Here is a 213,265-nt window from a genome sequence, read left to right as displayed (position 1 = left end):
GGCGAGCGCCCCAGCCTGGAACGCATCGTCGAGGTTTTGGGCCCCTTCACCTCCGCCAGCGACGGGACCGGCGAAGAAGAAAAGGCCGCTACCGAGCGTCGCTCACGCCGGGGAAGCCGCCGTCGCGGCTAACAGCTTTAAAAGATGCTATTCTTCGTTGCCATCGCCGTCGATGGCAACGATCCCTTCCAAGCTGGTAAGCCCTGCCGGGTCAGGACCTGTTAAAGGCCAACGCGCCCCAAGCAATCGCGATTTGCTAATCTTTGTGACATTGACTGTATTGGACTGGTTGCCGCCAAGACAGTAATAGCGCTTCTTGTCTTCTCCGGCACAAAAGGCGACATGCCCCTTCCAGCCATCTTTCTTGCCCCGCCAAAAGACCAGAATGGCGCCAATTTGAGGGCTCACAGGCTCGCCAAATTTCAACCATTGTCGCGCCCCCAGTAGATTGGCTGGCAACGGCTCCTCTACCAGAGTTGAGCCGACACAATGCCCCACAAACAGGCCGCACCAGGGGATGTCGTCGTTGTCGTAATCTATGTCCAGATCCTCAGCCATCTTCAAGATCTGCGGGTTCGACATCGGTCCCGGAATTTCCTTTGTTCCCATGAGCCTGTTGGCCTCATCGAACCATGGCATTCGGTCAAACCGATGAACCTGACCGGTCGCAGGTGGACCAAAAAGCGCGGCATAGGTCATTGGCCCGACAATCCCATCTGCCAGCAAACCGACACTCTGCTGGAAACGCCGTATTGCATTGCTGGTCATCTTGCCTCGGATCCCATCGACAGGCCCAGGATTAAAACCCAGCTTCATCAAGCGTTTTTGTACTTTTTTCCAATCACTTGGGAACATTGTCACCTCCTAAAAAACAAACTAGAAAAAACAATCTTAACACATTTTCACAAAAACTAAAACAACCCCAGCTGGTCACCGGGTTGGGGAGGCCTTTCAAACCGGCCCGTCTCCAGGTCTGGCTGATGTTCTGCAAGTCCAAGCCGCCTGCAGGCTGCCTTGAAGCGCCGCCCGATCATAGCAGCATATTCCCCCTCGCCGCGCATGCGCTGGCCCCAGCGTGGATCATAATCGCGCCCACCGTGCATTTCGCGCAGGCGGGCCATAACCTTAGCCGCGCGCCCCGGTTCATGCTCCGCCAGCCAGTCCTGCCAAAGTTGGGAGACCTCCCGTGGCAAACGCAGCATGATCCAGCTGGCCGCATCGGCACCTGCCGCGGCGCCAGCGGCCAGGAGCGCCTCTAACTCATGATCCGTCAAACCCGGCACCACCGGCGAGGCCATCAACCGCACCGGCACGCCTGCCTTGGAGAGGCGGTTGATCACGGCAAGCCGGCGCGCAGGTGTCGGCGCGCGGGGCTCCATACGGCGTGAGAGATCCGGGTCCAGCGTGGTGACAGAAATCCCAACCCGCACCAAACCCTTGGTTGCCATGTCTGACAGAATATCGAGATCTCGCTCAATTAGACTGCCCTTGGTGACAATGGCAATCGGATGATTGAACTCCTGCAGCACCTCAAGACAGGCCCGCGCAAGGCCATGGTCACGCTCACAGGGCTGATAGGGATCAGTATTGGTACCCATGGCCAGTGTTGCAACTTTGTAGCGTGGCTTTGACAGTTCCTGACGCAGAACCTGCGCTACATTGGGACGGGCAATCAAACGGGTTTCAAAATCCAGTCCAGGAGACAGGCCAAGATAGGCGTGGCTGGGACGGGCGAAACAATAGATGCAGCCATGCTCGCAGCCGCGATAGGGATTGACCGAGCGGTCAAAGGGCAGATCTGGCGAGCGGTTGTACGAGATGGCACTGCGAACCTGTTCCAGTCGAATTTCGGTGGGAATCACCTGCGCTGGCTGCTCCTGCAGCCAACCATCATCGATAGATTCGCGCTGCAGATCAAAGCGACTTGGCGCATTGCTAAGGCTGGCGCGGGCTTTGCGACGCTGCGGTGAGTTGTGAATCATCTGTTCCATTTTGCTATGGTGACAGCATTTTTGGAACAAATGAAGAACAAACCCGGGAAATCGAAGATTTCCTTGCGAATTCTTCATTATCAATCTGCTATTTTTGCGCCTATAGGTCGGTTCGGACAAAGGCAATGTCGCAAATATTGCAGTCTAGACGCGGCATTATGGCCCAATAGTCGGCACAACGATGCCACGCCGGGGACTCCCCGCCCACTCAAGGAATAGGCGCATGTCAGAAGAAGAAGATATCATCCTGGCGGAACTGGACGACGAAGAACTCGTTCAACAGATGTTTGATGACCTTTATGACGGTATGAAGGAAGAAATCGAAGAAGGTGTTCAGATCCTTCTGTCGCGCGACTGGGAGCCCTACAAGGTGCTGACAGAAGCCTTGGTTGGCGGCATGACCATTGTTGGCGCCGATTTCCGCGATGGCATTCTGTTTGTGCCTGAGGTTTTGCTGGCGGCAAATGCCATGAAGGGCGGCATGGCCATCCTGAAGCCCCTGTTGGCCGCCACTGGCGCCCCACGCATGGGGTCAATGGTGATTGGCACCGTCAAAGGTGACATTCACGACATCGGGAAAAACCTGGTCTCGATGATGATGGAAGGCGCCGGTTTTGAGGTGGTCGATCTGGGCATCAACAATCCAGTTGAAAACTACCTGGAAGCACTGGACGAACACCAGCCCGACATCCTGGGTATGTCGGCCTTGCTGACAACAACCATGCCCTACATGAAGGTTGTCATCGACACCATGGTCGAGCAAGGCAAGCGCGACGACTATGTTGTTCTTGTTGGTGGCGCGCCATTGAACGAAGAGTTCGGCAAGGCGATCGGCGCTGACGGTTATTGCCGTGACGCCGCGGTTGCGGTTGAAATGGCCAAGGACTTTGTTGCGCGCAAGCACAACCAGATGAGCGCCTGATTTGGCACGTAAAGGACGTGCAGCCCGTTTGACCGAACGGGCTGCATTTCGCCCTCCCACAGGGCGTTCGCTCGAGGAAAGCTCCCTCACCGAACAGGGCCTGGCCGCCCCTGAAAAGAAGACTGGTCGTATCCTACTGATCGCCTGTGGCGCCCTGGCGCGCGAGATCCTTGCTATCAAGGAGCTCAATGGGTTGGACCACATGGATCTCACCTGCCTGCCCGCCAAACTGCACCTCTACCCGGACCAGATCACTGGTGCGGTTGAGGGAGCCGTTCGAAAACATCGCCAAAGCTATGATCAGATCTGCGTTGTCTATGCCGATTGCGGCACTGGCGGCGTGCTGGAGCAAAAATGCGCGGAACTGGGTGTTGAAATGGTGGCAGGCCCACATTGTTATTCTTTCTTTGAAGGCAATGAAACCTTCGCCCAAATCTCCGAGGCAGGGGAAATAACCGCCTTTTATCTAACTGATTTCCTGGTGAAACAGTTTGACGCCTTCATCTGGCGGCCAATGGGGTTGGACAAAAATCCAGAACTGCGTGAGATGATATTTGGCAACTACACCAAACTGGTCTACCAATCGCAGCTCTCCGACCCAGAACTACTGAAAAAGGCCCGTGACTGCGCGACGCGCATGGGGCTGGGGTTCGAGCACCGCCACACGGGCTATGGCGAACTGCAAGAGAGCTTGCTGCACTGGGGGAAGCTCAAAGCCTAGTAGCAACAGGTGCCGTCCAGGCTTTGAGCCTTATGTTAGGCGGGTTCCGTCAGGCTCAACCGCTCCTGGGCTTGGGCCTCAAAGACCTCCATCGCGCCTGTGTCCTGCGCCTGCGCCACACGGGCGACCCAGGCTTTTATCTCGGGGCTTTCCGGCATAAGATGCGGGGCCCAAAGAAAGGCTGAGGCCATGATCAGATCAGCAACAGACAGGTCATCGCCAAGCAAGAATGGGCCATCTTTCAAACAGCTTTCCAACTGCGTCCCGACCTCAGCCATGGTCCGGAATGTCCCGACCAAGGCGGGGTGTTCAATCCCGGCAAAGGCGGCAATCAGAGCGGGCTCCAAAACGCCACCATAGTAGTGCATCCAAGACAGGTAAGGACCTCGTCCCGGCGCGCCGGGCTTGGGGCTGAGGGGCTGGCCAAACAGTTCATCCAGATACATCATGATGGCACCGCTTTCGCGGATAGTTTCCCCTGCATCGGTGACCAGAAACGGCACCTTGCCTTCGGGGTGGGCATTCATAGGATCGCGCCGACCGCTACCATCGTTCTTGATGATATCCACGTAGATCACCTCAACTGCATCGAGCTTGCCCATCAGCATAAGCTGGGAGATGACACGAGAAGACCGGCTGTGGGGCGAGTGGTATAGTTTAGGCATTGATATAGAACCTTTTCAGATTGGTGGTTGTCGATGGGCAATATATGCCGCTACCCTCCTGCCAAATATTGTCAGGATCTATCACCTAGTTTGTCCCATGGCCAAATCTGATCGCCTCTTTCGTCTACTGCATCTTATCCGGGGCTTAACGCCGCCGGTGACCGCTGCCCGTTTGGCGGCAGCGATGGAGGTCTCAGAGCGCACCCTTTACCGTGATATAGACAGTCTGCGCGCCGCAGGCGCTCGGATAGAGGGCGAGGCGGGATTAGGCTATACCATGGTCGAGGACCCAGCCTTGCCGCCGCAGACCTTCACCCAGATCGAGATCGAGGCCCTAACCTTGGGGCTCGCCGAAGTGGGGCACAGAGGAGATGATGATCTTGCCCAGGCTGCGAGCGATGCCCTGGTAAAGATCCTGGCGACCCTGCCCGAGCGCCAGCAGCGCCAGGCCATGCATGCGGTCAACATGGTGCATCGCTATACATCCCCTCAAAGACCAACAATCGACATGACCCTCCTGCGCGAGGCGATGTGGGCGGAAGAGGCGCTAGAGATCGGCTACAGAGATCTGAAACAGTCCTACACGCTGCGGCGCATCTACCCGCTGGCGTTATCCTACCATGACCAGGCGGTGATGTTGTTGGCGTGGTGTTGTAAACGCAGCGATTTTCGCATGTTCCATGTCACCAAGATCGAGAGCTACGCCAAAACAGGCGAGAGCTTTCGCCCCAGCAGGGTCCCTTTGTTGCGAGACTATATTCGCTACCTGAAAGCCCGTGACCAAGCCCTGCAAGACCTGCCCCCCCAAGGGCCCGACAAAGCCCACTGATCAAAGCTGAGCTGCTGCTGTCTCGCGAATACGTTCGATCATCGCCCGCACCCCGTTCGAGCGCTGCGCTGATAGGTGCTCATTCAGTCCCAGGCGCTCGAGTTCAGCACGGGCGTCCACCTTGATGACCTCAGCCAGGGCAAGCCCATTATAGAGGCTGCGCAGCACCGCAATAAGCCCTCGCACAATGAGCGCATCGCTCTCACCGTCGAAATGGAAGCGCCCATTCTCAATAGTGGGATGGAGCCAGACCTGACTGGCACAGCCATCCACTTTGGTTGCTGGAACTTTCAGCGCATCATCCAAAGGTTCCATCGCCTTGCCCTGTTCGATCACATGGCGATAGCGATCCTCCCAGTCCTCCAGGAACTCGAAGTCTTCAACAATCTCTTCAAATGCAGCACTGGCCATGATGGGGCGTCCCCTGGTTTGTGACGAAAATCAGCACAGCAGCACCTATGCCGCCCGTGGATGTTTTTCAACAGCTTTTCAAGCGCCGCGCAATCGGGTAACCACAATCAACCAGAGTTAAAAGACGGGCGGGACCAAATGCGCAAATCCTTGGCACTCATCTTGGCGGGCACGCTGATAGTTGCGGGCTGTGGGGGGTGGCGTGACTCACGCATCAACCCAGGCAACTGGTTCGGAAAATCCAGACCCGCGCCCGTGGCAGAGGCTAACGCGGAAGCCGCCAACCCTTTGATCCCAGATAAGGGCCGCAAGAGCATCTTTGCCCGCGCCGACAAGGAAGACCTCAGCGTACCGGTGGCGCAGATCAGCGAGCTGCGCGTGGAACCGACGCCAAACGGTGCAATCATCTATGCCAGCGGCATTGCATCACGCCAGGGCGCACATGAGGTGGAGCTGAGACCAGTTTCAGAGGCTGCCGAGGGCACGCTGGAGTATACATTTAATGTGCTCTACCCGGTTGCCCCAACCCCCGCAGGCAGCGCACATAGCCGCACCGTCAGAGCAGCCGTTTCCGTTTCTGAGCAGGACCTGCGTGGCATTCGCACCATACGGGTCAGCGGAGCCGAGAACGCCCGCGAAACCCGCCGCCGCTAACCCGCACTGGACAAAATCAATCTAGAATTTCAAAACCCAGAGCCCGTTGCGGTGCTCTGGGCTTTTTCAAGTTCATGGTGGCAGCAACTCCCTCACACAGAGGTTCGCCTTCCCTGTGAAAACGCGGCTCTTTTGGTGCTGACCTTCCCATTCACGGACGCCGCGCAATCTCTCTGGTTTTGCAAAACTTAAAGCTCTACGACTTTCACAGATTGCCCCTTTGCTGCCAGAGCGATCTCGCCATTGCACAGGCGCAGCGCGTCCTCGCCAAAGACCTCCTGGCGCCAACCCGTTAAGGCGGCTACATCGCGCTCTCCGGCCGCGATGGCATCCAGATCAGCGCTAGGGGCGATCAACTTGGCAGCGACGCCGGCAGATTCGGTCTTAGCCTTTAGCAGCACCCGCAGCAGATCGGCCAGCGCCGGGTTCACCTGCATCTTTTCTCGACTACGATCCATCTTTGGATGCTTATCCGGCGGGCAGCTCATGCCCTTGGCAACCGCATGCAAAATGCCCTCGGCAATCGCGCCTTTGCGGGCTTCGCGCAACAGCAGCCGCGAGCCCCCCAGATCAGAACTGGTGCGCGGTTTAGTTGAGGCCAGCTCTACCAGCGCATCGTCTTTGAATACCCGGTTACGCGGCACATTATTGGTTTGGGCATAGTCTTCGCGAAAAGCCGCCAACTCACGCACCACGGCCAGGAACTTACCCGAGGAGGTGCGGGTCTTAACCCGACGCCAGGCATCTTGCGGCTGGATATTGTAGGTCGCAGGATCGGTGAGTACCTGCAGTTCTTCGGCAACCCAATGCGAGCGGCCACTACGCTCCAGATCGGCCGCAAGATATTCATAGACCCGGCGCAAATGGGTAACATCTGCCAAGGCATAGGCTTGCTGCGCCTCGCTCAGTGGGCGGCGAGACCAATCAGTAAAGCGCGAGCTTTTGTCGACGCCCTCTTTAACGATCTTGCGCACCAGTGTTTCATAGCCCACCTGATCGCCAAAGCCACAGACCATGGCCGCGACCTGAGTGTCAAACAGGGGCTTGGGAAAGACATTGGCATCCACCCAAAAGATTTCGAGATCTTGCCGCGCAGCATGGAACACCTTGACCACGGATTCATCGCGAAACAGCGCATAGAGCGGCTCCAGCGACAACCCCTCTGACAGGGGGTCCACCAAAACTGCGTCGTTTTCACCATCGCCGGAAAAGGCGATCTGGATCAGGCAGAGTTTGGAATAATAGGTACGTTCGCGCAGAAACTCGGTATCGACCGTCACATAGGGGTGGTTTGCAGCCTCTTCACAAAAGGCCTGCAGCGCGTCGGTGGTGGTCAGAGTTTTCATATATCACGACTTTTCTGGTGTTCTGGTCTGAAGTTCTGGGCAAATCGGCTGGCCATGGTGATACGCCTTTGCTACCGGCAATGCAAACTGCCAGATCACCCCTTTAGCAACACCGGGCTACGATCCCCCGCAGCAAAGCGCCGCAGTACCGCAGGATAAAGCCGATGTTCCTGCACCAGCACGCGCGCTGCCAGATCATCAGGGCTATCGCCGGGCAGGACGGGCACCCGTGCCTGGCCCAAAATTGGGCCGTCATCCAGCGCTGGTGTCACCTCGTGAACCGTGCAGCCATGCTCAGCGTCCCCAGCCTCAAGTGCGCGGGCATGCGTATGCAGGCCTTTGTATTTTGGCAGCAAGGAGGGGTGAATATTCAACATGCGGCCCTGAAACGGCGTGACAAACCCTTCGGTCAGCACCCGCATAAACCCGGCCAGACAGACGATATCAGCGCCCGCGTCCAAAATAGGTTTGATCAGCTCGGCCTCAAAAGCCGCGCGATCACCCTTAAACGGGCGATGATCAACTGCCGCCGTGGCGATGCCAGCGGCAGCGGCCTTTTTCAGCCCGCCTGCCTCGGCATCGTTGGACAGTACCAAACAGGGGCGCGCTGGGTGGTCGCCGTACATACTCTCGATCAGCGCCACCATATTGGAGCCGCCGCCCGAGACCAAGATAGCGACCTTTTTCTTGTCGCTCACAGCAAAGAGCCTGTGTAACGCATGCCCTCTCCTGCGGTGACAGTGCCCAGGCGGCTGACGGTTTCGCCCTCGTCCTGCAGGATCGCCATCAGTTCATCGGCGCGATCGGCGGAAACCGACAGGATCATGCCAATGCCGCAGTTGAAGGTCTTGAGCATCTCAGCTTCGGCAATGCCGCCGACCTCGGCCATCCATTTGAACACGCCGGGAAGCTCCCAAGCATTCAGGTCGATGTCGGCACCCAGATCCTCGGGCAGCACCCGGGGCAGGTTCTCTGTCAGACCACCGCCAGTGATATGGGCAAGCGCATGCACGCCCCCTGCCCGTACCGCCGCCAGGCTTTGCTTTACATAAAGGCGTGTTGGCGTCAGCAGGGCCTCGCCCAGAGTACCCTCGCTAAAGGGCGAATCCGCGTCCCAGCCAAGACCGGAGAGCTCAACAATTTTTCGCACCAGCGAATAGCCATTGGAATGTACCCCATCCGAGGCCAAACCGATCAACACATCCCCTTCGACCACGCCAGCAGGCAGGGCCGTGCCGCGTTCCATGGCACCAACTGCGAATCCTGCCAGGTCAAAATCGCCCTCAGGATACATGCCGGGCATCTCGGCGGTTTCGCCACCAATCAGCGCACAGCCAGAGCGCACGCAGCCTTCGGCAATGCCCTCAATGATGCGCGCGGCGGTTTCGGTCTCGAGCTTGCCGGTGGCAAAATAGTCGAGGAAGAACAGAGGCTCAGCGCCCTGGCAGACCAGATCATTCACGCACATTGCAACCAGATCAATGCCAACGCCATCCACAACACCGGTATCAATAGCGATGCGCAGCTTGGTGCCGACCCCATCGGTGGCCCCAACCAGGATCGGATCGTTATAGCCGGCGTCTTTAAGATCAAACAACGCTCCAAAGCCGCCCAAGCCGCTCATCACACCTGAGCGATTGGTGCGCTTGGCCGCGGGCTTGATGCGATCCACCAGGGCATTTCCCGCGTCAATATCCACACCTGCATCCGCATAGGTCAAACCGTTCTTGCCGCTGGTCATCTCTTGGCTCCTTAAAACTGGTTGCGCAGCCTTTAGCGCAAGGCTCACCAGAAAGAAACAAGGGAATCCACCGCGCGCAACCTGTCGCACGGTGGAGAGAGAGCTCAATGCTTAGATAAGCCCCCAATTACGCAGCCAGATCAGAGGCCAAACTGCCAGGGCGCTGCCTGATAGCGATAGCCCTCGCTCTGACGCAAAACCCGACCAAGGCCAGGGAAGTCAATATGGCTACCGGTCAACAACAACCCTTCAGAGGCCGCGCGGTCGAGCATCTTGTGCCGCGTGGTCGCCGTCAGCACCGGATCCGTGTCAAAGGCGATGGTCCAGTCAGGGTAGGCAAACTGCAGGGCAGTGCTGTGAATAATATCCCCCCAGAACAACAGCTGCTGTCCGCCACTGTCCAACATATAACCCATGTGGCCAGGCGTGTGCCCCGGAAGTGGCAGCGCGGTGATTCCGGCATCAACGGCGGCCTCCCCGTCAATCAGACGCAGCCGGTTTTGATAGGGGGCAACTGTCATGCGTGCCATCTGAAAGAAGGCCCGGTTGCCTTCTGGAACCGAAGCCATAATGGCATCATCATGCCAAAATCCCCATTCCACCTGAGACACCACCAGCTCTGCGTTCGGAAAAACGGCCTGGCCATCCTGCGAAACAAGACCGCCAGAATGATCAGGATGCATATGGGTCAACAGAACCGTGGTAATCTCAGTGGGCTTCACCCCCATTGCAGCCAGTCCGGCCCCCATGGCGCCCAAATTCGGTCCCATCAGGTCAGCACTACCAGCATCGATCAGCGTTTTTGCATCGCCCCGCTCGACCAGATAACCATTTACCGGGATATTCACCCCCTCTGGAGTCATCTGATGCAACCCTTGGGCCAGAACGGCCTTTGCCTTTTGCGCATCATAATTTGCAAAGAGCTGCGGCCCCAGCGGCAGATGACCGTCCAAAAACACGGTCACACGAGCATCGCCTAGGGAAAACTGATGTAACACCGGGGGCAACCCGGTGTTAGCAGCCGCGCTTTCTGCCTGAGCCTGGCCAGTGATAAATGTGGCTGCCGGTGCCGAAGCAAGTGCCGCAAGAAAGGTTCTGCGATTAATCGTCATAAGGATCTCCGATATGGTTGGAACCAGTTTCTGGTCGCAGCCCCGATCTAGTTTGCCAAATTCAACCCATGTAGGCATAAACGCCCTATTACACATATAAGCAGGACCTATACCCTATGGATCGCTTGGGATTGTTAGAGAGCTTTGTTATTGCCCTGGACGAAGGAAGCCTGAACCGCGCAGCCCAGCGCCGCGGTATCAGCCAGCCTGCGATGAGCCTGCAAATCAAACAGCTAGAGGCACTCTTGGGGCATGAGTTACTGCACCGCTCCTCTACCGGGGTAAAGCCGACGCGCGCTGGCCAGTTGGTCTACTCCCAGGCCCAGGGCTTGCTCTCGGGCTATGATCGCATGAGCGCCGAGCTCAGCGCATTGGAGGAAAACGTTTCAGGCACCTTTCGGATCAGCACCAGCACCTTTTTTGGCCGCATTATCCTCGGCCCAGTGCTACTAGAGGTCAACCAGGCCTATGCCGATCTGGATATCGTGATGAAGCTCGAAGATAGGCTGGTTGATGTGGTACGCGAAAACGTCGATCTCGCCATTCGCTCGGGAACCCTGGGCGATAGCGACGGAGCCGCCCGCAAGATTGCGCAGATGGAAACCGTGCTGTTTGCTACGCCAACTTATTTGGATCAGACTGGACGGCCAGAACTGCCCGAAGATCTGAGACGGCTAAAATTCATCCAGCACCATGAGGATCAAACCGGTGGGTTTTTCCCACTGATTCTGAACGGCGTTGAATTTCAGGCGCCAGTTCACGTGGGATTTACCGCCGATGATCCTGACCTGATCATTCGCGCCGTCTCCAACCACACCGGATACGCCCGGGCGCCACGGCTATTTTTGGATGAAGCTCTTTGTACTGGGCAGTTTGAAGAAGTCTTACCAGCGTACCAACCACAGCCAAAAGAGATCTTCGCGGTCTACCCTTCACGCCACAGCTATGACAAACGCCACGAGGTGGTCATCACTGCCCTGCTTGAGCGTATGGAAGCGCTGCGCCTTGCCTCAATTGCCCGTCGCCACCCTCCAGCTGCAATCATGGCTTGACCTTCCTGCAGGCATTTCCTAACCACGTGCTTAGTGGGCCTGTAGCTCAACGGTTAGAGCAGAGCGCTCATAACGCTTTGGTTGCGGGTTCAAATCCTGCCGGGCCTACCACCCCCCCACAACACCTCTATTGATCGATGGGGTCCTCAGAAAATGCGGCGAATTGGCCGGAAAGTTTCAGGAGGCTCACACGGCCTCCTCATTCACTTCCAGTCCAGACTCTGCCCTGAAAAACACCCAAGCATCGCATCTGGCGGCAATTGCCCCAGATGTTCAAACACAGTCATAATATCCGCCTGCGAGACTATCTCTGCGATCAGCCCATCAACAAATCGCACCATCAACACTCCGTCAGTTTCTACCGATCTTGCATGATCTGGGCCAGCAGATGTCATTTTGTAGTGAACAGCCGCCCAATCGCGATCTTCTAAGAAAACCAGAATCTCGATACTCATCTTGCCAATCAGGGTGTGGAGTACATCCAGCAACAACGGGATTTCCTTCCGCGTCGCCAGATTTGAGATAACCTGTTCATTAGCTCCCAGTGTCGGGGACAAAAGCTCGTCCAAGACTGACATGTCCCCTTCTTCACATACTTCATGAATCCAGCGAGCAACGATTTGCCGTTTCGTCATTATCAAAAGCTACCTTAAAAAAGTGATTTTCTTATACCTGAAATCTCTACCAAGGAAAGAGCGCACCCCAAACCGATTGTTGAAAAATCCATTTATGTACAAATACTTAACACTCCCTACAAAGCCCATTCTTACGGGCCGCGTAGCAAAGAGAAATTGCAAAACACCCAAAGGATTCGGCTGCGAAAACCTCAAACCGGAACCTGAGAGAAATTTACAGCAAAGCCGCAGCTACAGTTATTTCCAGATCAGGCTTTGCCCGGAGAAGCACCCTAGCAAAGTATCAGGGGGCATTTGCCCAAGTTGTTCAAACAAGGCCAGACTATCTATCCGTGAAATCAGATCAACGATCAGCCCCTGATCAAAGCGGAACATCAGCAGGCTCTCAACCTTAACTGGCTTGTGTCCCTCTTCTCCGGCCCCATTCGTGCGATAGTAAACGCTGACCCATTCACCATCTTCCAGATAGACTAGAATTTCGGTCTTCATCGGCCCGACAAGGCCGCGTAACACATCGACCAAAAGTGGAAGCTCTTTCCGCAGTGCAAGGCCACCGTAAATCTGACCATCCTCTCCTAAGCTGGGGGCCAGGAGCTCATCCAAAGCGGAAATATTTCCGGCATCCCAAATTTCTGAAAACCAGTGCTCAACAACCTCCCGTTTTGTCATAGTCATGGTTTGGTCAATCCCCCGCTGAAATTTCATTCCGCGCGCCCTCAAAGGATGCGCCTTTACAATGCAAATTTATGCACCCCCAGGCTACAGGGATATTCACTAAAGTGAATATCCTAATTTTCGACCAATAAGGACCTTAGGCGCTGAAAAAAAAGGAAAACGGCCCAAACTTTTGAATGGCCAATAAGGATCGTACTTACAAAGGAAGAGCTGGTCTTGGCGCATGAACTCCGCCATCATCTAAAGTCAAACACAGCAGACCAGTAGGAGGCTAAATTGTCAGAGCATGGATATGAGGCCGGTCGGTTGAACCTTCCTTTTGTCGGTATTTCAACCTTCGGCAAATCCAACTACGTTGCGGATTGGGATAGGATAGAGGCGGATGTCGCCATTCTTGGCGCACCCTTTGATTTTGGCACACAGTGGCGCCCAGGCGCGCGTTTTGGTCCGCGCGCGGTGCGCGAGGCCTCTACCCTGTTCAGCTTTGGCCATGCGGGTGCCTATGACCATGAGGATGACGCCACCTATCTGGGGGCCGATGATGTAACCATGGTCGATCTTGGGGATGCGGATATCATCCATACCAAAACCGAAGAAAGCCACGCAAATATCGAGTTTGGCGTCAGAAAGATTCTGGATGCCGGTGCCCTGCCCGTCACCATTGGAGGGGATCACTCGATCAATATCCCCTGCATCAACGCCTTTGACAAAGATTGCGCCCAAAACGGCCCTCTGCATGTGGTGCAGATTGATGCGCATCTGGATTTTGTGGACACCCGTCATGGCGTTACCAATGGCCATGGCAATCCAATGCGGCGCGCCATCGAAAAAGACTATGTCTCGGGCATGACCCAGCTCGGGATTCGCAATGTCTCCTCAACCGCAAAGGACGGTTATGATGACGCCCGCGGCCGTGGCTCAGATATCCTGTCAGTACGGCAGGTGCGCAAACTGGGCTGTGACGCGGTTCTGGCCCGTATTCCAGAAGGTGGACGCTACTATGTAACTATCGACATTGATGCTTTCTGTCCTTCGATCGCACCTGGAACCGGCACTCCAAGCCATGGCGGCTTTCTTTACTATGACGTCTTGGAGATCCTGCAGGGTCTGGCGCAGCGCGGTGATGTGGTGGGCATTGATCTGGTCGAGGTGGCCCCCGCCTATGATCCGAGTGAGAGCACGCAAATCCTTGCGGCTCAGCTCCTGCTCAATTTCATTGGCTTCATCTTCCACGCGCGCAAGAACTGCGCCGTAAAAGCCTGAAATCCCCCTCCCTCTTTGGCGTGAATATCAAAGAGGGGAGGTTAACGGCCAATCACAATATCTGCCTGCAACCCACCAAGGTCTTCACTTTTGCCCAGCCTCAGCATGCCGCCATGGGCACGGGCGATGTCAGCCACAATCGCCAAGCCAAGCCCCACCCCTGAGCCCAGATCCTGGTTTCGCGCCGGATCAAGTCGCGCAAATGGGCGCACAGCATCTCCTCTTAGGCCCGGCGGAATACCGGGGCCGTCGTCTTCCACACGCAGACGCAGGGATTTTTCGGTCAGGGCTACAGAAACGCGTGCCCGCGTGCCGTAGCGCACAGCATTGGAAATCAGGTTTTCCAGCGCCCGGCGCATGGACTGAGCCCGCAGAGGCACCGTCCCGGCGCCGCTCAACTCTCCCAGCATCACATCCTTGTCCTGACGCCGCCAATCTTCGACAACGGAAATCGCCAATTGTTGCGGATCCACCGGTTCTGGTTCCCCAGTCGAGGCCCCACGTGAAAAATCGAGAAAAGCGTCCAGCAGCGCCTGCATTTCGCTGACGTCCCGCAGCATAGGCTCAGCTTCTTCTTCATCGATCATCGCCAGGCTCAACTTCAGCCGGGTTAAGGGTGTGCGCAGATCATGGCTCACCCCCGACAGCATCAGCGTGCGTTGTTCAATCTGGCGTTCAATGCGCGCCCGCATATCCAGAAAGGCACTACCGGCAACCCGGACCTCGATAGCACCACGCGGAGAATATGGCAGGTTGCGCCCACGCCCAAAGGCCTGGGCAGCATCTGCTAGCTTCTTAATCGGGCGCAACTGGTTGCGCATGTAGACGAAAGAGATCACCGTCATCAGAAAGCCAAAAAACACCATGGTGACAATCAACTGATGCGGCGCAGCTGCCGTCAGGCGCCGCCGGTCCAGTTTCAACTCCAAGATACCGGCGCGCGTTTCAAAATAGAGCAGGAACTCTCTGGTTTCCGGGAACTTAACCGCCACAAACCCCTCGAGTTCTCGTTCGAGTTTAGCCCGCACCACCCGACCCGAGAATTCATTCAGGCTCAGCTCATCCTGCGGTCGTGGCTCCTGTGGGGCCACGAACCTGGCGGTCATCGTCAAGGGCGCCAGATAGGGGTCCAGATGCTGTAAGTAGAGGTCAGGATCCGAGGTATCACCAGCCCGTTGGCGCAAGAGAGTGATTTCACGCAAAACCGTTGTGGTCATCTGCGTGGTCACGTCCTCAAGATCGCGTTTGATAAATACGATTGTGACCAGAAGTTGCAGCGCAACAACGGGCATGATCAGGATCAATGCCGCGCGACCATAAAGACTGCGCGGAACATATTGTTTAAGCCATTGGAAGAACATAGGCTAATACTAACGGGGCAGCACCGCACTGTGAAGAGCCGTTAACCCGCAGCTCTGCGCTACGACCCCAAGGGGTCAGAGGTCCGCCCAAAAACAACCCAGGCAGCGCCAAGACGCAGCCCTGACAAAAGGCATATCCACATGCAAGCTCCTGATGAATTCAACCCAACGCCTGGCGTGCCAGAAGAGCTGCAACCCGGCGTGCGACGCCTCTTGGCTCCCAATCCGTCGCCGATGACCTATCGCGGCACCAATACCTACCTTGTTGGTATCACCGATCTGGCAGTCATCGACCCCGGTCCAGATCAAAAGGCCCATCTGGATGCCATTCTGGCCTCTGTCCTGCCTGAGCAACGCATCAGCCATATCATCGTCACCCACAGCCATCTGGATCACTCACCGCTTGCCCGGGCTCTCGCGGATAGCTCCGGTGCGCCGATCTATGCCTTTGGCCCCAGCGAGACTGGGCGCAGTGCCGTCATGCAGGACCTGGTGCGTGCAGGTATGCGCAGCGGCGGAGAGGGCATCGACCGTGATTTCGCGCCAGACATCCTCGTGGCGGATGGCGAGATCCTAGCGGCGACGGATTGGCAGCTAGAGGTCATCCACACACCTGGCCATCTGGGCAACCACATTGCCCTTGCCCTGGGGGATGCTTGTTTTACCGCCGATCATATTATGGGTTGGGCCAGCTCACTGGTTTCGCCGCCTGATGGGGATCTGACGGATTTCATGTCCTCTTGCGCACGCCTGCGCGCCAGAGACTGGCGGGTGTTCTACCCCGGTCACGGCGCCCCTGTCACCGCCCCCAAAGAGCGCCTGGATTGGCTGATCGCGCACCGCAACAGCCGCGAGGCGGATATCCTGACCTGTTTGCGACGGGCTCCGGCCACCTCCGCCGAACTGGCACGTGATATCTACAAAGAAACGCCTCCAGCCCTATTGCCCGCCGCCGAACGCAATGTATTTGCCCATCTTGTCGATCTGGTTGGGCGAGAAAAAATCGAGCCCTGCGGCAGGCTTACGGAAACAGGCAGCTTTCGAATTCGCTCCTGACACTTTTTTCTGGGAAATCCAATTTTCCTCTGGACCTCCCCCGGAGGCCTCGCTATATCGCAGAGACCGTTCCGGCGTAGCTCAGCGGTAGAGCAGTTGACTGTTAATCAATTGGTCGTAGGTTCGATCCCTACCGCCGGAGCCATAAAAAGCCCTTTAAGGTTATACCCTTAGAGGGCTTTTTTGCATCCATTAGTCCATTCGTGTTATCTGACTTTGCGACAAGATGCTTGTTCTGCGGGCGCTGGGGCGCATTGCTTAGGAACAGTATCTCGATGCTGAACTTCTCGCGCCTGCCGCTTCCTCAGTGAGGAAAAGGCAATCGACGCGCTTCTTTTCTGCTGATTTGGCACGGGACATACATCAGTCCGGATCACGCCAGGGCATTTCTGCTTGGCCACTTCTCCGCAGTTAGATGCTATTGGTTCCGCCAGGCAGCGGGCGCATCAACAGGCGCCCAGCCGCGCTAAACCGCTTCTGAATAGGGAGAATTCATCTCCAGCTCAGATTTGGCCTCCATCCAACTGTGCTGAAGCCCTGTGGCCACAGGTTTCTCATCCCCCTCCTGCATCTCGATTGCCAGCAGCGCCATCCGCAGCTCAACCAGCCCCAAAACAGCCGCCGATCCGGCCAGCCGGTGTGCCTCTTTGCGGTGATCCGGGTCAAGCGCCTCGGCGCCCTTGAGCGCAGTCAGAAAGCCCTCTACCTCCGCGGCAAACGCTGTCAGAAATCCCATGGCGCGCTCTGAGCCAAGAGCCTCAAAGAACTGTTCTATATCCGATTGCTCTGCTGGCTGCGGCGGGATCTTGGCTGGTGCAGCGCGTCGTGCGACCAAAGCGGACAGCTCTTGATTGCTAACGGGTTTGGTCACGATCTCAGCAAAGCCTGCTTTGAGGATCCGGGCATGGTCATCTGGGGCAGTATGCGCGGTGAGCGCGACGATATCGACAGCTTCAGCCAGTTTCTCCGCTCGGATCCGGCCGATCGCCTCGATGCCATCCACCTCTGGCATACTGATATCCATCAGGATGAGGTCGAAATCCTGCTGTCGGCACATCTCTATCGCTGCCGCGCCACCGGAGGCCACTGTCACCTGATGGCCCAATTTCTGTAGCATCTGCTGGAACAGCTCACGATTGATGTCATTGTCTTCCACCACCAATAGTTTCGCTGACTGTTCCTGCCTTTGCTTAGCCAAAGGATTCGGAACCGAGAGAGGCTGCGCAGCCGCGAGTGGTAGGGTCAAAGAAAACAGGCTGCCTTCTCCGAGTTCGCTGTCGCAGGTGATGGTGCCGCCTATTGCCTCTACGATGCGGCGCGTGATCGCCAGCCCCAGCCCTGTTCCTTCGCTGCCCCGCCGATAGCTGGAATCCAGAGTGATAAAATCCTCAAAGATCCGCTTGAGATCCTTCTTGGCAATGCCTTCGCCAGTATCAGAGACATGAAACTCGATATGTCCGGCTGTTGCACTGAGCTGGACATCGACCAGGACGGCCCCATCACGGGTGAACTTGATCGCATTTCCAATCAGATTGAGCAACGCCTGCTGCAAGGCCCGTGGTTGCCCCGCAACCATGCTAGCGGCTTCGTCGAGACCATAGTTCAAGGTCAAGACGTTGCCGTGGGAACGCGCGTGGGCCTGTTGGCTTCCCACCAGTCGCTCCATTACCTCTCGTAGATCAAACGGGCAAGCCGCCTCCGACGCAATTCCGGATTCCAGGCTGGACAGCTGCAAAACATCGTTGACGTGATGCAACAACAACTCTCCAGACACCGACATGGCATCCAGATAGCGGCTTTGCTCGGCATTGGGGTCTGTCTCCTGCAACAGATCAATCGCTCCCAATATCCCAGTCAAAGGCGTACGCATCTCATGGCTCATTACGGTCAGAAGATTTGCCTTGGCCCGTTCCCCGGCCAGAGCATCGTCGCGGGCACGCCGCAACTCCTCGTCGGCAGCAATACGATCAGAGATGTCACGCAGATAGGCCACAAACACCATATCGGCCTGGCTGCGGCTTATGGAGAGGGAGACTTCGACCGGGAAAATCTCGCCAGATTCACGCAACGCCTGCAACTGCACACGTCCACGTCCAGCAACCCGAGCTTCGGAGGTCTTCAACAAGCGGTCCATGCCTGCGTAATGCGCTTGGCGAAGATGCGGTGGAATGATCAGATCGGCCATTTGTTCGCCAATCACATCCTCACGCTTGTAGCCGAAAATGGCTTCGGCTGCGCCGTTGAAAGCCAAGATACGCCCCTGCCGATCCGTCATCAAAATAGCATCCAGAGAAGACGAGATCATCGCCTCCATCCGGGATCCAGCCTGGCTGCGCTCTTCGGCCAATCTACGGCCACGGCGGTACATCCAGCCCAATAGCAGCGCAGTGATCGCCAGGGCTACAAATAGAGCCAAGACTACAACGGCCAGGCGCCACAAAATCGCAAAGAGATTGAGGCGCTTGCTTTCTGTGTCTTCGACTTGAATCACAACGCCAAAAAGCGCCAACTCCCGCACATCATCGCCGTTATTCACAAGCTCTTGCGCTATCTGATCTCGGTTCTGAAGCACCTGGCCATCGGGAACATCGATCAATCCAACAAGCGCGTTCAGACGATCCTGCAACCGTCTAAGTAGTTTGCCACCCGCAGGAGAGCTCCGCAGATCAGCAAAAAGTGGCCCTTCAATAAAGGTGTCTATGCGACTGTAATATATGTCAAACTGACGCCTCAGAGCAATTACGCCGCCGGGCTCTGAGACATTAATCAGCGCGACTTCCAGCTTAAGATGATCCACTTCAGCCTGGGACAGCACCCATTGCATATTGTCTGTCGCGGCCGTCGACAAACCCTCTAACCGTTGAACGACCTCATGTCCAAGACGCACAGATTGCACAGTGAGGAGCGGCAGCACCATCAGCGCCAGCAAGAGCAATAGCTTTGTCAGCCGGGGCCAGTTGCCTTTGCCAAAGCCTCTCCAGAAGGGCGCAGTGGGCGCCGACTGGGAGAAGGCGACGCCCCGCGCTCCCCTACCTTGCGTTTTAACCTGTGGCACCACTTTGGTCATTCAGCTGTGGGCCTCAAGCTCAAGCTGTCCAGCTGCCAGATGCTGCGCGAATATACCGCCTCTGTGCGATAGGCCGGGTTGCTGTCGTAGGGATAGACCAGCCACAAGGGCCCCTTCCCGCGCAGGGACATGGTCTTTCCATTGCGCAGGTAAGCGATAATGGGACCGTCCTCAACCGCATCGGTCAGCGGGATTTCAACCATGTAGTCATTGACCGCGCGCGCCTCAAGCGTGATCCCTGGAGTGGGCGCCGCAATATCGAACTGCGCCAGTAGCTCTGCCAGTGGCACACCGGTAAAGCTCTGCGGTCCAGTCGTCCAGATCGTGGTGGTTTCAAAACTATCTGCGGCCAGCGCCTGCAGTTGGGCCAGCGTCATTTGCTGCTCCCTTGCGCCCTCGCCCTCCAATGTCACGGTGAGCAACACCTCCCCCTGAGGCGCTGGCGCGGCGGATTGAGATGCGGTATCGGCCCGTGTGGTATCTGCCCCAAACAAGGCAGCAAAAACCGCTAGACCAGCCCCCAATGCAAGGGACAGAACTTTCTTTTCACGCATCATCATTTTCTCCAAATGGGTACAACCAATAGCGTCCTGGGTTTTCCCAGCTAACGTCGAATTTACGCTATCCAAGATTGAGCAAAGCCTAACATATCTCGGCCCTGAGGCTATCTAGGCCTCAGGATAGCCTCCTATCCTTCCGTATAGGAGACAAGCAAAACCGACACATAATACCCCAGTCACAACCCTCATTAGGCCATATTCTCGCCCTGGAGAGGCCTCCCGGCGTAACTGGGCTGCGTTCACCGACACGATCAGTGGTCCCCGCGCCACGAAAAAACCCTAACCTCGGAGCGCTTCTGATATCTTCTACGCACTTTCTTACCAATTGGACCTAAAAACTTGATGGATTTGAAATACTTCTGATTGTAGGCTGACCTTAGACCAACTGGAACAGTATTAGGTTTTCATGCGTATTTTGTTAGCAGACGATCATGACATGGTTCGCGAAACCATCTCTGCCTACCTCGAAACGAAGGGGGAGGCGGAGGTCTCTTTGGCGACAGATCTGGCTGGCGCTTTGGACAAAATAGGCCGCGAGGGCCCCTTTGATCTGGTGCTACTTGATTTCCAAATGCCTGGGATGCATGGGCTTGCAGGGTTGAGCGAAGCGTTGAATGCCAATGGCGGCAAAGGCGTCGCCATTCTGTCTGGCAGCGCACCGGCGCAAACCGCACAGGAAGCGCTCAAATTGGGGGCGATTGGCTTTATTCCAAAAACCATGGGCGCTCAATCGCTGCTCAATGCGGTGCGGTTTATGGCCGCCGGGGAAATCTATGTCCCGGTTGATCTGATGCGGGAAGAGCCCGCAGCCCCAGCACATCCATTGGCCGCGAAACTCAGCCCGCGTGAAAACGAAGTTCTTTCCGGGCTTTGCAAAGGCCAATCCACCAAGGAAATCGCCCGCGATCTTGATCTACAGGAAGTCACAATCAAACTGCATGTGCGTACCCTGTGCCGCAAACTAGAGGCCAAGAACCGCACCCAGGCGGCAATGATCGCTAAGGAAGCCGGGCTTTACTAATCGTAAGCCCTGCGCTCGCCCCAGCTCGCTCCCTTGCCAGGCCTAGACAGACAGCTGCGCAGGCAAAGCTGCGTAGCCGCGAAAGCGAAGACGCCCGCCATGCTGGCGCCCTGGCAGGATCTGGTAGTCAGGAAAGCGCGCAATAAACCGCTCCAGTGCAATTTTTCCCTCTAGCCGTGCCAGGGTTAGCCCGACACAGACATGTGGCCCTCCCGCAAAGGCAAGATGGCGGTTTGGTCGACGGGTAATATCAAAAACCTCCGGCTGCGCAAAAACCGCTGGGTCACGGTTGGCGGCGCCGATCATCAATTGCAGATTACTGCCACGCGGAATCGCAACACCGCCGATCTCGACCAGGGCTTTGGTTTCGCGATTGCCCAGTTGATTGGGCGAGCGAAAGCGCAGCACCTCCTCCACCGCTGGTTTAATCAGCTCCGGCTGCGCCAGAAGCAGCGCCCTTTGTTCTGGATAGTCATGCAAAAGGGCCAAAGCGTTGCCAATCAAATTGGTGGTGGTCTCATGCCCTGCATTCAAAATGAAGATACAGTTCTGAATCAATTCGGTTTCGTTCAGGCGCTCCGTCGCGCTGTTTTCATCACCAATTAGCCGGGTGAGAACATCGGTTTCCGGATCACCCGGACTCTCCCGACGCCGGGCAATAAGGTCTCGCAAATAGTCCCTGAACTCTTCAACAGCCCTATGCCCTGTGGTCAGATCTGCTTCGGACAGGGAAGGTTCTAGCGCGCCCAAAATTGCAAGCGACCAATCGCGCAGTGGCGCACGTTCCTCCAGCGGGACATCCAACAGGTTGCCGATAACCTCAATGGGAATGCGAGAGGCAAAATCCGCAATCAGATCCACCGAGGGCCGGTCGTTCAGCCCCTCCAGCAAGTGATCAACTGTGGCGATCAGTCCAGGCTCCATCCGTGCAATCGCCCGCGGGGTCAGGGCTGAGCTCATAATTCTGCGGACCCGCGTGTGCAGGGGCGGGTCGGAAAACACCAGCGAGGTCGTGTGATGCTCAAACAGCGGCGAGCCCAGGCCAAACTTGGGTGCAAATATGGCCTTCTTGTCGGAAGAGTACAAAGTTGTATCGCGGTAAATCCGATCCAGATCCGCATGTCGACTGATCAGAAAGGATCCATCAGGCTGGGCCAACACAGGGGCTTCGGACAGGAGTGCATCGTAAAACGGAAAAGGGTCCTCAACAAAACCCGCAGGTGGATTGGTCAGATCAAAATGCTGAACATCAACCAAGGACGAAAGCGCGGAACCTGGCAACGAGACTACTCCTGTCTTTTGATCTGAGGATCAAAGGAAAACAAAGACCTGTCAACAAGATGTCCACTGTCTTGCATTCCATAAAGAGTCAAAAGCATAGGTGACAGGGCCGAAAGAACCACCTATGTTCCCCCTATGTCCACTGCCATCACCACGATCAAGAACCTTGGCCCCGCTTATGAAGAGGCCTGTAAAAAGGCGGGTATTCATACTGCCGAGGAGTTGCGCGGGCTGGGCGCCGACCGCGCCTATGGCCGATTGCTATCCAGTGGCAGCAAGCCGCATTTTATTGGCTACTACGTCTTGGTCATGGCTCTGCAGGGCCGCCCCTGGAACGATTGTAAGGGCGAAGAGAAAAAGGCCCTCAGGAAACGGTTTGACGCCATCAAGGCCCAAAGCTTTGACAAAGGGCTTTCAGAGTTCGAGCGCATCCTTGATCAAATTGGTGTTGTTGAGAAACCAGCGCAGCCCTAGTCGGACGCACCTCGCCCCCTCCTCTGCCAGGTGATCTTTGACCAGACCGCAGGCACATAAAAAGGGCCCCCCTGGAGTTCCAGAGCGGCCCTTATTGCGTCGTCTTCAAATCTCTAACCAGAGAGGAGGCTTAGCCTACCAGCTCAAGACCAGAGAAGAAGTAAGCGATCTCAACAGCAGCAGTTTCAGGTGCGTCGGAACCGTGCACGGAGTTTTCGCCAACCGATTCCGCAAACTCAGCGCGGATGGTGCCGGCTGCGGCGTCTGCAGGGTTGGTGGCGCCCATGATTTCGCGGTTTTTCGCGATAGCGTTTTCACCTTCCAGAACCTGGCAAACGATTGGCTCAGAGGACATGAATTCGCACAGTTCGTCATAGAAGGGACGCTCAGCGTGGACTTCATAGAACTTGCCCGCCTGAGCTTTGGTCAGGTGGATGCGCTTTTGTGCAACGATGCGCAGGCCAGCTTCTTCGAACTTGGCGTTGATTGCACCGGTCAGGTTGCGACGGGTGGCATCGGGTTTGATGATCGAGAAAGTGCGTTGCAGAGCCATTGGGCGTTCTCCATTTGAAAGACTGGCGTCAAAAATATGCGCCGTAATATCGCGCGCCGCCTAACACGCCAGCGGCCCTATGGGAAGGGGAGACTTCGCCCAGACACAAAAATGCAGGGTGATTTTAGCAAGGCTCATCGAGGGGCTCATGAATATCAAGCCAGCGCACATAAAGAGCTGCGACCAGGGCGCCCAGGCCTGAGATCAGCATAATCGTCAAAACCATAAAGGGAGCATTCTGCGCCGTGACCAGCCAGCCGGTGCCCAGCGTCATCACCGCCCCCAAGGCAACCGTAATGGCTCCCGAAAGGCCGGATGCACTGCCCGCCAAATGGGGGCGCACGGACATCAAGCCTGCGCTGGCATTGGCCACTGTCAGTCCATTTCCAAAGCCCACGGCGATTGCAGCGCCAAAAAACACCGGGATAGCGCCCTGCCCTGCTAAAAATAAAACTAAGCCAACCGTAGGCCCGACAACAGCCGCGCAGCGCCCGACGAGGATCAAATTGATCAACCGCACACGATTGGCAAATCTGCCGGTGACAAAGTTCCCAACCATGAAACCGCCAGTGATAATTCCGATCCCCAGTCCCAGTTGCGCCGGATTGAGGTCAAACCAGGCTGCCGCCACCAGCGGAGCACCTGTGATGAACGCATAAAATCCACCGATGGAGAAGGCTAGGCAAAAACTATACCCCCAAAAGCGGCGCGAGGCCAAAAGCTCTGGGTAACTGCGCATCTGGGCACCAAAAGTGGCGGATCGCCGGTGGTTGGTTTCTCCCCAATCGCCCCAGCTGAGCATAAACACGCCAAATCCCATAATGGCATAGAGCACAAAACTAGAGCGCCAACCAAAAAGCATATCCAGCGCCCCACCCAGCATCGGCCCCAGCATCGGCGCCAAGGCCATGGCCATGGTGACATATCCAAGCTTGCTGGCGGCCTCGGATGTGGAATGCATATCGCGAATAGCGGCCCGCGACAGCACTTGCCCGGCAACAACCATGCCCTGGATCATGCGAAAGCCTAAGAATACCCAGACAGATTGGGCTAGAACACAGCCAACCGACGCAAGCATAAAGATAAACATTGAGCCCAGCAAAACCGGACGCCGACCAAAGCGGTCTGACAGCGGCCCCATGATCAATTGCAAAATGGCTGAGACCCCGAGATAGCCCGCAACGGACAGGTTCACCACTGCGTAACTGCTGGCGAAGTCCTCGGTGATCCGTGCCAGAGAGGGCAAAAACATATTCAGCGACAAAACCGCCAGGGCGGTTGCAAAGATCAGTGTTGTAAGATGGGGAGCTGTTTCTGCGGCCCGCATAAAATTGCCTACTCAAATATCTAAAGATAGAAACTGCCGGGAAAACCCTCTGATGGAATCTGATAGAAGAGGTCCTGCCGTGCTGCCAGCATTTCACGGAAACAGACCAGATACCAGCCAGACCACCCTACGCCCGCCTCTGGCCGAGATCTGCATGAGACCCTGCCTCAGCCCCCGAATATATAGATAAAAATGTGAAACCATGACCGAGACTTGGCACTTGATCTGCTGCGCCCATAGTTGCGGCCGTGATGGCGCGGCTTAGGAGCGGATACGCATTGACAAGACTCGGCGACTGCGACAGTGGATGGTCCCATGCTACGTATTCGCGATATCACCTATTCGGTTGAAGGCCGCCCTCTGTTTGAAGAGGCCAGTGCCACCATTCCCAATGGTCACAAAGTCGGCCTTGTGGGGCGCAACGGCACTGGAAAAACGACCCTGTTTCGCCTCATCAGAGGCGAGCTGGCGTTGGAGACAGGCTCAATCTCTCTGCCCTCAAAAGCGCAGATTGGCGGAATTGCCCAGGAGGCGCCTTCTTCCAACGTGTCATTGATCGACACGGTTCTGGCCGCAGACACCGAACGCGCAGCACTGATGGCTGAGGCGGAAACCGCAACAGACCCAACCCGTATTGCCGAGGTTCAGACACGGCTGGCGGATATTGATGCCTGGTCAGCCGAAGCGCGTGCGGCCTCGATTCTCAAAGGTCTCGGATTTGACGAAGAAGCCCAAGCGCGGCCCTGTTCTGATTTTTCCGGCGGCTGGCGCATGCGGGTTGCCTTGGCAGCTGTATTGTTTTCTGAGCCGGATTTGTTGTTGCTAGACGAACCGACCAACTATCTCGATCTGGAAGGGGCGCTCTGGTTGGAGGCCTATCTGGTCAAGTACCCCCATACGGTCATCATCATCAGCCACGACCGGGAACTGTTGAACCGCTCTGTGGGCGGTATCTTGCACCTGGAAGACCGAAAGGTCACCTATTACGGCGGCAACTACGACCAGTTTGCCCGCCAGCGCGCTGCCAATCGGGCCAATCAGGCCGCCCAGGCCAAAAAGCAGGATGCGCGACGTGCGCATCTGCAGAGCTTTGTCGATCGCTTCAAGGCCAAGGCCAGTAAGGCCAAACAGGCGCAAAGCCGGGTTAAGATGCTGGAAAAGATGGAAACCATCCGAGCGCCCGAAGATGCGGCACGTACGGTTTTCACCTTTCCCACACCGGAAGAGCTGTCGCCACCGATCATTGCCACCGAGGGCGTCAAGGTCGGCTATGATGGCAAGGTGATCCTGAGCAAGCTGGACCTGCGTATCGATCAGGACGATCGTATTGCCCTATTGGGCAAAAACGGCGAGGGCAAATCGACCCTGTCCAAGATGCTGTCCGCGCGACTGGCCCCAATGGGCGGCAAGATGGCACAGTCCAGCAAGCTGCGCATCGGCTTCTTTGCTCAGCACCAGGTGGACGAGCTATATATTGATGAAACACCGCTTCAGCATCTGATGCGAGAGCGCGCGAGTGAAGGCCAGGCCCGCCTCCGCGCCCGCTTGGCTGGATTTGGGCTGGGCGCCGATCAGGCCGATACTGAAGTCGGACGCCTGTCGGGCGGGCAAAAGGCACGGTTGTCGCTCTTGCTGGCGACATTGGATGCGCCGCATCTGTTGATATTGGATGAGCCGACAAACCACCTGGATATCGAAAGCCGCGAGGCGCTGGTTGAGGCCCTGACGGCCTATACCGGTGCGGTGATTCTGGTCAGCCACGATATGCACCTGCTGAGCCTGGTGGCAGATCGGCTTTGGCTGGTGTCAAAGGGCACAGTGAAACCCTATGAGGGCGATCTGGCCTCTTATCGGGCCTTACTGCTGGAAAAAGACAAGCCCGCCCCCAAGGACAAGCCAGCGAAGAAGGAAAAGCCCAAACCGGCGCGCCCCTCCCGCGATGCTATCCTGGCGCTCCGCAAAGAGGCGCGCAAATCCGAAGAGCGCGTCACCAAGCTGACCCAGATGAAAGACAAGCTGGATGCCAAGCTGGCGGACCCAGAGCTTTACGAACCTGAGAATAAAGACGAGGCTCGGGTTTGGCAGGGCAAACATGCCGAGGTCATCACCGCACTAGAGCGGGCTGAGCTGTTGTGGATGCGGGCCCTCGAGAAATTGGAAAAAGCCGAGGCTCTATGATCGACACTGCCTTTTTGATCACCTCTTTTGTGACGCTCTTTGTGATCATTGATCCCATTGGCCTCACCCCGATCTTCTTGGCACTGACCCAAGGCGCGACCGCGCAAGAGCGGCGCTCGATCGCCATCCGCGCCGCCTTTACCGCCATGTTTCTGCTGGCGCTCTTTGCCGCCTTTGGCGAGGCTGTGCTGGGGTTTGCGGGCATTTCCATGGCCGCCTTCCGCGTCGCAGGCGGCGTGCTACTGTTTATCACCGCGCTGGACATGTTGTTTGAGCGTCGCACCAAGAGGCGGGAAAACCAGGGCGAAGAGGCCGTAGAAGCCGATGATCCTTCTGTATTCCCCCTCTCGATCCCGTTGATCGCAGGCCCAGGCTCCATTGCCACCGTGATCCTTTTGTCAGGGCAAAAGCCTGGGCTGGAAGGCTTTGCCTTGGTGATGTGCGTGGTTGTTGCAGTCTTGATCGTGATGTTGGCCATGTTCCTCTCCTCTGGCCTGTTTGAGCGCGCCCTGGGCAAGACGGGAATCAATGTGGTGACCCGGCTTTTAGGGATGTTGCTGGCGGCCCTGTCGGTGCAGTTTGTCCTGGACGGGCTGCGCGATTTTGGCTTTGCCAGCTAAACAAGGCCAAAAGCCGCAAAAGGACGTAAGAGAGGCCCATGGAAGATCTAGATTATGGACGTCTGCTATACCTTCTGTTGCTGCTCTGCGCAGTAGGGTCCTGGGTCTTTGTGCAAACCCGACAGAATCTGAGCACCACCCTGCAACAACTGGCGATATGGGCCTTTATCTTTCTGGGGGTTATTGCAGGCTATGGCCTGTGGGACGACATTCGCCAGACAGTGCGCCCCCAGCAATCAGTGATGAATGAGGCCGGGCGGGTGACGGTGCCCCGGTCGCAGGATGGGCACTACTATCTCACACTCACAGTCAATGGCGCGCAGATAGAGTTCCTCGTGGATACCGGTGCCAGCGAAGTGGTGCTAAGCACGGCGGATGCAAGGCGGGCCGGGCTAGTGCCAGAGAAGCTTGCCTATCTAGGTCGGGCGAATACCGCCAATGGCGTGGTACGCACTGCATCAGTTCGAGTTGATGAGGTGGCCCTAGGTGAGATCCGCGATCGGAATTTACGGGTTTCGGTCAACCAGGGCGAAATGGATAAGTCCTTGCTGGGCATGACCTATCTGCAACGTTGGTCCAGCATAGAAATCCGCAATGGCGCGCTGGTCCTCACCCGCTAGTTCGGCCTGGGCTTGAACTATTCTTTCAAGCCTCAGCCTTCTTTTCCCACCGCCCTGTTTCCTCCGACCAATACTGCGCGGAGCATCCCGCGCCTGTCAGGCTCTTCCATTGGCTGCGCGCCTGCTGAAGCGCCGTTTCATTATTGCCATCAAACAGTATGCAAACCCGCTCCAGCGCCTGAACTTCCGCAGCTGTCACTTCAGCGCCATCCACCGTCATCAGACACTCCGGCTGGTTGGCGCTGTCCTGCGTGGTGGTCAGCAAAATCGGTTGCAGGGCGTCATGGGGGCCACCCGCCAGCCCATGCGCCAGGAAACTGTCGGCACTACCCTGCCAGAGGACCTCGTCCAGCCAGCTCATCCGGTCTGCCTGCTGGCCACGCACCGCGATGCGCCAGCCAGCACCGCGCGCTTTTTGCAGTAAGACCGGTAAGGTCTCCTGCAAAGGGCGCTGGGTCAGGTGATAAAAATAGGCAGACCCCATGCTGGGTTCACTCCGCCTCGAAACGATCTTGCACCAGACGGTCCAGCGCCATGACGCCCCAGCCTGTGGCACCTTTGGGGGCATAAGAAGTGGCCGATTTCACCGAGGCGACACCAGCAATATCCAGGTGAATCCAGGGCATGTCATCCTTGATAAAACGTTTGAGGAATTGCGCCGCAGTGATCGAACCGGCTGGGCGGCCACCGACGTTTTTCATATCGGCAATTCGGGATTTCAGCTGATCGTCATAGGCCTGCCCCAGAGGCATCCGCCAGGCACCTTCGTCGGTCGCCTTCGCGGCCTTAAGGAAACCATTGCACAGGGTATCATCATTGGAGAAAACCCCCGCGTTTTCATGTCCAAGCCCAATAATCACCGCCCCAGTCAAGGTGGCCAGATCAATAACGCCACAGGGATTGAACCGCTCCTGCGCGTACCAAAGCACATCGCAAAGCACCAAGCGTCCCTCGGCATCTGTATTGATCACCTCAACAGTATCGCCCTTCATGGATTTCACCACGTCGCCAGGACGGGTGGCATTGCCCGAGGGCATATTCTCCACCAGACCAACCAGCCCAACAACATTGGCGCGGGCCTTGCGCAGAGCCAGCGCTTTCATGGTGCCAACAACCACACCGGCGCCGCCCATATCCATGGTCATGTCTTCCATACCAGCAGCGGGTTTCAGCGAAATCCCACCCGTGTCAAAGACCACGCCTTTGCCAACCAAGGCCAGCGGTGCCTCCCCCTCGGCACCGCCTTTCCAGTTCATGATCGCAACCTTAGAAGGGCTGTCGGACCCTTGGCCAACACAGAGCAACGCTCCCATGCCAAGTTCTTCCAGCTGCGCCTCGTCCAGAATTTCGATCTCAAGTCCAATTTCGGACATTTCCTCAATCCGGCGGGCAAATTCGACGGTGGTCAGAACATTCGCGGGCTCATTGACCAGATCGCGGGTCATGTGCACGCCTTCGGCCACCGCAGCCAGGGGCGCATAGGTCGCTGCCATCTCATCGAAAGCCTTATGCGCGATGGTGATCTCAGCCGCAGGTTTGGGGTCTTTCAGGGCCTTGTGGTTGTCAAACCCATAGCTGCGCAGGGCCATTCCCATCGCCAACTCAGCAGCCTTGGGGATAGAACCTGCCATGACAATCATGGATTGGTCTGGCGCAGCCGCGACCAGTTTCGCCCCAGCCTGGCGCGCCTCAACAGGGGTTAGGCGACGCGAAAGCACCAGAACATGCAGAGCCTCAGCTGCCATCCCCGTGGGCCATTGGAGCGTGATCACGGTGCCGGATTTATGTTTTGCAAACCCGGCATCTGCAATCAAACGCGCCAAGGCCCCCTTGGTCAGCCGGTTTGCGCTGCGTGCCGCCTGATCCATCACACCTTCTGGGGTCACCAGAACAACCACATGGCCAGTCATCCCTGAAAGGGCCTTTGGATCGTAATCTGCAAAACGGATGGCTGGCATGGTGCTCATGGTGTGGAGGCTCCTGTCGGAATGAGGTCTTGTTATATTTCCCGATAAATAACTTGCGCTCCGCACAATAGCCAGCCCCCAGAGACAATCAGCCTGCGGGCAATCGCGCTCGGCACCAACCCGCCAAACCTGCGTTTGACCTCAGAAATCACGCAGATAGCAGTTTTCCCCGTGAAACAATTCCTCTAAGGTTCTGCAAAATGACAATGGCAGGATCTGGGGGGATCAAGTGTCACGCTTTGACAGATATGTCCTGTCGCAATACCTGCTGTTTTTCAGCTTCTTTGCGCTTATTCTGGTCGCCGTCTTCTGGGTCAACCGGGCGGTGGTGCTATTTGACCGCCTCATCGGAGACGGGCAAACCGCGATTGTTTTTCTAGAATTTACGGCCCTCGCCCTGCCTAACTTGATCCGCATGGTGCTACCTGTGGCGGTTTTCGCCTCCGCCGTCTGGGTGACCAATAGACTGCAAAGCGAGAGCGAGCTGACCGTCTTGCGGGCCACAGGAACCAGCCCCTGGCAAATGGCGCGCCCCGCGCTGGCCTTTGGCGTGATTACTGCCCTTATGATGTCGGTGCTTACTCATTTCCTGTTACCTAGTTCAATCAGCCAACTGGCGCTGCGCGAGCAGGAGGTCTCTCGTAACGTTACAGCTAAGCTGCTGACAGAAGGGCATTTCCTCCACCCGGTCAAAGGAGTGACTTTCTATATTCGCCAAATCGACAGCAATGGCACGCTCAATGATGTCTTCCTGTCTGACCGACGCGATCCTAACCAAACCATGACCTACACAGGGGCACGGGCTTTCTTGGTGCGCGATGGAGAGAACACGCACCTGATTATGGTAAATGGCATGGCACAGCGCCTGGAGCATCGGACACAGCAACTTTCCACGACCAACTTTTCTGACTTCTCTTATGATATCAGCTCTTTGGCAAACCAGAGTACGGCCGCGATACGCAACATCCGTGAAATTTCCAGTTGGGAACTCCTGCAAGACCGCGAAAACATCAGCCTGACCGAAGGGTATAGCCGAGGAGCGTTGGCAGAGGAATTCCACCTGCGGTTTGCGCGTGCGCTTATCTGCGTCGCAGTGGCACTCATCGGGTTCTCAACGCTTATGCTTGGGTCCTACTCCCGCCTGGGCGTCTGGCGTCAGGCGCTTGTGGCCTTTTTGTTGCTGATCCTTGTTGAAGGGCTGCGCGGCGTGGTCTCGGAACCGGTGCGCAGCAATCCCGATCTCTGGCTGTTGATCTACCTGCCGGCCTTTATTGGCCTGGCCATTGCGGTTGGGTTCCTGCAACTGGCGGCCCATCCGCTGACACCGCGCCAACGCGCACCGCAACACTATGCCCCGGGCGGCGCAACTGGACAGCAAAAGGCTGGGTCATGAAGCTAGATCTCTACTATGCCAGACGGTTTTTGCAGTGGTTTGCCGTTATCTGCGGCGTGTTGATGACCCTGGTTATGCTGATTGACCTGAATGAGCAGATCCGTCGCTTTGATGAATTTGATGTCAGTGCCAGTGAAATAGTAGGATTAACCCTGCTCAATGCCCCTGCTGCTCTCAGTGAGTTCCTGCCACTCATCATGATCCTCACCACCATTGTCCTTTTTGTTGGTCTGGCCCGGAGCAGCGAATTGGTTGTGACCCGAGCAATCGGGCGCTCCGGCATCCGCGCCTTGGCAGCACCGGTTCTGGTCGCGGGTCTGTTGGGGATACTGGCGGTGAGCACGCTGAACCCAATCGTTGCCGCCACAACCAACCTGTCCAAGACCCTGGCGGACACTTACCGTACCGGCGGGCCCTCTGCCCTGTCGTTTTCAGGGGAGGGGCTTTGGCTGCGCCAGGGAAGCCCTAGCGGTCAGTCCGTAATCCACGCGTCCTCTTATGGTGGCGGCAGCGACAATATCGTTTTGTATGATGTCACCATCCTAGCCTACGCGCCACAGGGTGGTCCTATCCGACAGATCATTGCTGAAAGCGCCCGATTGGATGGGGAGGAATGGCTACTGCACAAGGCCAAGGCCTGGCATATGACGGCCGGCCTTAACCCCGAACGTTCTGCGGCAACCCATGAGACCCTGCGCCTGCCGACCACGCTGACCCAAGATCGCATTCGGGACCGCTTGGGATCTGCGGATGGGATATCTGTCTATGATCTGCCCACGACCATTCGCGATCTTGCCCAGGCAGGCTTTTCGACGAAACGCTATCAGGTCTGGTATCAGGTGGAGCTGGCGCGGCCGCTTTTCCTCATTGCAATGGTATTGGTTGGTGCAGCCTTCACCATGCGGCATACGCGATTTGGCGGTACAGGCCTTGCGGTGCTGACTGCTGTTTTATTGGGCTTTGGGCTGTACTTTGTTCGAAATTTTGCGCAAATTTTGGGGGAAAATGGCCAGATTCCGGTGGCCCTGGCCGCTTGGGCACCACCTGTGGCTTCAATTTTGTTGACGATGGGACTGCTATTACATGCTGAGGACGGATAACATGCGCCGAGCCCTATTGCTCTCGGTGGTTCTGCCTTGGCTGACCATCGCGGCCCCGACACAGGCCCAGCAAGACGGTCCCGCCCCTTCGGTGGAGACCCCAGCAATTCTGGTTGCCGACCAGATGTTCATCACCCCCGACCGTCAACTGATCGCAAAAGGAAATGTCGAAGCCTTTCAAGGGGATGTACGACTACAGGCCCAAAAGGTCACCTTTGAAGAAGGCAGTGGCACCCTAAAGATTGAAGGGCCGATTCGAATTGACCAGGGAGGCGAAGTCACGATCCTAGCCAATGCCGCAGAACTGGACCGTAGCTTGCGTGACGGGCTCTTGACTGGCGCGCGCATGGTGTTCAAGCAGCAGCTACAACTGGCCTCCTTGCAGATGACCCGTGTGGGGGGACGCTATACCCAGCTCTACAAAACCTCCGTGACCTCTTGCCATGTCTGCGATGACGGCAAGCCACCGCTGTGGCAGATCCGTGCCGAGCGCGTCATCCACGATCAAGTCGAGCAACAACTCTATTTTGAGAACGCCCAGGTCAGAATTCTAGACGTGCCGGTTTTCTACTTCCCTGCAGTGCGCCTTCCGGATCCCAACCTGGACCGTACCAGCGGCTTCCTAGTGCCCTCGACGCGGACAACATCGAATCTTGGAACCGGGGTAAAGATCCCCTATTTCTTCACACTGGGGGATAGCCGCGATCTAACGTTGTCGCCCTATATCTCTAGCCGCACGAGAACCTTGGATGCCCGGTACCGTCAGGCCTTCCGGCATGGCAGCATTGGACTCGAAGGCGCCTTTACCCGCGATGATCTGCAACCCGATGAAGATCGAGGTTACCTCTTTGCGACCGGCCAATTTGATCTGCCGCGTGACTTCCAGCTTGAGTTTGATCTCAAAACCGTATCAGACGACGCCTATATTGCCGACTACAGCCTGCCGGATCTGGACCGCCTCAGATCAGACGTTACTCTGACAAAATCCGCACGCGACAGCCTGCTGTACGCGGCTTTGACCAATTTCAAAACGCTCAGAGACAGTGAAAACCAGGATCTGATCCCCTCTTCCATCGGCGAAGTTTTCTACCAGAAGCGTTATTTCCCGACCTCAATCGGCGGAGAGACCAGGTTGACCCTGGAAGCGCACGGCCACAACCGGACCTCTGATCTGGAGGGGAATTTGACCTCAGCCAACGGGCGCGACCACGGACGTCTCACCGCAGATCTTGATTGGCGGCGCAGTTGGCATCTTGCAAGAGGCTTCGAACTTGAATGGGAGCTTGGCACTGCGATTGATGGGTTTACCACCTATGACGATTCCTATTTCTCAGAGCACAGTTCGCGCATCACCCCACGATCTGCGTTAACCCTGCGCTTGCCGATGTCCAAGACTGATGCAAGTGGCGCCGCGCAATATCTGGAACCCATCGTCCAATTGGGCTGGAGCAATGTCATCGGAGACAGCGTTGCTCAGGATGAAAGCAACTATGTGGAATTTGATCAGGGCAATCTGCTGTCCCTGTCGCGGTTTCCAGCATCTGATGCGCGTGAAGATGGTTTGAGCCTCGCTTACGGGGTCAATTGGGCGCGCTTTGCCAGCAGTGGCTGGCAGGCCTATGCCAGCCTTGGCCAGATTATCCGGCAGGATGCCGATACCCGTTACACTAAAAGTTCCGGCCTTGGCGGCACCACATCAGACCTGCTTTTGGCAGGGCAATTAAAGTTCAACGATGGCATCGCCCTGACGGCGCGCGGTCTGCTGAACGATTCCCTGAACTTCTCCAAAGCAGAGGTGCGCGGCGACTGGTACCGGGATGCGCTGGCCGTTTCCGGCAGCTATCTCTGGCTTGGTACCGACCCACGCGAAAATCGCACCACAGAGACATCCGAGATATGGGTTGATGGATCGTATCAGGTCTCTGCCGGCTGGAAAGCCAGCGCCAGCCTGCGCTATGATATTTCGGATGCGCGGGCAACGCGAGCGGGCCTTGGCCTAGCCTATAGCAACGAGTGCGTGACGGTCGACCTTTCGGTTAACCGGCGCTATACCTCAACAACAAGCGTAGATCCCTCTACGGATTTTGGGTTTTCAATTTCCATGAACGGGTTCTCAGTCAATAACGGCAGCAAACAGTACAGGCGATCATGCAGACAATCTTGACCCAGGCCTTCTCCGCTTCCTTGATCCGAAGCTTCTCTAGAACAGCGGCCGCTATGACTTTGGGCTTTGCGCTTTCCACGACAGCCGTGCCACTGGCTGCTCAGGGCCTGTTTTCGCCCGCGGTAACCGTCGATAACGCCGCGATCACCTATTACGAGCTCAATCAACGTGCCCTGTTCATGGGAGTGCTGCGCACCCCTGGTGATCCAGAGGTCATGGCCCGCCAAGAACTGATCAAAGATCGGCTTAAATTGGCGGAATTGGCCAAGGTCGGCATTTCGCCAAGTGAGGAAGAGATTACCGCAGGCATGACCGAGCTTGCCAGCCGGGCCAATCTGTCGCTGAATGAATTCCTGACGGTTCTCAAACAAAACGGTATCGATCCAGAAACGGTGCGCGACTTTACCAAGGTCGGCATTGGCTGGCGCGAGTACATTGGCGCACGCTTTTTGTCCCGTGCTCGACCAACGGAGGCGGAGATTGACCGCGCCATGGGACAGGCCGGATCAGGCGGGGTCCAGGTCTTGTTGTCAGAGCTGATCGTTCCCATCAACGAACAAAATGCGCAGCAGGTGGAAGCCTTGACTGATCAGGTCGGCCAGTTGACCAGTTTTGCTGCCTTTTCTTCTGCGGCCACACAGTATTCAGCCTCTGACAGCCGCAATAACGGCGGACGGCTGCCTTGGATGAACCTGACCAAACTGCCGCCGCAACTGCAGCCCGTGGTGCTTGCGCTTGATCCTGGTGAGATCACCGAACCTCTGCCTTTGCAGGGCGCCGTCGCTATGTTCCAGATGCGCGGCGTTCGGGAAGTAACCGGCAGTCGTCAACGATACTCTGCCATCGAATACGCCAGCTATTACATCCCAGGGGGGCGCAGCGCTGAGGCCTTGGCTCTTGGGCAGGAGATCGCAAATCGCATTGATACCTGTGACGATCTGTATGGTATCGCCAAAGATCAAGATCCCGCGGTGCTGGACCGCCAAAGTCTAGTACCCGCAGAAATCCCGCAGGATATTGCGATTGAACTGGCCAAGCTGGACCCCAATGAGACCTCGCTCACTCTCACCCGCAACCAGGGGCAGACGCTGATGCTCTTGATGCTTTGCGGGCGCACCGCCGAACTGGGCGAAGGGGAATCCCGTGAAACCGTGGCAAACGCCCTGACACAGCAACGTTTGGAATCCCTGTCCAGTAGCTTCATCGAGCAGCTGCGGGCCGACGCCCTCATCATTGAGAAATGATGGCCTCCGGCCTGCCCGCGCGCCCCATCGCGCTCAGCTGCGGGGAACCCGCCGGAATCGGACCAGAGATCACCGCCAAGGCCTGGCAGCTCTTGAAAGAGAGCTGCCCGTTTTTTTGGATTGGTGATCCACGTCATCTGCCAGAGGACACCCCTGTTGCGCTGATCAAAACGCCAGATGAGGCCCAGGAGCTCTGCGCCAAGGCCTTGCCGGTTCTGCCTTTGCAGTTTGCAGGATCAACCACAAAGGGCCAGGCTGATCCCAAAAATGCTCCAGGGGTGGTGCAGTCCATCGAACGCGGCGTTGAACTGGTTCAATCGGGAGCGGCCTCAGCGCTTTGCACCGCGCCAATACATAAAAAGGCCCTGATTGACGGAGCTCAGTTTGCCTTTCCCGGCCATACCGAGTTTCTGGCCCATCTGGCAGATCGCAGCCGCGTGGTGATGATGCTGGCCAGCCCTGCTTTGCGGGTGGTTCCTGCCACCATCCATATCGCGCTGAGCGAGGTGCCAAAGACCCTCACTCCGGAGCTATTGCGCGAAGTGATCGCGATCACCGCCCAAGGGCTGCGCAGCCAGTTTGGGATTGACCAACCACGCATCGCTGTAGCCGGGCTAAACCCCCATGCCGGAGAGGGCGGCGCGATGGGACAGGAAGAACTCTTGTGGATCAATGATCTGATAGATGCGTTCAACTCTGACAATCTGACCCTCACCGGGCCGCATCCCGCAGACACCCTGTTTCATGCTGCGGCACGCGCTCGCTATGACGCCGCCATCTGCATGTATCACGACCAGGCGCTGATCCCGATCAAAACGCTGGATTTCGATCGCGGAGTCAATGTCACCCTGGGCCTGCCCTTTATCCGCACCTCCCCGGACCATGGTACCGCCTTCGATATCGCAGGCACCGGTGCGGCGAACCCATCCAGCCTGGTAGAGGCGCTTAAAATGGCGCAGTCCATGGCGCTACGCAGCGCTGCGCCCACTTGACGCCTCTGGCCCCACTGCCTATCCCCAACGGCACCTTCTCTTTGACTGGCGCCCCGTTTGGCCGCGCGCCCTGGACATATCGTAATGAGCGCCATCGACTCCCTGCCCCCTCTGCGTGAGGTCATCGACACCCATCAACTGCTGGCCCGAAAATCGCTAGGGCAGAACTTCCTGCTCGATCTCAATCTGACCTCCAAGATTGCCCGCCAAGCTGGCGATCTGAGCGAATGTGATGTGCTGGAAATCGGCCCCGGCCCCGGGGGTTTGACCCGTGGTTTGTTGGCCGAAGGGGCGCGCCGGGTGCTGGCGGTTGAAAAAGACAGCCGCTGTATGCCCGCCCTGGCGGAAATAGCCGAGGCCTATCCAGGTCGGCTACAGCTGATCAATGGGGATGCGCTTGATATTGATCCCCTTGAGCATCTTACCCCACCGGTACGGATCGCAGCCAACCTGCCCTATAATGTCGGCACTGAACTGCTGGTCCGTTGGCTCACCCCAAAGGCCTGGCCGCCCTTCTGGCAAAGCCTTACCCTCATGTTTCAACGTGAAGTCGCCGAACGAATTGTGGCCCAACCCGGAACCAAGGCCTATGGCCGTTTGGCGCTTTTGGCGCAGTGGCGCGCGGATGCGCGGATTGTACTTTCGCTGCCCCCCGAAGCCTTTAGCCCACCGCCTAAGGTTCATAGCGCGGTAGTGCATCTCACCGCTCTGCAAGAGCCGCGCTTCCCCGCAGATGCCGCAACGCTGTCGCGGGTGATTGCCGCTGGCTTTAATCAGCGCCGCAAAATGCTGCGCGCCAGTCTCAAAAGCGTAACACCGGGAATTGAAGATCACTTAAAGGCGGCAGGTATTGCCCCCACAGAACGGGCAGAACAAGTCAGCCTGGAAGAATTCTGCGCCCTTGCCCGCAGTATCAAACCCCTAGACTAGCTGCCTGCTCTTCATTCATCCGACACAAAAAACCGGCCTCCCCAGGGAAGGCCGGTTTTCATGTTCTTTACCTGACTGCAAGTAACCCGAGCGACCAGCATGCCGTGCTGCCAGCATTACTCGGCAGCTTCTGGCGCATCCTCGGCCTTGGGCTTTGGTTTGGGTTTGCGCGGTCTGGGCGTGCGCTTGGGCTTGGCTTCGGTGTCGGCGTCTTGAGCGACGGCAGGTGCCTTGGCCGCTTCGCCTTCAGGGGCCGTGCCCTCGGCTGCAGGTTTGGCCGCTACAGGCTTGCGTGCACGCGGTTTGCGAGCGGCAGGCTTCTTGGGCGCTGCCACTGGTTCCTTGCCTTTGCTTTCAGGGGTTTCCACCAAGCCGCTGCCCTCTGGGGCATTGCTGGTAGTATCACGTGGGTCTATCACCTCAGGCTGAGGCGCACTGGCGGGATCCTGGCGCGCTGCCGGCTGCGTCGCTGCCACGTCGCTTTGACGTTCGCCACTGGAATGGCCTGGCTGGGGCTGCTGCCCCTGCTGACGAGAGGGCTGTTGCTGCGCCGCCTGATTGGCAGTAGCCTCGCGTTCCTGACGCTCCAGACGTTCAGCGCGTTCACGATCACGTTCAGCCTGACGCTCGCGGTTCTGGCGTTCCTGCTCTTCGCGCCGCGCATCAATCTCGCGCTGTGCCTCATTCAGAAGACGCAGGTAATGCTCAGCATGTTGCTGAAAATTCTCAGCCGCAACACGGTCATTGCTGAGTTGCGCGTCCCGTGTCAGCTGGTTGTATTTATCAATGATCTGTTGCGGAGTCCCACGCACCTTGCCCTCGGGGCCGGAGCTGTCGAAGACGCGATTTACAACATTGACCCCATTGGGGCGGTTTCGGTTCGACTTGGAACGCGAACGTGATTTTGACGATCTCATATGCCTAACGTAAGCCTTAATTTCATGTGTCATGGATCCAATTCAGCGCATCCTTGCGCCGGATGATCGACTATTTTGGGCTTGGTGTCGCTGGGAGGTAGAGTAACCTCGCCGTAGTCAAGCGACACTTTGAGTAACCACTTTCTACCCTCTCAGACAAGGGCCGCATCCCATATTTCGTGAACTTTCTTTCAAAAACACAAATTTTCCAAAGAATTTCCTGCTTCAGCCGGGATTTCGGGCAAAAACAACCCGGTCCCGGCCATCCAGATCCGGTAGCACAGCGATATTGGTGAGCCCAGCCTCCTGCATCATTGCGGCCACGGCCTGACCCTGGGTCGGGCCGATTTCCAGACATAAGCGCCCGCCTGAGCGCAGGTGCGCACGCACCCCCGCGGCAAGCGCACGGTAAGCCGCAAGACCATCCCCCCCGTCGGTGAGCGCCATATCAGGCTCATGCTGGCGCACCTCAGGTGACAGATCTGCCATTTCGTCTAAGGCGATATAGGGCGGGTTTGAAACAATCAGGTCAAAGCGGCCTGTGACATTGGAAAACCAATCCGATTGCTGAATATCAATGCGGCTCTCAACCCGATGCAAGATGGCGTTTGCACTTGCCTGCAGGCAGGCAGCTTCGCTCAGATCTACCCCTAAGCCAGTGGCCTGCGGGCTCTCTGCGAGCAGCGTCACCAAGATGCAGCCGGAGCCAAGGCCAAGGTCCAGTACCCGTTCAAAAGGCTCTGCAAGTGCGGCCTCGATCAGGGTTTCGGTTTCTGGCCGAGGGTCCAACACATCTTTTGAGACTTTGAACCGGCGACCATAAAATTCACGCTCCCCCAGCAGATGCGACACCGGCACGCGGATCGCACGCAGGGCAATCAGCTGTTCGTAACGCTCTGCCACTTCGGGCTCAAGATCCTCAGGCGCAATCAAGGTCACGCGGCTGGCTTCGATCCGGGCAGCATGGGCCAGAAGAATTCGGGCATCGCGGGCGGGATCCTCCACGCCGGCCGCACGCAAACGCGCCGCAGCAGCTGCCATGGCCTGAGCCGCAGTCAAGGCGATACCCTGTGTATTCATTGCCCCATCTCTGCCAGGAGACGCGCCTGGTTGTCTGCCGTGAGCGCATCGATGATTTCGTCCAGATCGCCCTGCATGATTTGGTCTAGCTTATAGAGTGTCAGGTTGATGCGGTGATCAGACATGCGCCCCTGTGGGAAATTATAGGTACGAATGCGTTCGGAGCGGTCGCCCGAGCCCACCTGGCTGGCGCGATCGGCGGAGCGTTCACTGTCCACCCGCTGACGTTCCAGATCATAAAGTCGCGCGCGCAGAACCTGCATCGCGATCTCGCGGTTGCGGTGCTGGGATTTTTCGGCACTGACCACCATGACCCCGGTGGGAATATGGGTAATGCGTACAGCGGAGTCAGTTGTGTTGACGTGCTGCCCCCCCGCCCCTGAGGCCCGCATGGTATCAATGCGAATGTCGCTAGGATCTATCTGCACGTCAACTTCCTGAGCTTCCGGCAAAACCGCTACAGTGGCGGCTGAGGTGTGAATGCGGCCGCCGCTTTCCGTCACTGGCACACGCTGGACCCGGTGCACGCCGCTTTCATATTTCATGCGCGCAAAAACGTTTTCCCCCTTGATATGGGCAACCACCTCTTTGATGCCGCCCAGCTCAGTCGCTTGTTCCTCGATCACCTCGAACTTCCAGCCCCGCGCTTCGGCGTAGCGCTGGTACATGCGCAGCAGATCTCCGGCAAACAACGCGGCCTCATCGCCCCCGGTGCCGGGCCGGATCTCCAGCATGGCCGGGCGCGCATCGGCGGCGTCTTTGGGCAAAAGCGCCAGTTGCAGCGCCTCTTCGGCGCCGGGTAATGCCGCCTTCAGTTCTGGGATTTCCTCGGCCGCCAACTCTTTCATATCGGGATCCGACAACATGGCCTCAGCATCCTCAAGATCGGTCAGGAGCTGGCGATAGGCGGTGATTTGCTCGGCAACCGGCTTTATCTCGGAATACTCGCGCGCCAGGTTTGCAATCTCGGCGCCGCTGGCGCCCTCCGCCATTGCGGCTTCAAGATACTGGAACCGTTGCAGGATCTGCTCTAGCCGCTCTTCGGGGATCATCCGTGCCTCATATTTCTGTTGGGGTGCCATCCTGCCACTTTGGCAGCTGTGGTTTCTGTGATATGCTAGCTCTATGCAACATGCCAGAGCCCTTGTCATATTTGCGCTGATCCTTGCGTCTGGACCCAGCTTAGGTGATGTGGTTGGCCCTGGCGGCAAGGTGATTGACTGCTACTGCACCGACAAAACCGGTGAACGGGTCGATCTAGGAGAAATTCGCTGTCTGGATGTCGACGGGAGACAATTCATGGCCCAGTGCCAAATGTCGCTCAACGTGCCAATGTGGCGGGAAGTTCAGGCAAATTGCCTTTCTGCAAGCCTCCGCCAGCCAGCCCAGCCCCCCTATTCTATCGCACAATCTCCACTTCCCGCTCTGTGATCCATCCTGACCAGCACAGAGGGTTAGCCCTTTCCAGAGGCGGGCAAAGCCTAGTCCGTGGTTTTGGGCATCAATGACAACCAACCATCTATGCGCGCCTTATTTACGCCGAGGTCAGAGCGACCAAATCGCAGCCGGGCATAGACCTTTAGCAGATCCCCATCCTGGCGCGCGGTGGTGTAGTCAGGAAAACCGATCACCTTGGTGCGGGTTACATAGGTCGCCATGCCTTCCTCGACGGATCCAGCCAGAAGTTTCGTTCGTGGGGCTGCGCTGGCAATGCGATCAAACTGCTGCAGCCCATCCGGGCCCGAACGCACCACCTTAAAAACGCCCCCCCGGAACTCTTTATCCTCGGTGAGTTCTGGCTGGCTGTTCCAATCAAAGGGATCAACCGGCGCCAATCTGATAAAGCCGACAACGACCACCACTGCCGCCAGACCCACCCAAATCAGCATCATAATCTTCCCCATCTTGCTCCTGCCCTCTTCCTATCCCTGGCACCCTCCGTATGGGGCCACCAAATAGAAGCTTAACGTGACTTCACGCCAGGAAGAACGCACATCATCTCATAAAGCAAATTAGCCGCAGTCAGCGCGGTATTTCCGGTAGTATCATAAGGCGGCGAAACTTCCACCAAATCACAGCCCACAATGTTGAGCCCCTTCAGAGAGCGTATCAGTTCCAGCGCCTGCGGCGTGGTCAAGCCGCCGATCTCGGGCGTCCCGGTGCCGGGCGCAAAGGCAGGATCCAGACTGTCGATATCATAGGAGATATAGACCGGACGGGTGCCAATATCACGGCGAATTTCAGCGCCCATATTGTGCAATTGCCGCCCCCAAAGCTCCTGTGCGGGGAACTGCTGAAAGCCCCAGCCCTGGGCCTCGGTGAAATCATCGGCGCCATAGCCTGTGCCGCGAATGCCAATCTGATAGGTCTTATCAGCAACGATGAGACCCTCTTCATAAGCACGCCGAAACACGGTGCCATGGGTTTCACGCTCACCAAACATATCATCGTTCACATCCGCATGGGCATCCACATGCACCAATGCGACGGGTCCGTATTTGGCGGCAATGGCCCGCAGAATTGGCAGAGTGATCGAATGATCGCCGCCCATGGCCATCGGGATCACATTGCCTGACAGGATCGCCTGATAACTTTCCTCGATGATGCGCAGCGATTCCTTCAGCGAGAAGGTATTGATTGCCAGATCACCAATATCGCCGGCATTCAGACTGTCAAAAGGCGCCGCTCCGGTGGCCATGTTATAGGGCCGCAGCATGGCACTCTCCGAACGGATCTGCTTGGGACCAAACCGCGTGCCAGACCGCCAAGAGGTTCCGATATCCATCGGCACCCCCAGAAAGGCCACATCCAGCCCCTCAAGCGAGGTCGCCTGCGGCAGACGCATAAAGGTGCTCGGCCCGGAGAACCGGGCCAGATCATTGCCACTAATCGGTTGATTAAACTCAGCCATTGTCTCTCATATTCCAGCCCAGAAGGCAGATAATTTCCGTTGCCACATGAGCCCCGGCAATTGCGGTCGCTCCGGTGGTGTCAAAAGGAGGGGAAACCTCCACCACATCGCCGCCTTTGATATTGATACCTGCGATCTCGCGCAAGATGCGTGCAGCCTGCGCAGAGGTCAGTCCGCCCCAAACTGGGGTGCCGGTGCCTGGTGCATAGGCAGGATCCAGTGCGTCGATGTCAAAAGTCAGATAGGTCGGGCGCCCCCCCAGGATCTCTTTGATCCGGCGTGCGGTCTCAACCGGGCCGATCTCATGCACGGTGGCAGCATCAATGATATTTACCCCCAGCGTGTCGTCGTTGGTGGTTCTGATCCCCACCTGGACCGAGGTTTCGGGGTCCACGATGCCGGATTTCACCGCTTTGTAGAACATGGTGCCGTGATCGATACGGTCCATATTGTCGTCTGGCCAGGTGTCCGTATGGGCGTCAAATTGCAGCAGCGAAATTGGGCCAAATTTTTCAGCATAGGCTTTCAAGATTGGGAAACTGATATAGTGATCCCCTCCCAAAACAACCGAAGCCGTATCCTGAGAGAGAATCCCACGAATATGATCCGTCAGCGCCGCAGGAAATTCAGGCACATTGGCATGATCAAAAGCCAGATCGCCGTAATCGGCAATCGCTAGGGTGCTGAGCGGCTTATGCGGCCAGCCATAGGGCTCATCCGGGCTTTGCAGAGTCGAGGCTTCCCGAATTGCCCGTGGCCCTAGCCGTGTCCCCGGCCGGTTGGTCACCGCTTGATCGAATGGCACCCCGGTGACGGCAATGTCTACCCCACTCAGATCTTTAGTGTATTTGCGCCGCAAAAAGGAGGTCGCGCCACCAAAGGTAATTTCAAAGCTTAAGCCCTTCAGGTCTTCCCGGGTAAAGGCCGCGTCGATTGCGTGTTTTGCATCTTCCAGTGCCATGATCGTACTTTCCGTTTGCAGAGTGATCCGGGGGTTGGATATTCCCCCCGCCAGCACTCACATAATTTGATCATATTATCAAAACCTGGAATAGCGAAGTTTCACGCGGCTGTCACCTCTGCTTGGGCCAAGGGCTGGGCACGTTCTACCAGACGGGCGAAAAAGGAGGCACCAATTGGCGCAATCTCATCATTGAAGTTGTACTTGGGGTGGTGCAGCCCTGCCCCTTCCCCCTGGCCCAAGAACAGATAGGCCCCTGGACGGGCATTCAACATATATGAGAAATCTTCAGCGCCCATTTCACGTTCACCATCAGCCTCGACATTCTCCGGGCCAGAAACCTCTCCCGCGACATCAGCCGCGAAGGCTGATTTTTGCGAATCGTTGATGGTTGCAGGGTAGCCGACCTCATAATCCAGCTCTGCTGAAACGCCGTAACTTGCTGCCTGGCCTGCGACGATTTCCTCCATTCGCCGCATCACCATGGCCTGCACCTGCGGATTAAAGGTGCGCACCGTGCCATTAATATAGGCAGTGTCTGGGATCACATTGTCAACGGTTCCGGTATGGATCTGCGTGACCGACACCACCAGGTCCTCCAGCGTGTGATGATTGCGGCTGATAATGGTTTGGATTGCCTGAGCCATGCCGCAGGCCGCCATCACCGGATCTTTGGTCTCATGGGGCATCGCCCCATGTCCTCCGACCCCCTGAATATGGATGTGAAACGTATCTACCGCCGCCATCAGTGCCCCCGGCGCAGTCAAGAAGGCCCCAACCGGCAATCCAGGCGCATTGTGTAGCGCATAGACTTCGCCAATATCGAACCTCTCCATGATACCCTCCTCGACCATGATTCGGGCTCCACCAATGGCCTCCTCAGCCGGTTGGAAAATTAATGCCACCCGGCCCGAAAAATTACGGGTCTCTGCAAGATACTTAGCCGCGCCCAGCAGCATCGTAGTATGGCCGTCATGGCCACAGGCATGCATGTTGCCTGCATGCAGCGACGCATAGTCAACGCCAGTTTCCTCTGGGATCGGCAGCGCATCCATATCCGCCCGCAGCCCTATTGTTGGCCCCTCGCCCTGCACATTGCCCTGACCATTGATGATCGCCACCATGCCAGAAGTGGCAATTCCTTCATGCAATTCATCCACCCCAATCTCACGCAAACGCTCCGCCACATAGGCCGCTGTCTTGGGCAGATCGAGCGCCAGTTCAGGGATTTGGTGAAGATGCTGACGCCAAGTCTTCATCTCGGGGGCAAAATCAGCAATGCGGTTCACGACGGCCATGGGGTGGACTCCTGTGCGAGGATCGGGATTGATGCATCTGACACAGGAACAAGAGAGGCTGCAATGCCCGAAACACCCCAAGCCCCCCCTTTCGACAGGGCGTTGATCCAAAGCGAAACCGCAGGGATTGAACGGCTGATCGAAATCATGCGAGCGCTACGCGACCCCAACCACGGCTGCCCCTGGGATCTGGAACAGGATTTCGCCTCCGTCGCGCCCTATACGATCGAGGAAGCCTATGAGGTCGCGGATGCAATTGAGCGCGAAGCCTGGGATGAGCTAAAGGGGGAATTGGGCGATCTGTTGTTCCAGTCCGTCTTTCATGCACAGATGGCTACTGAGGCCGGGCATTTCACCTTTCAGGATGTGGTCACCACCATGTCCAACAAGATGGTCTCGCGTCATCCCCATGTTTTCGGCGATGAAAACCGTAACAAAAGCGCTGATCAGCAAACCGCCGACTGGGAAGCCATCAAGGCGGCCGAGCGCGCAGGAAAGCAGGAAACCGGCACTTTGGACGGTGTTGCAGTCGGGCTGCCCGCCCTGTTGCGGGCCTACAAGCTACAAAAACGCGCCGCCCGTGTCGGTTTTGACTGGCCACAGGTTGATCAGGTTATCGCCAAAATTGCTGAGGAAAGCGCCGAATTGGCCGAGGCCCGCGCCCAGCTCTCCGAGACAGAAGTCGAAGAGGAATTTGGCGATCTGATGTTTGTGATGGCCAACCTGGGCCGCCACCTCGGTGTTGAACCCGAAGCAGCACTGCGCAAAGCCAACGCCAAATTCATCCGCCGATTTGAGGGCGTCGAGGCAAAGCTCGCCCAACGCGGAAAACGCCCGGAAGACAGCAATCTTACAGAGATGGATGCGCTGTGGGATGCCGTAAAGGCAGACGAAAGAAAATCTGCCTGACCCCTGCCTCATCTTGGTCTAAATTCTCAAAACCCGCGCCCTTCCACTGGCGCGAGGCTGGACATTTCCGATCTCCACTGCAACGCTCATCTCTTACGACAGGACCCCGCCTATGACTGCCCGCAAAGTAATTATCGACACTGACCCTGGCCAGGATGACGCCGTCGCTCTCTTACTGGCGTTGGCCAGCCCGGATCAGATCGACCTCTTGGGCATCACCTGCGTGGCAGGCAATGTGCCACTGTCACTGACCCAAAAAAATGCCCGTATGATCTGCGAAGTGGCCTCGCGCCCGGATGTTCCCGTCTTTGCAGGCCGCGCAGCGCCCCTGATGCGCCCCTTGGTCACCGCAGAAGAGGTTCATGGTAAGACTGGACTGGACGGCCCTGAGCTGTTTGAGCCAAAGATGCCTCTGCAAAGCCAAAACGGTGTCGACTTCATCATAGAAACGCTGCGTCGCGAACCCGCAGGCAGCGTGACCCTCTGCCCCTTGGGGCCTCTCAGCAATATCGCTGCCGCCTTTCAGGCTGCCCCCGATATCGTGGCGCGAGTACAAGAAATTGTGCTGATGGGCGGCGCCTATTTTGAGGTGGGCAACGTCACCCCTGCGGCTGAATTCAACATCTACGTTGACCCGGAAGCCGCAGAAATCGTGCTAAAATCTGGCATTCAGATCACCATGATGCCGCTGGATGTCACCCATAAGGCCCTAACCACCCGCCCGCGTATCGAGGCCCTGCGCAACCTGGGCAACTCTGCCGGAACCTTCACGGCAGAGATGCTCGATTTCTTTGAGCGGTTCGACATGGAGAAATATGGCTCCGAAGGGGGGCCGCTGCATGATCCCTGCGTCATCGCCTACCTCATTGCGCCGGACCTCTTCACTGGGCGCCATATCAATGTAGAGATCGAAACCCAGTCAAAGCTCACCCTTGGCATGACCGTCGCCGATTGGTGGGGTGTTACAGATCGCAGGCCTAACGCCCTGTTCATCGGTGATCTTGATGCTGAGGGCTTTTTCAAACTCATCACCGAACGTTTGGCCCGCCTATGAGCGCCGCCCTGCATCTGGCCCGGCCAGAGCATCTGGAAAAGCTGCTCACAATGGTCGAAGCCTTTCACGCCGAGGAAGGCCTCGAGACCAGCCCAGAGCTTCAACGTGCTGGCATTGAGCCGCTGCTGGAGGGCATCCCCTATGGCGCGGTCTATATCATCGGCCCCACCCGTGCGCCCATTGGCTACATCGTGGTGACCTTTGGCTGGTCAGTGGAATTTGGCGGCATGGATGGGTTTGTTGATGAGATCTACATCCGCCCGCCCGTGCGTGGACGCGGCCTCGCCTCGGAGGTGCTGATTGAGCTGCCCAAGACCCTAGCACAGGCCGGGATCAAAGCGCTGCATCTAGAGGTGGACCGGGAAAATGAGCAGGCCCAGAGACTATATCAGCGCACAAGGTTCCAGCCACGCGACAGATATATGTTGATGACCAAGATTCTATAACCGAATAGAATTCCACTGGATCAAAGCAATTGGCGCAGCCGCGGCCCTGTCACCAAAAAACCTTCTCGCTGATAAAACTGCAAGCTGCGCTGCCATTGAGGCTGATTTGGGGCGCCAACTTCCAGCCGTTTCCAGCCGCGCGCACGACCCAGGTCCCGCGCTGCAAGCAGAAGTTTCTGTGCCACGCCGTTTGATCGTTGATCAGGCACGACAAAGAGTTCTGTAATTTCACCAAAGAGACCACCGGCGTAAATTGCCGCACATTGATTGAGCATAATAAGCCCTAGCGGCTTATCTCCGTCAAAGGCCAGCAATCCCACCACCTCCTCTCGGGCCAGCAGGTCGGCAGTGAGTTCAAGCAGATCATCTGGATCATAGTGCTCCCCACCCGATAGCTCTTTCAACAGCGCAGCCACAAAACCTGCAACCAATCTACTATCGGTAATACCAGCAGTGATAATTTCCATTCCAACCCCATAATATGATCAAATTTTGAGGCGAACGTTACATCCCTTTCGACAAGAGGCAAGCATGCCAGTTAAAGATTTCTCTCCAAAGTATGGAGGCGGTTGCGGGGCACGAAAAAGGGGCAGCTCAAAGAGCTGCCCCTGTTCAACCTGTCTGAAGCGCCAGCTTCAGCCAATATCGCTTACCCTTTAAGGATCGAACGGCCTGCATATTCGGCCACTTCGCCCAGCACTTCCTCAATCCGGATCAGCTGGTTGTATTTCGCCAACCGGTCAGAACGCGCCAGCGAGCCGGTTTTGATCTGGCCACAGTTGGTGGCAACCGCGAGGTCTGCAATGGTGGCATCCTCGGTCTCGCCCGAGCGATGCGACATCACATTGGTGAAACCGGCACGATGGGCCATGTCCACGGCCTTCAGCGTCTCTGTCAGGGTACCAATCTGGTTCACTTTGACCAGCATGGAATTGGCGCTGCCGCGCTGAATGCCTTCGGCCAGACGGGCGGGGTTGGTGACAAAGAGATCATCGCCAACCAGCTGTACCTTGTCGCCAATCGCATCTGTCAGGGCTTTCCAGCCATCCCAGTCATCTTCGCCCATGCCATCCTCGATCGAGATGATAGGGTAGTCATTCACCAGAGCTGCGAGGTAGTCGACATTTTCTGCCGAGGACAGGACCTTGCCTTCGCCAGACAACACATATTTGCCGTCCTTATAGTATTCGGTCGCGGCGCAATCCAGCGCCAGATAGATTTCCTCACCAGGGCGGTAGCCTGCCTTTTCAATGGATTTCAGAACAAAATCCAGTGCTTCACGGGTGGAAGCAATGTTGGGTGCAAAGCCCCCCTCATCACCGATACCTGTAGACAGCCCTGCTGCAGAGAGCTCTTTCTTCAGTGTATGGAACACTTCGGCCCCCATGCGCACGGCCTCGCGGATGTTGTCCGCAGCAACAGGCATGATCATGAATTCCTGAATGTCGATGGGGTTGTCGGCGTGCTCGCCGCCGTTGATGATATTCATCATTGGCACGGGCAGCACGCGGGCAGAGGTGCCGCCCACATAGCGAAACAGTGGCTGGGTGGTGAAATCCGCAGCGGCCTTGGCGACAGCCATGGAAACACCCAGGATGGCATTGGCCCCCAGGCGCGCCTTGTTGGGGGTTCCGTCCAGCTCGATCATCGCGCTATCCACCGCGACCTGTTCGGTGGCGTCAAAACCAACCAGCTCTTCAGCGATTTCACCGTTCACAGCAGCCACAGCTTCCAGCACGCCCTTGCCAAGGTAGCGGCTTTTGTCGCCATCCCGGCGCTCTACGGCCTCATGTGCGCCGGTAGAGGCGCCAGAAGGCACAGCAGCGCGCCCCATAGTGCCGTCTTCAAGGATCACGTCGACCTCAACCGTCGGGTTCCCCCGGCTGTCGAGGATTTCGCGGGCGTGAATGTCAATAATTGTGCTCATTTGGACGGTCCTTGACTGCAACAAAAGATGCCTGCGTCATAGCAGCCGAGGGATAAATGTAAACAGCCTTCGTTACCGCTAACGGCAATTAACTGGCACAGTTAACGTTACCATTCACCTGTTTGCGCCACCGGTATCGATGTCGAGAAAAAGACAGCGCTTGTTGATTGGAGCGAAGGCGTAGAAAATAGCCCAGGGTCCGTTCAGGCTCTTTCGGCTGCAACCGGGACCGGGGCACGGGCCAAGCGGCGCTCCCGCACAAAGGTATAGAGCCCAGAGGCAATAATCAGCGCCGCCCCGCCAAGTGTCATGGCATCGGGTCGTTCGCCAAATACAACGACGCCGATCAAAATAGAAAACAGCAACCTGCTATAGCGAAACGGGGTAATTGCAGAGGCATCGCCTATGCGGGTCGCCCGAACAATGGCATAATAGCCAATGACACCAAAGATAATACCACCCAGCATCAGCCCAGCTTGCGGCCTGTTGATGGCAGAGGCCGTCTCGCCGGTCATCAGCAATAGCAGAGCCCCGGCCACAATGAGCGAAGCAAATGCCTGAAAGCTGACAACAGCAGAGGACACCTGGCTGTCAACCAGGCGGGTAAGCAAGTCCCTCGCAGCAATGGCTAATACTGCAAAAAGCACCAAAATGACCGAAGGATCAAACCCGTCTAGCCCAGGGCGAACAATCATCAAGACCCCGGCAAAACCAACACAGATCGCACTCCAACGCCGCCAGCCGACCTGCTCCCCCAGAAACAGCGCTGCCCCCATAGTAATGACCAACGGCAGGGCTTGAAACACTGCGGCAACTGTCGAGATATCGACCAAAGACAACGCAGTAGCAAAAGCCATGGCGCCGAGGGCTTCGGACAGCGTGCGCAGGATCGCCGTTCCACGCCAGGCCGCAGGCGCAAACAGGTTGTCCCCCCGATACAAGGCCGCACCCGCAAAAACAGCCCCCGAACCAATACCAAGCATGATCAGGATCTGGCCAACAGGAACCTCTCCAGACAGGCGTTTGATGAAGGCGTCTTCCAATGTGAAGGCAGCCATAGCTGCAATGATGAATAGAATGCCGTTAAGATTGTTCACGCCTGGCCCTCCAAATAAACATGCGCTGTTTGGCGCGCCGGAGTTGTTGGCCCGGTGCCGCAGCCATCCCAGTGGATGGGGGGCAGGCAGGCAGGCTGCAAGTCCCTTTGCGACACCGAACACAACAGTTTGTGGGCAACGCGTTCACAAATGTTGATGCCCCCTCTGGGAAGTGAGAGCTCAACAGGTGCAATCCTCGTCGAACTTTGCGCCTTGGGGCTACTAGTCTGCCCGGTCACGTTTCTTCAAAGGCACCCCATAAAGCTCCAGTTTATGCCCTTTGAGCTGATAGCCCAGTTTCGCAGCGATACGCTCTTGCAGCGCTTCGATATCAGGATCGCAAAATTCGATAACTGCGCCGGTGTTAATGTCAATCAGGTGATCGTGGTGTTCCCGGTCGGCATCCTCATAGCGGGCGCGGCCATCGCCAAATTCCAGCCGGTCCAGAATCCCCGCCTCTTCGAACAGCTTGACGGTCCGATAGACAGTGGCCAGAGAAATCCCCGCATCCAGCGCACTGGCGCGAGCATAGAGCTCTTCAACATCCGGATGGTCGGCGCTCTCCTGCAGGGCACGGGCAATCACCCGGCGCTGGCCGGTCATCCGCAGGCCTTTGGCCTCACATCGAGCGATAATTGTCATCACGTTTTGCTTTCCGTCCGCTGGTCTGGGTTCTCTATGTAGTCAATCAACGCGCCGACGAAAACCGAAATTCCACATGAACGCGTCATTGACTTTATCCACAGAACCGCCCATGTGGGGCATAGGCATCCTTCCCTGCCGCGTGAGCAGAGACAGCCAGGACGCGCGATATGCGCGACAGACCCGCTGTCTAGTGAAGTGCCAAGGTTCCCAAAATCACGCGTGGGGCACTCGCAAATCCCAGCGGACTGGCAATCGCCAGCCTCCGTTCGAGGGCTTTGCCCCACCAAGAGCCAGCGCCTATTGCGACTGGCCGAAACGGTTCGTGCCGATTGCACTGAGCCGCGAAAGGACGATACGTGACTGAATTTTCTACAATGGGCCTGCCCGATCAAGTTCTGGCCCGTCTGGCCGACATGGGTCTAAAGGATCCAACCCCAATCCAGGCGCGCGCTATTCCCCATGCCCTGAACGGTGAAGACGTCTTGGGCCTGGCCCAGACCGGCACCGGCAAGACCGCAGCCTTTGGTGTGCCACTGATTTCGCGCATGCTGGACTATGGCCGCAAACCCGCGGCCCATACCGTACGCGGCTTGGTCCTGGCCCCCACCCGCGAACTGGCCAATCAGATCGCAGCCACATTGAAGGCCCTCACCGAAGGCACCCCGATGAAGATCGGCCTGGTGGTTGGCGGAGTATCGATCAACCCGCAAATTCAGCGTATTTCACGCGGCACTGACATCCTGGTGGCGACCCCTGGCCGCCTGTTAGATATTCTGGACCGTAACGCGCTGGATCTGGGCTCCTGTGATTTCCTGGTGCTGGACGAGGCCGACCAAATGCTGGACCTCGGCTTTATCCATGCCCTGCGCAAGATCTCATCCCTGCTGCCCGAGGAACGCCAGACCATGCTGTTCTCGGCCACCATGCCAAAGCAGATGAATGAGATCGCCAACTCCTATCTCAATCGACCTGTGCGCATCGAAGTCACCCCGCCCGGCAAACCCGCCGCCAAGGTGACCCAATCGGTGCATTTCATCGCCAAGGCCGAGAAGCTGAGCCTACTGAAGGAACTGCTGACTGAACATAAGGATGAGCGCACGCTGGTCTTTGGCCGCACCAAACACGGTATGGAAAAGCTGATGAAAGTGCTGGAGAAATCCGGCTTTGCCGCAGCCGCCATTCATGGCAACAAAAGCCAGGGTCAGCGCGAGCGTGCCTTGGCGGCGTTTAAGTCCGGCCAGATCAAAGTCCTGGTGGCAACGGATGTGGCAGCCCGCGGGCTCGACATCCCGGATGTGAAATACGTCTATAACTACGAGCTGCCCAATGTGCCGGATGCCTATGTGCACCGGATCGGCCGAACCGCCCGCGCTGGCAAGGATGGCCAGGCCGTGGCCTTCTGCTCCCCCGATGAAATGGAAGAGCTGAAAGCGATCCAGAAGGTGATGAAGATCACCATCCCAACTGCCTCGGGCAGTCCTTGGGAGCCCGTTCCGGGCGCCACCCCTTCACGCGGTGGCCGTCCTGGCGGCAAACCAGGTGGCAATCGTCGCCGGGGCGGCGGTGGTCGTGGTCAAGGTGGCGGTGGCGCCCGCAGTGGTGGCAAACCCGGTGGATCTGGGAACGGAGCCGGCGGCGCAGGCAATAGCAGACGTCGCCAGGCGCGCTAACACTCTTAGTCCGCGCCTATCCCATATTTAGTAAAGAGCACCCCGCTTTTTGCGGGGCGCTCTGCTATACGCAGCACCACAAAACGCAAACGCCTATTCCGACTGAATTGAATGTCAGGGTAGACCTATCAGCATAGAATGGCTTGGCCCTTTCCTTCTGCCGGTCCTGCAAACAGATTGGCGCGTAGGCATCAAAAGGCACGGTTGCCACCAGTGCGCGAGGAAATCTCGCACCTTGCCCCGACACGGAAAATCACGTGCCGCAAAAGGTCGCCCCAACGACCTCATGGGCCTCCGGAGCTCGTCGCAGATCCTCAGCACCTGGCTGCACGTCAAAGGGGGTAGCAAGAACCACCCTGAGGCGCTCAAACAGCGTGAAATCACCTGCCACAGCTGCGGCGATCATTTCCTCCATTTTATGGTTACGCGGAATATAGACCGGGTTACTCGCCCGCATCAGTGCCTCGGCGTTTTGCTCCTGGGCGCGCCGCTGCATCCAGCGCGCATTCCACACCTCAAAGGCCTTTGCGTCGCGGAATTGCTCTACTGCGTTCCCTTCAGACAAAGCCCTGAAGGTATTGGTGAAATCTGCCTGCCCATCGGACATCAGCTGCAACAGGTCTGAGATCAGGTCCAGATCTTCAGGCGCCACTGTCTCAAGCCCAAGTTTGCGCCGAAACAGACGCAGCCATTCGACTTCGATCAGTGACGGCATTGCATGAATAATAGCCGTCGCCTCTTCCACCGCCTCTTGCGGATCATCCAGTTGCTGAATTAAGGCCGTGGCGAGCTGCGCAAGGTTCCAGACCACAATTTTTGGCTGGTTTGCGTAGGCATAACGCCCCATTCGATCAATCGATGAGTAAACTTGATCTGCCCGGTATTGATCCATAAAGGCACAGGGACCATAATCGATCGTCTCGCCAGAAATGCTGCAGTTGTCGGTGTTCATCACCCCGTGAATGAAGCCGACCGACATCCAGGACGCAATCAGCCGCGCCTGTGCATCGCGCACCGCTCGCAACAGTCCCAGCGCCCCCTGAGCCTGGGGGTAGTGGCGCTCGATAGCGTAGGTTGTCAGCCGCTTCAGCGCCTCAGTTTCGCCGCGGGCGGCAAAATACTGAAAGGTGCCAACCCGAAGATGACTTGCAGCAACACGTGTAAGAACCGCGCCGGGCATTCCGCCCTCACGCCAGACGGTCTCACCCGTTGCCACGGCCGCCAGCGCGCGCGTGGTGGGTACGCCCAGAGCATGCATCGCTTCTGAAACCACGAATTCGCGCAGAACCGGGCCGAGCCAAGCGCGTCCATCGCCCTGACGGGAGTAAGGCGTGCGCCCCGAACCTTTGAGCTGGATATCATAACGAACACCATCTGTACCCGTCACCTCCCCCAGCAGGATCGCACGACCATCGCCCAGCTGCGGATTGAAATTGCCGAACTGGTGCCCTGCATAGGCCTGCGCCAAAGGATCCGCCCCAGCTGGAATTTGATTTCCAGCAAAAATCTGCTCCATCTCCGCAGGCTCACCTGCCCCCAGCTGCAGCACATCGGCCAATCTCTGATTAAAGGCGATCAACCGCGGCGCCACCACCGGGTCAGGCAGTTGCTTGCTGAAAAAACCGGGCCCCAGCAGGGCATAAGTATTGTCAAAGGGGATGTGCAAAGCCATGACCTCAAGATAAGTGTCAGATACAAGAATAACAGTATCAAGGTGGGATTGCGATGACAGCAGATGAAATCATTACAAAACTGCAACTCTCCCGCCACCCCGAAGGCGGGTGGTACCGTCAAACTTGGGCGGCAGAGAACGAAGGTCGGCCCAGCGGCACCTGCATCTATTTCTTACTACGTGCCGGTGAGGCCAGTCACTGGCACCGAGTCGATGCCACTGAGATCTGGCTTTACCATTCTGGTGCACCACTCATCCTATCACTGTCAGCGAAAGACCAGGGGCCAGCCCAGCAACATCTGCTCAGCCCTGATCTGACCGCAGGGCGACCTCAGATCATCGTCCCCAAAGGCCACTGGCAAGCCGCCCGGACCTCCGGAGAATACACCCTCGTAAGCTGCACCGTCTCACCTGGGTTTCTCTTTGAAGGGTTTGAATTGGCAGAACCGGGCTTTGACATCCCGCTCTCATGAACATTTTCGATGTGAAATAGGTGCCAGATCCGCAAAAGGACTTCCATCTGGGCTCCGCCGCAATCTTTCAGATCAGTTACCTCCTGCCCCCTCGTGCCCGGAGCGCGAGGCAGAGCCTCTCATCATACCACCACTGTCACAGGTCAAAGCGCCTGACACCTAAGGGCTACCATGCCGCAGCTACATCAGATCAGTCCGCTCCGGGCATGCTGACGATCCCGCCTCCAACGCAAGCGCTAACTCCAGTTGTCCCCGGGCAGGAGGTAGGCAGCCCTCGCGCCACCCGAACGGCCAGATATGCAAACGCCTGTGCTTCCAACATATCTCCATCAAGGCCAACCTCCTCAATTCGCCTGACCGGACAATCCAGTGATACAGTCAGCATCTCCATAAGCACCGGATTTTGACGCCCTCCCCCCGTCACCAAGACCGCCGAGGGCGGATGCGGACAATGCTCCATCCCCTGCGCTACAGCGGCGGCACACATTGCGGTAAGCGTTGCGCTAGCATCCGCATCACTCAACTCTTCAACCAAGTCAATCATTTCAGAAAAGTCATTTCTGTCTAACGATTTAGGCGGCATCTTTGAGAAATACGGCTCAGCCAGAAACAACTCCAAGGCGCCAGTCTCAACTTCACCGCTCCTGGCCACGGCTCCGTCTCTGTCAAAAGCCAGCCCCAGCCGTGCTTGCAGCAGATCATTGATCGGAGCATTTGCAGGTCCGGTGTCAAACGCCAAGAGCGCCCCAGTCTGCTCCGGGCGGTCAAACCGCGGGTCAACATAGGTGATATTTCCAACGCCGCCCAGGTTCAGGAAACAAATCGGGGCGGTCGCCTTGATGTACTTGGCGCAGGCAAAGTGGTAAAAGGGAGCCAACGGCGCGCCCTCGCCGCCCATCGCGACATCATCGCTGCGAAAATCCCAAACCACTGGCAGGTCCAACGCTTCAGCCAGCCCCGCCCCGTCTCCCACCTGTAGGGTGCCCTGTAGGCGCGGCGCATGGGCCAGTGTCTGGCCATGGAAACCAACCAAATCGACATTATCAAACCCAGAAAGTGCAGCTAGATGCGCCGCCTCCACCACCCCTGTGGCCGCCTCAACCTTGGCCCCCGACCATTGCCCTAGGGCAGCGCGCAGCGCCTCCCGCTCTGCCACAGAGTAGGGAAAATACCGACTTGGGCCAAAACCTGAAATTTGGTGACCATCCGTTTCAAGGACCGCAACATCCACACCGTCCAATGAGGTGCCACTCATCGCCCCCAAGGCACGAAGAACTCCCGATTTAGCGATCGCCTTACTCATCTTTTGCCTCGTCCCGTCGTATCAGCAAAGCCTGCTGTAGCTCTGAAATGCTCTGTAGAGCCTTTTTCTTTGCATAGCAGGCAACTTCACCACTGGAAACCGCCGCTTTTTGTCTGGAAAACAGGTTCCATGTGGGACATTTGAGCCCTATACAGCAGATCGCAAACCAAAAACCGAGGCATGTTATGACCTATCACCCAAAATCGGACTTCGTCGCTGTCATGATGGAACGCGGGTTCCTTGCTGACTGCACCGATTATCAAGGCCTTGATGAGGCTCTGATGCAGGGGGTGAAGCCTGCCTATATCGGTTTTGACGCCACGGCCAAGTCGTTGCACGTGGGCTCTCTGATCCAGATCATGATGCTGCGCTGGTTTCAGAAGACCGGCCACCAACCAATCACCCTGATGGGCGGTGGCACCACCAAGGTTGGTGATCCTTCGTTTCGCGCCGATGAACGCCCACTGCTGACCGAAGCACAGATCGACGACAATATCGCCGGGATTAAGAAAGTTTTCTCAGCCTATATTGACTACGACAGCGACGCGCCAAACAAAGCCCTAATGCTCAACAATGCGGAGTGGCTGGACGGGCTGAATTACCTTGAGTTCCTGCGCGATATCGGGCGGCACTTCTCGGTCAATCGTATGCTGGCCTTTGAATCGGTCAAATCGCGCCTTGATCGCGAGCAAAGCCTCAGCTTCCTCGAGTTCAACTACATGATCTTGCAGGCCTACGATTTCCTGGAACTAAACCGTAGATATGGCTGCATTCTACAGATGGGTGGTTCGGACCAATGGGGTAATATTGTCAACGGTATCGACCTGACCCGTCGGGTACTCGACAATTCCATATATGGGCTCACCTCTCCCCTTCTGACGACCTCAGACGGCAAGAAGATGGGTAAAAGTCAGGATGGCGCCGTCTGGCTCAATGCTGATATGCGCAGCCCCTATGAATTCTGGCAATTCTGGCGCAACACGACGGATGCCGACGTTGGCCGCTTCCTGAAACTCTATACAGAACTGCCCGTGGATGAATGTGACCGCCTCGGCGCACTCGCTGGCTCAGAGGTAAACGCAGCCAAGGTCATCCTCGCCAATGAGGTGACCAAACTGCTGCATGGGGCTGAGGCTGCGGTCGCCGCAGAGGCCACCGCCAGAGAAGTCTTTGAAAAGGGTGGTATAGGGGAGGATTTGCCAACCCTGTCCCTGTCCAGTGAAGAGCTTGGCGATGGCATTTCCATTGTGCAGTTGATTGTCAAGTCTGGCCTTGCGAAATCCGGCAAGGATGCCAAGCGCTTGATCAATGAAAACGGTGCCAAGCTGGATGACAAGCCGCTCATGGACGCAGGCCTGATGATCACTGCCACCGACCTCTCCAGCCCAATCAAGCTCAGTGCAGGCAAAAAGCGCCATGCTTTGGTTCAACTGGGCAGCTGACAGGGCTGCAGAAACAACCCGCCTCCTGCGTGACTTGGAGGCGGCTGGTAGCTCGTTTCTACCCCTAGGAAAAGGGGGCTTTGCCCCATTGTCCCTAGGATACTTAGGGCCAAATGACAGTCCGGGAGAAAGCCCTTTTCTTCATTTGGCCCATAATAGTTTTCCCGGAGTGTGAGGCAGAGCCTTACAAAAACAACCAATCCACCAAGCTTAACAGAGTAAAAACCGGAACGGACAGGACGCAGGCCAGCACAAAGGCGGCTGTCAATGTCATCTTGGGATTGGGGGCAATCTGGCCTTGAACGGATAGGTGTTTTTTCATTGCTTCATTAACCATGATTTAGGTTTCTAAGAGGTAAATAACTCTATGTTTGATTGCCCCTCACCCACTTCGCCTGCGCCCCAGGCACTCGCTCAGACCTCTGAGTTTCGCGGGGCCCTTTCACTCAACGGCCAATCGCCTGTCCTCCTGCCGGGTCTCAACAACACGCTGGTCACCACCCGGCGTATGTCCGCAGGCTTCCAGGTTGCGATGATCAACCGCGCCCCGCTGGACCATCCCGACCAACTTGTCGAAGCGTTGCGAACCGTTGAGCTGGGGCGCAGTCCAGTGATCCTCTCTCCCGAACATCCCCGCCCGGAACTGGCAGGGATCGGCGCGCTCCCGCTTGTCACCCCCGCCTTTGTCGCCCTCCTTGATCTCAAGCAAACAGCAGGATCTCAGAGAGAAGCGCTTCATCAGAAATGGCGCAACCGGCTGAATCGGGCGCAGGGGCGTGGACTTCGAGTCAGTCGTCAGAACATGCCGTTGGATCCAAACCACTGGCTGTTCGCCGCCGATCAAGCGCAACAGAGGAAACGTGGCTACCGCAGTTGGCCCGTTGCCCTGACGCTGGCCTATGCCAAGGCAAACAAAGGCCAGGCCAAGCTCTTTCAGGCCTTTGAGGGCACTACTGCGGTAGCCGCAATCCTGATCCTGCGCCATGGTAGGGGCGCCACGTATCATATCTCCAATACCACCCAGACCGGCAAAGCCCTGTCAGCCCATAACCTGCTGATGTGGGAGGTCATGCTTTGGCTAGCCAGGAAGGGCTGTGAGCAGCTGGATCTGGGTCTCATCAATACCGAAGAGGCGCCTGGCCTGGCGCGTTTCAAACTGGGTACCGGAGCACGCCTGTCACAACTGGGGGGCACCTGGCTTCTGTGGCCTCCCTTGGGGCGACTGTTCTCGCCTCTGGCGCGCTGGGACAGAAAACTGATGAGCGCCATGAAGTGCTAGACAGACCGGCTTTATCTGGTAGTTATTGAACAAATGTTCAGATACCTGAAGGACCCTCGCTCATGAAACTTTCTCAGACCTGCGCTATCATCACCGGCGGCGCCTCTGGCCTCGGAGAGGCCACCGCACGCCATTTTGCCCAAAACGGTGCGACAGTTACGATTCTGGACCGTGATGCCGAACGTGGTCCAAAGATCGCCACAGAGATCGGCGGCCATTTTGTGCAAACCGATGTAACCGATGAGGAATCAGTGAGCGCAGCCATCGCCTATGCCGTCGAAAAGATGGGCCGCATTTCCGCCTGTGTGAACTGCGCTGGGATTGCCTATGGCATCAAAACTATTGGCCGCGATGGGGCTCATCCGCTGGACGCCTACCAGCGCACCATCGACATCAATCTGGTGGGCACCTTCAATGTCGCCCGGCTTGCCGCCATTGAGATCGCCAAGAACACCCCCGAACCCGATGGTGCCCGCGGTGTGATCATCAATACCGCTTCGATTGCGGCCTACGACGGTCAAAAGGGCCAAGCTGCCTATGCCGCCTCCAAAGGCGGCGTGGTGGGCATGTGCCTACCCATGGCCCGTGATCTGGCCTCCTCCGGCATTCGGGTCATGACCATTGCCCCTGGTATCTTTATGACCCCCATGCTGGCAGGACTGCCAGAGGAGGTCCAGCAGCAGCTGGCAGCAGATGTGCCAAACCCAGCACGTCTCGGAGATCCGGCAGAATACGGCCAATTGGCAGGCTTCATCACTGAGGCGGGCTACCTGAACGGCGAAGTCATCCGCATCGACGGCGCTCTGCGCATGCGCTAAGGCCAAAAACTAAGATAGAACAAGCAAGAGGCGTAGGAAATTAATCCTGCGCTTCTTTCCCATTTGGGCCGCATCTTACACCAATTGCAACGCGCCTGCGCTGTCACACCCAGGGCCCCATAAAGACGCCCGCCTGGCCCCTGCGGGTGCAAGAACCTGCCTTTGCCGCCTTGCAAAATCTGCTGAAGTACAATCAGGCGGCGCGCTGAGGCTCCTGACAGTTTTCACCCCCGAAATCATGTGCAACCTTACAATAAGGACGGCCCATAACCGGCTATTAACAAAAATTAACTTACCAGCCGTCTTACCCGCCAGCCTTTTCTTCTAGCTCCAGCCATTCCTCTTCGGCAGCTGCAAGTTTTTCCTGCCGTTCGACCAGCGCTTCGGTAGCCTTTTTGAATTTCACAGGCTCCCGCGTAAACAGCTCAGGGTCCGCCATCAACTCTTGCAGCTTCGCGATCTCCTGCTCCAGCCGCTCCATCTCAGCGGGGAGCGCCTCAAGCCGGTGTTTCTCTTTAAAGCTCAGCTTCTCTTGGGCAGGCGCGCTTTCAACGGCTTTAACCTTTGTCTTTTGTGTTTTGCTTTTTGGAGGTTTCTCCCCCTTTTCCATCCCAGGCAATCCACCGCGCTGGCTGATGTAGTCACTCCAGCCCCCGGCATAGGCTGTCACCTTTCCATCGCCCTCCATGGCGATGGTCGTGGTGGCGACCCGGTCCAGAAAATCCCGATCGTGGCTGACCAAAAGAACGGTACCTTCATAGGAATCCAGCAATTCCTGCAACAGATCCAGCGTTTCCACATCCAGATCATTGGTCGGTTCATCCAGCACCAACAGATTGCTTTGCCGCGCCATCAATCGGGCCAGCAGCAACCTGGCTTTTTCACCGCCAGAGAGTGAGCGCACCGGCGCACGGGCCTGGGCCTCATCGAACAAAAACTCCTTGAGGTAGCCCACTACATGTTTGGGAACCCCGCGCACCATGACCTGATCCGCCTTTCCAGAAATGCCCAACAGCGGGTCAGAAGTCAGGTTCTCCCAGAGTGTCGCCTCAGGATCGAGCTGGTCACGGGTTTGGTCAAACAGGGCGATTTCAAGATTAGTCCCCAGCTTTACCACCCCCGCATCCGGGTTCTCCTGCCCCAACATCAGCTTCAGCAGGGTGGTCTTCCCCGCACCGTTTGGACCGACAAAGGCCACCCGGTCACTGCGTTGAACCTTCAGGGAAAAATTGGATACAATTTGCTTGTCGCCAAAACTCTTGCTCAGGCCTTCGACCTCGATCACTTTACGGCCGGATTTGGGGCCAGCCTCCAGCGCCAACTCGGCCGCGCCTTGGCGTTGGATCTGGCTGGCCCGCTGATCCTTCAGCTCATGCAAAGCCCTTACCCGGCCCATATTGCGCTTACGGCGGGCAGAGATACCTTCAACCGCCCAACGGCTTTCGCTCTTGATCAGACGGTTCAGCTTATGGCGTTGCTGATCTTCTTCTTCCCAGATCTTGTCGCGCCAAGCCTCAAACCCCTCAAAGCCCTTTTCCTGCCGCCGCACCTGGCCACGATCCACCCAAAGCGTCGCCCGGGTCAGCGCCCGCAAAAAGGCCCGGTCGTGGCTGATCAGAACATAGGCTGCGCGGGTGGATTTCAGCTCGGATTCCAGCCAGGTAATCGCTTCGATATCCAGATGGTTGGTCGGTTCGTCCAGCAGCATTAGATCGGGGGCCTCTGCCATCAGCTTGGCCAGGGCCGCGCGGCGACGCTCCCCACCAGAGGCAGTGGCAACCGGACGGTCAGGGTCAAATTTCAGGCCCTCGCCTGCACGCTCAACCTTATAGAGCTCACCAGGATCCAAGCCACTAGAAGCGAACTCGCCCAGCGTGGTGAACCCAGTCATCTGCGGGTCCTGCTCCATATAGCCAACAGAGCGACCAGAGGGCACGACAAGCGTACCGGCATCGGCTTCAACTAGCCCCGCCATCACCTTCATAAGGGTAGATTTTCCTGATCCATTGCGCCCCACAAGGGCGACCCGATCACCAGGTTGCACCACCAGATCTAGATCTGAAAAGAGGGGATCGCCGCCAAAGGTCAGAGAAATCCCGGTCATCTGCAAAAGAGGTATACGTGCCATGTCAGCCAGCTAAACCGCGCAGGCGCTAAGGTCAACGCTCAGAGCGAATTGGCAACGCCGCGCAAGAGCCGTTTGCGCACGGACGGTACGGCTTTCACCTCCAGCCCGGTAAAAACATGGCAAGTATTGAGGGCGGCATCGATCACCACATGATCGCTTACCCAGCCTCCCATGGTCAGATAGCTACGCAACAGCGGCGGCAACTGCGCCTGCGCCAGCTTAAGATCTGGTTTCTGATCTGTGGGTCGGTCCCGCAAAAGATCCCTAAACAACCGCGTATCCGTCGCCTTTTGCCCTGGCGACCAGGCAGCCGGTGCAAGATGTCGACGCTGTAGCAGCGCAAAAGCCTCGAGATTGGCGGCGGGGTCGGTTCCAGCAAAGGACGAACACCCAAACAGCAGGCCAACGCCATGTTGATCGACCATCCCCGTGACACCACCCCAGGCGAGGCGCAACACATCCGGATTTTGAACAGCCGGATCAATGCAAAATCTGCCCAGCTCCATCATGCGATCGGTGAAGGCGGAAAGCCGTGAGAGATCATAGAACTGTGAGGAGTAGCTCTGGTCTAACTCTTGCCCGCTTTCGAGCAGCATAAGCCGAAAACAGCCCACCAGTGCCCCATCGCTGCGAGACTCGATCAATACATGCAGACAGACGTCGTCAAATTTGTCTTGATCCAGGGAGCCAGTTTGAAAACAGCGCGCCCGAAGAAGACGGGCCGCCAACAGATCGCTGGAATTCTGTGCCAGTCGCGCCCGGTAGCCGCCTTTTTCCAAAAGAAGATCCGCAGCCACGGTATGAGCCAGCAGCCCCGCTTCGCAGTTTCCTGACACCGTCCAGCCCTCCCCTGCCCTTTGCAATGGCCACACCTGGGGACCAACCCTTCACACTTCAGACCAACCTGCCCGGTACCATCCGCTGCCCCCGGGCAAAGACCGAGGGACTACTCCTCAAGCAAGGAACCTGGGTTAAAGTTGCCGAGACTACCAAGAAGCTGGCGGATGAATGTTTTGTCTTCCACGCTAGAGCTGGTCACGCGGCGTTGAAGCGGAATCACCTTACCATCTTCAAGACTGTAGCGCTCGATGCCTGAAACGACGTCACGGGAATCAAATGTAACCGCGACCAATGTGCGCGAGACCGGCTTGGTTGCGCCTGCACCGCGGGTCCGCATTAGGGTCGATACATAGTAGTACCCACCATCATTCAAAACACCCGAGGCCGAGGGCGTGCCCACCGTCTCGGCGACCGAATCCTTGGTATCAACCCCGACGACAACCTCCGCCAGTTGCTCTTCGGTGGGGACATAGCCGTGTTTTTGGTAGATCGCGCTACATCCCGCCAATGCCGCTGCAGCAAGTGCCCAGGCTGCATATTTCGCCGCTGATCTCAGCTGGTCTTTATGTGCATTCATGATGATCCCCACAACACTGCATTGCCTCTGGCTTGAACACGCCTTTGAACCCGATTACCTAATGCAGGCCTCCGGTTCAAGAAACGAAAGTAGCCAACATGACTGACAGCACCACCCTAAAGGTGTCCGATCTGCCACAGAACAGGGCAACTTCGTTTGACTTGCAACCAGATGCCAAGACCCTTGAAACCCTGGCTCAGGAGCTGGATATCAAGGGTTTGCGAAAGCTCCGCTTCACTGGGAAGGTCAGCACCAAGGGACGCCGCGACTGGCAGCTTTCTGCCACTTTAGGGGCGACTGTCCTGCAGGACTGCGTGGTGACACTGGAACCGATGACCACGCGAATCGATGAAAAAGTTGAGCGCATTTTTGTGTCCGACCTGTCGGAACCGGACGACCCAGAGGTGGAAATGGATGCGGATGACCGCATCGAGCCGCTTCAGGACACTATTGACCCCGCGGTTGTGATGATCGAGGCCCTGTCACTCCTGATCCCCCCCTACCCCCGCAAGGAAGGCGCAGAGCTCGGCGAGGCCGTCTATAGCCAGCCTGGTGTGGAACCTCTGCGAGAGGAAGACACCAAACCCTTTGCCGGGTTGGCCGCTTTGAAGAAACAGCTCGACCAGAACAATGAGAGTTAAAAAACTCTTGGGATGGCGGTTTTCCGGGTGGTATCGCCGGACAGCCTAGCTTAAAAAAACGCTTGCGCAGACGGAGATTCTCAGTATTTTCGCGCGCTCATCGGAATTTTTGGTTGGACATCGGAGAGGCTGCGGCCTAAACGCTCGCCTACCGATCTAACGAACGAATGTGAAACGCGCCGCGGGCATCAACCCCAAGGCCCCAAATACGAAGGTTGAGACATGGCCGTCCAACAGAATAAAGTATCCAAGTCGCGCCGTAACAACCGCCGCGCGCACGACGCTCTGGTTGCTGCTAACCCGAACGAATGCTCGAACTGCGGTGAGTTGAAGCGCCCACACCACGTGTGCCCCTCCTGCGGTCACTATGACAGCAAAGAAATTGTTGCTGTGAACGACGACGTCGAAATCGACGAAGACGCGGCATAAGATCGCGACGATCACACAATTTGCGGGGCGGATTTTTGCATGACGGGTAAACCCGATCAATCACTGACAAAATCCGACCGCATAGTGATCTCGGTTGACGCCATGGGCGGAGACGCCGGCCCTGCTGTAGTAGTGGCCGGCCTTGCCATGTCTGCAAAGAAGAATCCGCAGCTCGGGTTCTTGCTTCATGGCCCGACCGAAGAGCTGACCTCCTTGGTGGCCAAACGGCGCATCTTGGACGGGCGCGTCGAAATTCGTGATGCCCAAAAGGTTGTCACAATGGAAGACAAGCCCAGCCAGGTCATGCGCAACGGCAAGGGAACCTCTATGTGGTCGACCCTAGATGCCGTCAAAACGGGGGAGGCCGCCGGGGCCGTATCCTGTGGCAACACGGGAGCCCTGATGGCCCTGTCGATGTTGCGACTGCGCAAGATGCCGGGCGTGAACCGTCCGGCGATTGCGATTCTCTGGCCGTCACGCAACCCTCAAGGGTTTAACGTGATGCTGGATGTGGGCGCTGACGTACGCGCCGATGCCCGCGACTTGCTGCAATATGCCCTCATGGGGACGTCCTATGTGCGCAACTCAATGAATATCCGCCGTCCTCGGGTTGGCCTATTGAATGTAGGCACCGAAGAACACAAGGGGCACGCCGAGCTGAAAGAGGCCCATAGCCTGATTTCCGCCCAAGCCGAGAAGGCCGACTACGAGTTCGTCGGCTTTGTCGAAGGCAGCGACATCCCAGGCGATGCGGTTGACCTCATTGTCACGGATGGCTTTACGGGAAATGTTGCGATCAAGACCGGCGAAGGCACTGCCAGTATGCTGCGCACTACCCTACGAGAAGCCTTTGAATACTCTGTTCTTTCTCGTATCGCGGCCATTCTGGCCTATACATCGCTTTCTCGCCTGGCCAAACGCATTGACCCACGGCGGGTCAACGGAGGTGTATTCCTCGGGCTAAATGGGACAGTCGTCAAATCTCACGGTGGCGCTGATGCTACTGGCATCTCGGCCGCTGTCAAACTCGCCTTTCTGTTGGCTCAGCAAGGCTTTGCCGAAAAACTGGCTGCACGGGTTGCATCTGTCGTCGAGCTTACCCAAGATGACGCGGATCCTCAGGATGCTGAGAATCCAACTAAATAACTCCAAAAGGCAGGCTTAGAATGACGCGACGTGCGGTAGTGGTTGGCACAGGACATTATCTCCCCAAACGGGTGGTTGAAAACGCGGAATTTGAGGCCTCACTGGAAACAAGCGACGAATGGATTCGGTCACGCTCAGGGATTGAGCGGCGGCATTTTGCTGCTGAGGGTGAAACCACCTCCGATATGGCGACCGAAGCAGCCCTAGCTGCGCTGAAAGACGCCGGACTGGAAGCCAAGGACATCGACGCCATTGTTCTTGCCACCTCAACGGCAGATCTGACTTTTCCATCCGCCGCAACCATGGTTCAGGCCAAGCTGGGCATGACCAATGGCTTTGCCTTTGACGTGCAGGCGGTATGTGCCGGTTTTGTCTATGCGCTGACAAACGCCAATGCCCTGATCCTCTCTGGCCAGGCGGATCGTGTTCTGGTGATCGGCTCAGAAACGTTTAGCCGCATCATGGATTGGACCGACCGCTCCACCTGTGTTCTCTTTGGCGATGGCGCCGGGGCGCTGGTTCTCGAAGCGCAGTCTCTCAGCGGCACCAATGAGGATCGTGGGATTCTCTCCACGGACCTCAACTCTGACGGGCGTTACAAAGACCTGCTCTATGTGGATGGTGGTGTGGCCACGCAAAATACAGGCCATCTGCGCATGCAGGGCAACCAGGTGTTCCGCCATGCGGTGGAAAAACTGGCTAAAACCGCTAACACGGCGCTGGAACGCGCCGAACTGAGCACAGCTGATGTCGATTGGATTGTACCGCATCAGGCCAATATCCGCATCATTCAGGGCACAGCCAAAAAGATGGGCCTGTCAATGGACAACGTGGTGGTCACGGTTCAGGATCATGGCAACACCTCAGCGGCGTCCATTCCGCTGGCGCTTTCAGTTGGCAAGGCGCGTGGTCAGATCAAGGCTGGAGACCTGATTGTAACCGAAGCCATCGGCGGCGGTCTGGCCTGGGGGGCGGTAGTGTTGCGCTGGTAGCTACGAATCAGCGAAACAAGGGCTCTTGCAATTCATTGATATTGACAGGGAAATTCCCCTACCCCTATGCTTTGAGAAACAATGGGGATTTAGCATGAGCGAAAAAACTCTTACACGTATGGATCTGAGCGAAGCAGTCTTCCGTGAGGTTGGCTTGTCTCGAAACGAAAGTGCCCAGTTGGTAGAGAGCATGTTGCAACACATGTCCGATGCGCTGGTGCAGGGTGAGCAAGTGAAAATCTCATCTTTTGGCACCTTTAGCGTACGGGATAAATCTGCACGCATTGGACGCAATCCAAAAACTGGCGAGGAAGTTCCGATTCAACCCCGCCGTGTTTTGACATTCCGCCCGTCACATCTGATGAAAGACCGGGTCGCCGACGGCAACCGCAAGTAACGCGGCCCAGGTCCGGATCAGACCACCCCTGTCCGGTGCTTTCTCGCTGGAACGGGACCAGCACAACACAGCTCTTCCCAGGGCGAGATTATTGGAACAATTTAGATGTCAAAATCAGCAGACGCCTTTCGCACGATCAGCGAAGTTGCGGACTGGCTCGGTGTGCAGGCTCATGTTCTGCGTTTTTGGGAAAGCAAATTCACGCAGATTAAACCTGTAAAACGCGCAGGTGGCCGCCGCTACTATCGGCCTGCGGACATGCTCTTACTGGGCGGGATCAGAAAGCTCCTGCACAAAGATGGTCTGTCGATCAAAGAGGTGCAGACAATTCTGCGCGATCAAGGCATCGCTCATGTGAGTCAGCTCTCCCATGAGTTGGACTCTGATTCCCCACCCGCTGAGAATGCTTCAATCGCCCCTTTGCCAAAAACAACGCGAGCGGAAGAACAAGTCTCACAGCAATCGCCTCCCCCTTCACCTACAGAAACAAACGATAGTGTACTGGACTCTGCGCCTGTGGAGGACGACACATCCAAATCACAACGCCCACCCGGTTTAAGTGTGAAGCGCTCCAGAAATGCGAACCAAACCGACACAGTTGCGTCCGCACCGGATTCCCCTGCCGAGCCCCCGCTTGAGCCGATAGAATCGCAATCTGCTGAAACCCCAGGCCCATCTTTCGCAGCGGTAGAGGACGAATCAGCGGCAACGACACTGCCCCCTGCCGAACATCAGGACGCTGTAGACGCTGAAATCTCCGAGCCCATCTCTTCTGCATCTGAATCGGAACCGCAGCCCCCCGCTGTTGCTGCAACCTCGCGAGAGGAAGTGCCCGATGCGCCATCTGGCCCGGAATCGGTACCGCCCGAACCCGAGCAAATGCATATGGAACTCGAAAGTCCGGCAGAGTTTGACCAAGCCGTTCCGGCCCCCTCTTTGCAGATCGAAACAGATGCTGAAGTGCCCTCCGCTCATGCCTCCCCTGCTGCCGACCTGCCTCCAACTCTAGAGCAAGAGCCCCCAGAGCTGACAGAAACCATGCCGCAGGAGCTCGCATCTGGCGAACCTGGCGCTGGATCCGGCGCTGTTGAGCTGGCGAACCCAGAGAATCATTCGATGGTCTCCGCAGAGGCCTCCGCCGCTGAGTTAATCGCCGATGAGAATGGCCAGGAGGCCGATCTTACCTCCGCCGAAGCAGAGGCGCCGCAGGCGGTGCCCGTGCCTCAGCCCACCGCGCCCAGGTATGAGCCATCGACGACGACAGCCAATGTCCTTTCTCTCCTGTCAACGACGACGCATCTCCCTGCGCATTTAAAGGCCGATGTGGCTGGCTGTGCGGCGGAGCTTCGCGCAATCCTGAATGCAGGCTAAAATATTCCTCGCTACGGAAAAAAACCGGAAATACCCCCTTGCCCCCGCTGGGAAATACAGTAGAACCCGTCATCAGCGGGCTATGGCGCAGCCTGGTAGCGCGTCCGTCTGGGGGACGGAAGGTCGCAGGTTCGAGTCCTGCTAGCCCGACCAAAAAACCGTTTGAATGCTTTGCATTCAAACGGTTTTTTTGATTCTGGGCATGAACACATGTCGTTTTGCCAAAACCCCGCAGAGGTGGTATCGGTCAGCTCTAACGGCACACCCAAGCCAGAGGATATGGATCATGACCGGCGTTCTTCCCAGCCAAGCTATTGAAAAAATGTTTGATCGCGGTGAAATCACCCTCACCGAACCTCTGGTCGATGGTCAGGTTCAACCCGCTAGTCTGGACCTGCGGCTCGGCTCTGTCGCCTATCGTGTTCGCGCCTCTTTTCTGGCTGGACAGAACTGCAGCGTTGCGGATCGGATCAGCGAATTTGAAATGCACCGCATAGATTTGACAAAGGGCGCTGTCCTGGAAAAAGGCTGCGTCTATTTGGTGCCCCTGATGGAGGGGCTGGCCCTCCCACAGGATGTCTCGGCGGTGGCCAATGCCAAGAGTTCAACTGGGCGGCTTGACCTTTTGACCCGGACGATCACCGATGGTGGGGTTGAGTTTGACCGGATAAAACCCGGTTATTCAGGTCCACTTTACGCTGAGATCTGCCCGCGTTCCTTTTCGGTTCTGGTACGCCCTGGGATGCGATTGAACCAGATCCGCTTTCGCCAGGGTCAGGCTGTGCTGAGCGATGGTGAACTCACCGACCTGCACCAACAAAGCCCGCTAGTGGATGGAAAGGCGGTGATTGAGGACGGGCTTGGGTTTTCGGTTGATCTGCGCCTGCCAGGGTCTGATCTGGTAGGCTACCGCGCCAAGCCGCACACGGGTGTAATTGATCTGGACCGTATTGGTGAATACGATCCGCAGGACTATTGGGAAGAGGTGCACAGCACCTCTGGCCGTATTATTCTTGACCCTGGGGCCTTTTACATCCTGGTCAGCCGGGAGGCCGTGCAGATCCCGCCCGCCTATGCCGCAGAGATGGCGCCCTATCTCGCTATGGTGGGAGAATTCCGCGTACATTACGCTGGTTTCTTTGACCCGGGTTTTGGGCATGATGCCGCTGGCGGCAAGGGCTCACGCGGGGTTCTCGAAGTCCGCTGCCACGAGGCACCCTTCGTGCTTGAACACGGTCAGGTGGTTGGACGCCTGGTTTATGAACGCATGAGTGAACTGCCCGAACAGCTCTATGGTGCCGGTATTGCCTCCAACTATCAGGGCCAGGGGTTGAAGCTCTCCAAACATTTCAAATCTCCTCGCTGAGCACTGCTCCCTGGGTGGTCCAAAACCCGCCTCTTTCAAGGTTTCACAGGGGCCAAGGGTTCAGCCAGGGGCTCGCGAAATACCCCCCTGAATGAAGAGGCACCATATGTCGCCCTTGCCCTCTCAACCTCTCCAGCAACCGCTCTGGGCCTCAATTGTGATCCTGATGAGCGCCATCGGAATTGTAGGCTCAAACTCCTTGCTGCTCTCACCTCTGGTTCTGGCAGTGGGCAGCGATCTGGGGGTCAAACCCACTGAGGTCATGCAGGCCGCCAGCGCCTATGGGCTTGGGGTTGCAGCTGCAGCCCTGACCCTGGCACCACTGGGGGACCGAATTGGAGCAGGTCAGTTGCTGCGGCTCGCCCTGATTGCACTCGCGCTGGGGCTCGCTATGAGCGCTGCCGCACCGGGGCTTTGGGGGTTGATTGCGGCGCAGGTTCTGTGCGGCCTGGCAGGCGGCGCAGCCCTGCCATCAATCTACACCCTGGCCGCCGTCATTGCACCAAGGGGACGCGAGGCCCGTGTTGTGGGGCTGGTTCTGACAGGCTGGACGCTGTCGATGGTGCTTGGAGTGAGCCTCAGCGCGTGGCTGGCAGATCTGGCAGGCTGGCGCGTGGTCTATCTGGCACTGGCTCTGCTTGCGGCCCTTCTCTGGCTCAGCTCTGCCGGGTTGGGACGGATAACCTCCAACGCTGCCGGTCAGGTCAGCTCGCCGTTGACTGCCATGCGGGTGCCCGGCATTCGGCGCGGCCTGTTGGCCTCCTGTCTGCTGATGTTCAGCTTTTATACCACCTATTTCTTCACAGGCGCCCATGTCACCCTTAGCCTTGAGCTCAGCACTGCCCAGGCAGGGTTGTTGCCGCTATTTTATGGCATTGGGTTTGGATTGGCGGTGATCTTTGATCCACTGCTAGACCGGCTTGGCCTCGCCCGCGCCTCACCACCCGTCTTTGTACTGATCGCCCTCAACTATGTGGTGATGCTCGCCTTTGCAGAGAATTTCTCCCTGCTACTGGTGTTCGCTCTGATCTGGGGCATTTTCCAACACCTCGGGCTAAACCTTTTGGTGGCTCGTCTCACAGGGCTGGATCAAGCGCAGCGCGGCGCAATCATGGGGCTCTATAGCACCATTACCTATCTCTGCGTCTTTGCCGCGCCCTTTGCGGGTGCCTTGCTCTTTCCGTTATGGGGCCTGATGGGGTGCATGGCGCTCTCTTCACTTCTGTGCCTGTTGGAGGCCATTGAGTCCGCTATAACCCTACGCCGCCACCCTAGCCCTGATCCTGATGATTGCGTTTCGCCCGACGCGCCTGTCTGATAGCGCGAATACGATCCCGCTCAGCACGGGCCTCTGCCTCTGCTGGGGTCTCGACAGCAGCACCCTGAGGGCGATCTCGGCCTGAGCCTTTAGGCTTTCGCCCCGACAGCGCCCCCAACCCGGCATCAACCCCAGCATTCACGGCTTTGCCTAACAAACGCCGCATCACCATTTTGAGAATCATATCCAGGTTCATTACTTATCTCCCATCGCCAGAGGTGCCAGATGTCCGGCGCCCCACCAGCATCCGCCCAAAACTGGCACAAGGCATAGCATGCAATTTGGGCAATTCCTTGACCGCTGCATCGTCCAAACATCCAGAATTGGCTCAATCCTCGAACAGCTCTGGCTGATCACCAACCTCTTCAATCTCTTCTCCCCCCTGCCCCAGTGGCAAGCTGCCCGGAGGCGGTCTGTTCTCCAACAGTCCGGCGGCACGCAGCTCTTTCAGACCTGGCAGGTCACGGGCGCTTTCGAGCCCGAAATGGTCCAAGAATACCGGCGTCACCACAAAGGTGACAGGCCGACCCGGTGTCATCCGCCGCCGCCCAATACGGATCCATTCCATCTCCAGCAGCTGATCCACTGTACCGCGTGAGACCGAAACCCCCCGAATCTCTTCAATCTCGGCGCGTGTCACTGGCTGGTGATAGGCAATAATCGCCAGCGTCTCGATGGCGGCGCGGCTGAGCTTTCGGGTCTCGACTATCTCCTTTTGCATCAAGAAGCCAAGGTCGGGCGCCGTGCGAATTGCCCAGGCCTCGCCGACCTGAACCACCCGTACGCCGCGCCCCTCATAACGCTTGCGCAAATGTTCCAGCGCCGCTGCCGGGTTACAACCATGGGGCATACGCCCTTCCAGGTCGCGCAGGGTCACTGGGGTGGCACTGGCAAAGAGCACCGCCTCCACCATGCGTTCCTGTTCCGCAATTGGGGGCGCGTCAAACAGGCTGTCACTGTCACGGGGCGGTTCACTCGGGGGCTGCATCAGCTCTCCTCGTCTAGGCTGCGCAGCTGAATAGGCGCAAAATTCTCATTCTGGCGGATCTCTAACCGCCCCTCCTTGACCAGCTGCAAGGAGGCCGCAAAAGTCGCAGCCGTGGCGGAACGCCGCTTAACAGGGTCCTTGTGCCAACCATCGGGCAGATAGCTGAGCATATCGGTCCAACTCCCTGTAAAACCGATCAAAGCCCGCATGCGTTCTAGGGCTTCCTCCATAGTAAACACACTGTCGCGGTCCATCACAAAGGGGCGAAAATCATCCTTGGTGCGGATCCGGGCATAGCCCTGCATCAAGTCCAAGAGATTGGCGGAATAGGTTACGGTTCTGATCCGTTGGATATTCTCATCCTGGCCGCGCACAAAGAAGTCGCGCCCCAGCTGATCGCGCGCCATCAACCGGGCAGCGGCATCACGCATCGCTTGCAACCGCTCCAGCTGAAAGGCCAGATGCGCCGCCAACTCCGCCCCGGAGGGGCCCTCTTCGGTAGGGTCCGGGGGCAACAGGAGACGCGATTTCAGATAGGCAAGCCAGGCTGCCATCACCAAGTAATCCGCGGCCAGCTCGATCCGCAGCTCCTTGGCATGTTCGACAAAGGTCAGATATTGCCGGGCCAACTCCAAAACCGAGATGCGGCGCAGGTCCACCTTTTGCGTCCGCGACAGCGTCAGCAAAAGGTCGAGCGGCCCTTCGAAGCCGTCGACGTCAACAATCAGAGCTTCCGCAGCCAGCCGCTCCTCGACGGACTGCGCGGATGCTTCATCAAACAGGTTTTGCTCAGACATAGACCTTTCCGCCCATCAAGGCGGTAAGTTCGGCTTCGGCGGCCTCGGTGTCAAGCAGGACGGGAGGCTGCCGCAGCGCCAAGGCAGCGTCAGCCCGGGCTTGGCCTGCGCCATCCATTTCACCAGCCGCCTCTGCCACAGCACGGCGGTCCTGCAGCTCAGCATTACAAAACAGCACCAAATCGCAGCCAGCAGCGCGGGCTGCCGCTGCCTTTTGTGCAGGTGTCCCCGCCAGTGCCTTCATCGAAATATCATCCGTCATGATCAACCCACCAAAGCCGATCTGACTACGGATCATCGCCATGACTTGCCCAGAGATGGTGGCTGGGTGCTCGTCCAGCGCCTCATAGACCAGATGCGCGGTCATCCCCAAGGGCAGGTCATTCAAGGCAGCAAAAACCGCAAAGTCCTGCGAACGAAGGGTTTCAAGCGATGCCGTGACCCGTGGCAGTTCTTTATGGCTATCCACCTGCGCACGCCCATGACCGGGAATATGCTTCAAAACAGGTAGCACACCGCCATCCAAATGCGCCTGCGCAACGGCCCGAGCAAGTATGGCCACCTGGTGTAAGTCTGTCCCATAACAGCGGTTTTTCAGAAATGGATGGGTATCAGGCGTGATCAAATCACCCACTGGTGCGCAGTTGCTGTCAATGCCCAGCTCAAACAGCTCCTGCGCAATCAGCCGATAACGCAGATACATCGCACGCTCGGCCTGTTCTGCGGCCTGTTCCACGTGGTCCAATGGCGCCATCCAATCGCGCGCCAGTGGGCTGCGCAGGCGCTGCACCCGCCCACCTTCCTGATCGACGGTGATCAGACAGTTACGGCCAACGGCTTCGCGCAATTCATTACAAAGCGCGCGGGTCTGCTCAGCGCTTTGGATATTGCGTGCAAACAGAATAAAGCCAAAGGGATCTGCTGCGCGGAAGAATGCCTTTTCCTCAGCAGTCAGCCTTACCCCTTCGGCGTCTAGAATCGTGGCCCCACAGGCCATCAGCGGGTTGTAACCGGGATGCAATCCGCCTTGCCCGCCACCAGGGTAGAGCAGAACCGACGGGCATCCGAAAGCCCATCAAACCCCATGGCCCGCAAACGGTAGAAGGTGCGACCCCCACTTTCAGCTCGTTGGATAACGCGTTGTTTACCTACCAGATAGTCTTCAAACCGGCTATAGATCCGATCCCACTCTGCGCGGGCGACCGCGGCGCTTTCATAGGCGCCCAGTTGCGCCAGACGTGTCCCAGCAGGCAGGCTCTTGGGATCAACTTCCAAGGTTGCTCGGCCCGAGCCAGGGGTCGCCTGTGCGACAGCAGGGCTAAAACGTGCGGGCCGCAGATTTGGCCGCAAGGAGATCTTGACACCAGGCGCATTGCGCAAGGCGGAGGATGGCGCGGTTGCGGCACCAATGGCTGCGATTTCCACAGGCTTCAAGGGTTCAGGCTGCACAATGGCGGGGGCAGCTGCGGGCTGTTGCGCCGCACTCCCCTGTTCGGAGCCAATTGGCGCCACCCCGTCGGTGAGCTCAGCAACCAAGGCGTCGATATCGCCGTTGCGATAGGCTGTAACCGATGCCTCAGAAATCTCCGGCGCGGCGGCTTGCGGGGTCTCGCTGATCACCTGCGGCGGCACATCCGCCTCGGGTGCAGACAGACGCGACATGGGCTGATCATCAAGAGACAGCTCAATGGGTTGCGGCGCCAGGGTGACCCGATCGGCCGCCGCTTCGGCTGTGCCATTGGCGGCAACGGAATTCACAGCCAACCCCTGATGATCGACCTGGCTGCCGCCTGGATTTTCAGGTTGAGCCCGCATAGGCCCTTCAACGGCGCGGACAACGGGAACGCCACTGACGTCGCGCATGACCAGTTGATATCCCCAAACGCCTAGTCCTACCACCAGTGCAAGCGAAGCCGCAGCGCCAACCAAACCTGTGGCGCGGGCAAAGCCGCTTGCTGCAACAGGTGTGGCGTAGGCGCTGCCATCGTCATAGCCGTAGTCTGGGGTTTGCTCTTGCGACTCATAGCCATAGCTCTGAGTTGCGGTCCCGCCATAGACAGCACCAGAGGCGTCATCACTTGGGGAATGCTGTGCACCGTTCACGTCTTGGCCATCGGGCTGTGCACCCCATTCCGGCGCAGCGGAAACCTGCATCGGCGCGGACTCCGCGGCGTGGTCGTCGCCAGCAAAACTGGGCGCGGCATAGGCCTGAGCACCGATCCCTGGCACCCCGTAATCTTCGCTCACATAGTCCTTCAGGCTTGACTGAGGTGCCATCGGCGCGGCTGCGGAGAACGTAATTGGCGCAGCCTCTGTCTCAGGCTCGGACGATCTCGGCTGGTAATTGGCATAAAGATCAGGCCCTTCCACAGGAAAGGGGCTCGCTGGACGCGTGACCTGTGGCTGAACGACCTGCGATTGAGGGGCCTGCCCAAAGGTCGGCTGCTGACCTGCCAAAACAGGGCGCGCCGTCACATGTGGGTTAACAGTGACCCTTGGTCCAGAGAGGTTAGAACTGGATGCCCCCTGCCCAAAGGTATCGGCAGCCCCTTCATTCCGGGAACCACCATGGGAATGGGACTGACCAGAGCCCGCCTGCGCAAAATACGCCATAATCCGCCTTACTGCCCTTGATAGTCAGGAGAGTTGCCTCTCACCTGACTACATTTGGGTCTCTTGAACTGCCTCAGTCCGGCGGTTGTGCGCGGTTTTTACCGCATCTCCTGCGCCGGTTTCACCCCTAGAATACCAAGACCGGCGGAAATAACAATGGAAACGCTGCGCGCGAGCGCCAAATTGGCATGTGTTGCCGTTTCGCTGCTCTCGTTAACAAAACGTAAACCAAACTCGGTTTTGCCAAGATGGTAGAGCCCGTGCAGCTCTGACGCCAGATCATAGAGGTAAAAGGCAACCCGGTGTGGCTCGTTTGTACGGGCAGCGATTTCGATCTGGCGCGGCCATTCTGCCAGTTTCTTAACCACAGCCAGCTGCGCCGGATGGGAGACCTGCGCCAGGTCCGCCGCCCCCAGCACCGCGTCATCGGTGGCAATATCAGCCTCACCCGCTTTGCGCAGGGTCGAGCAGATGCGGGCATTGGCATATTGCACATAGAAGATCGGGTTGTCCTTGGACTGCTCAAGCGCCTTATCGAGATCAAAGTCAAAACCCTGATCATTCTTGCGGGTGAGCAGCATAAAGCGCGTGACATCGGCGCCGACCGCATCAACCACGTCGCGCAGGGTGACAAAGGTCCCTGCCCGTTTCGACATCTTGAACTCCTGGCCGTCCTTGAACAGCTTCACCAACTGGCACAGCTTGATATCCAGGGGCACCTTGCCATCGGACAGCGCCGAAACAGCGGCCTTCATCCGCTTGACATAGCCACCATGATCGGCGCCAAAGACGTCGATCAGCTCATCAAATCCGCGGCTGACCTTATCATAGTGATAGGCGATATCCGGGGCGAAATAGGTCCATGCCCCATCGGATTTTTTCACTGCCCGATCAACATCATCGCCGTGGTCTGTGGATTTGAACAGGGTCTGCTCACGTGGCTCCCAATCATCAGGCTTTTTGCCTTTTGGCGGCTCCAACACACCTTGATAGATCAGCCCCTTGCTTTCCAACTCCTCCAAGGCGGCCTCGATGCGGCCGGTGCCATAGAGCGATTTTTCAGAATAGAAGACATCCATCTTGATGCCGAGCAGAGCAAGATCCTCGCGGATAAGGTCCATCATCGCATCGGTGGAGAATTCCCGCACCTCTGAGAGCCAAACATCTTCCCCTTTGTTGAGATAGGCATCACCAACCTTATCCTTTAGGGCCGCGCCCACGGGCTTCAGGTAATCACCAGGATAAGTCCCATCAGCAAAGGCAACTTCCTGCCCATGCGCTTCCAAATAGCGCAGATAGACGGAACGCGCCAGAACATCGACCTGACCGCCGCCATCATTGATGTAATATTCACGGGTGACATCATAGCCGGCGTAGCCCAACAAAGACGCAAGTGCGTCGCCAAAGACTGCCCCACGGGTATGGCCAACGTGCAAAGGTCCGGTGGGGTTGGCCGAAACATATTCCACGTTGACCTTTTTGCCCTGGCCCAGATTGGCGCGACCATAGTCAAGCCCCCCTTCCAGAACAGCGCCGAGCACGCTCTGCCAGACAACAGGGGACAGTCGTAGGTTCAAGAAACCGGGGCCCGCAACCTCAGCCGAAGCGATCCGCGCATCTTGGGCCAGTTTAGCGGCCAGAGCATCGGCAATATCGCGGGGTTTCATCTTGGCGGGCTTGGCCAGCACCATGGCAGCATTGGTTGCCATATCCCCATGCGCCGAATCTCGGGGCGGCTCAACTGCGACATTAGCAAAATCTTGTCCCTCGGGCAGTGCGCCCTCGGCGGTCATTGCAGTGAGGCTGTCGATGACAAGCGCGCGGATATCGGAAAAAAGGTTCATCTCTGGCGTCCCATTGGTTCGGCTTTGCGGCTTATCATGCCTAGCTCAATGGTCAACCATTCTATGCACTATGACCAGCGCAGAAACCGCTCGAGCGACCTTTCCTGTCCGATCTTTTTCCCAGCATGAGGTCAAAGGCGGTCAAAGCGCAGCCTGACCCAATACAGCATGCCCCCAAGCCCTAATTTTATAGCGCCGCAGGGATGCAACATAATATGGATCGGAAAGGATCAACTGCTCAACATCGGCTCGGGTTGCCGCCTGAACAGTCCAGATGGCGCCGGGAAAATCCTGCATGGGCGTCATCGCCAAGGGGCCGCCAATCTGCAGCTCAGGCCGCTCCCGCACAAAGGCGATATGCGCAAGACGGCGCGCTTTGTCGGCCCGGACCCGGGACATGGCCGGATCATCAGAAAAGGTAACAGTCCATTGTTTCATAGTGCGCGCCGGTCTCGTGTGATGGTGCCCCAATAAATGAACCACGGATCGTCCGCGCATAGGGCCAGATCACAACAGAGATACGGCCAGCAGGCAGATCATGCCCCAGATCACACGACAATGCGCCCAATCAGGACAGCTTTCCTTCTCCCAACAGCTGATCAAATTTTTGCAAAGCAAATCGATCCGTCATCCCCGCGATGTAGTCCGAAATGATCCGCGCGAGGCCGGTTTGGTCCGACACCGCCTTTATCTCTTCATGCCAGCGTTCGGGCATCTCTAACGGGTTGGCTAAGAAATAGGGAACCAGCGCCTCAACCACCGCCGCCATGCGCAGGCGCACCTCCATGACCGATGGAGCGCGATACATGCGGGTGAACAAAAAGGCCCGGATCTCCTTTAGATCCGCCCAGATTCCAGGAGAGAAGGCCACCACTGGGTAGCCGAGAGCGCGCACCTCCTCGACACTTTGAACACCGCTCTGCGACAGGGTGCTGCGGGTAGTGTCAATTACATCCCCGACCATCACGCCAAAAACGCGGCGCAGGGCTTCGTGACGGCGGCGCAATGGATCAAGACCTGGATATTTTTCATCAACCGCCGCGTAGGCTGGGCCAATGATCGGCAGCTGCAAGATATCCGCATCAGTGAACAGCCCGGCGCGCAGGCCATCGTGAAGGTCGTGATTGTTATAGGCGATATCATCGGACAAAGCAGCGACCTGCGCCTCAGCACTGGCATGGGTATGAAGCTCTAGATCAATCGCCGCATTGCATTCTGCCAAGGCCCAGGGCAGTTCCCCCAGGACCGGTCCATTGTGTTTGGCAATGGCTTCTAAGGTCTCCCAGGTCAGATTCAGTCCGTCAAACTCCGCATAGTGGCGTTCTAGGCAGGTCACGATGCGGATGGCTTGGGCGTTATGGTCGAAGCCGCCATAGGGTTGCATCAAAGCATGCAGCGCATCTTCCCCGGTGTGACCAAAGGGCGTATGGCCAAGGTCATGAGCCAGAGCCACGGCCTCGGTCAATTCCTGATTGAGCCCCAGGGCCGCAGCAATTGTGCGCCCGACCTGGCCGACCTCAATCGAATGGGTGAGCCGCGTGCGATAGTTATCGCCTTCATGCTCCACAAAAACCTGCGTCTTGTGTTTCAACCGGCGAAAGGCGCTGGCGTGAATGATACGATCCCGGTCGCGTTGATAGGGAGAGCGAAAGCTGCTTTCCTCCTCATCGACCAGCCTCCCCCGGCTTTGATCCGGTTTGGTGGCATAAGAGGCGTGCATGACTAATCTTTCTCCCGTGAAATCTTGTCGTCTGGCTCGCACCTTTCTATATATTGGTGTGCGCTGCAATACAGCATCGGGAGAGATCAAATGAACCTGCCACCAAAAGTGACCGACCGGGCCTTTGCCCGCCTGACAGAGATTGGCGCCGCCAGCCAGGGGCAGGCACTGCGTATTGCGGTTGAGGGCGGCGGTTGCTCTGGCTTCCAATACGAGATCGGTCTGGACGCGCCTAATGCGGATGATCTGATTCTTGAGGGCCAGGGCGAAAAAGTTGTGGTTGATACTGTCTCTTTGCCCTTTTTGGAAAACGCGGTCATCGATTTCACCGAAGAGCTGATCGGTGCCCGGTTTACCATTGAAAACCCCAATGCCTCCTCCAGCTGCGGCTGTGGCACTTCCTTTTCGATGTAATACATCTTCAAAATTGAACAGCGCCCTTCGGGACCCTTTGTGGGGCCAGCCCCCCTTCCGTCGATCCAGGTTTCAGACCAGCAGTAGAGCCATGCCTAGGCACTCGTTACCGCCTTGCCGTGAGCTTTGACGCGGGGTTTTACCACCTGCCCGCTTAATAGAAACAGACCGGAACCAATTACGATAAAGCCACCGATCCAGGTACCTTGAGTTGGCATCTCGCCAAAACCCCAGGCGCCAATTGTGAGCATCCAGACAAATTGCAGGTTCATCAGCGGCGTCACCACATAGGCGGGCAACAGGCGCAGGGCTGAGACAGCCAACGAGCGGGCGGCAAACAGCAATACAGCATAGCTCAAAGCCCAGGCCAGATCCGCAAGCTGCATGGGCTGCCAAACCATGGGCAACAGCGGAAGCATCGCAAGACACAGCACCAGATTGGGATAAAAGACCTGCGGCATCAGATTGCTATCGTAGCGGCTGATGTAGCGCGCCATTACCATCGAAAACGTCCCACAGCTTGCCCCTAAGAACGCCAGGCCATGCCCAACCGAGACTGAAGAAAAACCGCTGGGAAACAGAAACATCACCCCCACAAAGCCCAAAGCCAAAGCGATCCAAGCGGCAAAACCGATCCGCTCTTTCAGGATCACGCCGGACATTACGCCTGCCAGCAGTGGCATAAGGCCAATGAACAGGAAAACCTGCGCAAAGGGCAGCAGGCGAAACGCGTAGAAAAAGCAAATCGCCCCCAGCAGCGCCCCCAGACTTCGCAGCCCCATGGCGCGCGGGCACTCTGTTCGCCAGGGAACAAAGCTGACACCCCGCTTGGGCTGCGATCTACGCCCCAGTGCTGGTGCTCTGACCGTTGTGCGCTGGGCTACGGCGGTTTGATCGGCCAAGGGAGAGCTGCGCGTGCGGCGGTTCTGCCCGGTGAAGTTATGCGCCCCGTTGGTCAAGACCGACAAGAGCGCAACCACCCCCCCTGAAAGCGCATAGATCTGCGCCGCTTCATACCCCCCAGAAAGCAACTTAATGATCCCGTCCGCAGAGGAAATAATGCCAGTGTAGCCCACGATCATCAACGCCCCAAGAACCGGGGCCGAAAAGCCTCTCATCCGACCTCCGCTTGCGTCACTGTTGGCTGAATAGTTCCTCTGCGCGCAAAGGCCTCAAAGAAGACACCAAAATCCGCAGAACTTTGCTCGGCCTGACAGAGTATCTGATAGGCGGGCTCGCTCAGCTCGGCGCAGACCTGTGACCTGAGCCGATGCCAATCCCCTACCTGCCCCCCCGCGTGGAAAACAGCATGGGAGAGTTGATGCAGGATCCCTGTGCGCTCCGGGCGCTGAAACCGCAGAGCACCGGGCGGTATTTCTTGGTTGAAACAGGACCCAGTCGACAGGCCCTGATACCAACTGCTCACCAGAAACATATGATAGTCGTCGCAATGCAATGACGGCGCGGTCGCGCGCTCTGCCGAGCTCAGCGCGAACCCCTGATGATGATGCCTCAACCATGCCTCCCAGGCCGCAGCGGGGGTTTCCCCGCAATAGCGCAGCGCGATACAGACCTCAGAAAGCAGATCCGCGTCTTGATCCAGAAATGCAAGCACCCCGAGATGATCAAGGCTTAATCGCGCCTGAGCTGACAAATCGGGATCACGGCGTCCGTAGTCGCTAAGATAAAAGACAATATGCGTCAGCTCATAGGCCGCTTTTCGATTTGGGACAGCAAACTGGGTCGTGTTATCGGCGAACAGGCGCAGACGCCCGTCCAACCCTGGAAAATCCCCCTCCAGGCCACGTCGGGCCAACAAACGGCGCGCCTCTGCCCTCTGCAGGTCCGACAACTCATGCTGCGGCAGATCCTGCTGCCTCACCCAATGGGCCAGCGCCTCTGCGCGATCTCCTCCGCCTGTGTCCACCAGCCCCAGATCCTCCAGGTCCAGGCAGATAGACAGGATAAAACGGTAATATTGCCGGAAAAAGCACAGATGACGGTCCGCATCCTTATAAAAACGGCGCAGTGGGCTCAGGGCCGTTGGGCAGGCCTTGGCCAAATCATGCGCTCCGACCTGAGATTTTTCTGCAGAGAACTCCCCGCTGCATTCAAGAACGCTCAGCAGTTCCGCATTTTCTTTCAGCCAGTAGACATCTTCCTGTGGGTGGCGGTGACAGGTCAGGGCTTGGATCAGATGAGACAGGTTTTCCGCCCGACTGGGGTGCGCCCTACGATCAGGGAACCTCAAAACTACTGCCATAACGTCTTCTCCATGGTCATCTCCCTCGCCCTGTTGCGGCCGAAAGGTCACTCATTTCGTCAGGTACAGGCGCGCCCCCGAAGGGGCGCGCCTTGGTTTGCGCGCTTTAGCTGCCCGAAGAGAACAGCCCGGACAAATCCCCCCGCAGCGCCGAGACCTCAGCCGCAGGGCCCGACCCGGAAGAGAACAGCCCCACCAATGCCCCAGTGGCCTGATCCCCCCGTGCCACTGGCGCCGAACCAGAAGAAAACAGCGCGGTACTCTCTCCGCTCCAACAACTCGTCATTTCGGGCGCAGAGCCGGAGGAATAAAGCTCAACCCCATCACCATGGAACAGGCTCTTCCCTTTGGTTTCCGCCTCAACCTCTGTCTGAGCCGAGGAAAAAGTCGCAGTATGAATCTTATGCAAAGCAGTCATTGGAACCTCCGTTTGAATTGAATTTTCACCCTCAAACGCTTGCATGGCTCTTCCTGTCAGAAAACAGTTTAATTCAATTCAAGGTTGCCAGTCAAAAGATACCCACCTCAACTTGAAATCAGATTTATATGTTATTTTTCAAATAATTATTTAAACCCACAGGAAACAACATGGGTTATCCACCCCTTTGTATATGCAAGACAAAACTCTCCCTAAGGGGCTGCTTGGTACGACCCTGCAAAACCTCGCTTCTTTGCGCTCGGATGGGCCCTGTATTGATTCGCCTTTCAGCCCCCCCTTGCTCCGGCCTTCCACTTCGGCGATAGATCAGCCAAAGCATCCAATCCCCCGTGGCAGGAGACGCACCATGAAGATCGCCAGTTTCAACATCAACGGCATCAAAGCCCGCGCTGCGGCTCTTCCCCAATGGCTCGATGAAGCCAAACCTGATGTGGTGGTGTTGCAGGAAATCAAATCCATCGATGAGGCCTTCCCGCGCGAGCTGTTTGAAGAGCGCGGGTACAATGTCGAAACCCATGGGCAAAAAGGGTTCAACGGGGTTGCTATACTGTCCAAACTTCCGCTGGAGGACGTGAGCCGAGGTTTGCCCGGGGATGAAGACGACCTGCAAGCGCGCTGGATTGAAGCAACGGTTATTGGCAAACAGGCCCTGCGTATCTGTGGCCTCTATTTGCCCAACGGGAACCCGGTAGAACTCACCGATGAGGGCAGCCCCGTGCCAGGCGGGAAATACGCCTATAAGCTTGCCTGGATGGAGCGGCTGCACGCCCGGGCACAGGATTTGCTGGAAAGCGAAATGCCTGCGCTGATGGCGGGGGATTACAATATCATCCCTCAGGCCGAAGACGCCAAACGCCCCGAGGCTTGGCGCGAGGATGCATTGCACCGCCCCGAAAGCCGCGCCGCCTACCAGCGGATCGTCAACCTAGGCTTTACCGAGGCCTTCCGGGCACGGCACCAGGGGCCGGGGCATTATTCCTTCTGGGATTACCAGGCTGGCGCCTGGAATCGGGACGACGGTATCCGCATTGACCACTTCCTGCTCTCCCCCCAGGCAGCAGATCTCCTGCAGGACTGTCAGATCGACAAGGAGATCCGTGGCCGTGACAAACCCTCTGATCACGTCCCGATCTGGGTGGACCTGGACCTCTAGGCTGCCCTAACAGGCCACTCAAATGTCGGTACGTCTGAAAAGGAAATGCCGACTGACCCGGATCAGGCCGCGCCGTGCGATAGCGCGGCGCCGGGCCCAACGGGAGGCGGGGATCTGTGATCCCCGAACGACGGGCGGGAGCCCCCCCCCCCGGTACTCGCGAAAGCTGCGTCAATTTTGCTGGGTCACGTCGTGGCGGTAAATCCAGTCAAACTGAGACACCACACGCTGAGGCGCCAGATAGCCCCCCAGCTTTAGAAGTTGATGTGCAGGCCAGTTCAGGGGCGCACGCAGATGGTATTTCCAGGCATTGCGACTGGCCGCATCGACCACCCTTACAGCACGCTCCCGCCGCAAGAGTTGATAGCGCGCCAATGCCGAAGGAATATCGTCCGGCACAGCCTCCAGCGCCTCTCCCAGCACCCAGGCATCTTCGAGCGCCAGGTTCCCGCCCTGAGCCATAAAGGGCAGAGTCGGATGCGCTGCATCCCCAAGCAATGCAACGGCTCCGCGATGCCATTGGTTGGCAACAGGGTGGCGAAACAAACCCCAAAGGGCGCAGTCCTGCACCTGTGCCAGCAACTGCTGCGCCTCACCGCCAAATCCAGCAAAGGCCCGGCGCATGTTCTCCGGGTCATCCGGCTGATGCCAGCCTTCTTCGGCCCAGGCGCGGCGTTCCTGTGCAGCCACCAGATTGATCATCGATCCATCGCGCAGCGGATAGGCCACCAGATGCCGCCCTGGTCCCATAAAAACCTGCGCCTCGGCTGGCAGCTTACTGTGATTTGGCACAATGGCACGCCAAGCCACCTGGCGGGTGAAAAACGGCTGGCTCACCTCATTCAGCGCCTGTCGGGCCTTGGAATGCAACCCATCGGCACCAATGACCAGATCGCCACCACATTGAGCCCCATTGGCCAAATGCACCATTGGCTTTGGCCCAGTCTCAACACGTTCAACTTTCTGCAAAAGCCGGACCTGCACCCCAGCTTCGCGCGCAGCATCGGCCAGAATTTTTATCAGGTCCGCACGATGCACGAAATAGTAGCGAAGATCTGCAGCATATTGATCCAGATCCAACCGCAACACCTCACGCCCCTGGCGATGCTCACGCAAGACCACCGCCTTGGCCCGTTGCGAAGACCAGGCCAGCGCGTCATTTAGTTCTAGAGCGGTCAAAACAGCGACACCATTGGGCGTGACCTGCAAGCCAGCGCCCACTTCGGAAATCGCCTCGGACTGTTCCAAAACGGTCACCTGGGCACCTTTGCGCCGCAACACCAAGGCCACGGCCAAGCCACCGATCCCTGCGCCAATGATGGTGATATTGAGATGTCTCAGAGTCATTGCAGCCTGCTGTGTTTCGCTCATAAATCGTCCATAAACGAAAATCGCCGGAGCAACAGGCCCCGGCGCGATGGTTTTTTTAGATTTGGTCAGAAATCAATCGTCGCGATGGACTTTTTCGCGGCGTTCATGACGCTCCTGCGCTTCCAGGCTCATAGTGGCATTGGGACGCGCGTCCAGACGTTTGAGCGAGATCGGCTCTCCCGTCACTTCGCAGTACCCATATTCCCCCTCGTCAATTCGGCGGATCGCTGCGTCGATTTTAGAAACCAGCTTGCGCTGACGATCTCTGGTGCGCAGCTCCAAAGCCCGATCCGTTTCTTCGCTGGCCCGATCTGCAACATCAGGAATATTACGGGTATTGTCTTGCAGCCCTTCGATCGTATCGCGGCTTTCAGCGAGCAAATCCTGCTTCCAGTTCAGAAGTTTACGACGGAAATACTCAAGCTGCCGATCATTCATGAAAGGCTCATCTTCGGCCGGACGGTAATCTTCCGGCAGAAACATTTCTTGTTTCATTTCGGCTCCTTCGGTATCGCCCATTCTGTAGGTCTCTTCAATCTTCGCCATACATCCTGGCTCCCCATGCCGCTGCGTTTATCCCCTGACAAGCCGATTGTCACTACACAATAGTAAACAGACCGGGTTAAAACCTTGCTAAATGCGCCAGATCGCAAGAAAGCAAGAAAGCAAGCAGGGGATGTGTATAAATTATGCAGTTTCAAGGCACTAAAGACTACGTCGCCACCGACGACCTGAAAATAGCAGTCAATGCAGCTGTAACGCTTGAGCGGCCGCTGCTGGTAAAGGGTGAACCCGGCACCGGTAAAACAGAATTGGCCCGACAGGTGGCAGACTCGCTCGGCCTTAAGATGATCGAGTGGAACGTCAAATCCACCACCCGTGCCCAGCAAGGGCTCTATGAGTACGATGCGGTCAGCCGGTTGCGCGACAGCCAGCTTGGTGAAGAGCGCGTGCACGATGTCAAAAACTACATCAAAAAAGGCAAGCTATGGGAAGCCTTTGAATCGGATGAAAAGGTTGTTTTGTTGATTGATGAAATCGACAAAGCCGATATCGAGTTTCCAAATGACCTGCTCCAGGAGCTCGATAAGATGGAGTTCCACGTTTATGAGACAGGTGAGACCATTCGCGCCGTAAACCGCCCGATCATGATCATTACCTCCAACAACGAGAAAGAGCTGCCAGACGCCTTCTTGCGCCGCTGCTTCTTCCACTACATCCAGTTCCCCGATGCGGCGACCATGAAAAAGATCGTTGCCGTGCACCATCCTGATATTAAAGACTCATTGCTTACAGCGGCACTCACCCAGTTCTACGAAATTCGCGATACAGCTGGCCTGAAGAAAAAGCCCTCGACCTCCGAGGTGCTGGACTGGCTGAAGCTGCTACTTGCCGAAGATCTGAGCCCAGAAGATCTGGCCCGTGACGGGGCAGATGCGCTGCCAAAACTACATGGGGCTCTGCTCAAGAACGAACAGGACGTGCATCTGTTTGAACGCCTTGCCTTCATGGCGCGCGGGCGCCGCTAGAAAACATCGCTTTGCTGGCGGTTCGCTGTTGCCGCCAGCAAGAAAGACCATAGAGCTCCCGTCTAGCGTGAGAAGTTTCTCTCAGCTGCCGCCAACTCTTCAAATTCGCGCCCCATTCGCCTATCACATAGGGATGGATCTATCCCTGAGGTGCCATTTCGCACCGCTTTTGTGACCCAAGCTGGAGCCCGGAGTGATGGCCTTGAGATTTCGAATTGATCCCTCTACCGGCGCCGGGCACTCAGATTCTGTGCCGCGCAGGACCGGTCTCGCAGGGATGAAAGGGTTCATCCTGCCTCTGGCTCTGGTGGCACTTGTTTCTGCCTGTGCACTGCCTGTCAGTCAAAAACCCGCCAGCCGTGCTGCTCTCGCCAGCACGAGCCTCCCTGCGGCCAAGGCGTTTTCAGCACCGCGCCCGCAACCGCCTCAGCGCGCTAACCGCGACATCGCCCGCGATTTTCTCGATCTGCATTTCCGGCTTGAAGGAGGCACCACACTACCGGTGTTCACGCGTTTTGAACAGCCCATTCGCTTGCGCGTCGCAGGCGCGCCCAGCCAAGGGTTTCAAAGAGATCTCAACCAACTGTTGCAGCGTTTCAAACATGAAGCCGGAATTGACATACAGCGGGTCAGCAGTGGCCCCGTCGAAATTACCGTGCAGGCAGTCTCCAGTCGTGCAATCCATCGTGCCCTGCCCAAAGCTGCCTGCTTTGTCGTCCCTAATGTCGATTCTCTGGCAGAGCTTCGTCGCAAGCGGCGCAGCCCCGACACGGATTGGTCGCGCCTGCGCAGCCGCGATCGGCTTGCCGTTTTTGTACCCAATGACATCAGCCCACAAGAGGCACGTGATTGTCTGCATGAAGAGCTCGCCCAGGCCATCGGTCCGCTCAACGACCTCTACCGCCTGTCAGATTCTGTCTTTAACGACGACAATGTTCATACTGTGCTCACGGGGTTTGATATGCTGGTTCTGCAGGCGACCTATGCGCCAGAACTGCGCACCGGCATGACCCGCAGTGAAGTCGCCGCTGTCTTGCCGGATCTTTTGTCCCGCCTGAACCCTGCAGGCGATTCCATTCCAGCACGCGCCCTGCCCGCTACCCCACGCAGTTGGATCACTGCAATCGAGACAGCACTTGGCCCTGGCAGTGCGCTCAACACCCGAAAGCGAGCGGCAAATCAGGCGGTCCTCCTTGCGCAGGAACTGGGCTGGTCGGATCACCGCCGTGCCTATAGTCACTATGTGCTGGGGCGGATGATCCAGGCTGGGGATCCGGACCTGGCACAGCGGCATTTTCAGACCGCTATTGATTTTCTGGGCCAAACTCCGGGCAGTGCGCTACATCAGGCCATTATCCGTCCACGCATGGCCGCCTATCAGATTGCCCGCGGCAATGGCGAAGCCGCTCTGCAACAAATCAATCCGGTACTCCCCGTGGCCAGCCGCCATGAGAATGCAGCCCTGCTGGCCACAGCGCTACTGATCAAGGCCGAGGCGTTGGACCTGTTGGGCCAATTTGCCACTGCCCACACGGTCAGGCTGGACAGCCTGGGATGGGCGCGCTACGGGTTTGGCCCGGATTGGGCGGTGCAGGCCAAGATCCGCGAAGTCGCTGAGCTGCGCCCCTCAACCAACTGACTCAGGTAGCAATACCGGTACACTCACTGGCGCCTTACATGGCGCATAAACAGGTGGAAAACACATGATCGTAATTGGCGCAGTCCTGCTGGGCATTTTATTGGGGCTCTACACCGCGCGAAAACGTGGCGGCAATACCGCCGATTTGCTGCAATATGGCGCTGTCTATGCCATCTCCTTTGGTATTGTAGGTGTCATCGCCACCATCGTGATCCATCGCATGTTGGCTTAACCCTCGCGAAAGGCTCTTAGATGTTCCAGCCCTTTTTTGAAAACCTGCGCAAGGCCTCAATCCCGGTCTCTCTGCGCGAATACCTCACCTTTCTGGAGGGGATGAAAAAGGGGCTGGTGACCTATGATATCGAAGCCTTCTACTTTCTGGCCCGTGCCGCCATGGTCAAGGACGAGCGCAATATCGACAAGTTTGACCGCGCGTTTTCAGCGACCTTCAAGGGGCTGGAGGCAATCCCAAATTCAGCGGTGATGGAGGCGGTAGACATTCCCGAAGAATGGCTGCGCAAAATGTCTGAAAAACACCTGAGCGCCGAAGAAAAAGCCGAGATCGAAGCCATGGGCGGCTTTGAAAAGCTGATGGAGACGCTGAAACAGCGGCTCGAGGAACAACAGGGCCGCCATGAAGGCGGCAATAAATGGGTCGGTACCGGTGGCACTTCGCCCTTTGGCGCCTACGGCTATAATCCCGAAGGTGTGCGCATCGGCCAGAAGGAAAGCCGTCACCAACGCGCGGTCAAGGTCTGGGACAAGCGCGAATTCAAGAACCTGGATGGTGATGTCGAGCTGGGCACCCGAAACATCAAAGTGGCGCTGAAACGTCTGCGCCGCTGGGTCCGCGAAGGTGCCCATGAGGAACTGGATCTCGACAACACCATTCGCTCGACTGCCGAGCATGGCTATCTCGACGTCAAAACCCGCCCAGAGCGCCATAATGCGGTGAAGGTCTTGCTATTTTTGGATGTTGGCGGCTCGATGGACCCCCATATCAAGGTGGTGGAAGAACTGTTTTCCGCCGCGCGAACCGAGTTCAAACACCTGGAGTATTTCTACTTCCACAACTGCCTTTATGAGGGCGTCTGGCGTGACAACCGGCGCCGCTGGGACGCACAGATGCCAACCCATGAAGTGCTGCGCACCTATGGTCCGGATTACAAATGCATCTTTGTTGGCGATGCCTCAATGTCCCCCTACGAAATCGCCTATCCCGGAGGTGCCAATGAGCATTGGAACCAGGAGGCGGGTCAGGTTTGGCTGGAACGCGCGCGGGAGCAGTGGAAGAGCCACCTTTGGATCAATCCGGTGCCGCAAAAGCACTGGGACTACACCCACTCCATCGGCATGGTCCGCGAGATCTTTGAGGACCGCATGGTACCGATGACCCTGGACGGGCTCGAGGAAGGCATGCGTGAGCTGACGCGCTAGCCCCTGGGCAAAGAGCCATACCCCATCTGTCAGTCACAGGCCTCTCGGCGGGCAGGATTACCCATCACGCGCGACCTTAGGATTGCCCTGCGGGCAAGGCCTCCGGCGGGAATATTTGTAGAAAGATGATGAAAGCGTGGTAACTCAAACCCTTAGAACTCCGCAATAGTAGAGGAACCCGCGGCGAATCGGCGGGGGGGTATTTGAAAGCCTTCAGTAAGGCCGGAGTTTTTGAGGGCAGCACGCTTTTACTGGACCAGCCTTCAGTCCAAATCAGTCCAGGGCCAGGGTTTCACGTTACTGGCGGCCATTTGATAGCGCGCGGCCTTGGCAATCCAGATGCCCAGATCGGTGCCAAAATCCGCCAATCGTTCGTTTGGTTCCTTGCTGATGGCAAGGACAATGAACTGAAGAACAGTCGCCGTTGCCAGCACCGTCTGTGCGACGGAAATCATCACCGCAATCAAGATCATATAGATCAAACGGGTCAGAAGATTCTCCTGTATTTCCGGCTCAAATTGCTCGCCGTGCAAGCGGCCCTCAATGTTGTCTTGTTCTGACACTGGTTTTCTCGGCTTGTCCTGAATATCTGAGTCGCAACAGCCTAGCATGAAATACGGCGCAACTGGGTGGAGAAAAACAATTCGGCCCAGGCCTGGCGACAACTCCCGTGAGCTCTTGCCCCAGAGGCAAATCAGCCCCATATCTAGGTGATGTTGCGTCTCACCCCCATCCTTCTGGCCGTGATCTATGGCCTTGTCACCTATCGCATATCCGTCTGGCGCACCCATCGCGAGTTGGACGCGCGTTCAACAGAGCTGGCGGATGCGCGGCTACGGCGGCTGACCGATCGCATGGCGGCGGCGCTGGAGATCGACCGCATTCCAGTGTTCATCTATGAGGTCGATCCGGTGAATGGGCTCGCAGCGCCTGACGGCAGAATTTTCATCACCCGTGGTTTCTATCGGAAGTACCAAAACGGTGAGGTTTCAGAAGCTGAACTCGCCTCGGTCATCGCCCATGAACTTGGCCATGTTGCGCTGGGGCATGCAAAGAAGCGAGTGATTGATTTTTCAGGACAAAACGCCCTGCGTACTGCGCTGATGTTGGTTCTGGGGCGCTATATTCCCGTCGTTGGGCCATGGATTGCCGGGCTGTTGGCCAATCTGGTGGCCTCACGCCTGTCGCGCAATGACGAATATGAGGCCGATGAATATGCCGCCGCGCTGCTGGCCAAATCCGGTATCGGGCTGGAGCCGCAAAAGAGCCTGTTTCGTAAACTCGAAGAGCTTACCCAGGCGCGGGCCGGCCTGTCCCCTGCTTGGTTGATGTCACACCCTAAGACCGAGGAACGCATCGCAGCTTTGGAGCGGCTCGAAGCCAGGTGGCAGGGCAGCTGACACCGCGTCATTTGCGCGCCCCCTTGCCAATCGGTGGCTAAGCACCCAAATCAGAAGTTCCTGTAACTGGAAGCTCGATTGGATCCCTTGATGCGATACTCTCTTCTTGACCTTGCACCTGTGCCCGAGGGCAGCGAAATTCCGCAGTCGTTTCAAAACAGTGCTGATCTGGCCCAGCAGGCAGAGGACTGGGGCTATCATCGCTACTGGTTGGCAGAGCATCACAATATGCCAGGCATCGCCAGCGCTGCCACGGCAGTGTTGATCGGTCATATTGCAAGTCAAACCAGCTCCATTCGTGTTGGTGCCGGTGGCATTATGCTGCCCAACCACGCCCCCTATATGGTGGCAGAGGCCTTTGGCACCCTTGCGGCCCTCTATGGTGATCGCATTGACCTGGGACTTGGGCGAGCGCCTGGCACCGACATGTTGACCGCCCGCGCACTGCGACGCGGCATGGCTCCGGGTGGTGGCGACAGTTTTCCGCAGGATGTGATTGAGCTTCTGGGTTTTCTGGGGCCGCTGGACCCGGAGGCCAAGGTACGCGCCTTTCCGGGACAGGGCAGCAATGTGCCGGTCTGGATCCTGGGATCCAGCCTCTATGGCGCGCAGTTAGCGGCCCAGTTGGGACTGCCCTATGCCTTTGCCTCGCATTTTGCCCCACAAGCCCTGGAGGAGGCGTTGGACATCTATCGACGTGCCTTCCGTCCTTCTGCCTATCTGGACAAGCCCCATGCGATGGTGGCGGTGAATGTCTTTGGTGCCGACACGGACGCAGAGGGCATCCGGTTACGCAGCACCATGCAACAGGCCTTTGCACGCCTGCGCTTGGGGCAACCCGGCAAACTGCCGCGCCCAGTAGACAATATCGAAGACCTGCTGCCACCGCCCGTACTGGCTGGTGTGAACGAGGCGCTGACCGTATCTGCTACCGGCAGTCCTGAGACTGTAAAGCGTGAGTTATCAGCAATCCTCACTCGCTATGCCCCAGATGAAGTGATCATCACCGGGCAGATACATGATCATACTGCCCGGTTACGCTCGTTTGAGATTGCGGCTGAGGCGCTTAAGGCGTTGTAACGGCTCACAGGCCTGCCAATGCTTTGGCAAGGCGCGGAAGCCGCGCCTTTTTCAATAATGGTCGCATTTCCCAGCCACCGCCCGACAAACGGTTTGCCTCGGCCAGCACCCTTTGTCCCAGGGTCTCTAACCCCGCATTGTCTTTCAACCAGAGGTCATAGAGCAACTGGTCGGGACCGAGCCGCTGCAAGCCTTCTTCGGCCAGGGTCTGACGCGGGAAATCCTTGTTGTTGACGGTGACAATGGCAGCGGCATGGCCAGTGATGGCAGCGGCCAGAACATGCACATCGGCCGCGTCCGGCAACCAAAGACGCGTCTCTACGCCCGGCGCTGGCGCGACAATTGCCTTGGGCCAATTGGCCTTTAGCAGTGCGACCTCCGCCCGGGCCTGTGCGGCGCCTTCTGGGCCCAACTTCACGGCGGCGCGGCTCCACTCTTCCAGAATGCGCGCCGACCACAGCGGTCTGAAGGCGCCCAGTGCCGCCGCACCGATCAGCATTTCGCGCATCACGGTGGGGTATAGCACACAGGTGTCCAGCAGCAGTTTCATATCCCGGATCAGTCCAGGCGGAAGAAGACGGATTTCAGATAGCCGCTTTCGGCCAGCTGTGGCAATTGTGGATGGTCCGCGCCCGCATAGCCGGTGTGGATCAATTGGCCACGGCGACCAGCGCGGCCAATGCCCCGTGCCGAAGCATTGCGGAACCGCGTCAGATCCGCGGCATGTGAACAAGAGCACAATCCCAAATAACCACCAGGTTTGACAAGCGGCGCTGCCAGTTTGGCGATCCGCTCATAGGCACGCAAGCCCGCCTCCAGAGCCTGCTTTGATGGGGCAAAGGCCGGAGGATCACAGATCACCACGTCAAAGCTGCGCCCTTCCTCCGCTAAGGCCGCCAATTGCTCAAAGGCATCCCCCTGACGGGCCATGAAACTATCCCCAAAGCCAGATGCCTGCGCCCCCTGCCCGGCAAGATCCAATGCTGCGGAAGAGCCGTCAACACAGGTCACAGTGCCTGCTCCGGCAGCACGCATTGCGAGGCCAAAACCGCCGACATGGGAAAATACATCCAGCACATCGCCCCCCTGGGGAACTAAGCGGGCGGCAAAGGCGTGGTTTTCGCGCTGATCATAAAACAGACCGGTTTTTTGTCCCCCTGTCAGATCCGCCATATAGGTGGCACCATTCATTACTACAGGCACCGGTGCGGTTGGTGTCTCACCCAATAGGGTCAGGCTCTCATCATCGAGCCCTTCCAACCCGCGGGTGCGCCCAGAGGCATTCTTCAAAATCACATCGCAGCCAGTAACTTCTGCCAGGGCCGCCGTCAGCGCCTCCAGATGGGCCTCGGCCCAGGCGGCATTGGGCTGCACAACGCAGGCCTCGCCAAAGCGGTCAATGACAACCCCTGGCAGCCCGTCGGCCTCGGCGTGGACCAGGCGATAAAATGGCGCATCATACAGCTGGGTTCGCATCGCGAGCGACTGGGAAATCCGAGCCGCAAACCATTCCTGGTCTATCACCGCCTCGGGGTCACGGTCCAACATCCGGCAAATGATCTTGCTGGTTGGGTTGACCGCAACCGTGCCCATTGGCGTCTGCGCCTCGTCCAGCAAGACGGCCAGACTGCCGGGCTCCAGCTTGCGGGTGCGCCGGTCGGTCACCAGCTCATTGGAATAGACCCAGGGAAAGCCGTGGCGCAGGGCGCGGGCATTGGCTTTGGGCAGGAGTTTTACGCGGGGGCGCTCTGGCGCAGGGGATGTGGCTGTCATGAGGCCCCTCATAGCCCCATCCTGCCAACAGGGAAAGGGGGCCAGCACGGTCTGTGCGGCCCCCAATGGCTCTGCAAGCCTGGTCAGACGTTCTAGAGCTTATTCAAGGCCTGGATCAGCCCTCCCCGACGGGGCGCCCGGCTGCCCGGTGTCAGGATTTCTTGTTGGATCACCTTCGCCAGGAAACCGGTGATCCGGACCTTTTGGGTTTGTCCTTCGGCAATGGCAACCAAGGCCTTACGTCCGCCATAGGCGTTCAGGTCCGCCTCGATCTCGCGCACCTCGGTCAGGGCCTCGCCTGTTTCCGCGTCCCGCAACACCATGGTGAAAGAAATCGAATGCACCCCACCGGTGGTGTAACGTGCTTTTTGGGTCAGCGCATGGAAACGCAGTACTTCAACATCCAGTTCGGCCTGCACCGGCCCAGAGAGCGGGCGCACACCTGCCTCCAGTGCGTTTAGCACGATGGCCTGAACCTGCGCGTGGCGATTGCCCAGCGGGTCCTCACGCCAGACGATATCGCCCTGCGGAATATAACGGTTTGCTTCGGAGACTTTCAAAGTTCGGGGGACACGCACGGTTACCTTGGTAATCGTCATATCGGACCCCGCGACACTGCCAATCGGTCGGTAGCTCGGCTGCCCGCTTGTGAGGTCACCACCAAATGTATCGACGGCAAGAACAGGCGTGACCGATCGCGGCTGCAGGTCCAATACAGCCCCTTCAATGGGTTCATAGCCCTGGGCGACTGTGCCGTAAGTGTCTGGAAGCGACTCAAATGGGGCATTGCGGGAGGGGATATCCACTGCTGCACAAGCCGAAAGGCTGCAGCCCAATGCGATAAGAAAAACGGTGCGAAGGGTCATCATTGCTCTGCTCCTTGCCAATCGCCGGGGAATCCCAGCGTTTCTGGATCAAAGCCAACCTGACCCGGAATCGGGGCAGCATTGAGACAAATTTAGTCCAATTTAACGAAATCGAAATCTATTTGCGCCTGTCCCAGCGGCAAGCCAAGGCCTAGGCAGCCCGGCTTTTCCGCGCGACGCAAGCAAGAAATTGACCTTCCAGCATGGCAGCAACACTGGGACCACCGCGGCAGGCTTAGTCGCGTGAACGCGAACGCCAGCCGCCACGACGGCGTGGCCGGATGCTTTCATCCAACCCCTGTTGCAAGACTTGAGTCATCGGGTGGCCCTGCGGCTCACGACTGTAATGCGCCATAATCTGGGTGATCGCTGACCGGTTGTCGAACTCGGCGGGCAGGCTCAAGGCCCAGTCCAAAAAGATGCTGCGACATTGGCTCTCGGTAATGCCCTCAATCCGGTAAGCCTCTCTGATCAGCTGTTTATGGTCCAGTTCAGCCAAGGTCGTCATGGCCTGTTTCCCTCTGTATAGACCGCGAGATAATCGCAGCGCAGGTCTGATAGGCCGTTTTCAGGGCCTGTTCCAGTTCTGCCAAGTTCCCATAATCAGCACTGCGGCTCAAGAACTGAGCACCACCCTCTCCCAGGGCCTCTTGATCAAGAACACCGCTGGAAAGCAGCCGGGCGGCCGTCTGTACCGACCAGTATAATGCGTAAGAGTCTTGCAAGACCACTGCATCAGCGGCATCCAGCCAGCCAGCAGCGACAGCCTGGTCCAACCCGCTGGCCACATCTCGCTGAGCGGATTTTGTCAGCAATGCTCCGGCCTGAGAGAGCAATTCGATATCCATCATGCGCCCAGCTCCGGTTTTGGCGTCCCATATTCCGGTTGGGGTCTTGGCGGAGGCAAGGCGATCGCGCATCTGGGCGACCTCACGCAGCACCCCTTCCTTTTTCGTCTCCCGCCCCAGAACACTGCGCCGGAACCGTTCAAAATCCTGCAGCAGGCTCGGCACTCCCGCCACCCCCCGCGCCCGTGTCAGCGCCAGGTGCTCCCAAACCCAGGCTTCGTTTTCCTGATAATGGGTAAACGCTGGCCAACTGGTAGCAACGGGGCCCTTGTTACCTGAGGGGCGCAGACGCATGTCCACCTCATAAAGCCTCCCCTGAGACATGGGCGCCGACAGCGCCGTGATCAGCGCCTGGGTGAGACGGGCATAGTAGCTGCGCGTAGCCAAAGGTTTGCGCCCCTGTGACGTCTCCACGTCCTGAGGATCATAGACCACAATGATATCGAGATCGGACTGCGCATTGATCTGCCCAGCCCCCAAAGAGCCCATGGCAATAACCATGGGCCCAGTGCCAGGAGGCGACCCATGTTTGATAGAGAACTGCGCAATCACCCGTGGCAGGAGCGCTTGGATCACGGCCTCAGCCAATTCACTATACTGCGTTGCTGCCACCTTAGCATCCAAGAGCCCGCGCAGATGGTGTACCCCAATGCGGAAATGCCACTCCTTGCACCAACGCCGCGCTGTATCGAGCTGGGTCTCATAATCCTCTTCAAGAGCAAGCACCGCCTCAAGTTCCTGGCGCAGCACATCCCCGCCTGGCCAGTCTTCAAAGAAGCTGCCGCCGATCACCGCATCAAACACGCCAGAGTTGCGCGACAAAAACCCAGCCAGAGCATGAGAGGTCCCAACGATATCCACCAACAGGTCCATCAGGTGCGGATTGGCCTCAAAAAGCGAAAACAATTGCACGCCTGCAGGTAGGCCAGCCAGAAACCCATCCAAGGCCAAGAGCGATTCAGCGGGTTTTGCAGTGCGCGCAAGTCGGCTTAGCAACTCCGGCTTGAGCCGTTGGAAAATCTGCGCGCCGCGCTCGGATCGCAAAGCCGGATAGCTTGGCCAACGGCCGATAATACTTTCGTCGAACCCTTCCGGAATATCTGCTTTGGGCGGGGCTGCTGCATCCGGCGCAAAGAAGTCTTCGGTCATGTTGTGAACCTCAACCAACCGGCGGTGTATTTTTGCCTGCAATTCTGCCGGATCTTCGCCCATCAGACAGGCAACCCGGGCAATACCCTCGCCGGAGTTTGGCATCTGGTGGGTCTGGGCATCATGCACCATCTGAATACGATGCTCGACCTCGCGGTGGGCGCGATAGTGATCGCTAAGTTGGGTGGCAATCTCTGAGGGGATCCAGTCCCTTTGGGCAAGCGCAGCAAGTCCCTCGACGGTACCGCGCAGCCGTAGCCCCTCGTCGCGTCCGCCCGCGATCAACTGGCGGGTCTGGGTGAAAAACTCGATTTCGCGGATGCCCCCGCGCCCCAGCTTCATATCATGCCCAGGCACGGTGATGGGGCCACCGGTGCCTTTGTTTTCGCGGATGCGAAGGCGCATATCATGGGCATCCTGAATAGCAGCAAAATCCAAATGCCTACGCCAGACAAAGGGGCGCAAGGTCTTTAAGAATGCCTCCCCCGCTTCCAGGTCCCCAGCACAGGGCCGCGCCTTGATATAGGCTGCCCGCTCCCAGGTACGGCCAAGGCTTTCATAATAGCGCTCGGCGGTCTCCATAGCGATACAGGCCGGGGTCACTGCTGGATCAGGACGTAGCCGCAGATCGGTGCGAAAGACATAGCCATCTGACGTGCGATCGCTCAACGTTGCGCACATATTGCGGGTCGCCCGCGCCATGCCCTGGCGCGCCTCAAAGAAAACATCCGGGTCAAAACGGGTTTCATCAAATAAGCAGATCAGATCAATATCCGAGCTGTAGTTAAGCTCATAGGCGCCCATTTTTCCCATAGCGAGTATGGACAGACCGCCAGCAGTCTCCACATCTGCCTCCGTGAGGCCCGGCAGCTTTTGGCGCCGAATAAGTGCCGCGATTTCGGCCTTTATCGCAACATCCGCGCTCAGTTCGCCAAAATGAGTAAGCGCCGTCGTCACCTCTTCCAGTGACCAGCTCCCACAGAGATCGCAAAGCGCTGTCAGCAGCGCGACTCGGCGCTTGGCCCGCCGCAAGCCAGGCTTCAGTTGATCCGGAGGCAAAGTCTTACAGTCTTCAAACACCGAGGCCAAAGCCTGCCTGGGCTCCGCCAGGGCCGGACCAATCCATTCCGCCTCCTGCTCGATCAACCTGCGCAAATAGGGGCTGGAGCCCGCAGCACCAGCAATGAGTTGTTCGGTTTCCGGATTCAACCCACCGACAAGCGCGCGGGCTTCGGCTCCGAGGTCGGGGTCATAGGCAATGGGAAGGCGGGTGACGTGCAGATGATCAGACATGTCGAACACTGTTCCGCCAGACCAGTGGCGTCAATCCGAGAACCATCAAGTCGTGGGAAGAAAGCGCAGATCAAAGATCAATTTCTTATCGCAAGGTAAGGAATACCCGCCTCCAAAAACGCTTACACAACCCTTAAGATAGTCTTGCTGCTGCGCTCTTCGATTTGTTTCGTTTTTACCGGTTAACAAGTGTGCGGTTTTTGGCTTTTCTTGTGGGGCTATTGTGCCTCGCGGCTCAGAGAATAGCCGTTGTTTTGTTTAAGTGTTTGCCTATTGGAAGAGTACAGCAGCGCCCCTTCCCCCATTTACGTTTTCTTTGTGCTGCGCCTACAACCGCTGGACAGTGCCAAAAGCGTGATCTTCGCCATCTTTACTTTGCTTCAGACCACCGCTATCTACCTACTAGTAGATAAAATATTCTGTACTGCAGTGGAAAGCCTTCCGCAGCGCGCCCCGACCGTCCCTTTAGGGTCCCGCCAAACCGCACCGCGACCACAGGTCAAAGAGCTTCAACAATCGGAGTGATACACATGGAAATTAACGCAGATTTCTCAAAACGCACACTCGTTCATTCAGCAGAAGAACCCTGGGTTTCCTCCCCCATGGCCGGTGTTGATCGGCGCATGTTGGATCGGATTGGTGATGAAGTCGCCCGCGCCACCACCATCGTCAGATATGCACCAGGCAGTCATTTTTCCCCACACACCCACACAGGCGGTGAGGAATTCATCGTTCTGGAAGGCGTGTTTCAGGATGAACATGGCGACTATCCGGCAGGCAGCTACGTGCGAAACCCGCCTACCAGCAGTCATACCCCGGGGTCTGAACTGGGCTGCACCATCTTTGTCAAACTCTGGCAGTTCGACATGGCGGACCGGACCCAGTTTCGCAAGGAAATGAAGACGGGGCCTGAGACGGGGCCAAACGGCGTATCCACGCTAGAGTTGCATCGCGACGCGCGCGAGGTCGTCAGTTATCATCAGATAGTGGGTGAAACCGCATTTGAAATTAATGCCCAAGGAGGGATCGAACTGCTGGTCCTTGATGGCACTCTGCGCGAGGGCGGCGATCAACTCGAAACCGGTTCCTGGCTGCGCCTCCCCGAAGGCCAACCGCTGCAAGCCATGAGCGACAAGAAAGGCGCAAGGGTTTGGGTCAAAACTGGTCACCTGCCCTTTGCCAGACCACCGGCAGCCTGATGGAGACGGATATTGCCATCATCGGCGGTGGCCTTTCCGGACTTTCGCTTGCCTGGCATCTTGCCAAGGCGGGTCGTGACTTTCAGCTGTTCGAAGCACGCGCCCGCCTAGGCGGGCGGATCGCCTCGCTACAACGGGTGTCGCCTGTCCAAGCTCCTATTGGGCCATTGGGATATGATCTAGGTCCCTCTTGGTTCTGGCCAGGCCAGCACCGGATGGAGAGGATGGTCCAAGCACTCGGCTGCAAAAAATTCGACCAATACGCCAGCGGAGCGACCCTTATTGAGACCGAATCCGGTGAGATTCTACGCAATCTCGGTCTTGCCTCCATGCGGGGTGCCTGGCGATTGCAGAGCGGGATACGCGGGCTGATTGACGGAATTGCACAGCCGCTTCCCCCTGACCGTTTGCATCTCAACCATGCGCTTTCGGGGCTGCATCAGAATGGCCGACTTATTTTCAAAGAAGGGCAAGAGTATCAGGCGCAGCGGATCGTCCTGGCTTTGCCTCCCCGCCTGGCGGCGGGTCTGTCTTTTTCTCCGCAGCTCACCCCGGCACAGCAGCAAGCCCTCACAGGGATTGCGACCTGGATGGGCGGACAGGCAAAATTTGTCGCGCTTTATGACCGCCCCTTCTGGCGGGAGGATGGGCTATCTGGCGATGCGCTGAGCCAGGTCGGGCCACTGGCAGAAATTCATGACGCCTCGCCGCCGCAGGTCGAGCTCAACAAAGAAGCACCCGCAGCCCTTTTTGGCTTTGTTGGTCTCCCCGCACTGGCGCGCTATGGCCAAAAAGAGGCCGTGACCCAAGCCGCCTTGGCACAGCTGGCCCGTCTTTTTGGCCCAAAGGCAGCGCAGCCCGTCACCGTCGCCTATCAGGATTGGGCCCAGGAGGCCTACACTGCCACGCCGCAGGACCAATCCCCTCTGCGACAACACCCCTCTTATGGCTTGCCAGCCTCCCTACAAAACCTCTGGCAGGGGCGCCTTGCTTTTTGTGTAAGCGAACTGGCCCCCGACGCCGGCGGTTACCTGGAAGGTGCCCTTGCGGCAGCAGAGGAACAGGCAGAGCTCTTGCAGAGAGAACCGACAAAATGAATAAAGTCGATACCAAGACCAACCTGATGGATGCGGCTGAACAGCAAGTGCGCCAAAAAGGCGCCGATGGGTTCAGCTATGCAGATCTCAGCGCGCAAGTCGGCATACGCAAAGCCAGTATTCACTACCATTTTCCCACCAAATCAGATCTCCTAACCGCAATCATGGCGCGGTACTCACAAGAAGTACTGACAACACTGGACGGCTATGTCGATCTGTTCCCCACCCCAAAGGAGCAGCTGATCGCCTTTGTCGCCTTCTATCGCAGCGCCTTAGAAGAGGGGGACAAACTCTGCCTCTGTGTCGCCTTCACCGTTGGCCGCGATGCGCTAGCACCACAGACCCGCCTGGAAATATCCCGCTTTCGCGACGCCGTAGCGACCTGGCTGCAAAACCGTTTTGAACAGCTCTCCTGCGCCTCACCGGCCCGCGGCTGGGGGGAAGACCCAACAGCAGAAAGTGCCGCGACCCTGGCATTGGTCGAAGGCGCGCAGCTGGCCGCGCGAAGCACTGCGGATCTTGCCCACTATGACGCTGCAACGAAGTGCTTTTTAGGGCGGCTGGGGCAACTGTGACTGCGAGGTCGATCAGAATGCTGCAAAAGACCCAAGTGCCGCATCCCGAGGCCATGTTTCCCATGACCGCGGCGGATTGTGCCGCTGCGGCACATTGTCAAAATCATCTACAAAGCAGTGATCCTCAGGCCTAAGGTCTTGCTCGAACAGGTTTTGGCCAAGGGGCAAAATCAAACAGGCCAAACCAGCAGCATGCCCATCTTTGGCGCGCAGTCTGGGGTCAACAAACAAGGTGGGGGCATGTTATGGAACTAGAACAGGCAATTCGGGAGCGGCGTTCAATCCGGGGCTTTACGAAGGATCCAGTCTCAAAGGATCTGCTGGAAGAGATCATAACCCTGGCCAACCGGGCCCCCTCCTCAATGAACACCCAGCCTTGGCATCTGCATGTCTTAACTGGGGAGCCACTCGAGCAGGTTCGCCGAGGCAATACTGAGCGCATGCTGGATGGCACGCCACCGACCCGCGATATCGAAGACTACGCCGCCTATGAGGGCGAGCACCGGACCCGCCAGATCGAAATTGCCGTGCAGTTGTTCGAAGCAATGGGGATTGAACGCCACGACAAGGAACGCCGGCAGGATTGGGTGATGCGGGGCTTTCGCCAGTTTGATGCCCCTGTCTCTATTGTTGTCTGCTTTGATCGCTCACTCTTGGACAATACAATCGCCCATTTCGATACCGGAGCCATGACTTACGGCTTGGTCCTGGCCGCATGGAGCAAGGGCCTAGGGGCCGTGATTAATGGGCAGGGTATCATGCAAAGTCCGGTTGTGCGCGAAGTGGCCAAGATTCCTGAAGATCAGATCATCCTGACCTGTGTCGCACTGGGCTGGCCTGACGAGAGTTTTGTAGCAAATTCGGTCGTTTCCCGACGCCGCCCGCTGGAAAACACCACTCGCTTTCTGGGCTTTGAAAGCTGAACAGATCAAGTCACCCCCTTCCCTCAGGGAGCTAACCCGGGCGTTTCAACGGCGCGGCCCTCCCTCTGGCCATTGGTGCGAGTGACAGCGGCGATCCCGCCGCAAGGCCCCTTGGCTAGATGTAGGCACGCAGCATTCCCTTCAAGTACAAAGCTAGAATATCAACCCAGAGCGGCCCCAATCACCCCCGTCGTTAGCGTCTCAACATTCCCGCAGGGAGAGCGTGCTGTGCAATCCAAAATATCGCGAGTGACTTCGACCTATGAAACCCGCATCGCGGAACTTGAGCAGGAAAAAGCGCTTATCGAAGAGGAAATTGCTAAAATCGACACCTCAGACCATTCATTCGAAGAAATGTTCGAACTTTCTATGCGGTTTCTCGCAAGCCCTTATGAAATATGGGAGAAAGGAGATCTAGAAGTGAAGAAAACTGTACTGAGACTGGTGTTTACCCGACCGTTAACCGTTAGTCGAAAAACCGGTGTTCAAACTGGAGAAACCACCTTTCCTTTCAAAGCTTTACACTTCTTGAAAGGAACGCCGTTTGAAATGGTGCGGGCGGTGGGACTCGAACCCACACGGGCACAAGGCCCAACAGATTTTAAGTCTGGTATGTCTACCATTCCATCACGCCCGCAACCTAGGCAAAACTCTTGGCCTTACCTACGGCCCATGATTTAGCCTTCTAAACATCCGGGCACAATCGATTTTGTCAGCAAAACCAAGATTTCTGCCCCCCGAATTCTCCCACAGCAGGCATTGAGGTGGCGCACAAATAGGTGACATTGTCACGACCGCCGAGCCAGGTCCCCACTCAGACCGAAGCCAGAGCCGCATCTTCCTTGACCGCCTGCATTGCAACATAGGTTGAGGTGGCCGAGACATGGGGCAAGGAGGAAATCTTCTCCCCCAATACCTGACGATAGTCCGACATCGACCGGGTGCGCACCTTGAGAAGATAATCAAAATGCGAAGCCATCAGATGGGCCTGCTCGATCTCGGGAATGCGCGCCACAGCCGCGTTGAATTTGGTCAGGGCCGCCTCGCGGGTATCGGTCAGCTTAACCTCCACAAATGCGACATGATCAAGGCCCAGACGGATCGGATCAATCAAGGCCCGGTAGCCGGTGATGATCCCCTCACTTTCCAGTCGGCGTAAGCGGGTCTGCGTCGGAGATTTCGACAACCCGATACGGCGGGCCAGGTCCGCAACGGAAATCCGCCCGTCCTCCCCCAATACGTTGAGAATCTTTCGATCAAAACCATCAAGATCTGAAAAGTCCATCTGCGCTCCCGAAGCGGCCAAGTTCCATCCATTTGCCATACCATAACTTCATTTTAAGGCGATTGTCCTGCAAAAAAGCCGGTACTCTACCCAAAACGAACTCCTTCACAGCACTGGAGCCTGAGAATGACCCAGCACAGCAAACTGCGTGACCGGATTGATGCCGGAACCTATGTCGATCAACAGGAAATGTTTGCACACTTGAATCAAACAGCCGCGTTGGACGAAGCAGATCGCACCGCGATCAGCGCCAAGGCGGCTCAATTGGTGCGCGACATCCGGGGCCATTCTAACCCAGGATTGATGGAGGTCTTTCTGGCCGAATATGGCCTGTCCACCGATGAAGGCGTTGCCCTGATGTGCCTGGCCGAAGCCCTCCTGCGGGTGCCTGACGCCGATACGATTGATGCGCTGATCGAGGATAAGATCGCCCCTTCAGACTGGGGCAAGCATCTGGGGCGCTCCTCCTCCTCATTGGTCAATGCCTCCACCTGGGCTTTGATGCTAACCGGCCGTGTACTAGATGAGGACCGCAGCCCCGTCGGCGCGCTGCGCGGGGCGATCAAGCGCCTGGGAGAGCCGGTGATCCGCACTGCCGTTAGTCGCGCCATGAAGGAAATGGGACGCCAGTTTGTTCTGGGCGAAAACATCGAAAGTGCCATGAAACGGGCGGCAGGAATGGAAGCCAAGGGGTATACCTATTCCTACGACATGCTAGGCGAGGCCGCCCGCACCGAGGCCGACGCCGCGCGCTACCACCTGGCCTATTCCAAGGCGATTTCGGCCATTGCTGCAGGCTGTACCGACACCGATATCCGCAAGAACCCTGGCATCTCGATCAAGCTCTCGGCGCTGCACCCCCGTTATGAATTGGCGCAGGAAACCCGCGTCATGGAGGAGCTGGTTCCGCGTATCAAGGCGCTCGCTTTGCTCGCAAAATCAGCAAAAATGGGCCTCAACATCGACGCCGAAGAGGCTGATCGCCTATCGCTGTCCCTGGAAGTGATCGAGGAGGTGGTCTCAGATCCATCCTTGGCGGGTTGGGACGGTTTTGGCGTTGTGGTACAGGCCTATGGGCCGCGCACTGGTCTGGCCCTGGACGCAATCTATGAGATGGCGGAGAAATATGACCGCCGCTTTATGGTACGTCTGGTCAAAGGTGCCTATTGGGACACAGAGATCAAGCTGGCCCAGGTCGAAGGGGTCGACGGTTTCCCGGTTTTCACCAACAAGGCGCTGACGGATGTCTCTTATATCGCCAATGCCCGCAAACTGTTGCAGATGACAGACCGGATCTATCCGCAGTTTGCCACCCACAACGCCCATACTGTCAGCGCCATCCTGCATATGGCCGAAGATGCCGAGCCCTATGAATTCCAGCGCCTGCACGGCATGGGCGAAACCCTGCACAACATGGTGCTGGACCAAAACCAGACCCGTTGTCGGATCTATGCACCTGTTGGCGCCCATAGTGATCTGCTGGCCTATCTGGTGCGCCGACTGCTGGAAAACGGCGCCAACAGCTCTTTTGTCAACCAGATCGTTGACGAAGAGGTGGCCCCCGAAGTGGTCGCCGCCGACCCCTTTGTCGAGGCCGCGGACTGCGCCAACAAAATCCCAACCGGACCAGAGCTTTATGCGCCGGAACGGCCCAATTCCAAAGGCTTTGACCTAGGCCACGCCCCGACCCTAAACCGGATTGAGCAGGCCCGCGCCCCCTGGCACAATCACAGCTGGCATGCGGCGCCGCTGATTGCCGGGGAGCCGGCCCCCGAGGCACCCGAGGATGTCATCAACCCCTCTGATCTGACCCTTGTCGGACAGGTATCCCCGGCCAGTGCCGCGGATGTAGAACAAGCGCTCGAGGCGGCACAGCCCTGGGGTGCTCCAGCCGCGGAACGTGCTGCGGCGCTAAACAAGGCGGCGGATCTGTATGAGGAGAACTTTGGCGAGCTTTTTGCCATTTTGGCGCGCGAGGCCGGTAAAACCATTCCAGACGCGGTAGCCGAGTTGCGTGAAGCAGTGGACTTCATGCGTTACTACGCCGCCAATATCCCCGATGTCGCCCCCGCTGGTGTCTTCACCTGCATCTCACCTTGGAACTTTCCGCTGGCGATCTTCTCCGGTCAGATCTCTGCCGGGCTGGCCTGTGGCAATGCCATACTGGCGAAACCAGCAGAACAGACACCGCTGATTGCCCACCGTGCCATTGCACTGATGCATGAGGCCGGAGTGCCGCGCAGCGCTTTGCAACTGCTGCCAGGGCAAGGCTCAAAAATTGGGGCCGCTCTGACTGGGGATGCCCGGGTTGACGGCGTTGCCTTCACCGGTTCCACCGCCACTGCAATGCGGATCCGCAGCAGCATGGCCGACGCCCTGCGCCCCGGCGCGCCTTTGATCGCTGAAACCGGTGGGTTGAACGCCATGATTGTCGACAGCACCGCCCTGCCCGAACAGGCCGTGCAGTCGATTATTGAAAGCGCCTTTCAATCCGCAGGCCAGCGCTGCTCTGCTCTGCGCTGTCTCTATCTGCAAGACGACATTGCTGACGGTGTGCTGACCATGCTCAAAGGGGCGATGGATGTGCTGAACCTCGGTGATCCCTGGCATCTCAACGTCGACAGTGGCCCGGTGATTGATGCCGGTGCCCGGGCCGGCATTCTGGCCCATATCGACCAGGCCCGCGCCGAAGGCCGCGTGTTGAAGGAGATGAGCACGCCACAGGCCGGCACCTTTGTCGGGCCAACCCTAATTTCGGTCACTGGCATTGGCGATCTGGAGCAGGAGATCTTTGGTCCGGTTCTGCATGTGGCCCGGTTCAAATCCCAGGATCTGGATAGGGTCATCGACGATATAAATGCGACCGGATATGGGCTGACCTTTGGCTTGCATACCCGCATCGACGACCGGGTGCAGCACGTCTGCGACCGCATTCACGCGGGCAATATTTACGTGAACCGCAACCAGATTGGCGCGATTGTCGGTAGCCAACCCTTTGGCGGCGAGGGACTGTCTGGCACCGGTCCCAAGGCAGGTGGGCCGAACTATCTGGCCCGGTTCTGCGCGCCAGATCGCCAAACCAGCCTCGAGACCTGGGGGACCACCACCGCAGAGTTGCCCGGCGAAACCGGCGTTCCGGGCCGCCCGTTCACCAGCTCCCTGCCCGGTCCGACGGGCGAATCCAACCGCCTGACCACCTCAGCCCGTCGCCCTCTTCTGTGCATGGGGCCCGGGGCCAAGGCGGCAGCGGCCCAGGCCAAAGAAGTGATCGGCATGGGCGGCACCGCCATCGAGGCCCACGGTATGTTTGATCTGCACCGGCTGGAGTTCATCCAGGGCATTTCGGGCGTGCTGTGGTGGGGCGATGAGGACACAGGCCGCGAGATCGAGCAGACCCTTGCCAAACGTCAGGGCCCTATTCTCCCTCTGATCCCGGGTCACCCTGACCGCGCCCGGGTTCTGGCAGAGCGTCACGTCTGCGTCGATACCACCGCCGCAGGTGGCAACGCCGCCCTGCTGGGAGGCGAGAGTTAAAATAACTTTGACGCTATAAGATCACTTGACGCTGGGCCAAAACCGGCCCAGCGTCACCCCATGTTTCCGCTGCGCGACCACAACCCGTCAAACTGCACTCCCTATGTGGTCTATCTGCTGATCACCGCCAACGTTCTGGCCTATGTAATGTATGCCGGGCTCAGCAGTGACCCCCGCGCGCTGATGCAGTTCTATCAAGCCTATGCCATCATCCCCGCTGAAATCGTCGGAGGGGAAAACGCCTCCAGCCTTTTCACATCGGCCTTCATCCACGGTGGGTTGATGCATCTGGGGGGCAATATGCTGTTCCTTTGGATCTTTGGAGACAACCTAGAAGACGAGATGGGCCACTTGCCCTTCCTCGCCTTCTACCTTGCCTGTGGCCTTGGCGCCGGGGTGATCCATGTGCTTGCAGCCCCAACCTCGCAGGTGCCGACCATTGGTGCCTCTGGGGCGATTGCAGGGGTCATGGGAGGATATCTGTTGCTATTTCCCAAAGCTCGCGTCGATATCCTGTTGATCCTGATCGTGTTTTTCCGGGTGATCACGGTTCCCGCCTCACTCATGTTGGGGCTTTGGCTTGTCTTGCAGATTTTTGGTGGCTTTGGCTCGAACCCAAATGAGGGCGGTGTCGCCTATTGGGCCCATGCCGGGGGCTTTGCGGTCGGGTTGGTACTGGCCCTGCCCCTCTGGATCATCCGCGGAGGCCCGCGTTATTGGCGGCAAACAGCAGGGTCACCGCCCAACCCCAAGACAGAATACACCTATAGTGTCACCCGTGTGCCGCGCCTGCCACGCAAAAAGAAACACCCTGTGCGCACGCACCCCGGCCCCTGGGGCAAGTGATGCGACCTCAGCACGCAGAAAAGGCGCACCCCAGGGACACGCCTTCTTCAAACTCAAAAACCTGAACTTAGCAGGATCCAAACGGATCTGGATTAGCCCCGGATCACTTTGGCAAAGCTCTCAAAGATCGGCTCATTAGAGCAGATCACTTCGCCGCTCTCGACAATGCTCGCCTCTGGGTCAATGGATTCTGCCAGACCGCCTGCCTCTTTTACAATGATGATACCCGCAGCGAGGTCCCAGGCATGCAGGCGCCGCTCCCAGAAGCCCTCGTAGCGGCCAGCAGCCACATAGGCCATGTCGAGCGCAGCGGAGCCAAAGCGGCGCACACCAGCAGTCGCAGGTAAAAGGCGCGCCAAATCCTGAAGGGTCTCGGGCAGATCGGCGCGACCGGCAAAGGGCAGACCAGTGGCAAAGATCGATTCAATCAGGCGGTGACGGGCGGACACACGAATGCGGGTCTCGTTCATCCAGGCACCGGTGCCTTTTTCGGCAAAAAACATCTCATCCTTGGCGGGATCATAGATCACACCAGAAACGATCTTGCCCTTGTGCTCCAGCGCGATGGAGATCGCCCAATGCGGCAGACCATGCAGGAAGTTGGTGGTGCCATCCAGCGGATCGACAATCCAGCGACGGGTGGGATCTTCACCTGGGGTTTCGCCACCTTCCTCGGCCAGCCAGCCATAGGTGGGACGTGCGCCCATCAGCTCTTCTTTCAGGATCTTCTCGGCAGCGATATCGGCCTTGGAAACAAAGTCACCGGCGCCCTTGCGCGAGACCTGCAGGTTTTCCACTTCCTGGAAATCCTTCACCAGGGAACGGCCAGCCTTGCGGGCGGCTTTGATCATCACATTAAGGTTTGCGCTGCCAATCATGTCTGCTGGATCCTGTTGAATGCGGGGAGATGTCGGTCAATGCGTGCCTATACGCCGCAGGGGCGCATTTGCCAAGGGTGAATACGGCATCTGGTGGATGCGCTTTGACTCAAAAGGTGATTGGTTTTCCGCAGGGTCATTTCTATGAGAGTGTTGTCAAAGACCAAACTGAACGACACAGTTCAGTAAACCCCATCGCTTCACCAAAGTGGGCGCTGGAGCACACTAGGGAGAGAAACATGAGCGCAGAGATGCAAGAAATCGTTTTGGCCAGTCGCCCAGATGCGGCACCAACTGCTGAGAACTTCCGACTGGAAAGCGCTGAGCTGCCTCAGCCTGGAGAAGGGGAAGTGCTTGTAAAGGTGCACTATATGTCGCTAGACCCCTACATGCGGGGCCGCATGGATGACGCCAAATCCTATGCCGCCCCAGTGCCCATCGGTGGCCGTATGGAAGCGGGTGGTGTCGGCGAGGTGATCGCGTCAAACAGCCCTTATTTTGAAGTTGGCGATTTTGCCTTTGGGATGTTTGGCTGGGCCAGCCACGGCTGTCTGCCTGCCAAAGAGCTGCGCAAGCTGGACCCAAAGCAGGGGCCAATTACAGCCGCACTCGGCGTTCTGGGCATGCCCGGGTTTACCGGATGGCATGGCTTATCCGCTTATGGCCGCCCCCAAGCCGGTGAAACCCTGGTTGTGGCCGCAGCGACCGGCCCGGTCGGTTCCATGGTGGGGCAGCTGGCCAAACAGGCGGGCCTACGCGTTGTCGGCATCGCGGGCGGCGCAGACAAATGTAAGATGGCGGTGGACACATTTGGCTTTGACGCCTGCCTAGATCACCGCGCCTATGAAGATGCCCGCGCCCTGCGCAAAGATCTGAAAGAGGCCTGCCCCAAGGGGGTCGACATCTATTTCGAAAATGTTGGCGGCAAAGTTTTGGAGGCTGTACTGCCGATGATGAACCCCCATGGCCGCATCCCGATCTGCGGCATGATCGCCTGGTACAACGCTGGTGGTCTGGGCGAAGGCGCCAGCGATGCGGCACTCACCGGGCCAAACATCTGGCGCAATGTGCTGGTAAAGTTCCTGTCAGTGAACGGCTTTATCATCTCCAACCATTTTGATCGCTACCCTGAATTCCTCAAGGAGGTGGGCCCAATGGTCGCCAAAGGCGAGCTCCGCTTTGTGGAAGACATCGCCGAAGGGCTGGAAAACGCCCCCGCCGCCTTTATGGCAATGCTGAACGGAGGTAATACCGGCAAGCAGATCGTCAAGCTGGTGTAATCCCCATTTTCAATGATGTATGCGAAGGGCCTTACGGCGGATCTTTCGATCTGGGGCCCTTCGTCAGCAGACTGGTTTCCAATTTGATATGTTGCTTAGTCGTCAGCAAACAAAGTGCCGATGCTTTCACCACTGATTTCATCACTTTCATGCCAAGACACCCAAATCGGCGCCTCGCAGAGCCCTGCGTTTTGCAAATTGTTGCAGAGCAACCGTGACAGTGATTTGGGATCGCCCGCCAGCTTGTGTTTCCGAAAGTAGCAGTCGACACGCCAATGGGGAGCTACCCCTTCGGTGTATTCTGGCCGCCATACAAAATACCTGGCAATCGGAGTAGAAACAGAACCGGATCCGATCCGGTTGCGCCGCACATGATAGATCTCACCGATCCGCGCTTCTGAAGTTTCACTCCCTCTGGCGCTAAATATCTCATTCAAATCGAACTTGTGCATGTCAGCCGTTCCTCACAAGGCTAATCCACTGCCTATTGCTGCTGCAGTTTGCGCGCTTCGACTTTAGCCAGACGGATCAGTTCTTGCATATAGGGCTTTTGCCGGTCGTCACTGCGGATTGCCGCATAAAGACGGCGGGTGATGCCCTCTTTGGTCAACGGCCGGGTGACATAGTCGGAGGAGTACTTCACCTCGCGCACCACCCAATCCGGCAGCACCGAGATCCCCCGATTAGAGGCCACCAAGAGCAGAATGACGGCTGTCAGCTCCACCTGACGGATGCTTTCGGGCTCTACCCGTGCAGGGATCAGCAATTGGCTGAACACATCCAGCCGCGTCTTATCTACTGGATAGGTAATTAACGTCTGGCCGATAAAGTCCTCTGCCTCGACATAGGGTTTCTTGGCCAAAGGGTGCTGTGCCGAAGCAACAAACACCGCCTTATAGTCAAAAAGCTCAATAAAATCGACGCCTGGAATATCTTCTGGATCCGAGGATACCACCAGATCGACTTCCTCTTTTTGCAGCGCAGGGAGCGCGTCAAAGGCCAGGCCCGGACGAATGTCCACATCCACGTCCGACCAGTTCTTACGGAACCCCTCAAGCACCGGGAACAGCCATTCAAAACAGGCGTGGCATTCAATGGCGATATGCATCCGTCCCGCGTGGCCATCGCGCAATGAAGAAAACTCAGCCTGCGTTGCTTCGACCTGAGGCAACACCTGTTCAGCCAAACGCAGCAGCCGCAACCCGGCGGCCGAAAGCTTCATCGGTTTGGAACGCCGCAAAAACAATTCCACACCCGCTTGGTCCTCCAAGCCCTTGATTTGGTGGCTCAATGCGCTTTGGGTGATGTTCAATTGATCGGCTGCACGCGCCAGTCCCCCCGCCTCGTGGATGGCCTTGATGGTGCGCAGGTGGCGAAACTCGATATGCATAACTTCAGATCAGCTCATGTTGTTCTTGAGAATTATGAAATTGTTTCACAATGCTGCACATGCAACAAGAGGATAAATCTATTGGAGAGCAAAGTCATGACCAGCCCTGAGATTTCATTTGAGTTTTTCCCGCCGCAATCGCTGGAGGCCTCATTTCGTCTATGGGACACCGTGCAAACCCTTGCACCGCTGGATCCCCGGTTTGTTTCCGTCACCTATGGCGCCGGCGGCACCACACGCGATTTGACACGAGACGCGGTTAAAACGCTTCATGGCAGCTCTGGGCTAAACGTGGCAGCGCACCTGACGTGCGTCGATGCCAGCCGCGCAGAAACCATGGAAATCGCTGAGAATTTCGCCAAGGTCGGCGTCACTGAGATCGTCGCCCTGCGTGGTGATCCGCCTAAAGGCAGTGGCAAATTCGTACCGCACCCTGAAGGCTTTGGAAACTCCGTGGAACTGATCGAAGCCCTCGCTGCAACCGGAAAGTTCTCCCTGCGTGTTGGCGCCTATCCAGACCCCCATCCCGAAGCAGAAAATGCCCAGGCGGATGTGGATTGGCTCAAGCGTAAGCTGGACGCTGGCGCGGATGAGGCTCTCACCCAGTTCTTCTTTGAAGCAGAAACCTTCCTGCGCTTTCGCGATGCCTGCGCCAAAGCAGGCATCGATGGCGACAAGCTGGTCCCAGGAATTCTGCCCATTGAAAACTGGAAAGGAGCTCGCAACTTTGCCAAACGCTGCGGCACCGTGATCCCAGCCTGGGTAGATGACGCCTTTGAAAAGGCGTCCCGCGACGACCGCGAAGACCTACTGGCAACTGCGATCTGCTCCGAGCTTTGCTCAGATCTGCTGGACGAAGGCGTGAAGAAGCTGCATTTCTACACACTCAACCGCCCAGAACTGACCCGCGATGTCTGTTTTGCTCTTGGCCTCACCCCCAATGTCTCGTTGGAGAACGTAGCGTAAGGCTTGTTGCAGGCTCTGCACTTACGGTAATTCCAAAAAGGAACGCACTAGATCCATCTCCTAGTGCGTCTTTGGTCGTCGTGCAAAAAGGGCCCAGACATGGCAATTGCAAAATCACCAGCCGATCTTTTACCGATGGATCAGGTTGTACAGCTTTCCGGGCTGGAATTCATGCAAGGCATTCTCGAAGGCCGCCTGCCTGGCCCGCCGATCGGCGCTCAACTGGGCTATACCCTGCATGAAGTCTCGGAGGGGCGCGCTGTGTTTCGTGGCACCCCGCAGTTTGAGGTCACCAATCCCATGGGCACTGTACATGGCGGCTGGTACGGCACATTGCTCGACAGTGCGATGGCCTGCGCAGTAATGACAGCCGTGCCCAAGGGATCCGCCTACACGACGCTGGAATATAAGATCAATATCCTGAAATCGATCCCGCTGGGCACCACTGTGGATTGTGTGGGCGTGATCGACCATGTTGGCCGCTCCACTGGGGTTGCACATGGTGAAATTCGCGGCGTCAAGGACGGCAAGCTCTACGCCACCGGCTCCACTACCTGCATCGTGATGAAGGTCTTTGGCAGCAAGGCCTAGACGCTAGGGGCAGGCCCCCCGCCCGCCCAGGGATGTGGCGTTGGAGCGTTTCCTAGGGCGTATTTCCCGTCAGCCCTGCAAACCAACCAGGCGGGTTGCGCTGCATCTCAACCCCCTGGACACTATGGTGCAAACGTTCGCTGGGATCCAATCCAACCCGGCGCTTGCTGCGCAACAAGAAGATCTTACCCCAGCCCTGCCAGGTCCCAATCGAGGGCGCCTTGGGATCGACCGGAAAGCGCATACGCCAATCCTGTGGCAAAGGTAGACCGCAGTCCTCTGCTTTTTCCAGCATCCAAACCAGTGGCAGATTGGACAGTGGTCGCGCCTCCTCATGCCCGGCAAGTTGCCCCCCGATATCCCCATGCGCACCATGGAACCAAACCTGCTCAATCCGTCCATTCCAGCCCTCAGGGCAAGTCCAAAGCACCGGTTTAAACACATCCCTGGTCTCGTCCAGCGCCAGGGCATGGTAGCCGTGTTTCACATGTGGCCCCAGTTCATGATTGTGAAAGGAATGACGGCTTTCTGCCCAGCGCCATAGCAAGGGCAATCGCAGGCCCAGCGCTTTGACCGTATCCCAGGCGCCAATGAGTTCGATCGTGGTCTCAGCATGACAATGTACTGCGTGAAAAGCCTCCGCCACCTGCGGCGATCCACCCTGCTGATAATGGCGATAGGCGGTACGGATATTGCGTACAGTTGCATGTTCCGCCCGCAACAGCCCAACCTCGCCGATCACCCCCGCGAGTGAGCGCACGGCATAGGCACCGCGGGAATAGCCCAGCAGATAGATCCGGTCACCCGGACGATAGCGCGAAGCAAGATAGCCATAGGCGCGCCGAATTTGACGGTTAATCCCCCGCCCCATCATGACATCCGGTGCGCTGGCCCAACCGGTCCATTGCACGCCAGATTCATAAAAAACAGAAACCTCAGCCCCCATTTCCCGGCACATCTGGTAGAGCCTGCCAGCATGGGTTTCATGCCCAGGCTCCAGCGTCGACATGGTGCCATCCAGAATGATCACATGGGCCTGCGGCCCCCGCAGCTTGGACTCGCCCGAATGCTCCGAGCGCATAGGGCGCCCGAGCCATCCAAGGAGACGATTGCTAAGCTGCTTCAGTACCATCCTGGAGTGCTTCCCATAGTTTCAGCGGTGTGAACGGCATGTCCACTTGCCGCAGGCCTTGATCCCACGTTGCGTCCTGAACCGCATTGGCCAGGGCAGCGAGGGCACCAACTGTACCAGCCTCACCGCAGCCCTTCATCCCCATGGGGTTCTGTATCGAAGGCACCGGCTCGGAGGTAAACCCAATCATGGGGACGTCATCCGCACGCGGCAAGGCATAGTCCATAAACGTTGCCGTGAGCAGTTGGCCCTCTTCATCATAGACCACATGTTCCATCATCGCCTGACCAAGCCCCTGAACCACCCCGCCATGCACCTGACCTTCGGCCAGCATCGGGTTGATCAGATTGCCAAAATCATCAACAACCGTATAGCGGTCCACAACGGACACTCCGGTCTCGGGGTCGATCACAACCTCCGCGATATGGGCCCCGTTTGGAAACGAGCGCCCAGGCAATTGCGCCCGCGCCGCGTGACGGAGCAAATCCACGCGCCCCTGCGCGCGGGCCATCTCTGCGGCTTCCAACATAGAAGGCGTCAGGTTTGATCCTGGTGCCCGGAAGGTCTCGCCGTCAAAATTCACGGCCTCCTCTTCAACTCCCATCTCTTCGGCAAGGAAAGGCGTAAATGCGGCAACCATCACATCCACGGTCGCCAATGTCGCATTGGCCTGGGTGGTCACCGAGCGCGAACCACCCGTCCCGCCCCCCTTGGCAATGCGGTCACTATCGCCCTGAATGGTCGAAATCATTTCGGCCGGAATGCCCGTCTGATCCGCAAGGAACTGCGCATAGACAGTTTCATGTCCCTGCCCGTTGCTTTGCGTCCCTACGTAGATATTCACCCGACCATCCTCAAGAAATTCGACCTCTGCACCTTCCGAAGGGTCGCCCAAAATACTTTCGATATAGTAACACAGGCCAACACCGCGCAGTTTTCCGGTCTCGGCATCAGCAGCGCGACGGGCGGCAAAGCCCTCCATATCGGCCTCCTGGGTAGCGCGTGACAGGATCATGCCAAAGTCACCCACATCGTAGCTTTCTCCTGTCACTGTTGCGTAGGGAAAGTTCGCGGGCGCGATAAAGTTGCGGCGATGCAGTTCAAAAGGATCAACCCCCAGCTCCCGCGCAGCGCGGTCCATGACACGTTCCAGCACATAGATCGCTTCGGGCCGCCCAGCGCCACGATAGGCATCCACCTGGGTGGTATTGGTATAGATCCCCTCCACCTGCAACCAAGCGGTTTTGATATCATAGACCCCAGCCAGAACCCGACTGAACAGCTGGGTCTGGATCGGCTGCCCGAACTGCGAATTGTAAGCCCCAAGGTTACAGCGGGTCTGCACCCGGTAGGCGGTGATCTTGAGATCCTTGTCAAAGGCCAGCTCCGCCAGTGAGGTAAGATCACGGCCGCCGTTGTCGCTCAGCATGGCTTCGGTGCGGTCTGACATCCAAAACACTGGCTTGCCTAGCGCCCGCGCGGCATGGGCAACCACAAAATATTCTGGGTAGGTCATTGCCTTCATGCCAAAGCCCCCCCCCACATCTGGCGTCACCACATGCACGGCATCCTCTTCTAGATGCAGCTTGGCCGCCAGTTGCCCCTTGGCTCCCCAGACGCCCTGACCACCATAGGTGAAGTGTAGGCGATCCCCTTCCCAGGTCGCAAAACAGCCCCGTGGTTCCATCGCGTTCACAATGATCCGGTTGTCCTCAACCTGTAGCGACACGGTATGGGCAGCGGCATCAAAAGCGGCTTTGGTTGCGGCTTCATCCCCGATCCCCCAGTCAAAGGCGCTATTGCTGGGCGCTTCCGGATGTAGAGGCTCTCCGCCGGCCTGGAGGTCCAGCTTCACCGGCAGATCATCGATATCCAGCTCAATCAGCTCACCTGCGTCGCGCGCTTGTTCCAGCGTATCTGCAATCACCACTGCAATCGGCTCACCCACAAAGCGGACCCGCCCATTGGCCAGCATGTGGCGCTCCGGAGCCGCGCCCTCGCTGCCATCGCGGTTTTTTACCACCGTGGCATCCATGGTGGTGGTCATGCCTGCAGCCTTTAGATCGGAGAGAGTAAGCACCATATGCACGCCTTCGGCGGCGCGTGCCTCTTGCAAATCCAGGGTTGAAATCACGCCGTGGGCAACCGGACTGCGCAGCACCCAGGCCCGCAACGCGCCCGCTGGAGCACAGTCTTCGATATAGCGCCCATGCCCGGTCAGAAACCGGACATCTTCGACCCGTTTGACCGGCTGACTTTTTCCAAATTTTTCCATGCTCGCCCCCTGTTCGCGCTGGCTGGTGCTTTAGGGGGACCTTAGCCTCACGCGCGCGCTTGTCCAGAGAGCTCTATGACCGTCGCCACGTCAGAAAGCCCATAGCCGTTGAACTGCGTACTCATGGCGGAAGAATAGGCACCCAACCCAGGAAACAGGACATAATCGCCAGCCTGGGTGTCGTCCGGTAGCGGCAAACCATCTGGCAAACGGTCCAGGCTGTCACAGGTGGGGCCAAAGACCACACGCGGGCTGCGCCCTGCCTCCCGATGTCGACCATCAGCGCCGACCACCTCGACTCGCCCTGGCAGCCCCATATCGCGAATATCAACCAACCCGCCATAAATGCCGTCGTTTAGGAACACCATCTCGCCCCCCTTGCGCATGCCTTTGATGCGCGCTGCCAGGGTAAAGCTCTCCGACACCATCGCCCGGCCTGGTTCGCAGATCAGCTGCGGATGGTCGGCGCCAAAGGCTGCGACCACTGCCTCCTGGATCGCAGCAAAGACCCGCTCCAGATCCGGTGCCACCCCATCGCGATTTGCGGCAAAGCCGCCGCCGACATTCAGCCGGGCAATTGGTACCTGCGCAGCATCGACAATGCGCTTGGCCGCATGAATGTATTCAACCCAGGCCCTGGGGTCTTCACACTGCGTGCCAGGGTGAAAACAGAGGGCGGGCGTCCAGCCCTCTGCTTCCACCCGTTTGAGCAAAGCGATAGCCTCCTGCGGCGCCGCGCCAAACTTGCTGCCAAAATCATAGGCCGCGCCCTCTACCGGCAGAGCAAAGCGCACAGCAATCTCTTTGTCACGGGGCACCTCCACCAGCTTGTCCAGCTCAGAGCACTCATCCACAGACCAACTCGCCACATCATGGGCAATCCCTGCGTCGACTTCGGCCATGGAACGCACCGGGTTGTTGTAATGCATCACCGCATCGGGGCTGGCCAGACGTACAGCTGCCATCTCCGCCGGAGAGGCAACATCGAAGGCGGAAATTCCTGCAGCCACGAGGTTGGACAGAACTGCCTGATGGGGGTTGGCCTTCACCGCATAGGTCACAAGACCATCAAAACCCGCCTGAAACCGCTCTGCCACCTGATGCAGCACCCGCGGAGAAAAATACAAGATCGGATGATCCGGGTTGTGCCGCGCCAGGTGCGTTTCAGGATCAAGCCAAAGCGGTGGGATTTGCTGCATCGGTAAAAGCCTCATGTGTTTTACCCATTTTCCGGCGTTTTAGCGTCGATATCGCCAGTCATTTCGACTAGAGTGACGAAAAACTTCGGCACTTTGTAGGCAATAATATGAAAACAGACGAAGTAGATCAGCAGCTTTTGACCCTCTTGCGGGATAACGCCCGCCGACCCGTAGCAGATCTGGCCCGCACCCTTGGGTTGGCCCGCACCACCGTTCAGGCCCGTATTGAAAGGCTGGAAAACACCGGCGTGATTGAGGGCTATACTCTGCGCGCATCTGCCGCGACGCGCCCGCCGCTGCAGGCAACGGTGCTGATCTCGATCGAGCCGCGCTCGGGTCCTGATGTGCTGTCTCGGCTACGCAGCCTGTCGGGGGTCGAGGTGGTGCATACCACCTCCGGGCGGTTTGACCTGCTGGCCCAGGTGGTGGCCCAGAGCACTGCGGAGCTGGATCAAACCATTGACCGCATTGGCGAGGCACGCGGCGTGCGCTCTTCTGAGAGTCTGATTCATCTGGCCACCAAGCTGGATCGCAGCCCCTAGCCCCCGGCCTTTTCACCTGCAGGCCCAGCGATGGCTTCCCCTTTGCGCCCCCATTCGTTATTGGATGCGACAACTCCGAATTCAACCGACGCAGGACGACCCTCATGGCACTGGACAAGACATTCGACGCGGCCGAAGCTGAAAGCCGCCTATACAAAGCCTGGGAAGAGGCCGGCTGCTTTAAAGCAGGCGCCAATGCCAAGCCAGAAGCCTCGACCTATTGCATCATGATCCCGCCCCCCAACGTCACCGGCGTCTTGCATATGGGCCATGCCTTTAACAACACCCTGCAGGATATCCTGATCCGCTGGAAGCGCATGCAGGGCTTTGACACCCTTTGGCAGCCCGGCACCGATCACGCAGGCATCGCAACCCAGATGGTGGTAGAGCGGGAACTGGCCAAGGAGGGCAAGAAGCGTACAGACTTTAGCCGCCCTGATTTCCTCGCCAAGATCTGGGAATGGAAAGAACAGTCCGGCGGCACCATCATCGAGCAGCTGAAGCGCCTGGGCGCGTCGTGCGATTTTGACCGCACCGCCTTTACCATGGCCGGCGCCCATGGTGACACCCGCACCGGCCACGAAAACTCGCCCAATTTCCACGACGCCGTGATCAAGGTCTTTGTGGAGATGTACAACAAGGGGCTGATCTATCGGGGCAAACGCTTGGTCAACTGGGACCCGCATTTTGAAACTGCGATCTCGGACCTGGAAGTCGAGAATATCGAGACCCCCGGCCATATGTGGCACTTCAAATACCCCCTCGCGGGCGGCGCGACCTATACTTACATCGAGAAAGATGAAGATGGGAATGTCACGCTGGAAGAAGAGCGCGATTACATCTCCATCGCCACCACCCGTCCTGAAACCATGCTCGGTGACGGCGCGGTTGCGGTGCACCCCTCGGACGAACGTTACGCGCCCATCGTCGGCATGCTTTGTGAAATTCCGGTCGGTCCCAAGGCGCAGCGCCGTCTGATCCCGATCATCACCGATGAATACCCGGATAAGGACTTTGGCTCTGGCGCGGTGAAGATCACTGGCGCGCATGATTTCAACGACTATCAGGTTGCCAAGCGCGGCGGCATTCCGATGTACAACCTGATGGACACCAAGGCCAATATGCGCGCCGATGGCGCACCCTATGTCGAGGAAGCCACCACCGCGCAGGCGATTGCCAATGGCGAGGCGGAGTTCACCGAGGCCAGCATCGCCGCGATGAACCTGGTGCCGGAAGAATACCGCGGGTTAGACCGGTTTGAAGCACGGAAACGCGTGGTTGCCGATATCACCGCCGAGGGTCTGGCGGTGATGATCACCGAGACCAAAAAGGTCAAAGACGACGAGGGCAACGAGACCGAGGTCTCCGAGTCCGTGCCCTATGTTGAAGCCAAGCCAATCATGCAGCCCTTTGGCGACCGCTCCAAAGTGGTGATCGAGCCGATGCTGACCGACCAGTGGTTTGTCGACGCCGAAAAGGTTGTTGGCCCGGCGCTGGAGGCTGTGAAAGACGGCACCGTCAAGATCCTGCCCGAAAGCGGCGAGAAGACCTACTACCACTGGCTGGAAAACATCGAGCCCTGGTGCATCTCGCGCCAGCTGTGGTGGGGCCATCAGATCCCGGTTTGGTACGGGCCAAAAGTTGCAGTTGATGAATCCGGGGCCCCTCTTTCGCCGTCCTCACTTGATTACAGCGAAGTCGTCGCCTTCTGTGGGGCTGACTTCCATGAAGTATGTAAGAAAGCTGATGAGTACTACAACAAATTTCACCTGGGATTAGGCGGTTACACAGAACTAGAAGCTGGTGATAGCTTTGCTGATTTCAAAGACGAGAGCAATGAGTTCTGGTGGGAAGGCCAAGCCTACGCGCACCTAATGCGCGACCCCGACGTCCTCGACACCTGGTTCTCCTCTGGCCTTTGGCCGATTGGCACCCTGGGCTGGCCCGAGTGGAGCGAGGAGACCTCGAAGTATTTCCCGACCTCGACGCTGGTCACCGGTCAGGACATCCTGTTCTTCTGGGTGGCGCGCATGATGATGATGCAGCTGGCGGTTCTGGATCAGGACCTCCCCGTCGAGCAGCGCATCCCGTTTGACACCGTCTACCTGCATGGGCTGGTGCGTGACGCCAAGGGCAAGAAGATGTCCAAATCCACCGGCAACGTGGTGGATCCGCTGGAAATCATTGACGAATACGGCGCCGATGCGCTGCGCTTTACCAATGCGGCCATGGCCTCCCTTGGTGGTGTGCTGAAACTGGATATGCAGCGCATTGCCGGCTACCGCAACTTTGGCACCAAACTGTGGAATGCAGTGAACTTTGCCAATTTCAACAATGTCTATGACGAGACCCAGCCCGGCTACAGCTGCCCCGAGGCTAAGGCGGCGGTAAACCAGTGGATCATTGGCGAGACCGCCAAGGTCCGGGTTGAGGTGGATGCCGCGCTTGAGGCTTACCGTTTCAACGATGCGGCGCTGTCGCTTTATGCCTTTGTCTGGGGCAAAGTCTGTGACTGGTATATCGAACTCAGCAAACCGCTGTTTGGCTCCGAGGATGAGGCAGTGATCAATGAGACCCGCCAGACCCTGGGCTGGGTGCTGGATCAGTGCATGGTGCTGTTGCACCCCATCATGCCCTTCATCACCGAAGAGCTTTGGGGCAAGACCGCCAAGCGCGACACTATGCTGGTACATCAGGACTGGCCGACCTATGGCCCAGAGCTGGTCAACGAGGCGGCGGATTCGGAAATGACCTGGGTCATCACCGTGATCGAAAACATCCGTTCGGCCCGCGCCCAGATGAACGTGCCTGCGGGCTCCAAAATCCCAATGATTGTCACCCAGTTCGACGATGCCGCCCGCGCCGCCTGGGAGGCCAACGAGGGTATGATCAAGAAGCTCGCCCGCGTGGTGAGCCTGGATCAGGTGGATAGCTTCCCTAAGGGCTGCGCCTCTGTTGCCGCGCCTGGTGCCAGCTTTGGCCTGCCGCTGGCCGATATCATCGACGTGGAGGCAGAAAAGGCCCGGCTGGAGAAGAACCTCGGCAAGCTGGCCAAGGAACTGGGCGGGCTGCGCGGTCGGCTGAAGAACCCCAAATTTGTCGCATCAGCCCCGGATGAGGTGGTGGCCGAGGCCCGCGAGAACCTCTCCCTACGCGAAGAAGAGGAAGCTAAGCTGAAAGACGCTTTGTCGCGCCTAAAAGAAATCGGTTAAACGACTGAATATTCAATAAAATTATTGGAAAGCGCCCGCCCTTGAGCGGGCGTTTTTCGTAGCCTGGTCCTGCATTTTTCTGATAACTTGCGACAGCATCACCCGCTTAGGGGGAAAATGGCTGACAGCTCACCATTGTCTTTGCGTTGGTTCTGTATCAGCTTGTGACAAAGTACATGAGGGAGTTGTGAAGATGCCAAAAGGCTATTGGGTTGCGCATGTCGATGTCGAAGACATGGACCGCTACAAAGAATATGTCGCCGCCAATGCAGCGCCCTTTGCCGAATATGGCGCACGCTTTTTGGTGCGTGGCGGTGGCAAAGAAGTGCGCGAGGGCAAAATGCGCGCCCGCACCGTGGTAATCGAATTCAAGGATTTCGCGACCGCCAAATCCTGTTATGATAGCGTTGCATATCAAGATGCCAAGGCGTTGCGCGACCCGGTGTCGACCGGTGACATGGAAATCGTCGAAGGCTACGATAGCGAATAGCAATAGAATATCCTGGCGACAGAAATTGGTTTTGCTGTCAGGCACTGATTGGTCAGGTTCTCGGGTCAGATACCGCGACCCACCCCAGGGTTGCAAAATTTGACCATGTGAAATTCAATCGCCTTTTCAGGCCCTTAGATCCACGGAGTATCCCCGGAATGCTCAAGAATTTTTTTCAGGCCTTTCGGCCCACCGATCCCCCGGCACTTCCTGATCCAGATGCCGAATTGGCACTGGGCGCTCTGCTGGTGCGCGTGGCCAAATCGGATCGCGAGTATAAGCTGGAAGAGATCAGCCTGATTGACCGGATCTTGTCACGTCTCTACCAGCACGACGCGCTTGAGGCCGCTAAGGTTCGTGCCACCTGCGAGAAACTGCATTCCGCCGCACCGGAAACAGACACCTTTGGCCGCTTGATCCGTGAAACCACCGGTCTGGATGAACGTCTGGCCGCATTGGACGCGCTATGGGAAGTTGTCCTAGCGGACCAAAATGAACATGAGGGCGAAGTGCGCATTCTCGAAGAGGCCTATAAAGCCATGGGGTTATCCTTTGCGGACAATGAGGCTTCTCGCGCCAAGGCCAAGGCTAAGCTCGCGGCGAGCCTAAAGGAAGATTGATGTTTAAAGAATTGCTGAACCGTCTCTTGGCTCCGGCACCGGAACCTTTGACGGATGAGGGTGCCCGCCTGGCGCTTATCGCATTATTGGTCCGGATTGCGCGATCTGATCACAACTATTCCGAAGTGGAAAAGGATCGGATAGATCGCATCATCTGCACCCGCTACGGTCAGGATACTGGGGGCGCGATCATTCTGCGTGAACAGGCCGAAGCCATGGAGGCCGAGGCCCCGGATACCGTGCGCTTTACCCGCGCCATCAAAGACGCCGTTGCCTTTGAAGATCGCATAGGCGTTGTCGAAGCCCTGTGGCAGGTGGTGCTGGCCGATGGGCACCGCGATGATAGCGAAGACGCTTTGATGCGGCTCACCGCAAATCTGTTGGGCGTGAATGATGTGGACAGTGCCAAGGCCCGCAAACGTGTGGAGGCCACTATATGATCGCATATCTTGGCATGTATGACAGGCCAGAAACCGCCGCTGCAAATGATCAGCTGTGGTCAGCCATTCGCAAAAACCTCGATCAAGGACCTGAGGCCCTGAGCCGCGAAATTGATCCCTGGCAGGCCTGGACTTCGCCAGAGCTGATTTTGGCACAGACCTGTGGCTGCCCGTTCCGCACCCGACTCTATGGCGAGGTTGAGCTGGTCGGCACCCCGGACTATGGCCTCCCAGATTGCCAGCCGGGGTATTATCGCAGCGTCTTTGTCGCCAAAAAAACTGATCCTGCCATGCGACTGGAACAATTTGACCGGGCCCGATTTGCCTATAACGACGCCCTATCGCAATCCGGCTGGGCTGCGGCGCTTATCCATCTGCAGGATCGCAACATTCTTCCAGGTAGCCTGATCGAAAGCGGCAGCCATCGCAACTCTGCTCTAGCAGTTGCCGAGGGGCGCGCCGATTTTGCGGCTCTGGACCTTTTGTCTTGGGAGATGATGCAGGACTATGATGATTTTGCGGATGAACTCTCCGTTATCGATGTCACAGACCAAACTCCCGGACTGCCCTTTATCACCGCCCTGACCCAGGACCCAACAGCCCTGTTTATCGCTGTCAAAGCCGCCATCGCCTCCTTGGATGAAGCAAGCCGCGCCACGCTGCGGCTCAAAGGGTTCTTGCATATCCCCACCAGCGCCTATCTAGCAGTGCCAACCCCTCCGGGGCCAGTTCTGACGGAGCTTAAGATCAAAGCGCGCAGCTAGGCCGCCCTGCCCGTTTTGGCGGCCTACTCCTCCATTCCGCATAGTAATCGCCAATACTTCCCGGTTTTAACATTGCATTCAGACATTTTTTCGGTCCAATAAGAGCCAGTTTTATACAACTGGGCGAAATCGTTTTGACCATACCGACACCTGTTCTCGAGATCCGCAATCTGCATAAATCTTATGGAGAGTTGGAAGTTATCAAAGGTGTCAATATCACCGCCCAACGAGGGGATGTTGTCTCTCTCATTGGGTCCTCAGGGTCCGGGAAATCCACCCTTTTACGATGCTGCAATCTTCTGGAAAACAGCCAGGACGGTGAAATCCGTTTCAAAGGCGAGCCGATCACCTGGACCGGAACCGGCCTTAATCGCCGTCCCAGCGATGCCAATCAGGTGCTGCGCATCCGAACCAATTTGTCCATGGTGTTCCAACAGTTCAATCTCTGGGCGCATATGACCATTTTGCAAAATGTGATGGAGGCCCCGATCACGGTCCTGGGGCGTGATCCTGAAGAGGTCGAAGCCGCTGCACGCAAATATCTGGACAAGGTTGGGATCGCCGACAAATGGGACGCCTATCCTGCGCAGCTTTCAGGTGGCCAGCAACAGCGCGCGGCAATTGCACGTGCCCTGTGCATGGAGCCTGAAGCCCTGCTATTTGATGAGCCGACCTCAGCCTTGGATCCAGAGTTGGAGCAGGAGGTTGTTAAGGTGATCAAAGACCTCGCAGCAGAAGGCCGCACAATGATGATTGTGACCCATGACATGAATCTCGCTGCTGATGTGTCCCACCGGGTAGTCTTTCTGCACAAGGGGCTGGTCGAAGAACAGGGCACCGCTGACGAAGTCTTTGGCAATACGCAATCAGATCGCCTGCGAAATTTCCTGGCTCCGACACGCCATTTGCGCGCCAGTGTATAACCTGCATATTAACTGATGCCTGGGCCAGGCACTGCCCTTATCAGACAAATAAGAAACCAATCATCGACCAAAAAAACTGGGAGTATCACAATGAAATCACTTATTCTGACCACCGCCGCCCTGGCGCTAACCGCAGGCATGGGCCTGGCTGACACTGTGCGTCTCGGCACTGAGGGCGCTTACCCTCCCTATAACTTCCTAAACGACAACGGCGAAGTGGATGGGTTTGAGCGCGAGCTGGGCGATGAACTGTGCAAACGCGCCGAGCTGACCTGTGAATGGGTCACAAATGACTGGGATTCGATCATCCCCAACCTGGTCTCCGGCAACTACGACGCCATCATCGCTGGCATGTCGATCACCGAAGAGCGCGAAGAAGTTGTTGACTTCACCCAGGGCTACACCCCGCCGTCGCCTTCCGCTTATGCCGCCCTGTCGGCTGATGTGGACCTGACTGGCGGCGTCATTGCAGCCCAGACAGCGACCATCCAGGCCAACCATGTTGTCGACACCGGCGCGACCCTGGTGGAATACCCCACCCCAGATGAAACTCTGGCCGCTGTGCGCGCGGGCGAAGCCGATGCAGTCATCGCGGACAAAGACTACCTAGAGCCCGAAGTCGAAGCCTCAGACCTGATCTTTGTTGGCGACGATGTGCCCCTGGGCGGTGGTATCGGCATGGCCTTCCGCGAAAGCGACGACGAGATGCGCGCCAAGTTCGACGCGGCCATCACCTCGATGAAGGAAGACGGCAGCCTGAACACGCTGATCGAAAAGTGGGAAGTTGGCGGCACCTGGTAAGCCAGCCCTTCCCGAAAAACGCTCTTGATAAAGGGGGGCATTGCCTCCCTTTTCACATTCCCGGCCCCTTGCGGCGATCTAGACGATGAGGTCTGCCATCTTCTCCTTTTGCTCTGACCCGGCCACGCTAGAGACTTTTCAGTGGATGAGCTGCTATCTCACCACGGGAAAGCATATGGCTTTCTACGTGTCTTTTGGCACTGTCCTTCTGCTTCTGGCCTTTGCGGCTCCCTCAGCGCTGCTCTTTGGCTTTGGCGGCGCCATGGCGGCGCGCGCCCGCTTTTTGCCGCTCAACTGGCTTGGGCGGGGCTATATCGCCATTGTGCGCGGTGTGCCCGACATCGCCTTTTTTCTGTTCTTCGTCATCGCGCTGGATCAGGGGCTGGAGTACCTGCGCCATAAGGTCAAATGCCCCGATTGGGATCAGCCGATCCGGCAGGGCAATGATTTTATCGTCTGTGATATCGCCAAGCTGCCCTTGGGAAATTCGGCCCAGTGGATCCACGAAACCTATGGTTTTGCCCTTGCGGTTGTAACCTTTGCCATCGTCTTTGGCGCCTTTGCTGCAAATGTTCTTTATGGTGCCATGCAAGCGGTTCCCCATGCCCAGATCGAAACCGCAGAGGCTTATGGGCTGACGCCACGACAGACATTCTGGCGCATTCTGGTGCCACAGATGTGGACCTATGCTCTCCCTGGCTTGTCAAACCTCTGGATGGTTTTGATCAAGGCAACGCCGCTTTTGTTCCTGCTTGGGGTCGAAGACATCGTCTATTGGGCCAAAGAGTTGGGCGGTTCAAAAACCGCAAATTTCACCGCCTACCCGCACCCGGATTGGCGCACCCAGTATTTCCTCGCACTGTTGGTTTTCTATCTCGCCTTTACCAAGGTTTCTGAGGTGGTTCTAAACCGCATCACCACCCGATTGTCCCATGGTCAAGCGACCCTGGCTGGCGAAGCGCAGAGGAAAACAACATGAGCTGCTTTGAAACCATCCAAGACTACGCGTTCCGCTCCCTCGGGTATGGCGAGCGTCTACTGCCGCGCAGCGATTTTACACTATGCGAGCATTTCACGCTGATCGGTTCTGGGATGATTTGGAACATCTATTATGGTGTCCTAGCGGTCGTAACGGGATTCTTCCTGGCCAACCTCTTGGCAGTGGCTAAGAACTCCAACTCGTCCTGGGCGCGCAAACCCGCAGAATGGTTTATCTTCCTGTTTCGGGGTTCTCCGCTGTTCATCCAGTTCTTCTTTGCCTACTCCCTGTTCTTGAACCTCAAGAGCGTGTCGAGCTTTTTTGATCCGCTCTCCTCAGCCTGGGCTGGGGCTCTGATCGTGCTGTTTCTCAACACCGCAGCCTATTCCGCAGAGATCTTTTACGGTGCGCTGCAATCGATCCCTAGGGGCGACATCGAGGCGGCAGATGCCTATGGGCTCACCGGCTGGTCGCGGTTTCGCAAGGTGATGTGGCCAACCACGATGCGGCTGGCCTGGCCTGCCTATACGAATGAGGCGATTTTTCTGTTCCATGCCACCACCCTCGTTTTTGTTTCTGGTTTCCCAGCCTGGCGACAAAAGGGCGATGCGCTCTACTATGCAAAATACCTTGCGGATAAGACCTTCAACCCCTTTGTCCCCTACCCGATCCTCGCTTTCTATTTCATCCTGCTGACCCTGGTGATCATCTTTTTCTTTGGGTTGATCAACAAACGGCTGAACCGACACCTGCCACAGAGCCAGCGCACCAAAGTGAAATACAAACCTAATCTGATGCGCTAGTTGATCAAAAGATGAACGAAAGGTGGCCCCCTCGGGGGCCATTTTTTATGGCATTTCTCGGCTTACTCGTCTCTGGAGCAATATTTTGATCAAATTCTCTTGGCGCGCTGCAAATCCTGCAGTACAACAAAGACACCGCCACCGAGGAGCAGACCATGGACTTGTCCAAGCTGAAAACCATCCGCATCGCCGCCTGTGATGTGAACGGACAGATGCGCGGCAAACGCATGCCCGCGGCACAGGCTGGGAAACTGGCAGATGGAGCGGCGCGGCTGCCCCTGTCTGCCTTGAACGTGGATATCTGGGGGCGCGATATCGAAGACAGCCCGCTGGTGTTTGAAACAGGGGATGCCGATGGCATCCTGAAACCAACCGGGCGAGGCCCAGTTGCCATGCCTTGGCTCAACACCCCCTCAGCTCTTGTTCCGATGATGATGGAAACCGATGATGGTGCCCCCTTTATGGGCGATCCGCGTCAGGTGCTGGCCCAGGTGCTGGATGGCTATGCCGCACGCGGCTGGCAGGTGATGGCCGCCACTGAAATGGAATTCAATCTGGTAGATGATAGCGGTGCCCAGCCGGGTCCGCCGGCCCACCCCCATACGGGGCGCAGTCTCTCGCATCAATCGGTGCTCTCGGTGCAAGAGCTCGATGCTTTTGACAGCTTTTTCACTGATCTCTATGCAGGCGCAGAAGAGATGGGCATCCCCGCCCAATCGGCCATTTCCGAGTCTGGCTTGGGCCAGTTCGAGATCAACCTCAACCATCAAGATGCGATGCGTGCAGCAGATGATGCCTGGTTGTTCAAAGCCTTGGTCAAAGGGCTTGCCCGCAAACATAAAATGGCCGCCACCTTTATGGCCAAACCCTATGCCGATGATGCGGGCAATGGGATGCATGTGCATTTCTCCATTGTTGATACACATGGCTTAAACGTCTTTGACGACGGCACAGACAGCGGGTCCGAACTGCTGCAACAGGCCGTGGCAGGCTGTTTGGCCGCGATGCCAGCCAGCACCCTGGTCTTTGCCCCCCATGGCAATTCCTATAAACGCCTCGTTCCCGGAGCCCATGCCCCGACCGGCGCGGCCTGGGCTTATGAAAACCGCACCGCCGCCATCCGCATACCCGGAGGCAACCCCAAGGCGCGCCGCATCGAACACCGCACTGCCGGCGGTGACATCAACCCCTATCTAATGCTCTCCGTTGTACTGGGTGCCGCCCTGTTAGGCATCACCGACAAAATGCAGCCGCCCGCAGCTTCCAGCGGAAATATCTACGACCTTCCCGACCTGCCGCAGCTGGCACCGGATTGGGAGACAGCCATCACCCGGTTTGAGGCAAGCCCGCTGATCGCGCGGATTCTGCCTCAGATGATGATCCGCAACCTCGTCATGACCAAACGCCAGGAGCTAGCGGGCTTTGCTGCCCTCCCCTCAGATGAACATTGGCTCAGCTGGTTGGAGGCGGTATGACGTCGATCAGTCCCGAGGCCCAGCCTCACCCAATCCCCTTTTGATCAAATCTGGTGAACTATGAAAATCGGCATCCTGCAAACCGGCCACGCGCCTGAAGCGCTCATTCAGGACTCTGGCGACTATGACCAGATGTTTTGTGATCTGTTGTCGGGCAATGGTTTTGAGTTTGAAACCTTCGCGGTTGTCGACGGACAGTTTCCCCGCGATGCCGATGCCGCCGACGGATGGATCATCACCGGATCGCGCCATGGTGTCTATGAACCCCACGACTGGATCCCGCCGCTGGAAGATCTGATCCGAACCATTCACGCAAAGAAACAACCCCTCGCCGGGATCTGTTTTGGCCACCAAATCATCGCCCAGGCCCTGGGCGGCAAGGTCGCCAAGTTTGAGGGCGGCTGGGCAGTGGGTCATGTAACCTATCAGCAGGATGGCCAGCCCATCACCCTGAATGCCTGGCATCAGGACCAGGTGATCGAGCGCCCCACTGAGGCGCGGGTCCTGGCCGGAAACGATTTTTGTGAAAACGGTATTCTCGCCTATGGTGACCATATCTGGACCCTGCAGCCCCATCCGGAATTCGACAATGAATTCACCGGCGGCTTGATCGACAAGCGCGGTCGTGGCGTAGTACCTGACCAGATCCTGGATCAGGCCAGTCAACAGCTGGATACCCCCGTAGACTCTCCCGCAATTGCAACCTTCCTCGCAGAATTTATGAAGAAAGAGAGGACCTGATGTCATCTTGGCTTGACGACCTTCCCGAAGCGGCAAAGACCTACCTGGAGGGCCGTCGTCTAGACGAAGTTGAATGCGTTATCTCTGACCTTCCCGGTATTGCCCGCGGAAAGGCAGTGCCGGCATCCAAGTTTTCCAAGCAGGATTTCTTTCACCTGCCTGACAGCATCTTTTATCAGACCATCACCGGCGACTGGGCGGAGGCCGCCGATGACGATGGCTGGATCGAAAAAGACATGACGCTGCACCCGGATATGTCCACTGCTACCGCAGCGCCCTGGACCGGAGACTGGACACTTCAGGTGATTCACGACGCCGTTGACCGCAACGGAGATCCCATTCCCTTTAGCCCGCGCAACGTGCTGAAACGGGTGGTGCAGCTCTATCATGATCAGGGCTGGGATCCGGTTGTTGCGCCAGAAATGGAGTTCTTTCTGGTTGCCCGCAATGTCGACCCTGCCAAGAAGATCGAACCGATGATGGGACGTTCTGGCCGACCTGCAGCGGCGCGGCAGGCCTATTCCATGACCGCCGTGGATGAATTTGGCCCAGTGATTGACGATATCTACGACTTTGCTGAGGCACAGGGCTTTGAAATTGACGGCATCACCCAGGAAGGCGGCGCCGGTCAGCTGGAAATCAACCTGCTGCATGGTGATCCAGTCAAATTGGCGGATGAGGTCTTCTACTTTAAACGGCTGATCCGCGAAGCCGCTCTGCGCCACGACTGCTTTGCCACCTTTATGGCCAAGCCAATCGAAAACGAGCCTGGCTCGGCCATGCATATCCACCATTCGGTTCTGGATCGCAAAACCGGCAAGAATATCTTCTCGGCCAAGGATGACTCCGAGACCGATGCCTTTTTCCACTTTATTGCCGGTCTGCAAAACCATCTGCCCGCCGGCATCGCGGTGATGGCGCCCTATGTGAATTCCTATCGTCGCTACGTCAAAGACCATGCAGCGCCGATCAATCTGGAATGGGCGCGCGACAACCGCACCACCGGCATTCGCATTCCGCTGTCCAGCCCGGCAGCGCGGCGGGTGGAAAACCGCATCGCGGGCATGGATTGCAACCCCTACCTTGGCATCGCGGTCTCGCTGGCCTGTGGCTATCTGGGGCTGATGGAACAGAAGCATCCAGATAAACAATTCAAAGGTGATGCCTATGAAGGAGAGGGCGATATCCCTCCAGTCATGGGCAGCGCCCTGGACCTGTTTGAAAACGCAACCGAGCTGCACGAAGTCCTCGGCCCTGAATTTGCCCGTGTCTACAGCATCGTGAAACGGGCAGAGTATGAGGAATTCCTCCAGGTGATCTCCCCCTGGGAACGTGAGCATCTGTTGATGAATGTCTAGGCTTCCTATCTGCCCCTGACGTCGCGCTGCTGTGCGGCGCCAGGGCGATTGAACATTTATGGAAAGATGAAGCACAGATGGCTGCTGCATGGCTCCGCCAAAGTTACAGAGGTGTGTGATGGGACTGAACCTGCTCCATTCCAATGACCACAAAGGCAAGTATCCCCAAAGCTGGTATGCCGCGACGGCCACGCCTTCGGCGCCCTTCGCCCCCCTCTCCGGCCGAGTGCGGGCCGATGTTTGCATCATTGGCGGCGGCTTTACCGGACTGTCGAGCGCGCTGCACTTGGCCGAGGCGGGCATGAATGTGGTCCTGCTTGAAGCCCATCGTGTCGGCTTTGGCGCCTCTGGACGCAACGGCGGCCAACTTGGAAGTGGCCAGCGCCTGGATCAAGAGGATCTTGAGGAATTTGTTGGCCAACAGGATGCCAAGATGCTTTGGCGCATGGGGGAGGAGGCAAAAGATCTGGTCAAATCCCTGATTGCCAAACACCAAATTGACTGTCATCTGCGTCCCGGCGTTGCCTGGACAGCCTCTAGTGCGCGCGACAGCCAGCATCTTCACGACTATGGGCGTCACCTTGAGGATCGCTATGGCTATGACCAGATAGAGCTGCTGTCGCCTGAGGCCTGTCACCAGATGTGCCCCTCGCCCGATTACAAAGGTGGCATTCTCGATCATGGCGCTGCCCATCTGCACCCGCTGAACTTGGCGCTTGGCCTCGCCCGCGCAGCCGCAAGCGCAGGCGCTGCACTGCATGAAGAAAGCGAGGTTCTGGAGATCCAGGAAGGGGCTGAAGTGCGCGTCAGAACCGCTGCTGGCGAGGTGCGCGCGGATCATCTGATCCTGGCCTGCAACGGCTATCTGGGCGGGTTAAACCGGCAGGTGGCAGCCAGAGTAATGCCGATCAACAATTTTGTGGTTGCAACTGAACCCTTGGGCGATGAGGCCGACAAGGTTTTGGGAAGGGATGTCGCGGTGGCGGACAGCAGGTTTGTGGTCAATTACTTTCGGCTCAGCCACGACAAGCGACTGTTGTTTGGCGGCGGCGAGAGCTACGGCTATCGCTTCCCGGCAGATATCGAATCCGTAGTGCGTAAACCGATGACGCAGATATTTCCGCATCTCAAGGATGTTCGGGTGGATTATGCCTGGGGCGGAACTCTGGGGATCACCATGAAACGGATGCCCTATCTGGCCCGTCTTGGGGAAAATGTGCTTTCGGCTTCAGGCTACTCCGGCCATGGCGTGGGCACCGCGATCCATGCCGGACAATTGATTGCCCAATCCATACAGGGTCAAGCAGAAGGCTTTGAGACCATGGCCCGCGTCCCCGCACCGCGCTTTCCTGGTGGCCCTGCCATGCGCTCACCACTATTGGCATTGGCTATGACATGGTTTGCCTTGCGCGACAGGATCGGTCTCTGACCTTCTCTTGAACATCCCACTACCCTCGATTGGCCCTGCTTTAGCTAAGTCTGAGCAGGGCCCTTTGCCATGCGATCTTGGCACTGTGTCTTGGCCTGGGGATGCTCACCACCAAATGAGCGCAACAAATTTGTGAAATCTTGCCGATCCTGCAGCGCAGCTCGAGGCTCGCTCTTGGATTCTCACCACAAGTGTTTTATATTTATCAAATCCATAATTCAGGAATTTGAAATATGACCAAGGCCCCAAATGTTCACGCGGCAGAACCGATCCCGGAATCAGCACGTCAGGCAATTGAAGAACTGATGCAATCTGGTGATCTGTTTCGTTATACCGCACCCGAGGATGCACCGGTTGCTCTGCTTGAACAGGATTTTGCTGCGCTATTGGGCAGCAAATACGCCCTGGCTGTGTCGTCCTGTTCCGCGGCTCTGTTCCTCTCTCTCAAGGCCTTGAACCTGCCCCGTGACGCCCGCGTGCTAATCCCGGGATTTACCTTTGCTGCCGTCCCCTCATCGGTGATCCATGCCGATTGTATTCCTGTCCTCTGTGAGGTGGGTGAAAACTATCGCATTGATGTCTCGGATTTCGAAGCCCAGTTGGCCGATGACATCCAGGCGGTCATCATCAGCCACATGCGCGGTCACACCTCTGACATGGATGCTATTCTTGCGCTCTGCGAAGCTCGGGGAATTCCGGTGATCGAAGATGCGGCCCATTCACTGGGAACCACTTGGAACGGGCGCAATATTGGCACCCTGGGCCAAATTGGTTGCTTCTCCTTCCAGTCCTACAAGATGATCAACGCCGGCGAAGGTGGTATTTTGATCACCGATGATGCCGAACTGGTCGCACGTGCCGTGATCATGTCCGGCGCCTACGAGCACAACTGGCAAAAGCATAAGGGCCCCGTTGGGGACAACAGCGCGGATCTGAGTGAGGCCTTTGCCAAATGGCAAAACCAACTGCCACTCTATAATCTGCGGATGAGCAACCTCTCCGCCGTGGTCATTCGTCCGCAACTGCCGGAACTGGCGCGCCGCGTGCGAGACGGGCTAAAGAACCACGATTATGTCGCAGCGCAGCTAAACGCCTCTCCCTTCTTTCATGTGCCTGCTCCGCTTGGGCCAGAGCAGCGCGCTCCCGATTCGATCCAGTTCAACCTGGTGGGCATGTCTGAAGACCAGATTTTGACCTTCTCCGAAGCCACAGCAAAGGCTGGTGTAAAGGTGCAGATCTTCGGCCGTTCAGCGGATAATGCCCGTGCCTTTTGGAATTGGCAGTTCATCCAGGATCTTCCTGAGCTGCCGCAAACCCGCGCCATGTTGATGCAGGCATGCGACGTCCGCCTACCGGTGCGCCTGACCAAGGAAGAGCTGGATGTGGTCGCCGGAATTCTGCTTGATGCTGCGACAACAACCATGACCAGTGCTGCGGCAGCCTAATTTTCAAAGCCTGATGAAATCACACTGCCGCGCCGCGCTCTGCGCGGCGCCGGGCCCAACGGGAGACGATCCCCAAGGGATCTTCCGACGGGCGGGAGCCCCCCCTTCTGTTACGAATTTCGTTACCGCAACAAGAAAGGGCTCAGATATCATCCGAGCCCTTTAACATCTGCGACATCAGCTCCACCGAGTTGAAGCCGCCGATTACTTCAGCTTGGACAGCTTTTCTTGCAGTTCCGATAGCTGTCGTTTGATCGCATCCAGGTCTTCACCTTCGTCATCCTTGGCGGTTTCCGTTTCTGGGGCAGTTGTGCTGCCGCCCCACCCTCCTGCCAATCCGCTGGCCAATCCTCCCGGCAGACCGCCGGTCATCGCCTTCAAAAACGCCTCTTGCTGCGCTTTCATCGCGTCGAAACCAGGTATCTGCGACATCGGGTTCATCGCTGACATATTCTCAACCATCTGAGATTGGCTATCGCGCAGCATATCAAAGGAGGCTTGCAAGAACTGTGGCATCACGCCACCGCCTGGCTGCATATAGCTGCGCACCAGATCATTGAGCACATTGACCGGGAGCACATTCTCACCACGACTTTCGTGTTCGGCAATAATCTGTAACAGATATTGTCGCGTCAGATCATCGCCTGATTTCAAGTCAACAATCTGAACTTCACGCCCTTCCCGGATGAACCCCGCAATATCCTCTAGTGTGACATAGTCGCTGGTCTCGGTGTTGTACAAACGCCGACTGGCGTAACGCTTGATCAGCAGAGGTTTTTCCTGGTCGGCCATACTGTCCCTCCCCGGACATGATGCATTGCAGAAAAAGACTATGCGAGCGCAGAACAAAAGAAAAGCCTGCACAGAAACCTTCCCTGGCAACACCCAAGAGCAACGCAGCCCCCTGCATCAGCGCATTTGACCCGATAGGGAGGCGAGTTTTCACTTGAGCTAAAGTTAGCTTTAGATCTTATAACCCTCCCCATAGCACCAAAGGAGACCTGTTTTGAACATATTGATCCTCGGCGGCACCGGCTCCATTGGCAGCGCGGTCACAGCAGAATTGGTTGCCCATAACCACAAGGTCATCGGAGTTTGTCGTTCTGAAGCCTCAGCCCAACGCCTCGCAACATTGGGAGCCCAGCCCCACAAGGGGGATCTGCGCAATCCGGCCTCTTGGTGTACAGCACTGCGCCAAGTGGAGGTGGTTATCCAGTTGGCATCAACTTTTGACGATGACATGGCAGCGGTGGATGCCGCCGCCATTGCCGCAATCCAGCAGGAGGCCTGCTACCGCACCAGCCCGTTGCGGGTGCTGTATACCGGCGGCTGTTGGCTTTATGGGCAGACAGGCGATCACGCCGCTTCGGAAACCAGCCCAAAGCGTCCGATCTCCGCCTTTGCCTGGATGGAGGAGAACGCGCATTCTCTGCTTCTGGATCCAAGGTTGAGCACCTGTATTATACACCCTGCCATGACCTACCATGAAGACGGGGGCGGCGTTTTCTCCCGCCTCTTGACGCAGGCCTCCTTTGGGGTCCCACTAGAAATCTGGGGCAGTATCCATACCCGCTGGCCGCTGGTGCATCGTCGGGACCTAGCCCGCGCCTACCGCCTACTGGCAGAACAGCCCCAGCTCTGCGGTCATTATAACGTCGCAGCGCAGACAGGAGTGCCGATGCGCGATATTATAGATGAGATCATCCGGCGCCATACTCATGATGGGGCCTATGTGGTCCGTAACCGCAAATATGTGATGTTCAAATACGGCAACTGGGCTGAAGGCCCAACGCTGGATCAGCAAATGCGGGCGGATAAGGTCCGGGCCGCCTGCGGCTGGTCACCCGAGGTGAAAGATTTCACTCAGGCCGTCTTTTAGTCCCAAGACAGAAATGCTCCCAAGGTGGCAGGCCTATCTGCATAAAAAAAAGGACAGGTCGAAACGACCTGTCCTTTTGGACACAAGAGAGAGATCAAGAGGCAGGGAGGAGCCGTGATCGCTCTCTTCGTGATCAACCCGAACGGGCTGCTTATTTAGCTGCTGCCTTTTTGGCCGCAGTGGTGACTTCGGAAGTCGCTTTTTTGACAGCGGCAGTGGCTTCTTCGCCCATGTCTTTGCCTGCGGCCATCAGCAGTTCAACGGTTTCCATCTGAACTTTCTTCGCAACTTCAGCAAAGGCAGCCATGTTTTCGGCGGCGACTTCGGCAGAAGCGCTGGCAAAATCGGTTGCGGATTTTGCGTATTCAGCAGGATCTTTCTGAGCTTTGGAAACGCCGGACATCTTGGCCAGGGCATCCTTGGTCCATTTGCTGGAGATTTCAGATGACTGCTCAGCAGCGCCCAGAACAACAGCACTCAGCTTTTCGTTCAGCGCAGCGGTGTTTTTGAACGCCTCTTCCATGGCGGAAGTATCCACCGGAAATGCGCCCATCATGTCTTTCATCATAGCGGTAAAATCTTGGGTCTTAGCCATTGTACTGGTTCCTCTGGTTGCCATCTCGGGACCACCCCGCGTTTCAGCATGAGGAACATATACTTTCTGCAACGCAGCATTTCAAGAAAAATCTTGCCGCAGCGCAGAATAAACTATCGTAAACCTAAGAAATCAATCAGTTGCCCGGATCCGCACATAGCTGCCAGGAGCCGCTTCCAGCACAGGGTTATTGGAATCACCCGGTTTGCGTGCTGGGACCTGTTTGCCAGAGCGTTTCTTCAGCCAGCTCTCCCACCGCGGCCACCAAGACCCCTCGTTAAAGCTGGCGCCTTCCATCCATGCCTCAGGCGTCCCCTTCAGGTCACTGTTGGTGTAATGGCCATATTTGTTACGGCTTGGTGGGTTAACGATCCCTGCGATATGTCCAGACTGGGACACGATGAAGGTCTTGCTGCGACCACCCATCTGTTGCACGCCTTTGTAACAATTCATCCAGGGGGCGATATGATCCGTTTCACAGGTAACCGCCATAAGCGGAATATCCACGTCCTTTAGGTTCAAGAGCTCCCCAAACAGCTCAAAGCCGCCCTCTGCAAATTCATTGCGTTGGCACAGGCCCCGCAGATACTCGACCGCCATCTTTCCAGGCAGATTGGCACCGTCGCCGTTCCAATAAAGCAGATCAAAAGCAGGCGGAGTTTCCCCCAGCATGTAGCTGCGAATGGCAGGTCCATAGACAAGATCATTTGCCCGCAGGTAAGAGAAGGTACGGGCCATGATGTATGAGGGCAAGACACCGTCGTCGCCAATTTCTTCGACAATCGCGTCGACAAAATCATTCTGCAGGAAGGGCGTAAAATCTCCCTGGTCTGAGAAATCCGTCAAGGCCGTAAACAGGGTCGCAGATTTAACTGATTTATCCCCCCGCTTTTTCATCAAGGCCAGCGTCAGGCTGAGCGTGGTGCCGGCAATGCAATAGCCAATGGCGTTGACCTGTTTGACCTTGCAGATATCCTTGGCCTTATCGATCGCGGTCAGGAAACCCTCCTCGATATACTCTTCCATGCCTACATCAGCATAATCGCTATTGGGGTTGATCCAGGAAACGACAAACAGGGTGTATCCCTGCTCGGTCACCCATTTGATCAGACTGTTCTGCGCCTTTAGATCGAGGATGTAGAATTTGTTGATCCAGGGCGGGAACAATACGATGGGTGTTTCGTGCACGGTCTCTGTCGTGGGGTGATATTGGATGATCTCCATCATCCGATTGCGGAACACCACCTCACCGGCGCTGGTCGCAATATTGCCGCCAATCTCAAACGCGCTCTCATCCGCAAGCCGCACGACCAATTCGCCATTATTAGCCTCAAGATCGTCGACCAGGTTCTGCATGCCATCAATCAACGATTGCCCCTCGGTCTCCAGCGCCTTTTCCAGCGCATCGGGGTTCGTTGGCAGAAAATTGGTTGGCGCCATCATGTTGATGATCTGATCAGAAAAATAACGCAGCCGGTGGCGATCAATCGCTTCAAGATCATCAACCTGCGACACGGCGCTGCGAATAGCTTCAGAATTTATCAGATACTGTTGTTTTACAAAGTGAAAATAGGGATTGTTATCCCACATCGGATTGCCAAACCGCCGATCCTGCGGTGTTGCCTTTTCGCTACCCTCTTCGCCCTCCCCGGCGAGAACACTCTGGGCCTCTGCAAAATTCAGCACAGATTTCCCCCAGTATTCGACCTGTTGTTCCATCAATTTTGCAGGATTTTGTAGGATTTCGGACCAATAAGACGTTGCTGCACGTGCAAAGAGCTCCTGATTCGGACCATCTAACCCGGGGTGATGCCCCTTCCTGTTGGCCATGATTTCAACCAGTTTTTGAGAGAGCTGGTCGACGCGCTCCATATTTTCCTTAAGGCGTTCAAAGTGTTCCGGCGAAGTGCCACGGTCAAGTTCGTCACTTGTTGTCATCTTAAGGAATCCCCCATACTCTTTCTGCTGTGCAGAATACTGGTTTAACCATGTTACGCCAAAGCGACGAAAGGTCCGAGGCCCTGCATTATTTCCGCCCCCAATCGTGGGACTACAACCGGCGGGCTGCAAAAAGGAAAGACATATGCGCTATATGATGTCATACGATTTGATGGAAACCGCCCGAAACATGAACCAATGGCTGGGTGCCAGCGCCTTGTCTATGGCCTCCTACCCTGCGTTTTCTGCAATTCCCAACCCCGCACTTAGCTGGATGGCGGCTTGGGGCGAGGTCACCGAACGCACCTTTCACCGCATGACCGTCAAGCCAGACTGGGGCATTGACAGCTTCACCTGCGACGACGGCAAAGATCACCTGGTAGAAGTCATCCCAGTTGTTGAGCGTGATTTTGGCGACTTGCTGCATTTCTGCGTTGCTGGACGTGAAGAACAGCCCCGCAAGGTTCTTATCGTGGCACCGATGTCCGGCCACTATGCGACCCTGCTGCGCTCCACTGTCAAAAGCCTGCTGGTCAATTGCGAAGTCTATATTACAGACTGGCACAATGCCCGCGACATTCCGGTCTCAGCCGGTAAGTTCGACATCGAAGACTACACGCTCTATCTGGTTGATTTCATGCGTGAGCTTGGCCCCGAAACCCATGTGGTTGCAGTCTGCCAGCCCGCACCGCTCACGCTGGCGGCAACCGCCTACCTGGCGGAACAGGACCCTTCGGCTCAGCCCTCGTCGCTAACCTTGATTGGTGGGCCTGTGGATCCGGATGCAACCCCGACCGAAGTCACCGATTTTGGCCGCCGCGTCACCATGGGCCAGCTCGAAGAAACCATGATCCAACGGGTCGGATTCAAATACAAAGGTGTCGGACGTAAGGTCTACCCTGGCCTGCTGCAACTTTCGTCTTTCATGTCAATGAACATGGATCGTCATGCCCAGGCATTCACCGATCAGATCCAGCGCGCCAGCCGTGGCGAGGCTTCGGACCATGATGCCCACAACCGGTTCTATGATGAATACCTCGCCGTAATGGATATGACGGCAGAGTTCTATCTCTCCACCGTAGAGCGCGTTTTTAAATCCCGCGAAATCGCCCGCAATGAGTTCGTCGTTGACGGTCACAAGGTTGATATTGGTGCAATTACAGATGTGGCGGTGAAATCCGTTGAGGGGGCCAATGACGATATTTCGGCCCCAGGCCAATGCATCGCGGCGCTGGATCTGTGCACGGGCCTGCCCGACAGCAAAAAGGCAAGCCATGTCGAGCCCGGCGCCGGCCATTATGGGATCTTTGCTGGTCGTAGCTGGCGCGACAATATCCGCCCTCTGGTCATCGACTTCATGGATGCAAACAGCCGCAAACCCAAAGCTGCCCCAAAACCCAAAGCCGTCGCAAAACCCAAGGCGACCAAAGCAAAACTGACCGCAGTAAAGGGCTAATTCCATGAGCAACGAAAAGTTCGGCTTTTCCTGCTCATGCGGCAGTTTCGCTGGGCATGTCTCGGCAGAGGGGAACAAATCCGGGCTGAGGCTGATCTGCCATTGTGCGGATTGTCGTGCCGCTGAGCTTCATCACCATCAACCTGACCCGGTTGATGGGGTCGATCTGTTTCAACTGGCTCCGCATGCCATCACCATCACAAAGGGCGGAGAACACCTGCGCCTTTTGCGGCTCGGCCCCAAGGGCCTGTTTCGCTGGTATGCGGGCTGCTGTGGCACGCCCTTTGCCAATACCCTGTCAAAACCGCAACTGGCCTTTGTCGGCGTGAGAACAGATCTTTTTGAGGAAACCGAGGCTCTGGGCAAAGTCAAAGCTGAGGCCAATATTCCCCGCCCTGGAAAACCACCTCAAAACAAAGGCATGGCCCGCATGGTCTTTGGGATTTTTTCCCGCATGATTACCGCGCGACTGTCAGGCCTCTGGCGGAAGACACCGTTTTTTGATGCTGAAACAGGCGAACCCGTAGCGGAGCCTGAAGTGCTCTCAAAAGAGGCCCGCGCCAAGCTCTATTCCTGATCCTGGCGCGCCGCGCAGCTCTCGCAGCATCCTACCCGCCACTCATCAGTTCCGGAGGGCGCTGAATGCACAGCGGGTTCAAGTGCCCGATGGTGCCGCCAGCCAATGCAATAAGGCGCGGTTCACTGCTTCGGGCTGTTCCAGTCCGGGCAAATGCCCAGCGCCTGCAATAACCTCTAGCCCTGCATGGGGGATCAACCCGGCCATGAATTCATGACGTTTGACTGGCGTCAGGCGGTCATATTCTCCGCACAGAATAAGCGTCGGCACCTGACAGCGCCGGGCTGTCGCCTGCTGATCAAGTCGACGCTGCAAGGCCCGGCTTTGATCAACAAAAAGCTCTGCCCCCAGCTCCATGCCCATCTCGCGCACCAGATTGAGAATTTCCAATCGACGTGTCCCGGGTGCCAGCACCTCTGGCGGCAGGGAGAGCTGCAGGGCTTTTTCCAACCCGCCGGTACGGGCGCTGATGATCAGTGGCTCGCGCATGGCTGCCTGATCCGGGGTCTCGGATAGCGGGGTTGTCGCCATCAGGCACAACCGGGTGATCCGTTCCGGGGCACGACGCAGTAGCTCCAGCGCCACGATGCCCCCCATGGACAAACCAACCAGCGCAAACTTCTCTGGCAACATGGCGAGAATATGAAGGGCGATATCTTCTACCCTCGCCCCCCCATGCAGGGGGGCAACCATAACCGGAGTCAGCGCAGAAAGGGCATTGAGCTGAGGCGTAAAAACCCGCGCATCACACATCATGCCCGGCAAAAACACCACTGGTTCTCGACCCCAGTTCCCTGCTTGCTCCATGCTGGTTTGCCCTTTGTCTTGTTGATCTGCAAAACTATCGATTGAAATAGCAATGGGAGGTTTCACGCGTGGTGATTGCCTCCAAGCTTACTCTTGCGGTGACTTGCCCTTCGGGGCAAGCGAGATTTCGCGTGACCCAGCGCCAAAGCACTGCCGTTCTTTGCAGGCTCGCTTAGAGGCCTGTGAAAATTCAATACCCATTCCAACGAAACGCACCATTCTGAGCCAGCGGCGAAAACGGATTATGTGCAATCTCCCAGATATGGCCATCTGGCGCACGAAAATAGCCGATGTAGCCCCCCCAAAACACCTCACCCCCAGGCCGCAAAATCTCCGCCCCAGCCTTGCGTGCAAGCGCCAACAGCGCGTCCACCTCTTGGCTGCTGCGGGTATTGTGGCTCAATGTCATCGCCCCGGTGCCAAGGGCTTCAATGGGCAGGCCAATATCCTCCGCCAATTTGTCTAGGGGATAAAGCCCCAGCGTCTGCGAAATCAGATCAAAGGCAACCACACCGTCCGGGCTTTCTGCAGCTTGCCAGCCAAGTGCCGCATAAAAGGCGGCAGCCTTTTCAACATCCGCCACCCCAAGCGTGATCAAACTCACTCTCTGTTCCATTGACATAAGCTCTCCTCCCTTTCCAAAGCTCCGCAGCCCCAAAAACCAACTCCAGAAGCGCAGCGGCTACAAGAGCTCAGTTATGGCGGCTTCAATGAGGCGCAGACAGGCCTCATCAGAAAACCGATGATCCGCATCCTTCACCAGGTTCAAACGCATGTCTTGGCAGCGCGCATGCTCCATCAGCCGCAGTGCGGTCTCAGTCGAGACAGCGGTATCCGCCGTCCCCTGCAAGCAGCGCACCGGGAAGGGCAAGTCCAGCGGCCTACGCAGAACCAGCCGCTTGCGCCCGTCCTCAATCATTGTTTTGCTGATGCGATAGGGCTCCATATAATCACTTGGCAGCTCAACATAGCCCTGAGCCTCCAGCTCCGCCTTTTGAGCCTCGCTGAAACTGGCCCAATAGCCATCTTCCGTGAAATCAGGTGCGGCAGCAATGGTCACCATGCCTTGAATACGCTCTGGCATAGCCTTGGCCAACAACAAGGCCTGCCATCCCCCCATGGAGGAGCCAACAATCAACAGGGGACCAGTGGTCAAAGCGGAAACAGCGGCCAGAGTATCCTCGTGCCAATCACCAATGCAGCCTTGTTCAAAAGACCCAGAACTCTCTCCGTGACCGGAATAGTCAAACCGCAAAAAAGCTAATCCAGCGGCCTGGGCCCAGGCTTCCAGGTGGACAGCCTTGGTCCCTTCCATATCGGATTTGAGCCCCCCAAGGAATACCACTGTTGGCCCGCGTCCACTGTGAAAGTGATAGGCGATCGAACGCCCCTGCTCGGTCTCTAAGAACTTCGTTGCCGCCATTTCTGTGCCTCCCACGTTAATCCCAGATGTGTCACGCAAAACGCTGCGCTGCAATTGTCAAATCGCCCCTTCCCCTATCCTCGCGCGGGGTGAGGTCGAACCTACAACTCGCGCCTTCGGCAGTAACCTTGTCAGGCAATGCCTGATGCAGACAGGCCAGTAGCAGATCAGGTGGGACCTGACCCAAAGTGTGACGCATCACAATAGGTGCCGGATGTTGGGCATTCAGAATACAGCTCTTGGGTCCATCAACTGTGAATGGTGCCAGAGATCCCGCATTATTGCGGATATCCGACCAACCAAACAGCGTAGCGCAAACACAGTATAGGCGGTGGCGTAGTTCAGCGGCACATTGGTCCCCTTCTTTGAAAGACATGTAGTTCCGCTGAAATCCACATGCATGCTATCTTTGGGCACGGTCAGCGCGGCATGCAGCTCCAGCTCGTTTTCATAACCGTCCATCTTTAGCACGTTCTTATAGATGCCCTCGGACACCTTAGCGATGCCCCTAGGTCAGCCAGGATCATTTGTCATGTAGATGCCGCCGGGGCTAAGATCCGCACGTGCAACAAAAGCGGCTTTTTTGGTGGTGCCCTCGACGTCACAGGTGATTGGACGGGTTTCGTAGGCGACAAAAGCCTTATTATCAGTAGCCTGAGACGCAGGCAGGATTTGACCATCTTTCGTGGCAACCTGGACTGACCAGTTCAGGGTCTCGATCTTCATGCCCGGAACCGGGCGCGAGAACTGTTTGCGGTACTCATCTTCGAATGCCGCAGTCTCCCCCCATGAACATCGGTTTGGGTGAGATTGCAGCGCGATACCTTCTCCAAACTTCCAGACAATTAGGTTTTAGGTTCTTGGTTCACCACAATTCTTGACAAAACCTGTAAGGAAAAATATGGGTCCGTCTCATACCTTTTCATCGAAGCAAGGTGTTGCAGAGTTTCCCTCCTCTTCAACGCCCAGCCATACCCCACAATAGCTGTGTAGGATCGTTCCTGTCACAGCGCGTTGGAGCAGTCTGGTGCGCCCTAGCTTCGTCTCAATACCTTCGGTCCTTTCGGATATTGGATCTTCATGGTTTCCAATCCGGTTCCTTCAACTGGGTCTACTTGCAGCTGTCTTGGCTTTCACGTTGCCCTCTAAGGAGGCCAAATCTCAAGCCTTTCCTGTTTTTATCGAACACCAATACGGCGAGACGAGGGTTCAATCTGAACCAAGTCGTATCGTGTCTCTCAGTTTTATTGGGCACGATTTCTTGTTGGCTCTGGGTGAGCCACCGCATGCGCTGCGCAAATGGTTCGGCCCACATCCCTATGGCGTTTGGCCCTGGGCAGTCGAGGCATTGGGTGAGGCCACGCCGATCGTCATGCAGGGCGAAATCGATATTGAGGCCATCGCGGCAATGCAGCCGGATCTGATTGTGGGTCAATGGTCCGGAATGACGAGGCGTGAATATCAACTGCTATCACGCATTGCCCCAACCGTGCCGCCGCAGACGCGTTTTGGAGACTATGGCACCCCCTGGCAGGAGATGCTGCGGACTCTGGGGCGCGCCACGGGACGCCTGGAGCAGGCTGAAGAGATCATCGCCGGCATTGACGCGCGCTTTCATGACATTCGCCAGGCCCATCCAGAGTGGGAAGGGGCCAGTTCCGTTATGGTCTGGGCAGGCCAGATAGGGGCCTATAACGCCCGCGATATCCGCGGCCAGTTTATAGAAGCCCTGGGCTTCAAGGTGCCGGAAGCCATCAACACCCGGGCTTCATTCAATAATTACTACGCGCTGATCCCACCAGAAGACCTGTCCCCCATCGATGTTGAAGCCCTCATTTGGCTGGATGCAGGCGGCTCTGTCAGTCAGCTCGAACGGATGTCCCTGCGCCCGACCCTGCGTGCCTATGGGGAGGGCCGCGAGATCTATGCTGACGTGCTGCTCTCCGCCGCCCTGTCCCATTCCAGCCCGCTGAGCCTGAACTATGCGCTGGATCGCCTGGTGCCCCTGCTGGAAGCCGCCATGGATGGCGACCCTGCCACCCCAGTTGCCAGCACCGCCGAGGCAGGCCTGCTGCCAGAAGGGTTTTGACATGACCATTCTCGAAACCACATCGCCGCGCTCTGAGCGTCGCGCCTCCACCCGCCAGATCTGGCTGCTGACGGTCCTGTTGAGCCTGCTCCTTCTGTCGGCCCTGTCGCTGCGCTTCGGCCTGCGCCCAATCAGCTGGGACAATATCTGGGAGTCCTTTGTGGCCTATGATGCCACAAGAGCTGATCATCTGGTCATACAGGGCATGCGGCTGCCTAGATTGTTGGCCGCCTGGCTGGCGGGGGGCGCTCTGGCCGGTTCCGGTGCCTTGATCCAGAGCCTGACCCGAAACCCGCTGGCAGATCCCGGATTGCTGGGCATCAATGGCGGGGCATCGCTGGGGGTTATCCTCTGCATCTTCTTGTTGGGCATCTCCGACCCGGCCTCCTTTGTCTGGGTTGCCATGGGGGGCGGGTTGCTCAGTACGGTTTTGGTGTTCTTCCTGGGCGGCGCAGGTCGGGGTACTCCGCTGCGGCTGATCCTGGCAGGTGCGGCTCTCAGTGCGCTGTTTCTGGCGCTTGGGCGCAGCCTCTTGCTGATCAGCCAGCGCAGCCTGGATGTCTATCGCTTTTGGGTGCTGGGCGGTTTGGACGGAATTGAGATGCCAACGCTGGCGGCTCTGCTGCCCTTCTTTGCCTTGGGCGCGGCCTTTGCGGCGGTTTCTTCCTTCAACCTGAACGCCATGATGTTGGGCGAGGACACCGCCCGCAGCCTGGGCCTGCGGGTTGGGCTGGCGCGTGGGCTTGCCGTTTGTGCCATTGTCTGCCTCTGCGGTGCCACAGTGTCGATGGCCGGTCCTATCGCCTTTGTGGGTCTGATCGTGCCCCATATGGCGCGGCGATTTTCGGGCGCGGATATGCGCTGGTGCCTGTTGTTTTCCGCGTTTCTGGGGGCCGGGCTGATGATCCTGGCCGATCTCATTGGGCGCTTGCCGGTCTTTGGCGGCAATATGCAGGCCGGGGTGATGGCCGCCCTTCTGGGAGGACCCGCACTTGTCTGGCTGATCCGCCGCGACGGGAGCACTGCGCTATGAACTGGAGCCTGCGCCTGCCCTTCCTATCCCTGTCCTTCTCAGCCCGTGCCGTTGCTGTTGGCTCCTGCCTCTTGCTGTTGGTCAAAGTGGGCTCGGTTCTGGCGCTACGGCTTGGCAGCTATCCCTTTACTGAGACCAGCTGGCTCAGCGTGCTGTTGGGCGCAGGTTCAGAGATTGAAAGAATGATCCTGATGGATCACCGCCTGCCACGGATCTTGACAGCCCTGGGGGCCGGTGCCTGTTTTGGCCTCTCGGGGGCAATGTTTCAAACCATGATGCGCAATCCGCTGGCCTCGCCGGATGTCATTGGCTTCAACGCAGGCGCCAGCTGTGGTGCCCTAATCGCGATTATTCTGACCGGCGGCAATGTGCTGCTGGGAGCCTTGATCGGCGCGCTGCTCACAGCCATTCTGGTTGTAAGCCTGGCCTGGAAAGAGGGCTTGCCCCCCCAACGCCTGGTGCTGATTGGGCTTGGCATTGGCTTCGCTCTGGCGGCCCTGTCCGACCTGCTGCTGAGCCGGACCGACGCCAGAACCGCCGCCGATATGGCAGAATGGTTGATAGGCACGCTGAACGCGCGCGATTGGCAGGATGTCACTATTGTATGGTCCGGGGTGCTCCTTTTGGCTCCGGCGCTATTCTGGATCCATTTCCCCTTGGCCCGGCTTGGCCTGTCGGATGACCTGAGCAGCAGCCTGGGCCTGCGGCTGTCGCCGCTGCGCCTGGGGCTCACCGGTCTGGGCATTCTGCTGGCGGCCCTTGCCGTTTGCACCGCCGGCCCACTGCCCTTTGTCGCCTTTGCCGCCGGACCAATTGCGCGTGCCCTAGTGCCCAATGGCAAACCCGCCCTGCTGGGCGCAGCTGTCATTGGCGCCCTGCTGGTGCTGGCAGCGGATACGGCCTCTCGCATGGTTCCCAGCATTCAACTGCCCGCGGGCGTCTTTACCGCCCTGATCGGTGGCCCGGTGATGATCTGGCTACTGATGGTTCAATTTCGCAAAGGAAAGCTCTGAATGAATGCCCCTGCCCGCCTGCACGCCAAAGCCCTGTCGGTTGCCTTTGCCAAGACCCCGATCCTGAAAGATCTGACCGCTGATATTCCGGATGGCAAGATCACCGTCATTGTCGGGCCCAATGCCTGCGGAAAATCCACCTTGCTCAGATCCCTGGCGCGGCTGCAAAAACCCGACAGCGGCGAGGTCTTGCTGGATGGTAAGAGCATCCACAAACAGGCCAACCGCTCAGTTGCGCAGCGCTTGGCTATCCTACCTCAATCGCCCAGCGCCCCCGAGGGGCTGACAGTGCAGGATCTGGTGACGCGTGGCCGCACGCCCCATCAATCGGCACTGCGACAATGGTCTCACCAGGACGCCGAGGCTGTGGGCCGGGCACTGGAGCTGACCGGCATGGCCCCCTATGCGAACCGCCCTCTTGAGGCCCTGTCTGGTGGTCAGCGGCAACGCGCCTGGATTGCAATGGCCCTGGCGCAGGACACCGAGATCCTGCTGTTGGATGAGCCGACAACCTACCTGGATCTGCCGCATCAGATCGAGCTTCTGTCCCTGATCCAGTCGTTCAACCAGCAAAGCAACCAAACCGTGGCCATGGTGCTCCATGACATCAATCTGGCCGCGCGCTTTGCAGATCACATCATCGCCCTGCGCGCGGGCGCCATCTTCACCAAAGGCAGCCCAGCCGAGGTCGTCACCCGAAACAACATGGAACAGGTCTTTGATCTTAGATGTCAGATCATTTCCGACCCGGTGCACGGCACCCCCCATGTCATCCCCGAATAGGACTGTAGCATGACGATAAACCAAAATTTCCCAATTGATGCCACCGCCCTGCTGACCGGTCTGTCTTATGCCGACATGCGGCAGGTGATGCTGAACCAGGCCCAAGAGCACGAGCTGCAGGTCGTGGAGGACAGCGAGACTGCGGTCAGCATTGAGGTGCCCTCCTTTGGGCTGTACCGATTTGAACCCACACAAGAGGGGATCCGCATTCGGATTTCAGCAGCGCTGCCGGACCGTTTGTTCATGCTCAAGGATAGCTTTAGCGAAACCCTGACCCACCTGCTGCCCGAGGCGGCAAAGGATCTGCGCTGGTCAGATAGCGCAACCCTGCCCAATCGCCCGCCAAATCTTCATTTTACCCGGGTCGTCTCAATCACCCCGGTGGGAACCGCCTTCCTTCGGGTGCGCATCAAGGCCGATGATCTGAGCAGTTTTCAGGATGACGCCATCCATTTCCGTCTACTCTTGCCTGCCGCCGATTGTAGCGAACCGGAATGGCCCAGCCTTGCCGAAAATGGTGCCACGGTCTGGCCCAAAGGGGAAAAGGCGCTGCACCGCCCGGCCTATACCACCCGTTGGATCGACCGAGTTTCCGGGCTGATGGATTTTGATGTCTTCTTGCACGACGGGGGGCGCGTGACCAACTGGGTACGGAACGCCAGCACTGGGGACCTGCTGGTCATTGCAGGGCCCGGCGGCGGTGGCATTCCAGAAAGTTCCAAGGTCTGCATCTTTGCCGATGAAACCGCCTTTCCAGCGGTGGCGCGCATTCTCGAGACCCTACCTGCCAATAGCGAGGGCCAAGTGACCCTGGTCGCCGCCAATGGCGCGGATTGTGGTTACCCGATCAGCGCCCCCGCCGGTGTAACCGTCACTTGGCTCAGCCGAGCAGAAGCGCATGACCTGGCAGACCGCGCCCGCGCAGCACATCAAAAACACCCGGATCACTTCCTTTGGCTGGCCAGCGAAAAGTCGGATGTAACGCCCGTGCGCGAAGCCCTGAAAGCCAACAAACCAGCCCCCGGAACCAGCTACCTCGCCGCCTATTGGAGCAAGCCATGACCCCGTACATCTCTCTCTCCGCTGCCTTGTTGTTGGCCACTGCCACCTATGGTGCGGCCCAAGAGACAGCCCAGACCCCAGCCCCATCGGCCCCCGTCCTAGCCGCGCCCACTGTCGACAGCACGGGCAGTGGGCTGGCGACGCCGCCTATCTCACCAACTGATTTGACTGCCGCGCGCCCGACCCTGTCCTCCCCTGTCGAAGGCACAGCGGCAGAGGCCACCGCGCCAATGGCAGCACCTGCGACACCTGCTGCCGAGGCGACGGCCAGCAACAATCCAACCACAACCGTGCCCGCCTCTCCCTCTCCCGTCTCACCAGAGGCCTCCGATCCTGCCGCAGCGCATGCCGAATTGGGCGATGAGACCACGCCGAGTTCAGCTGTTGAACTGCCCGCCCTGGAGCCGCTCAGCCGACAGGACGAAATGCTGCAGCTGGCAGAGGAGACCTCTGGCAAAGCGATGAAATTCCTGCGCGACGGCGGGCCTTCGATCTGGGCTATCGCGGCGCTTTCGGTGATCACCCTGGCGCTGATCCTATGGAAAATCTGGCGCCTAGCCCTGATCGGTGCATGGTCCCGAGGCAAGGCCAGCAAGGCGGTCTTGGCCTATGAGGCCGGCAACCCAGCGGCGGCCCTGGCCATCGTAAAGGGCCGGATGGGTATCCGCTCCAAGGTGGTCAGCGCCGGGTTGGACGCCCTGCGTGATCTCCCCGAGGATCGCGCCCGGGAAGAAACCGCAAGGATCGCCAAAAAACACCTGGCACAGGCCGGCACTGGGCTAGGCGCACTGGAGCTGATCGCGACCATTGCACCGCTGCTTGGTCTGCTGGGCACGGTTCTGGGCATGATCGCCGCCTTTCAGGCATTGCAACAGGCGGGTTCCAAGGCCGATCCTGCCCTGCTGGCCGGGGGGATCTGGGAAGCGCTGTTGACCACGGCTGCCGGCATGGCCGTGGCCATCCCGGCTTCGGCAGCTCTCACCTGGTTTGAATCCGTCATCACCCGCATCCGCCAAGATATCGAAGACAGTGCCACCCGCCTGTTTGTTGCCGAGGCGCCGCAAGATCTCCCCATGGCAGCCGAGTAAAGAGATGCATTTCACCGAAGCCAGGCGCCCGAGGCGCAAACCCAGCCTGACCCCGATGATCGACGTGGTCTTTTTGCTGCTGGTCTTCTTTATGTTGGCCTCGCGCTTTGGCACCGATGCTGTTCTGGAGCTGCCCCTTGCCGGGCGCGGCGGTGAATACACCGGGCCGCCACGTCTGGTGGGGATTGGGGCGGGTAATCTGGATCTGAATGGCGTCCCTGTTGCCGACAGTCACCTGCCCCAGGCGCTTGCCCCCCTGATGTCCTCACCAGAGGATATCCTCATCCTGCGCGGCCGCGATGGGGCTGATCTGCAACGTATCATCGATGTGACGACCCTGCTGCGCGACGCCGGGCTGGTCAATGTCGTACTGGTGGAGTGAGACGCGCAATGGACCTTTCCCCTCCTGTGAAACGCCCCCGCGCGGAATCCATCGTGCCGATGATCAATGTTGTGTTTCTGCTGCTGATCTTCTTTCTGATGACTTCGCATCTGGCGCAGCCCGAACCCTTTGAGGTCACGCCACCTGGTGCCAATCTTGAAGCAGAAGCCGAAGCTGAGCCTGTGCTGTACATAGATGCCGAGGGGCGGATGCATTTTGACGGCATCGAAGGTGAGGCCGCACTGGAGCAACTGGCACGCGCAAGTGCCGATGCTCCGGTGGTGCTGCTGCGTGCTGACGCCAAGCTGGAAGCCACCTCTCTGGCCGGCATTCTGAAAAAGCTGGCTGCCGCGGGGCTTGCCCGCGCCGAACTGGTGGTGACCCCGCAATGAAACGCACAGCCGAAGTCACCCTGTTTGCTGGCCTGGCCGCGCTTATTCATGTCAGCCTTTTTGCCTCGGCCCCGGAATCTGGCGTGCAGTCCAGCGGTGCCGGAGGCGAGGCCATGGTTTCGATCGAAGCCGCCAGTGCCACGGTTGCCGAAATGGTCGAGACCTGGGAGCGCCCACCGCCGCGTCGACAGATGGAAAACCCGGAGCTGGAACAGCCCCTGACACCACCAGATGCGCCGCAGATGCCAGAGTTTGAACTGGCCGACGCCCCGCGTGCCGCTGTGCTTGTGGCCCTAAAAGAACCTGAAGAGGCGGATGTGGTGGAGATTGACCAGTCAACACCGCCCCCCCCGCCGCCTCCAGAACCGGAGCCTGAACCTGAACCTGAACCAAAGCCGGAACCAAAACCCAGGCCCAAACCAGCCCCCAAACCAGTCGAGTCTCCGCCAACGGCACAGACCTCCAATCAGACCTCTCCTGGTCGCGCAGCACAGCGGGCTGCCGGATCTGGCGGCGGGGCTCAGGCGGGGGCAGCGGGCGGTGCCAGCACGGCGACCATCTCGGCTGGGCAAAGGGCAAAGTTACAGTCGATCTGGGGGGCGAAAATCCGTTCCCGAATTGAGCGACGCAAACGCTATCCTGCAGGGGCACGCGGTTCTGGCCGGGTGGTCCTGCGCATAACGGTGGCGGCCAGCGGCGCGTTGGTCAACTACCGGGTCGCCAGATCCTCCGGCGTTGCCGCCTTTGATCAAGCGGCGCTAAAGGCCGTCGCCCGAGCCGGAAAATTCCCCAAGGCCCCCAAAGGGTATGACGCCGCCCAGCTAACCTTCAATCTACCGATGAATTTTGCCAAGTAGCTCGCCGACCTCGCCTCTGGCTCAATCGCAGAAAGAAAAAGACCCTGTGCGAAATCGCGCAGGGTCTTCATTTATTGAGGCAGGAGGAGCGTGCGAACCGGCGGCTGACCCATTCGCACGCAGGCTGCGCTTAGAACTTCGATGTCAACGTCAGAGCTACATTTCTGCCTTCACCAAAGTAGCAGGCACCGGAGCCACAGGTTGTCATGTAGCGCTCATCGGTGAGGTTACGCAGGTTCAGCGACACCAGCCAGTTGTCCCGGCCATAGGACACCGCCGCATCATAAAGCGTATAGGACGGCGTCAGATAGGTGCTGGCACCATCCCAGGCTTCGCCGTTGTAGCGCATACCTGCACCCAGCTTCCAGCCGACCATCGCCCCATCAAGGGGTTCATAATTCACCCAAAGCGAGGCTGCGTTTTTGGGCACTTGAGCAATGTAATCCCCTTCAGCATCCTCGGTATCGAGATAGGTGTAGGCAAATTTGACAGAGACATCGCCAAAGCGGTGGAAGGCCTCAACTTCAAAGCCTTTGGACCGTGCCTCTCCGGTTTGTACTTGAAAGCCAGGGTTGGCGGTATCTGCCACCGTCAGGTTGGATTTGGTCAGGTCAAAGGCCGATACCGTCAACAGGGTATCTGTTCCCACGGGTTGATACTTCAGACCCAGTTCGAACTGTTCGCCCTCGGTTGGCTTGAAGGGGGTTCCATTGACATCGGCGCCAATAGCATCCTGCCGGAAACTTTGGGCATAGCTAAGGTAAGGCGCCAAGCCGTTGTCAAAGCGATAGAGCACCGCGGCGTTTCCGGTCCAGGCACTGTCCTGTGCCGCCACAGTTGTGGCGCCAAAGCTGCCATTGCTGGTGCCGGTCTCGATATCGCCATAGCGCAGACCGAGATCCACAAAGAGCCGATCCTGAAAAACTGCCCGCTGCTGCAGGTAGATTCCCCATTCGGTGATGGTATTACCCGCCGTATCCGTCACCGTAATCGGGTTGAACCCGCCATAGGTTGGGTTGAAAGGATCAATGGGTGCGACCTGGGCCCCATAGCCGGTATCGCTGTCATAGTAACCCTGAGTATAGCTGGCCCCGAGAATAGTGCGCATCTCAATGCTGCCCAGGCCGTATTCAGCTGTTGCGTAACTGTCTAAGCCCCAGGTCTTCAGCTCATTTTCGGCCCGGTAAAACGTCCGGTTGATGGTGCCATCCGGATTGTAGCGCCCGGTTCCAAAGTTATCAAAAGCCCACCAGGCGTGCTGGTACAGGGACTCGCCCTCCAGGTAGCGCGCACTTGCATTCATGCTCCAGGTCGCATTGAACCGGTGCTTGAACATCGCAGTGATCGCGCGCTGCTCGGTGTCATAGGTGTCAAAGCCCGGCTCACCGATAAAGGTGTCACTGTCCAGATATGTCCCGGTGCCAAAGCCGGTTGCTGGCAGTAATGTCCCATAGATCGAGGCAAACTGGATCAGCGGGCTGCCATCGTTTTTCTGGTAGTTCGCCAGCACTGTCAGTTCGGTGTTTTCGCTGGGTCGCCAGGTGATCGAAGGCGCGAGGGCAATGGCATCATCCTGGGAAAAATCAACTGAATCCTTGGAATCCCGCAGCAACCCGACAAAGCGATAGCGCAGCGTGCCTGCCGCGTTCAGATCGCCGCTGACATCACCGGCGATTTGCATGCGGTCATTGGAGCCCGCCTGAACCTGCACCATGTTATCCGCATCCTGTGCCGCTGTTTTGGAGGTTGTATTGACCACCCCCCCAACAGAGCCGCTGCCATAAAGCCCCGAGGCCGGACCTTTGAGAACCTCAACACTGTTCAGCATAAAAGTCTCGGGTCTGGTATCGTTGTAAAACCCATAGCGCGAGGGCAGCCCGTCGTGCAGCGTCGAGGGCGAAAACCCGCGGATCAGGGACCAATCCGAGCGGGCATCCTGGCCCCATTGGCCGCCAACAATCCCGGCCGAGTACTGCAGAACCTGGTCGACGCTTTGCGCGCCGCGCTCGGCCATCTGCTGTGCAGTGATCACGCTGACGGAGCGGGGGGTTTCCAGGATACTGTCGCCGGTCTTGGACACTGTTCCGGTGTCGAGCGCGACGCTTTCGCCAAAATAGGCTTCCTCGGTCGCGCCCGAGACATTGATTTCTTGAAGGTCAACAACCTGGGCCATAAGAGGCGTTGCCGCCATCAAAGCCCAAATTGAAACGGTCGTTCGGTGTAATAGCATATCCCATCTCCGCCTGTGCTGCGGTTATTGTTTTTGCCTGACGGAGAGCTGGGTGCTGATGCGGTAGGAACTCCTTTGGGGGAGGTCAAGTGTGACAGGGGCGGCGGGGCGCACTGTTGCTGATTTGGCACGTTTAAATGTGGCTCACCGACTATCGCTGTCGCTCGCCTCGGCGGGTCAGACAACTGCAATGCTGGTCGCTGCGCCGTATACAGAGATCACGGGTGACCTCCAAAAGGTCACTGGTTGCAGAAAGCTCCAGGTCTTCCCAATCTTTCTTAGATCTATAAAAACTTAACTAAAAAAGACCGACCGCATTCCGCACAAGTTAACGTTTCATCGACAAGCTGGCTCACCATCATCTATGTGGAGTCTGATTGATGTCTTTCAACAAGTCTATCTTGGCTGCTGCGGCTATCGCAGCGCTACCTATGTTAACGAGTGCAGAAGAGGGCGTGACCAGTACTTCGATTGCTTTTGCCCAAGTCGCTGCTCTTGAAGGTCCAGCAGCGGCACTAGGCCAGGGCATGCGTCTTGGCATGCAGGCTGCCTTTGAAGAGGCCAATGCCGCTGGCGGTGTTCATGGCCGTACAATTACTCTGGACAGCATGAATGACAACTACGAACCTGATCGTTCGGTTGCGCTTGTGAAGTCGGTTGTTGAAGGCAACAATCACCTGGGCCTGATCGGGGCAGTTGGAACGCCAACCGCCTCTGCAACGCAGCCCATCGCTACCGAAGCGAATATGCCCTTTGTTGGCCCCTTTACTGGCGCTGGCTTCCTGAGGGATGCGAGCCTGGGTAACGTCTTCAATGTGCGCGCAACCTATTTTGCCGAAACCGAGGCTTGGATTGAGTATCTGGTTGACCAACAGGGTATGAAATCCATTGCCTTGTTGTACCAGGATGACGGGTTTGGTCGTGTTGGGCTGGCGGGAGTGACCGCCGCTCTGGAACGCCGCGGCATGACTTTGGTTGCAGAGGGCACCTATACGCGCAACACAACTGCGGTGAAAAAGGCGCTGCTTACTATCAAAAAGGCCAAACCCGATGCAGTGGTCATGGTGGGCGCTTACAAGCCAGTTGCCGAGTTCATCAAGTTGTCCCGCCGTCTCAAATTCAATCCAACCTTTGTGAACATCTCCTTTGTTGGTTCGGATGCCCTGGCGCAAGAGCTTGGCGACGCGGGTGAAGACGTGATCATCAGTCAGGTTGTTCCTTTCCCGTGGGATTCATCTGTTCCAGCCGTTGCACAGTATCAAGCAGCACTGAAAGCCGTCGATCCCGATGCCAACCCCGGTTTCGTCACTCTAGAAGGATACCTGACCGGTCGCCTGGCCTTGGCTGCTTTGGATGCAGCAGGAACCGATCTCACTCGGGAATCCTATCTTGCAGCCCTTGGTGACCTACAGACCTTGGATTTTGGTGGTGTGACTATGACCTTTGGCCCAGATGACAATCAGGGCATGGACGACGTCTTTTTGACCAGGATCACCAAAGATGGCGGTTTTGAAAAGGTTACGTCTGGCGGAGAATCCTGATCCGGGTCCCGCGCTAGAGCGCTGAGGCGCAAAAGAGAACAATCTGCCCGGCTAACGGGCGGATTTACTGGGCTCTGCAATGCCGCAAGGCGTCGCGAAAATAGGTATTGAACATGACGAAACAGCCAAAAAAGATAGCCAAACGTCGCCGCCACCCACTGTCTAGCATCAGGGCAAAAATGATCCTGATCCTGGTGTCGATGGCTGCCACCTCGGCCGCCTGCGGTTTTGCGGTTTTCTTCGCCTTTGAGCGCATTGCAGGCGACATGGACAGCCTAGCCCAAGATAAACTTCCCCAAATGAAGCAAAGCAGCCAGCTCATGCAAGCTGCCAGTAAGACGAAGGATGCAATGGTCTCGGTGATGCTTGCAGAAACGCCTGAAGCACTCACAACCGCATCCGACAAGGTGAACGACGCCGTGGCACAGGTAAAAGCTGCAGTTGGCGCACTTCCCGAGGCTCTGAGCACCGAGTTTTCCGAGGATGTTTCGGCTGTAGAGACTGGACCTGTCACGCTTTGGTGCCGCTCCAATTGCTCTTGCAGCACGACCATCACTGCATTGCGATCTCGGTCGCTCGAGTGGTCATGGAATACCGTTTTGAACAGCAGAAAACCCACACCGATCTTTCGCAGCAGGCCGAAGAGAGCAGCGAGACGCGAACTTTCTGGCTGTTCGTCCCCAATATCCGATTGATAGATCCCAGATCGAAGCTGGTATGGGCACCGTAACCATTATGCTGAATTCGCGACGTTTTCAGTGAGCGTTCCGAAAAACAGCCACTCAACAGCCTTTGCCCCAAACCTGCCGCTCTGCCAACATCTGCTCCAAGGCCTGCGAACGGCTGTTTGGCAAATCGTCTTTGTGCAAAACAAAAAGATAAAGGCATGTGAAATAAAGGCTTTTCGCCAGCACTGTTGCCGAGGTGATAAAAGAGGATAAGGTAAAGCTCAGGGCAAGCAGACCAAGCGCGGGCAGCGTGTTCGCCGCAACCTCGCCAAACTGGGCCAGAAAGGAAGCGGGAAGCTTATCGGCAAAAACATAGCCAAAGGCCCCGCCTCCAAAGAGACCAAACACCACGCCGCTGGCAAAAAGCGTTTGCGCAATGCCGTCGACCAGATCAATGCCGATCACCCTAACAAGGGTGTCTGGCACATGGCTGCGCAACTTCTTAAGCCGGGCGACCAGTGTTTTAACACCCGCCCGTTCCACCACAATGGCAGAGATGCCAAAGTTCGACACCAGGTCCCAGACCTCGGCAACCACAAAGACCAAAATAGCGACCAGAAATCCAAGGAAGCCGCTTTGTTTGCTATCTGAGGCGCGACGCTGAAGGTAGGAAATGACCCCAATGAACATCAGGGAGAACAAGTTGCCCAGGAGGGTTTTGGCAATCTCTTTGCCGCTTATCCGACCCTCGATCAGCGTATCCCGCGCCATCTGGCTCATCGTCGCTTGCACAAAGGATTGCACCAGCATTTCAAACGGCACATAGGCTATGAAGATTAGCATCGCGGGGAAGGCACGGCCCCAATCCTGGGTGACAAAACCCAGGTAGAGCAAAAACAAAGCCAGAAGCCCGCGCCCTGCCTTCAGCAAAAAAGCAGGAGGAAAGGTAGAAACACCCGCATATCCGACCCGAGCACCGAAAGAGAGGCTTGGATCATCGCGCCAATGCGCCCGGACTTGGCCCCGAACAGCGCCAGGAGTTTTGTAACGATTTCCATGTGGGGCCCTATTCAACGGTGATGGATCGCGTGGCGACGATACGGTCGCCTTCGGCATAGAAATACCGCAGCTCATACTGACCCGGTTCTGCCGGTGCTGTGAGCCGGACAAGCTGGCTGTCGGTATGGGCATAGGTGATCACATGCGGTCGCGGTTCGCCCGGTTTGGCCAGGGCAATATAATCGGCCGGATTGGGCGCAATGCCTGTCCACAGCACTGCAAAATCTTCTTCACAAGGGACAGTTGGTTGTGCCTTCAGCTTCAGATCCGGGTCCGACAGGGTGATTTCTGTGCGATCCAGAACCTCCCAAGGGTCCGTGGTGGCAATATAGACAATTTCATAGTCGCCAGGCTGCGACGGCAGACGCAGCGCCTGCCGATCTGGCCCCTTGGTTTCGAAATAGAAACTGGTGGTCGCAAACCCCTCTGCTTTTGGGGCAATGCCGATGAAATCCGTTTCCGTGCCGCGTCCCTGCCAGTTCACCATCACCGAGCCGCCGGTGACCCCGGTGGCCGGAGCGCTGACCGAGGCGCGCATCGGGGTGACTTCAATCGGTTGCCGGGCCAGAACTTCCCCTGTTTCATAACGCACGTAGACGATGTCATGGCTGCCTTCCTGCGACGGGGTCGGCATCGGCGCGGGATTGCCGTGTCCAATACCGATGCGCGACGCAAAATCCTCAGCGTCAGGGGCCATGGTGCTGACCCAATCGCCCTCTTCTGCGGGGCCTTGCCAAGGGATGTCGATCACACGGCCAGCCTGTGCGGTGGCAGGCCCAGAGACCATCGCCGCAGCTGGTTCAATCTCATGTTCTGCAGGCGACGCAGTAACCTGGCTCAGTGCCGCCGAAAGGCTCGCAGCATCCGCAGCATCGCGATACACACCACCAGTGTTTTCGGCCAGACACTGCAACTGCGCCCGTGCTGTGTCGTCTGCAATGCCAAAACCGATGGCATGCAATGTGAAATCTACACCACTGGCCTCCAAATCCGCCCCAACGGCGCAGGGATCAAGACCGCAGGTTTCTTCCCCGTCGGAAATAGGAATAACGGTGGCTTTTTCTTCGCTATGGCGCAGGGCATCGGCCGCTTGCCTCACTGCTGCGGAAATCGGTGTCTTACCTTTGGGGCTAATTTTGGCCACTGCAGCCGCTATCGCATCACGCGTATCTGCGGCAGGTGCGATCAGCTGCTCTATGTCGCTGCAATCGCCCTTGCGCCGGTGACCATAGGCCATCAACCCCTGTTCCTGAGTGGCGGGCAGGGTTTCCAGCAATTGCTGAATCACGGTCTGGGCAATGGTGATTTTGGCCACGCCATCGACCTGCCCCCACATCGAGCCGGATGCATCCAGTACCAAAGTGCTACGGCTGAGGTCTTGCGCAGCCAAAGGCGCTGCCATCCCGGCCAGCAGCACGGTCGTCATCAATCAATAACGGATCTCTTAGTCCCCCACGCGGATCCAGTTGCCAGTGGAAATTGCCGCGCAATGATCGGTTTTGAACACAGCCACGGCTTCAGGCGGCATCACAACATGCAATTTGGACCGAAGAGATATCCGCCCCTCGTCACGGACAGTTAACGTCCACAGAAGGTAAGATCGTTTACCCCCATAAGCGGGCGACTGAGCGAAGACATGCTCCATCGCGTTGGTTTCCCAGCGGTTTTCTCCCGTAGCGGTCCAGTTGGATGCATATTGGTTCATCTCCAACTGTGAAGGATGAAACGGGTTTGCGAAGGTCAGGCGCTGTGGCGTGTTTGCTTCAGCTGGTAGGGCCACCGCATTGGCCGGGGGGCTCTGCGCGATCATTTCAGGAAAGCCTTCGAAAGTGACCCGCGTGACCTCCAACTTCCAGAGGCCGGATAGGGGCTGAAGCTCCGATCCGGACGGCGTTTGCATATCTTCGGGCTGGAACAGCTCGGTATTCAGGGGCAGATCCTTCGGGGCGCAATGATCTGGCCCTTCATAGACAAAGCTGTCTGCGCCGGTCCCCAGCACCACCTGAACCGCATCGAGATCGTTGTCGCCCCCCCAGTAGCCGTCGCCATCGTAAACGACCAAGACGTGATCCGCACCGAGAGCTGGGCCATGCTCACGTTGCCGCAACGCGGCTTCGTCTGCGTCCGGCACAAGATACTCGACCGGGCCATTTTTGGGGAAATGGACGGTCGCCGGGACACAGTCGGCTGCAAAAAGCGCCGCTGGAAATACCACCAGTCCAGCGCTGATGACGGTGAAATACTGCATGAGACGTTTGTTTCCTTTCGGCCTGTTTTGGCGTCTTTCGACATGCCTAACCGCTTTGCTCATACGGCTCATGACCAGTTTTGGTTATAAGCTCTGAGTGGGGTTTACAGCGGTGACCAAAGGAACGACGGAACAACAGGACGACATCACGTCGCTGATCGGGTCGGTTTATGCGACCGCCGTAGACAGCAGCGGCTTTCCGGAGCTTCTGGAGCTGGCTGTAGATGAAATCGGGGCAATCCGCCGTTTTTTGCGTGGCGAAAGCAGCTATGCACCGGTGCTTCGACTGATACGTCAGGATTGCGGCAAACCTCTGCTGCTGCGCTGCGAAAAATGTGCAAAGACCGAGGTGCTACTCTGTTTTGGGGTTGATATACCCTGGCATGAGCGGGCGGCGGATGCGATGCGGGCGCTCTATGGTCTGACCCGGTCGGAGAATGCGGTGCTTGGGCTTCTGGTGGAAGGGCACAGTCCGCAGGAAACCGCTTCATTGCGGTCTCGGTCGGTTGAAACCATCCGGCAGCAGATCAAAGCTATGATCGCTAAAACCGAAACCGCTGGTCTGCAGGATCTGCTTCATCTCAGCCGTGTGGTCTGTGTCACCAGCGCTCAAGTTCTGGCTGACCGGCCCGAACATCCGTGCCATTGCTGCGTTACTTGGCCATTCTTGGAGACCGGAAACTGCGCAAAGATGGCCCGGACGCTTTTGCCGAAACCGTCTTTCGCGATGCCCCCGCTGACCTGGAGGCTTGTCGCGACCGCGAAGTGCTGGATCTAATGTGGCAAGGACATTTCTTTCATGTGGCGTCCGGGAATGACAGTTTCATTAATGATTGTCGTCTGATTGCCTCAGATTGGGGAGATGCTGCCAGACCCGGAAGCGCACCGATACGATTTCTGCACGGCGAGGCCGACCGGATTGTCCCGCTTTCCCCTGCGCAAAGCTTCGCAAAAGAAATGGGCTCCAATCTGACCATCGTAAAAAACGCGGGGCACAGCCTGCCGTTTAGTCACTGGCCGGAATTGCTTGATGCACTGCGTGAGCAACGATAACTCATGAGACCAATTGTGCGCCCTGTTGCCCTAACTATTTTCATCACTTGATCCTATAGCCAACGTCGGGTCTAGAGGGCGCAGCGCAACGGTGTTTGGACCAGACAATCGCAATACCGGGCGCCGAAGTATTAGATTGGGCAACTTCATCGCGATCCTTTCAGTGCGCCACAACAAGCTTTACCATACGTTCGCTCAGCGGCAGAACACCGCGATGCCGGTCACCAAAGCAGCCCTTGAACCTGTTGTGCAGCGTGAACGGATAATCGAAGGTTCGAAATGCAGACATCGCAGCCATTTCTGGCCCTTCATTCAACGCCTTAGCACGCCCAAAAGGGTCGAATGGATTGATGTCGCGTCAGGTGTTCATTCTCATCAGGCTTTGAAACGCGACGCGGCGCTCGTCTTCTATTGGGGACGGACGGTGGGTTTCGCGATTGACATAGACATGGATAAAAAAGCCCTCAGCCGTGGCCGTGTTCTCATCATTTCGGAACAAGGCGACTTCGTATTTGATCGAGCTTGAGCCCAGCCGGGCAACCCGTAGGCCGGCTGTTACCTTGTCAGGAAATCCCATTTCGGCATGGTACTTGCAGCCGCTTTCAACCACCAACCCATAGGTTTCGGAAGTGCGCGGGTCCAATAGGCCCCGCTCGATTAGCCATCCATTTACTGCGGTGTCAAAGAGAGAGTAATGCACCACATTGTTCATATGGCCATAGGCGTCATTGTCCATCCAGCGGGTTTGCAGCGGATAGAAATCCAGATAGTCCGCGCGTGTGGTGATCGGTGCCGTACCTCCCATCACCAGGCCGCCTCGTAGATGTTGTAGGCATCCCTTTCGGTGACCACACGCGGGTTGTTGACCAGGAGACGCTGTTGAACCATTGAATCCGATGCCATTTTGGCGATGGCATCTTTGGGGATATTCACGTCTCGCAAGCGGGTTTTCATGCCCAGATGTTTGGACAAATCTGCCAGCGCGTCAATAAAGGCGGCACAGCGGGCTTGGCTGCCTTCGAGCTCTGAAATTTGTGGAAAGGCATCTGCGGCGATCTCGGCATAGAGCATATGGGCTTCGGGTGCGTTAAAGCGCAACACATGCGGCAGAACCAGCGCATTCGACAACCCGTGCGGGATGTGGAAGGTGCCGCCGATGGGATAGGCCAGCGCGTGTACCGCAGCTACGGGCGAATTGGCAAAGGCCTGCCCCGCCAGCATGGACCCCAGCAACATCGCCCCACGCGCGTCTTTGTCCTGACCATTGAATACCGCAGTTTCGATGTTGGCGCCTAGAAGGCGCAACGCTTCGCGCGCTAGCATTTTAGACAGCGGATTGTTGTTCGCCGACTTTGAAGCATAGGCTTCGATCGCATGCACCATCGCGTCGACGCCGGTCGCCGCTGTAATATGGGCCGGCAGACCCACAGTCAGGTCTGCATCCAGAACGGCGATATCCGGTAGGATTACAGGGGAAGAGACCCCCCGCTTTTCCTCGGCCCCCACCGTGATGATCGAGACTGGTGTAACCTCGGAACCTGTTCCGGCGGTGGTTGGGACCAGAACCAAAGGCAGGCGTGGTCCCTTGGCCTGCGCGACCCCCCAGGCCGCGTCCAGATCCTCATTCGACCCCAGCAACAGCGCCACAATTTTCGCCACATCCAGCGATGAGCCGCCGCCGAATCCCAGGACACCCGTCGCCCCGGCCCCGCGTCCGGCCTCCACCGCCCGCATCAACGTTTCACGAGATGGATCAGCCTCCACTTTGTCAAAAACGACAACGCTGTGTCCGGCGGCTTCGAGTGAAGCGATGGCAGGATCTGCAAGCCCCAGTTGGCGAAGACCCGGATCTGTTACCAGCAAGACCGATTTGCCCAGCGTGTGACCTGCCACCTCAGCAAGGCGAGATGAAGCGCCAGTTTCGAAGATCAAAGATTTGGTGGTATTGAAAATGAAAGGTGTCATTTCGGTGTCCTTGAATGCTGTGTCACGCCTCGATCTTGTCGATACCACACAGTTTGTACCGTGTGATCTTGCCCGATCCCCTACGCGGAATTTTTGGGGCTGTTATCCACTGTCAGACAGTTTTAGGAGGAAAGCCGATCTCCACAATAGCTAGGTATCGCAACACGAGCGGGTTACGTACCGTCACCTGAATTCCGGCCCTTCCAAACCTCACCCTGAATGTATTTTTTGCGATCTGCTACGAACTCCTTTCTTGAAAGACTTAACAATGCCCCACCAAGTCGCGAGCACTCTGCTCCGGCTGGGAAGGGGCGGCTGAACTGACCAGCGATTAAACGCCCCCTTAAATCTCGTTCAAAAGGCCGATGCTGACGGGCATTGGCCAAAAGTGCAAAAAAGTTGCTGCAATGGGAGGTGTCCCTGTTAGGGGACACTTGTTAGTGCAGCAACCGGAAGAGGCCGGATAGAGCTATGTAAAAAAGGGCTTTCAGCGCTGTTCAACTGGGGATTTAAGGCGAATAGGCTTTGTCTTTCGAACCCGGCACGAATGGCCCATACAGGGCATCAAGGCGGTTTTCGGACACTTCGCCTTTCACTCCCCCATTTCATCACTTAAAAACAAGGGCTTGCGATCATTTCGAGTCCGATCATGGCACTTATGTTAAGTCCCAAACTCGGAACCAGCGCACGGAAAGGCGGTTCAGTTCCGAGAATTGGATTATGCGTTTCATGACAACCAGTTGAGAAAATTCGGCATACCACATCCGCGTTTCGAACTCGGAACTGATTCAGGAATCCATCTCAGGCCAGCCACATCACGCGGTTCCACAGTGAATGGCAGCAATGCGCGGATAGCGACCTTTGCAAAGGCCGAAAATCTATCTCGCCACACAGTCTGAAAGCGCTGCGCAACCGCATGAAAACCGGTCATTGGTGACGTTTGCAGCGAGAATTCGAGAGGGAGAGACGGCTATGCGGTACAGAGCAGACAAAGGCGCGAAACTGCGACATCGCGCGCTTCCAGCATATCGTACCAAAAACCCGACCACGAAAAGGCCGAGGAAATTAAAGGGAGAATATCCGCCCGTCTTGGTCTCGCTGTTAATTCAACTCTTGTGGGTCACTCCAGCGTCGCATCAATGCGTAAATGATTGCGAAGGGGAAGAAGATAACGGCCCATACTAATAGCCATACCACGGAGCCGCGCGGCGTATCTGGGCTACGACGTCTCACCAACGCCGCCACGAACACTGCCAAAATGAGTGTCAAAAGCAGAAAGCCGGGAAGTCCAATATTGTTCAGAATCACATCTCCGATGCACTGTTATGATGAGAAAGCGCCTCGTCATGCAGATAGCGATCTTTGCAAAGTGTAGCAAACGGCCCAGAGCTGCCGTTCGATAGGCGCTTCGATTGCTGCACCACGGAGCGCCAAACCGGACTTTCGCTGCAGCCAGTCGGCCCGGTAAGTACTACGGACGAGACGGCCTTTAGGACCAACTGACACTACGTTGGGTTACGCTGAACTATGGATATTCGATATGCAGAGTGCCGAAAGCTCAACAGACGGCTTGTCTGGCTGTGTTGCGGCGCAGCTTTGATGCGGCTCGTACAGAGCGGGTTGGGTACGACACTGAATTGAGCGGGCTGCGTCGAGCTAAGCACTTCAGCACGCCTGAGAATAGCGCTTAGCCCGTCATTTTCCAGCGGAAGCCGATCTAAATGTTGTCCCCCCTGATTGCATCGCAAACAGCATCCGTGACGTCTTGAGTATTCGCGTCGCCGCCAACATCAGGGGTCATTACCCCGTCCGCACATACCTTCTCGACGGCCCGCATCAGCCGCCGCGCGGCATTGGCCTCGCCGATATGTTCAAGCATCTGCGCCGCAGTCCAGAATGTTGCAACTGGATTGGCAATGCCTTTCCCGGTGATGTCGAAAGCCGATCCATGGATCGGTTCAAACATAGACGGATAACGCCGCTCTGGATCAATGTTGGCGGTCGGAGCTACGCCCAGCGAACCGGCAAGCGCCCCTGCAAGATCAGACAAGATGTCAGCATGCAGGTTCGTTGCGACGATGGTGTCCAGGCTTTGCGGCGATTTCACCATCCGCACGGTCATTGCGTCCACCAGCATCTTATCCCACTTCACGTCGGGGAAATCTTTCGCAACCTCTGCTGCTATCTCGTCCCACATGACCATGCCATGGCGCTGAGCATTTGACTTGGTCACCACTGTGAGAAGCTTTCGCGGGCGAGATTGGGCCAGCTTGAAGGCGTATCGCATGATGCGTGTCACGCCGACGCGGGTGAAGAGTGCGACCTCCGTGCCCACTTCTTCGGGTAGCCCCCGATGCGCGCGACCGCCCATCCCGGCATACTCGCCTTCAGAATTCTCACGAACGATCACCCAATCAAGATCGTCAGGCCCGACATCCGCGAGGGGTGCCTGAATGCCGGGCAGAATGCGTGTGGGGCGCACGTTTGCGTATTGATCAAAGCCCTGACAAATCGGCAAACGCAGTCCCCATAGCGTCAGGTGATCTGGAACATCGGGTGCGCCAACCGCGCCGAAAAAGATCGCGTCGAAAGCTTTGAGCGTTTCGGTGCCATCTTCGGGCATCAACGCTCCCTCGCGCTTGTAACGTTCGGATCCCCAGTCAAAGTGCGTAAACTCAAGCTGGAAGCTGCCATCGCGCTTGGCAAGCGCTTCAAGGGCCTGGATACCTGCGGCAATGACTTCCGGTCCAATGCCATCTGCGGGAATTGCAGCGATTTTATATGTATTCATTTTCTACCCTCTGAACGCGTTGACGGTTGCCCCTGTGAGCGGTGCGTTTCCCGGAAGTGTATCTTTGGTTGACTGACCATAAGCAATCGTGGCCATATCATATAAAAATTTCATATAATGAGGCCCCAATGGAATTGCGCCAACTGCGTTGTCTGATCGCCGTCGCCGAGACACAGCATTTCGGCCGTGCGGCCCAGAAACTTGGTATGCTTCCTGCGTCATTCGGAAGACACATAAAGTTGCTTGAAGAAAGGCTCGGAGGGCAACTCCTTGTCAGAACAACACGACATGTGGCGTTGACAGATGCGGGACGAGAGTTTGTTGCCGAGGCCCGCGATTTGGTGGAACGCGCCGATCAGATGGAGCGCATTTTTCGCGAAGGCACGCATGGAAAATCAAGGCTTTTGCGAATCGGTGCAATTGACAGCGCCGCTGCGGGGCTGATGCCGCAATTGCTCCCGAAGGTTCGTGAAGACTATCCCGAGATCGATGTGGAGCTTCTGGAGCAAAAGACCATTCGTCTTTTGCCCAGGCTGTTGTCAGGACGCCTCGACATCGCAATTGTGCGCCCCCCCGAAAGTCCCGACACCCAGTTGGAATTTCTGCCGATGTTTTCGGAAACTGCCGTGGTCGCAATGCCCGAGAACCACCCTCTCGCGATGCGCGAGACGGTGACCATTGATGACCTTGCGGATCAGCCGTTGATTGTGCCTGATCGCGGTTCACGCCCTCACAGCCACGATCTGACTATCAAACTGTTTCTGGAGGCGGGCTACACTGCGCGCATCGCTCAGGTCGCGGAAGAAAAGCAGACGATTGTCAGTCTTGTCAGCACCGGGCTCGGGCTCGCAATTGTCCCCAAGTGGGCGTCGCGGCTGGCGGTTGGCGGTGTGAATTTTGTCGAACTAGAGGGGCCGACAGATAATGCAAAACGGAGCCTTGCGCTAACAGCTGTCTGGCTCAAGGAAACCAGACACGATGCCAGAGATGCCTTTCTGAAAGTCTTGCAAGACAATTTGCCGGAGCTTTCGAAGACAGCCTGACGCTGGTTGTATCATTAATTTGTATAATCACAGATCGCTCAAGACGCTGGTCGCGAGCAAATTTGGCGTATTACAGTTCCTCTAATAACTCGAATTGTGCGGTCCAAGGCCTATCTTGCGCCCTACATTCGGAAATTGGGAGGAAAGACATGAGTTTTAATCGTCTAACATGCGCAACAATCGCGATGACCCTGACCGTGGCCGTCGCGGGAGGCGCCTCGGCACAAGACCGCACCGAATGGCCTGAAAGCTTCACCATCGGGACCGGCTCGCAGGGCGGCACATATTTCGGCTACGGCTCCGGTTGGGGTGGTATTGTCTCTGAAGCCACAGGTGTTTCGGGCGGCGCGGAAGTGACCGGTGGGCCTATGCAGAATATGTCGCTCGTTCATGCGGGTGATCTGGCATTCGGCATGACAACAATGGGTCCTGCGGCCGAATCTATCGCCGGAAACAACCCCATTGCGCCCGGTCTTCAGATGACCAACGCCTGCGCAATGTTCCCGATGTATCAGACGCCGTTCTCGATTACTGCGCTGTCGTCGTCCGGTATTGAAAGCGTTGAGGACATTCCCGCCGGTGCAAAGATCGGCTTTGGCCCCGCTGGCTCGACATCCGACACCTACTTCCCGCGCATGATGGAAGAGCTGGGTGTTGATTTCGAACGCCGCAACGGTGGCTGGTCCGACCTGGGCGGTCAGTTGCAGGACGGTCTGCTCGACGTAATCGCCTTTGCCGCCGGTGTTCCGGTGCCTGCCGTGTCGCAGCTTGAAGTCCAAACCGATGTGAACATCATCGAGTTCACCGAAGGCGAGCAAGCGAAAATCACCGCGGCTTTCCCGGTGGCGCAGTTCGACATCGCAGCCGACACCTACCAAACTCTCGAGGCGCCTGCGCGCTCCGTGTCGATGTGGAACTTCGCTATTGCAAACTGCGATCTGCCAGAAAGCTTCGTCTTTGAAGTCGTAAACGCGGTTATGTCTGACCATGACCGCATGGTTTCTACACACAAGGCGGCGCGTTCGACACTGCCCGAGTTCTGGGACCGCAACTCCGCGATGAAGTGGCACCCCGGTGCTGCAAAATGGTTCATGGAGAACGCTGGCGCAGACATCCCTGCAGATATGGTCCACGGCGGCTAAGTTCTCTGCTTATGTAGCAGGACAAGACAAACGTATCCGCGCCTGACGAGGGCGCGGATATTTTTCACGCAAGCAGGCAATCTGGGGATAAAATGATGGTGCAAGAAAATACGTCAATCAATGACGATCACCTGATCGCGGACGGGGTGGACGAAGAGCCTATCGAAGGAAACCGCCGACTGTTCCAAGGCCGTGGCTTCGTCATCATTGCGGCGATTGCCGCACTTTACGCGGCACTGCACATGATCGCCTTGAATGGTGTGTCATTGTCCAACCTGATTGCTCTGCCAACAACTATTCAAGCCGAACGCGCCGACGCCGCTGCTGATGGGGCGTTCTCCGATTTGCGCGCGACGCTTGGCCCCGCCGGGCAAGCATTTGAAGGCAATTCCGTGCGTCGCCTAAAGGCTCTTGCCGACGAAACGATGGCAACGGCAGATAACGCGGACGAAATTGCTGCCAGCGTGGCGGCCTTGGATGCCGCACGGGTCCAAGCAGCAGCCCTGACACGTGAGGCGCGCAGCGTGCGCACAACGTGGTCCGAGCGGCTGTGGTTCTTGCCGCAATTCCCGCTGGAGACCTGGAATTTCCGGATTCTCCACATTGGTGGCGCTCTAGCGCTCGGGTTTTTGCTTTTTGCCTCCAGTCAGTTTGGTGCTGGCTTTGCCGCCCGTGGGAGCGGGTTGCAGATGATCTCTGCGGCATTGCTCATCCCTGTTGCCTGGTCTGCTTTTACCGTCTTGGGATTCGCCAATTTCCTCGCCTCCGGTGAAGCCGCCGAGGTTGGTGGACGTGTGATCTGGATGTCTTTGCCTGAAGGCAGCGAGCGCCTCGCGGCATTCCCAGGCTATACAGGCATCTTCGAAGCTGAGATCTGGCAATTTGGTGTACCGCTTTTGGTGGCAACGTTCGCAGCGATTGTTATCGGGGGGGTCGATCGCGTGGCACGAGATCGTTTTGCAATGTCCGATATTGTCTTGGCGCTTTGCGGTCTCGTCGTCGCATTCTATCTGGTTACGGTCTACTCCACCGCCGCGCGCAATTCGGTTGGTACGGCAGAAGTGCCGATTGGAGTTGCCTTTGCCGCCACGGCAGGCGCTACCCTCATCATGGAATTGACCCGCCGCGTGGCTGGTCTCGCGCTCGTGATCATTACAAGTGTTTTCCTGATTTACACCTTCACGGCGCACCTGCTGCCCGGCATTCTTGCGGTAGAAAACGCCTATAGCTGGCAGCGTTTCTTCGGCCACGTCTACTCTGACGCCGGTATTCTGGGGCCGACAACAGCGGTGTCCTCCACCTACATCATCCTGTTCATTATCTTCGCCGCGTTCCTGCAGGCCTCCAAGGTAGGCGACTACTTCGTCAACTTCGCCTTTGCTGCGGCGGGGCGCGCGCGAGGTGGCCCTGCGAAAGTTGCCATTTTCGCCTCTGGCCTCATGGGCATGATCAATGGCACTTCGGCAGGCAACGTTGTGGCGACTGGATCGCTGACCATCCCGCTGATGAAGAAGGTGGGGTATCACAAGAAAACCGCTGGTGCGGTCGAAGCAGCGGCCTCGACAGGCGGGCAGATCATGCCGCCAATCATGGGCGCCGGTGCGTTCATCATGGCGGAAATCACGGGGATCCCTTATCAGGAGATTGCGATCGCAGCGATCATCCCTGCGGTGCTTTACTTCGTTTCGGTCTACCTCATGGTGGATTTCGAGGCTGCGAAACTCGGTATGCGCGGCATGCGCGAGGACGAGCTTCCCAAGTTCAACAAGATGGTCCGCCAGATCTATCTGTTCATCCCGATCGTCATTCTGATCTATGCGCTCTTTCTGGGTTACTCCGTTATCCGCGCGGGGACGCTCGCCACTGTTGCGGCGGCCGTCGTCAGCTGGCTGACACCCAACCGCATGGGGCTGCGCGCGATCCTGAAGGCGTTCGAGCTCGCGGGCGTTATGTCGATCCAGATTATCGCGGTCTGCGCTTGCGCAGGGATCATCGTGGGCGTCATCAGCCTCACCGGTGTTGGCGCGCGGTTCTCGGCTGTGCTCCTCGACTTGGCTGCGGCATCGCAGCTTCTGGCGCTGTTCTTCGCGATGTGTATCGCGATCCTCCTTGGCATGGGCATGCCAACAACCGCTGCTTATGCAGTCGCTGCGAGCGTCGTCGCGCCGGGCCTTGTGCAACTGGGAATCCCGCAACTCACCGCACATTTCTTCGTGTTCTATTTTGCGGTTCTCTCGGCAATTACCCCACCCGTTGCGCTGGCAAGTTATGCCGCGGCAGGGATATCTGGTGCCAACCCTATGGAAACTTCGGTGGCCTCGTTCAAAATCGGGATCGCTGCATTCGTTGTGCCGTTTATGTTCTTCTACAATTCGGCACTCTTGATGGAAGGCTCCACGCTGGACATCCTCCGTGCAGGGGCAACCGCCATCATCGGGGTGTTCTTCCTGTCCAGCGGTGTTCAGGGGTGGTTCGTCGGGGCACGCTCGGCATGGTTCATCCGCGGTCTGCTGATTGTCGCTGCATTGTTCCTGATATCGGGCGGGCTTTTGACTGACCTTATCGGCGTCGGGATCGCGGTGGCGACGTGGTTCGTGCAGCGCCTTTTCCAGCCAAATCCCGATGCGCCAATTCCCGTGAGAGGCGCCGACTAACGCATCAGCAGTAGCCTTCAGGCCCGCTCCATAGGACCTTCGAGTATCGGTCGCCATGTGCCCAGCCGACAGGCAAACGGCGATCGATCTCCGCCTTCATGTCCTCTGTCCGAGTGATACGAGCCCCCTCCACGCAATCTTCCAGGTGTTTGGCCGAACGGGTTCCCACGCTTGGGATTCCGAAGATGGTCCATAAAACCCTCCGAAATTCATACATCCCAAGCCGATAGGAAAAACTGGCGATACCGCGTCTATCAACTGACGTCGTTGCATAGGGAAATCTTGCCAATTGTGCGTCAAAGGAACCAAGTCAAGGCAGCGTAGCCGAATACGGCCCACCGCATGCCACCACCGGCCTTATAAGCGCTGCGGTCAAATATTCGGGACATCGCATTGGTAGGTTTGCGTTCGCAGCGGCCATTAGATCTTTTGCAGAATTTTGGATTTGAACTTTAATTGAACGGCTGCTTTCGTCAGATGGGCTCTGTGCCAACGCACTTGCAACGAAGGACCGGTTTCCGCCCTCACTTCGGGAACGCTCTGGTGCTGAGGATGCACAAGTCGTGTCCGCTTCGGGCTGACAGCAGTCATCCGCAACCTGTACGGATCGGCGCCAGCCACGCAGCCCCCTGCTACGTCAGCTAAGCGCAGAAAGCGGAGTTGGCAAAGTGTCGGCCATTTGCCGACAGCAGCCGTTCATGTCCTGTGCGGTAAAAGCCGCTTGGGGGCGCCACAGAAACATCACCGTTGCCCCCCCCTTGAGCAGGCCTCATACCGTTGCCGAGCACCGCAAATTGAAGTGTTCAAGCCTGAAAAACTTGACGTCCGTCCATCCAGGTTTCAAGAACATTGATCGCCTTGATCTCATTTGGGTCAACGTCACGTGGATCCTGATCGAGGATTACCATATCCGCCAGTTTTCCGGGTTCCAAACTGCCAACTTCGTGATCAGAGAAAAGCTGCCACGCGGCTTCCGAAGTCATGGCGCGAATGGCAGTTTCTACTGAAATCGTTTCTTGAGGCGCAAGAATATAGTCTGGTTCTTTCCAGGTGCGCCGGGTCACTGCCATCTCGATCATATGCAAGGGGTCCGGATCAGTCACCATAAAGTCCGAGTGCAATGTGAAGCCAACACCTGCTTCGTCGACACTGCGGCAGCGGTCGAGAAGCTGTGCTTTTTCTTCGCCAAAAACCTCGTCACGCATGGCGATGCCCCAGAAATGAACGTGGCCGATCAGGAAGCTGGCAGAGACACCGAGATCCTTCATCCGCGCGATCTGTTCGTCATGAAGGATCGAACAATGTTCGATCCTTGGGCGGACGCGAGACATGTCGATCCCAGCCTCACGTAGCGCCTCGCAGGTGTCGAGAATATTGTCGATCGCTGCATCGCCATTGCCATGGATTGCCAAGTGCCAGCCCTTACTGGCCCTCTCTAGTGCGGCGGCGGTCAGTTGGTCAGGCTGCATATATGCCAAGCCGCGACTGTCGCTGTCCAGGTAGGGTTCGCGCTGCAGGCCGGTAAAGCCTTGGTTGGAGCCATCGGCGACGAGCTTATAGCCTGCAATACGCGCAAGGGCATTGCCATCGCCTTGCATGACCTTGGCTTCGTCCCAAGCCTCCGCCCCGATGGTATAGAACGGATAGGCCCGAATGCGCGCGTTCAGGCGCCCAGATTGTGCCGCGGCGGCCATGACCTGGACGTCTGCAGGGGACTGTGCCAATGCACCAAGGCTAAGCTCAGAAACTGTTGTCAGGCCAAATTTCGCCCACTTGTCCAACAGCCCAAGCAGACCCTCAACCGGGTTCACCTCCGCCATCGCCGGGTAGTTTTCCGCGATCTTCAAAAACGCGACGTTGTTCTTCATCGTACCGGTCAGCTTGCCATCTGCGTCCCGCACGAACTCTCCTCCTGGGGGATCTTCGACATCATTGGTCACGCCAGAGACTTCAAAGGCCTTGGAATTGGCATAGGCCAGATGGCCGGAGGCGTTCAGGACAAAAATCGGGTGCTCGGTTGAAATTGGGTCAAGATCCGCGAAAGTCAGAGCGTCAGCCCCTTCCTGCACGGCAGGGTCAAAATTGCGAAACACCAGCCAGTCGCCTGCAGGTGTTTCTGCCACCCGCTGCGCAATATGATCGAGCACTTCAGCGACCGTGGAATAGCGGGCCATGCCAACGTATTCCATAATGGCATCCACCACCGAACCAGACACAACGTGAGTATGTGCGTCGATAAACCCTGGCAGCACTGTCTTGCCACCCAGATCGATTATGTCGGCATCCGCACCGGCCACGGCGCGGACCTCACCATCACTCCCAACAGCCAAAATCCGGTTTCCGCGCAAAGCAATCGCGTCGGCTTCCGAAAAATCGTCGTCTACCGTGAGGATATTGCCGTTGGTGAAGACTGTGGTGGCCTGCGTCGATGCTGCTGACTGCGCTTGGCCCCCGTTTGGCAATAGCGTCGACAGCCCGGCAAGGGCCGCGCCAGATTTGAGAAAGTCCCGTCGGCCAAGGCGCGCCCAGTCGATCCCCCAGTTGCAAGACCATCCGTTCTCGCTGGCGGCTTCCTCTTTCAGATTACGTACAGTGTTGTTAACGGAAAAGAGTCCACCAAATGTGCCACTGCAACACGGACAACCATAGAGTTCATGTTTCATTATGTATTCCCTAAAAATTTGCAAAAGAACACGGGCACAAAGTTGACCGCCAACGTGACTAAAGCTGGCATATAGGAGACTTTTAATAAACTCCAAAAATGGCAGTCTAAAGGTGAGGTCGACCCTATTCCGTATGGTAACTGTTTCCAGCGTCTACCCATTTTCGACATGCGCGGTGAAGGTCGGCTTTCGCAAATTCGCATCTAGGGCCGTGTGTCCGTTTTGGGCTGGCACCAGTCATCGCCCACCAGGGATCACACGTGATTTCGCTGCAGGTGTGCTGCTGCACCGCCGCAAGACAGCTTTGAGCCCATAGAAACTGTCGTTGTATGTTGTGGACGACGATCCAGAATGCAATCCTAGTGTCCATGATAGATCTATATTCAGCCGAGCCCGACTTTGAGGCCGAAATCACAATACTCAGGGTTGAAGAGGGCGGGCGAACGGTGCCGCCTCACAATTACATCCGTTGGGATTTTGGCTATGCTGAAGACAATCCGCTAGAGCCTAGGCGGAACTTGTCTGCGAACATCTATATGATCTACCCTAATTTTTTGAATGAAGATGGCGTACCGATCCCCAAAGGTGTACCTTTGAACGGCACATACAACGCCTACATGCACATACTAGTTAGAGACATGGTTGATTACCATCAAAGTCGGCTGTCCGTTGGCACCAATTTTAATTGCCACGAAGGCAGCAGAATAGTCGCAAGAGGTACGGTAACAAAACTACGTGCAATTTCTCCTTAATGGCAGCAAAGTCCGCTCTGCCGACCTTGACCTACTGCCTCAGTCCCGGTTTGGTACGCTGGAGCGGCGAACGGCGGCTATGCGCAGATTGCGACCTTTGCAAAACTCAAACGCTCTCCCAATGCGGACATTCATCTGTGCAATCAGTTAGATTTCTCGCTGCCAAGCCTCCTGGCTCAACGCGTATCATGGACCTTGGCTCGCATTGAAATGAGTTTTGGTTTGAGATAGCCTCGCCTTGTGAAGTGCCTTTGCAACATATCCACGACGCTACTCGTTGTTTTTCTATTCCTGATGACTGGACTAGGAACCACTGCGCATGCAATGTCAAAAAACTGTTTTGGCGGGCATTGCGAGACCCACATGAACATGACTGTGGAAGAGAGCCAGCTTGATCACGCTCAAGGAAGAATTGCCACGAGTGTTCCGCCTGGATCGGACGCGATGGCACATGATGAATGCAACCCATTCCTGTGCAATGCTCTCGCGCTCACTGTGCAACCTTTCAAAGTAATCTTTGAAAGGTCTGAGATTGTTTTGGCATGGCAGGTTTCAAGTCTCTCGGCGCTTGAAGAACCGGGAAGCCCGGAGAGGCCACCTAACTCTTGAAACAGGTTTTCGACGCTGTTCACGCCTGTGAGCGCGTTCCGATGTGCCGCTACGAGTTTGCGGCCTGATCCTGTCTTTCAAAGTTTGGACCAATACATGAACCATAAATACCTTCTGATCGGCGCATGCGCCGTCGCGGGCACTGCTGCTTACAGCTTGCTACGCCCCGAACCCACCCAACACGTATCGCAGTTGGCACCGCCCGAAGTCAGTGCCTTAGTCGAAATTCAGATGCCGCAGATTGAAGGAAATGCCGTTATCGGACAGGGTATATTTGAAAGCGCTTGTGCCGCATGTCACGGCAGCAATGCGGTTGGCATTGAGGGCGTAGGACCGCCGTTGATCCATGTTATCTATGAACCCAGTCACCATGCAGACGAATCCTTTCAACGCGCGGTCGCGATGGGTGTCAGAAGCCATCACTGGCGGTTCGGGGACATGCCGCCGGTTGGGGGCCTGACCCGTGGCGATGTCGCCATGGTCATCGCCTACCTCCGCGAAATTCAGCGCGCCAACGGAATCAACTGAGGAATACAGAATGAAACGACTTGCTATACTTGCACTGCTCTCAGCCCTTGCCACCAGTGCCTTAGCACATTCTCGTGTGGACCGCACGACACCTGACAATGGCGCGGTAATTGCGGAAGTTCCCAACAACATCAGTTTCGACTTCGCTGCCGACATCCGTCTGACACGGGTAGTTATGACCTATGAGGACCATCCTACCGTCAGGCTTGATCTTGGCGAGCAAACCAGCTTTGGGCAGGTGTTCACGCTCCCGCTTGAAGGCATAGGGGCAGGCTCCTATCGCATTGAATGGCGGGGCTTGGGGAAGGACGGGCATGCCATGCAGGGCGATTTCATGTTCACGGTGGACTGAGCATGCCGGACATTTGGGAAATCGCCGCAATCCTTGCCAAGCTGGTACTTTACATCGGCGTATTGGGATCCGTTGGGCTTGTGATCATTCGGGCCGTCTTTGGCGATTTGGTATCGCCTCTCAGTGATAGGATCCGTCTACAGGCAACCCTATTGGCGGGGGGCGCGCTTGCCGCTGCAGTCCTTGCTTTCATGCTCCGTGGAGCCGCCCTAACGGGCGGAGCCGATGGGATGACCGATCCAGAAATGCTCGGCCTGTTGTGGCAAACACCAGTTGGCGACGCGCTGGTCTATCGGATCTCAGGGACGGTTTTGATCATTCTTGGGCTTTTCATCCCTCGTGTTGGCCAATGGATCGCGCTTGCCGGAGGATTGATTGCCCTGTGGTCCTTTACCCAAATCGGGCATGTCCCCGGATTGGAGGTTACTGGTGTCCGCCTACTCTTGCTCCTGCACCTTCTGGGGATTGCCATCTGGGTTGGTATCTTGGGACCACTGCACGCCCTGTCGCGGCGGTCCGAGCATTTGGCTAGGGCAGCCACATTGGGACACCGATTTGGGCAAGCCGCTTCTGTGATCGTTCCGGCCCTGATCTTGGCGGGGGGGCTAATGGCCTGGATGTTGTTGGGCGACCTGCGAGCATTGACAACGACTGGCTATGGCCAAGCCCTTCTGATCAAGCTGCTACTTGTCGGCGCGGTCCTGACGCTGGCGGCTGCAAATAAACTCCGCTTCGTTCCCGCGATGCAAGCCGGAGACGCTAAAGCTGCGCGCCATTTGGCCCGTTCCATAGAAACCGAAACAGTGGCCATTCTGGTTGTCATGGCGGCAACCGCAACGCTCACCACCGTTTTGACCCTTCCGAATTGAGGTATCTCATGAACAGGCGAGACTTCCTGATCACAACAAGCGCAGCGGCATTGGTTCCGCGCATCGCGCTTGCATCAGCACCCGTTGAGTTGATTGCACAGCCAGTCAATGCTCAAGTCCTACCCCAAGGGGAACCAGCAACCCCGATGCTTGGTTTCAACGGCAGCACTCCCGGTCCAGTACTTCGCGCCCGCCAGGGCGACGTCTTTGACATCCGGTTCCTGAACCAGATTGATGAAGGATCGGCAGTGCATTGGCACGGTTTGCGCATCGACAATGCAATGGATGGTGTGCCGGGAATGACCCAAGATGTGGTCGAAAAAGGCGGTGAGTTTGGATACCGCTTTCGGGCGCCTGATGCAGGAACATTCTGGTATCACTCACATAACCGATCCTGGGAACAGGTTGCCAAAGGCCTATACGGTGCGCTGATCGTTGAAGAACCGACACCGCCCGATGTGGATCACGACCTGGTTGTTATAATTGACGACTGGCGCATGACCGAAAGCGGCGCACTCGCGGATGATTTCGAGAACATGCACGATCAGGCGCATCAGGGACGGCTTGGAAATTTTGCCCGTGCACTTGTCGATCCGAACACGCCGGTCCGTTTCGGTGATCGCCTGCGTTTGCGGCTGATCAACGTCGCGACGGATCGAATTTTTCCCGTCGAGCTTGAAGGCATAGAAGGCAAAGTGGTCGCGTTGGACGGCATGCCACTTGTCAGCCCACAAGAGCTATCCGGCCTTGTCCTAGCACCGGCCCAACGCGCCGACATCATTGTCGATGTAGTTTCAACTATCTCAGTGAGCATTTTCTTCCCAACACGAGACGCCCCTTACCTGTTGGGCGAAATCCAAGTTGAGGGCAAGAACACAAGGCGGCAACCAACGGACATTCCCACGTTACCCCCCAACAAGGCCGTGCGCCCAGATATGGGTAACGCCGTTTCCCTGACCCTCACCATGGAAGGTGGGGCCATGAGCCGCCGTATGATGCAGGGTATGATGGGAGGGGAAATCTGGACGCTAAACGGCCAACCCGGCCTCAAGGACACACCATTCCACAGTTTTGAGAACGGACAAACAGCGCGCATTCGTCTGGTGAATGACACCCGTTTCGCGCATGGCATCCATCTGCATGGGCACCATTTCTTTGAGGTCGGGGGCGACGACAGTCTTGGCGCTTTCCGGGACACTACACTTGTCGAACCAGGCGAGACCCGCGACATCGTTTGCGTATTCGACAACCCCGGAAAATGGTTATTGCACTGTCACATGCTTGGCCACCAGGCAGCAGGTATGAAGACATGGGTGGAGGTTGTATGAAGCACGCTTTGATCTTTGCTGTTTCCAGCTTCGCGACCGGTGCAACTGCCGGTCACGAACTGGATGACCGAGACTTGATCAATGGTCAAACCCTCTACGCCCAAGAATGTGCTTCTTGCCACGGCGCAAACCTCGAAGGGCAACCCGACTGGCGCACCCCTGATGCAAACGGAGTCCTACCCGCACCGCCCCATGATGCGTCTGGTCACACCTGGCACCACGACAACCAGCTTCTTTTCGAATACACCCGGCTTGGTGGCGAAGAGGCGCTGGCGGCGCGTGGCGTCATAGGTTTTGCCAGCGGCATGCCGGGATTTGGAAACGTGCTCACTGATGACGAAATCTGGGACATTTTGGCTTACATCCAATCAACCTGGCCAGACCGTGTTCAGGTTATGCAAGCTGATCGCAATCTCCCGCACGATTAGGGGAGTACTTGGTTCTTCGCCGTCATGACCAGATGGGCATGTCATCGCCTCCTCCGAAAGCAGGTAGCAAAGAGCAAAGCCACCCATTGATGCGATGAGCGAAGAGCCGTCGTGGAAATGACCTAGTGGGCTGGCACTCTGCCCCAAAACATCAATCGAGTTTGCAAACCTTGGCGAAGGTCTGCTTTCACCAATATTGTTTGCAGCTCCTTGTCCGCTTTGGGCTGGGAGCTGCCACCCGATGACCTGACTGTTAGGAGACACTTGATATTGCAGTAACCGGAAGACCCCCGATGATGCCGGATGAAGCCTTGAAAAAATGGGCTTTTAATAGGGTTCAAAAGGGTTTGAAGGCCCCGGACGTTTTGTCTTTCGAACCCGGCCAGAATGGCCCATACAGGGCACCAAGGCAATTTGCAGACACTTCGCCTTTCAAACTCCCCTCCCCCACCACAGCCCCTAAAAATAAGCACTTACGGTCGCCTAGAGTCCGATAGTGGTCATTATGTGCAGTTCCGAACTCGGAACTAGCGCTGACTGAAGCGGCTCAGTTCCTAGAATGGGATTATGTGTTTCATGACAACGATTTGAACAAAATCGACATGCCCCAGCCGTGTTTCGAACTCGGAACTGATTTTGAAACACGGCTGGGGTACCTTCGTTTGCTACGGAGCGGAGAATGGCAGCTACGAGCCCGATTTTGACGGATGCTGCACACGCGGCTAGTGTCCGTTCACAGAGATTCGGATCAAAAGTGTGACTGGCCAATGAGTATTTCCTCCATTCCGTTCTTAGTCGGCATCTTCGGTTTCAGCTACCTGATCTTGGCATTGCAAGTCAGCAGCAGCTTCCCGCCCTTCTATAAGAAGGGTAACCTCGAGGAAGACATGAAGCTTGATCTACCTTTCATGTTTGGTGTCCTAGCGCTCTTGGCTACCTCTACAATTTTTCCTTATCTGTTCGTCATCTTCGGCCTTTTGTCCGCGTTTGTTGCCATTCGAGTGCGGAGAAGAGTTTCGGAGCGGACAAATGGGCCGCTTCCATGGCTTCTTTCTCCAATAACTATTGGCGTATTCAACCGCTGGCCAATGTTTCTTTTTGATGCTTGGACAATCGGACTTGCAGCGCTGGTGATAACTGTAATGTTCGCCAGATAGTCGTTGATTGCTCGGGCTGCTCGACACTACCCCGCTCGGAACCGAACCGGTCATTAGTCCAACTGCAACGGACGGCAGCTCCGTCCGCTCAGCCGACCTTGACCTGCGGTTTCAATCCCGGTTTGGTGCGCTGGCGCGGCGAACGGCGGCAGTGAGCCCTCTTTGACCGATGCTGCGTGTTGTTCGAATGGCTGCATTCAAGACAGTGCGGTGCTACCAACTCACTCCGTGGCGACACGCGGGCGGGGCCGCATGTCTGCTGCAACCAGTTCGACGAAGGCCCTCGCCAGTTCACTGCCATCGTCGGCTACGCGGATATGGGTGAGCGGCAGTTGTGGCAGATCGTAGTGCGACGGGGCCTCAATCAAGTCGCGGTCCGCCAGCGACAGTGGTAAAGCAGCTACGGCGAGATCAGCCCGTAGGGCGGCGACCTGTCCCATAGACGTATCGCTCGAATAGGCTATCCGATAAGCTCGGCCCACCGTCTGGAGCGCGTTCAGAGCTGCATCACGCCATGCGCATCCCACGTCTGCCACGGCGAGGGGGAGCGGGTCTTGCTGAACCGCTTGCCCGCCATCCAAAACCAGCCATTTCAGTGGCTCCGAGAAAAGATCATGAGCTTGGATCGCGGATGCCCCGACATCGTTGAACAGGGCCAGATTGGCGGAGCCGTCAGTGATACCTTTCTGCACAGCGTCGCTCGTCCCCAACCGAACATCGACGTGAACGCCCGGATGAACCTCGGCCAGACGCCGCAACAGGCCAGGCACAAGGGACACGCCAAGATCATGCGGCGCGGACAGGCACAGACGCCCCACGAGCGCAGACCGACGAAACAGAGCAAGGGTTTCGTCATTCATCCCCAGAATGCGACGGGCCTGTCCAAGCAACGTCCCGCCTTGATCCGTCAGCGCGACATGGCGCGCATCCCGGTCCAGCAGACGGACGCCGAGCAGTTCTTCGAGCTTACCGATCTGGAGACTGACGGCCGAGGGGGATTTATGCACCCTTGCCGCCGCGCGCCGAAACGATCCGGTTTCGCAAATGGCGACGAAGCTGCGCAGCGCATCCAGATTGAGCGTCCGGTTCGCTGTCTCGCGACACATGATGATGTCTGATGTTGAGTTTTTCTGCATCATAATGTCAGATTATATCGTTTTTCTTAACAGAAATCAAAGCCTAGTCTCCGACCAACCAAGGAGAATATGGCATGTCAATCACATCGTTGAATACCTTTTCGGGTCTTGCCTGGGCGGTCGTAGCAATCACGGTCTGGTCGGGGTCTTTGGTCATGCTGCGGCTTGGTGTGACCACGAGCCTCAACGCTTATGACCTGACCATGCTGCGGTTCGGAGTGGCTGCGCTAATCCTTGCGCCCGTCGCACTGCGGCGCGGCACCGGGACCGACCGGCTGGGGCTGATCGGTCTTGTCGCGATGGTGGTCATGTTCGGAGCGCCCTACGTGCTGTTGATCTCCTTGGCCATGAAAACCGCCCCCGCAGCGGCTGCGGGGGCGCTCAATCCGGGGGTGATGGCCATCGTCTCTGTTCTGCTGGGTCGGGCGATCTTTGGCGACAGGATCGGGGCGGCGCGGTTTACTGGACTGTTGGTGACGGCAACGGGGATCGTCCTCTTCACGCGGTCTGGCGGAGCCATCACAACCGGCCACCTGATCCTGATCGGAACCGGCACGATGTGGGCGAGCTATACCCTGATAGTCCGTTGCGCTGCCGTCCCGGCACTGAATGCAACCGCAATCGTTGCGGTGGGGTCGGCGGTTTTCTACCTGCCCGTCTATCTCGCGGCCTTGCCCAAACAGATTCTTGCAGCTCCGATAGCGGATGTGTTGATGCAAGCCGGGTTTCAGGGCGTTCTTGTCAGTGTCGTCGCCATCTATGCCTTCAACCGTTCCGCCGAACTGCTGGGACCCGTCGCCGGAGCGACACTTCCCGCCCTCATCCCGGTCGTGACGCTCGGGCTTGGTATTCTTGTCCTTGGCGAAACCACCGGATCGGGAGAGATCGTGTCGGCTATACTGGTCACCTTGGGTCTGGCCCTGATCCTTGTCGGGAGACCAGCGATGCGCTGGTTTTCGAACCATATTCTACGCGGTTTGAAAAGTAGGGGGCACTCCTTGGGTCAATAAAACAGGCATTGGCGCAGATGCAGCAAAAGAGTGCTCTACACTGTGGTTTCAACGGGTCGTCGCAACACTCTAGTCTTTTGGAAAGATGGAGTGTTAGGCATGAAGTATCGGATGTGAGCGATACTTGAACCGCGACTCCTATTCCTTCTGAGGGTAGGCGGATCGACCCATTTCCTCCATCATTTTTTCGCGGAAGACTTCGGCGGGTGTTTTCCATCCGAGGCATTTACGGGGCGTGTTGTTGAGGCGATCGCAGATCACCTTCATATCGTGATCTGTGCATTGCCGCTGTTCGCCGCACCAGCGTACCAAACCGGGACTGAGGCAGTAGGTCTAGGTCGGCTGAGCGGACATAGTTGCCATCGCATTCATTGGTCGCAGACCTAAGTCAGGAACTCCTTCTTCACCCTACTTTTGGATACTCCTTTGATAGCGGCTCAAAGTTATATCGATTTCACATGACGATTTATGGAGTAAGACATAAATGATAAGATTAATTCTGATTTTGGTATCATCTATTGTGTTTAGCCGCCCTGTATTTGCATGCATGGGCCCCCAATTTGAAGATCATTACTTTCCGAGTTGCACAATCCCACTACTATGAACTACAAAACTTCTCAGTTCTTCGTGATTCAACGCTCGGAGAACATCAGCTCTGTCCGGGTCGGTTCCTGCAGTATTTCAAGCGCTTGGAAGACTGATAGCCTCTATCAGTTCGTTTCGTTTTACAGGTTTTCCAATCACGCCATCAGCTCCGGATTTGAGGCATAAATCTACTTGTTCTTTGTGCGTATTTGCTGTCAGCGCAAAGATCTTGCATGGCGCCAGCCCGAGATCCAACTCAAGTTTTCGGATGTGTGACGTCGCATGAATTCCGTCCATCACAGGCATAGCGACGTCCATAAAAATGGTCTTGGGTCTTAGCGCTTTGTACAAATCCAGCGCCTCTAACCCATTACCTGCGAAATCTACCATAACGCCAACTGTCTCTAACAGTTTTCCAGCCACCAACCGATTGGTCTTGTTGTCATCAACGACAAGCACCCGCCCATAGCCGATACTGTTTTTACAAGGCATGGAATTGGCCGTCTTCTCATTGTCGCCACTCCGATCGAATCCTGAGAGCAGCTCGGGACGGAGGGCCTGTTCGATTTCCTCGCTTCGTACCGGTTTGAGCCAAGTCGCTGCAAAATCGGCGGCTTCAGGTCTAGCAGAGGAATACCGTATAGGTGTGGAGACCATTAAGGCATGTGTGCACTGGCCAGTCTGCCGGTCGAGCACTTTTTTTGCAGGAGGCCGGGAGCAATCAACGTGATCGCCATCCCACACAACAGCATGAAATTGATCACAGTCCTTTAAAAGCTGGTCAGCATCTTCAAACGCAACTACGCGGCAATTCAGTGCTTCCAGGTTTTTAGTCAGAACCATATTTGACTCAGTCCGTGGGCCAACAAGTGCCACATTACGCTTTTGGGCCGGGACTTGCCGATCTTTTCCTTTTAGGCCCGATACAGGACAGGCAGGCAAGGCAAGGGACACGGTAAAGCACGACCCCTTCCCAATTGTGGAAACGACATGGATTGCGCCCCCCATCTGCTCGACAAGAGCTTTGGAGATCGCCAGGCCCAGCCCGGTTCCTTCCACCGCAATTTCCGTTTCCTGATTGGCTTGCTCATAGGCCGAGAACAACGTGTCCATCTGTTCCTCGGGAATCCCGCGACCTGTGTCCACAATCGACAAAGAGAGCTGTGCGTCGCCATCAACAGTCTGATACGCTGCGCGCAGACCCACATGCCCGTTTTGGGTGAATTTTAGCGCATTCCCAAGATGATTGAGGAGAACCTGTCGGACACGCGCACTATCCCCGAAGAAATGGGTAGGCACTGTCAGGGGGTATTCAATCCAAAAGTCCAAATTCTTATCATGCGCAAGCGGCTGAATAAGGCCTGCGGCTTCATAAATGGTATCCTTTAGCGAGAACCGCTCATTGGCAAAGGTGAACTTGCCCTCCGTCGCTTTGGAATAATCCAAAATGTCGTTAATGATACTGAGAAGGCTGGTCGCCGATCCTGAGATGGTCTTCAGGTAGGAGCGTTGCTGCGGATTTAGAGCAGTGTGTTCTAACACCTCTGCCAGGCCTAAAATTCCATTCATCGGCGTCCGCAGTTCGTGGCTCATACGGGCAAAAAACCTGTCTTTCGACAGACTTGCTGCCTCAGCCTCTTCGTTTGCCTTAGCAAGATCCTTGGCCTTTTGCTCCAACTCCTGTTGTTGCTGGTAGTACTGCGTCACATCCGAGCGCAACCCAATGAGATCACCTCGCTCGTTTTCGACTTCCTGTATGCGGAGAAACTTGCCGCCCGGCAACCTGCGCTCGACTGGAGCGCGTTTCCTATTTTCTCGATCCAGGCGTTCCGCAAGCCAAGCCTCTTCTTGCCCTTTCGCTTCAGGGTACTGCCCGTGTTCAAGCCCGTATCGCATGATGGATTCAAACGTGGCCCCCACTTTGATGGCTGGCTCTGTGTGCTTGTAAAGCTCTGCGTATTTTGCGTTGAACGCCACCAAAACATCGTCGCGATCATACATCGCGAAACCTTCTGGAATAGAACTAATAGCGTGTTCGAAACGGGCCTTTACCGTTTCGGCTTCTGCCTGTGCTGTCTTCATGCGAGTTTGAAGTTGTTTGCGTTCCGTGGCGTCCACAAAGCGGCCAAAGACGTGCGTGTCTTCGATGTTCTCCTGGGCAAGGAAAGTCACTTCGAGGTCGAAACACAGAGTATCTTGCCCTGCAACCGGTATGTTTAGAGCGTTTCGGAGTCTGATCGGGCTGGCCTGTTGCTCCTTCAGGCCTTTTTGTAGAAAATCCGTCGTGGCCTCGTCGAGAAAAAGCAGAGGAGACCGGTGTTGCCAAGTCTCGTGCGAATGATGAAAAATTCTGGACAAAGCAGCGTTGCCCCAGACGACCTTCGCAGAAGATAGCGTCAGTTCATTTTCTAATCGCAAGATAAAAGCCGGATCTTGCTGAGTCTGCAGAACCGAGAAAAGAAGATCTTTAACCGACACAATAGCGCCCTCTCGAAACAATCTGTCAACTATGGGTAGAGCGCCTTACGAAACGGTAAAGTGGTTTATCACGGTGACATATTTCCTTGTAAGCAAACCAGATAAAATATCTTCGTCGCGGTTTCCGGTTTCAGCACCGGCCGGGAGTGGCCACGCATGCACCAAGCGAGACAACCTAGCTGCCGGATCTGCATTGAGCTCAGGGGAAGCCTCACGAAAATACTAGGTCCGCTTCGGCCTGGGAATGGTCTTTAGAAGGGTGTCGTACAATGGTCAGCTTAGGACTGTTCACCAGGCTTTGCAAAGCCCGCTTCCTGCGCAGAGCGGCCTTTCCAAAACTGGCCGGATGTCTGCAGCGAGAACTGCTCAGAAATGATTTGTCAGCTGCCTTCCAAAACACCTGAGAAGTCCAGTGGTGATATTTCTATCTGTGAAACTTTCTGTAGTGAAGGGTCACATGTCTTGGCTGCTCGCATGCAGTGTCTTGAGGTAGCAGCCCGTTCACAAATCGCTTCGCGGCGGCCTCATGTTCTGACCTCGTTTTGTACTTCGGAGAGAGCTTGTCCAAGAGGCCGAATCATTTTTTCCAAATCGTGGCGGATTTTGCGTACACGTCTAAGGAGGGTGAGCTGCTGGAGCTCACGTATAGCAACCCATGAAAGTATCGATTTGACGCTTATTTCCACCCTATGAACATCCAGACAATCCTTCAAATCACCCCATGATTGCAGTTTGCGCCTTCTTAATGTTTGAACTGCCAACTCAAAGGTGTGCTTGGTTAGTTTGTGGAGTTCCAAATGGTGAATCTAAAGTCCGTACAGCTCTCGAAGAAGCTTCCATTATTCATTGTAGGTTTCAGTGTTCTTATCGGAGCCATTCTAATTGTGGTCAGCCTCATTAGTTTTCAGCGCCAAGCCTTTCAAAACGTCCAACAACAAATGTCTTCGATGGTTGCGGATCGCCGGGCTGCCGTCCAACAGTTGATGAATAGCATTCGATCAGATCTCTTGACCCTTGGAGCGTCTCCTGCGACGGGGAACGCCCTGTCTGCATTTGGGCAAACCTGGGCAGAAATGGAGGGGGCTGCTTCTGCTTTGACTGCAGCCTATATCCACAATAATCCAAATCAGACAGGTGAAAAACACCTGCTAAATCGAGCCGCCGGGGATCAAGCCTATCATGTTGAACATGGGAAATATCATCCAGGGTTGCGAACACTCATAGAAACAAAAGGCTACTATGATGCCTTTTTGATCAGCCCTAATGGCGATATCATATATTCTGTCTTCAAGGAATTGGACTATGCTACCAGCTTGATCAGTGGCGCCTATAAGGACTCGGGTCTTGGCGTGCTGTTTCGCCAAGCTATTAACGGTCAAGTTGGCGAAGTGTATTTCACAGACATGGAACCCTATGAACCCAGTTTTGGAGCCGCTGCCGCTTTCATCGCAACACCAGTAGAGGATGCAAACGGTGTGGCTCTGGGCGTTGTTGCCTTGCAGATCCCAGTCGCCATGCTCGGTGAGATTGTTAATAATCCTGATGGGCTTGGTGAAACCACTGAGATCTTTATTGTCGGCCAGGACAATCTGGCACGCACCACATCAAGATTTGAAGCAGGCTATCAAGTATTGCAATCCCTACCTGCAACTGGCCATTTGACTGCGGCTCAGTCCGGCGAAAGCACCTACAGTTCCGAAAATACTGGCCTGCAAGGGCAGCAGGTCGCTGCCTATGCCAAACCTTTGGATCTTGGCTATGCTGACTGGGCCATCGTAGCCGAACAGGATATCGTCGAGATTATGGGGCCGGTAAAGCAACAGCGTAATAAGTTGCTGATGATCGGAATGGGTATCACTATCATAATGTCGCTTTTTGGTTCGCTGTTTGCACGATCCGTAACCAGACCGATTGGCCGTATCTGTCAAGATATGGAATCGGTGGCCTCCGGTGCCCTGGACATTGACGTCGAAGAGGCCAACCGGGGAGATGAAATTGGCCAGATCGGCAAGACACTTGTTTCGATGCAGGGTGATCTAAAACAAGCGCGCAGTGCAGAAGAGGATCGCGCGCAACAGCAGCAACAGCAGCAACATGTCGTGGAAGTTCTGAGCTCAGGACTGTTGCGCCTATCGGAGGGGAATTTTTCGAGAAGCATTGATGAGGCATTCTCTGATGAGCATGAAAAGCTGCGAGCTGATTTTAACACAACCGTTCAAACGTTGAGCAATACACTTGCACAAGTGATTGATGCCGCGAGAAGCATTGGAAATGGGGCCGCCGAAATCAGCCAGTCGTCGGATGATCTATCGAACCGAACCGAAAGTCAGGCCGCAACCCTCGAAGAAACCGCTGCTGCTCTGGAAGAGATGACGACGAGCGTCAAATCCGCCGCAGAGGGAGCGCGCAGCGTTGAAAAGATCGTCAACGAAGCCAAGAGCGAGGCCGAAATCAGTGGTGTAGTGGTGGAAAATGCAGTTGCAGCGATGACCGAGATAGAAGAATCTTCAACCCATATTTCGCAGATCATCGGAGTGATCGATGACATTGCATTTCAAACAAACCTCTTGGCACTCAATGCTGGGGTGGAAGCTGCTCGTGCGGGCGAAGCGGGACGTGGATTTGCGGTGGTTGCCTCTGAAGTACGGGCCTTGGCCCAGCGATCTTCAGACGCAGCAATGGAGATAAAGACGCTGATTGGTGACAGTTCCAAGCAGGTAGAACGCGGTGTTGATCTGGTGGGTCGAGCGGGTGAAGCTTTGCGGAGCATCGTCGAAAGAGTCGGACATATCTCCAATTTGGTGACTGACATTTCCAGGGGGGCCGTCGAACAGTCCACAGGATTAGGTGAAATCAACACAGGAGTGGTTCAATTGGACCAGGTCACTCAACAAAATGCCGCGATGGTTGAAGAGGCGACCGCTGCCAGTCATTTGCTCAAAAGTGATGCGGCTGAATTGACCAAGCTTGTTGGGAAGTTCCAGATCTCTGGGAGTTCTAAGAACACAGTTGAAACTGCTGATGATTTAGCGCCAGTACCCTCGGCACATGGCGCAGATGAATGGGATCTTGAACTGTCTGAGCAGCCAGAATTGGCAACCGGGACCAATGGGGCAGGTTCGGGTGCTTGGCAAGATTTCTGAATTTGAAGATTGCAGAGTCAGACGTCGCGACAGCCTTGTCTGTCGCGACATTGCAAATGTCTACTTCCTGCTGCGGTTTCAACGGGTCGCTGCAACACAGGCTTCAAATTTCTCTGCTGGGGTCTGGTATTGCAAGGTCTTTCTGGGGCGCTCGTTGAGCTGGCGTGCAACGGCGCTGAGTTTAGCTTGACTGAAGCCTGATATATCAGTGCCTTTGGGGAAGTATTGTCTGCGAAGACGGTTGGTATTTTCGTTACTGCCTCTCTGCCATGGAGACTGAGGATCACAAAAGTAAACTTCGATCTTGGTGGCCATAGTGAACTTCGCATGACTGGCCATCTCGGACCCACGATCCCAAGTCAGCAATTTGTAGAGGTCCTTGGGAAGCTTGCGCGCCTGCTTGATGAGGGCGGCGATGACGCTTTGTGTGTCCTTGTTTTCGATCTTCGCCAGCATCACAAAGCGGGAATGGCGTTCTACCAGCGTGGCGATGTAGCTGTTGCTTGACCCCGCGATCAGGTCACCCTCCCGCTCTCGGCGTTGCAAAACTGGATCTATGAAGGCTGTGTCAAATCCCATGTCTACAAGATCGGAGACGAGCTGGTTCACGGTCGAAGCATGAGCCTCCGCATCAAGCGGCTGGGAATGGACTATCCGCAATACGCCCGATCTCTGGGCTTCAAACAGCTTCCTCGTGTCCACCTCAAACGGCACAAGTACCTCATGCCCCTGGACAGGAAGATGCGGCGGCAGATAGAGCCGCTATCAAAGGAGTATCCAAAAGCAGGGTGAAGAAGGAGTTCCTGGCCTAGGCCGGGAACCACAAATCCCGTGGGTCCCTTTGGAAAGGCCGCTCTGTGCAGAAAACGGACTTTGCAAAGTCGCTTCGCACGCATCGGGCTGGAGCGTCGAAGCATCTCTCTGAACGAGTTCGTCACTTGCCCAGCTGTTCTAATCAGATGATACTACCAAACAACTCGACGTTATTTGTGGCGGCTCCTAATGAGAATTTCGATTGATGAATTTTCAGCACAACTGCAGGTCATATTTCGCAGTTTCCGAAAATTAGATGAGAGCTTCCATGTTGGCGGGATTGCGCCTGAGCTCCGAGACACCCATCTTCATTACGCCTTTGATGACGCGGAGCCGTTCCTAGAGGCATTGCTTCCGACTGCTGACACATTTGCCTCAAACATTCATGGAAAGCGTAAGAAATTTCTGGCTCGCGGACACGGAGACGCCGAGCATGAACTACTTCCCACGATATTTAGACACCCTGAGGAGGGTAGAGGGAAGGCGTTCGATCAGTACGACAGCTTTTTGAATGGATATATCAGTGGAGCCAACATTGAGTTCGAGACAAGTGTTTTTGCATCCTTTTTGTCGGGCTTGAATTACAGTTCTGCGCTCCTTTCAAAAGAAAGCATTGCGCTACTCCAAACATTCGAGAATTTTGCGGCGACAGAGGCTGTGAATATACTGGGACCTCGAGGACAGCACTTCAATGTGAGCAACTTTCCTAGCGAAAACCTTCTTCACGAACTTTCCATTGCGCAGCACCACGGCGTACCAACCCGTTTGCTCGATTGGTCAACAAACCCGCTGAAAGCGCTTTTCTTTGCATGTGCAAAAATTGCTCCAATTCCCAAAGGATATGAAAAACGTATAGGTGTTTGGTTAATCCCATTGGACTATTTGGAAATGTGCGAACTGCTTGGCGTCGTCAAAGTGGTCAGGGCGGCCAGCTTTCAAAACACGTATATCGCCAGACAGAATGGGGTATTTACGTTGCACAACATGAGGTTCCAGTCTGATGACATGTGGAACGATGTCGACGTGGAGGCCAAAAAGGTTCTGCCTCTAGATGCATACCTTACTGCCAACGACGACGGTAAAGATTATATAGATCTTTTGAAAGAGCATATCGGCCGGCCACTTCTGTTGACATTGCCCCACAGTGACGCGGTCCGTATTCCTCAACGGCTCAAGGACCTTGATATAAGCTATTCGACACTCATGCCCGGCCCACATGGAGCCGCGTTAGAGGCAATTCAGCTCCACAAGCACTTTGGGATCAATTATGGTTGATTTTCTGCTGTCAGCCGCTCGAGGTTCTGAGTACCCAAGTACGCTTTGGGCTGGGAGCAGCCCTCGACGATCTGCTCAAAAAGGCAAAATAATTTGCTGCAATGGGAAGTGTCCCTTACTGCAACGCGAAGTGTCCCGCTACAGCTACAAACATCACTTGAAAGGCCCGGCTCAGGGCGATGGGTCAAAGAAATTAGCTGAGCAAGATTTGCATATTTGCAAAAAGTGGGAAAAGTTGCTTGAATACCCATGATAACAGTTAGTTTGCAAAAATTTGCAGCTCTCATTGGCCCATTGTGCAAATTTGTTGCCACTCTGTGACGCAGGGTTATCATGATTGCTTGCTCCAGCTGCGTGCTTAGGCATAACTCTTTTTGGAACAAAACGCGTGGAGGACGCCGATGTCATACAAAGAGATATATGCCAACTGGAAAGCCGATCCTGAAGCCTTTTGGATGCAAGCAGCTGAGGCAATCGACTGGGTGGCGCCCCCCACCAAAGCGCTATGTGATAAGGGCGAGGGCCTGTATGAGTGGTTTGCCGACGCCCGCGTCAATACCTGCTATAACGCAGTTGACCGCCATGTAGAGGCCGGACGCGGTGAGCAAACCGCCATTATCTATGACAGCCCGATCACCCATACAAAACGTGAGATCTCTTATGTGGAGCTGCGCAACCGGGTGGCCAATCTGGCCGGAGCGTTGCGGGCCAAAGGGATCGAAAAAGGGGACCGCGTGATCATCTACATGCCGATGATCCCCGAAGCGTTGGAAGCCATGCTGGCCTGTGCCCGCATTGGCGCCGTGCATTCCGTGGTCTTTGGCGGCTTCGCAGCCAACGAGCTGGCTGTTCGCATCGACGATGCGACCCCAAAGGCGATCATCGCCGCCTCCTGCGGGTTGGAGCCAGGCCGCGTAGTACATTACAAGCCCCTGCTCGATGGCGCGATTGATCTGGCCGAGCACAAACCTGAATTCTGCGTCATTCTGCAGCGCGAACAAGAGGTTGCTGAACTTGTAGAGGGACGGGATGTCAATTGGCACGGCTTCCAATATGGTGTGGAGCCTGCGGAATGTGTGCCAGTTGAGGGCAATCACCCCTCCTATATCCTTTACACCTCCGGCACCACGGGCCAACCCAAAGGCGTTATCCGCCACACGGCGGGTCAGCTCGTTGCGCTGAACTGGACCATGAAGAACATCTACAATGTTGATCCCGGAGATGTTTTTTGGGCGGCTTCGGATGTGGGCTGGGTCGTTGGTCACAGCTACATCTGCTATGCGCCCCTGATCCATGGCAACACCACCATCGTCTTTGAAGGTAAGCCAATCGGCACACCGGATGCGGGCACCTTCTGGCGCGTGATCTCTGAGCATAAGGTCAAGAGTTTCTTCACCGCGCCCACAGCGTTCCGGGCGGTCAAGCGGGAAGATCCCAAAGGTGAATTTGTTGAGAAATACGACCTAAGCTGCCTAGGCCAAGTCTATCTGGCAGGCGAACGCGCTGACCCCGATACCATCACCTGGGCACAGAACAAGCTGAATGTCCCGATTGTCGATCACTGGTGGCAGACGGAAACGGGCTGGTCGATTGCGGCCAACCCGCTCGGCATTGAAGAGCTGCCCACCAAGCTGGGTTCCCCTGCGGTGCCAATGCCCGGCTACGAGGTCGATATTCTGGATGAAGGCGGCCATCCTGTTCCCGCTGGTGAGCTGGGGGCCATCGCCATCAAACTGCCGCTGCCCCCGGGCACTTTGCCAACCCTCTGGAATGCAGAGGCTCGGTTTAAGAAGAGCTATCTCAACACATTCCCCGGCTATTATGAGACCGGCGATGCAGGCATGAAGGATGAGGATGGTTACTTATATATCATGGCCCGCACTGATGACGTCATCAATGTTGCCGGGCACCGCCTGTCGACGGGTGCCATGGAAGAGGTGCTCGCAGGTCACCCGGATGTAGCGGAGTGTGCGGTGATTGGCGTCGCCGACCAGTTGAAAGGTCAGGCACCTTTGGGCTTTTTGTGCCTCAATGCAGGTGTGGAGCGTGACCAAAGCGAAATCATCACAGAGGTGGTCAAGCTGGTGCGCGATAAGATCGGACCCGTGGCGGCCTTCAAACTGGCCGTGGTTGTGGATCGCCTACCCAAAACACGTTCAGGTAAAATCCTGCGCGGCACCATGGTCAATATTGCCGATGGCACCGCCTGGAAAATGCCCGCCACCATTGATGACCCAGTGATTCTCGATGAGATCACCACCGCTCTTCAGGGGCTTGGCTTCGCAAAGGGTTGAAATAACACAGGCTTGGTCGAGGGGTCATCTGACCTTTCGACCAAATATTGCGGCATTGCTTAACTATCCTGAGTATTCTGCCGGGTTTTTTCATCAACAAACAGGTTCTGAGTTGGTTTTCCTTGCAACCCTGTCCTGTCGCTCTACCCTGCCGCGCAGGAGAAGAGCATTATGAACACAGACGAAATTTGGCGCCTGAGCGCAACCGAGCTTTCCCCCCTAACCCGCGCTGGCGATATTTCCGCCGAAACTGCGGTACAGGCTTCCCTCAACCGCATGACTGAAGTGAACCCTCAACTCAACGCAGTGGTCGAAGACCTGAGCGCTGAGGCAGTCAGTCGCGCACGCGACCTCGACAAAGCCCGCGCTGCCGGGGCCGCTCCGGGACCACTGCAGGGGCTGCCGGTCACCATCAAGATCAATGTTGATCAGGAAGGTCACGCCACCTCGAACGGGGTGACCGCATTAAAGGACTTGATTGCACCGGCGGACGCCCCTGTGGTGGCCAACTTGCAAAAGGCTGGCGCGGTGGTGATTGGTCGGACCAATACGCCCGAGTTTTCCTTTCGTGCTGATACTGACAACCCGCTGTTTGGCCGCACCCATAACCCCTGGGGTCGTCATATTTCACCCGGAGGGTCTTCGGGTGGTGCTGGGGCATCCGTCATGGCCGGCATCGGAGCCCTGGCCCATGGCAACGATATCGGTGGCTCGCTTCGCTTCCCTGCCGCAGCCAATGGCGCAGTGACGGTAAAGCCAGGCCTGGGTCGTGTCCCTGCCTGGAATCCCAGCCAAAAGGCTGAACGCGGAATACTGGCGCAATCCATGTCTGTTCAAGGGCTGATCACCCGCTCGGCGGCGGATCTTCACCTGGCTATGCCCTCACTGATAGAGCCGGACGCACGCGACCCCTTTCATGTGCCCCTGCCCTGGCGTGGAGAAACCCAGGAAGGTCCGATCAAGGTCGCCTTCACGCGTAACTGCCATGGCTACGATCTGCATCCGGAGGTCAACCTCGCCCTGGAAACCGCACGCGATGCCCTCGTTGACGCAGGCTATGTCGTCGAAGAAGTCGAGCCCCCCAATGTCTTTGACGCAGGCCGTACGGGCTACCGCGCATTAATGGGCGAAGTCTACGCCATGATGAAGCAAGACGTCGACGCCGCTGGGTCTGAGACCGTTCAAAAGATCTTTGAAGTTTACTTCCAAGAATTCCCGCCCTTTGCTGGAACCGAGCTGTTGCAGATGATGGCCAAACGCAGCCATTATGCACGTGAATGGTCCCTGTTTATGCAGGACTATCCGCTGGTTCTCACCCCATTTCTGCCGCAGCCCTTTTTCAAACCCAACCGCGATACCGAAGGCGCTGAAGGGGTACATGAGGTGTTGGGCTGTGCTGTTTATTCCTATGCGATGAACTTTCTTGGGCTGCCTGCGGGCTGCGTCCCTGCCCGACTGGCGCCGCTGCCCAGTGGACCTCAGCCAATCAACGTGCAGATTGTCTCGCGTCGCTGGCGTGAAGATATGGCCGTGGACGCCTGTATCGCAATTGAGCAACGCGTTGGTCGCTTTAGCCCGCATCTTTGGGATCTCATGGCCTAGGCGAGTTTCGGTCAACTGCAAACAGAGGGTGTTTCCGACAGGAACCGCTCCGGGCTGCGGGTTCAACAGGCGCAGACTGTTAAGTCTGAACAATGACCAAGCAGAAAGGATACCGGGAGGTGGATGACCCACTCCCGGCACCTTTCAAACCATGAAAACTCTTTCACGCACGACTGCCTTCCGCCAAAGAGCCAAAGTCGTCGTATATTACTGGGACAGCGCCGAGGGGCACCTGCTGCCCAACGGGAGCTGCCTTATGACCAGAATGCATCAAGAAAGGCGGGTTAGGCCAGCCCTCCTCACAGAAACGTGATCGCATTTCGCACGAAGTGTTTTCATTCGCCCCCAGCAAAAACGCGCCCTATCCATCTGATTTCATATGTTTTTCTGAAATTCAAAGCAACGGCCTCAGGTGAACTGCTCAGAAATTAGGCGCTCCTCCAGACCATGACCCGGATCAAACAGGATCTTGTGCCGGATGCTGGGTTCGGTTTGGATCTCAACCCATTGGATATCCGGGCAGGAAATTGAATCCGCATCTGCCATGACCGGTCGCTTGTCCGCCTCCAACACATCAAAGCGCACCTTGGCGCTGCTGGGCAGCAAAGCGCCCTGCCAGCGGCGGGGGCGAAAAGCGGCAATCGCTGTCAGCGCCAACACATCAGAGCCGATCGGCAAAATCGGCCCATGGGCAGAATAATTATAAGCCGTGGAGCCCGCTGGCGTAGAAACCAAAGCCCCGTCACAGACGAGTTCCGCCAAACGCTGACGACCATCCACCGATATCTTCAGCCGCGCAGCCTGGGGGCCTGCCCGCAACAAAGACACCTCGTTGATTGCCAGTGCCTTGTGGCAGGCACCATCCCGGTCCATCGCCGTCATGGAGAGCGGATTGATGATTTCTTCTTCGGCAGCCTCCAGCCGGGCCAATAGGCCATCCTCGTGGTATTCGTTCATCAAAAAACCGACGGTACCCCGGTTCATGCCATAAACAGGTGCGGCCAGGCTCACCACTTCGTGCAGGGTTTTGAGCATAAAACCATCGCCCCCTAGCGCCACAATGACATCGGCCTTTTCTGGTACCACATTACCATGCTGTTTGATCAGGACGTCACAGGCCGACTGCGCCACTGGGGCATCACTGGCCAAGAAGGCGATTCTCATTGTCACTAAACCCTGTTTCCGGTGTGAGCCATTTTGTTCCGAAACAAGCACAGCTGAACAACAAAGACCAGAGTTGCCGCTCTATCACCGATGATTGCCGCTTTACGGCCTTTAAGATCTGTGAAGTTTCCTATAGGAAATTCCCAGATCACCAAATACTGCCACCTCCTATTTAGCGGAGCCACCATGACAGCCACCACCCGTGACGCCGGATTCTTCACCCAAGCTCTCTCTGAGCGTGACCCAGAACTCTTTGGCGCAATGACCGACGAACTGCATCGCCAACGCGACGAGATCGAGCTGATTGCCTCAGAAAACATCGTCTCTGCGGCTGTAATGGAAGCCCAGGGCTCTGTGCTCACCAACAAATATGCCGAGGGCTACCCAGGGCGCCGCTACTATGGCGGCTGCCAGCATGTGGATGTTGCGGAAAACCTCGCTATCGACCGCGCCAAGCAACTGTTCGGCTGTGAGTTTGCAAATGTGCAGCCCAATTCCGGTTCCCAGGCCAACCAGGGTGTATTTCAGGCCCTGATCCAGCCCGGGGATACCATCCTTGGCATGGACCTTTCTGCGGGCGGTCACCTGACCCATGGCGCGCGTCCGAACCAATCCGGCAAATGGTTTAACGCCATTCACTATGGCGTGCGCGAAGATAACAATCTCATCGACTACGATCAGGTGCAGGCGCTGGCCACCGAGCATCAACCCAAGCTGATCATCGCCGGTGGCTCTGCTATTCCGCGTCAGATCGACTTTGCCAAGTTCCGCGAAATCGCGGATTCCGTTGGTGCCTACTTCATGGTCGACATGGCCCATATCGCTGGCCTGATCGCAGCAGGTGAACACCCCTCACCTTTCCCGCATGCTCACGTGGCCACGACCACTACCCACAAGACCCTGCGTGGCCCCCGTGGCGGCATGATCGTCACTAACGACGCGGATATCGCCAAAAAGGTTAACTCGGCCATCTTCCCCGGCATTCAGGGTGGCCCACTAATGCATGTGATCGCGGGCAAGGCTGCCGCCTTTGGTGAAGCCCTGCGCCCCGAGTTCAAAGAGTACCAAAAGCAGGTCCGTGCCAATGCGGTCGCGCTGGCGGATGAACTGAACAAAGGTGGGTTGGCCATCGTCACAGGCGGCACCGACACCCATGTGATGCTTGTCGATCTACGCCCTAAAGGCGTGACCGGTAATATCGTCGACAAAGCCCTGGGCCGCGCCCATATCACCACCAACAAGAACGGCATTCCCTTTGACCCCGAAAAGCCAATGGTCACCTCCGGTATCCGCCTTGGCACCCCTGCGGGCACAACCCGCGGCTTTGGTGAAGCAGAATTCCGCGAGATCGCCCAACTGATCGTCGAAGTGGTCGATGGGCTGGCTGCGAATGGTGAAGAGGGCAATGCCGAGGTCGAGGCCGCCGTACGTGGCAAGGTCTCTGCCCTATGCGCCAAATTCCCGCTCTATCCAAATCTCTAAGCCTGGCTTGAGACACAGATGAAGAGAGCCGCTGCTGGATTTTCCAGCAGCGGCTCTTTGAATTGCGGAGGGGGCAACAAGGGTTCAGATGAAACCGCGCCAACGCAGGACAGTCAGCAAAAGCACAAAAACCACCAAAACAGAAAACGCGATGCTGCCGAGGATATCGAGAATACGGCCCTTGCGACGATCAGCCCGGTCAATGGCCTTCAGATGGTTCTTCACTTCCAGCGCCGCCTTTTTCAGAGATTTCTCATCCTGGGTCTGGCGCAGTTTAGGATGTTCCAGCAACGGTAAGGCCTCCGCCAAGCGCATGCCCTGTTTATAGATCCGTCGTGGCAGATGGCGGCGTGCCTTGCCCAAAGCAGCAGCAAGATCCCCCGAGACTTCGGCATGAGATTTCAGCAGCTCTTTCACCTCTTGGATGTCAGCAAAGATGTCTTGGGCCATTTTGGCACGCTCCGCACAAAGGAGATTCCGAGGAGCCTCCGGGTTTTCTGTCCCAGTAGTTATCGCAAGCCTTGCTGCGCCTCAATGGGTCTGGCAATGCCCCACACCCAACGTTATCACTGCACCATGCTAAACTCTATTCTCCATGGTACTGTCACCAATAAACCCTCACTGTTGATTGTGCATGGCCTTTACGGCTCTGCCCGCAATTGGGGGGTAATCTGCAAACGGCTCTGCGATGAACGGCAGGTGGTCGCTGTGGATCTGCGCAACCATGGGCAAAGCCACTGGACCGATAGCCACAGCTATCCTGAAATGGCAGAGGACCTGGCCGAGGTCATTGCGTCCCATGGCGGGCAAATGGATGTCATCGGCCACTCCATGGGCGGCAAAGCCGCCATGATGCTGGCCCTAACCCATCCGGACATGGTAAACAGGCTGATCGTCGCAGACATTGCCCCTGTACCCTATTCCCATAGCCAAATTCAGTTCATCGAAGCCATGCGCGCAGTGAATTTCGACAGGGTTGAACGGCGCTCCGATGTTGAGGCCCAACTGGCAGAGGCCGGGGTCGAACCGGCATTGCAGAGCTTTTTCACCCAATCACTGGATATCCCCAACAAGGGCTGGCGGCTAAACCTGGACACACTGGCACGGCATATGCCTGACATCATGTCCTTTCCGGAAACAGACGCGCAGTCGCAGGGTCCAACCCTGTTTCTGTCTGGTGGAACTTCGGACTATGTCCGTCGCGAAGACCGCGAGACCATTCTGGCCCGTTTTCCCAGTGCCCGCTTTGCCAAGATCCCTGGCGCAGGGCACTGGCTGCATGCGGAAAAACCGCGCGAGTTCGAGGCCAATGCACGCGCATTTTTAAACGCCTGAGGCGATATCAAGTAATGAAATCTGTCTCCCTCGCCGCGTGGGCAGAGGGAGACTACCAAGAGAACCAGGCGTTATTTTTGCGTTCCGGAAGACACGCCAGACTCAGACCGTTTAGGACATGTGTTCTTCCACTTGCACTCTAGTGCGCCGCATTTTTGTAGAGCTGACGCGCCACCAGCCAAGCTACCGGCAGCCCAAGAAGAGCCCCAGCCGCCGCGGCCAGCAGTATTGCCTGCACGGATACAAAACCAGCCACCAGCACTGCAATAACACAGGCTCCAGCCAGCGAGCTGCCAATGAGAGAATAGAGCATAGATGCAAGGCGTAACATAGGGGCCTCCTCATGTATCAGGTTTGCTATACGACTCACGTCCTACACAAATCTGTCGCCCGCCACCTTGATACGGATCAGATCAGCTCACTGGCTCATGCCGCGATCAACAGGCTCTTCAACCGCAGCCCCTGCCTCTTTCCACTCCGCAAAGCCGCCGGCATTGTAGACCTCAAGATATCCCATATCCTTGAGCAGCTTGCCCGCAAGAGCTGCGCGACCACCGCTGGCACAATGCAACACTACCGGGCGATCCACACGCAGGGCGGCATCATAAAAGGGGCTGGCAGGATCTGCACGGAACTCCAGCATTCCCCGCGGAATGTGATGCGATCCAGTTGCACGTCCCTGGACCTCCAGCTCTGGCGCATCCCGCACATCCAGCAACACTGCGCCCTTGGCTATCAGATCTTGGGCCTGCGCCACAGGTATCCGCTCCACCGCCGCATTGGCCTGCGCCATCATCTCTTGCAAAGATATTGTCATCTGTCGCTCCTAAACTTCGTCCAGCACTGCGGAATGCCTGCCGGTTCTCCCTAGGATGGCGCTGTTCGAAACCAGAGAAAAGCCCTGTTCAAAGAGATGTGACTTTTTAGGGCAGTACTCAACTTTGCGGTCTACGATTGCCACTGGCTCGGGGTGAAAAGGCAGGCCTTCATCGGGTAAAGGCCGACTGGTCAGTGCGATAGGCGCCGCATCCTAGCGGAACTCATCCTTCCCGTTCAATCCCATAGTCGCTCTCCTTGGTTGCAGTAAATGCTATCAAAGGAGCCGCATATTCTTCGAACCGGGCGTCACGGTCCCTATCAAATACTGCCGAAAACAGGGGGCTAAAACCACGGAGATTGCCCTACCCTTCATAAGATCGGATGGGATTTAAGATTGCGATCTTAGAAATGGTGCCCAGGAGAGGACTCGAACCTCCACATCGTTGCCAATACTAGCACCTGAAGCTAGCGCGTCTACCAATTCCGCCACCTGGGCCGGTGTCGTGAGGGGCGTATAAGGGGATGCTCTGTGAAGGTCAAACGGAAAAAACAACTCCTTCAACAATAAAATCCCACACTACAAGAGCACCGCGACACATAGATTTTTTAACTTCTTTTCACAGGGTTGAACTGTCAGAGCCCGGGGAGCTGAAACGCGACCCTCAAGGTCATTTTTCTTTCCGATTTGATCCTGCGCAAAGCGAAGCCACAATATAAGGGACAAATGGGAGTCATGAAACAGATTGACCGCCTTGCTGCGCTTGGGCTTTTTGACAGCCGCGTGCCCCGCTATACCTCTTATCCCACCGCCCCGGTGTTCAGCCCCACTGTGGGGCATGTATCGCAACGGCGACAACTGGCGGCCCTTGATCCGGATGTGCCGGTCTCGGTCTACATCCACATCCCGTTTTGCGAGCGCCTGTGCTGGTTTTGCGCCTGCCGCACCCAGGGCACCCAATCGCTAAGCCCGGTTGAAAGCTACATTGGAACCCTTGAGGCCGAACTGGCGCTCCTGGCCAAAGAATTGCCTGCGGGATTGAAAATGGGGCGGCTGCATTGGGGCGGCGGCACACCGACGATCCTAACTCCTATCCTGATCCACCGACTGGCCCGTGCGGTAAAGAATGTGTTTGGCCAGACCCCTGATTGGGAATTCTCGGTTGAGATCGACCCAACGCTGGTCGACCAGGACAAAATCGCAGCCCTCGCCGCAGAGGGCATGAACCGGGCGAGTATCGGCATTCAGGATTTTGATCCCCTGGTGCAAGAGGCCATCGGACGAAAGCAGCCCTATGAGGCAACACAGGCCTGTGTCGAAGATCTGCGTGCCGCTGGGATCACGTCATTGAACGCCGATCTCGTTTATGGATTGCCGCACCAAACCCCAGCCCGGATGGCAGACACCCTGAACAAGGTTTTGAGTCTCAAACCTGATCGCATCGCGTTATTTGGCTATGCCCATGTCCCATGGGTCGCCAAACGCCAGCAATTGATCAACGAAGCGGTCCTGCCGGATGATTCCGCCCGTTATGCGCTGGCAGTGCAATCCGCCAGCGCTTTTGCCGAATCCGGGTTCGAAACGATTGGCATTGATCATTTTGCCCTGCCCGAAGATGGCCTGGCCAAGGCCGCCCGCACCGGCCATTTGCGACGCAATTTCCAAGGCTATACAGAAGACACCTGTCCTGCCCTTATCGGTATTGGCGCCTCGTCCATTTCTCGGTTTCCGGGCGGCTATGTGCAAAATGCCTCGGCGACACCGGCCTATGTGAAACAGATCGAGGCCGGACAGTTGGCCGGTGCGCGTGGCCATGAGATGTCTGACGAAGATCAGATGCGCGCCCGCGCCATTGAAATGATTATGTGCGACTTTGCCTTGGACAGGACCGCGTTGGAGCAGCAATTTGGGCCGCTGACTGCAGGGTTGGAACCAGATCTGGCGAAAGTGGTGGAGCGCTTTGGCACATTGGTGAGCCTGGATGACCAAAAGCTGGAAATAAGTCCCGATGGGCGTCCCATGACCCGGATCATCGCCAGCCTCTTTGATGCACATATGCCAGCGGATGCCAAGTTCAGCCGCGCCTCTTAGAGGGGCCGGTTGGGCCCGCCCCATCAGCTAGAAAACTAAGGGGGGCAAACCAATCGGTTGCCCCCCTCTTCTTATAGTAAAACCTGGTCATGCGGTTGTCGATCCGGACTGCCAGCCCTGATCAGAACCCCCGCCCAGACTGATGCGAGGCATAGATTGCCGCAACCTTCTTCACTGCGTCTTCTGGGCTCAGCTCTTCGCTTTCACCAGTGCGGCGGCTTGTCAGTTCAACCACCCCGTTTTTCAACCCGCGTGGACCCACTGTAATGCGCCAGGGCAAACCGATCAAATCCATGGTGGCAAATTTACCGCCAGCGCGTTCCTTGCGGTCATCATATAGCGGCTCAAGCCCCAGCGCGGTCATGGCCGCATAAAGCTGGTTGCAAGCCGCGTCGGCCTCATCATCGCCTTGCTTCAGATTGACGATCCCACAGTGGAACGGGGTCACACCCTCGGGCCAGATGATACCTTTGTCGTCATGGCTGGCCTCGATGATTGCACCCAATAGACGCGACACGCCAATGCCGTGCGAGCCCATGTGAACCGGAGTGGGTTTTCCATCAGGCCCCTGAACCGTGGCATTCAAAGCATCGGAATACTTGGTGCCAAAGTAGAAGATCTGGCCCACCTCGATACCGCGTGCCACCCGACGGCGCTCTTCCGGCACTTGGTTGAACAGCGCTTCATCGTGGGTCTCATCAGTGCGGGCATATTTCGAGGTGAATTCCTCAAGCACGCCCTGACATTGTTCGACATTGTCGTAATCAATCTCGCGGTCACCAAAGGTCAGATCGGTGACGGCAGAATCATAAAAGACTTCGGATTCGCCAGTTTCGGCGAGCACCAGGAATTCATGGGTATAGTCGCCCCCAATCGGCCCGCCATCGGCACGCATCGGGATCGCCTGCAGCCCCATGCGCTCATAAGTACGCAGATAGGTAACCAAGTGGCGGTTATAGGCGTGCAAGGCATCCTCTTTGGTGAGGTCGAAGTTGTAGCCATCTTTCATGTAGAATTCGCGCCCCCGCATCACGCCAAAGCGCGGGCGGATCTCATCACGGAACTTCCACTGGATCTGATACATGGTCAGCGGCAGATCCTTGTAGCTGCTGACATGTGCGCGGAAGATATCTGTGATCAATTCCTCCGCAGTTGGGGTGAAGAGCATGTCGCGGCCATGGCGGTCTTCCACGCGCAGCATTTCCTGACCGTAGTCATCATAGCGACCGGATTCACGCCACAGATCGGCACTTTGGATGGTGGGCATCAACATCGGCATATGCCCCGCACGCTGTTGTTCTTCGTGTACAATGCCTTCCAGCTTCTTCAGCACTTTGAAGCCAAGCGGAAGCCAGGAGTAGATCCCGGCGGAGGATTGCTTGATCATGCCAGCCCGCAACATGTAGCGGTGACTGACAATCTGGGCCTCAGAGGGGTTCTCTTTCAGAACAGGCAGGAAATAGCGGGACAGGCGCATGTCGATCTCATTCTCACGATGGGTTTCTACTGCGGTCTAATCCATCAGGCCCTAGCAAGCAATCGGCCATCGTCCCTGAGCTGTGTAAGCTCCCCACAGAAGGTCATCAACCTAAGATCGAAAGTGCCCCCGCCCACCAACGGCGGCCTTAGATCCTTGCGCGATGGGCTGAAAATAGCCGACCTGAGCCCGTGTGACGGCCAGGAGTTCTGCATCCTGCTCAGACAGAACCCCTGGCGGCCATATGTGGATCTCATATGAGTTTGTTTTTTCCAAGGTCTGGAGCATACCGATCATTGACGGGCCCTGCCATTGGGGAAATCCTATTGAAAATGCCGCGGAATGGCCTGTTCCGCAACGGCATGACAAGGAGCGGGAATGTGCCCTGACTGTTAGATTTCCACGGCCTGCCCTTGCAAGCCTGGGGCCCTTTGGGCAATGACTGTCTTTGGATCTTATGATTTTTTGGGCAAAGGCAGACAGCACATGGCTCTTCCGGCAAAGAAACAGTTCAAGTACTGGGGCATTGCCGCCTTGGTTTTTTCCGTTGTGATGTGGGCACTGGGAGACGTACTGCTGCCGTTTGTGCTGGGCGCAGCCATCGCCTATTTAATCGACCCGATAGCAGACCGATTGGAAACCATGGGGCTTAGTCGATCGACTTCTACGGCTGTGATTGTCGTGCTGCTGATGCTGTTCTTCTTGCTCGCTTTGCTTGTCTTGTTGCCGACGCTGATCAATCAGATGATAGACCTGACAGAGATCCTGCCCAAGGCCTTCCAGGATCTGAGAACCTTTGCGCAGACCCATTTCCCCTCTGTCTTTACCGAAGGAAGCCGGGCGCAACAAACCATTGCCTCAATTGTTGGCACCTTACAGGGTAAAGGAATTGAACTGATCGAGGGCATCGCCGGATCTGCAATTTCGCTCCTTAATGTGTTGGTACTGTTCGTCATTGTTCCAGTGGTAGCGGTTTACTTGCTGCTCGACTGGGACCGGATGATCGCGCGTGTTGACGAACTTCTGCCACGCGATCACGCCCCAGTCATCCGCCGTCTGATGGCGCAGATCGACGCGGTGCTCGCCTCCTTTATTCGTGGCATGGGCACCGTCTGTCTGATTCTGGGCAGCTACTATGCCATTACCCTGATGATCGTTGGGCTTAACTTTGGCCTGGCGGTTGGCTTTATCGCCGGCTTGGTCACCTTTATTCCCTATCTGGGCGCGTTGATTGGCGGCGCATTGGCCATTGGACTGGCGCTGTTCCAATTCTGGGGTGACTGGTGGTCAATTGGGATCGTTGGCGCAATCTTTGCTTTTGGTCAGGTTATCGAAGGCAACTACCTCACGCCCAAGCTCGTGGGGAACTCCGTCGGGTTGCACCCGGTGTGGCTCTTGCTGGCGCTATCGGTTTTTGGAGCCCTCTTTGGGTTCGTTGGTATGCTGGTTGCGGTTCCGCTGGCCGCCGCATTAGGCGTGGTTGCACGTTTCCTGGTTGAACAATATCTCGACAGCCGATTGTACCGCGGCTTGGAACACCCAGCCTTGCAACAGGAAGACGACATCTGAAATGGCTCAGCAGCTTAGTTTTGATTTGCCAGCCAAAACGGCACTGGGGCGAGACGATTTCTTCGTCGCGCCCTCCAATGCAATGGCCGTGGCCCTACTGGATCCTTCTTTTCACTGGCCCAGTGGCAAGCTGGTCCTGACCGGGCCTACAGGGTCCGGCAAAACCCATCTTGCTCATGTCTGGGCCAGTCAAACCGGCGCCAAAATCCTACAGGCCTGCGACCTGAAGGAAGACAGGGTGCCAGAGCTGGCACAGGCTCCGGTGGTGGTAGAAGATGTGCCCGCAATTGCGGGCAATCCAGAGGCACAAAATGCCCTGTTCCACTTGCACAATCTCGTGCTGTCCAATGGCCATGCTTTGATGCTGACAGGCCGCGCGGCCCCCAATCTCTGGCAGCTATCGCTGGCGGATCTACAAAGCCGCATGCAGGCTGCGACCCATGCCGAACTGCAGGCACCCGATGATGCCTTGCTCGCGGTTGTGTTGGCAAAGCTGTTTAATGACAGGCAGGTAACCCCCAAAGCTGATGTCATCCCCTATCTGGTTGCGCATATGGATCGTTCCTTTGCGGCCGCGGCGGTCATCGTCAAACAGCTCGATAATCTCGCCCTCTCTGAGGGGCGCACACTGTCGCGCCCTCTTGCGGTCAGACTGATGTCACAAGATCCCCCCAATTGATCTTCAAAAAGAGACCAAATATGTCGCAACTCGGAGCGATTGACCCCGCCTTGGGCTTGGCCCATCGTGAACTACGCAATGCTGATTTAATGAGGCGACTATGACCCCCAGCACGGACAGCCCCCGCCCTGATTGGGATCCCTTTGGTCGCCCGGTGTTTGAAGATCCAAGCGCCCGCGCCCTATCCCGAGTTGGGGTCGTCGATGTGGGGTCGAACTCGGTGCGTATGGTGATCTTTGATGGCGCCGCGCGTAGCCCAGCCTATTTCTACAATGAAAAAATCATGTGTGCCCTGGGCGCGGGCCTATCCGAGACGGGTATGTTGAACCCCAAAGGCCGTGAGAGAGCACTGGCGGCGCTGCGCCGTTTTCAACATCTGGCCCAAGGGATGGGCCTGCCGGGTCTCTCTGTGGTGGCAACGGCCGCCGTCCGTGACGCCAAGGATGGCCCCGAGTTTTGCGAGGAAGTGCTGCGCGAAACAGGGCTAAAGATCTGGGTCATTGACGGGCGCGAGGAAGCGCGGCTTTCGGCTCAAGGCGTGCTATTGGGCTGGCCTGGTTCTTATGGCCTGGTTTGCGATATCGGCGGCTCGTCAATGGAGCTGGCAGAAATCCATGATGGCGAGGTGGGAAAACGTGTCACCTCATCGCTTGGCCCGCTAAAGTTACGTGATATCAAAGGTGGCAGACGCGGACGCAAGGCGCATATTTCATCTGTCATGAAAGAACTGAGCGCTGAGATGGGCCAGCAGACCGACCGTCTGTTCCTGGTGGGCGGCAGCTGGCGTGCCATTGCCCGTGTCGATATGATGCGACGTGGGTACCCCCTGCGGGTTCTGCATGAATACCGCATGACTGCGCGAGATGTCCGCGAGACCCTCAAATATATTGATGCCACTGATATCGAAGAGCTGCGCTCTGCCTGTGGTATCTCCAGTGCGCGTATGACGCTGGTTCCCTATGCCATTGACGTGCTGTCACGTCTGGTAAAGACCTTCAAACCCAAGGACATAGCTGTTTCCAGCTACGGCATTCGCGAAGGCCTATTGTACGAGCAAATGCCGCAAAGACTGCGCAATCGTGACCCGCTGGTAGAGGCCTGCCGCTTTGCTGAGGCCAAAGATGCCCGCCTACCGGGTTTTGGCAAAACGCTCTTTGATTTTGTCAGCCCCCTGTTCAACTCAGGCCCGCAAACTCAAAAACGCCTGATTAAGGCCGCCTGCCTTTTGCATGATGTAAGCTGGCGCGCACACCCCGACTATCGCGCAGAAGTCTGTTTTGACAATGCTACCCGCGCCAATCTCGGCGGGTTGAAACACTCAGAGCGGATTTTTCTGGGCCTCGCTTTGCTGCATCGGTACCGCAACAAAAGAGAGGGAACCGCCTTTGAGTATCTCTATGATCTGTTGGATAGCAAGGGCCAGAAAGAAGCGGAGATTCTAGGCAAGGCCATGCGGTTTGGTGCCATGCTCATGGTCAGCGAGGATGGCGACATCGGCAAACTCAAGTGGCACCCCCGCAAACGCCATCTCAGCCTGGAACTGCCGCGCGCATCTGAGGACCTGTTTGGCGAGGTGGCCGAGGCACGTCTGTATTCCTTATCGAATACCTTGGATGCCGATGTCAGCGTAAAGATCAAAAAATAGGACCGCTTTACGCCCCTGCCCTCGCAGCCGTTTGGGCAACATACCCAGAGATCTAAACATTCAGATATCTGTGGCCCCGCCTTCGGCTTCGTTCGCGGTCTCAGCCTCTGGTAGATCAGGCTTGCGGCGAATAATAATATCGCCATTGGGCAGGATTTCTGGTGCCTCGTAGCGGCTCCAATCTTCCACCTTGTCCGCAATCTCTGCCAACGCCGGGCCCATCTCCGCCAGAAAACTCTGCATTGAGGGGCCAATTTTCGACATCAGCCCTTCCAGTTCTTGGAGCGAGGGCGCCATCTCTTCGCGTAGCCCTTTCCAAAACAGCTCCGCTCCGCGCTCCATCAGACTAGAGCCATCCTCCCCCTCCTGATCCTGGGCAGCAAGGGGGCAGGCCGTCAAGGAAACGGCGACAAAGGCGGGAATGAGGAGTCGTTTCATAGGGTCAATATAACCTCTCAGCGTAAAAATTTAAGTCAGCTCAAGATCCAAAGAGACGGGGAAATGATCTGAAGCAGCCAAAAGAGCCTCCCGCAGGGGAATGTCATCATAGCATTCTGCATCCTCAAACGGATGCCAAATACGCCAGTGCGGCCCATAGGCCTCCAACCCGTGGGAAATCATAATGTAGTCAAGCAGGGCGCGAAAATAGCGTTTGGTCTCAGGGTTGTAAAACCGCGAGGTGGAAGGCAGAACAGGTTCACGCGGTTTCAGCAGGCTTTGTGCATGGGGGTCGGTTAGCTCAGCGCCCATGACGATCTCGACAGAGGATTTACCGAACAGGCGCTCATATTCGTCCAGCCCTGGCCCGTCATTGAGATCCCCCATAACAATCACATTCTCCCCCGCTTCGACGTGTTCTTTGATACGCCGGTGCAGCCAGATCGCCTGCGCCAGTTGCTTGCGGCGGTTCGCGATGGATATCCGTGCCACTTCCTCTGCCGTTTCGGCCCCATGCGGGGCCTTGGACTTGAGATGTGCTCCAATCAGGCGCAGCGCCATGCCCCCCTTTGTTCGAACCTGCAGCTCTAGCGGTGGTTTGGAGAAGCGCACCCGGTCCATGCGGTCATCCACATCAAGATCGATGAGGAAACTATCATCAAAACGAGGGGCGCGCTTGCTGGCCTGCGGGTCTGCTTCAACATCCAAAACGGCAGGATCATAAAGCAAGGCGATTTCTTGGTGTGTGTCTGTGGCAAAGCCAGAGACAGCAGTGTCTGTGCGCAACCCCGCCTCAGCGGCAAATCGTTCCAGTGCGCGGGTACAGCGCTGTTTGCGCCCGGTGTTGGGCGCTTCGACAACCATTACAGCATCCGCGTCCAAACGCTGCAACACATGGGCAATTGCCCGTCCCTGCGTATAACGATCCACGCCATAACGTCCCGAGGACTGGTCATCCAGCATTAGATTGTCCGCATCATCAAACAGATGCGCAAACCATTCGATATTATACGTGACCAGGCGCATGTTTGCCGCATCCGTTGATCTGATCCCAGGCCCGGTTGATGTCGATCATACGTTTTTCGGCCAGCCGCACCGCCTCTTCCGGCACCCCGCGCCCGATCATGGCATCTGGGTGGGTATCGCGCACCAGCTTGCGCCAATATTTCCGGATCTCTTCGAGCGGCATATCCGGCGACACGCCCAGCACTGTATAGGGATCCTTGGGTGCATCCGGGACAAAGCGCGCCCTAAGCGCCTGAAACTGCTCTGGAGTCTGGCCAAAGATCCGGCTCACATCCTCCAGAAACTCATTTTCGCCAGGGTGATAAAACCCATCCGCCATGGCGATATGGAACAGCCCCTCCATCAAATCGCACAGGGCACTGGGATCTGAGGCAAACATCCGCTGGATCCGCGCTGCATAGTCCTGATAGCCGGCAATATCGGTCCGGGCCATATCAAAGACCCGTGCCGCACCGGCTTCATCGTTCTGGGCAATCTGGAACACCTCGCGAAAGGCAGTGACCTCGTCACGTGTGACCAGACCATCCGCTTTCGCCATCTTGGCACCGAGGGCAATCACAGCAATGGCAAAGGCAACTGAGCGCTCCGGCGGGGCGCGCAAACGGTCAAACACATCCGAAAGGCTTTCGCCCTGCTTAAGAGCCGAGAGCGCATCTGATATTCTGGACCAAAGAGACATGTTAACATCCTAGCGCTAAAAACATCTTTTGTCAGGCTTCCGCCGCCTTAGCGGGCAGAGGTTTCGGCAGCGATCCGTAATTCCTGGGCAGGGCTGCCCTTTTTTAACGCAACAGGCGGCGCCCATGCGGCGTGTCAAACTCTGCCTCAAACCCAACGGTCCCGGTTTCAAAGCGTACGCGCGGGTCAAAGAGAGACACCGTCTTTTGCAACGCCTCAGCCTCGGGATGGGAAACCACCAGATACTGCAACCGACATCCCTGTTGTTCCAACAAGGGTGCCGGATGCGCCGAATGCCATTCAATCAGAGCAGGGAATTGATTGTCATAGGGCAAAATACCATCGGCTGGGACGGCCATATCCCATTTCAGATCGCCTCGGGTCAACGAAACCAGATCCCCTGCCCCCTTGGGCAACTCGGACAGCTGCTTGGATAAATCAATACAGCGGCAAATCCAGTTGCTGATACGGGGGCTGCCGGAAAAACGGTCCAGATCAAACCAGCAGGGACGGCGCTGCGGTGTTGCTGCGGGATCGATGGCGATCGCTTCCAGATAAAGCCCATCTGCCAGTCCAAGCAGGCGATTGTGCGTTCCAAACACTGCATGTTGACCACCCGGCTGCAAAGGCACGCCAAGAGCGGTTTCCACGTAATCGCACGCCTCTTCCAGGGTTTCCCCCGCCACGGCCAGATGATCCAGTTCCATCGTGTTCTCCCATTTGCGGTCACCCTAGACGGTACTTGGCGACATTCAAGGCAAAAGCCTGCCCGGCCGCGCCCTTCGGTCCAGCCAACCCAATCTTAATATTTGGGAAACCATGACGACAGAAACCGGGCGAAATCAGGCCGTTTCTATGGGCAATATCAGGTGCATTTTAACCACCCAGATAATTGCTAGGAAGTTGTTAACACCCCTGGAATTTAACGGTTCCCGAAACAAAACCCCGACGACTTCTGCTACCCCAAGGAGGCCGAGCTGATGCTAATCCAAGGAGCCATAGCCCAAGGGCTGACCTCAAACCTGTACAAACAGTCGACAAAACTGAACGAGGAACAGACCGCAAAGATTGCCGAATTGTTGTCGCATATGGGCACCGGCAATCTCAAAGACAGCACAGCGCAGACCGTTGTGGCCGAGGCCAAAGAGCTCAGGCTCATTTCGAACGCGGATCTTGCTGCAGCCCTGGCAGAGGCCGGCATCGACACATCGGAGCTCTCCAAGCATACAGGCCAAGGCCTCATGGGGCGCCCCGAATCTCCGCCGCCACCGCCGCCTCCGCCGCAGGAAAGCAAGGGCATCGCAACTGTCGACGAGGCCATTGTTGAGCTCATCGCCCAGGCGGTTGAAGATTATGACGTGAGCCAGGAAGAGGAAACCACCTTGGGAGAAGCTGTTTTGGCTACTCTGGAGGAGGCCGGCTATGACAGCTCGCAGCCGTTGATCGATTTTTATTCCTGAGTGACGAAAACTACGAATTGGGTGATCCCACCAAAAGGGGGCGCAGAAATCTCTGCGCCCCCTTTTTGTGATTTATTTGCGAGCGGCTTAGCTGCGGGCTTCACGGATCAGTTTCAGGATATCTTGCGCTGCCTCGGGGATATTGGTGCCCGGACCAAAGATCGCCTTAACGCCACTGTCATAAAGGAACTGATAGTCTTGCTGCGGGATTACCCCGCCACAAATCACCAGAATATCCTCAGCGCCCTGTTCTTTCAGCTCTTTTACCAGCTGCGGTGCCAGGGTTTTGTGACCGGCCGCCTGGGATGAGATGCCGATGACATGCACATCATTGTCGATGGCATCCTGTGCAGCCTCGGCCGGGGTCTGGAACAGCGGGCCCACGTCCACATCAAAACCGATATCGGCAAAGGCGGTTGCAATCACCTTGGCGCCACGGTCATGTCCATCCTGGCCCATCTTGACCACCAGAATACGTGGGCGACGGCCCTCGGCCTCAGCAAAGTCTTCGATCGACTGCTGAATCGCGGCAAAGCCTTCGTCGCCCTCATAAGCCGCGCCGTAGACACCCGCCAGAGTTTTCACTTCGGCGCGGTGGCGGCCAAATTCTTTCTCCATTGCCATGCTGATTTCTCCTACGGAGGCCCGCATACGGGCGGCTTCTACGGCGGCTTCCAGCAGATTACCGCCCTCTTTGGCGCGTTTGGTCAATTCATCCAAAGCCGCCTGACAGGCCGGCTCATCGCGCTCTGCGCGCATCTTCTCAAGCCGGGCAATCTGGCTTTCACGGACCGCAACATTGTCCACATCCAGGATGTCGATCGGGTCTTCTTTTTCTTTACGGTATTTGTTGACGCCAACGATCACTTCTTCGCCGCGGTCGATCATCGCCTGACGGCGGGCCGCGCTTTCCTCGATGCGCAGCTTGGGCATGCCAGAGGCCACGGCCTTGGTCATGCCACCCATTTCCTCAACCTCCGACATCAGGGCCCAGGCCTTGTCGATCAGCTCATTGGTGAGGCTCTCAACGTAATAGGAGCCCGCCAGCGGGTCGACCACATTGGTCACGCCGGTTTCTTCTTGCAGAACCAGCTGGGTGTTGCGAGCGATGCGGGCCGAGAACTCGGTGGGCAATGCAATGGCTTCGTCCAGCGCATTGGTGTGCAGCGACTGGGTGCCGCCCAAAACCGCCGACATTGCCTCATAGGCAGTCCGGATCACGTTGTTATAGGGGTCTTGTTCTTGCAAGCTGACACCAGAGGTCTGGCAGTGGGTCCGCAGCATCTTTGACCGGTCCGACTTGGCGTCAAACTCTGTCATCACGCGGTGCCACAGGGTACGTGCGGCACGCAGCTTGGCGATCTCCATGAAAAAGTTGGTGCCAATAGCAAAGAAGAAACTGAGCCGGCCCGCAAATTTGTCCACATCCATACCGGCATCGGTAGCGGCGCGCACATATTCGCGACCATCCGCGAGTGTGTAAGCCAGCTCCTGCACCAGATTGGCGCCGGCTTCCTGCATGTGGTAGCCGGAGATCGAGATAGAGTTAAACTTGGGCATCTCGTTTGATGTGTATTCAATGATATCCGAGATGATCTTCATCGATGGCTCTGGTGGGTAGACATAGGTGTTGCGCACCATGAATTCCTTCAGAATATCATTCTGAATGGTCCCCGCCAGCAGCGCCTTGTCGTGGCCCTGTTCCTCGCCAGCCACGATAAAGCTTGCCAGGATCGGGATCACCGCTCCGTTCATGGTCATCGAGACCGACACCTTGTCGAGCGGAATTCCGTCAAACAGGATCCTCATGTCCTCAACAGAGTCAATCGCAACGCCAGCCTTGCCAACATCGCCAACAACCCGCTCGTGGTCGCTGTCATAGCCCCGGTGTGTGGCCAGATCGAAGGCCACGGAAACCCCCTGCTGGCCCGCTTCTAGATTGCGGCGGTAAAAGGCGTTGGACTCTTCGGCGGTGGAGAATCCAGCATATTGCCGAATGGTCCAGGGGCGGCCCGCATACATGGTCGCCTTTACCCCACGGGTAAAGGGGCCAAAACCTGGTAGCGTCCCCATATGGGGCAGCTCTGCGGTGTCTTCAGCAGTATAGAGCGGCTTGACCTCGATCCCCTCGAGCGTTTTCCAGGTCAGGTCTTCGAGTGGGCGGCCACGGAGCTCTTTTTCAGCCAGAGCCCGCCAATCGTCTGTCTTGCTTGTCATGGGGTGTTCCTCTTGTCACATCTGTATGGGGCAGGTTTAGTCCCGCCGCCGGGTGTTCTGGATCCTGCAGCAGCTGCGCCAGCCCATCGGCACCAGCAGTCAGCCACATCAGATCATCTGCATAATTCTCGCGCAGCATGGCGCATTGGACGTTGTCAAAGGGACGCCAGCGTCCCGCGCCCTCGGGGAGGTCCTGCGCCACGCTCTCCAAAAGGTGGGCGCGCAGATCTTCCAGCCGCATCGCTGCATTGAGCCGCACGCGGGCATGGGCGCGGGGGGGCTCGCAATCGCTCAGCAATGAAAGTTGCAATTCAGGGCGGCCACCAAAGGTTTCGAAAGGCAAGACCTTGATCTCTACCCCCGGCATCGCACAGGCGATATCGGTGATCACATCACGCCAAGTGCGGCTGCTTTGCGCAAGATTTTGCAGCTGTCCGACTGAGGGCACCCGGTGCCCCCGTGCAACTGCGTAGGTCAGCGCAGAGGTCCAGTAGTTTTCCAGGCTGCGAATATTCAGCGCCACAGAGGTCACGCGCCCATCAAAGGCTTCGACATACCGCGCCATGCGCTCACCAATGCCGCTATACAGCGCACTAAGGCGCAAATTTGTTCTGGTACTACCAATGAGGTTTTCGTCGCTGACAATAAGGTGCTGTATGCCACGTTCCTGGCTTTGGTTCAGGTTCATCCTGATCCGCCCCTGCGCCCGTTTTGCCAGAGCCTGTGCATTGCCCACCGCCGGTGTGGGCAAAACGCCATGAAGCAGCCCGTTGCGGGTGCGACGTGGCCCCCAAAATCCAATTCCCTGGGTTTCCAGATCCGCTGCGTTTTGGCGCAGATATTCCTGAAAAGAGGTTGTGGCACAGCGGTGTGCCCCAAGATGAAGACAGGTTTGCATCGCATTTCCAATTCTTTGGACGAGAGGCGCCTTTTGCACCTCTGGGAAGGGAGTCTGTGTGATCATGGTCCACAGACCCTCTCAAAGCGATTAACACGCATGCGATTTTTTCCGCGTTGAGCCCAATTGCCCATCGCAATTACGCGCCATGCGCATATATTGAGGCGAACAGGAGAGATTATGAAACCAATCCTAACCCTTGTTTTGTCGAGTTTTCTTTCGTTTGGCCTGGGGGGGTCCGCCTGGGCAGCCGAGCCGGAAACCCCCACGCTGGTCCAGCCCGGAGAAACGGCTGATCTGGCCAGTTTCCTATGGCACAAGCGACCCATTGTTGTTTTCGCCGACAGCCCAGAGGATCCACGGTTCAAAGAGCAAATGGATCGGCTGACCCGCGAGGCCGACGCCCTGTTGGACCGCGATGTCGTCGTGCTGACAGATACGACCCCTGCCGCCGCTTCGGCGCTGCGCAAACAGCTGCGTCCGCGCGGGTTCATGCTGGTTCTGATTGGCAAGGACGGCGGCGTCAAACTGCGCAAACCCCACCCCTGGACAGTGCGCGAGCTGTCACGCAGCATTGATAAGTTCCAGGATCGTTTGCAAGAAGTGGAAGACCGACGCGGCAACTGAGACAATAGCTCGCTCGGTCTGTTGACCTTCACCAGAGACGGACGGCTTAGCCGTTGCTGCGCACGTAGATCACCGCTTTGGCCTGCGCGTCCACAATCATGACCCCATGCCCATCGGGAATAAAGGCCATGCGTGAGGTCGGATTCATGATCGCCTGGTGATAGATGGATTTGACGAGTTCGCTCATGCAGTTCACCCCGGCCAAGCCCGAGTTGAGCAGGCTGATCCCATGGGGCAGATCCCGCGACATGATCGCCTCGACCAGCGCATTTGGAGATTTCCCTCCAACCTTGAACACCACTGGCTGCCCCTCGGCCACCATTTTGAGCCCGGTATCCACAGATCGCGCCGCGTCCAATAGTGATGAAATCCGCGGGTTTTCGGTATGAAAGACGGCCGCCGTGCAGGTGCCGCTGCTTTTGAAAAAATACGTGTCGCCCAGCGTGACCCATTGCGAAAGCTGGAGCCGTAGATCTTCTTCTTTGTCCAGCGCACAGCCAGACAGAAGCGTCAGTACCGAAACCAAAGAGATTGCCAAACGAAACATGTGTCACCCTGCGAGAAACCAATGAATTTGGTCTGGCACAGAGATCTGAAGATTTGGTGCACGGCCCCGAAAGGCTGCGATAGGTGGCAGGCACAACTGGGCGCGGTGACCGCCCCCCATCGCCCAGGTCAGCGCCCGGAGCGATGCGCCCGGACGCTGAGGCCAGGTTTATGCCTGCCGCAAAATTCACCCCTCAAATTCCATGATCACCTCGTCAACTGCGAGGCTGTCGCCAGCGCTTGCATTGATCTTGGCAATCACGCCTTTTTTCTCGGCGCGCAGGATATTTTCCATCTTCATCGCTTCCACTGTGCACAGCGCCTGGCCCTCATGGACCTCATCGCCAACCGCGACATCAACCTTGACGATCAAGCCAGGCATTGGGCAGAGCAGCAGTTTCGATGTATCAGGTGCGACCTTCTCTGGCATCAGCGCGGCCAGTTCCGCTTGGCGCGGCGTCCGCACATGTACCTTGAGATCCGCGCCGCGGGATCGGATGCGGAAACCGCCCGAGATTTTGCCGACTTTCAGCACCAAAGGCGCGCCATCGGCGTCCAAAGTGGCCAATTGGTCCCCAGGGGTCCAGTCGCTGGCAATGCGCATCTGATCGCCTCCGTCAAATGTGACGGTTGAACCCAACTGATCTGCCTCGATGGAGACAGGGAAGTTCCGCCCCTGCAGGGAAACAACCCAGTCAGAGCCGACACGGCGTTCGTGATTGTCCATCCGGCCAGAAACCCGCGTGCGGCGTATTTCTGCGACCCGGTGCATCGCCGCAGCAGAGGCTGCGATACGGCGTAGATCCGCTTCGGGCAGCTCAACACCAGTAAAGCCCTCGGGATACTGCTCCTCGATAAAGGCCGTGGTCATTGTGCCCTCAATAAAGATCGGGTGATCCATCACGGCCGACAGGAAAGGCAGGTTGTGGCCAATGCCTTCAACCTCAAACCCGTCCAATGCGTTGCGCATGGCCTCGATCGCCTGATCCCGGGTTGGCGCCCAGGTGCAAAGCTTGGCAATCATCGGGTCGTAATACATTGAGATTTCGCCGCCCTCATAGACGCCGGTGTCATTGCGTACCGCGATACCCTCGCCCGCGGGAGCCTCGCCTTGCCATTTGCCATTGTCCAGCAGTGGACCACCCGACAACTCGGCTGGGGGGCGATAGCGGGTCAGACGACCAATCGACGGCAGGAAGCCCCGATAGGGATCTTCGGCATAAAGCCGGTTTTCGATCGCCCAACCGTTCAGCTGTATATCTTCTTGCTTGATAGTCAGCGGTTCCCCATTGGCAACACGGATCATCTGTTCCACCAGGTCAACGCCGGTGATCAGCTCGGTGACCGGATGTTCCACCTGCAAGCGTGTGTTCATTTCCAGGAAGTAGAAGTTCTTATCGCCATCAACGATGAATTCCACGGTGCCAGCCGAAGCATAATCCACCGCCTGCGCCAGAGCGACAGCCTGTTCACCCATCGCTTTACG

At 57.0% G+C, this 213,265-nt stretch carries 197 protein-coding genes, 5 tRNA genes and 5 pseudogenes; 109 read left to right on the top strand and 98 right to left on the bottom strand.

Translation table 11 applies throughout. The features are described 5' to 3' along the window. Positions 1–132, top strand: a pseudogene (locus MED193_RS23310) (methionine synthase); the annotation flags it as partial. 15 nt (positions 133–147) lie between these two features. On the opposite strand, the gene MED193_RS22155 reads toward MED193_RS23310, so the two are convergent. Both MED193_RS22155 and MED193_RS22150 read right to left on the bottom strand, forming a co-directional pair. Beyond that, complete coding sequence (locus MED193_RS22155; RefSeq protein WP_039966571.1) at positions 148–855, bottom strand: TIGR02594 family protein; 708 nt, start codon at positions 853–855, stop codon at positions 148–150. A 56-nt stretch (positions 856–911) separates the two neighbouring features. Next, positions 912–1,991 carry a PA0069 family radical SAM protein gene (locus MED193_RS22150; protein WP_009812026.1) on the bottom strand — a complete coding sequence of 360 codons (1,080 nt, stop codon included), beginning with the start codon at positions 1,989–1,991 and terminating at the stop codon, positions 912–914. Between the two features lie 223 nt (positions 1,992–2,214). Here MED193_RS22150 and MED193_RS22145 point away from each other — a divergent pair, with 223 nt between their 5' ends. Both MED193_RS22145 and MED193_RS22140 read left to right on the top strand, forming a co-directional pair. Then, positions 2,215–2,913, top strand: coding sequence for a cobalamin-binding protein (locus tag MED193_RS22145; protein WP_009812025.1), 699 nt, complete (start codon positions 2,215–2,217; stop codon positions 2,911–2,913). A gap of 1 nt (position 2,914) precedes the next feature. Then, on the top strand, positions 2,915–3,634 hold the full coding sequence (locus tag MED193_RS22140) for a DUF1638 domain-containing protein (protein WP_039966569.1): 720 nt from the start codon (positions 2,915–2,917) through the stop codon (positions 3,632–3,634). Positions 3,635–3,669: 35 nt separating this feature from the next. On the opposite strand, the gene MED193_RS22135 is transcribed toward MED193_RS22140, so the two are convergent. Further along, positions 3,670–4,299 carry a glutathione S-transferase family protein gene (locus MED193_RS22135; protein WP_039966566.1) on the bottom strand — a complete coding sequence of 210 codons (630 nt, stop codon included), beginning with the start codon at positions 4,297–4,299 and terminating at the stop codon, positions 3,670–3,672. A gap of 97 nt (positions 4,300–4,396) precedes the next feature. Between MED193_RS22135 and MED193_RS22130 the strand changes: the two genes are divergently transcribed. Continuing rightward, on the top strand, positions 4,397–5,128 hold the full coding sequence (locus MED193_RS22130; RefSeq protein ID WP_009812022.1) for a YafY family protein: 732 nt from the start codon (positions 4,397–4,399) through the stop codon (positions 5,126–5,128). On the opposite strand, the gene MED193_RS22125 is transcribed toward MED193_RS22130, so the two are convergent. Then, positions 5,129–5,539 (bottom strand): SufE family protein, encoded by a 411-nt coding sequence (locus MED193_RS22125; RefSeq protein WP_009812021.1) that lies wholly within the window; start codon positions 5,537–5,539, stop codon positions 5,129–5,131. A gap of 138 nt (positions 5,540–5,677) precedes the next feature. Between MED193_RS22125 and MED193_RS22120 the strand changes: the two genes are divergently transcribed. Continuing rightward, a complete protein-coding gene (locus MED193_RS22120; RefSeq protein WP_039967195.1) occupies positions 5,678–6,193 on the top strand; it encodes a hypothetical protein in 516 nt (171 codons plus the stop codon). A gap of 188 nt (positions 6,194–6,381) precedes the next feature. On the opposite strand, the gene rnd is transcribed toward MED193_RS22120, so the two are convergent. The 4 genes from rnd to MED193_RS22100 all read right to left on the bottom strand — a co-directional run bounded on the left by rnd (position 6,382) and on the right by MED193_RS22100 (position 10,392). Beyond that, positions 6,382–7,539, bottom strand: a complete 1,158-nt coding sequence (rnd, locus tag MED193_RS22115) for a ribonuclease D (RefSeq protein WP_009812019.1) — start codon at positions 7,537–7,539, stop codon at positions 6,382–6,384. A 95-nt stretch (positions 7,540–7,634) separates the two neighbouring features. Then, positions 7,635–8,237 carry a phosphoribosylglycinamide formyltransferase gene (gene purN / locus MED193_RS22110; RefSeq protein ID WP_009812018.1) on the bottom strand — a complete coding sequence of 201 codons (603 nt, stop codon included), beginning with the start codon at positions 8,235–8,237 and terminating at the stop codon, positions 7,635–7,637. After that, positions 8,234–9,280 (bottom strand): phosphoribosylformylglycinamidine cyclo-ligase, encoded by a 1,047-nt coding sequence (gene purM, locus MED193_RS22105; protein ID WP_009812017.1) that lies wholly within the window; start codon positions 9,278–9,280, stop codon positions 8,234–8,236. Before purM ends, purN begins: the two co-directional genes overlap by 4 nt. Positions 9,281–9,420: 140 nt before the next feature. After that, the gene (locus tag MED193_RS22100; RefSeq protein WP_039966563.1) at positions 9,421–10,392 is read right to left on the bottom strand and encodes an MBL fold metallo-hydrolase; all 972 of its coding nucleotides are present in this window, start codon (positions 10,390–10,392) and stop codon (positions 9,421–9,423) included. Positions 10,393–10,508: 116 nt separating this feature from the next. Between MED193_RS22100 and MED193_RS22095 the strand changes: the two genes are divergently transcribed. Together MED193_RS22095 and MED193_RS22090 are read left to right on the top strand one after the other, a co-directional pair. Beyond that, positions 10,509–11,444: a LysR family transcriptional regulator gene (locus tag MED193_RS22095; RefSeq protein WP_009812015.1), complete on the top strand. Its 936-nt coding sequence runs from the start codon at positions 10,509–10,511 to the stop codon at positions 11,442–11,444. A gap of 35 nt (positions 11,445–11,479) precedes the next feature. Continuing rightward, positions 11,480–11,555: transfer RNA gene (locus tag MED193_RS22090), tRNA-Ile, on the top strand. Positions 11,556–11,647: 92 nt separating this feature from the next. On the opposite strand, the gene MED193_RS22085 is transcribed toward MED193_RS22090, so the two are convergent. Continuing rightward, complete coding sequence (locus MED193_RS22085) at positions 11,648–12,079, bottom strand: nuclear transport factor 2 family protein (protein WP_009812014.1); 432 nt, start codon at positions 12,077–12,079, stop codon at positions 11,648–11,650. Between the two features lie 237 nt (positions 12,080–12,316). Further along, positions 12,317–12,754, bottom strand: a complete 438-nt coding sequence (locus MED193_RS22080; RefSeq protein ID WP_254655487.1) for a nuclear transport factor 2 family protein — start codon at positions 12,752–12,754, stop codon at positions 12,317–12,319. Positions 12,755–13,030: 276 nt separating this feature from the next. Here MED193_RS22080 and speB (MED193_RS22075) point away from each other — a divergent pair, with 276 nt between their 5' ends. Beyond that, on the top strand, positions 13,031–14,017 hold the full coding sequence (speB, locus tag MED193_RS22075) for an agmatinase (RefSeq protein WP_009812012.1): 987 nt from the start codon (positions 13,031–13,033) through the stop codon (positions 14,015–14,017). A 41-nt stretch (positions 14,018–14,058) separates the two neighbouring features. Here speB (MED193_RS22075) and MED193_RS22070 read toward each other — a convergent pair whose 3' ends face one another. Beyond that, the gene (locus MED193_RS22070) at positions 14,059–15,378 is read right to left on the bottom strand and encodes an ATP-binding protein (RefSeq protein WP_009812011.1); all 1,320 of its coding nucleotides are present in this window, start codon (positions 15,376–15,378) and stop codon (positions 14,059–14,061) included. A 141-nt stretch (positions 15,379–15,519) separates the two neighbouring features. On the opposite strand from MED193_RS22070, the gene MED193_RS22065 reads away from it, so the two are divergent. Together MED193_RS22065 and MED193_RS22060 are read left to right on the top strand one after the other, a co-directional pair. Beyond that, positions 15,520–16,434 carry an MBL fold metallo-hydrolase gene (locus tag MED193_RS22065; protein WP_009812010.1) on the top strand — a complete coding sequence of 305 codons (915 nt, stop codon included), beginning with the start codon at positions 15,520–15,522 and terminating at the stop codon, positions 16,432–16,434. 70 nt (positions 16,435–16,504) lie between these two features. Then, a tRNA-Asn gene (locus MED193_RS22060) sits at positions 16,505–16,579 on the top strand. A gap of 321 nt (positions 16,580–16,900) precedes the next feature. On the opposite strand, the gene MED193_RS22055 is transcribed toward MED193_RS22060, so the two are convergent. Continuing rightward, a complete protein-coding gene (locus MED193_RS22055) occupies positions 16,901–19,501 on the bottom strand; it encodes a PAS domain-containing hybrid sensor histidine kinase/response regulator (RefSeq protein ID WP_009812009.1) in 2,601 nt (866 codons plus the stop codon). Next, positions 19,498–20,055, bottom strand: coding sequence for a molybdopterin-dependent oxidoreductase (locus tag MED193_RS22050; protein ID WP_157041445.1), 558 nt, complete (start codon positions 20,053–20,055; stop codon positions 19,498–19,500). Before MED193_RS22050 ends, MED193_RS22055 begins: the two co-directional genes overlap by 4 nt. Positions 20,056–20,467: 412 nt before the next feature. Between MED193_RS22050 and MED193_RS22045 the strand changes: the two genes are divergently transcribed. Continuing rightward, positions 20,468–21,082 carry a response regulator gene (locus MED193_RS22045; RefSeq protein WP_009812007.1) on the top strand — a complete coding sequence of 205 codons (615 nt, stop codon included), beginning with the start codon at positions 20,468–20,470 and terminating at the stop codon, positions 21,080–21,082. A 42-nt stretch (positions 21,083–21,124) separates the two neighbouring features. Here the strand turns inward: MED193_RS22045 and MED193_RS22040 are convergent, their stop codons facing one another. Further along, positions 21,125–22,363: a cytochrome P450 gene (locus MED193_RS22040; protein ID WP_157041444.1), complete on the bottom strand. Its 1,239-nt coding sequence runs from the start codon at positions 22,361–22,363 to the stop codon at positions 21,125–21,127. Between the two features lie 135 nt (positions 22,364–22,498). Here MED193_RS22040 and MED193_RS22035 point away from each other — a divergent pair, with 135 nt between their 5' ends. Further along, the gene (locus MED193_RS22035) at positions 22,499–22,837 is read left to right on the top strand and encodes a TfoX/Sxy family protein (RefSeq protein WP_009812005.1); all 339 of its coding nucleotides are present in this window, start codon (positions 22,499–22,501) and stop codon (positions 22,835–22,837) included. A gap of 130 nt (positions 22,838–22,967) precedes the next feature. On the opposite strand, the gene ndk is transcribed toward MED193_RS22035, so the two are convergent. Both ndk and MED193_RS22025 read right to left on the bottom strand, forming a co-directional pair. Continuing rightward, on the bottom strand, positions 22,968–23,390 hold the full coding sequence (gene ndk, locus MED193_RS22030; RefSeq protein ID WP_009812004.1) for a nucleoside-diphosphate kinase: 423 nt from the start codon (positions 23,388–23,390) through the stop codon (positions 22,968–22,970). 124 nt (positions 23,391–23,514) lie between these two features. Then, positions 23,515–24,717 (bottom strand): multidrug effflux MFS transporter, encoded by a 1,203-nt coding sequence (locus MED193_RS22025; RefSeq protein WP_009812003.1) that lies wholly within the window; start codon positions 24,715–24,717, stop codon positions 23,515–23,517. 315 nt (positions 24,718–25,032) lie between these two features. Here MED193_RS22025 and MED193_RS22020 point away from each other — a divergent pair, with 315 nt between their 5' ends. The 3 genes from MED193_RS22020 to MED193_RS22010 are packed head-to-tail and all read left to right on the top strand — an operon-like array spanning position 25,033 to position 28,135. Further along, positions 25,033–26,895 carry an ABC-F family ATP-binding cassette domain-containing protein gene (locus MED193_RS22020; RefSeq protein ID WP_009812002.1) on the top strand — a complete coding sequence of 621 codons (1,863 nt, stop codon included), beginning with the start codon at positions 25,033–25,035 and terminating at the stop codon, positions 26,893–26,895. Next, positions 26,892–27,515: a MarC family protein gene (locus tag MED193_RS22015; RefSeq protein ID WP_009812001.1), complete on the top strand. Its 624-nt coding sequence runs from the start codon at positions 26,892–26,894 to the stop codon at positions 27,513–27,515. The genes MED193_RS22020 and MED193_RS22015 overlap by 4 nt, the downstream gene beginning before the upstream one ends. A 38-nt stretch (positions 27,516–27,553) precedes the next feature. Beyond that, a complete protein-coding gene (locus tag MED193_RS22010; protein ID WP_009812000.1) occupies positions 27,554–28,135 on the top strand; it encodes a TIGR02281 family clan AA aspartic protease in 582 nt (193 codons plus the stop codon). Positions 28,136–28,160: 25 nt separating this feature from the next. Here MED193_RS22010 and MED193_RS22005 read toward each other — a convergent pair whose 3' ends face one another. After that, a complete protein-coding gene (locus MED193_RS22005; protein WP_009811999.1) occupies positions 28,161–28,619 on the bottom strand; it encodes a DNA polymerase III subunit chi in 459 nt (152 codons plus the stop codon). Positions 28,620–28,626: 7 nt separating this feature from the next. Further along, a complete protein-coding gene (locus MED193_RS22000; RefSeq protein WP_009811998.1) occupies positions 28,627–30,102 on the bottom strand; it encodes a leucyl aminopeptidase in 1,476 nt (491 codons plus the stop codon). 229 nt (positions 30,103–30,331) lie between these two features. Between MED193_RS22000 and lptF the strand changes: the two genes are divergently transcribed. The 6 genes from lptF (at position 30,332) to rsmA (ending at position 37,925) form a co-directional block, all read left to right on the top strand. After that, positions 30,332–31,495, top strand: a complete 1,164-nt coding sequence (lptF, locus tag MED193_RS21995) for an LPS export ABC transporter permease LptF (RefSeq protein WP_009811997.1) — start codon at positions 30,332–30,334, stop codon at positions 31,493–31,495. Further along, positions 31,492–32,595 carry an LPS export ABC transporter permease LptG gene (gene lptG, locus MED193_RS21990; RefSeq protein WP_009811996.1) on the top strand — a complete coding sequence of 368 codons (1,104 nt, stop codon included), beginning with the start codon at positions 31,492–31,494 and terminating at the stop codon, positions 32,593–32,595. The genes lptF and lptG overlap by 4 nt, the downstream gene beginning before the upstream one ends. A gap of 1 nt (position 32,596) precedes the next feature. Then, positions 32,597–34,759 carry an LPS-assembly protein LptD gene (lptD, locus tag MED193_RS21985; protein ID WP_009811995.1) on the top strand — a complete coding sequence of 721 codons (2,163 nt, stop codon included), beginning with the start codon at positions 32,597–32,599 and terminating at the stop codon, positions 34,757–34,759. Next, the gene (locus MED193_RS21980; protein ID WP_039966559.1) at positions 34,744–36,003 is read left to right on the top strand and encodes a peptidylprolyl isomerase; all 1,260 of its coding nucleotides are present in this window, start codon (positions 34,744–34,746) and stop codon (positions 36,001–36,003) included. The genes lptD and MED193_RS21980 overlap by 16 nt, the downstream gene beginning before the upstream one ends. Continuing rightward, complete coding sequence (pdxA, locus tag MED193_RS21975) at positions 36,003–36,995, top strand: 4-hydroxythreonine-4-phosphate dehydrogenase PdxA (protein WP_009811993.1); 993 nt, start codon at positions 36,003–36,005, stop codon at positions 36,993–36,995. The genes MED193_RS21980 and pdxA overlap by 1 nt, the downstream gene beginning before the upstream one ends. 84 nt (positions 36,996–37,079) lie before the next feature. Continuing rightward, complete coding sequence (rsmA, locus tag MED193_RS21970) at positions 37,080–37,925, top strand: 16S rRNA (adenine(1518)-N(6)/adenine(1519)-N(6))-dimethyltransferase RsmA (RefSeq protein ID WP_009811992.1); 846 nt, start codon at positions 37,080–37,082, stop codon at positions 37,923–37,925. Between the two features lie 116 nt (positions 37,926–38,041). On the opposite strand, the gene MED193_RS21965 is transcribed toward rsmA, so the two are convergent. The 3 genes from MED193_RS21965 to prfA all read right to left on the bottom strand — a co-directional run bounded on the left by MED193_RS21965 (position 38,042) and on the right by prfA (position 40,974). Further along, positions 38,042–38,842 carry a DUF4167 domain-containing protein gene (locus tag MED193_RS21965; RefSeq protein WP_009811991.1) on the bottom strand — a complete coding sequence of 267 codons (801 nt, stop codon included), beginning with the start codon at positions 38,840–38,842 and terminating at the stop codon, positions 38,042–38,044. A gap of 225 nt (positions 38,843–39,067) precedes the next feature. Then, positions 39,068–39,922, bottom strand: coding sequence for a peptide chain release factor N(5)-glutamine methyltransferase (prmC, locus tag MED193_RS21960; protein ID WP_009811990.1), 855 nt, complete (start codon positions 39,920–39,922; stop codon positions 39,068–39,070). Then, complete coding sequence (gene prfA, locus MED193_RS21955) at positions 39,919–40,974, bottom strand: peptide chain release factor 1 (RefSeq protein WP_039966557.1); 1,056 nt, start codon at positions 40,972–40,974, stop codon at positions 39,919–39,921. The genes prmC and prfA overlap by 4 nt, the downstream gene beginning before the upstream one ends. 73 nt (positions 40,975–41,047) lie before the next feature. On the opposite strand from prfA, the gene MED193_RS23305 reads away from it, so the two are divergent. Continuing rightward, entirely contained in the window at positions 41,048–41,353 is a 306-nt protein-coding gene (locus MED193_RS23305; protein WP_039966556.1) for a hypothetical protein, read from the top strand. A 50-nt stretch (positions 41,354–41,403) separates the two neighbouring features. Here MED193_RS23305 and MED193_RS21945 read toward each other — a convergent pair whose 3' ends face one another. The 4 genes from MED193_RS21945 to MED193_RS21930 all read right to left on the bottom strand — a co-directional run bounded on the left by MED193_RS21945 (position 41,404) and on the right by MED193_RS21930 (position 45,092). Further along, on the bottom strand, positions 41,404–41,826 hold the full coding sequence (locus MED193_RS21945; protein ID WP_009811988.1) for a DUF1499 domain-containing protein: 423 nt from the start codon (positions 41,824–41,826) through the stop codon (positions 41,404–41,406). Positions 41,827–41,885: 59 nt separating this feature from the next. Next, a complete protein-coding gene (gene speB, locus MED193_RS21940) occupies positions 41,886–42,833 on the bottom strand; it encodes an agmatinase (protein ID WP_009811987.1) in 948 nt (315 codons plus the stop codon). Then, positions 42,826–43,794, bottom strand: a complete 969-nt coding sequence (gene speB / locus MED193_RS21935; protein ID WP_009811986.1) for an agmatinase — start codon at positions 43,792–43,794, stop codon at positions 42,826–42,828. Before speB (MED193_RS21935) ends, speB (MED193_RS21940) begins: the two co-directional genes overlap by 8 nt. Before the next feature lie 101 nt (positions 43,795–43,895). Then, complete coding sequence (locus MED193_RS21930; protein ID WP_009811985.1) at positions 43,896–45,092, bottom strand: M20 aminoacylase family protein; 1,197 nt, start codon at positions 45,090–45,092, stop codon at positions 43,896–43,898. Between the two features lie 63 nt (positions 45,093–45,155). On the opposite strand from MED193_RS21930, the gene mazG reads away from it, so the two are divergent. From mazG to MED193_RS21915, 3 genes are all read left to right on the top strand, one after another. Then, the gene (gene mazG / locus MED193_RS21925; protein WP_009811984.1) at positions 45,156–46,001 is read left to right on the top strand and encodes a nucleoside triphosphate pyrophosphohydrolase; all 846 of its coding nucleotides are present in this window, start codon (positions 45,156–45,158) and stop codon (positions 45,999–46,001) included. A gap of 112 nt (positions 46,002–46,113) precedes the next feature. Beyond that, a complete protein-coding gene (locus MED193_RS21920) occupies positions 46,114–47,055 on the top strand; it encodes a nucleoside hydrolase (protein WP_009811983.1) in 942 nt (313 codons plus the stop codon). After that, positions 47,052–47,501 (top strand): N-acetyltransferase, encoded by a 450-nt coding sequence (locus tag MED193_RS21915; protein WP_009811982.1) that lies wholly within the window; start codon positions 47,052–47,054, stop codon positions 47,499–47,501. The genes MED193_RS21920 and MED193_RS21915 overlap by 4 nt, the downstream gene beginning before the upstream one ends. A 20-nt stretch (positions 47,502–47,521) precedes the next feature. Here the strand turns inward: MED193_RS21915 and MED193_RS21910 are convergent, their stop codons facing one another. The 4 genes from MED193_RS21910 to MED193_RS21895 all read right to left on the bottom strand — a co-directional run bounded on the left by MED193_RS21910 (position 47,522) and on the right by MED193_RS21895 (position 51,167). Further along, positions 47,522–47,968, bottom strand: coding sequence for a GNAT family N-acetyltransferase (locus MED193_RS21910; protein WP_009811981.1), 447 nt, complete (start codon positions 47,966–47,968; stop codon positions 47,522–47,524). A gap of 182 nt (positions 47,969–48,150) precedes the next feature. Then, positions 48,151–49,428, bottom strand: coding sequence for a phosphopyruvate hydratase (gene eno, locus MED193_RS21905; protein ID WP_009811980.1), 1,278 nt, complete (start codon positions 49,426–49,428; stop codon positions 48,151–48,153). A 203-nt stretch (positions 49,429–49,631) separates the two neighbouring features. After that, positions 49,632–50,525: a DMT family transporter gene (locus MED193_RS21900; protein ID WP_039966554.1), complete on the bottom strand. Its 894-nt coding sequence runs from the start codon at positions 50,523–50,525 to the stop codon at positions 49,632–49,634. Between the two features lie 222 nt (positions 50,526–50,747). Beyond that, the gene (locus MED193_RS21895) at positions 50,748–51,167 is read right to left on the bottom strand and encodes a Fur family transcriptional regulator (protein WP_009811978.1); all 420 of its coding nucleotides are present in this window, start codon (positions 51,165–51,167) and stop codon (positions 50,748–50,750) included. 359 nt (positions 51,168–51,526) lie between these two features. Here MED193_RS21895 and MED193_RS21890 point away from each other — a divergent pair, with 359 nt between their 5' ends. Further along, a complete protein-coding gene (locus MED193_RS21890) occupies positions 51,527–52,840 on the top strand; it encodes a DEAD/DEAH box helicase (RefSeq protein WP_039966553.1) in 1,314 nt (437 codons plus the stop codon). A gap of 253 nt (positions 52,841–53,093) precedes the next feature. Here MED193_RS21890 and MED193_RS21885 read toward each other — a convergent pair whose 3' ends face one another. Next, positions 53,094–54,512: a YdiU family protein gene (locus tag MED193_RS21885; RefSeq protein WP_009811976.1), complete on the bottom strand. Its 1,419-nt coding sequence runs from the start codon at positions 54,510–54,512 to the stop codon at positions 53,094–53,096. A gap of 53 nt (positions 54,513–54,565) precedes the next feature. On the opposite strand from MED193_RS21885, the gene MED193_RS21880 reads away from it, so the two are divergent. Next, positions 54,566–54,985: a cupin domain-containing protein gene (locus MED193_RS21880; RefSeq protein WP_009811975.1), complete on the top strand. Its 420-nt coding sequence runs from the start codon at positions 54,566–54,568 to the stop codon at positions 54,983–54,985. Positions 54,986–55,175: 190 nt separating this feature from the next. On the opposite strand, the gene MED193_RS21875 is transcribed toward MED193_RS21880, so the two are convergent. After that, a complete protein-coding gene (locus MED193_RS21875; protein WP_009811974.1) occupies positions 55,176–56,288 on the bottom strand; it encodes an anhydro-N-acetylmuramic acid kinase in 1,113 nt (370 codons plus the stop codon). 185 nt (positions 56,289–56,473) lie between these two features. Between MED193_RS21875 and tyrS the strand changes: the two genes are divergently transcribed. Further along, positions 56,474–57,730, top strand: coding sequence for a tyrosine--tRNA ligase (gene tyrS, locus MED193_RS21870; RefSeq protein ID WP_009811973.1), 1,257 nt, complete (start codon positions 56,474–56,476; stop codon positions 57,728–57,730). Positions 57,731–57,914: 184 nt separating this feature from the next. On the opposite strand, the gene MED193_RS23015 is transcribed toward tyrS, so the two are convergent. Continuing rightward, positions 57,915–58,067 (bottom strand): hypothetical protein, encoded by a 153-nt coding sequence (locus tag MED193_RS23015; protein WP_009811972.1) that lies wholly within the window; start codon positions 58,065–58,067, stop codon positions 57,915–57,917. A gap of 30 nt (positions 58,068–58,097) precedes the next feature. Here MED193_RS23015 and MED193_RS21865 point away from each other — a divergent pair, with 30 nt between their 5' ends. Together MED193_RS21865 and MED193_RS21860 are read left to right on the top strand one after the other, a co-directional pair. Then, complete coding sequence (locus MED193_RS21865; protein ID WP_009811971.1) at positions 58,098–59,009, top strand: GNAT family N-acetyltransferase; 912 nt, start codon at positions 58,098–58,100, stop codon at positions 59,007–59,009. 62 nt (positions 59,010–59,071) lie between these two features. After that, positions 59,072–59,827 carry a 3-hydroxyacyl-CoA dehydrogenase gene (locus MED193_RS21860; RefSeq protein ID WP_009811970.1) on the top strand — a complete coding sequence of 252 codons (756 nt, stop codon included), beginning with the start codon at positions 59,072–59,074 and terminating at the stop codon, positions 59,825–59,827. 304 nt (positions 59,828–60,131) lie between these two features. On the opposite strand, the gene MED193_RS21855 is transcribed toward MED193_RS21860, so the two are convergent. The 3 genes from MED193_RS21855 to MED193_RS21845 all read right to left on the bottom strand — a co-directional run bounded on the left by MED193_RS21855 (position 60,132) and on the right by MED193_RS21845 (position 63,372). Further along, the gene (locus MED193_RS21855; RefSeq protein WP_254655486.1) at positions 60,132–61,955 is read right to left on the bottom strand and encodes an ABC-F family ATP-binding cassette domain-containing protein; all 1,824 of its coding nucleotides are present in this window, start codon (positions 61,953–61,955) and stop codon (positions 60,132–60,134) included. 38 nt (positions 61,956–61,993) lie between these two features. Beyond that, positions 61,994–62,791, bottom strand: a complete 798-nt coding sequence (locus MED193_RS21850; RefSeq protein ID WP_009811968.1) for a GNAT family N-acetyltransferase — start codon at positions 62,789–62,791, stop codon at positions 61,994–61,996. 110 nt (positions 62,792–62,901) lie between these two features. Beyond that, positions 62,902–63,372, bottom strand: a complete 471-nt coding sequence (locus MED193_RS21845) for an outer membrane protein assembly factor BamE (RefSeq protein WP_039966552.1) — start codon at positions 63,370–63,372, stop codon at positions 62,902–62,904. Between the two features lie 98 nt (positions 63,373–63,470). Between MED193_RS21845 and MED193_RS21840 the strand changes: the two genes are divergently transcribed. The 10 genes and pseudogenes from MED193_RS21840 to MED193_RS21800 all read left to right on the top strand — a co-directional run bounded on the left by MED193_RS21840 (position 63,471) and on the right by MED193_RS21800 (position 71,032). Then, positions 63,471–64,013 carry a DUF177 domain-containing protein gene (locus tag MED193_RS21840; protein WP_009811966.1) on the top strand — a complete coding sequence of 181 codons (543 nt, stop codon included), beginning with the start codon at positions 63,471–63,473 and terminating at the stop codon, positions 64,011–64,013. 222 nt (positions 64,014–64,235) lie between these two features. After that, positions 64,236–64,442 (top strand): 50S ribosomal protein L32, encoded by a 207-nt coding sequence (gene rpmF, locus MED193_RS22755; RefSeq protein ID WP_009811965.1) that lies wholly within the window; start codon positions 64,236–64,238, stop codon positions 64,440–64,442. Between the two features lie 39 nt (positions 64,443–64,481). Next, positions 64,482–65,588 carry a phosphate acyltransferase PlsX gene (plsX, locus tag MED193_RS21830; protein WP_009811964.1) on the top strand — a complete coding sequence of 369 codons (1,107 nt, stop codon included), beginning with the start codon at positions 64,482–64,484 and terminating at the stop codon, positions 65,586–65,588. Between the two features lie 20 nt (positions 65,589–65,608). After that, positions 65,609–66,580 (top strand): beta-ketoacyl-ACP synthase III, encoded by a 972-nt coding sequence (locus MED193_RS21825; RefSeq protein WP_009811963.1) that lies wholly within the window; start codon positions 65,609–65,611, stop codon positions 66,578–66,580. A 94-nt stretch (positions 66,581–66,674) separates the two neighbouring features. Continuing rightward, a complete protein-coding gene (ihfA, locus tag MED193_RS21820; protein ID WP_039966550.1) occupies positions 66,675–66,977 on the top strand; it encodes an integration host factor subunit alpha in 303 nt (100 codons plus the stop codon). 105 nt (positions 66,978–67,082) lie between these two features. Next, positions 67,083–67,256 (top strand): annotated as a pseudogene (locus MED193_RS23300) (MerR family transcriptional regulator); the annotation flags it as partial. A 606-nt stretch (positions 67,257–67,862) separates the two neighbouring features. After that, positions 67,863–68,348 (top strand): hypothetical protein, encoded by a 486-nt coding sequence (locus MED193_RS23145; protein WP_198133902.1) that lies wholly within the window; start codon positions 67,863–67,865, stop codon positions 68,346–68,348. A 76-nt stretch (positions 68,349–68,424) separates the two neighbouring features. Further along, positions 68,425–68,501 (top strand) — tRNA-Pro (locus MED193_RS21810). 133 nt (positions 68,502–68,634) lie between these two features. Next, a complete protein-coding gene (locus tag MED193_RS21805) occupies positions 68,635–69,714 on the top strand; it encodes a 2'-deoxycytidine 5'-triphosphate deaminase (RefSeq protein WP_009811960.1) in 1,080 nt (359 codons plus the stop codon). A gap of 106 nt (positions 69,715–69,820) precedes the next feature. After that, on the top strand, positions 69,821–71,032 hold the full coding sequence (locus MED193_RS21800; protein WP_009811959.1) for an MFS transporter: 1,212 nt from the start codon (positions 69,821–69,823) through the stop codon (positions 71,030–71,032). On the opposite strand, the gene MED193_RS21795 is transcribed toward MED193_RS21800, so the two are convergent. The 8 genes from MED193_RS21795 to MED193_RS21760 form a co-directional block, all read right to left on the bottom strand. Beyond that, a complete protein-coding gene (locus tag MED193_RS21795; protein WP_039966547.1) occupies positions 70,986–71,228 on the bottom strand; it encodes a hypothetical protein in 243 nt (80 codons plus the stop codon). The genes MED193_RS21800 and MED193_RS21795 overlap by 47 nt on opposite strands. A gap of 132 nt (positions 71,229–71,360) precedes the next feature. Beyond that, positions 71,361–72,020, bottom strand: a complete 660-nt coding sequence (scpB, locus tag MED193_RS21790) for an SMC-Scp complex subunit ScpB (protein ID WP_009811957.1) — start codon at positions 72,018–72,020, stop codon at positions 71,361–71,363. Beyond that, on the bottom strand, positions 72,020–72,817 hold the full coding sequence (locus MED193_RS21785) for a ScpA family protein (protein ID WP_009811956.1): 798 nt from the start codon (positions 72,815–72,817) through the stop codon (positions 72,020–72,022). Before MED193_RS21785 ends, scpB begins: the two co-directional genes overlap by 1 nt. Beyond that, positions 72,810–73,814, bottom strand: a complete 1,005-nt coding sequence (nagZ, locus tag MED193_RS21780; RefSeq protein WP_009811955.1) for a beta-N-acetylhexosaminidase — start codon at positions 73,812–73,814, stop codon at positions 72,810–72,812. Before nagZ ends, MED193_RS21785 begins: the two co-directional genes overlap by 8 nt. Further along, complete coding sequence (locus tag MED193_RS22745) at positions 73,814–75,430, bottom strand: SPOR domain-containing protein (protein WP_009811954.1); 1,617 nt, start codon at positions 75,428–75,430, stop codon at positions 73,814–73,816. Before MED193_RS22745 ends, nagZ begins: the two co-directional genes overlap by 1 nt. A gap of 98 nt (positions 75,431–75,528) precedes the next feature. After that, entirely contained in the window at positions 75,529–77,274 is a 1,746-nt protein-coding gene (gene argS, locus MED193_RS21770) for an arginine--tRNA ligase (RefSeq protein WP_009811953.1), read from the bottom strand. Between the two features lie 141 nt (positions 77,275–77,415). Further along, positions 77,416–77,712, bottom strand: coding sequence for a hypothetical protein (locus MED193_RS21765; RefSeq protein WP_009811952.1), 297 nt, complete (start codon positions 77,710–77,712; stop codon positions 77,416–77,418). A 130-nt stretch (positions 77,713–77,842) separates the two neighbouring features. Then, a complete protein-coding gene (locus tag MED193_RS21760; protein WP_009811951.1) occupies positions 77,843–78,994 on the bottom strand; it encodes a deoxyguanosinetriphosphate triphosphohydrolase in 1,152 nt (383 codons plus the stop codon). A gap of 90 nt (positions 78,995–79,084) precedes the next feature. On the opposite strand from MED193_RS21760, the gene MED193_RS21755 reads away from it, so the two are divergent. Next, positions 79,085–79,408 (top strand): iron-sulfur cluster assembly accessory protein, encoded by a 324-nt coding sequence (locus MED193_RS21755; RefSeq protein ID WP_009811950.1) that lies wholly within the window; start codon positions 79,085–79,087, stop codon positions 79,406–79,408. A gap of 95 nt (positions 79,409–79,503) precedes the next feature. On the opposite strand, the gene MED193_RS21750 is transcribed toward MED193_RS21755, so the two are convergent. From MED193_RS21750 to MED193_RS21740, 3 genes are all read right to left on the bottom strand, one after another. Next, entirely contained in the window at positions 79,504–80,526 is a 1,023-nt protein-coding gene (locus MED193_RS21750; protein WP_009811949.1) for a DMT family transporter, read from the bottom strand. Then, positions 80,523–81,671, bottom strand: a complete 1,149-nt coding sequence (locus MED193_RS21745; protein ID WP_009811948.1) for a hypothetical protein — start codon at positions 81,669–81,671, stop codon at positions 80,523–80,525. The genes MED193_RS21750 and MED193_RS21745 overlap by 4 nt, the downstream gene beginning before the upstream one ends. Before the next feature lie 106 nt (positions 81,672–81,777). After that, positions 81,778–82,089, bottom strand: coding sequence for a DUF6749 family protein (locus MED193_RS21740; RefSeq protein ID WP_039967185.1), 312 nt, complete (start codon positions 82,087–82,089; stop codon positions 81,778–81,780). A 367-nt stretch (positions 82,090–82,456) separates the two neighbouring features. On the opposite strand from MED193_RS21740, the gene xth reads away from it, so the two are divergent. After that, the gene (xth, locus tag MED193_RS21735; protein ID WP_009811946.1) at positions 82,457–83,263 is read left to right on the top strand and encodes an exodeoxyribonuclease III; all 807 of its coding nucleotides are present in this window, start codon (positions 82,457–82,459) and stop codon (positions 83,261–83,263) included. Between the two features lie 171 nt (positions 83,264–83,434). Here xth and MED193_RS21730 read toward each other — a convergent pair whose 3' ends face one another. Together MED193_RS21730 and dksA are read right to left on the bottom strand one after the other, a co-directional pair. After that, positions 83,435–84,610, bottom strand: coding sequence for an FAD-dependent monooxygenase (locus MED193_RS21730; protein WP_039967184.1), 1,176 nt, complete (start codon positions 84,608–84,610; stop codon positions 83,435–83,437). A 96-nt stretch (positions 84,611–84,706) separates the two neighbouring features. Continuing rightward, the gene (gene dksA, locus MED193_RS21725) at positions 84,707–85,129 is read right to left on the bottom strand and encodes an RNA polymerase-binding protein DksA (RefSeq protein WP_027240655.1); all 423 of its coding nucleotides are present in this window, start codon (positions 85,127–85,129) and stop codon (positions 84,707–84,709) included. A 194-nt stretch (positions 85,130–85,323) separates the two neighbouring features. Between dksA and MED193_RS21720 the strand changes: the two genes are divergently transcribed. The 4 genes from MED193_RS21720 (at position 85,324) to MED193_RS21705 (ending at position 89,239) form a co-directional block, all read left to right on the top strand. Beyond that, positions 85,324–86,163, top strand: coding sequence for a MoxR family ATPase (locus tag MED193_RS21720; RefSeq protein WP_009811943.1), 840 nt, complete (start codon positions 85,324–85,326; stop codon positions 86,161–86,163). Between the two features lie 277 nt (positions 86,164–86,440). Next, complete coding sequence (locus tag MED193_RS21715; RefSeq protein WP_009811942.1) at positions 86,441–87,802, top strand: DUF2927 domain-containing protein; 1,362 nt, start codon at positions 86,441–86,443, stop codon at positions 87,800–87,802. Between the two features lie 64 nt (positions 87,803–87,866). Beyond that, on the top strand, positions 87,867–88,034 hold the full coding sequence (locus MED193_RS23140) for a hypothetical protein (RefSeq protein WP_009811941.1): 168 nt from the start codon (positions 87,867–87,869) through the stop codon (positions 88,032–88,034). 20 nt (positions 88,035–88,054) lie between these two features. Next, entirely contained in the window at positions 88,055–89,239 is a 1,185-nt protein-coding gene (locus tag MED193_RS21705) for a VWA domain-containing protein (protein WP_009811940.1), read from the top strand. A gap of 263 nt (positions 89,240–89,502) precedes the next feature. Here the strand turns inward: MED193_RS21705 and MED193_RS21700 are convergent, their stop codons facing one another. Continuing rightward, positions 89,503–89,802 (bottom strand): DUF4389 domain-containing protein, encoded by a 300-nt coding sequence (locus MED193_RS21700; RefSeq protein WP_039967180.1) that lies wholly within the window; start codon positions 89,800–89,802, stop codon positions 89,503–89,505. Positions 89,803–89,952: 150 nt separating this feature from the next. Between MED193_RS21700 and MED193_RS21695 the strand changes: the two genes are divergently transcribed. Continuing rightward, positions 89,953–90,639, top strand: coding sequence for a M48 family metallopeptidase (locus MED193_RS21695; RefSeq protein WP_009811938.1), 687 nt, complete (start codon positions 89,953–89,955; stop codon positions 90,637–90,639). A gap of 90 nt (positions 90,640–90,729) precedes the next feature. Further along, positions 90,730–91,719: an LLM class flavin-dependent oxidoreductase gene (locus tag MED193_RS21690; protein WP_009811937.1), complete on the top strand. Its 990-nt coding sequence runs from the start codon at positions 90,730–90,732 to the stop codon at positions 91,717–91,719. Positions 91,720–91,723: 4 nt separating this feature from the next. On the opposite strand, the gene MED193_RS21685 is transcribed toward MED193_RS21690, so the two are convergent. The 5 genes from MED193_RS21685 to MED193_RS21665 form a co-directional block, all read right to left on the bottom strand. Then, entirely contained in the window at positions 91,724–92,269 is a 546-nt protein-coding gene (locus tag MED193_RS21685) for an RSP_2648 family PIN domain-containing protein (protein WP_009811936.1), read from the bottom strand. An 8-nt stretch (positions 92,270–92,277) separates the two neighbouring features. Continuing rightward, positions 92,278–93,492 carry an RSP_2647 family RNA methyltransferase gene (locus MED193_RS21680; RefSeq protein WP_039966545.1) on the bottom strand — a complete coding sequence of 405 codons (1,215 nt, stop codon included), beginning with the start codon at positions 93,490–93,492 and terminating at the stop codon, positions 92,278–92,280. A gap of 92 nt (positions 93,493–93,584) precedes the next feature. Then, positions 93,585–94,361, bottom strand: coding sequence for a DUF6778 family protein (locus tag MED193_RS21675; RefSeq protein ID WP_009811934.1), 777 nt, complete (start codon positions 94,359–94,361; stop codon positions 93,585–93,587). A gap of 232 nt (positions 94,362–94,593) precedes the next feature. Beyond that, complete coding sequence (locus tag MED193_RS21670) at positions 94,594–94,866, bottom strand: hypothetical protein (protein WP_009811932.1); 273 nt, start codon at positions 94,864–94,866, stop codon at positions 94,594–94,596. Beyond that, a complete protein-coding gene (locus MED193_RS21665) occupies positions 94,850–97,648 on the bottom strand; it encodes a [glutamate--ammonia-ligase] adenylyltransferase (protein WP_009811931.1) in 2,799 nt (932 codons plus the stop codon). Before MED193_RS21665 ends, MED193_RS21670 begins: the two co-directional genes overlap by 17 nt. Before the next feature lie 530 nt (positions 97,649–98,178). On the opposite strand from MED193_RS21665, the gene MED193_RS21660 reads away from it, so the two are divergent. From MED193_RS21660 to MED193_RS21645, 4 genes are all read left to right on the top strand, one after another. After that, a complete protein-coding gene (locus tag MED193_RS21660; RefSeq protein ID WP_009811929.1) occupies positions 98,179–98,847 on the top strand; it encodes a cupin domain-containing protein in 669 nt (222 codons plus the stop codon). Then, positions 98,847–99,944 (top strand): FAD-dependent oxidoreductase, encoded by a 1,098-nt coding sequence (locus tag MED193_RS21655; protein WP_009811928.1) that lies wholly within the window; start codon positions 98,847–98,849, stop codon positions 99,942–99,944. Before MED193_RS21660 ends, MED193_RS21655 begins: the two co-directional genes overlap by 1 nt. Beyond that, positions 99,941–100,519 carry a TetR/AcrR family transcriptional regulator gene (locus MED193_RS21650; RefSeq protein ID WP_009811927.1) on the top strand — a complete coding sequence of 193 codons (579 nt, stop codon included), beginning with the start codon at positions 99,941–99,943 and terminating at the stop codon, positions 100,517–100,519. Before MED193_RS21655 ends, MED193_RS21650 begins: the two co-directional genes overlap by 4 nt. A gap of 245 nt (positions 100,520–100,764) precedes the next feature. Next, positions 100,765–101,442, top strand: coding sequence for a nitroreductase (locus MED193_RS21645; RefSeq protein WP_009811925.1), 678 nt, complete (start codon positions 100,765–100,767; stop codon positions 101,440–101,442). A 550-nt stretch (positions 101,443–101,992) separates the two neighbouring features. Here MED193_RS21645 and MED193_RS21640 read toward each other — a convergent pair. Both MED193_RS21640 and MED193_RS21635 read right to left on the bottom strand, forming a co-directional pair. Further along, positions 101,993–102,079 (bottom strand) — tRNA-Leu (locus tag MED193_RS21640). A gap of 177 nt (positions 102,080–102,256) precedes the next feature. Beyond that, complete coding sequence (locus MED193_RS21635; protein WP_039967179.1) at positions 102,257–102,727, bottom strand: Lrp/AsnC family transcriptional regulator; 471 nt, start codon at positions 102,725–102,727, stop codon at positions 102,257–102,259. Between the two features lie 126 nt (positions 102,728–102,853). Here MED193_RS21635 and putA point away from each other — a divergent pair, with 126 nt between their 5' ends. Both putA and MED193_RS21625 read left to right on the top strand, forming a co-directional pair. After that, complete coding sequence (putA, locus tag MED193_RS21630) at positions 102,854–106,261, top strand: bifunctional proline dehydrogenase/L-glutamate gamma-semialdehyde dehydrogenase PutA (RefSeq protein ID WP_009811922.1); 3,408 nt, start codon at positions 102,854–102,856, stop codon at positions 106,259–106,261. Positions 106,262–106,321: 60 nt separating this feature from the next. Further along, positions 106,322–107,107 (top strand): rhomboid family intramembrane serine protease, encoded by a 786-nt coding sequence (locus tag MED193_RS21625; protein WP_009811921.1) that lies wholly within the window; start codon positions 106,322–106,324, stop codon positions 107,105–107,107. Positions 107,108–107,199: 92 nt separating this feature from the next. Here the strand turns inward: MED193_RS21625 and MED193_RS21620 are convergent, their stop codons facing one another. Continuing rightward, positions 107,200–107,985, bottom strand: a complete 786-nt coding sequence (locus MED193_RS21620) for an inositol monophosphatase family protein (protein WP_009811920.1) — start codon at positions 107,983–107,985, stop codon at positions 107,200–107,202. Positions 107,986–108,224: 239 nt separating this feature from the next. Here MED193_RS21620 and MED193_RS21615 point away from each other — a divergent pair, with 239 nt between their 5' ends. Next, the gene (locus MED193_RS21615; RefSeq protein WP_009811919.1) at positions 108,225–109,265 is read left to right on the top strand and encodes an NADP-dependent oxidoreductase; all 1,041 of its coding nucleotides are present in this window, start codon (positions 108,225–108,227) and stop codon (positions 109,263–109,265) included. A 95-nt stretch (positions 109,266–109,360) separates the two neighbouring features. Here MED193_RS21615 and MED193_RS21610 read toward each other — a convergent pair whose 3' ends face one another. Beyond that, the gene (locus MED193_RS21610; RefSeq protein WP_009811918.1) at positions 109,361–109,717 is read right to left on the bottom strand and encodes a hypothetical protein; all 357 of its coding nucleotides are present in this window, start codon (positions 109,715–109,717) and stop codon (positions 109,361–109,363) included. A gap of 32 nt (positions 109,718–109,749) precedes the next feature. Continuing rightward, positions 109,750–110,655, bottom strand: coding sequence for a LysR family transcriptional regulator (locus tag MED193_RS21605; RefSeq protein WP_009811917.1), 906 nt, complete (start codon positions 110,653–110,655; stop codon positions 109,750–109,752). A 96-nt stretch (positions 110,656–110,751) separates the two neighbouring features. Here MED193_RS21605 and metF point away from each other — a divergent pair, with 96 nt between their 5' ends. Beyond that, a complete protein-coding gene (gene metF / locus MED193_RS21600; protein ID WP_009811916.1) occupies positions 110,752–111,621 on the top strand; it encodes a methylenetetrahydrofolate reductase [NAD(P)H] in 870 nt (289 codons plus the stop codon). Positions 111,622–111,720: 99 nt separating this feature from the next. Further along, positions 111,721–112,212 carry a PaaI family thioesterase gene (locus MED193_RS21595; protein ID WP_009811915.1) on the top strand — a complete coding sequence of 164 codons (492 nt, stop codon included), beginning with the start codon at positions 111,721–111,723 and terminating at the stop codon, positions 112,210–112,212. A 52-nt stretch (positions 112,213–112,264) separates the two neighbouring features. On the opposite strand, the gene MED193_RS21590 is transcribed toward MED193_RS21595, so the two are convergent. Genes MED193_RS21590 through MED193_RS21580 form a run of 3 tightly spaced genes read right to left on the bottom strand, consistent with a single transcriptional unit; the run spans position 112,265 to position 116,818 of the window. Further along, a complete protein-coding gene (locus MED193_RS21590; protein ID WP_039966544.1) occupies positions 112,265–113,344 on the bottom strand; it encodes a DUF2235 domain-containing protein in 1,080 nt (359 codons plus the stop codon). After that, the gene (locus MED193_RS21585; RefSeq protein ID WP_009811913.1) at positions 113,325–115,619 is read right to left on the bottom strand and encodes a xanthine dehydrogenase family protein molybdopterin-binding subunit; all 2,295 of its coding nucleotides are present in this window, start codon (positions 115,617–115,619) and stop codon (positions 113,325–113,327) included. The genes MED193_RS21590 and MED193_RS21585 overlap by 20 nt, the downstream gene beginning before the upstream one ends. Before the next feature lie 47 nt (positions 115,620–115,666). Next, complete coding sequence (locus MED193_RS21580; protein WP_009811912.1) at positions 115,667–116,818, bottom strand: type III PLP-dependent enzyme; 1,152 nt, start codon at positions 116,816–116,818, stop codon at positions 115,667–115,669. Between the two features lie 107 nt (positions 116,819–116,925). Between MED193_RS21580 and MED193_RS21575 the strand changes: the two genes are divergently transcribed. From MED193_RS21575 to MED193_RS21505, 15 genes are all read left to right on the top strand, one after another. Then, positions 116,926–117,360 (top strand): Lrp/AsnC family transcriptional regulator, encoded by a 435-nt coding sequence (locus tag MED193_RS21575; RefSeq protein ID WP_009811911.1) that lies wholly within the window; start codon positions 116,926–116,928, stop codon positions 117,358–117,360. Positions 117,361–117,464: 104 nt separating this feature from the next. Beyond that, positions 117,465–120,572, top strand: coding sequence for a valine--tRNA ligase (locus MED193_RS21570; protein WP_009811910.1), 3,108 nt, complete (start codon positions 117,465–117,467; stop codon positions 120,570–120,572). Positions 120,573–120,765: 193 nt separating this feature from the next. Next, a complete protein-coding gene (locus tag MED193_RS21565; protein WP_009811909.1) occupies positions 120,766–121,062 on the top strand; it encodes a DUF1330 domain-containing protein in 297 nt (98 codons plus the stop codon). A 158-nt stretch (positions 121,063–121,220) separates the two neighbouring features. After that, positions 121,221–121,682 (top strand): TerB family tellurite resistance protein, encoded by a 462-nt coding sequence (locus MED193_RS21560; RefSeq protein WP_009811908.1) that lies wholly within the window; start codon positions 121,221–121,223, stop codon positions 121,680–121,682. After that, positions 121,682–122,122, top strand: coding sequence for a TerB family tellurite resistance protein (locus MED193_RS21555; protein WP_009811907.1), 441 nt, complete (start codon positions 121,682–121,684; stop codon positions 122,120–122,122). Before MED193_RS21560 ends, MED193_RS21555 begins: the two co-directional genes overlap by 1 nt. Continuing rightward, positions 122,119–122,886, top strand: a complete 768-nt coding sequence (locus MED193_RS21550) for a phosphate/phosphite/phosphonate ABC transporter substrate-binding protein (RefSeq protein WP_009811906.1) — start codon at positions 122,119–122,121, stop codon at positions 122,884–122,886. Before MED193_RS21555 ends, MED193_RS21550 begins: the two co-directional genes overlap by 4 nt. A 134-nt stretch (positions 122,887–123,020) precedes the next feature. After that, positions 123,021–123,809 carry an ABC transporter ATP-binding protein gene (locus tag MED193_RS21545; RefSeq protein ID WP_009811905.1) on the top strand — a complete coding sequence of 263 codons (789 nt, stop codon included), beginning with the start codon at positions 123,021–123,023 and terminating at the stop codon, positions 123,807–123,809. A gap of 90 nt (positions 123,810–123,899) precedes the next feature. Then, positions 123,900–124,610, top strand: coding sequence for a transporter substrate-binding domain-containing protein (locus MED193_RS21540; protein ID WP_009811904.1), 711 nt, complete (start codon positions 123,900–123,902; stop codon positions 124,608–124,610). A gap of 97 nt (positions 124,611–124,707) precedes the next feature. Then, positions 124,708–125,589 carry an ABC transporter permease gene (locus MED193_RS21535; RefSeq protein ID WP_083790532.1) on the top strand — a complete coding sequence of 294 codons (882 nt, stop codon included), beginning with the start codon at positions 124,708–124,710 and terminating at the stop codon, positions 125,587–125,589. Beyond that, positions 125,586–126,392 (top strand): ABC transporter permease, encoded by an 807-nt coding sequence (locus MED193_RS21530; protein WP_009811902.1) that lies wholly within the window; start codon positions 125,586–125,588, stop codon positions 126,390–126,392. Before MED193_RS21535 ends, MED193_RS21530 begins: the two co-directional genes overlap by 4 nt. Before the next feature lie 155 nt (positions 126,393–126,547). Then, entirely contained in the window at positions 126,548–127,867 is a 1,320-nt protein-coding gene (locus MED193_RS21525; RefSeq protein WP_009811901.1) for a glutamine synthetase family protein, read from the top strand. Positions 127,868–127,927: 60 nt separating this feature from the next. Continuing rightward, positions 127,928–128,608, top strand: a complete 681-nt coding sequence (locus MED193_RS21520) for a type 1 glutamine amidotransferase (RefSeq protein ID WP_009811900.1) — start codon at positions 127,928–127,930, stop codon at positions 128,606–128,608. Further along, complete coding sequence (locus MED193_RS21515; protein ID WP_009811899.1) at positions 128,608–129,966, top strand: glutamine synthetase family protein; 1,359 nt, start codon at positions 128,608–128,610, stop codon at positions 129,964–129,966. Before MED193_RS21520 ends, MED193_RS21515 begins: the two co-directional genes overlap by 1 nt. A gap of 118 nt (positions 129,967–130,084) precedes the next feature. Beyond that, positions 130,085–131,395 (top strand): FAD-binding oxidoreductase, encoded by a 1,311-nt coding sequence (locus tag MED193_RS21510; protein ID WP_009811898.1) that lies wholly within the window; start codon positions 130,085–130,087, stop codon positions 131,393–131,395. Positions 131,396–131,628: 233 nt separating this feature from the next. Then, positions 131,629–132,840 carry a DegT/DnrJ/EryC1/StrS aminotransferase family protein gene (locus MED193_RS21505; protein ID WP_009811897.1) on the top strand — a complete coding sequence of 404 codons (1,212 nt, stop codon included), beginning with the start codon at positions 131,629–131,631 and terminating at the stop codon, positions 132,838–132,840. Positions 132,841–133,044: 204 nt separating this feature from the next. On the opposite strand, the gene phaR is transcribed toward MED193_RS21505, so the two are convergent. Beyond that, positions 133,045–133,632 carry a polyhydroxyalkanoate synthesis repressor PhaR gene (gene phaR, locus MED193_RS21500; RefSeq protein WP_009811896.1) on the bottom strand — a complete coding sequence of 196 codons (588 nt, stop codon included), beginning with the start codon at positions 133,630–133,632 and terminating at the stop codon, positions 133,045–133,047. Between the two features lie 214 nt (positions 133,633–133,846). Between phaR and MED193_RS21495 the strand changes: the two genes are divergently transcribed. After that, positions 133,847–134,719 carry an NAD-dependent epimerase/dehydratase family protein gene (locus MED193_RS21495; RefSeq protein WP_009811895.1) on the top strand — a complete coding sequence of 291 codons (873 nt, stop codon included), beginning with the start codon at positions 133,847–133,849 and terminating at the stop codon, positions 134,717–134,719. Positions 134,720–134,870: 151 nt separating this feature from the next. On the opposite strand, the gene MED193_RS21490 is transcribed toward MED193_RS21495, so the two are convergent. Next, positions 134,871–135,314: a phasin family protein gene (locus tag MED193_RS21490; RefSeq protein WP_009811894.1), complete on the bottom strand. Its 444-nt coding sequence runs from the start codon at positions 135,312–135,314 to the stop codon at positions 134,871–134,873. A gap of 132 nt (positions 135,315–135,446) precedes the next feature. Continuing rightward, positions 135,447–137,252 carry an alpha/beta hydrolase gene (gene phaC / locus MED193_RS21485; protein WP_009811893.1) on the bottom strand — a complete coding sequence of 602 codons (1,806 nt, stop codon included), beginning with the start codon at positions 137,250–137,252 and terminating at the stop codon, positions 135,447–135,449. 145 nt (positions 137,253–137,397) lie between these two features. Between phaC and phaZ the strand changes: the two genes are divergently transcribed. Beyond that, positions 137,398–138,708 carry a polyhydroxyalkanoate depolymerase gene (gene phaZ, locus MED193_RS21480; protein WP_009811892.1) on the top strand — a complete coding sequence of 437 codons (1,311 nt, stop codon included), beginning with the start codon at positions 137,398–137,400 and terminating at the stop codon, positions 138,706–138,708. A 4-nt stretch (positions 138,709–138,712) separates the two neighbouring features. Next, positions 138,713–139,285, top strand: a complete 573-nt coding sequence (locus tag MED193_RS21475) for a DUF6151 family protein (protein WP_009811891.1) — start codon at positions 138,713–138,715, stop codon at positions 139,283–139,285. A gap of 78 nt (positions 139,286–139,363) precedes the next feature. Here MED193_RS21475 and MED193_RS21470 read toward each other — a convergent pair whose 3' ends face one another. From MED193_RS21470 to MED193_RS21450, 5 genes and pseudogenes are all read right to left on the bottom strand, one after another. Beyond that, positions 139,364–140,092: an alpha/beta fold hydrolase gene (locus MED193_RS21470; protein WP_039967173.1), complete on the bottom strand. Its 729-nt coding sequence runs from the start codon at positions 140,090–140,092 to the stop codon at positions 139,364–139,366. Positions 140,093–140,282: 190 nt separating this feature from the next. Beyond that, positions 140,283–140,708, bottom strand: coding sequence for a VOC family protein (locus MED193_RS21465; protein ID WP_039967170.1), 426 nt, complete (start codon positions 140,706–140,708; stop codon positions 140,283–140,285). A 66-nt stretch (positions 140,709–140,774) separates the two neighbouring features. Continuing rightward, positions 140,775–141,515, bottom strand: coding sequence for a S9 family peptidase (locus MED193_RS21460; RefSeq protein WP_009811888.1), 741 nt, complete (start codon positions 141,513–141,515; stop codon positions 140,775–140,777). 31 nt (positions 141,516–141,546) lie between these two features. Further along, a pseudogene (locus MED193_RS23420) lies at positions 141,547–141,977 on the bottom strand (hydantoinase B/oxoprolinase family protein). A gap of 51 nt (positions 141,978–142,028) precedes the next feature. Continuing rightward, positions 142,029–142,241 carry a hypothetical protein gene (locus MED193_RS21450; protein ID WP_009811886.1) on the bottom strand — a complete coding sequence of 71 codons (213 nt, stop codon included), beginning with the start codon at positions 142,239–142,241 and terminating at the stop codon, positions 142,029–142,031. A 400-nt stretch (positions 142,242–142,641) separates the two neighbouring features. On the opposite strand from MED193_RS21450, the gene MED193_RS21445 reads away from it, so the two are divergent. The 9 genes from MED193_RS21445 to MED193_RS21405 are packed head-to-tail and all read left to right on the top strand — an operon-like array spanning position 142,642 to position 150,214. Continuing rightward, complete coding sequence (locus MED193_RS21445) at positions 142,642–143,604, top strand: ABC transporter substrate-binding protein (RefSeq protein ID WP_198133876.1); 963 nt, start codon at positions 142,642–142,644, stop codon at positions 143,602–143,604. A gap of 1 nt (position 143,605) precedes the next feature. Beyond that, positions 143,606–144,637: an iron ABC transporter permease gene (locus tag MED193_RS21440; RefSeq protein WP_009811884.1), complete on the top strand. Its 1,032-nt coding sequence runs from the start codon at positions 143,606–143,608 to the stop codon at positions 144,635–144,637. Beyond that, positions 144,634–145,650, top strand: coding sequence for an iron chelate uptake ABC transporter family permease subunit (locus tag MED193_RS21435; protein WP_009811883.1), 1,017 nt, complete (start codon positions 144,634–144,636; stop codon positions 145,648–145,650). Before MED193_RS21440 ends, MED193_RS21435 begins: the two co-directional genes overlap by 4 nt. Next, a complete protein-coding gene (locus tag MED193_RS21430) occupies positions 145,651–146,433 on the top strand; it encodes an ABC transporter ATP-binding protein (protein WP_009811882.1) in 783 nt (260 codons plus the stop codon). Positions 146,434–146,442: 9 nt separating this feature from the next. Further along, positions 146,443–147,495 carry a siderophore-interacting protein gene (locus MED193_RS21425; protein WP_009811881.1) on the top strand — a complete coding sequence of 351 codons (1,053 nt, stop codon included), beginning with the start codon at positions 146,443–146,445 and terminating at the stop codon, positions 147,493–147,495. After that, complete coding sequence (locus MED193_RS21420) at positions 147,492–148,583, top strand: MotA/TolQ/ExbB proton channel family protein (RefSeq protein WP_009811880.1); 1,092 nt, start codon at positions 147,492–147,494, stop codon at positions 148,581–148,583. The genes MED193_RS21425 and MED193_RS21420 overlap by 4 nt, the downstream gene beginning before the upstream one ends. A 4-nt stretch (positions 148,584–148,587) precedes the next feature. Next, positions 148,588–148,965 carry a biopolymer transporter ExbD gene (locus tag MED193_RS21415; protein WP_009811879.1) on the top strand — a complete coding sequence of 126 codons (378 nt, stop codon included), beginning with the start codon at positions 148,588–148,590 and terminating at the stop codon, positions 148,963–148,965. Between the two features lie 8 nt (positions 148,966–148,973). Further along, the gene (locus MED193_RS21410; RefSeq protein WP_009811878.1) at positions 148,974–149,357 is read left to right on the top strand and encodes a biopolymer transporter ExbD; all 384 of its coding nucleotides are present in this window, start codon (positions 148,974–148,976) and stop codon (positions 149,355–149,357) included. Next, positions 149,354–150,214: an energy transducer TonB gene (locus MED193_RS21405; RefSeq protein ID WP_009811877.1), complete on the top strand. Its 861-nt coding sequence runs from the start codon at positions 149,354–149,356 to the stop codon at positions 150,212–150,214. The genes MED193_RS21410 and MED193_RS21405 overlap by 4 nt, the downstream gene beginning before the upstream one ends. A gap of 130 nt (positions 150,215–150,344) precedes the next feature. On the opposite strand, the gene MED193_RS21400 is transcribed toward MED193_RS21405, so the two are convergent. Beyond that, complete coding sequence (locus MED193_RS21400; protein WP_254655484.1) at positions 150,345–152,444, bottom strand: TonB-dependent siderophore receptor; 2,100 nt, start codon at positions 152,442–152,444, stop codon at positions 150,345–150,347. A 380-nt stretch (positions 152,445–152,824) separates the two neighbouring features. Here MED193_RS21400 and MED193_RS21395 point away from each other — a divergent pair, with 380 nt between their 5' ends. Continuing rightward, on the top strand, positions 152,825–153,985 hold the full coding sequence (locus MED193_RS21395; RefSeq protein ID WP_009811875.1) for an ABC transporter substrate-binding protein: 1,161 nt from the start codon (positions 152,825–152,827) through the stop codon (positions 153,983–153,985). 179 nt (positions 153,986–154,164) lie between these two features. Then, positions 154,165–154,680 (top strand): hypothetical protein, encoded by a 516-nt coding sequence (locus MED193_RS21385; protein ID WP_198133875.1) that lies wholly within the window; start codon positions 154,165–154,167, stop codon positions 154,678–154,680. Between the two features lie 87 nt (positions 154,681–154,767). Here the strand turns inward: MED193_RS21385 and MED193_RS21380 are convergent, their stop codons facing one another. From MED193_RS21380 to MED193_RS21370, 4 genes are read right to left on the bottom strand one after another with little or no spacing between them, the layout of a single operon-like run. Continuing rightward, positions 154,768–155,553, bottom strand: coding sequence for a hypothetical protein (locus MED193_RS21380; protein ID WP_254655483.1), 786 nt, complete (start codon positions 155,551–155,553; stop codon positions 154,768–154,770). A 23-nt stretch (positions 155,554–155,576) separates the two neighbouring features. Next, positions 155,577–155,711: a hypothetical protein gene (locus MED193_RS23365; protein ID WP_009811872.1), complete on the bottom strand. Its 135-nt coding sequence runs from the start codon at positions 155,709–155,711 to the stop codon at positions 155,577–155,579. Positions 155,712–155,719: 8 nt separating this feature from the next. Continuing rightward, entirely contained in the window at positions 155,720–157,138 is a 1,419-nt protein-coding gene (locus MED193_RS21375) for a VWA domain-containing protein (RefSeq protein ID WP_009811871.1), read from the bottom strand. 18 nt (positions 157,139–157,156) lie between these two features. Further along, on the bottom strand, positions 157,157–157,960 hold the full coding sequence (locus MED193_RS21370; protein ID WP_009811870.1) for a hypothetical protein: 804 nt from the start codon (positions 157,958–157,960) through the stop codon (positions 157,157–157,159). A 112-nt stretch (positions 157,961–158,072) separates the two neighbouring features. On the opposite strand from MED193_RS21370, the gene MED193_RS21365 reads away from it, so the two are divergent. After that, positions 158,073–158,738, top strand: coding sequence for a hypothetical protein (locus MED193_RS21365; protein WP_039966537.1), 666 nt, complete (start codon positions 158,073–158,075; stop codon positions 158,736–158,738). A 435-nt stretch (positions 158,739–159,173) separates the two neighbouring features. Here the strand turns inward: MED193_RS21365 and MED193_RS23360 are convergent, their stop codons facing one another. From MED193_RS23360 to MED193_RS21345, 4 genes are all read right to left on the bottom strand, one after another. Further along, entirely contained in the window at positions 159,174–159,302 is a 129-nt protein-coding gene (locus tag MED193_RS23360; protein ID WP_302621673.1) for a hypothetical protein, read from the bottom strand. Positions 159,303–159,371: 69 nt separating this feature from the next. Beyond that, positions 159,372–159,818 carry a thioesterase family protein gene (locus MED193_RS21355; RefSeq protein ID WP_009811866.1) on the bottom strand — a complete coding sequence of 149 codons (447 nt, stop codon included), beginning with the start codon at positions 159,816–159,818 and terminating at the stop codon, positions 159,372–159,374. Beyond that, positions 159,818–160,978, bottom strand: a complete 1,161-nt coding sequence (locus MED193_RS21350) for an iron-containing alcohol dehydrogenase (RefSeq protein ID WP_009811865.1) — start codon at positions 160,976–160,978, stop codon at positions 159,818–159,820. The genes MED193_RS21355 and MED193_RS21350 overlap by 1 nt, the downstream gene beginning before the upstream one ends. A 1,717-nt stretch (positions 160,979–162,695) precedes the next feature. Continuing rightward, a complete protein-coding gene (locus MED193_RS21345) occupies positions 162,696–163,769 on the bottom strand; it encodes a tartrate dehydrogenase (protein ID WP_009811864.1) in 1,074 nt (357 codons plus the stop codon). 41 nt (positions 163,770–163,810) lie between these two features. Between MED193_RS21345 and MED193_RS21340 the strand changes: the two genes are divergently transcribed. The 3 genes from MED193_RS21340 (at position 163,811) to MED193_RS21330 (ending at position 168,608) form a co-directional block, all read left to right on the top strand. Beyond that, the gene (locus MED193_RS21340; protein ID WP_217626358.1) at positions 163,811–164,812 is read left to right on the top strand and encodes a LysR family transcriptional regulator; all 1,002 of its coding nucleotides are present in this window, start codon (positions 163,811–163,813) and stop codon (positions 164,810–164,812) included. 149 nt (positions 164,813–164,961) lie between these two features. Then, positions 164,962–165,954 (top strand): TAXI family TRAP transporter solute-binding subunit, encoded by a 993-nt coding sequence (locus tag MED193_RS21335; protein ID WP_039966535.1) that lies wholly within the window; start codon positions 164,962–164,964, stop codon positions 165,952–165,954. 92 nt (positions 165,955–166,046) lie between these two features. Then, complete coding sequence (locus tag MED193_RS21330; RefSeq protein ID WP_009811861.1) at positions 166,047–168,608, top strand: TRAP transporter fused permease subunit; 2,562 nt, start codon at positions 166,047–166,049, stop codon at positions 168,606–168,608. An 803-nt stretch (positions 168,609–169,411) separates the two neighbouring features. Here MED193_RS21330 and MED193_RS21325 read toward each other — a convergent pair. Next, positions 169,412–171,271 (bottom strand): amidohydrolase, encoded by a 1,860-nt coding sequence (locus tag MED193_RS21325; protein ID WP_009811860.1) that lies wholly within the window; start codon positions 171,269–171,271, stop codon positions 169,412–169,414. A gap of 1,457 nt (positions 171,272–172,728) precedes the next feature. Here MED193_RS21325 and MED193_RS21315 point away from each other — a divergent pair. The 6 genes from MED193_RS21315 (at position 172,729) to MED193_RS21290 (ending at position 177,294) form a co-directional block, all read left to right on the top strand. Beyond that, entirely contained in the window at positions 172,729–173,160 is a 432-nt protein-coding gene (locus MED193_RS21315; RefSeq protein WP_009811858.1) for a cytochrome c, read from the top strand. Between the two features lie 10 nt (positions 173,161–173,170). Further along, positions 173,171–173,512, top strand: a complete 342-nt coding sequence (locus MED193_RS21310; RefSeq protein WP_009811857.1) for a copper resistance CopC family protein — start codon at positions 173,171–173,173, stop codon at positions 173,510–173,512. 2 nt (positions 173,513–173,514) lie between these two features. Next, positions 173,515–174,381 (top strand): copper resistance D family protein, encoded by an 867-nt coding sequence (locus MED193_RS21305; protein ID WP_009811856.1) that lies wholly within the window; start codon positions 173,515–173,517, stop codon positions 174,379–174,381. A gap of 8 nt (positions 174,382–174,389) precedes the next feature. Next, entirely contained in the window at positions 174,390–175,709 is a 1,320-nt protein-coding gene (locus MED193_RS21300; RefSeq protein WP_009811855.1) for a multicopper oxidase family protein, read from the top strand. Next, complete coding sequence (locus MED193_RS21295) at positions 175,706–176,137, top strand: c-type cytochrome (protein WP_009811854.1); 432 nt, start codon at positions 175,706–175,708, stop codon at positions 176,135–176,137. Before MED193_RS21300 ends, MED193_RS21295 begins: the two co-directional genes overlap by 4 nt. 767 nt (positions 176,138–176,904) lie before the next feature. Then, on the top strand, positions 176,905–177,294 hold the full coding sequence (locus MED193_RS21290; RefSeq protein ID WP_009811853.1) for a hypothetical protein: 390 nt from the start codon (positions 176,905–176,907) through the stop codon (positions 177,292–177,294). A gap of 221 nt (positions 177,295–177,515) precedes the next feature. On the opposite strand, the gene MED193_RS21285 is transcribed toward MED193_RS21290, so the two are convergent. Next, positions 177,516–178,430: a LysR family transcriptional regulator gene (locus MED193_RS21285; RefSeq protein ID WP_198133874.1), complete on the bottom strand. Its 915-nt coding sequence runs from the start codon at positions 178,428–178,430 to the stop codon at positions 177,516–177,518. Positions 178,431–178,504: 74 nt separating this feature from the next. Here MED193_RS21285 and MED193_RS21280 point away from each other — a divergent pair, with 74 nt between their 5' ends. Beyond that, positions 178,505–179,440 (top strand): DMT family transporter, encoded by a 936-nt coding sequence (locus MED193_RS21280; RefSeq protein ID WP_009811851.1) that lies wholly within the window; start codon positions 178,505–178,507, stop codon positions 179,438–179,440. A gap of 138 nt (positions 179,441–179,578) precedes the next feature. Here the strand turns inward: MED193_RS21280 and MED193_RS22735 are convergent. Further along, positions 179,579–179,719 (bottom strand): annotated as a pseudogene (locus MED193_RS22735) (integrase); the annotation flags it as partial. 402 nt (positions 179,720–180,121) lie between these two features. Continuing rightward, positions 180,122–182,503, bottom strand: coding sequence for an ATP-binding protein (locus MED193_RS21275; RefSeq protein WP_009811849.1), 2,382 nt, complete (start codon positions 182,501–182,503; stop codon positions 180,122–180,124). A 797-nt stretch (positions 182,504–183,300) separates the two neighbouring features. Between MED193_RS21275 and MED193_RS21270 the strand changes: the two genes are divergently transcribed. Next, on the top strand, positions 183,301–185,646 hold the full coding sequence (locus MED193_RS21270; protein ID WP_039966528.1) for a methyl-accepting chemotaxis protein: 2,346 nt from the start codon (positions 183,301–183,303) through the stop codon (positions 185,644–185,646). Positions 185,647–185,724: 78 nt separating this feature from the next. Here MED193_RS21270 and MED193_RS21265 read toward each other — a convergent pair. Continuing rightward, positions 185,725–186,174 (bottom strand): annotated as a pseudogene (locus tag MED193_RS21265) (IS30 family transposase); the annotation flags it as partial. Between the two features lie 474 nt (positions 186,175–186,648). On the opposite strand from MED193_RS21265, the gene MED193_RS21260 reads away from it, so the two are divergent. From MED193_RS21260 to MED193_RS21250, 3 genes are all read left to right on the top strand, one after another. Next, positions 186,649–187,734, top strand: coding sequence for an FRG domain-containing protein (locus tag MED193_RS21260; RefSeq protein ID WP_009811845.1), 1,086 nt, complete (start codon positions 186,649–186,651; stop codon positions 187,732–187,734). 401 nt (positions 187,735–188,135) lie between these two features. Further along, the gene (gene prpE, locus MED193_RS21255; RefSeq protein WP_009811844.1) at positions 188,136–190,028 is read left to right on the top strand and encodes a propionate-CoA ligase PrpE; all 1,893 of its coding nucleotides are present in this window, start codon (positions 188,136–188,138) and stop codon (positions 190,026–190,028) included. 171 nt (positions 190,029–190,199) lie between these two features. Beyond that, positions 190,200–191,630: an amidase family protein gene (locus tag MED193_RS21250; RefSeq protein WP_009811843.1), complete on the top strand. Its 1,431-nt coding sequence runs from the start codon at positions 190,200–190,202 to the stop codon at positions 191,628–191,630. 408 nt (positions 191,631–192,038) lie between these two features. Here MED193_RS21250 and MED193_RS21245 read toward each other — a convergent pair whose 3' ends face one another. Continuing rightward, a complete protein-coding gene (locus MED193_RS21245; RefSeq protein ID WP_083790510.1) occupies positions 192,039–192,800 on the bottom strand; it encodes an NAD kinase in 762 nt (253 codons plus the stop codon). Between the two features lie 180 nt (positions 192,801–192,980). On the opposite strand from MED193_RS21245, the gene glyA reads away from it, so the two are divergent. Then, on the top strand, positions 192,981–194,276 hold the full coding sequence (gene glyA, locus MED193_RS21240) for a serine hydroxymethyltransferase (protein WP_009811840.1): 1,296 nt from the start codon (positions 192,981–192,983) through the stop codon (positions 194,274–194,276). Positions 194,277–194,360: 84 nt separating this feature from the next. On the opposite strand, the gene MED193_RS21235 is transcribed toward glyA, so the two are convergent. Next, a complete protein-coding gene (locus MED193_RS21235; protein WP_009811839.1) occupies positions 194,361–194,726 on the bottom strand; it encodes a hypothetical protein in 366 nt (121 codons plus the stop codon). A gap of 96 nt (positions 194,727–194,822) precedes the next feature. On the opposite strand from MED193_RS21235, the gene MED193_RS21230 reads away from it, so the two are divergent. Then, complete coding sequence (locus tag MED193_RS21230) at positions 194,823–195,611, top strand: alpha/beta fold hydrolase (protein WP_254655482.1); 789 nt, start codon at positions 194,823–194,825, stop codon at positions 195,609–195,611. Between the two features lie 139 nt (positions 195,612–195,750). Here the strand turns inward: MED193_RS21230 and MED193_RS21225 are convergent, their stop codons facing one another. The 3 genes from MED193_RS21225 to MED193_RS21215 all read right to left on the bottom strand — a co-directional run bounded on the left by MED193_RS21225 (position 195,751) and on the right by MED193_RS21215 (position 196,926). Further along, complete coding sequence (locus MED193_RS21225) at positions 195,751–195,942, bottom strand: hypothetical protein (RefSeq protein WP_039966521.1); 192 nt, start codon at positions 195,940–195,942, stop codon at positions 195,751–195,753. Between the two features lie 87 nt (positions 195,943–196,029). Next, positions 196,030–196,428 carry a rhodanese-like domain-containing protein gene (locus MED193_RS21220; RefSeq protein WP_009811836.1) on the bottom strand — a complete coding sequence of 133 codons (399 nt, stop codon included), beginning with the start codon at positions 196,426–196,428 and terminating at the stop codon, positions 196,030–196,032. A gap of 411 nt (positions 196,429–196,839) precedes the next feature. Then, a tRNA-Leu gene (locus MED193_RS21215) sits at positions 196,840–196,926 on the bottom strand. A gap of 237 nt (positions 196,927–197,163) precedes the next feature. On the opposite strand from MED193_RS21215, the gene hemN reads away from it, so the two are divergent. Next, positions 197,164–198,519 carry an oxygen-independent coproporphyrinogen III oxidase gene (hemN, locus tag MED193_RS21210; RefSeq protein WP_009811835.1) on the top strand — a complete coding sequence of 452 codons (1,356 nt, stop codon included), beginning with the start codon at positions 197,164–197,166 and terminating at the stop codon, positions 198,517–198,519. Positions 198,520–198,640: 121 nt separating this feature from the next. Here hemN and proS read toward each other — a convergent pair whose 3' ends face one another. Next, positions 198,641–199,996, bottom strand: a complete 1,356-nt coding sequence (gene proS / locus MED193_RS21205; protein ID WP_009811834.1) for a proline--tRNA ligase — start codon at positions 199,994–199,996, stop codon at positions 198,641–198,643. 486 nt (positions 199,997–200,482) lie between these two features. Here proS and MED193_RS21195 point away from each other — a divergent pair, with 486 nt between their 5' ends. From MED193_RS21195 to MED193_RS21185, 3 genes are all read left to right on the top strand, one after another. Then, positions 200,483–201,565, top strand: a complete 1,083-nt coding sequence (locus MED193_RS21195; protein WP_039967159.1) for an AI-2E family transporter — start codon at positions 200,483–200,485, stop codon at positions 201,563–201,565. A gap of 1 nt (position 201,566) precedes the next feature. Next, the gene (locus MED193_RS21190; protein WP_009811831.1) at positions 201,567–202,244 is read left to right on the top strand and encodes a DnaA/Hda family protein; all 678 of its coding nucleotides are present in this window, start codon (positions 201,567–201,569) and stop codon (positions 202,242–202,244) included. Between the two features lie 100 nt (positions 202,245–202,344). Next, on the top strand, positions 202,345–203,889 hold the full coding sequence (locus tag MED193_RS21185) for a Ppx/GppA family phosphatase (RefSeq protein WP_009811830.1): 1,545 nt from the start codon (positions 202,345–202,347) through the stop codon (positions 203,887–203,889). Between the two features lie 60 nt (positions 203,890–203,949). Here MED193_RS21185 and MED193_RS21180 read toward each other — a convergent pair whose 3' ends face one another. From MED193_RS21180 to MED193_RS21165, 4 genes are all read right to left on the bottom strand, one after another. Next, a complete protein-coding gene (locus tag MED193_RS21180; protein WP_009811829.1) occupies positions 203,950–204,327 on the bottom strand; it encodes a hypothetical protein in 378 nt (125 codons plus the stop codon). A 30-nt stretch (positions 204,328–204,357) separates the two neighbouring features. Continuing rightward, positions 204,358–205,353 (bottom strand): endonuclease/exonuclease/phosphatase family protein, encoded by a 996-nt coding sequence (locus tag MED193_RS21175; RefSeq protein WP_009811828.1) that lies wholly within the window; start codon positions 205,351–205,353, stop codon positions 204,358–204,360. Further along, on the bottom strand, positions 205,334–206,032 hold the full coding sequence (locus MED193_RS21170; RefSeq protein WP_009811827.1) for a molecular chaperone DjiA: 699 nt from the start codon (positions 206,030–206,032) through the stop codon (positions 205,334–205,336). Before MED193_RS21170 ends, MED193_RS21175 begins: the two co-directional genes overlap by 20 nt. 103 nt (positions 206,033–206,135) lie before the next feature. Beyond that, positions 206,136–206,738: a VOC family protein gene (locus MED193_RS21165; RefSeq protein ID WP_009811826.1), complete on the bottom strand. Its 603-nt coding sequence runs from the start codon at positions 206,736–206,738 to the stop codon at positions 206,136–206,138. Positions 206,739–207,011: 273 nt separating this feature from the next. Here MED193_RS21165 and MED193_RS21160 point away from each other — a divergent pair, with 273 nt between their 5' ends. Further along, positions 207,012–207,491, top strand: coding sequence for a hypothetical protein (locus MED193_RS21160; protein WP_009811825.1), 480 nt, complete (start codon positions 207,012–207,014; stop codon positions 207,489–207,491). 87 nt (positions 207,492–207,578) lie between these two features. Here MED193_RS21160 and scpA read toward each other — a convergent pair whose 3' ends face one another. Both scpA and MED193_RS21150 read right to left on the bottom strand, forming a co-directional pair. After that, on the bottom strand, positions 207,579–209,708 hold the full coding sequence (gene scpA, locus MED193_RS21155) for a methylmalonyl-CoA mutase (protein WP_009811824.1): 2,130 nt from the start codon (positions 209,706–209,708) through the stop codon (positions 207,579–207,581). Further along, positions 209,671–210,672 (bottom strand): hypothetical protein, encoded by a 1,002-nt coding sequence (locus MED193_RS21150; RefSeq protein WP_009811823.1) that lies wholly within the window; start codon positions 210,670–210,672, stop codon positions 209,671–209,673. Before MED193_RS21150 ends, scpA begins: the two co-directional genes overlap by 38 nt. 114 nt (positions 210,673–210,786) lie before the next feature. On the opposite strand from MED193_RS21150, the gene MED193_RS21145 reads away from it, so the two are divergent. Continuing rightward, positions 210,787–211,233, top strand: coding sequence for a DUF4174 domain-containing protein (locus MED193_RS21145; RefSeq protein WP_009811822.1), 447 nt, complete (start codon positions 210,787–210,789; stop codon positions 211,231–211,233). 46 nt (positions 211,234–211,279) lie between these two features. On the opposite strand, the gene MED193_RS21140 is transcribed toward MED193_RS21145, so the two are convergent. Further along, on the bottom strand, positions 211,280–211,780 hold the full coding sequence (locus MED193_RS21140) for a hypothetical protein (protein ID WP_009811821.1): 501 nt from the start codon (positions 211,778–211,780) through the stop codon (positions 211,280–211,282). Between the two features lie 186 nt (positions 211,781–211,966). Continuing rightward, positions 211,967–213,265, bottom strand: a 1,299-nt coding sequence (locus tag MED193_RS22725) for a biotin/lipoyl-containing protein (RefSeq protein WP_009811820.1), incomplete at its 5' end; no start/stop codon positions are given.

The organism is Roseobacter sp. MED193 (assembly GCF_000152965.1).
Taxonomy (GTDB): domain Bacteria; phylum Pseudomonadota; class Alphaproteobacteria; order Rhodobacterales; family Rhodobacteraceae; genus Pseudophaeobacter.
The sequence above is the reverse complement of the archived record's forward strand: the minus strand, read 5'-3'. Positions and strand labels throughout refer to the sequence as shown.

Bases quoted from the DNA above. Each gene is read 5' to 3' on its own strand.
- MED193_RS21625 (WP_009811921.1), top strand. From the start codon at position 106,322: ATGTTTCCGCTGCGCGACCACAACCCGTCAAACTGCACTCCCTATGTG.
- MED193_RS21805 (WP_009811960.1), top strand. From the start codon at position 68,635: ATGACCGGCGTTCTTCCCAGCCAAGCTATTGAAAAAATGTTTGATCGC.
- MED193_RS22120 (WP_039967195.1), top strand. From the start codon at position 5,678: ATGCGCAAATCCTTGGCACTCATCTTGGCGGGCACGCTGATAGTTGCG.
- phaZ (WP_009811892.1), top strand. From the start codon at position 137,398: ATGCGCTATATGATGTCATACGATTTGATGGAAACCGCCCGAAACATG.
- MED193_RS21695 (WP_009811938.1), top strand. From the start codon at position 89,953: ATGTTGCGTCTCACCCCCATCCTTCTGGCCGTGATCTATGGCCTTGTC.
- MED193_RS22745 (WP_009811954.1), bottom strand. From the start codon at position 75,430: ATGGCGTATTTTGCGCAGGCGGGCTCTGGTCAGTCCCATTCCCATGGT.
- MED193_RS21860 (WP_009811970.1), top strand. From the start codon at position 59,072: ATGAAACTTTCTCAGACCTGCGCTATCATCACCGGCGGCGCCTCTGGC.
- rpmF (WP_009811965.1), top strand. From the start codon at position 64,236: ATGGCCGTCCAACAGAATAAAGTATCCAAGTCGCGCCGTAACAACCGC.
- MED193_RS22100 (WP_039966563.1), bottom strand. From the start codon at position 10,392: ATGACGATTAATCGCAGAACCTTTCTTGCGGCACTTGCTTCGGCACCG.
- xth (WP_009811946.1), top strand. From the start codon at position 82,457: ATGAAGATCGCCAGTTTCAACATCAACGGCATCAAAGCCCGCGCTGCG.
- rsmA (WP_009811992.1), top strand. From the start codon at position 37,080: ATGAGCGCCATCGACTCCCTGCCCCCTCTGCGTGAGGTCATCGACACC.
- MED193_RS21460 (WP_009811888.1), bottom strand. From the start codon at position 141,515: ATGGCGGCAACGAAGTTCTTAGAGACCGAGCAGGGGCGTTCGATCGCC.
- metF (WP_009811916.1), top strand. From the start codon at position 110,752: ATGACCAGCCCTGAGATTTCATTTGAGTTTTTCCCGCCGCAATCGCTG.
- MED193_RS21565 (WP_009811909.1), top strand. From the start codon at position 120,766: ATGCCAAAAGGCTATTGGGTTGCGCATGTCGATGTCGAAGACATGGAC.
- MED193_RS21440 (WP_009811884.1), top strand. From the start codon at position 143,606: ATGACCATTCTCGAAACCACATCGCCGCGCTCTGAGCGTCGCGCCTCC.
- MED193_RS22050 (WP_157041445.1), bottom strand. From the start codon at position 20,055: ATGCGTGAAAAGAAAGTTCTGTCCCTTGCATTGGGGGCTGGTCTAGCG.
- MED193_RS21765 (WP_009811952.1), bottom strand. From the start codon at position 77,712: ATGAAACAATGGACTGTTACCTTTTCTGATGATCCGGCCATGTCCCGG.
- MED193_RS21525 (WP_009811901.1), top strand. From the start codon at position 126,548: ATGGACTTGTCCAAGCTGAAAACCATCCGCATCGCCGCCTGTGATGTG.
- MED193_RS21385 (WP_198133875.1), top strand. From the start codon at position 154,165: ATGATCCTGATCCTGGTGTCGATGGCTGCCACCTCGGCCGCCTGCGGT.
- MED193_RS21355 (WP_009811866.1), bottom strand. From the start codon at position 159,818: ATGGGAGGTACGGCACCGATCACCACACGCGCGGACTATCTGGATTTC.
- MED193_RS21760 (WP_009811951.1), bottom strand. From the start codon at position 78,994: ATGCACGCCTCTTATGCCACCAAACCGGATCAAAGCCGGGGGAGGCTG.
- MED193_RS21505 (WP_009811897.1), top strand. From the start codon at position 131,629: ATGACCAAGGCCCCAAATGTTCACGCGGCAGAACCGATCCCGGAATCA.
- MED193_RS21915 (WP_009811982.1), top strand. From the start codon at position 47,052: ATGAGCGCCGCCCTGCATCTGGCCCGGCCAGAGCATCTGGAAAAGCTG.
- MED193_RS21145 (WP_009811822.1), top strand. From the start codon at position 210,787: ATGAAACCAATCCTAACCCTTGTTTTGTCGAGTTTTCTTTCGTTTGGC.
- MED193_RS21570 (WP_009811910.1), top strand. From the start codon at position 117,465: ATGGCACTGGACAAGACATTCGACGCGGCCGAAGCTGAAAGCCGCCTA.
- MED193_RS23305 (WP_039966556.1), top strand. From the start codon at position 41,048: ATGCAACATGCCAGAGCCCTTGTCATATTTGCGCTGATCCTTGCGTCT.
- MED193_RS21305 (WP_009811856.1), top strand. From the start codon at position 173,515: ATGCCGGACATTTGGGAAATCGCCGCAATCCTTGCCAAGCTGGTACTT.
- MED193_RS23015 (WP_009811972.1), bottom strand. From the start codon at position 58,067: ATGGTTAATGAAGCAATGAAAAAACACCTATCCGTTCAAGGCCAGATT.
- eno (WP_009811980.1), bottom strand. From the start codon at position 49,428: ATGAGCACAATTATTGACATTCACGCCCGCGAAATCCTCGACAGCCGG.
- dksA (WP_027240655.1), bottom strand. From the start codon at position 85,129: ATGAAACAAGAAATGTTTCTGCCGGAAGATTACCGTCCGGCCGAAGAT.
- MED193_RS21840 (WP_009811966.1), top strand. From the start codon at position 63,471: ATGACTGACAGCACCACCCTAAAGGTGTCCGATCTGCCACAGAACAGG.
- MED193_RS21470 (WP_039967173.1), bottom strand. From the start codon at position 140,092: ATGGAGCAAGCAGGGAACTGGGGTCGAGAACCAGTGGTGTTTTTGCCG.
- MED193_RS21140 (WP_009811821.1), bottom strand. From the start codon at position 211,780: ATGTTTCGTTTGGCAATCTCTTTGGTTTCGGTACTGACGCTTCTGTCT.
- MED193_RS21785 (WP_009811956.1), bottom strand. From the start codon at position 72,817: ATGTCTGAGCAAAACCTGTTTGATGAAGCATCCGCGCAGTCCGTCGAG.
- MED193_RS22080 (WP_254655487.1), bottom strand. From the start codon at position 12,754: ATGACTATGACAAAACGGGAGGTTGTTGAGCACTGGTTTTCAGAAATT.
- MED193_RS21450 (WP_009811886.1), bottom strand. From the start codon at position 142,241: ATGAAGATCGAGACCCTGAACTGGTCAGTCCAGGTTGCCACGAAAGAT.
- MED193_RS21530 (WP_009811902.1), top strand. From the start codon at position 125,586: ATGAGCTGCTTTGAAACCATCCAAGACTACGCGTTCCGCTCCCTCGGG.
- MED193_RS22135 (WP_039966566.1), bottom strand. From the start codon at position 4,299: ATGCCTAAACTATACCACTCGCCCCACAGCCGGTCTTCTCGTGTCATC.
- MED193_RS21185 (WP_009811830.1), top strand. From the start codon at position 202,345: ATGACCCCCAGCACGGACAGCCCCCGCCCTGATTGGGATCCCTTTGGT.
- MED193_RS21520 (WP_009811900.1), top strand. From the start codon at position 127,928: ATGAAAATCGGCATCCTGCAAACCGGCCACGCGCCTGAAGCGCTCATT.
- MED193_RS21230 (WP_254655482.1), top strand. From the start codon at position 194,823: ATGCCCCACACCCAACGTTATCACTGCACCATGCTAAACTCTATTCTC.
- phaR (WP_009811896.1), bottom strand. From the start codon at position 133,632: ATGGCCGACCAGGAAAAACCTCTGCTGATCAAGCGTTACGCCAGTCGG.
- MED193_RS21410 (WP_009811878.1), top strand. From the start codon at position 148,974: ATGGACCTTTCCCCTCCTGTGAAACGCCCCCGCGCGGAATCCATCGTG.
- MED193_RS21665 (WP_009811931.1), bottom strand. From the start codon at position 97,648: ATGTCTGATCATCTGCACGTCACCCGCCTTCCCATTGCCTATGACCCC.
- MED193_RS21420 (WP_009811880.1), top strand. From the start codon at position 147,492: ATGACCCCGTACATCTCTCTCTCCGCTGCCTTGTTGTTGGCCACTGCC.
- MED193_RS21175 (WP_009811828.1), bottom strand. From the start codon at position 205,353: ATGCGCCTGGTCACGTATAATATCGAATGGTTTGCGCATCTGTTTGAT.
- MED193_RS21405 (WP_009811877.1), top strand. From the start codon at position 149,354: ATGAAACGCACAGCCGAAGTCACCCTGTTTGCTGGCCTGGCCGCGCTT.
- rnd (WP_009812019.1), bottom strand. From the start codon at position 7,539: ATGAAAACTCTGACCACCACCGACGCGCTGCAGGCCTTTTGTGAAGAG.
- MED193_RS21680 (WP_039966545.1), bottom strand. From the start codon at position 93,492: ATGACAGCCACATCCCCTGCGCCAGAGCGCCCCCGCGTAAAACTCCTG.
- tyrS (WP_009811973.1), top strand. From the start codon at position 56,474: ATGACCTATCACCCAAAATCGGACTTCGTCGCTGTCATGATGGAACGC.
- proS (WP_009811834.1), bottom strand. From the start codon at position 199,996: ATGCGCCTGTCCCGCTATTTCCTGCCTGTTCTGAAAGAGAACCCCTCT.
- MED193_RS21270 (WP_039966528.1), top strand. From the start codon at position 183,301: ATGGTGAATCTAAAGTCCGTACAGCTCTCGAAGAAGCTTCCATTATTC.
- MED193_RS22035 (WP_009812005.1), top strand. From the start codon at position 22,499: ATGTCCACTGCCATCACCACGATCAAGAACCTTGGCCCCGCTTATGAA.
- MED193_RS21290 (WP_009811853.1), top strand. From the start codon at position 176,905: ATGAGTATTTCCTCCATTCCGTTCTTAGTCGGCATCTTCGGTTTCAGC.
- putA (WP_009811922.1), top strand. From the start codon at position 102,854: ATGACCCAGCACAGCAAACTGCGTGACCGGATTGATGCCGGAACCTAT.
- MED193_RS22055 (WP_009812009.1), bottom strand. From the start codon at position 19,501: ATGACCAAAGTGGTGCCACAGGTTAAAACGCAAGGTAGGGGAGCGCGG.
- MED193_RS21165 (WP_009811826.1), bottom strand. From the start codon at position 206,738: ATGGAACTGGATCATCTGGCCGTGGCGGGGGAAACCCTGGAAGAGGCG.
- speB (WP_009811987.1), bottom strand. From the start codon at position 42,833: ATGGCTGAGTTTAATCAACCGATTAGTGGCAATGATCTGGCCCGGTTC.
- MED193_RS21300 (WP_009811855.1), top strand. From the start codon at position 174,390: ATGAACAGGCGAGACTTCCTGATCACAACAAGCGCAGCGGCATTGGTT.
- lptD (WP_009811995.1), top strand. From the start codon at position 32,597: ATGCGCCGAGCCCTATTGCTCTCGGTGGTTCTGCCTTGGCTGACCATC.
- MED193_RS22025 (WP_009812003.1), bottom strand. From the start codon at position 24,717: ATGCGGGCCGCAGAAACAGCTCCCCATCTTACAACACTGATCTTTGCA.
- MED193_RS21720 (WP_009811943.1), top strand. From the start codon at position 85,324: ATGCAGTTTCAAGGCACTAAAGACTACGTCGCCACCGACGACCTGAAA.
- MED193_RS21715 (WP_009811942.1), top strand. From the start codon at position 86,441: ATGAAAGGGTTCATCCTGCCTCTGGCTCTGGTGGCACTTGTTTCTGCC.
- MED193_RS21580 (WP_009811912.1), bottom strand. From the start codon at position 116,818: ATGCAGCAAATCCCACCGCTTTGGCTTGATCCTGAAACGCACCTGGCG.
- MED193_RS21795 (WP_039966547.1), bottom strand. From the start codon at position 71,228: ATGAACCTGGATATGATTCTCAAAATGGTGATGCGGCGTTTGTTAGGC.
- MED193_RS21170 (WP_009811827.1), bottom strand. From the start codon at position 206,032: ATGTCTCTTTGGTCCAGAATATCAGATGCGCTCTCGGCTCTTAAGCAG.
- pdxA (WP_009811993.1), top strand. From the start codon at position 36,003: ATGGCCTCCGGCCTGCCCGCGCGCCCCATCGCGCTCAGCTGCGGGGAA.
- MED193_RS21560 (WP_009811908.1), top strand. From the start codon at position 121,221: ATGCTCAAGAATTTTTTTCAGGCCTTTCGGCCCACCGATCCCCCGGCA.
- MED193_RS21620 (WP_009811920.1), bottom strand. From the start codon at position 107,985: ATGATTGGCAGCGCAAACCTTAATGTGATGATCAAAGCCGCCCGCAAG.
- hemN (WP_009811835.1), top strand. From the start codon at position 197,164: ATGAAACAGATTGACCGCCTTGCTGCGCTTGGGCTTTTTGACAGCCGC.
- MED193_RS21550 (WP_009811906.1), top strand. From the start codon at position 122,119: ATGATCGCATATCTTGGCATGTATGACAGGCCAGAAACCGCCGCTGCA.
- MED193_RS21425 (WP_009811881.1), top strand. From the start codon at position 146,443: ATGACGATAAACCAAAATTTCCCAATTGATGCCACCGCCCTGCTGACC.
- MED193_RS21595 (WP_009811915.1), top strand. From the start codon at position 111,721: ATGGCAATTGCAAAATCACCAGCCGATCTTTTACCGATGGATCAGGTT.
- MED193_RS22070 (WP_009812011.1), bottom strand. From the start codon at position 15,378: ATGTTCTTCCAATGGCTTAAACAATATGTTCCGCGCAGTCTTTATGGT.
- lptG (WP_009811996.1), top strand. From the start codon at position 31,492: ATGAAGCTAGATCTCTACTATGCCAGACGGTTTTTGCAGTGGTTTGCC.
- MED193_RS21645 (WP_009811925.1), top strand. From the start codon at position 100,765: ATGGAACTAGAACAGGCAATTCGGGAGCGGCGTTCAATCCGGGGCTTT.
- MED193_RS21885 (WP_009811976.1), bottom strand. From the start codon at position 54,512: ATGGCTTTGCACATCCCCTTTGACAATACTTATGCCCTGCTGGGGCCC.
- MED193_RS21965 (WP_009811991.1), bottom strand. From the start codon at position 38,842: ATGAGATCGTCAAAATCACGTTCGCGTTCCAAGTCGAACCGAAACCGC.
- MED193_RS21945 (WP_009811988.1), bottom strand. From the start codon at position 41,826: ATGGGGAAGATTATGATGCTGATTTGGGTGGGTCTGGCGGCAGTGGTG.
- MED193_RS21350 (WP_009811865.1), bottom strand. From the start codon at position 160,978: ATGACACCTTTCATTTTCAATACCACCAAATCTTTGATCTTCGAAACT.
- plsX (WP_009811964.1), top strand. From the start codon at position 64,482: ATGACGGGTAAACCCGATCAATCACTGACAAAATCCGACCGCATAGTG.
- MED193_RS21855 (WP_254655486.1), bottom strand. From the start codon at position 61,955: ATGGCACGTATACCTCTTTTGCAGATGACCGGGATTTCTCTGACCTTT.
- MED193_RS22155 (WP_039966571.1), bottom strand. From the start codon at position 855: ATGTTCCCAAGTGATTGGAAAAAAGTACAAAAACGCTTGATGAAGCTG.
- MED193_RS21395 (WP_009811875.1), top strand. From the start codon at position 152,825: ATGTCTTTCAACAAGTCTATCTTGGCTGCTGCGGCTATCGCAGCGCTA.
- MED193_RS21685 (WP_009811936.1), bottom strand. From the start codon at position 92,269: ATGAAACTGCTGCTGGACACCTGTGTGCTATACCCCACCGTGATGCGC.
- MED193_RS23145 (WP_198133902.1), top strand. From the start codon at position 67,863: ATGGAACTCGAAAGTCCGGCAGAGTTTGACCAAGCCGTTCCGGCCCCC.
- MED193_RS21490 (WP_009811894.1), bottom strand. From the start codon at position 135,314: ATGGCTAAGACCCAAGATTTTACCGCTATGATGAAAGACATGATGGGC.
- MED193_RS21605 (WP_009811917.1), bottom strand. From the start codon at position 110,655: ATGCATATCGAGTTTCGCCACCTGCGCACCATCAAGGCCATCCACGAG.
- MED193_RS22130 (WP_009812022.1), top strand. From the start codon at position 4,397: ATGGCCAAATCTGATCGCCTCTTTCGTCTACTGCATCTTATCCGGGGC.
- MED193_RS21220 (WP_009811836.1), bottom strand. From the start codon at position 196,428: ATGACAATATCTTTGCAAGAGATGATGGCGCAGGCCAATGCGGCGGTG.
- MED193_RS21690 (WP_009811937.1), top strand. From the start codon at position 90,730: ATGCGATACTCTCTTCTTGACCTTGCACCTGTGCCCGAGGGCAGCGAA.
- MED193_RS23365 (WP_009811872.1), bottom strand. From the start codon at position 155,711: ATGGAAATCGTTACAAAACTCCTGGCGCTGTTCGGGGCCAAGTCCGGG.
- argS (WP_009811953.1), bottom strand. From the start codon at position 77,274: ATGAACCTTTTTTCCGATATCCGCGCGCTTGTCATCGACAGCCTCACT.
- MED193_RS21515 (WP_009811899.1), top strand. From the start codon at position 128,608: ATGTCATCTTGGCTTGACGACCTTCCCGAAGCGGCAAAGACCTACCTG.
- ndk (WP_009812004.1), bottom strand. From the start codon at position 23,390: ATGGCTCTGCAACGCACTTTCTCGATCATCAAACCCGATGCCACCCGT.
- MED193_RS21615 (WP_009811919.1), top strand. From the start codon at position 108,225: ATGAGCGCAGAGATGCAAGAAATCGTTTTGGCCAGTCGCCCAGATGCG.
- speB (WP_009811986.1), bottom strand. From the start codon at position 43,794: ATGGCACTGGAAGATGCAAAACACGCAATCGACGCGGCCTTTACCCGG.
- MED193_RS21225 (WP_039966521.1), bottom strand. From the start codon at position 195,942: ATGTTACGCCTTGCATCTATGCTCTATTCTCTCATTGGCAGCTCGCTG.
- MED193_RS21510 (WP_009811898.1), top strand. From the start codon at position 130,085: ATGGGACTGAACCTGCTCCATTCCAATGACCACAAAGGCAAGTATCCC.
- MED193_RS21585 (WP_009811913.1), bottom strand. From the start codon at position 115,619: ATGGAAAAATTTGGAAAAAGTCAGCCGGTCAAACGGGTCGAAGATGTC.
- MED193_RS23360 (WP_302621673.1), bottom strand. From the start codon at position 159,302: ATGTCTGCATTTCGAACCTTCGATTATCCGTTCACGCTGCACAACAGG.
- MED193_RS21345 (WP_009811864.1), bottom strand. From the start codon at position 163,769: ATGAATACATATAAAATCGCTGCAATTCCCGCAGATGGCATTGGACCG.
- MED193_RS21285 (WP_198133874.1), bottom strand. From the start codon at position 178,430: ATGCAGAAAAACTCAACATCAGACATCATCATGTGTCGCGAGACAGCG.
- MED193_RS21635 (WP_039967179.1), bottom strand. From the start codon at position 102,727: ATGGACTTTTCAGATCTTGATGGTTTTGATCGAAAGATTCTCAACGTA.
- MED193_RS21740 (WP_039967185.1), bottom strand. From the start codon at position 82,089: ATGACTGCTTTGCATAAGATTCATACTGCGACTTTTTCCTCGGCTCAG.
- MED193_RS21845 (WP_039966552.1), bottom strand. From the start codon at position 63,372: ATGAATGCACATAAAGACCAGCTGAGATCAGCGGCGAAATATGCAGCC.
- phaC (WP_009811893.1), bottom strand. From the start codon at position 137,252: ATGACAACAAGTGACGAACTTGACCGTGGCACTTCGCCGGAACACTTT.
- MED193_RS21800 (WP_009811959.1), top strand. From the start codon at position 69,821: ATGTCGCCCTTGCCCTCTCAACCTCTCCAGCAACCGCTCTGGGCCTCA.
- MED193_RS21930 (WP_009811985.1), bottom strand. From the start codon at position 45,092: ATGGCCGTCGTGAACCGCATTGCTGATTTTGCCCCCGAGATGAAGACT.
- prpE (WP_009811844.1), top strand. From the start codon at position 188,136: ATGTCATACAAAGAGATATATGCCAACTGGAAAGCCGATCCTGAAGCC.
- scpA (WP_009811824.1), bottom strand. From the start codon at position 209,708: ATGACAAGCAAGACAGACGATTGGCGGGCTCTGGCTGAAAAAGAGCTC.
- MED193_RS21555 (WP_009811907.1), top strand. From the start codon at position 121,682: ATGTTTAAAGAATTGCTGAACCGTCTCTTGGCTCCGGCACCGGAACCT.
- MED193_RS21610 (WP_009811918.1), bottom strand. From the start codon at position 109,717: ATGCACAAGTTCGATTTGAATGAGATATTTAGCGCCAGAGGGAGTGAA.
- MED193_RS21575 (WP_009811911.1), top strand. From the start codon at position 116,926: ATGAAAACAGACGAAGTAGATCAGCAGCTTTTGACCCTCTTGCGGGAT.
- mazG (WP_009811984.1), top strand. From the start codon at position 45,156: ATGCCCGAAACACCCCAAGCCCCCCCTTTCGACAGGGCGTTGATCCAA.
- MED193_RS22125 (WP_009812021.1), bottom strand. From the start codon at position 5,539: ATGGCCAGTGCTGCATTTGAAGAGATTGTTGAAGACTTCGAGTTCCTG.
- MED193_RS21310 (WP_009811857.1), top strand. From the start codon at position 173,171: ATGAAACGACTTGCTATACTTGCACTGCTCTCAGCCCTTGCCACCAGT.
- MED193_RS22145 (WP_009812025.1), top strand. From the start codon at position 2,215: ATGTCAGAAGAAGAAGATATCATCCTGGCGGAACTGGACGACGAAGAA.
- nagZ (WP_009811955.1), bottom strand. From the start codon at position 73,814: ATGGCCTGTGGGGCCACGATTCTAGACGCCGAAGGGGTAAGGCTGACT.
- MED193_RS21150 (WP_009811823.1), bottom strand. From the start codon at position 210,672: ATGATCACACAGACTCCCTTCCCAGAGGTGCAAAAGGCGCCTCTCGTC.
- MED193_RS22150 (WP_009812026.1), bottom strand. From the start codon at position 1,991: ATGGAACAGATGATTCACAACTCACCGCAGCGTCGCAAAGCCCGCGCC.
- MED193_RS21315 (WP_009811858.1), top strand. From the start codon at position 172,729: ATGAACCATAAATACCTTCTGATCGGCGCATGCGCCGTCGCGGGCACT.
- MED193_RS22095 (WP_009812015.1), top strand. From the start codon at position 10,509: ATGGATCGCTTGGGATTGTTAGAGAGCTTTGTTATTGCCCTGGACGAA.
- MED193_RS22065 (WP_009812010.1), top strand. From the start codon at position 15,520: ATGCAAGCTCCTGATGAATTCAACCCAACGCCTGGCGTGCCAGAAGAG.
- MED193_RS21655 (WP_009811928.1), top strand. From the start codon at position 98,847: ATGGAGACGGATATTGCCATCATCGGCGGTGGCCTTTCCGGACTTTCG.
- MED193_RS21540 (WP_009811904.1), top strand. From the start codon at position 123,900: ATGAAATCACTTATTCTGACCACCGCCGCCCTGGCGCTAACCGCAGGC.
- MED193_RS21865 (WP_009811971.1), top strand. From the start codon at position 58,098: ATGTTTGATTGCCCCTCACCCACTTCGCCTGCGCCCCAGGCACTCGCT.
- MED193_RS23140 (WP_009811941.1), top strand. From the start codon at position 87,867: ATGATCGTAATTGGCGCAGTCCTGCTGGGCATTTTATTGGGGCTCTAC.
- MED193_RS21435 (WP_009811883.1), top strand. From the start codon at position 144,634: ATGAACTGGAGCCTGCGCCTGCCCTTCCTATCCCTGTCCTTCTCAGCC.
- MED193_RS21375 (WP_009811871.1), bottom strand. From the start codon at position 157,138: ATGACGACCGTGCTGCTGGCCGGGATGGCAGCGCCTTTGGCTGCGCAA.
- MED193_RS21880 (WP_009811975.1), top strand. From the start codon at position 54,566: ATGACAGCAGATGAAATCATTACAAAACTGCAACTCTCCCGCCACCCC.
- MED193_RS21650 (WP_009811927.1), top strand. From the start codon at position 99,941: ATGAATAAAGTCGATACCAAGACCAACCTGATGGATGCGGCTGAACAG.
- MED193_RS22015 (WP_009812001.1), top strand. From the start codon at position 26,892: ATGATCGACACTGCCTTTTTGATCACCTCTTTTGTGACGCTCTTTGTG.
- MED193_RS21745 (WP_009811948.1), bottom strand. From the start codon at position 81,671: ATGGCAGTAGTTTTGAGGTTCCCTGATCGTAGGGCGCACCCCAGTCGG.
- MED193_RS21295 (WP_009811854.1), top strand. From the start codon at position 175,706: ATGAAGCACGCTTTGATCTTTGCTGTTTCCAGCTTCGCGACCGGTGCA.
- MED193_RS21280 (WP_009811851.1), top strand. From the start codon at position 178,505: ATGTCAATCACATCGTTGAATACCTTTTCGGGTCTTGCCTGGGCGGTC.
- MED193_RS21260 (WP_009811845.1), top strand. From the start codon at position 186,649: ATGAGAATTTCGATTGATGAATTTTCAGCACAACTGCAGGTCATATTT.
- MED193_RS22005 (WP_009811999.1), bottom strand. From the start codon at position 28,619: ATGGGGTCTGCCTATTTTTATCACCTGACCCAGCGCCCTTTGCAGGAG.
- MED193_RS21675 (WP_009811934.1), bottom strand. From the start codon at position 94,361: ATGATGACCCTTCGCACCGTTTTTCTTATCGCATTGGGCTGCAGCCTT.
- MED193_RS21330 (WP_009811861.1), top strand. From the start codon at position 166,047: ATGATGGTGCAAGAAAATACGTCAATCAATGACGATCACCTGATCGCG.
- MED193_RS21370 (WP_009811870.1), bottom strand. From the start codon at position 157,960: ATGCAGTATTTCACCGTCATCAGCGCTGGACTGGTGGTATTTCCAGCG.
- MED193_RS21750 (WP_009811949.1), bottom strand. From the start codon at position 80,526: ATGAGAGGCTTTTCGGCCCCGGTTCTTGGGGCGTTGATGATCGTGGGC.
- MED193_RS21400 (WP_254655484.1), bottom strand. From the start codon at position 152,444: ATGCTATTACACCGAACGACCGTTTCAATTTGGGCTTTGATGGCGGCA.
- MED193_RS21235 (WP_009811839.1), bottom strand. From the start codon at position 194,726: ATGGCCCAAGACATCTTTGCTGACATCCAAGAGGTGAAAGAGCTGCTG.
- scpB (WP_009811957.1), bottom strand. From the start codon at position 72,020: ATGCAGCCCCCGAGTGAACCGCCCCGTGACAGTGACAGCCTGTTTGAC.
- MED193_RS21160 (WP_009811825.1), top strand. From the start codon at position 207,012: ATGCTAATCCAAGGAGCCATAGCCCAAGGGCTGACCTCAAACCTGTAC.
- MED193_RS21920 (WP_009811983.1), top strand. From the start codon at position 46,114: ATGACTGCCCGCAAAGTAATTATCGACACTGACCCTGGCCAGGATGAC.
- MED193_RS21980 (WP_039966559.1), top strand. From the start codon at position 34,744: ATGCAGACAATCTTGACCCAGGCCTTCTCCGCTTCCTTGATCCGAAGC.
- MED193_RS21590 (WP_039966544.1), bottom strand. From the start codon at position 113,344: ATGGTACTGAAGCAGCTTAGCAATCGTCTCCTTGGATGGCTCGGGCGC.
- glyA (WP_009811840.1), top strand. From the start codon at position 192,981: ATGACAGCCACCACCCGTGACGCCGGATTCTTCACCCAAGCTCTCTCT.
- MED193_RS21190 (WP_009811831.1), top strand. From the start codon at position 201,567: ATGGCTCAGCAGCTTAGTTTTGATTTGCCAGCCAAAACGGCACTGGGG.
- MED193_RS21660 (WP_009811929.1), top strand. From the start codon at position 98,179: ATGGAAATTAACGCAGATTTCTCAAAACGCACACTCGTTCATTCAGCA.
- MED193_RS21910 (WP_009811981.1), bottom strand. From the start codon at position 47,968: ATGGAAATTATCACTGCTGGTATTACCGATAGTAGATTGGTTGCAGGT.
- ihfA (WP_039966550.1), top strand. From the start codon at position 66,675: ATGAGCGAAAAAACTCTTACACGTATGGATCTGAGCGAAGCAGTCTTC.
- MED193_RS21465 (WP_039967170.1), bottom strand. From the start codon at position 140,708: ATGGAACAGAGAGTGAGTTTGATCACGCTTGGGGTGGCGGATGTTGAA.
- MED193_RS21755 (WP_009811950.1), top strand. From the start codon at position 79,085: ATGAACCTGCCACCAAAAGTGACCGACCGGGCCTTTGCCCGCCTGACA.
- MED193_RS22010 (WP_009812000.1), top strand. From the start codon at position 27,554: ATGGAAGATCTAGATTATGGACGTCTGCTATACCTTCTGTTGCTGCTC.
- MED193_RS21475 (WP_009811891.1), top strand. From the start codon at position 138,713: ATGAGCAACGAAAAGTTCGGCTTTTCCTGCTCATGCGGCAGTTTCGCT.
- MED193_RS21180 (WP_009811829.1), bottom strand. From the start codon at position 204,327: ATGAAACGACTCCTCATTCCCGCCTTTGTCGCCGTTTCCTTGACGGCC.
- MED193_RS21250 (WP_009811843.1), top strand. From the start codon at position 190,200: ATGAACACAGACGAAATTTGGCGCCTGAGCGCAACCGAGCTTTCCCCC.
- MED193_RS21195 (WP_039967159.1), top strand. From the start codon at position 200,483: ATGGCTCTTCCGGCAAAGAAACAGTTCAAGTACTGGGGCATTGCCGCC.
- purM (WP_009812017.1), bottom strand. From the start codon at position 9,280: ATGACCAGCGGCAAGAACGGTTTGACCTATGCGGATGCAGGTGTGGAT.
- MED193_RS22000 (WP_009811998.1), bottom strand. From the start codon at position 30,102: ATGAGCACCATGCCAGCCATCCGTTTTGCAGATTACGATCCAAAGGCC.
- MED193_RS22045 (WP_009812007.1), top strand. From the start codon at position 20,468: ATGCGTATTTTGTTAGCAGACGATCATGACATGGTTCGCGAAACCATC.
- prfA (WP_039966557.1), bottom strand. From the start codon at position 40,974: ATGATCCCCGAAGAGCGGCTAGAGCAGATCCTGCAACGGTTCCAGTAT.
- MED193_RS21670 (WP_009811932.1), bottom strand. From the start codon at position 94,866: ATGACGACCTTGGCTGAACTGGACCATAAACAGCTGATCAGAGAGGCT.
- MED193_RS21705 (WP_009811940.1), top strand. From the start codon at position 88,055: ATGTTCCAGCCCTTTTTTGAAAACCTGCGCAAGGCCTCAATCCCGGTC.
- MED193_RS21825 (WP_009811963.1), top strand. From the start codon at position 65,609: ATGACGCGACGTGCGGTAGTGGTTGGCACAGGACATTATCTCCCCAAA.
- MED193_RS21415 (WP_009811879.1), top strand. From the start codon at position 148,588: ATGCATTTCACCGAAGCCAGGCGCCCGAGGCGCAAACCCAGCCTGACC.
- MED193_RS21325 (WP_009811860.1), bottom strand. From the start codon at position 171,271: ATGAAACATGAACTCTATGGTTGTCCGTGTTGCAGTGGCACATTTGGT.
- MED193_RS21730 (WP_039967184.1), bottom strand. From the start codon at position 84,610: ATGACTCTGAGACATCTCAATATCACCATCATTGGCGCAGGGATCGGT.
- MED193_RS21335 (WP_039966535.1), top strand. From the start codon at position 164,962: ATGAGTTTTAATCGTCTAACATGCGCAACAATCGCGATGACCCTGACC.
- MED193_RS22020 (WP_009812002.1), top strand. From the start codon at position 25,033: ATGCTACGTATTCGCGATATCACCTATTCGGTTGAAGGCCGCCCTCTG.
- MED193_RS21895 (WP_009811978.1), bottom strand. From the start codon at position 51,167: ATGACAATTATCGCTCGATGTGAGGCCAAAGGCCTGCGGATGACCGGC.
- MED193_RS21430 (WP_009811882.1), top strand. From the start codon at position 145,651: ATGAATGCCCCTGCCCGCCTGCACGCCAAAGCCCTGTCGGTTGCCTTT.
- MED193_RS21875 (WP_009811974.1), bottom strand. From the start codon at position 56,288: ATGAGTAAGGCGATCGCTAAATCGGGAGTTCTTCGTGCCTTGGGGGCG.
- MED193_RS22085 (WP_009812014.1), bottom strand. From the start codon at position 12,079: ATGACGAAACGGCAAATCGTTGCTCGCTGGATTCATGAAGTATGTGAA.
- prmC (WP_009811990.1), bottom strand. From the start codon at position 39,922: ATGAATACACAGGGTATCGCCTTGACTGCGGCTCAGGCCATGGCAGCT.